Below are 225,963 nucleotides of genomic sequence, written 5' to 3'. Positions count from 1 at the left end.
GCACGTTTCCTCCTACGGCATGCTCGGCTATGCCCTGCTCACCAGTGCCACCTTAGGTGACGCTTTGCGCCTGGCCATGCGCTATCCGGCGCTGTTGGGAACACTTTTCGAACTGAGCCTGGAAGCCGACGGCCCGCGCATCTGGTTCACCGCCGCCGGCTACCGCGAAAACCCGGCCCTGGCGGCGTTCAATACCGAGTTCTGCCTGGTGTCGCTGAAGGTCATCTGCGACGACTTGCTGGGCCACCCATTGCCGCTGCTGGGGGCGCGTTTCGACTACCCGGCGCCGGACTATCAACAGCGCTACCGCGAAGCCTTCGACTGTCCGCTGCAATTCAACGCCCGCAGCAACGCCTTCGCCTTCGACCAGCAATGGCTCGAACACCCCCTGCCCCTGGCGGACGCCATCACCCACCAGGCCATGGCCGAACGCTGCCGCAAGCAGAACACCGAGTTCACCGGGCGCCAGGCCTGGCTGGGGCGCATCCGCCAGCTGCTGGCGGCGCAGCTGGACGCCGCGCCGGGGCTGGAGGGGCTGGCGGAACAGATGAACTGCTCGGCCCGGACCCTGCGCCGCCATCTGCGCGACCTGGGCTGCAGCTATCAGGAACTGCTGGACGAGCTGCGCTTCGAGCGGGCCAAGCAGATGCTCTGCGAAGACCAGCTGCCCATCTACCGCATCGCCGAGGCCCTGGGCTTCAGTGAAACCGCGAGCTTTCGCCATGCCTTCATCCGCTGGAGCGGCGTGGCGCCGAGCCAGTTCCGGCCCTGAGACAAACCCCGGCATAAAGCTGCGGATTGCATTACATTGCCGACCTTTGACACCGGCAAGGGACTGCAAGCTTGAACCCAATCACAGGCGCCATCGCCCGGCGCATCGGTATTCGCGGGCTGTGTCTGGCACTGACGCTGCTGACCGGCGGCCCCGTCGCCCAGGCCTTCGAGCTGTCGAAAATCCGCTGGTGGGAGTTGCAGAGCAGCATCCTTCTGGACGATCCGGAAACCGCCACCCTGCAACTCGAACCCTTTCCCCTGCCCGGGCTGGCCCAGGCGCCGGCACGGGTGATCCTCAGCCAATACCACGGGCTGTTCTATCTCAATGGCTATACGGATGGGCAGTACCGGCAGCGGGTCTACAAGTCGCCACCCCTGCCGCTGTTCGATGCCCAGGAACTACAGGCCTGCGTGCCCGAGCAGCTCCCCGTTACGGCCACCGACAACTGGCCACCGAGCAAGCAGCTGGAAGCCGCCCTGAGCCTGACCAAACTGAGTTTCGACTGCCAGAGCCCGGGCTGGGAGTTGAGCAATCGCTACCTGCTGGTGGACAGCCGCGATCCCCAGCGGCCGTTGCTGGCCATCGGTCAGCGCCAGGGCGAGGCACGGATCGACTTCACCCCGCAGCAACCGATCAGCGCCGAGGTCCAGCAGCAATGGCTGCAAGCCCTGCAGAAGTACCCGAAGCTGCTGGCACCCTTTGACGCCAGCAGCGGCCAGCTGAGCGTCAAGCCCTATGCGCCGGAGCTCGGCGCGGAGCAGGTCTGGGCGCAGTTCCGCCAGTTGCACGCGCAACTGCGCGACGCCAAGGACAAGGCCCCGGGCATCGTCCGGGTGCAAGCCTTCTTCACCCGCCATGACTTTCGCGCGATCGCCCCCGAGCGCAGCACCTACCCGGGCCTGCTCAACGACATCGCCTATTGGGCCACCGAGGCCGGCCAGTTGCAGAGCGCCCGGCCCTGGCTGGCCTACGTACTGCGCCGCGACCCGGGGCGCATGCCGACCTACCTCAATCTGGCGGACCTGGATTGGCGCCTGTACGAGCAGCAGCCGGGAGACTCCAGGCACCTGGGCCGGGCCATGGAGAACTATCGGCTGTATTGCGGGCTGCGCCTGCAACGCCAGCTCGGGGTCCCCGCCAGGGTCACCCAGCGCCTGGGCCTTGAGGCACCCAGCGAACAGGCCTGCCAAAGCGCCTGGCCGCTGGTGACGGCGGTGGACCAGGGTGACGCGGGCGAAGTCCGGCGCCTGCTGGAGAACGGCCTGCGCGGCGACGTGATCGCCGCCGATGGGCGCCCGGCGCTGTTGCACGCCCTGGATAAGCCCGACCTGGAGATCGCCCGGCTGTTGCTGGCCCATGGCGCCCGCCCCCAGGGCCAGTACAACGGCCGCACCCAGGTGTTCCTGGCCATGCGCCGCGACCTCAAGGACAACCCGGACCTGAGCCAGGCCAAGCGCCTGAACTTCCTCCTGCAGGCCGGCGCCGCCATCGATGAACAGGATGTCCAGGGCGGCACTGTGCTGCAGGCCATGGCCAAGGAACGCGACGACATCGAGCGCTTCAACTGGTTGCTGCAACACCCGCAAGACCTCGACAAGCGCAGCGGGCCAGACGGCGAAACCGCACTGTTTCTGGCGCTCAGGGGCGGCAACTACGCCGCTGCCAGAAAACTGATAGAGGCCGGTGCCAACCTCAACCTGAGCTATGGCCGCTACGTTTGCGAACAGCAGCCGAGTCGCCAAAGCCTGCTGATGATCGTCGCCGAACAGGGCTCGCCCGAGGTCATCAATCCCTGGGTCAGCCAGCAACAGAGCCTGGACATGTTCACCCTGCTGCTGGAAAAAGGCGCCGATCCCAACGTCGGCCGCTACTGCAAGAACAACGGCTACACCTGGCTGCTGGAGATCATGGCCCGGCGCAAGCGCGACGACATGCTCAAGGTGCTGCAAGGCTTTGCGCCGCCACCGCCGGCGACGGCGTTTCGCCTTTGAGGCGTGGCGCCGAGCCCGCTGCGCCCCTGCAACAAAGCCCGGCACAACGGCGCCGATTGCATTACATTGCCGGGCTTTCTACCGGCAAGGGACTGCACACGTGAACCTATTGACCGCCATCGCCCGGCGCAACGGCATTCGCGGGCTTGGCCTGGCGCTGGCACTGCTGGTTGCCGCCCCCGCGGCCCAGGCCTTCGACGTGGACCTGGCCTGGTTCAAATGGTCGGGAATGCGCCGCAACTTCGTCCTCGACTCCCCGGAAACCGCCACCCTGGAGCTCAAGCCTTTCCCCCTGCCGGGCCTGGCGCGGATGCCGCTGCGGATTGTCCTGAGCCAGTACCGCGGGCTGTTCTACTTCAATGGCTATCAGGACCTGCAGTACCGGCAGCGGGTCTACAAGTCGCCGCCGATGGTCCTGTTCAGCCCTGAAGAGCTGCGGGCCTGTGTGACCCCGGGCGATGACATCCAGGTCAGCGATATCTGGCCCACGAGCAACAGCCTGGCCCCCGGCATCACCCTGACGCCCCTGGGCTTTCAGTGCAAGGAGCCATCCGAGTGGCAACTTAGCGGGCGCTACCTGCTGATCGACCAGCGCGATCCGCAGCACCCGCTGCTGGCCATCAGTCACCGCCAGGACCTTAGCCAGATGGAATTCACCCCGTTGCAACCCATCAGCGAGGAAACCGGGCGGCAGTGGTTGCAGGCCCTGGAGACATTCCCGCCGTGGTTCCGCCCCTTCACCCAAGGCAGCGGGCCGATCACCGTCAATGCCTTTGTGCCTGCGCCAGCCTCGACCCCGGACAGCCTCTGGAAAGAGTTCCGCGCGCTGCACGAACAACTGCGCACGGCCAAGGACAAACTGCCGGGCATCCGCAAGGTGGAAGACTTTTTCGTCACCCATGACTTTCGCAGCATCGCCACCGAGCGCCGCGAATACGCCGGCCTGCTCAATGACATCGCCTTCTGGGCCAGCCAGGCCGGGCAGCTACAAACGGCTCGCCCCTGGCTCCAGGAAGTGCTGCGCCGCGACCCTGGGCGCATGCCGACCTACCTCAACCTGGCGGACCTGGACTGGGCGCTATTCGAACAGCGGCCGCTGGACAACGCCCATCAGGGCCGGGCCATCGAGGGCTATCGGGTGTATTGCGGCCTGCGCCTGAAGCGCCAGATGAGCATCCCGCCCCGGGTGCTGCAGCGCTTGGGCTTGAGCGCCGCCAACCCCCAGGCGTGCCAAGCCTTCTGGCCGCTGGTGGCCGCCGCGGATGCCGGCGACCTGAGCGAAGTGCAGCGCCTGCTGGCCAGTGGCATCAGCGGCGAGGTCATGGCCGACGATGGCCGCAGCGCGCTGTTGCACGCCCTGGACGCACCGCACCTGGACATCGCCCGGCTGCTGCTGGAGCACGGCGCCCACACCCGCGGCCTGTACAACTGGACCACCCTGGCGACCCTGGCCATGCGCCGCGACCTGGGCGACAGCCCCGACCTGAGCCAGGGCGGGCGCCTGAAGTTCCTCATCGAGGCTGGCGTGGCCATCGACGAACCCGACAGCCAGGGCGTGACACCACTGATGCAGATGGCCGAGAACAAGCGCAGCCTGCAAGGCTTCAGCTGGCTGCTGCAGTACCCGCAAAACCTCGACCTGCGCAACAAGAATGACGGCGAAACCGCACTGTACCGGGCCTTCTCGGGCAACAACTACGTGGCCATGAAGCAGTTGATAGCGGCCGGCGCCAACCTCAACCTGAGCTACGGCCGTGCCGTCTGCAATAACCAGCCCGTGGGCGAAAGCCTGCTGACCCTGGTGGCCGACAAGACCTCCGCCGACGCCCAGTCACCCTCCGTCAGCCAGCAGGACACCCTGGAACTGTTCACCCTGCTGCTGGAGAAAGGCGCCGACCCGAATGTCGGCCAGCACTGCGAGAAAAAGGGCTACACCCTGTTGCTGGAAGCCATCGCCCGGAAAAAGCGCGAGGACATGCTCAAGGTCCTGCAGCGCTACGCCCCTACCCCGCCTGCCAGCTGAAACCGGATGGCGCCCCGCAATGGGGCGCCGCGCCTCTTTAAGGGGCGAATTTCGGTCAAACACTTTGGCCAGATCAATCCCCTTTTGGCCGCTCCTGCCGTTCTCCGAAACCCCGCGCCCCGCAAGACTGTGATCCACCGAATCAGCCTGCGGAGAACAAGAAAATGCTGACGATCTACTCGGACGATCACCACCTGCACCACGGCCGTTGCGAACTCATCGACGGGCAACTGATGCCCTGCTTCGAAATGCCTTCCCGGGCCGACCACGTGCTGGATCGGGTGAAACATCAGAACCTGGGGCCGGTGCAGGCGCCCAAGGATTTCGGCCTGGAGCCCATCGAACGCATCCACAGCCGCGCCTATCTGGACTTCTTCAAAGGCGCCTGGGAACGCTGGGCGGCCCAGGGCATCGACGGCGACCTGCTGCCCTACACCTGGCCGGCGCGCACCCTGCGCAGCGTGATTCCCACCAGCCTCCATGGCCAGCTGGGCTACTACAGCTTCGACGGCGGCGCGCCGATCACCGCCGGCACCTGGCAGGCGGCCTACAGCGCGGCGCAAGTGGCGCTGACCGCCCAGGCCCATATCCAGAAAGGCGCCCACAGCGCGTTTGCCCTGTGCCGGCCACCGGGACACCACGCCGCCAGCGACCTGATGGGCGGCTACTGCTACCTGAACAACGCCGCCATCGCCGCCCAGGCCTTCCTCGACCAGGGCCACAAGAAAGTCGCGATCCTCGACGTCGACTACCACCACGGTAACGGCACCCAATCGATTTTCTATGAGCGCAGCGACGTGCTCTTCACCTCGATCCACGGCCACCCGGAAGCCGAGTTCCCGTTCTTCCTGGGCTATGCCGACGAATGCGGCGAAGGCGCCGGGGAAGGCTTCAACTTCAACTACCCACTGGCCGCCGGCAGCGGCTGGGATGTGTGGAGCGCGGCCCTGGAGCAGGCCTGCAACGAGATCCAGCGCTATGACGCCGACATCATCGTGGTGTCCCTGGGCGTGGACACTTTCAAGGACGACCCGATCTCGCAATTCAAACTCGACAGCCCGGATTACCTGGCCATGGGCAAGCGCATCGCTGCCCTCGGCAAGCCCGTGCTGTTCGTCATGGAAGGCGGTTACGCGGTAGAGGAAATCGGCATCAACGCCGTCAACGTTCTCGAAGGTTTTCAAAGCGCCCAGTGAGGGATCCGCATCATGCAAAGACTCAAACGCTTAATGGTTCCCGCCCTGTGCGCCAGCCTGCTGGGCACCGCCGCCCACGCCGAGGAACGCACCCTGCGGGTGTACAACTGGTTCGACTACATCACCCCCAAGGCCCTGGAAGATTTCAAGGCGCAGAACAGCCAGGTGAAGCTGGTCTACGACATCTTCGACACCAACGAAGCCCTGGAAGCCAAGCTGCTGACCGGCAACTCCGGGTATGACGTGGTGGTGCCGTCCAACGTGTTCCTGGCGAAGCAGATCGAGGCTGGGGTGTTCCAACCCCTGGACCGCAGCAAGCTGCCCAACTGGAACCACCTGGACCCCAAGCTGATGAAGCTGATCGAGGCCAACGATCCGGGCAACCAATTCGCCGTGCCCTACATGTACGGCACCATCCTGATCGGCTTCAACCCGGACAAGATCAAGGCCGCCCTGGGCGACAAGGCGCCGGTGGACAGCTGGGACCTGATCTTCAAGGAAGAGAACATCAGCAAGCTCAAGCAGTGCGGCGTGGCCCTGCTGGATTCGCCTTCGGAAATCCTGCCCCTGGCCCTGCAGCACCTGGGCCTGGACCCCAACAGCAAGAAGCCGGCGGACTACGAAAAGGCTGAAGCGCTGCTGATGAAGATCCGGCCTTACATCACCTACTTCCACTCGTCCAAGTACATGGCCGACATCGCCAACGGCGATATCTGCGTGGCGGTGGGCTATTCGGGGAGCTTCTCCCAGGCCGCCAACCGGGCCAAGGAAGCCAAGAACGGAGTGACCGTGGACATGCGCCTGCCCAAGGAAGGCGCGCCGATCTGGTTCGACATGCTGGCGATCCCCAAGGGCGCCAAGAACCCGGAAGATGCCTACACCTTCATCAACTACCTGCTGCAACCTCAGGTGATTGCCCCGGTCAGCGACTTTGTCGGTTACCCGAACCCGAACAAGGACGCCACCGGACTGGTGGATCCTTCGATCCGCAACAACCCCAACCTGTACCCGACAGAAGCGGCGATGAGCACCCTGTACACACTGCAACCGCTGCCCCGTGATGCAGAGCGGGCGCGGACCCGGGCCTGGACCAAGATCAAGTCCGGCACCTGACCCTCATCCAGAACGGGAACCGCGCTCCCTGTGGCGAGCGAGCTTGCTCGCGCTGGATTGCGCAGCAAGCCCAGGGGCGGTTTCCCGGTTCTGCCTGATACACCGCGACAACCGGCTTGACGACCGCTGCGCGGCCGAGCGGGAGCAAGCTCCCTCGCCACGACAAGTGCTCAGCAGCCGGTGAGGCCTTGGGGGCTGCGTTCTTCGGTGAAGAACCAGGGCCGCAGGCGCACGCCGACGCCGTTGCCGATAAAGGCCGCCACCAGCCACAGCCAGCCGTGCAGGCTGCCGGAGGCGATGCCGCTGAAGTAGGCGCCGATGTTGCAGCCATAGGCCAGGCGCGAACCGTAGCCCAGCAGCAGTCCGCCAATCACCGCCGCCACCAGGGAACGGGTGGGGATTCTCAGGTTGGGGGCAAAACGTCCCGCCAGTCCCGCCGCCAGCAAGGCCCCCAGGACAATGCCGATGTCCATGACGCTGGTGATGTCCTGCCACACCGGGGCGGCCAGGGCCTTGGCGTTCGCCGCGCCCTGCCAGAACACCCAACTGCCCACGTCCACGCCCAAGCCACTGGCGAGTTTCGCGCCCCACAGGGCAAAGGCCGAGGTGATGCCCCACGGGCGCCCGGCCAGGGCCAGAGTGGCGAAGTTGAGCAAGGCCAGGGCCACCGCGCCCCAGACCAGTGGCCAGGGACCGCGCAACAACCGGCGCCAGCCTTGGTGCTGGCTGGCGACCGGGGCTTCGAGGCTGCCATGGCGGCGTTTTTCCAGGGTCTGGGTGAGCAAGGCGATCAGCGCGAACAGGCACAGGCTCAAGCCCAGGGCCGGGCCGACGCCGAAGCTCTGGACGATGGAGATCGGCGGCAGCGACGGCAGGGCAAACCACCAGTGCACATGCTGTGTGGCAAGCAGCGAGCCGCAGATGAAGAACGCCAGGGTCACCAGCATCCGCGCATTGCCGCCGCCGACGGTGAACAGGGTGCCCGAGGCGCAACCGCCGCCCAGTTGCATGCCGATGCCGAAAATGAAGGCACCGACGATCACCGACACCCCGGCCGGCGCCACCAGCCCCACCACCGGCTGGCCGAACAGGCTGCCCGCCCCCAGCGCCGGGAAGAACAGCAGCACCGCCAGGGCCAGCATGACCATCTGCGCCCGCAGGCCGGCACCGCGCCGATCGCGGATAAACACCCGCCAGGCCGAGGTAAAACCAAAAGCCGCGTGGTACAGGGTCAGCCCCAGGGCGGCGCCGAGCAGCAACAGCAGCACCTGTCGCGCGCCCACCTGGGCCTGCAGGAACAAGGCGCCGGCCAGCAGTAGCAGCAAGGCGAACAGGGGGGCGCCGAACGTGCGTTGCGGCGCCGCGGGGAGGGTCTGGCTCATGAGCTATCTCGGGCGAGGAAATGGCCGCGAGTATACCCGGTCAGACCCGCCAGGCCTGGCGCAGGCGGCCCAGGGCGGCCTGGATATCGGCCTCGGGCACCGCGGCGAAGCCCAGTACCAGCCCGGCCCGTTGGTCCTCGGGCAACCGGGTTTCCGGCAGCCAGTAAGTGCTCAAGCCATTGACCTCGACATCGACGCTGGCCGCCTGCTCCAGCAGTTGCTGCTCCCGGGCCAGGCTGTCCACGCGCACCGTCAGGTGCAGCCCGGCGGCCACCGTGGGCAGCGGCCCGACGCCCGGGATCGCCTGGGGCCAAGCGGCGAGCAAACAGTTGAGCCGGCTCTGCGCCGCGCGGCGCATGCGCCGGATATGCCGCTGGAAGTGCCCGGCGGCCATGAACTCGGCCATCACCGCCTGGGTGCTGACTTCGGAATGGCGCACGTCCACCGCCCGGCGCCGGGCAAAGGCCTGCACCAGATCAGGCGGCAGCACCAGGTAGCCCAGGCGCAGCGCCGGGAACGCCACCTTGCCGAAGGTGCCGACGTAGATCACCCGGCCCTGGCGGTCCAGCGCCGCCAGCGGGGCCAGGGGCGCGCCGCTGTAGCGGTACTCGCCGTCGTAGTCGTCCTCGACGATCCAGCCGCCGCTGCGCTCGGCCCAGGCCAGCAGCTCCAGGCGCCGGGCCAGGCTCATGATCACCCCGGTGGGGTACTGGTGGGACGGGGTGACATAGGCCAGGCGGCACTGGTCCAGTTGCTCCAGCTGACGGCAGTCGATGCCCTCCTGGTCCACCGCCACGCCCTGCAGTTGCGCCCCGGCCACGGCAAAGGCGTGACCGGCCGCCCGATAGCCGGGGTTTTCCACAGCCACCACGTCGCCGGGCTCCACCAGCAGCTGTGCACAAAGGCTGATGCCCTGTTGCGCGCCACTGGTGATCACAATTTGTTCAGCGCTGCATTGCAGCCCACGGGCGCTGCGCAGGTAAGCGGCGATCAGGCTGCGCAGCCGCGAATCGCCGGCGGAATCGCCGTAGCACAGCAGATGCAGGTTCGGCCTGCGCCAGAAAGCCGCATTCAGCTTGGCCCAGACCTCGAACGGGAACAGATCGAACGCCGGCACGCCGACCCGAAAAGCCCGCGGCGGGCCACTGGGTGGCGTGCTCAGATGATGCTTTTGCAGGCGCTGCAGACCACTGCTGTGGATAACTTTACTGGATGGATCACCAGTTATTTCGGTCGATTTTGTGGATAACCCTGTGGGTAAGCCTGTTGAAAAGCCTGTGGATACTTTTGTGGATAGTTTTTTGATGGGTAAGCGGGTTTCCGGCAATTGGGCCACGTAGGTGCCATCGCCGACCCGGCCTTCGATAAAACCCTCGGCATACAGCTGGTCATAGGCGCGCACCACGCTGTTGCGGGAAATCCCCAGGGCGGCGGCCAAGTCGCGGCTGGCCGGCAAGCGCGTGCCACTGGCCAGGCGCCCGTCCAGCACCCGCAGGCGCAGGGCCTGGTACAGCTGGCGACTGAGGCCCTGGCGGCGATCCAGCTCGATCCCGGCAGGGTTGAAAGACAGCGGAGGCAACGCACTGTTCATCGCGGGATCTCCCGGGAATTGGACCTATGAAATAGACCAGAGATGGCTCTTACAACGAACCATTAGCCTGCCTAGGATGCAGCCACTCGCCAAGGATTTTTTCCATGTACCTACCGCGCGCTTTCGTCGATGAAGACCTCCCCCGCCTGCAGGGCGTGATCCAGCACAGCCGTCTGGCGACCCTGGTGACCTGGGGCGCCCTGGGCCTGCAGGCCAGCCACGTGCCACTGCTGCTGGACCCCGCACAGGGGCCCAATGGCACCCTCTACGGACACTTGGCCAAGGCCAACCCGCAATGCACCGAGCTGGCCAGCGGCGCCGAGGCCCTGGTGATCTTCAGCGGCGAAGACGCCTACGTCAGCCCGTCGTTCTATCCGAGCAAGGCCGAACACGGCAAAGTGGTGCCCACCTGGAACTACGTGGCGGTGCACGCCTATGGCCAGCCGGAGGTCTTCACCGACCCGCAGCGCCTGCAGCAGGTGGTCGAGGGCCTGACCGAGCGCCACGAGGCCGGTCGCCCGCAGCCGTGGAAAGTCGCCGATGCCCCGGCCGACTACATCGACGGCATGCTCAAAGCGATTGTCGGTTTCGCCCTGCCGATCCAGCGCCTGGAGGGCAAGCGCAAGCTCAGCCAGAACCGCAATGCCGAAGATATTGCCGGGGTCCGCGACGGTCTGGCGGCCAGCGCCGACCCGCGTGACCAACACCTATCGCAACTGATGGGCTGAGTGCCCGCCCAGAACAATAAAGGAGCCTTCATGAGCCAGATCCAGATCCGCCCCGTCACCGCTGCCGACCATTCCGCCTGGCTGCCGTTGTGGCAGGCCTACCTGCGCTTCTACGAAACCGAACTGCCGGACGCCGTGACCCAGAGCACCTGGCAGCGCTTTCTCGATGCCGGCGAACCGACCCACGCCGCCCTGGCCTGGGACGGCGAGCGCGCCGTGGGCCTGGTGCATTTCATCTACCACCGTTCCAACTGGAGCATCGAGAATTCCTGCTACCTGCAGGACCTGCTGGTGACCCCGGAGCAGCGCGGCACCGGCGTCGGCCGCCAGCTGATCGAGTTCGTCTACGCCCAGGCCAAGCAGGACGGCTGCGCCAAGGTGCACTGGCTGACCCACGAAACCAATGCCACGGCCATCCAGCTCTACGAGCGCATCGCCGAACGCCCGGGCTTTATCCAGTTCCGCAAACCCCTCTGAACCCGCAAGGAGCCACTGCATGTCGATTTCACTTGCCGATTGGAAAGGCGTCCCCGCCCCTTCGGCCACCCTGCTGGAAGGCCGCTTCATCCGTCTGGAAAGGCTCGACCCGGCGCGCCACGGCGATCAGCTGTTCCAGGTGCTGCAAGGCCCTGGCGCCGACCCTGTGCTGTGGGACTACCTGCCTTATGGCCCCTTCCCCGAGCGCGCGGCGTTCGATGCCTGGCTCGGTAACCACGCCCTTGCCAGCGACCCGTATTTCTTCACCGTGATCGACCGCGCCAGCGGCCAGGCCCAGGGCCTGATCAGCCTGATGTCCATCGTCCCGGCCCAGGGCCGCATCGAGATCGGCCACGTGACCTTCGGCGCGCCGATGCAGCGCTCGCCCAAGAGCACTGAGGCGGTGTACCTGCTGGCCAAGGAAGCCTTTGCCCTGGGCTACCGGCGCCTGGAGTGGAAGTGCAACAACGCCAACGCCCGCTCGCGCTATGCCGCCGAGCGTTTGGGTTTCAGCTTCGAGGGGGTGTTTCGCCAGCACATGGTGGCCAAGGGGCAGAACCGCGATACCGCGTGGTTCTCGATTCTGGATGGGGAATGGCCGGCGATTGCCAAGGGCTTCGAGCAATGGCTCAGCGATGAGAACCAGAGTGGTTCGGGGCAGCTCAAGTCGCTGGCGGAGTGTCGCGGGTAAGCGGGATTTTCGCCGGCGAGGGGGCGGTGAACCCGGCCTGGTAGAAGATCTGTAGCCGCTGCCGCAGGCTGCGAACGGGCTGGGCGGCACCCCGACGCAGCGGGCGCCGTCGTTGAAGGCCGCGGAAGGTCCTGCGGACCTTGGCGCAGCCTGCGGCAGCGGCTACAGGGGTCAGCGCAGCTTCTGCGCCAACACCGCAATATGCTCAGGCCCGATGCCGCAGCAACCGCCGACATGGCTGGCACCGCGCTGGTGCCAGTCCGCCACCCATTGCAGATAACCCGGCGGGTCCAGGTCTTCACGCAGCGGACACAGGCCATCGTTGGCGGTGGCATCCTCGGGCTGCGGCGGGAAGGCGTTGGCGTACACGCCAATATGGATCTGCACCCCCAGGCGCTCGAAGGTCTCGCGAGCCGCATCCACCGCCGCACCAATTACCTCCGGCTGGCTGCAGTTGAACAGCAGGGTCTGCACGCCCAGTTGCGCCGCCGCGGCTGCCGCTTCGGCCACCGGCTCGCCGGAACGCAGGCGCGGCACTTCATCGACGTCTTCATCCTTGAGGGTAAAGGACAGCCAGAACGGCTTGCCGTCCTTGGGCAAGCCGGCGTGAATGGCCCGGGCCTCGGCGATCGAGCTTTGGGTTTCCGCCAGCCACAGGTCGACAAAGGGCGCCAGCCCTTGCACCAGCGGGCTCAGCACTTCCTCGACGCGGGAGGCATCGAACAGGTCCGGGCGATAGGAGCCGAACAGTGGCGGCAGCGAACCCGCCACCCGCACCGGCTTGCCGGAGGCCTCGACCGCACGGCGCGCCAATTGCCCGGCCAGGGCCGCCAGGGCCTGACCTTCAGCGGCAAAACGTTCCTCGCCGATATGAAACGGCACCACCGCGTAGCTGTTGCTGGTGATCACCTGGGCGCCGCTGTCGATGTAGGCCGCGTGCACCGCTTCCACCGCCTCGGGTGCTTCGCTCAGGGCCAGGGCCGACCATTCGGGCTGCCGGAACGGCGCCCCGCGACGCTGCAGTTCACGCCCCATACCGCCATCGAGAATTACCGTATTGCCTGCGCCCATATGCTTTTTACTCATATGCTTATGAAAATAACTCACTACCGGAGTCGTTCTTATAACTATTAAATACGCACCATCCGGTTAATAACAACTCTTTTTCAGTCAGGATTCCGATGAATTTCAAACCGCTGCTGGCCCTCGGCCTGACCCTTCTCGCCGCCTCTTCCCAAGCCTTCGCCGGCGCCACTCTGGAGCGTATCGAGCAAAAAAAAGAGCTGGTCGGGGTGCTGATGGAAAGCTACCCGCCCTTCTCCTTCCTCAATGAGCAGAACCAGCTGGACGGCTTCGACGTCGACGTGGCCAAGGCCGTGGCCGACAAGCTCGGGGTCAAGCTGCGCCTGGAAACCCCGTCCTGGGATGTGATCGCCGCCGGACGCTGGAGCGGGCGCTACGACATCTGCATCTGCTCCATGACCCCGAGCAAGGCCCGCGCCGAAGTCTTCGACTTCCCGGTGCAGTACTACGCCTCGCCGGCGGTGATCGTGGTCAATGCCAAGGATGAGCGGATCCACGGCGCCAAGGACCTGAGCGACAAGAAGGTCGGCCTCACCGCCGCCTCCAGCTACGAGAGCTACCTGAACAAGAACCTGGTGATCGAAGGCGCCGAGGACACCCAGCTGCAATATCCTTTCGAGAACGTGCAGATCGCCCCCTACGACACCGACAACGTGGCTTTCCAGGACCTCGGCCTGGGCCCGGGCGTGCGCCTGGATGCGATCCTCACCAACCTGGTCACCGCCCAGCCGCGGCTGACCCAGGATGCGCGCTTCAAGCTGGCCGGCGAGCCGCTGTATGCCGAACCCAACTCGGTGGCCATTGAGAAAGGCGATGCGCAGTGGAATGCCAAGGTGCGTGAAGTCTTCGCCCAGTTGAAGCAGGAAGGCACCCTGAGCAAGCTGTCGCAGAAATGGATCGGCGCCGACATCAGCCAATGACTGCCTACACGCCACCGCCTCAGCCACCGCAACCGGTGGCTGAGCCGCTGCTCAAGCGCCTGCTGGGCTTTCGCACCCGTCTGTACCTGACCTGGGCGGCGCTGCTGGGGCTGTTCGCCAGCTTCTTCCTGAGCTTCGACCTGAAGTTCTCGATCATCCTCGACAAGCTGCCGAACCTGCTGGGCCTGCACCTGTCCCCCAGCGGCTTTCTCCAGGGCGCGGCGCTGACCCTGTTCCTCTGCGCCTGCTCCATCGTCGCTTCGTCGCTGCTGGGCTTCATCACCGCCCTGGCACGCCTGTCTTCCAGCGCCGTGGCGTTCGGCATCGCCAGCTTCTACGCCTCGTTCTTTCGCGGCACGCCGCTGCTGATCCAGATCCTGCTGATCTACCTCGGCCTGCCGCAACTGGGGGTGGTGCCGGGCGCCATTACCGCCGGGATCATCGCCCTGTCGCTGAACTACGGCGCCTACCTCAGCGAGATTTTCCGTGCCGGCATCCTTGGCGTGCCCCACGGCCAACGCCAGGCCGCCCTGGCCCTGGGCATGAGCGACAGCGTGATCTTCTGGCAGGTGACCCTGCCCCAGGCCATGCGCACCATCATCCCGCCGGCCACCAACCAGTTCATCTCGATGCTCAAGGACTCGTCGCTGATTTCGGTGATGGGGGTCTGGGAAGTGATGTTCCTGGCCCAGTCCTACGGCCGCTCCAGCTACCGCTACATCGAGATGCTCAGCACCGCGGCGCTGATCTACTGGCTGCTGTCCATCGGCCTGGAACTGATCCAGGCGCGGATGGAAAGGCATTACGGCAAGGGCTACGCCAAGCGCGGTTGAGGTTCAAGCGAGGGCCCGGGAGCACCCGGGCTGCTTGCCGAACGCTCAAGCTCATCGAGCAACGAACGGGCGCGGCTGGTTCTCTGCACTTTCACCACCCCCATCTGCAGGCCGAAAGGCTTGAACACCGCGTTCAGTGACTTGAGGGTCGGGTTGCCGTCACCGTGTTCGATATGGATCAGGGTGCGCAGGGAAATCCGGCACATCCTGGCGAACTGGCTCTGATGCAGCCCTGTGACTTCGGTGCGCAGGCGCTTGACCGCATCGCCAATCGACAAGCGACCGCCGGCCATTTCCTGCTGTATGTCGTCGATCAGCGCCCCGCGTTCTTCCACAGTCATGTTCATCGCAATCCCCACTCCTGCAGGCGTCGGTCCAGGTGGCGCAGGTGAATGCGCGGGTGATTGAAGGTGGCTTCGGGCAGGCCGCCGGCACTCAACAGGTCCGGCAGGGCCCGCAGGTGTTCGGCATCTGCGCGCAGGCGCGTCAGGGCGGCCTCGGGATCGAGCAGTGGCTTGAGGCTGGCACACACCAGGCGCCAATCGACGTCACCGGCCACCTCCATGCGTCCGGGCCATTTGGTGGTGCGGGCAATCCCCTGGTCATCCATGACCTTGGGCGCCAGGTCATGGATCGGGGCCAGGTGCACCTCTGTATCCGTGCGAACCACCGCAAGCGTGCGGCCATGATTGTCCGTGTTGCCGAGGATCCTGTTGAGCAGATCGCGCCGCAGGTAGTCCGCCACCAGCTCGGGGATCAATGCCTCCTGGCCGGTGGCGCGCCACAGTTCGGCGAGGATCCCCAGCACTTCGGTATGGCGCATGCCCTGGCCATGGCCCACCAGCCCGGCCAGGGAATAGATCGACTCCACCGCCAGACGCTCGACTCCGGCGGGCGTTAGCCGACGGTCAAAACGCTGCATCCACAGGCTTGGCCGCCGCCCCTCTTCCAGCGCCAGCCCAGGCGCCGGGAACGTCTCGATACCCAGCTGCTGCAGCGCCCGGTAATAATGGAACTCGCTTCTGAGGATGTCGCAGGCATTCGGCGAAGCCGGGTGACGGGGGAGCTTCACCCACCAATGACGCGCGGCATAAGCGTCATCGAGCAGCGCATCGGGGTACAACAAGCCCTCGCGGTTTTCTGTCAGCAACAGCTTGGGCGCTTCGTCGCCGATGCTCGCCGTGCCACCCAAGGCCGCCGCCTGTTCATGGGCGTATTCAAGAAAACGGTTATCCAGGGTCACCACCTGTTCCCGGGTGAAGCCCAGGGCCGGACGCCTGTGCAGCCCTGCCAGGGATTCCTTGATCCGCAGATGGCCAATGGGCGCCGCGGTGCTTCGGGCCAGGAGGAACAACTCGCTGCCCATGCCATCGGGCCGCTCATGGCCGATCTGCCGGAGCAAAAAGCCGCGCGTCGCCGGCGTGGCGACCAGGTCATAAAGAAAGGCCGGCGCCCGGTCCTCTCGCCAGGGCTCCCATCCCAGAGGTATCTGGGCACTGACCGAACGGCCCAGCGGGCTGGCAACAGCGTCCAGGTTGTCCACCAGGTACTGCGGGACATAACCGAAGCTGCACGGGCTGGCAAAGCCCTCTTCAGGGTTGTCGAAACTCAGGGTCATGGCATCGGCCCACGCGCCTGCGCAGTAGAGCTGCAACGTCAGCCGGAGCATTGGGGTACCTGTCATTTGCTGCACTTCAAGAGATGTTCCGCTTCAATCATCCGTGCATTATATTGCAGTTTTTCCAAGCTAATACGCCTATAAGTGCATCAAAATGCATTTCAATAAAATATTCCTCCCAAAAAATGCATTAAATGACACTTCAGAAAAGCAAAAAAAAGGGGAGCCGTAGCTCCCCCGAGGTAAACCGTTGCAAATGAGGGCCTGAATTCAGCCCTCGATTTCGATGAGGATTTCGCCCGGGTTGACCCGGTCGCCCTTGGCCACGTGGATCGCCACCACCTTGCCGGCGACGGCTGCCTGGACTTCGGTTTCCATCTTCATGGCTTCGGTGATCAGCACCGCCTGACCTTCCTTGACCACGTCACCTTCCTTGACCAGCACATCGACGATGTTGCCCGGCATGGTGGTGCTGACATGGCCCGGCGCGCTGGCCTGCTTGCGCTTGCTGCCACCGCCGCCGACGAACTCGTTGAGCGGCTCGAACACCACTTCTTCCGGCATGCCGTCGATGGACAGGTAGAAGTGGCGCTTGCCTTCGGCCTTGACCCCGACGCCGGTGATGTCGACGCGGTAGGTTTCGCCGTGGACGTCGATGACGAACTCGGTCGGCACGCCTTCACCGCCCGGCTTGCTGACGCCGCCGGCTTCAGGGATCGGCAGCAGCGCTTCCGGAACCAGGGTGCCGGCCTCACGTTCTTCGAGGAACTTGCGCCCGATGTCCGGGAACATGGCGTAGGTCAGAACGTCTTCTTCGGAATGGGCCAGGGCACCGATTTCGCCGCGCAGCTTGGTCATTTCCGGCTTCAGCAGGTCGGCCGGACGCACATCGATCACGTCCTCGCTGCCGATGGCCTGGCGCCGCAGGTTTTCGTCGACCTGGCCCGGGGCCTTGCCGTAGCCGCCCTGCAGGTAGAGCTTCACTTCGTTGGTGATGGTCTTGTAGCGCTCGCCGGCCAGGACGTTGAAGAACGCCTGGGTGCCGACGATCTGCGAGGTCGGGGTCACCAGCGGCGGGTAGCCCAGGTCGTGACGCACCCGCGGGATCTCGGCCAGCACTTCGCCCATGCGGTTCAGCGCGCCCTGCTCTTTCAACTGGTTGGCCAGGTTGGAAATCATCCCGCCCGGCACCTGGTTGACCTGCACTCGGGTGTCGACCGAGGTGAATTCGCTTTCGAACTGGTGGTACTTCTTGCGCACGGCGTAGAAGTACAGGCCGATCTCTTGCAGCAGCTCCAGGTCCAGGCCGGTGTCGAACTCGCTGCCTTTAAGGGCGGCGACCATGGACTCGGTGCCCGGGTGGCTGGTGCCCCAGGCGAAGCTGGAGATGGCGGTGTCGATATGGTCGGCGCCGTTCTCGATGGCCTTGAGCTGGCACATCGCGGCGAGGCCGGCGGTGTCGTGGGAGTGGATGAACACCGGCAGCGACAGCTCGGCCTTCAGCGCCTTGACCAGCTCGCCGGTGGCGTAAGGGGTCAGCAGGCCGGCCATGTCCTTGATCGCGATCGAGTCGCAGCCCATGGCTGCCATCTGCTGGGCCTGGGCCACGAAGGCTTCGATGGTGTGCACCGGGCTGGTGGTGTAGGCGATGGTGCCCTGGGCGTGCTTGCCGGCGGCCTTCACCGCCTCGATGGCGACCCGCAGGTTACGCACGTCGTTCATGGCGTCGAAGATGCGGAACACATCGATGCCGTTGACCGCCGCCTTGGCCACGAAGGCCCGGACCACGTCGTCACTGTAGTGGCGGTAGCCCAGCAGGTTCTGCCCGCGCAGGAGCATTTGCAGGCGGGTGTTGGGCAGCGCCGCGCGCAGTTGGCGCAGGCGTTCCCAAGGGTCTTCCTTGAGGAAGCGCACGCAGGCGTCGAAGGTCGCGCCGCCCCAGACTTCCAGGGACCAGTAGCCGACTTTGTCGAGCTTGTCGCAGATCGGCAGCATGTCTTCGGTGCGCATGCGGGTGGCCAGCAGCGATTGGTGGGCGTCGCGCAGGATGGTATCGGTAACGAAGATCTTTTTAGTCATTGGTATCTCCTCATAGCGGCAAGCTCCAAGCTACAAGCCGCCAGTAAAAGCCGATCGGCTTCTACTTGCAGCTTGCCGCTGACAGCTTGCGGCTGCATTCAAAGGCCTGCGTGGGCGGCGATGGCGGCGGCGATGGCCAGGGCCAGCTCTTCGGGTTTGCGCTTGATCGAGTAGTTGGTCAGTTCCGGGTGGCTCTCAACGAAACTGGTGTTGAACTGACCGCTACGGAATTCCGGGTTACGCAGGATTTCCTGGTAGTAGGCGGCGGTGGTCTTGACCCCTTGCAGGCGCATGTCGTCCAGGGCGCGCAGGCCACGGTCCATCGCTTCTTCCCAGGTCAGGGCCCAGACCACCAGTTTCAGGCACATGGAGTCGTAGAACGGCGGAATGGTGTAGCCGGTGTAGATCGCCGTGTCGGTGCGCACGCCGGGACCGCCGGGGGCGTAGTAACGGGTGATCTTGCCGAAGCTGGGGAGGAAGTTGTTCTTCGGGTCTTCGGCGTTGATGCGGAACTGCAACGCGAAACCACGGTGGTGGATGTCTTCCTGCTTCACCGACAGTGGCAGGCCCGAGGCGATGCGGATCTGCTCGCGGACGATGTCGATGCCGGTGATTTCCTCGGTGATGGTGTGTTCCACCTGCACCCGGGTGTTCATTTCCATGAAGTACACCTCGCCCTCGGCGAGCAGGAACTCCACGGTGCCGGCGTTCTCGTAGCCCACGGCCTTGGCCGCACGCACCGACAGGTCGCCGATGTAGGCGCGCTGTTCCGGGGTCAGCTGCGGGCTCGGGGCGATCTCGATGAGCTTCTGGTTGCGGCGCTGGATCGAGCAGTCGCGCTCGAACAGGTGCACCACGTTGCCAAAGCTGTCCCCGAGGATCTGCGCTTCGATGTGCTTGGGATTGACGATGCACTTTTCCAGGAACACTTCCGCCGAACCGAAGGCCTTGGTGGCTTCGGAAATCACTCGGGGGAAGGCCTGCTCCAGCTCTTCACGGCTGTTGCAGCGACGGATGCCACGGCCGCCACCACCGGAGGTGGCCTTGAGCATCACCGGGTAGCCGATGCGGTCGCCTTCGGCCAGGGCTTCGTGGATGTCCGCGACGTTGCCTTCGGTGCCCGGGGTCACCGGTACGCCGGCCTTGATCATGCTGCGACGGGCTTCGGTCTTGTCGCCCATGCGGCGGATCACTTCCGCCGACGGGCCAATGAACTTGACGCCGCGTTCGGCGCAGATGTCTGCCAGTTCGGCGTTTTCCGAAAGAAAGCCATAGCCGGGATGCAGGGCATCGCAGCCGGTTTCCACCGCCAGGTTCACCAGTTTGCGTGGGTTCAGGTAGCCGGCCAGCGGCTCGGCGCCAATGCTGTGGGCCTCATCCGCGCGCTTTACATGCAGGGCATGGCGATCGGCGTCGGAGAAGATCGCTACCGAACGGATGCCCATCTCGGCGCAGGCACGCACGATTCGCACGGCGATCTCACCACGGTTGGCGATCAGGATCTTTTTTATCACTTGGAGGTTCCCTTGAGCCGTTGGAACAAACGACCCGCTAGACCGAGTCGGCGCGTGACCAAATGTTTCAGGTCAGTCGCCGCGTCACACTAGCTCTGAAGAGGGATTAACAAAAATCAATAATTATTGGGTTGGGCATAAGTAAAGACTTATAGTCACGCCACCAGCCCTTGGCGCGAGCACTCCACAAATGCGTAAGTCCTTGATGAGACTGACATTGCGTCAGTTGCAGATTTTCAATGAAGTCTGCGATCTACGCTCCTACAGCCGCGCCGCCGATGAAATGAATCTCACCCAGCCAGCGGTCAGCCTGCAGATCCGTCAGTTGGAGGAACTGATCGGCCAGCCGCTGTTCGACTACGTCGGCAAGAAGCTCTACATGACCGAAGCCGCCGAGGCCCTGCAACGGGCCAGCCGCGACATTTTCGGGCGCCTGGAAAACCTCGACATGCAGCTCTCGGACATGCAGGGCTCGCTGCAGGGCCAGCTCAAGCTGGCCATCGAATCCAGCGCCAAGTACTTCGTGCCGCACCTGTTCGCCGCCTTCAAGCGCCAGCATCCGGAAGTGCATTTGCAACTGACCGTGGTCAACCGCGCCCAGGTGATCCGCCGCCTCTCGGACAACCGCGACGACCTGGTGATCATGTCCATGGTGCCCCAGGACATGGAGCTGGAATTCCTGCCGTTTCTCAACAACCCGATCGTCGCCGTGGCGCCGCCGGACCACCCGCTGAGCCACATGGGGCCGCTGCGCCTGCAGGACCTGGAGCCCTACACCCTGGTGCTGCGCGAGCCGGGCTCGGGCACGCGCCTGGCCTGCGAGGAGTACTTCAAGGAGAAGCGCGTGCACTTCACCCAGATCCTCGAAGTGTCGTCGGCGGAAGCTCAGCGTGAGTGTGTGCGGGCGGGTCTGGGCGTGGCCTTGCTGACGCGCCACGCCCTGAACCTTGAGTTGGCGACCGGCGGGTTGATCGAATTGCCGGTCGAAGAGCTGCCATTGCTTCGCAGCTGGTGCCTGGTGCAGGCCAAAGCCAAACGCCTGTCACCGGTAGCGCATGCGTTCCTGGGATTCATCCGCAGCGAACGGGTGCAGATCAGCGGGCTGGTTGAACGCTTCGACGGGAAGCCGCGGGTGCCGCCTGCCAGTAATTGACGGCCTCAAGCTCGGGGTAATCGTTGATTTCCTGCTGCAACTGACGCAGCTCGAAGCGGTGTTCGATCGCACGACGAAATTCCATGCGGCGCTGGTCTTCCTGCTGACGACGGGTCTTGACGGCGCTGTTGCTCTCTTCGTAAGGCCGGGCCATTTCGAGTCTCCCAATGCGAGTACGGGAGCTTCACGATGGACGTCGGCGGTTACGGTTTGGCGGCGGGTCGGTTACAGGACGATGAACATTCACAGCGCCTAGCTCTCTGTAGGAGCTGGCTTGCCAGCGCAGGCGTCCGTCAGTGCGATGCGCAGCCCAGAGGCCTCATCACCGGCCAGAGAGGCTCAGTCGTCCAGGGCTTTGACCGACTTGGGCGACAGACGCAGGCTGCGCAGACTGCGCTTGACGCTCTTGAGGTGGTTGACCAGGCTCGGGCCGCGGGCCATGGCCACGCCCATGGCCAGCACGTCGATCACCACCAGGTGGGCGATACGCGAGGTCAGCGGGGTGTAGATCTCGGTGTCTTCATGCACGTCGATGGCCAGGTTGACCGTGGACAACTCGGCCAAGGGCGTCTGGCTCGGACACAGGGTAATCAGCGAGGCGCCGCTTTCACGCACCAGGTTGGCGGTGATCAGCAGGTCCTTGGAACGCCCGGACTGGGAAATGCAGATGGCCACGTCGGTGGGCTTGAGGGTCACCGCCGACATCGCCTGCATGTGCGGGTCGGAATAGGCCGCCGCGGTCAGCAGCAGGCGGAAGAACTTGTGCTGGGCATCCGCTGCCACCGCGCCGGAAGCGCCGAAGCCGTAGAACTCCACGCGCTGGGCCTGGGACATGGCGGTCACCGCCTGCTGCAAGGCCACCGGGTCGAGCTTCTCGCGCACTTCCATCAGGGTGTGCAGGGTGGTGTCGAAGATCTTCAGGCTGTAGTCGGCGACGGAATCGTCTTCATGGATCGCGAACTGGCCGAAGCTGGCACCAGCGGCGAGGCTCTGGGCCAATTTGAGCTTCAGGTCCTGAAAACCGGAGCAACCGATGGCACGGCAGAAGCGCACGATGGTCGGTTCGCTGATGCCCACGCTGTGGGCCAGATCCGCCATGGAACTGTGCATCACCGCCGCAGGATCAAGGAGCACGTGATCGGCGACCTTGAGTTCCGATTTGCGTAACAGATGACGTGACTGAGCGATGTGCTGCAACAGGTTCAAAGGGCTGGACTCATTGTTATTGGCTGACGCCGGAGATGTAGCAAGCTTGTAGTTATACTACAGGAATCGTCTTTTTGCCTGCTCAATGCATCACGAAGTTGCCGGCCTACCCCCCATTTTCAGCCGGGTACGCCTTATGTAGCCGTTGTGGCGAACGCCGATAAAGGCTAGCGGGTCTGGGCCTGCAACAGCAGCGCCAGGCCCTCGGCGTTCACCGGGCGACTGATCAGATAGCCCTGCACTTCATCGCAGTGTTCGGCCCGCAGGAACGTCAGTTGGCCGGGCTCTTCAACGCCCTCGGCCACCACCTTCAGCGACAGCCCATGGGCCATGGCAATGATCGCCCGGGTGATGGCGGCATCCTCGCCTCCGTCGGCCAGCCCACGGATAAAGGCCTGGTCGATCTTCACGTAGTCCACCGGAATCCGCTTGAGGTAACTCAGGGACGAGTAACCGGTGCCGAAGTCGTCGATGGCCAGCTTCACCCCCAGGGCGCGCAGCTGCCGGAAGGTGGCAATGATGTGCTCGACACTGTCCAGCAACTGGCTTTCGGTCAGCTCCAGCTCCAGCAGGTGCGGCTCCAGGCCGGTCTCCTCCAGCACCTGGCGCACCAGGCTCACCAGCTTGCCCTGGCGCAGCTGATACACCGACAGGTTGACCGACACGCGAATCGGCTCCAGGCCCTGGCGCTGCCATTCACAGGCTTGCCGGCAGGCCTGGCGCAAGACGAATTCGCCGATGGGACCGATCAGCCCGGTTTCTTCCGCCAGACCGATAAAGTCTCCCGGCGGCACCCGGCCCATGGTCGGGTGATCCCAGCGCACCAGGGCCTCGGCAGCATTCAGGCGGCCCGTGGCCAGGCACAGTTTGGGTTGGTAGAAGACCATCAGCTGGTGTTCTTCGATGGCCTTGCGCAGCTGGTTCTCCAGTTGCAGCCGCTCCAGGGTGCTGGCTTGCAGGCTTTCGGTATAGAACTGGAAGTTGTTGCCGCCCAGGTGCTTGGCATGGGCCATGGCCATGTTCGCCTGACTGACCAGGGCGGCGATCTCCCGGGCACTGTCCGGCAGCATGCTGATGCCGATGGAGGCGCTGACCACCAACTCGTGGCCCTCGACGGTGATCGGCAGGCGCAACTTGCTCAGCAAGCGGGTCGCCACCCGGGTCAGGCTCGACAGGCTGCCGTAGGCATCGAACAGCACAGCGAACTCGTCCCCGGACAAGCGGGCGATGGTGTCGGCTTCCGGTAGCGCGTTGACCAGCCGCCGGGCCATTTTCTGCAACAGCTGGTCGGCCACTTCATGGCCGAGGCTGTCATTGAGCAGCTTGAAGCGATCCAGATTGATGTGCAGCAAGGCCAGGCTGCGGCTGCCCTGGCGCACCCGCTGATGGGCCTCGCGCAGGCGCTCGCGGAACAGCGAACGGTTGGCCAGCCCGGTGAGCTCGTCGTAGTGGGTGAGGTAGCGCATGCGCTCCTCGGATTCACGTCGGGCTGACAGATCGGCGAAGAAGCCCACGATATGCCGGACTTTTCCCCGCCTGTCGCGCACGACGTTCAGTTGCAGCCACTGCGGATAAAGCTCGCCATTCTTGCGGGTTTCCACCAGTTCGCCCTGCCAGCTGCCGTGCTGCTCCAGGGCCTGATGAATCATCGGATAGTGACGACGGGCGTCGCGGCTGCAGGACAGCTCCACCACGTTGCGCCCGAGCATGTCTTCGACCTGATAGCCGGTGACCAGACTGAAGGCCTGGTTGGCGGCGATCAGGGCGTAATCGGGGTCCAGGATGACAATCCCTTCGCTGGCCGCCTCGAACACCGTGGCGGCCAGGTCGCGCTGCGCTTCGAGCTCCTTGTCGGCACTGATGTCGCGCCGCGTGCCCACCATGCGCAGCACCCGTCCGTCGGGGCTGCGCTCCACCGCCCGACCACGGTCCTCGATCCACACCCAGCGGCCATCGCCATGGCGCACCCGGTATTCCACCTGATAGTCCTCGCTGCGGCCCTTGAGGTGCTCCACCAGGGCACGCTTGAGCACGGGCAGATCCTCGGGATGCAGACGCGGCTTGAGGTGGCTGAGCATCGCCGTGACGTCTTCAGGCTCCAGGCCGAACAGTTCCTTGAGTTGGGTGTGATGGACCTCGTCGGTTTGCAGGTTCCAGTCCCACAAGCCCAGTTCACTGGCATCCAGGGCCAGGGCCAGGCGCGCCTCGCTCTTGCTCAGGGCCTGGTTGGCCGCGTCCAGCTCCAGGCTGCGCTGAGCCACCCGCTGCTCCAGTCCGGCCTGGGCCTCGCGCAATTGCTCCTCGGCGCGACGGCGTTGCTCCACTTCCCGGGCCAGCTCGCGGTTGAGCTGGTTGCTGCGGCTCTGGGCGTCCTGCAGGTGCTCGATCAAGGCCTGATTCTGAAAGCGTCGCAGCAAGCCGCGCTGGATCAGGCGATTGACCTGCCAGGCCACCACGCTCAGGGACACCAAGAGAATCAGCCCCAGCCAGCCCCAGCCCCGCTGCTGCTCGTCACCGCCCCAGAACAGGTAGGCAATCGCCGGCAGCAGGCAAGGCAAGGTGAAGGAAAGAAAGGCTTGCAGGCTGACCGCATAGGCCACGCTGGCCGAAAGAATGGCCGCGCCGATCAGGCCGAAGACCCAGGCCTGCTGGAGAAAGTTGTCGGTGGGCACCAGGGCAATGCCGGCGCAGGCCAGGGTCAGGCCACTGACCGTCGAGCCCAGGAGAAACATGCGCTGCCAGACCGGCTGTGCCTGGCGACTGGGGATTGCCGAATCGAAAGCCGCTACCTGAATCACCCGCAAGGCCACCAGGGCCAGCAGCCAGACCATCCACACACTGAGCAACAGATAGCGCGCCGGGCTCCAGAGCAGCCAGGTGCACACCAGACCATTGAGCAACATGAACAGGGTCGGCAGCAGCGAGCCCTGATACAGCAGACGCGTGCGTTCCACCGCTATCTCGACGGCGTAGCGCAGAAGAATAACCCGCGGCTCCACCAGGGGTCCGGACAGGTCGGGATTATGGGTCATAGGCAGTGTTCTTATAATGGTTGAGCCCGAAACGTCGGCGGAGCATACACAAGCAAAGGCGCGAGCCAAACTGCTCCAAGTCATAAAATCGATAAAACCGATCCCCCATCAATCCACGGCGCAACAGCCCGGACTTGAAGCGCCGAAGGCTGCGACCTGTGACCGACCGGTCGTCACCCGCGGTTGTTTTATCGGCTAATGCAAAGCCGGGTTTGCCCGGGGTGGCGCGGCCCCCTAGAATGCCCCGATGCGCGATGATCTCTCCCTCCTGTTGAACTCCCTCAACGATGCCCAACGCCAGGCCGTAGCCGCCTCCGTGGGTCGTCAGTTGGTCCTGGCCGGTGCTGGCTCCGGCAAAACCCGTGTGCTGGTGCACCGTATCGCCTGGTTGATCCAGGTCGAGAACGCCTCGCCCCACTCGATCCTGTCGGTGACCTTCACCAACAAGGCTGCCGCCGAGATGCGCCACCGCATCGAGCAATTGCTGGGCATCAACCCGGCCGGCATGTGGGTCGGCACCTTCCACGGCCTGGCGCACCGCCTGCTGCGGGCCCACTGGCAGGAAGCCGGCCTGAGCCAGACCTTCCAGATCCTCGACAGCGACGACCAGCAACGCCTGGTCAAGCGGGTGATCCGCGAGCTGGGCCTGGACGAGCAACGCTGGCCGGCCCGCCAGGCCCAGTGGTTCATCAACGGGCAGAAGGACGAAGGCCTGCGCCCACAACATATCCAGGCCAGCGGCGACCTGTTCCTGGCCACCATGCGCAGCATCTATGAGGCCTACGAGGCCGCCTGCCAGCGCGCCGGGGTCATCGACTTCTCCGAGCTGCTGCTGCGCGCCCTGGACCTGTGGCGCGACCACCCGGGCCTGCTGGCGCACTATCAGAAGCGCTTCCGCCACGTGCTGGTGGACGAGTTCCAGGACACCAACGCCGTGCAGTACGCCTGGCTGCGACTGCTGGCCCAGGGTGGCGACAGCCTGATGGTGGTGGGCGACGACGACCAGTCGATCTACGGCTGGCGCGGGGCGAAAATCGAGAACATCCACCAGTATTCCGCCGATTTCCCGGACACCGAAGTGATCCGCCTGGAGCAGAACTACCGCTCCACCGCCGGCATCCTCAAGGCCGCCAACGCCCTGATCGCCAACAACACCGGGCGCCTGGGCAAGGAGCTGTGGACCGACGGCGGCGACGGCGAAGCCATCAACCTGTACGCCGCCTTCAACGAGCACGATGAAGCCCGCTATGTGGTGGAAACCATCGAAAGCGCGCTGAAGACCGGCCTGGCCCGCAGCGACATCGCCATTCTCTACCGCTCCAACGCCCAGTCCCGGGTGCTGGAAGAGGCCCTGCTGCGCGAGCGCATTCCGTACCGCATCTATGGCGGCCAGCGCTTCTTCGAACGGGCCGAGATCAAGAACGCCATGGCGTACCTGCGCTTGCTGGAAGGCCGTGGCAACGACGCGGCCCTGGAGCGGGTGATCAACGTGCCGGCCCGGGGCATCGGCGAGAAAACCGTCGAAGCCATCCGCGAACACGCGCGCCACAGCGATGTCTCGATGTGGGAAGCGATGCGCCAGCTGGTGGCCAATAAAGGCCTGACCGGTCGCGCCGCGGGCGCCCTCGGGGCCTTTATCGAATTGATCGAGAACCTCGCCGCCAAGACCCTGGACATGCCCCTGCACCTGATGACCCAGACGGTGATCGAGCAGTCCGGGCTGATCGCCTACCACGAAGCGGAAAAAGGCGAGAAAGGCCAGGCCCGGGTGGAAAACCTTGAGGAACTGGTGAGCGCCGCGCGCAACTTCGAGAACAGCGAAGAAGACGAGGACCTGACGCCGCTGGCGGCCTTCCTCGGCCACGCCTCCCTGGAAGCCGGCGATACCCAGGCCGACGAGCACGAAGACAGCGTGCAACTGATGACCCTGCACAGCGCCAAGGGCCTGGAGTTCCCCTACGTGTTCCTGGTGGGCATGGAAGAAGGCCTGTTCCCGCACAAGATGAGCCTGGAAGAGCCCGGCCGTCTTGAGGAAGAACGCCGCCTGGCCTACGTGGGCATCACCCGGGCCATGCAGAACCTGGTGATGACCTATGCGGAAACCCGTCGTCTATATGGCAGCGAAACCTACAACAAGGTGTCGCGCTTCGTCCGCGAGGTGCCCAAGGGGCTGATCCAGGAAGTGCGCCTGTCCAACAGCGTCAGCCGGCCTTTCGGCGGTGGCCAGTCGCAGAGCACCAGCAGCCTGTTCGGCGGCAGCGAGATTCCGGACACCGGCCTGAGTCTCGGCCAGGCCGTGCGGCACTCGGTGTTCGGCGACGGGGTGATCCTCAACTTCGAAGGCGCCGGCGCCCAGGCCCGGGTCCAGGTCAACTTCAGCGAAGGCAGCAAATGGCTGATGCTCGGCTACGCCAAGCTGGAAGCCATCTAACCCCACACGATCCGTAGGAGCTGGCTCGCCAGCGAATCTCACTGGCGAAGATCGGCTCCCGGGCCTCTTCGCCGGCAAGCCGGCTCCTCCAGTCAGTGCAGAAAAGGCAGCGCGAACATGGGTTCAGGCTTTTTTTCTTCGTGGACATTCTGGGCGCTGCTCTCGGCCACTTTCGCCGCTTTGACGGCGATCTTCGCCAAAGTCGGGATAGAAAACGTCAACTCGGATTTCGCCACCCTGCTGCGCACCGTGGTGGTACTGGTCAGCCTGGCCTTGATTTTGTACGCAACGGGCCAATATCAGTCCCTGGGATCGATTTCCGCCAAGAGCTATCTGTTCCTGCTGCTGTCCGGGCTGGCCACCGGGGCCTCCTGGCTGTGCTATTTCCGCGCCCTGAAACTCGGCCCGGCTTCCCTGGTAGCACCGGTGGACAAGCTCAGCGTGGTGTTCGTGGCCCTCATCGGCGTGGCCTTGCTGGGAGAGAAACTCGATCTGCGGCAATGGGGCGGAATCGGCCTGATCACCGCTGGCGTCGTGCTGCTGGCACTGCGTCGCTGAACGGCGGCGGGATTGAACCAAAGCCGCGTCCTTGAGGACAAAAAACCTATCGGCGAGCATGCCGGCGAACGGAGCTGAACCGAGCCTGTCAGGCAAAAGCCCGAAACATTATGCCGCTCGCCACTGACACTTCACCTGTGCAATATGGCGCGCGTGCCATCCACAAATGGGAACCCCCTTTATGAAACGTTTTCTTAGCATCGCCATGGCGCTGTGCATCGGCCTGACGATGAGCCTCGACGCCAACGCCAAGCGCTTCGGTGGCGGCAAAAGCGCCGGCGCTGCCCCAACCCACCAGACTCGCCAGGCGGCCCCGGCCACTCCGGGCGCGCCTGCCGCTGCCGCCACCGCTGGCGCAGCCGGTGCTGCAGGTGCCGCGGCCAAGGCCGGTGGCGCTTCGCGCTGGCTCGGCCCTCTGGCCGGCATCGCCGCCGGTGGTCTGCTGGCCTCCATGTTCATGGGCGGCGGCTTCCAGGGCATGCAGATCTTCGACATCCTGATCATGGCGGTCATCGCCTTTGTGATCTTCCGCTTCATCGCCGCACGCCGTCGCAAGCAGCAGGAGCAGTTCGCTCCAGCCGGCCACGCGCCCATGCAGCGCGAGGCGTTCGAACCTCAGCAACCGGCTGGCGGCTCGATCTTCGGTGGCTCGGCAGCACCTGCCGCGCGTCCTGTGATCAACGCTCCGGCCTGGTTCAACGAAGAGCGCTTCATTGAAGCGGCGCGCAACCACTTCCAGTCCCTGCAGCAACACTGGGACGCCAATGAAATGGACAAGATCGCCGAGTTCGTGACCCCGCAGATGCTGCAGTTCCTCAAGCAGGAACGTGCCGATCTGGGCGACGGCTTCCAGTCCACCTACATCGACAACCTGCAAGTGCAACTGGAAGGCGTGGATGACCGTGCCGACAAGACCATCGCCACCCTGACCTTCAGCGGTGTATCGAAGACTTCGCGCTTCGACCAGGGCGAAGTGTTCAGCGAAAGCTGGAACATGGAACGCGCCCAGGGCGACAACCAGCCATGGCTCGTGGCAGGTATCCGCCAGAACGGTTGATTCATGCCGTTGTCACAGCAGTAAGGCAAAACCCCGACTCAAGTCGGGGTTTTGCATTTCACGATTGCACTTATAGCGAGCTACTGTATAAACCGCCGTCAAACAACCGCGCCATAGAGCTAAGAGGACCCAGGCCGTGGAAGAAGTCATCGAACAACTCCGAGAAGCCAACGAACCGGTACCCGTCCCCCTGGAACTGCCGGACGAAGACCTGCTGGTGGAAATTGAGGAACAGCTGTTCATCAATATCCCGTTCGTCTTCAAAGAGTTCCTGTTGACCGTCAGCGATGTGGTTTACGGCAGCCTGGAACCGGTCACCGTCACCGACCCGCAATCCCACACCTACCTGCCGGAAGTGGCCGCCACCGCCTGGGACATGGGCGTGCCGCGGGAGCTGATCCCGATCTGCCAGGACGGCGACGACTACTACTGCGTCGAGGAAGACGGCACCGTGGTGCTGTGGTCCGGCGAAGAAGAGCTGATCACCGAAGAATCCTGGGAATCGGTGTGGCACTGGGCGCGGGACGTCTGGCTGGAAAGCTGAGTCGACTGCAGCGACGGACAGGCTCGCCAGCGCCCTGCTGGCGAGCGGCAAGGTCAATGCCCGCCGTTGTCCTTGCTGTGATCGAGGGTTTCGATCAGCGCCACCTGCATCCGCGTGTGCACGCGGATGAACCAGCGCCACAACACCGCGGCCACCGCTGCCGCCACCACCGCAATCAGCACCAGCAACTCCAGGGTTGGCAGGATGCTCGACGACAGCGCCGCCAGCAGCAGAAAGATCACCAGCAGCGACAGGATCGGAATCACCTCGGCGATCACCCGCCGCACCCGCTGGGTATGGCGCCCGGCCATCTCCGCCTTGACCCCCATTTCCGCCAGCAGCATCGACAGCGCCTTGAGCTTGCGATAGGCGGCGATCAGGAACGGCAGTGACAGCAGCAGGGCTGCGCCCCAGATCAATGCCTTCTGCCAGCTCGGATCACTGACCCAGCCCTCCAGATAAGCGCCAATGCGCCTGGCGAAATAACCGCCGGCAAAGAAGATCGCCACCACCAGCGCCAGATTGACCCCCACCTGCAGCAGGATCTTGCGGATCATCGATGCCAGCAAAGCGCCCTCGCCCTGGGGCTGGATGCTGCGCAGCCACTCGCCATACATCCCCAGCACCCGGCTCAGGCGCTGGGGCACAACCCCCGCCAACTTCGACGACAAAGGATCGGCCGCGCGGATCAGATAGGGCGTGAGCAAGGTGGTAATGGCGGATACCGCCACCGCCACCGGGTAGAGAAAGTCGCTGGTGACCTGCAAGGTCATGCCCAGGGCGGCGATGATGAAAGAAAACTCGCCAATCTGTGACAGGCCCATCCCCACGCGCAACGAAGTTCGGCCGTCGTTGCCGGCGATAAAGGCACCCATGCCGCAGGAAAACAGCTTGCCCAGGACCACCGCCACGGTGATCACCGCAATCGGCCAGGCGTATTGCAGGAGGATCTGCGGATCGATCATCAGACCGATGGCGACGAAGAAGATCGCGCTGAACAGATCGCGAACCGGCTCGATCAAGCGCTCGATCTTCAGCAACTGACGGGACTCGGCCATGATCGCGCCAATCAGGAAGGCCCCCAGGACCATGCTGTACTCCAGCTTGACCACCAGCAGGCAGAAACCGAAACACAGCCCCAGCACGGTGATCAGCAGCATCTCGTTGCTGTCGAACCTGGCCACGTAGGCCAAGAGGCGCGGCACCAGCAGAATGCCCACCACCAGGGCCACGATCATGAACAGCGAGAGCTTGCCGACCGTGGAAAACACCTCGCCGGAGCTCACCGTGCCGCTGACCGCGATGCTCGACAGCAAGGCGATGATGCCGATGCCAAGGATGTCCTCGACGATCAGCACGCCGAAGATCAGCTGGGCGAAGCGCTCGTTCTTCATCTTCAGGTCATTAAGTGCCTTGACGATGATGGTGGTGGAGGAAATGGCCAGGATCGCCCCGAGGAACAGCGAATCCATGGTGCTCCAATCGAACCAGCGACCGATCTCGTAGCCGATCCAGATCATCAGGACGATTTCCAGAAAGGCCGCGATAAAGGCCGTGGCCCCCACCTTGAACAGCTTGCGCAGGCTGAATTCCAGCCCCAGGCAGAACATCAGGAAGATCACCCCCAGCTCGGCCAGGGTCTTGATGGTCTGTTCGTCGTGGATCAGGCCGAAGGGCGGCGTGTGCGGGCCGATGAGGAAGCCGGCGACGATGTAGCCCAGCACCACCGGTTGCTTGAGTCGATGAAAGAGAATGGTCACCACGCCTGCGACCAACATGATCACGGCCAGGTCCTGAATGAAGCTGATGGCATGCATGGCCAGGGTTCTCCTTGAAAGCTGGGCGGCGCAGATCGCCTAATTAGAAAGCTCTGATCGGCAGTAGGAAAAATCCTTAAGGAGTGTCGGAAAAAGCCCTGGAACGGGTGTTTTGCAGGTTAACACCGCGACTTCCGGCGGCAAGGCGGTGCAATATTAGGAAACAGATCCCCCGGGGCGTGACGGCGTGGCCCGGCCCGGCGTCCCGTTATCGATGGTTTGAAAACCTTGAACCCAGCACCCGCAGAGGTGCTCCAGCAACCCCTGCCCAGAACCGTGAGCGTGCTATGGAACCCGGAAACGCCCAGCTGTCGATGACGGTATTGATGACCCCTGACATGGCCAATTTCTCTGGCAATGTGCACGGCGGCACCCTGCTCAAGTACCTCGATGAGGTCGCCTATGCCTGCGCCAGCCGTTATGCCGGTCGCTACGTGGTGACCTTGTCAGTGGACCAGGTAATCTTTCGCGAGCCGGTGCATGTCGGCGAACTGGTGACCTTCCTGGCCTCGGTCAACTACACCGGCAACACCTCCATGGAAGTGGGGATCAAGGTGGTGACCGAGAACATCCGCGAGCGCTCGGTGCGCCACACCAACAGCTGCTTCTTCACCATGGTGGCGGTGGACGACCAGCGCAAACCGGCCCAGGTGCCGCCCTTGCAGCCCGAAACCGCCGACGGCAAGCGGCGCTTTATCCAGGCCCAGCAGCGCCGGCAGATCCGCCAGGAACTGGAAAAGCGCTACCAGGAAATCAAGGCCGACGGTCCTTGATACCCCCGCTGCATCGCTGATTCAGCAGGACCACGGACGGTCCTCCCCGCGTCACCCTCCCCAGCGCCTTCAGCGCTCCGCTGCCTGCCCTCGCGCATTTTCCAGCAGGCTTCTGCGGTCATCCCGAATGGCCACATCCATCCCTTTTTGACCACATAGAGAGTTATGCCCCAGGGGCACCGCTGCCAGAATCGATGGGCAAGGCACAAGCGCACTCCCCGTTTGGGGAGCCTTCGAACCCACGAACGCGTGAGAACAATAACAATGCCCAGCGCCAATACACTCTCCGACAATCCCGCCCTCGCCCCCGGCGATTTCACCCACAGTGCCCAGGGCACCTCGTTGCGACGCATCCTCGGGCTGCCGGCCCTGGTGTTCTTCGGCCTGGTGTACATGGTCCCGCTGACCGTCTTCACCACCTACGGCGTGGTCACCCAGATCACCGGCGGACGCACCGCCGCTGCTTACGTGGTCACCCTGTTGGCCATGCTCTTCACCGCCCTGTCCTACAGCGTCATGGTCAAAAAATACCCGATTGCCGGCTCGGCCTATTCCTACGCCAGCCTCAGTTTCGGCCCGGGCATCGGCTTTCTTGCCGGCTGGTCGCTGCTGCTGGATTACCTGTTTCTGCCGATGATCAACTACCTGGTGATCGGTCTGTTCCTCAACCTGGCCTTTCCCGCCGTGCCGGCCTGGGTCTTCGTGGTGGCGACCATCGGCCTGGTGACGCTGCTGAACATTCGCGGCATCGGCTCGGTGTCGAGCATGAGCAACCTGATCGTCTGTGCGCAGATGGTCTTCGTGGTGGTGTTCGTGGCCCTGGTGATGCGCCAGTTGGCCGGGGCCGAGAGCCTGGACCTGAGCGCGCCCTGGGTCGGCGACGGCAGTCAGGGCGGACTGTTGCCGCTGATGGCCGGGGCGGCGGTGCTGTGCCTGTCATTCCTCGGCTTTGACGCGGTATCGACCCTGGCCGAGGAAACCCGCGACCCGCGCCGGGACATCCCACGGGCGATCGTCATCACCACCCTGGGCGCCGGCCTGCTGTTCATCCTGCTGGCCATGACCAGCCAGCTGGCCTTCCCCGGCAGCAGCTTCAAGGACGCCGACTCGGCGGCCAGCGAAGTGATGCTGCACGCCGGCGGACGCTTCCTGGAGATGTTCTTCACCGCCACCTATGTCGCTGGCGCCGCAGGCTCGGCCCTGGCCTCCCAGGCCTCGGTGTCGCGCATCCTGTTCAGCATGGGCCGCGACGGCATCCTGCCGCGACGGGTGTTCGGCACCTTGTCCGAGCGCTACAAGACCCCAGTGGTGGCCATTGTCCTGGTATCGCTGGTGTCGTTGCTGGCGGTGGTCATCGACCTGACCACCCTGGCGTCGATGATCAGCTTCGGCGCGCTGGTGGCGTTTTCGGTGGTCAATCTGGCGGTGATCAAGAGTCATCTGGGCCAGGGTCAGCCGCGCACCGGGGCACGACTGCTGCAGTACGGCCTGCTGCCGTTGATCGGCTTTGGCCTGATCGTCTGGCTGTGGACCAGCCTCTCGGCCCTGACCCTGGGAATCGGCCTGGCCTGGTTCGCCCTGGGCGTGCTGTACCTGGCGGCGCACACCCGGGGCTTCCGGCAGCCGGCGCCGACGGTGCAGTTCTCCGAGCAGGCCTGAGTCACTGCACGCCGGTCGCCATCAGAAGCCGATCGGCGTCGCTTCAAACCGCACCCGTGGATGGGCAATGCGATCCTGGGCCCGCACCAGCTCCAACTCGTAGCTGGCGCAGGCCTGGGTTTCCAGCAGCACTTCATGCACCGCCGCGGCGGTGAATTCGAACGCCGCCACCAGGCTGTCGCCCAACAGCACCCGGGCCAGGAACAGCCCGGAAGTCAGGTCGCCCACGCCCACCGGCTGCCGGGGGAACGCCAGCAACGGACGCCGCAGGTGCCAGCTGCCCTCGGCGGTCACCAGCAGCATCTCGAAGCCTTCCGCCAGCTTGCCCGGGTAGTCCAGGTGCTTGACCAGCACCGCCTTGGGGCCTTTCTCCAGCAGCGAACGGGCCATGCCCAGGCAATCGAACAGCGATTGCGGCTTGCGTCCGCAGAAGCTGTCCAGCTCCAGCTGGTTGGGGCACAGCAAGTCGGCCATGGCCACCGCCTCGTCCAGCAGGAAGTCGCTGACCTCCGCCGGTACACTGCAGCCCTTTTCCGGATGCCCCATCACCGGGTCGCACAGATAAAGGGCCCGGGGATTGACCGCCTTGATCCGCGCCACGCCACTGAGAATCGCCCGGCCCTGGGCCGCACTGCCCAGGTAGCCGGAGAGGATCGCGTCGCAGTTGCCCAGCTCGCCGATGGCGGCGATGCCTTCCACCAGCTCGGGAATCTGCTGCGGCGCCAGCACTTCTCCGGCCCAGTGACCATACTGAGTGTGGTTGGAAAACTGTACGGTATTCAGGGGCCAGACATTCACCCCGACCCGCTGCATGGGAAACACCGCAGCACTGTTACCGGCGTGGCCGAAAACCACATGGGACTGGATCGCAAGCAGGTGGGGCGTACGTTTCATGCAGGATTTTCCATAAAACCGGTGGAATTCAAGCCGCGCAGTATGCGACTAAACGCAGCCTGTACGACAGACCGGAGACGCAGTTAAGCTGATGCCACTTCGTTGGAGCAAACCTTCATGCTGACCCTTGGAAACATCTTTGTGCTGATGCTGCTGGCGACCGGCGCCGCCTGGCTGTGGCACAACCACGGCCTGCGCGAGCGGGCGCTGGAGCGGGTCAAGCAGCACTGCGCGCGGCTGGATATCGAGCTGTTGGACGGCAACGTCGCGCTCAAGCGCATCGGCCTGGTCAAGGACGCCAATGGCCGCCGGCGCCTGGCGCGCATCTACAACTTCGAGTTCACCGTGACCGGCGAAACCCGTCACGCCGGAACCATCACCCAGTTCGGCGCCCACAGCGCCCATATCGAGCTGGCGCCTTATCCGTTCGAGGCCAAGGAGCCGCTGCCCAGCGCCGAGGTGATCGAGCTGAGCCAGTGGCGCGAAGAGCATCGCAAGTTCAAACCGTGAGGTGCGCCTACAGGCGGCAGGCAGCGAGGCTGGCTTGCAGGGCCGCCATGTCCTGAGGGGCGCTGAAGATCAGCTCCAGGCGTGAATCCCGGCGCCATTCGCTGGGCAGCCAGTTCAGCGGTGAATTATCCAGGCCATTGCCCGAGCGCCAGCCTTCGTCGCTGTGGATCACCAGCTTGGCCCGACGCCAGTCGAGGTTCTGCAGCCAGTGCTCGACCCGGACCAGATCGAAGCGCTGGCTCGGGTGCCAGCGCCAGCCAATGCTCCAGCCATCCTGCTGAGACTGACTGAGGCAGATCGGCTGCTGTGGATCGCTCCACAACGCCGGTAACTGTGCCAGTCCCTGAGGAACATCCAACTCTTCCAGCGCCGCCCCGGCGCTGACCTCCAGGCCCGGCAGCTCGGCCAGGGGCAAGGCGGCGTGGCGGGTCCAGAACAGGGGAATATCCGGCAACTGCTCCAGCACCCGCAGCCGATCGCTGTCGCTGAGCAGTTCGTCCTTGTTCAACACCAGCAAGCCGGCGCTGGCCAGGGCGTCCTGCTGGGCCTGGGGCAGCGCTTTGCCGGCGGCCAGGGCCTGGGCATCCAGCACCAGCACACAGGGCTGCAACGCCAGCACGCCTTGCCAGGGCGCAACACTCAGTTGCTTGAGCAGTTGCGCCGGGTGGCCGAGGCCGGACGGCTCGATGAACAGCCGATCCGGCTTGGCCTTGCGCAACAGCCGCCCAAGCCCAACCTGAAACGGCGCGCCGTTGACGCAGCACAGGCAGCCACCGGCGACCTCGCCGAGGGCGATGCCGTCTTCATCGCGAGTCAGCAAGGCCGCGTCCAGGCCAATCTGGCCGAACTCGTTGATCAGCACCGCCCAGCGCTCGGCGGCCGGGCGCTGGCTCAGCAGATGACGGATCAGGCTGGTCTTGCCGGCGCCCAGGGGGCCGGCGATCACGTGGGTGGGAATGTTCTGCAGCATGGGAAGGGGGTCCGGAAAGCCTGTGAGGTGATGCTACGCCCTTCCCGGTCGTGACGAAAATCCGCCGACCGCCGTAGCTGCGGGCTTGCCCGCGAACGCTGGCGGGTCATCCCAGCCAATCAAGGGTGAGGATCAGCCGCCGCTCCCCCGGCGCCGGTTGCGGCGAACGGTGAATCAGCCCGAAGCCCTGGTTGCCATGCCACTTCTCACCCTTGAACAGTGCCACCTCACCAGCGCCGATCTGCTGGATCAATGCTGGGTCCCTGGGTTCGGCCGCGGCCTGCCCCAGTTGGCGGCGATCCATCGCGCCCTCGCGCAACCACTGGCTGCCAATCCCGGCGTAGGTGGTGATCAGGCGCACCGGCACATGGTCGACGTGAAAACGCGGACACATGGCCTTGTCCAGCACCCGCAGGCGCAACCCGACGCGCTTGGCGCCCAACAGGCAGGCAAAGGCGCTGACCAGCCAGGAAACGTCGGCGATAAAGCCGTTATAACCGTGCAAATCACGGAAGCCCGACGCCAGGCCCTGCAGGTTCGGTGGGCAATCCTCATCCGGCAGTTCCAGGGACAGGGACTCGGCCAATGGCTCATTGAGGGACAACAGCAACTCGCCGAAATCCTCGATGTGCGCCGGCAACTGGCGCTGCCACAGACCGAGGTTGACCTCATCGTCCAGCACCTCGGCCAGCACTGCTGGGGTCTGGCCAATGGCCGCGCGCCGCGAAACCTGCGGCACCGCACAAGGCCGCAGCAGGCGCTTGGCCGCCAATGGAAGGCTCAGTGGAGTCACCGGGGAACTCAGGGTCAGCATCAGGCCGCCTCCTCTTCATGCCAGGACCCGAACGGGTCGCTCATCAGGCTCCAGCCCTCGACCCCCAGGGCCATTTCATCGTCATCCAGCAGGCACAGGTCGAGCTCGGCGCAGAGCCGGGCAAAGTCGATGTTCTGGCCGATGAACACCAGTTCCTGGCGGCAGTCGCCGGTGTCCGGGGTCCAGTTGTGCAGGATCGCGGCGGTGCTTTCCTCGTCCTGGGGCCAATGCTGCTTGGGCACGAAGCGCCACCAGCGCCCAGCGAAACCGTGGCGCATCAAGCCCCCGGCCTGGGACCAGCTACCCGCCTCCTGGTACTTGCTGGCCAGCCAGAAGAAGCCCTTGGAGCGCAGCAGCTTGCCGTTGACCCAGGGCCGGTTGATGAAGTCGAAGAAGCGTTGCGGGTGAAAGGGTCGCCGGGCGCGGTAGGCCGTGGAAGCGATGCCGTATTCCTGGGTTTCCGGCACATGCTCGCCGCGCAGTTCCTGCAGCCAGCCCGGCGCCTGGGCCGCCCGTTCAAAGTCGAAACGCCCGGTATTGAGGATCTTGGCCAAGGGCACCTGGCCCATGACCATGGGGATGATCTCCGCCTGGGCGTTGAGCCGCGCCAGGATCGCCAGCAGTTCCTGGCGTTCGGCGCTGCTGATCAGGTCGATCTTGCTGACCAGGATCACGTCGGCGAACTCCACCTGCTCGATCAGCAGGTCGGTGATCGAACGCTCGTCCTCCTCGCCCAGGGTTTCACCGCGGCTGGCCAGGCTTTCCGCGGCCTGGTAGTCCAGCAGGAAGTTCATGCTGTCGACCACGGTGACCATGGTGTCGAGACGGGCAATATCGGCCAGGCTCTGGCCCGACTCATCGCGAAAGGTGAAGGTTTCCGCCACCGGCAACGGCTCGGAGATCCCGGTGGATTCGATCAGCAGGTAGTCGAAACGCCCGTCGCGGGCCAGCTTGCCCACCTCCTCCAGGAGGTCTTCGCGCAGGGTGCAGCAGATGCAGCCGTTGCTCATTTCCACCAGTTTTTCTTCGGCGCGGTTGAGGCTGACATCGCGCTGCACCTCGCTGCCGTCGATGTTGATCTCGCTCATGTCGTTGACGATCACCGCCACCCGCAGGTTGTCGCGATTACGCAGGACGTGATTGAGCAGGGTGCTCTTGCCGGCGCCGAGAAAGCCGGACAGCACGGTAACGGGAAGTCGCTCGGTCATGGGTGTTTCCTCATCAGGTTCGCGGCGGGGTCAAAGCGCCCGTTGGTGGCGTTCGCGCAGCTCTTGGCGTTCTTTGGCTTCGATGCACAGGGTGGCGGTGGGCCGCAGCAGCAGGCGCTGCAGGCCAATGGGTTCGCCGGTGTCGGCGCACCAGCCGTATTCCCCACGGGCCAGGCGCTCCAGGGCCTCGTCGATCTTGTCCAGAAGCTTCTTTTCCCGCTCCAGCAGGCGCAGTTGCCATTGCCGCTGTTCTTCGGCGCTGCCGATGTCGGCGGGATCGCTGTGGGGTTCCTGTTCGCGCAGTAGGTCGAATTCCGCGGCGATGCGTTCCTGCAGCTCAGTGCGCTGGGCCAGCAGCCGTTCGCGGAAGAAGCCCTGTTGGGCGTCGTTCATGTAATGGGCTTGGGGTTCGGCGAGGAGCTCTTGTTCAGTCATGGCGGGTCACGGATCAGGCTTTATTTAATGTTATATTATAACAACACAAATTAGCCAACCCTCCCTTGCCGCCCGCGACGAAGGGCGCGATGCTGGGTCCCTGCCATCACGAGAATCGCCATGCGCCTCGCCCTGCCGCTCCTGCTTTCAAGCCTGATCCTGACGTTTGCCGGTCACGCCGGTGCCGCCGTGCCCAACCCCCTGGCCACCTGCACCCGCAGCGCCACCCTGCTGGCCTGCGTCGATCTGTTGGGCAATGCCTACAGCGTCGCCACGGCAGGCAGCACCACCTACTTGCGCGGGTTCGAGGTGATCGGCAAACGCTATTGGGTGCAGACCAACAGCCGTTACGGGCAACTGACCTTCTTCACCGGCCTGGCTTCCGATGGCGAGGCCTGGGTGGGCTACAGCCAGCGCGTGGGCTGGACCACCCGCAATCGCTTCTCCAGCTCCGGCGGCAGCCGCGCCCAGTTCACCTGCAGTCGCATCAGCGGTTGCTAGCCGCCCCAACACCGCGCCAAGTGCAGGCGCCGGCGGCTGTAGGAGCTGGCTTGCCAGCGAAGGCATCCTTGGAAACGGCGCGCCATTCACTGACCTGTTCGCCGACAAGCCGGCTCCTACACGGGGCGGGTGATCCTGGTTTCCTGCAGCCAGGCCAGGTAGCTGTTGACCGGCGGGTTCTTTTCGAAGTAGCGCTGCAGGCCGTTGAACAGGCCATCGGCAATCGCCTGCTGGTGCCGCGCGGTGACCAGGCGCTGGCTGTCGCGGCTGTTGGAGATGAAGCCGGTTTCCACCAGGATCGACGGTACGTCCGGTGACTTGAGCACCGCAAAACCCGCCTGTTCCACACGCTTCTGGTGCAAGGTGGTGACCCCCGACAGGCTGTCCAGCACGGTGCTGCCCAGTTGCAGGCTGGCGGCGATGGTGGCGTTCATCGACATATCCACGATCACCCCCGCCAGCATCGGGTCCTTGTCCTTGAGGTTGAGCAGCGTGCTCGCCCCCAGCAGGTCGGCGCCGTTTTCCCGCTGCGCCATCAAGCGCGCGGTGGCCGATGTCGCGCCGCCTTCGGACAGGGCGTACACCGAAGCACCGGACGCCGTGAGACGCGGCGCCGCGTCGGCATGCACCGAGATGAACAGGTCGGCCTGGTGCTTGCGGGCTATCTCCACGCGCTTGCGCAGCGGCACGAAGAAGTCGTCGTTGCGTACCAGCTTCACGTCGAATCCCTTCTCGCGCTTGAGCCGCTTGGCCAGCAAGCGGGCGATGGCCAGCACCACGTCCTTCTCCCGCTCGCCCTTGGCCCCGACCGCGCCCGGATCCTTGCCGCCATGGCCAGGGTCCACCACCACCATGATGTCGCGCTTGGGATGAGGCTTGCCCGGCGCCGCCTCGGGCTTGGCCAGGGCTGCGCCGGCCGCAGCGATCGGCAGCGCTGCCTTGCCGGGGGCGGACAGGTCCAGCACCAGCCGGTGCCCCTGCCCATCCTGGGGCGGCAGGAGAAAGCTGTTGAGCTGCAGCGGCTGAGTCAGGTCAAGGACGATCCGCGTGTCGCCCTGGCCAAAAGGCCCGGAGCGGATCGCGCGAATCGGTGTGTTGGCCAGGTTCAGCTGGCTGAAGTCGCTCCCCAGGCGAGCGCTGCTGAGATCGATGATCAGGCGTTCCGGGGCGCTGAGGCTGAAGGTCTTGTAGTGCACCGGCCCGCTCAGATCGAGCACCAGGCGCACTTTGTCCGCCGAGTTCCACAGCCGGGCATTGCGAATCTGCGCGGCGCTAACACTCCAGGGCAACATCAGGGCCGTACCGGCCAACAGCAGGTTGAGCAATTGACGTCTGTGCATGGCAAACACCGCAAAAAAGGAGCGTCCGTACTCACAAGGCAGGATGAACAACCGTCGAGGAAAAACTTCCCATCGAACGTATTGTTATAATATAACATGTCGAATTATTTCCCACGACGGACCTGTCCATGAACGCGCTGACTCTGCCGGATATCGCCGCGCAGGCCTCAAGCCAAGCCTTGCCTCTGGAATGGGTGGGCATGTGCGGCATTGCCTTACCTGTAGTGATCGACGGCCAGCGAACCGCGGCCAAGGCCGACGCCGGTGTCAGCCTCGACGATGGCGAAGCGCGGGGCATTCATATGTCGCGCCTGTACCTGGCCCTGGAAATGCTCGAACAGGAAAACCTCAACCCGGCGCTGCTGCGCCGGCTCTTGCAGCGTTTTCTCGACAGCCATGACGGCCTGGCTCACAGCGCCTACCTGCGCCTGCACGTGGATCTGCTGCTCAAACGCCCGGCCCTGGTCAGCCCTTTGGCCGGCTGGAAGCGCTATCCGCTGAGCATCGAGGCACGCTTGAACAACGCGATGTTCCACGTGGAACTAAAAATCGACGTGCCGTATTCCTCCACCTGTCCCTGCTCGGCAGCCCTTTCGCGGCAATTGATCCAACAGCAATTTGTCGAGGACTTCGCCAACCGGCCGCTGCAGCACGCGGATGTCCTGGCCTGGCTCGGTTCGACCCAAGGCATAGTCGCCACGCCCCACAGCCAACGCAGCAATGCCCACTTGCGCCTGCGCCTGGACGATTTCCTCGATGAGCTGCCTTTGATAGCGCTGATCAACGACGCGGAAAGCGCCCTGGGCACCGCCGTGCAGACCGCGGTCAAACGCGCCGATGAACAAGCCTTTGCCCTGGCCAACGGACAGAACCTGATGTTCTGCGAAGACGCCGCCCGCCGCCTGCATCTGGCCTTGCGCCGCTCCCCCGGCATCAACGCCTTCCACCTGCGGGTGGTGCATGCCGAAAGCCTGCACGCCCATGACGCCGTGGCGGAAAGTCGCTGGAACTGGGAGGCCTGATGCTGCGCTGCCACGCTTTGCTCTGGGGCACGCCGGGCCAGCCGTTGACCCCACCGCTGGATCTGCACCTGCCCGCCGGCAGCCTGAGCGCGGTGATCGGTGCCAACGGCTCGGGCAAGAGCAGCCTGCTGAAAGTCCTGGCCGGGCTGCAAAAGCCGTTGGCCGGCAAGGTCGAACGGGCCATTCCGCAACGGGGTGGCCTGGCGTTCGTGCCGCAACAGCAAACGCTGGACCGGCAATTTCCCATCAGCCTGCAAGAGCTGGTAGCCGCCGGGTTCTGGGGCCAGCGCGAACCCGCGAAAAGCCGCCGGGACAAGCTCCAGGCCGCCCTCGCCGCCTGGCACCTGAGCGGTTTGGAACAACGCCCTTTGATGGCCTTGTCCGGCGGCGAATTGCAGCGTGCGCTGCTGGCACGGATGAGCCTCACCGACGCCCCCCTGCTGCTTCTGGACGAACCCCACGCCGCCCTCGACGAAGCGGGCCAGGCCCTGCTCTGGCAGCAACTGCACGCCTGGCATGCCCAGGGCCGGACCCTGCTGCTGGTCTGCCATGACCTGGCCGCGGTCCGCCAGCACATCCCCCAGGCCCTGCTGATCAGAAGCACCGGCTGCGTCTACGCGCCGAGCCGCGAACTGATTGCCGCGCCCGTCCAGACGCAGGTGGCTTGATGCAGTTCGCCGCGCATTTCTGGCAGCCCTTCAGCGAGTTCCTGTTCATGCGCCGGGCGCTGCTCGGCGGACTGGTCCTGGCCTGCAGCATCGCGCCTCTGGGGGTGTTTCTGATCCTGCGGCGCATGAGCCTGATCGGCGACGCCGTGGCCCACGGCATTCTCCCCGGTGCGGCCCTGGGCTTCTGGTTGGCCGGCCTCAGCCTGCCGGCCCTGACCCTCGGCGGACTCGGCGCCGGCCTGGGCATGGCCGGGCTGGCCGCCTGGATCACCCGCCGCACCGGCCTGCGGGAAGACGCCAGCATCGCCGCCATCTATCCCATTTCCCTGGCCAGCGGCGTGCTGCTTCTCGGGCTGGCGGGCAAACGCCTGGACCTGCTGCACCTGCTGTTCGGCTCGGCCCTGGCGGTGGACGGTCCGACTCTCAACGCCATGCTCCTGGTTTCGGCCTGCAGCCTGCTGGCCCTGGCCCTGATCTACAAGGCCCTGTTGCTGGACACCCTCGACCCGTTGTTCCTGCACAGCGTGAGCCGCCTGGGCCCGCTGGCCCACGGCCTGTTCCTGACCCTGGTGGTGCTCAATCTGGTGATGGGTTTCCAGGCGATCGGTGCGCTGATGGTGGTCGGCCTGATGATGCTGCCGGCCGCCGCCGCGCGCTTCTGGAGCCGGCGCCTGCCGAGGCTGCTGGGCATCGCCGCCGTGCTCGGCTGCCTGTCGGTGTGGCTCGGCCTGTTGCTGTCGTTCCACTACTCGTTGCCCAGCGGCCCGGCCATCGTCCTGGTGGCCGGCGGCCTCTACCTGCTGTCCGTGGTGTTTGGTCCGGTGCACGGCCTATTGCACCGCCCGCCTTTGCTCACATCCCCATGAGGTGTTTCCCGATGCGCGCTCTACTCGTGTTGTTCAGCCTGCTGCTGCCATTGTCGTGGTCCAGCGCCCAGGCCGCGGACAAGCTGGCCGTGGTCACCAGCTTCAGCATCCTTGCCGACCTGACCCGCCAGGTCGGCGGCGAGCATGTACAGATCACCAACCTGGCAGGCGCCGACGAAGACGCCCACACCTACGAACCCACGCCGGACGATGCCAAGGCCCTGCTCAAGGCCCGGCTGATCATCAAGAACGGCCTGGGCTTCGAACCCTGGCTGGATCGCCTGGTGGCCAGCTCGGCCAGCCAGACGCCGGTGATCACCGCCAGTCGCGGGGTGATTCCACGCACCCTGGACGAAGACGGCGAACAGATTCCCGACCCGCACGCCTGGCACAACCTGGCCAACAGCGAACTCTACGTGCGCAACATCACCCAGGCGCTGATCGCCGCCGACCCGGCTCACCAGGCCGACTATCAGCGCAACAGCCAGGCCTACCTGCAACAGATCTACCGCCTGCTGGCCGAGGCCAAGGCCAAGCTCGGCGCCCTGCCTGCGGGCAACCGCAAGATCGTCACTTCCCACGACGCCTTCGGCTACCTGGGCCAGGCGTATGGCATCGACTTCATGGCGCCCCAGGGCCTGTCCACCGAACGCGAACCCTCGGCCGCCGAAGTCGCGGCGCTGATCACCCAGATCCGCAACGCCAAGGTCAAGGCGGTGTTCATGGAAAACATCAAGAACCCGCGCCTGCTCCAGCAGATCGCCGACGAAAGCGGCGCCCACATCGGCGGCACTCTGTACTCCGACGCCCTGGCGGCCACGGGCCCGGCCAGCACCTTCATCGGCTTGTTCGAACACAACCTCAACACCCTGTACGACGCCTTGAGCCAGCCATGATCCAACGCCCTGCGCTATCGCTGCTGGACCTGGAAAGCGCTGCCCAGGGCAGTCGCTGGCCACTGACCGCGGTGCTCGACGCCCTGCCCTGGAACAGCGACGGGCTGATCGCCGCCATCGCCCAGCAGCACGACAGCGGCGAGGTGCTGATGCTGGCCTGGATGAACCGCCGGGCCCTGGCCGAAACCCTGGCCAGCGGTCAGGTCTGCTACTGGTCGCGCTCGCGCCAGTGCCTGTGGCGCAAGGGCGAAAGCTCGGGCCATCGCCAGCGCCTGATCGAAGCGCGCCTGGACTGCGACGGCGATGCCGTTTTGCTGCAAGTGGATCAGCACGGCCCGGCCTGCCACACCGGACGCCCCAACTGTTTCTACAACGCCATTCGCGATGGCGCGGTGGAAGTCATCAGTTCCCCCTTGAAGGACTCGCGTCATGATTCGTAAAAACCCTTCCGGCGATCTGCCGGTGATCGCCGAATCCGCCTACGTCGACAAGACCGCCATCATCTGCGGCAAGGTGGTGATCGGCGATAACGTATTCGTCGGCCCCTACGCGGTGATCCGCGCCGATGAGGTGGATGCCAGCGGCCAGATGCAAGCCATCACCATCGGCGCCAACTCGAACATTCAGGACGGCGTGGTGATCCACTCCAAATCCGGTGCGGCGGTGACCATCGGCCAGCACACCTCCATCGCCCACCGCTCCATCGTCCACGGCCCGTGCGTGGTCGGCGATCGAGTGTTCATCGGTTTCAACAGCGTGCTGTTCAACTGCGAGGTGGGCGACGGCAGCGTGGTCCGGCACAACTCGGTGGTGGACGGTCGCGACCTGCCGCCGGGCTTCTATGTGCCCTCCACCACCCGCATCGGCCCCAAGACCGATCTGGCGCAGTTCCCTCCGGTGAGCATCAGCGCCTCGGAGTTTTCCGAAGACGTGGCCCGCACCAACGTCGATCTGGTGCGTGGCTACAAGGCCCTGCAGAACGAGTTTTGAGCATGAGCCGAATTCTTATCCGCAATGCCCGGCTGGTGAACGAAGGTCGCGAGTTCGACGCCGATCTGCTGGTCAATCACGGGCGCATCGAGACCATCGGCAGCCTCGACCACCTCAGCGCCGACCTGGAGATCGACGCCCAGGGTCAATGGCTGCTGCCGGGAATGATCGACGATCAGGTGCACTTTCGTGATCCCGGCGCGCCGGAAAAAGGCAGCATCCATAGCGAGTCCCGCGCCGCGGTGGCCGGAGGCATCACCAGCTTCATGGACATGCCCAACACCTCACCGGCGACCCTGTCCCTGGCCGCCCTGGCGGACAAGAAGCGCCGCGCGGCGGCCACCTCGGTGGCCAACTACGGCTTTCACTTCGGCGTCAGTAACGACAACCTGGACACCGTCGCCGCTCTGGACCCGACCCAGGTCGCCGGGGTCAAGGTGTTCATGGGGGCCTCCACCGGCAACCTGCTGGTGGACGATCCCCAGGTGCTGGACCGGCTGTTTCGCCAGGTGCCCACCCTGCTCCTGGCCCACTGCGAACACACCCCGAGCATCCAGCTCGCGCAACAACGCTGGCAGCAACTGTATGGCGAACAGATTCCCGCCGCCGCCCATCCGCGCATTCGCGACGCCGAGGCCTGCTACCGCTCCTCGTCCCTGGCGGTGGAACTGGCGAAGAAACACGGCACGCGCCTGCACGTGCTGCACCTGACCAGCGCCCGGGAACTGGCCCTGTTCGAGGACCGGCCCCTGGCCGAAAAGCGCATCACCGCCGAAGTCTGCCTGCACCACCTGCTGTTCGATGACCGCGACTATCCGCGCCTCGGCCACCTGATCAAATGCAACCCGGCGATCAAGACCCAGGCCGATCGCGATGCCTTGCGCCAGGCCCTCAACAGCCAGCGCCTGGACGTCATCGGCAGCGACCACGCGCCTCACACCTGGGAGCAGAAACAGCAGCCCTACACCCGCGCGCCCGCCGGCCTGCCCCTGGTGCAGCACGCCCTGCCGGCCCTGCTGGAGCTGGTGGCCGACGGGGTCCTGCCGCTGACCACCCTGGTGGCCAAGACCAGCCATCGGGTGGCCGATCTGTTCGCCATCCCCGACCGCGGCTACCTGCGCGAAGGCTACTGGGCCGATCTGGTGCTGATCCGTCCCGAGCCCCAAGGGCTGGCCGTGGACAGCCAGCCGATCCTCGCCCAATGCGCCTGGACGCCATTTGCCGGCCGGCGCTTTCGCCACAGCGTCGCCACCACCCTGGTGTCCGGCCAGCTCGCCTGGCATCAGGGTCGCCTGTACGACCACTGCCAGGGCCTGCCCCTGCGCTTCGACCGCTAATCCCCAAGCCTGACCAAGGACCACCGAAGATGATCCGCATCACCCTGCCTGATGGCGCGTGCCGTGAGTACGACCAGCCGTTGTCCGTGTTCGAGGTGGCCGCCAGCATTGGCAGCGGCCTGGCCAAAGCCGCCGTGGCCGGGCGGGTCGATGGCCGGCTGGTGGATTGTGACTACCTGCTGGACACCGACACCCACCTGAGTATCGTCACCGCAGCCGATGCCGATGGCCTGGAAGTCCTGCGTCACTCCTGCGCCCACCTGCTGGCCATGGCGGTGAAGCAGCTGTACCCCTCGGCCCAGGTCACCATTGGCCCGGTGATCGAGGACGGCTTCTTCTACGACTTCGCCTACGAGCGCCCTTTCACCCCCGAGGACCTGGAACGGATCGAGGCGCGCATGCACAGCCTTGCCGCCACCAACCACACCTTGCGCCGCCGCGAGCTGTCCCGGGAGCAGGCGCTGGAACACTTCGCCGACCAGGGCGAGCACTACAAGGTCGAGCTGATCCGCGACCTGCCCCCGGAGGCCGTGCTGTCGCTGTACCGCCAGGGCGATTTCGAAGACCTGTGCCGCGGCCCCCACGTGCGTACCACCGGCCAATTGCGGGCCTTCAAGCTGACCAAGGTGGCCGGCGCCTATTGGCGCGGCGATGCCAGCAACGCGCCGTTGCAACGGATCTACGGCACCTGCTGGGCCACCCGCCAGGATCTGGACGTCTATCTGCTGCGTCAGGAACAGGCCGCCAAGCGCGACCACCGCAAGCTGGGGCAGCAACTGGACCTGTTCCATTTCGACGATTGCGCGCCGGGTTCGGTGTTCTGGCACGCCAAGGGCTGGACCCTATTCCAGCTGTTGATCGGCTACATGCGCCAGCGCCAGGAACAGGCCGGCTACCAGGAAGTGAACACCCCGGATGTGATGGACCGCAGCCTCTGGGAAACCTCCGGGCACTGGCAGAACTACCGCGACCACATGTTCACCACCAGCACCGAGGATCAGCGCACCTTCGCCCTCAAGCCCATGAACTGCCCCGGCGCGGTGGCGATCTTCGGCCACGGTTTGAAGAGCTACCGCGACCTGCCCCTGCGCATCGCCGAGTTCGGCAAGGTCCATCGCTACGAGCCTTCAGGGGCACTGCACGGCTTGCTGCGGGTCCGCCACTTCACCCAGGACGACGCCCACATCTTCTGCACCCCGGAGCAGATGCAGGACGAATGCGCCCGCACCATCGCCCTGGTGTTCGACATCTATAAGGAGTTCGGTTTCGACCAAGTGGCGGTGAAGCTCTCTACGCGCCCGGCCAACCGCATCGGCAGCGACGAGGTCTGGGATCAGCTGGAAAGCGCCCTGGTCGGCGCCCTGCAGAGCATGCAGATCGACTATCGGCTCAACCCGGGAGAAGGCGCCTTCTACGGTCCGAAACTGGAGTTCGTGCTGCGCGACGCCATCGGCCGCGATTGGCAGTGCGGCACTCTGCAAGTGGATCTCAACCTCCCCGAGCGCTTTGACATCAGCTACATCGCCGACAACGGCGAACGCCGGCAACCGGTGATGCTGCACCGCGCGCTGTTCGGTTCACTGGAACGCTTCATCGGCATCCTCATCGAGCACCATGGCGGCGCCCTGCCCTTGTGGCTCGCGCCGCAGCAGGTGGTGGTGCTCAACATCAGCGAGGCGCAGGCGGACTATGCCTGGGAAATCAGCGAGCGCCTGCGCCGACAGGGGCTGCGCTCCAGTGCTGACCTGCGCAACGAAAAGATCGGCTACAAGATCCGTGAACACAGCCTGCAGAAAGTGCCCTATCTGCTGGTGATCGGGGACAAGGAGAAAGCGGGAGGCTACGTCAGCCTGCGCAGCAGAAATGGTGAGGATCTGGGACAACTGACGCTGGAACAGGTAGTGGAACGGATCGGCTAGCCGGTGCCCGGGCTTGTCGGCGACGGCCCTGGTCCAGGTGACTGGAGGGCCGCCGCCGGCAAGCGCAGCGGCCGTCGCTGCTACAGGGTCGGTCAGGAAGCGCGGGGCTTGACCGTGCCGCAGTCCTGGCCGAGCCACACGGCGCGGGTGTCCATGCTGCCTTTTTGCTGTATGCCGGTGGCATTGAAGGTGCCGATCACGTTGGTGGTGAATTCGCGATCACTGATGAACCTGGCCACCCCGTTGCCCTGGGCCTTGGGACAACTGAAGCGGAACTTCCATTGGTTGCCGTTGCGCTCGGTGACCTGCTGCTGGCAGCCCGACTGCGGGTCCTGCAGCGGAATGGTGTCGGACTTGACCTGATCCGGCGTCAGGCACACGCGAATGCCCTTGCCGCCCATGGTCACCCCCTGTTTCTCCAGCATGGCCCGTTGTTCCGGGGTCATTTGCTGTTGCAACTGGCCGAGGATCAGCGACAGGTCCGGCAGGTTCTGGTCATCGACCTTCATGTTGCGGCTGGTCAGTTCCCACAAGCCCGGTTGCAGCATCTGCGCCTGCGCCGCCAGTGGCAGCGCCATTCCCGCCGCCAACGCCCAACCCAGTAAACGAAGTTTCATCGAATGACTCCTAGACAATAGTGGCCGTTAGACTTCGAGCAAGGCACGGCGTTGCATGCAGAATAAAATAGCGACATTCGCCGTGGAACATGGTCTGTTAGGCATTGAATCTTCAGGAGCAAGGCTGCCCCCATGGATTATTTTGGCCCGCACCTCTTTGGCTACCTCATCGCACTGCTGCATTTTCTCGGGCTGATCGCCGCGATCCACGCGGTGTTCACCGTCAGGACCGCCCAAGGCGCCATTGCCTGGGCCCTGTCGCTGATGTTCATCCCCTACCTGACCCTGATCCCTTACCTGGTGTTCGGCCGCAGCACCTTCGATGCCTACATCAAGGCCCGGCGCCAGGCCAACGTGGAAATGCACAAGGCCATCAACGAGCTGAACTGGCGCCCCTGGGTCGAAGAAGCCCTCGCCGCCCGGGCCTCCCAGGCCTATGCCGCGCTGCGGGCCATGCCCAAGCTGGGGCGCATGCCGTGCCTGGCCAACAACCAGGTGCGCCTGCTGGTCAATGGCGACGCCACCTTCGAAGCGATCTTCAACGCCATCCGCCGTTCCCACAGGGCGGTACTGATCCAGTTCTTCATCATTCACGACGACGAGTTGGGCCGGCGCCTGCAACGCCTGCTGCTGGAAAAGGCCGCCGAAGGGGTGTCGATCCACCTGCTCTACGACGGTATCGGCAGCCATTCCCTGCCCGCCGCTTATGTGCAGACCCTGCGCGACGCCGGGGTCCAGGTGCACGCCTTCGCCACTCGCAGTGGCTGGCTCAACCGTTTCCAGGTGAACTTCCGCAATCACCGCAAGATCGTCGTGGTGGACGGCTTGCTGGGCTTTGTCGGCGGGCACAACGTCGGCGACGAATACCTGGGCAAGAAGCCGCCCCTGGCGCCCTGGCGCGATACCCACGTGCAGGTCAGCGGCCCGGTGGTGGCCTGCCTGCAGGAGTCCTTTGCCGAAGACTGGTTCTGGGCAGCCCGGGAACTGCCGCCGCTGATTCTTTCGGACACTTACCCGGACGACGGCGTGCTCTGCCAATTGCTCGCCAGCGGCCCCGCCGACGCCTACGAAACCTGTTCGCTGTTCTTCGTCGAAGCGATCCACGCCGCCACCGAACGGGTGTGGATCACCAGCCCGTATTTCATTCCCGACGAGGCGGTGTTCGCCGCCCTGCGCCTGGCGGTGCTGCGGGACGTGGACGTGCGCATCCTGCTGCCGGCGCGCCCGGACCATCGCATCGTCTACGCCGCCTCCAGTCTCTATGCCTTCGAGGCGGTGCGCGCCGGGGTCCGGGTGTTCCGTTATCAGCCCGGGTTCCTGCATCAAAAGGTGGTGTTGATCGACAACGAGATCAGCGCCATCGGCAGCGCCAACCTGGACAACCGCTCCTTCCGCCTGAATTTCGAAGTGATGTTGCTGACCGTGGACGACGACTTCGCCACCGAGGTGGAGGACATGCTCAAGGCCGACTTCGCCAAGGCTCGGGAAATCGCCAAGGAAGACAGCCGCCAGACCCACCGCCTGCAACAACTGGGCATGCGCGTCGCGCGGCTGATTTCGCCGATTCTGTAAGCTGCCGGTCAGGGTCTGCCTAAGGGTGGTAAAGGTCGTCGCGGGTCCAGGGCAACTCATGGCTGCCATCGGCATGGGTCCTGACCGCGAGAATCTGGTGCAGGTTGATCCAGCCCTTGGCGAAGGCATAGGCGCAACCCGCCAGGTACAGCCGCCAGATCCGTAGCGCCTGCTCGGGAACCTGGCGGGCGGCGGCCTCCAGGTTGTCTTCCAGGCGTTCGCTCCAGTGGTCCAGGGTCCGCGCGTAATGCAGGCGCAGGCTTTCGACATCGACGATTTCCAGCCCGGCGTCGCTGATCTGCGCGGAAATCATCGCCAGGTGCGGCAGCTCGCCATTGGGGAACACGTAACGCTCGATGAAATCACCGGCGCCCCGGCCCACGGGACGTCCATCGATGTGCTTGGCGGTGATCCCGTGGTTCATCACCAGGCCGCCTTCGCGCACCGCGTTGAACAGGGTCCGGCAATACTGCGCCAGGTTGGCGTGGCCCACGTGTTCGAACATGCCGACGCTGACCACCTTGTCGAAGCGGCCATCCTGGGGCAGATCGCGATAGTCCAACAGCTGCAGTTCCACCAGATCGTCCAGGCCCTCGGCACTCACCCGTTCCCGCGCCAGGGCCAGTTGCTCCTTGCTCAAGGTGATGCCAAAGACCCTGGCGCCGAACTCGCGGGCTGCGTAGCGGGCCAGTCCGCCCCAGCCGCAACCCACGTCCAGCAGGTAGTCCCCCGGTTGCAGGCGCAGCTTGCGGCACAAATGGCGGAACTTGGCTTGCTGGGCCTGCTCCAGGGACTCGCTGCCGGTCTCGAAATAGGCACAGGAATAGGCCATGTCGCTGTCGAGCCACAGTTGGTAGAAGGCGTTGGAAAGGTCGTAGTGATAGGAAATGGCGGCCGCGTCCGTGGCCTTGTCGTGCAGGGTGCGCACTGGCTGATTGTCGTCGTCTTCATCCAGCAGGGCTTGGCTCAGCTCGTCGCAGACCCGAATGACTTCGCTGATGGAACCTTCGAGTTCCAGTTTGCCTTCGACAAAGGCGCCCCCCAGCGCATCGAGGCTGGGATGGGTGAATTGCGCGACCAGCTGCGGGTCCTTGACCACGATGGTGACGCTGGGCTCTGGCCCAAGGTTGAATTCATGGCCATCCCAGAGCCGCAGGCGTAAGGGTAATTGCAGATTCTGTAAGGCCGGTGGAAGTTGCGCGAGCATGAAAAATCCCCCCTGTTTCAGACGTCTGAAATGAGGGTAGACCATCTTGAAAAAATAGCTGGCTATCGAATTTCCAGCGTTTTTTCAGGATTCGCGGCGAACCACCAGGCCCTCTTCGACCCACTGTTTCAGCCAGGTAACCGCCTGCAACGGGGCCCCCTCGGCATAAGTGACGGCCAGCTCGGCGCAGAGTTCCGCGAAATTCCACTGTTGCTCGATCATGCCCCGCAGTGCCGCGGCTTCTTCGGCGGTCAGGCTGCGATACCGGCAGACCCGCTCCGCTCGCCAGACCAGGCACACCTGTTGCTGATCGAGTAAAGCGCTGTCGGGGAAATCCCCCTGCTCCTTGACCGCGCGCCACTGGGCCAGGCTGTTGTAGCGACAGTCGAGCCACTGCACACAGGGCGCCAGGCGCAGTTGCAGCAGCGGCCATTGTTCGGCCTCCAGCCCGGCCATGGCTTCCACCGTCAGCACCTGGGCTTCGGCGGCATCGAAGGCCAGGGTGAAGGCCCATTCCAGGCGCGCCAGTTCCGCCAGGGGCGCGCCCTGCTCCGGCACCAGATGGCCCTGGATAAACTCGGCAAAACCCTGCCCCAGCCAGCGCAGGCTGAAATGCCGGGACGGGCATTGGCGAATATAGGCGCCGGTCAGTGCCTGGAATTCAGCGTCCCCCAGCCAGTGCCAGATGGCCGGGAAGTCGCTGCCCATGACCTCCTGCAGCCGGGCCAGGTAGGCGTTGTGATAGATCGCCAGGCCCGTCTCGACATCCAGGGTCGGGCCACCGATCAGGCTCTCTTCCAGGGCTGCGCGAGCCTGGGCCTGTTCGCCCAGCAGATAGCGTTCGAAAGCCAATTGCCAGTCATTCAGGCGCATCGCTGCCTCCCGGCCAGAGCCTGTTGCCCGAGCGCGCGAGCCTTGTGCAGTTCGGTGAGCAGCTCGTGCAAGGGTGGAAAATGATCGTCGCGCTCCAGCAGGGTCGCCACCGGACCCAGGTGTTCAAGGGTGCGTTGATACAGTGCCCAGACCGGATCGCACACCGGATGGTCGTGGGTGTCGATCACGTAATCGCCGTAGTCCTGGTGCCCGGCCAGATGCAGTTGCCGCACCCGCTGCGCCGGCAGCCCCTGGATGAACTGCCAGGGATCGAAACCGTGATTGCGCGAACTGACATAGACGTTGTTCACATCCAGCAACAGCTCACAGCCGCTGAGCTGGCTCAAGGCCGCGAGAAACTCCCATTCGCTGAATTGATCGGCCGCGGCGCGCACATAACTGGAGACGTTCTCCAGCACCAGGGGCCGCTCCAGCACCTCCTGCACCTGCCGCACCCGACCCGCCACGTATTCCAGGCTCTCCTCGGTGTAGGGCAAGGGCAGCAGATCGTGCAGTTGATGAGCGTTGCCCCGGCTCCAGCACAGGTGATCGGAGATCCAGGCCGGGTCCACTCGTCGGGCCAGTTGCTTGAGTTGCTTGAGGTAGTCCAGGACCAGGGCATGGGGGCCGCCAATGGACAGCGACACCCCATGCATCACGATGGGGTAACGCTCGGCAATGGCGTCCAGGTAATACAGAGCCTTGCCGCCCTCGACCATGAAGTTCTCGGACACCACTTCAAACCAGTCGACGTCCGGTGCTTCATCGAGAATCTGCTGGTAGTAGGCGCTGCGCAAACCCAGGCCGTAGCCCAGGCAGGAAGAAAGGTCAGACATCGCGAACTCCTCGCAACGTGGCCGCAGTGGTCGTCAGTCGCCACTGCGGCAGCACGGATTCGCCGCTTACTCGCCGACTTTGCCGCCGGCTTTTTCGCACGCCGCCTGGGTCATGGCCTTGAAGCCCTGGCCCTTGCAAGCGCCCATGCCTTTGCAGGCGTGGTCCTTGGTCTTGCAGTCGTTCTGGCCTTTACAGGCGTTGACGCCGTAGCAGTGCACCTGGGCATCGGCAGCAGACACTTGAGTCACGACACCGGCAAACATAGTGGCGGCAGCGAAGGCCAGGGCAGCACCGGCAGCGGTTTTCTTCATGTTCATTTTTTATTCCTCAATAGTCGCAAGGGGTCGACGGGCAGCTTGTGCAATCCCGTCATAGCACTAGAGAGAGGAGGCATCCCGGCGTTACAGCCGGGATGAAAAAAAACTGCACAGCCGCGTTTCGCCGGCAAGCCAGCGGCTACAGCTTGAGCAACGGCTCCTGGAACCGCAGCAGGCGCCCGGCATTGCCCAGCACCAGCAAGGTGCTGAGGTTGTGCAACAACGCAGCGATCATGGCCCCCGCCGCTCCCAGCCAGCCAAAGGCAGCAAAGGCGACGATGGCCAGGGTCCAGCCCAGGCCGATGATCACATTGACCTGCAAGGTGCGCCGGCATTCGCGGCTCAGGCGCACGCAGGTGCCCAGGCGGCGCAGGTCGCTGCCGATCAGCACCACGTCCGCCGACGCCAGGGCGATGTCCGCGCCACCGGCGCCCATGGCCACGCCCACCACCCCGGCTTTCAGCGCCAGGGAATCGTTGATGCCGTCCCCCACCACCATCGGCCGGAAGCCCTTGTCGATTTCCCCCAGCACGCGCTCGAGTTTGTCTTCCGGCAGGGCCTGGGCCTGGACATCGCTGATCCCCACCTCCAGGGCCAGAGTGTCGGCCACGCTCTGTCGGTCGCCGGTGAGCAGCAACTGCCGCCCCAGCCCCAGTTCGCGCAACTCCGCCAGTGCGTGCTGAGCCTCCGGCTTGACGCTGTCGGCCAGGAGCAGCCAAGCGCGGAACTGGCCATTGAGCGCAAGCCCGGCAATCGGTCCGTCATGCTCCGGCACCGGGCTGGTAGTGATGCCCAACTGGCTGAACAGCTCCGGGCGACCCAGGGCCGCTTCACCCTGTCCGGTACGGGCCACCACGCCCAGGCCCTGGCGTTCATGGATGTCGCTGAGCGGCCATTGGTCTTCCTGGGGCACCAACCCGGCCAGGGCCCGGCTGACCGGGTGACTGCTGGCCGAGCCGAGGCTGGCGGCCAGGTTGAGCACGCCGTGCGGGTCCGGCTCGGGGCTGTCGATGGCCTGCAGGCGCAAGGTGCCGAACGTCAGGGTGCCGGTCTTGTCCACCACCAGGGAGGTCAGGTCCGCCAGTTCTTCAAGAAAGGCCGAACTGCGGATCAGGATACCGTGGCGCGCGGCCACGGCGATCCCGGCGATGGCCGTGGCCGGGGCCGAGAGCACCAGGGCACAGGGACACGCCGCCACCAGCACCGCGAGCATGGCCTGGGCATCGCGGGTGATGAACCAGGTCACCGCCGCCAACAGCAGCACCAGCACCAGATAACTGCCGGCATAGCGCTCCAGCAAACGGGTGATGGGCGGCTTGGCCCGCTCGGCGCTCTGCATCAGGCCGATGACCTTGCCCAGGGTCGACTCTTCACCGGTGCGGGTCACTTGCAGCCGCAACAAGCCGTCCAGGTTGATCGCCCCGCCGAATACCTGCATGCCCACCGTGGCTTCCAGAGGCACCGACTCGCCGGTGATCGGCGCGGTGTCCAGGCTGGCCTGACCGGACAGCACCAGGCCGTCGGCCGGCACGCGGTCACCGGCGCGCACCTCCACCCGATCACCGGCCTTGAGGCTGGCGTTGTCCACTTCCAGCACGCTGCCGTCGGCCTGGACCTTGCGCGCCAGGCTGCGGGTCAGACGGCCCAGGGCGTCGATGGCTTCCTGGGAGCCGATCACGCTGCGCTCCTCCAGCACGTGGCCGAAGATCATGATGATCGGCAGCAAGGCGGCGGTCAGCAGATCGCCGGTGGCCCAGGCACCGAGCATGGCCAGGGCGATCAGTTGATCGGTGATGCCGTGCAGGCTGGGATAACGCAGGCTGAACCAGGCCGAACGCATCACCGGCACCGCCACCAGCAAGGACGCCACCCCCAGCAGCAACTGGCTCACGCCCTCCTGCTCCGGGGCCTGCCAGCGCCACAGCAGGCCCAGCCCCAACAGCCCCAGGGCCAGCATGGCCAGGGTCAGTTGGCGCGCGGCGCTGCGTTGCTCGGCGCTGGTCAGCATGCTGGCGGGGGCCGCCTGGGTTGAAGCAGTCATTGTTCAGCTCCCTGAATGATCAGGCGGGAATCGTCTTTGGGGTTGACCGTGGTCACCGAGCCGGCCTGCCCGAGAATCTTCGGCAGGCGTTCGCGATAGATGCGCAGGAGCATTTGCGGATCGGTGCCATCGCGTTGTGCCTGGGCCAGGCTCTGCACCGTGGCGGTCTGGGCCCGGGCCAGGGCCAGGCGTTCGCTGGCCTGGGCATGGGCCACCTGCAGGCTGTGATCGGCTTGCTGGTTGGCGCTCTGGGTCAGCTTCTCGGCCTCGGTGCGGGCATTGGCCACCGCCTTGTCGGCTTGCTGGCTGGCGGTCAGCACCGCGTTGAAGGCACTCACCGCCGGTTGCGGCAGGCTCGACTGCACGTCCACCCGCGTCACTTCCAGGCCAATGCCCTGGCCGCTGGCGCTCAGTTGCGCCAGCCGCTGGTTGATGCTTTGCAACAGATCGCCGCGCAGCCGTTCACGGCGTTCGGCGGCCTGATTGTCGGTGCCCATCAACTCCGGACGCGCCACCAGGATGGTGTCCAGATCTCGGGCGGCGGCCAGGGCCAGGGCGCTGCGGGTGACCAGGCGATCCAGGGCCGGCAGCACATGGTCGCCCTGCAGCACATAGGCGAAGGGGTCACTGACCTTGTAGAAGACCCGCACATCCAGCTGCACCACCCCGGCATCGCCGGTGAGCAGATAGCCCGAACCGGCCAGGGTATCGTTCAAGGGCGTGGCCAGACTCGCCACCCGATCCCCTTCCAGGGCGGCATCGGAACGCAGCAAGCCTTCGATCCGCCGCTCCAGCACCCGGTCGGCGGCGGGCAACAACACCACCTGCTCGAAGGGCTGCGGCCAGGCCAGGAGCAAACCGGCGTTCTGCACCCGCTGCAGAGCGCCAAAGTGCAACACCAGGGCGCGGTTCTGTGGATCGATCTGCCGCACATTGGATACCGCCCAGGCCACCGCCGCCAGCACCGTGACCACGTACAGCGCGATAAAGGCCAGACGTCCGGCCTGAATCCACGGGCTGCTTGATTCATGTGTTCCACGTGGAACCTTATTCATGGCTGCGACCCGGAAGCTTTACCCGGCAGGCTCGGCGGGCCGTCCACCAGCACCCGGAATGGCGCGGCATCGGTGCGCAGAATCAGCTTGGTGCCCGGCGTCACCACAGTGCCCAGGGTGTCCAGGGAACGCAGCAGGTTGTACAGCTGTGGCGAACTGGCGTAGGCGCGGCCATAAATCTGCGCCGCTTCCACCCGCGACTGGGCTTCGATATCCGCGGCTTTTACCGAGGCATCGGCCTGGACAATCCGCGCATCGCGCTCGGCGGCGGAGCGGATCTGCGCCGCCTCGCGCTTGCCAATGGCGGTGCGTTCGGTGGCGATGGTTTCCCGCTCGGCGCGCATGCGATCCACGGTGGCGGTGAGGGTCACCGACGGCAGGGTCAGGCGCTCGATGCCCACCTGCACCACCTGCACGCCATAAGTGGCCAGCAGTTGCTGATCGATCTGCTTGCGCAATTGCCCTTCGAAATCGGCGATCCGCACCTTGCCGGCATCGGTGTTCACCAGATTGGCCAGGTCGAAACTGCTGGCCGTGGTTTCCAGCGCCGAGCCGACGAAGGTGCGGATCTGCCGCGCCGCTTCATCGGGCTGGTTCTGCACGGCACGCATAAAGCGCTGCACGTTGTCCGGGTCGCCCTGCACCCGCCACGCCACATAGGCCTGGACGATGATGCGCAAACCGTCGCGGGTGCCCACATCCTGCAAACCGCTGGAGGTGGTGCGCAGACGCAGATCCACTGGAATCGCCGCTTCGAATGGCGCCGGCCAGCGCCAGCTCAGGCCCGGTTCCAGCAGCACCCGCGCCGGGTTGCCGAAACGGGTGATCACCGTGGCCTCGCCGGAGCGCACCTGCACCAGGCTCGCGGCGGCGACGGCGAACAGCACCAGCAGCAACGCCCAGCTCATGCGCCGCCAGGGAAAGGGCCCGGCCTCGGCCGGCGCGCCGTGATGGTGGTGGTGATGACCGTGATGGTGATGATGGCCGTGCCCATGGTCATGAGCGGGGTGATCGTGAGAGTGGGCAGACTGGCTCAATGGACGGCTCCTGGCTGAGCGGCTTTGCCCCGCGCCACAGGGTCGGCGGGCGGGGTGAATGTACGCAGATCGAGGGTCGGCGCGCTGTCGCCCCCCAGACGATGATCGAGAATCAGCAGCCGGGCCTGGCTCAGCCCTTGGCTCAGTTGGCTCAGGTACTGCTCCAGGACAAAGGCCTGCCCGGCGCTGGCATAGGCTTTTTGCTCGGCGCCAAAGCGCAGGTCGGCGGCCTGGGCCGTGGCCTGGAGCTCCCGGGCGCTGGCCCGGGCCTGGTCATTCGCCACGCTGGCCTGCAATTGCGCCTGATTGGTTTGTTCGGCGGCGGCGCCGCGCTCCCGCGAGATCAGCGCCTGGGCCGCAATCTGCGCCGCTTGCACACCGTGATAGGCATTGGCGGCGCCGGCCGGCGGATGGATGGCTTCGACCACGGTGGCGAGGATTTCCACACCGCTGTCCAGCTGGTTCAGATCGGCCTGCACGGCCTTGCCGATGTCGTCCGCCAGCCCGGTTCGGTCCTCGCCCAGCAGACCGTCGAGGGTGCGCGAAGCGAAGTCGTGCACCAGCACCCGGCTGGCGGTGCTGCGGATCAGGGTCGGCACATCGCTGCTGTTATAGGTCGCGGCCAGCGCCGCCTTGTCGTCCAGGCCGATGCGGTAGACGAAGCGCACGTCCATGTTGACGATCTGGAAGCTCTGTTGCTGGTCGCTGCCACTGGCGATGACCTGGGATTTGTCATTCACGTGGCTGGCGTCCCACAGGCGGTTGGCAAGCGCCGGCGCCGGGCCTTCGGCGGCCGCCGGCAGCGGCGCTTGCGGGCTGTCGCCGACGCTGGTGGCCAACTCGTGGACCACGCCGTTTTCCACCCTGATGACCCGGCCCAGCGGCCAGGGCAAGCCCACATGCAGCCCCGGCCCGAAGACCTGCACCGGCTTGCCGAAACGCTCATAAATGCCGCGACTTTGCAGCGAAAGTTCATGAACGCCGGTCAACAGCCAAGCGATCGCCAGCACCACCGCGAGCACCGGCAGCAGCGCCCGGCGCATGTAGGTAAAGGCCCAGATCTGCCGCAGATCGATGCCGAACCGGTTGTGCAACTCGTGCTGCAGACTGAGCAGCGGTTGCGGCGGCCAGCGCAGCATATCGGCGATCACGCTGTGGGCCAGCAAGCGCGGCTCAAGCTGCTCACGCTGCGGGCTGAACAGCGACAACAGCGCCCGCAGCAGCAACTCCCCCGCCACCAGCGCCGGCAGCAGGCCAGTCAGCACCGCCAGGCGCACCGGCCACAGCGCCGTGTCGCTGCTGAACAACAGGCACAGGGCACTGACCAGCAGGCACAGGATCGACACCCGCAACAGTTGCGCCAGGGCGCCGGCCTCCGGCCACTCCAGGGCCGGTTCCTGGGCCAGTTGGCGTTCCAGCACCAGCAGGGCGAAGGCCAGCAGCAACGCCAGCACCGCGGCGACACTGGCACTCAGGCCCAGGGCCGTGGCGGGCAAAGCCAGGTTGAACACCTGCGACAGGCTGTACAGGATCAGCAGCGACCAGCCGCCGAGCCACAAGGTCGGGGCGCCGATCTGCCGCAACAGGCGCCGCCAGCGCAGCGCCAGGGCCGCCGAGAGGCCGGTGCGTGGCGGCTCCTCCTCGGGCAGCGCCGCCAGCGGCACAGGGTTGATCGCCTCTTCCCGCCAGCGACTGAGCCAACAGGCCGACTGCAGGCCCGCCACCGCCACCAGCAAGGCGCAGGACAGGTTCACCAGCAGCGCCGGCCAGATCGTCTGCGCGGCGAACAGGTCGACGAACACCGCCGACACCAACCCCAGCAGCGCCAGCCCGAGCAGGCCCACACCCCAACGCTGCAAGCGCCCGGCGTGAACCGCCGCCCGCTGAAACCGTGGCAAGGCGGCCACGTCGGCGCCCTGTGTCTGAAGATCGACTTGCATACCACCCCGCCGCTCTGGCCCGGCCCTGTGGATAATCCCCGGGCCGAAAGAAGTTGAAACAATTCGTTACTGTATAACCCATCGAGTGAAATTTTTGTCGCACGTCATGCCTTTTCATCTATGGCGTGCGTCGAAGACACAACTGGCAGCCATTTGCTGGAGCAGAAACTTCTGATGTCAGCCCCCTGGCATTTATGGCAATAATCCAGCCCTGCTCACCGCGTGCGACAAGGAACCGTCCCATCATGCTCTCGATTTACCAGCTCAAACCGCGCTTTCAGAACCTGCTGCGGCCGTTGGTGCAGCGCCTGTACGACAACGGCACCACGGCCAACCAGATCACCGTCCTGGCTGCCGCCATCTCACTCCTGGTCGGCACCGTCATCGCCCTGTTCGCCAGCCACGCCTGGCTGTTCGCCCTGATTCCGCTGTGGATGATCCTGCGCATGGCGCTCAATGCCATCGACGGCATGCTGGCCCGGGAATTCGGCCAGCAATCGCGCCTGGGCGCCTACCTCAATGAACTGTGCGACGTGGTCGCCGACAGCGCGCTGATCCTGCCCTTCGCCCTGCTCCCGGGCGTCAGCCTGCTGCTGGTGCTGGCGGTGACCCTGCTGGCGCTGTTCAGCGAATACGCCGGGGTGCTCGGGCCGATGGTCGGCGCCTCACGGCGCTACGACGGGCCCATGGGCAAGAGCGACCGCGCTTTCATCCTCGGCGTGCTGGCCACCGGCATCGCCCTGGGCTGGCTCGGCGCCCTGTGGATCAACGGCGTGCTGGCACTGGTTGCCGCCTTGCTGGTCTACACCCTGATCAATCGGGTCCGTCAGGGCCTCAAAGAAGTTCAGCACAACGCTCCCTCTGCATAAGGAAATGGCAATGCGCGACGCTCAACACCAGACGTTCCGGACCCATGACGGCGTCGAACTGTTTTACCGCCACTGGCCGGCCACTGAAGTGGTGCCCGGCGAACCGCGTCAGGCGGTGCTGCTGTTCCATCGCGGGCACGAACACTCCGGGCGCATTGCCCACCTGGTGGACGAGCTGAACCTGCCGCAGTTCGACTTCTTCGCCTGGGACGCTCGCGGCCACGGCCAATCCCCGGGTGCCCGGGGCGATAGCCCGAGCTTCGCCACCAGCGTGCGCGACGTGCAGACCTTCTGCGACCACCTGAGCAGCGCCCACGGCATCGACGAAGAAAACATCGCCGTGGTGGCCCAGAGCGTCGGCGCGGTGATCGCCTCCACCTGGGTCCACGACTACGCGCCGCGCATTCGCTCCCTGGTGCTGGCCTCGCCGGCGTTCAAGGTCAAGCTGTACGTGCCTTTCGCCCGCCCGGGCCTGGCGCTGATGCGGCGTTTTCGCGGCAACTTCTTCGTCAACAGCTACGTCAAGGCGCGCTTCCTGAGCCATGACCCGGAACGGGTGCGCAGCTACGACGCCGATCCACTGATCACCAAGGCCATCTCGGTCAACGTGCTGCTGGGCCTGTATGAAGCAGCCGACCGGGTGGTGGCCGACGCCCAGGCGATCCAGGTACCGACCCAGCTGCTGATTTCCGGCGCCGACTTCGTGGTGCACCGCAAGCCCCAGGAGCAGTTCTTCGAGCGCCTGGGCAGCCTGCACAAGGAAAAACACATCCTCCCGGGCTTCTTCCACGACACCCTGGGAGAAAAGCACCGCGCGCCGGCCATGGCCAGCATCCGCCGCTTCATCCTGCAGAACTTCGCCCGCCCGCTGAACCGCCCTGCCCTGCTGGACGCCGACCGCCTGGGCGTGACCTGCGCCGAATCCGAGGCCCTGGCCGCGCCGCTGCCGCACAACTCCCTGCGCGACCTCTACTGGCGCGCCACCCGCGCCAGCATGCGCCTGGGCAGCCAGCTGTCGGCGGGGGTCAAGCTCGGCTTCGACACCGGCTTCGACTCCGGCAGCACCCTGGACTACGTCTACCGCAACCAACCCACCGGGCATTCCGCCCTGGGCCGGTTGATCGACCAGAACTACCTGAACTCCATCGGCTGGCGCGGCATCCGCCAGCGCAAGCTGCACGTGGAAGAACTGCTGCGCCTGGCCATGGAAAAACTCCGTGAGCAGAACAGCGAAGTGCGCATCGTCGACATCGCCGCCGGCCACGGCCGCTACATCCTCGAAGCGCTGCAAGGGGTCAGCCCGCTGCCGGAATCGATCCTGCTGCGCGACTACAGCGACATCAACGTGCGCGACGGCAGTGCCCTGATCCAGGAAAAGGGCCTGGGCGATATCGCGCGCTTCGTCAAAGGCAACGCCTTCGACCGCGAGGACCTGGCGGCCCTCGATCCCAAGCCGACCCTGGCGGTGGTGTCCGGGTTGTACGAGTTGTTCGCCGACAACCAGATGGTCGGCGGCTCCCTGGCCGGCCTGGCCAGCGCCGTGGAACCCGGCGGCTACCTGGTGTACACCGGCCAGCCGTGGCACCCGCAGCTGGAACTGATCGCCCGCGCCCTGACCAGCCACCGCGAAGGCCAGGCCTGGGTCATGCGCCGCCGCACCCAGGCGGAGATGGACCAACTGGTGGAAGCCGCGGGCTTTCGCAAGATCACCATGCGCGTGGATGAATGGGGGATCTTCAGCGTATCCCTGGCGCAACGGGTGCAATGATGAGCGCAGCTGCCTTGCCAGCGCGGGAGCCGGGCCTGCTGAAACCGGCGGTGCTCTGGCTGCTGCTCCTGGCGCCGCTGTTTTTCAGCACCTACGGCTTCGCCACCTGGGTCACCGCCCAGCGCGACGATGTCGGCAGCCTGGTCTTCGACTGGGAGCGGCACATGCCGTTCTGGGCCTGGACCATCGTGCCCTACTGGTCCATCGACCTGCTCTACGGCTTCTCCCTGCTACTGCCCCGCAGCCGGGACGAGCTCAAGCGCCACGCCCTGCGCCTGCTCAGCGCCCAGCTGATCGCGGTCAGTTGCTTTTTGCTCTGGCCGCTGCGCTTCACCTTCCCCCGGCCGGAGCTGGACGGGGTGTTCGGCTGGCTGTTCGAGGTGCTGGCCGGCTTCGACAAGCCCTTCAACCAGGCGCCGTCGCTGCACATCGCCCTGCTGGTGGTGCTGTGGGTCTGCTACGCCCGGCACAGCCAGGGCTTCTGGCGCTGGCTGGTGCATGGCTGGTTCGGCTTGATCGGGGTGTCGGTGCTGACCACTTATCAACATCACTTTGTCGATGTGCCCACCGGCGCCCTGGCCGGCTGGCTGTGTGTCTGGCTGTGGCCGCTGGATCGCCCCAGCCCGCTGTTCAGCGCACAACCGGCCCGTGACCCGCGACGCCGCCAGCTGGCCGGACGCTACGGTCTGGGCGCGGCGCTATTGGCGGTGGCTGCCTTCACCTGGGGCGGCACCGGGCTGTGGCTGATCTGGCCCGCCGTGGCGCTGCTGCTGGTGGCCCTGAACTACGCACTGCTCGGCGCCACAGGGTTCCAGAAGCGTCAGGACGGCTGCCTGAGCCCGGCCGCCCGCTGGCTGCTGGCCCCTTACCTGGCGGCGGCCTGGATCAACTCGCGCTTGTGGACAAAAAACCATCCACAGCCGGATCAGGTTGTGGATAACGTCTGGCTCGGCCGCCTGCCCACCCCGGTGGAGCTCAGGGACAGTCCGTTTGTCGCGGTGCTCGACCTGTGCGCCGAGCTGTCCCTGGACAGCCGCGGCTTGCAGGCCTACCAGAGCCTGCCGGCACTGGACCTGTGCGCCCTCAGCGCCGAACAATGCCTGGCCGCGGCACAAGCGGTGGAACGCCTGCGCCGGCAAGGCCCGTTGCTGGTGTGCTGCGCCCTGGGCTATTCGCGCAGCGCCACGGCGATTGCCGCCTGGCTGCTGCACAGCGGGCGCGCCGCCACGGTGGACGCGGCCATCGTGCAGATCCAGCGGGCCCGCCCGCAGATCGTCCTGCAGGCGGCCCAGCGCCAGGCGCTGCAGACCCTGATCCCCGCCAAGAGCCCGGCCCATGTCCAGTGAAATGCAGCTGTACAGCGTGGCCAGCCTGCTGCGCCGGGGCCGGGCCCTGGATCAGTTATCCACAGGCCTGACCCTGCTCGGAGCGCTGTATGGCCTGGGTCAGTACCTGCTGGCCAGCGTCACCCTGGGTGGGCTGATCGTCAGCCTGGCCCTGGTGCTGCTGGGGCTGGTGGAAAAGTACCTGGCGCTGCGGGTGGCCTTCGACGCCGACCTGTTCCAGCGCGTGGCCGATGGCCCCGCGTCCCTCGAACACAGCACCCAGGCCCTGGACCAGGCCCTGAGCGCCCTCGGTCTGCAGCCCGCCCAGCGCGGTGGCCGGCCCTGGAACGAACGCAGCCGCGGGGCCCTTGGCCTGCTGCGCCGTCAGGCGTTGCTGCTGGCGGCCCAGGTGCTGGTGCTGTTGAGCTTGATCCTGGCCAGCCCCTGGCTGACCTTCGCCGGATAAGGAATGCCCATGTTCGAACCCCTGGTTGCCAACCTCATCACCTCCGCCGCCCGCAGCATCACTGGCGCCCGCAGCCTGTGGCTCGGCTCCGCGCCGCGACCGGTGCAGCGGATCTACTTCGCCAACCACAGCAGCCACGGCGACTTCGTGCTGCTCTGGGCCTCGCTGCCGCCGGCCCTGCGCAGGCTGACCCGGCCGGTGGCCGGTGCCGACTACTGGCAGAAAAGCGCCCTGCGCCGCTACATCATCAACCGGGTGTTCAACGGCGTGCTGATCGACCGCGAGCGCAAGGAGGCTGTGGATAACAATCCCTTGCAGCCGATGCTCGATGCCCTGGACCAGGGCGACTCGCTGATCATCTTTCCGGAGGGCACGCGCAACCCGGAAGACGGCCTGCTGCCGTTCAAGAGCGGGATCTACCACCTGGCCAAACGTTATCCACAGGTGGAGGTGATCCCGGTGTGGATCGCCAACCTCAACCGGGTCATGCCCAAGGGCCGCTTCCTGCCCCTGCCGCTGCTGTGCACCACCAGTTTCGGTGCGCCGCTGAGCCTGGAAGAAGACGAAACCAAGGAACACTTCCTCGAACGCAGCCGCGCCGCGCTGCTGGCCCTGGCCCCGGAGCACGCCTGAGATGGATAAGCAGACCCTGATGTTGTTCGGCGGCATCGGCGCCATTCTGGTGCTGGCCTCGCTGATCGGTTTCATCCTCCAGTGGCGCACCCGTGGCACGCCCAACCCGGTGATCGACAACCTCAATGCGCGGATCAACGCCTGGTGGGTGATGGTGCTGGTGATCGGCATCGCCTTCTGGCTCGGCACCGCGGCGGTGATCCTGCTGTTCTATGCGGTGTCGTTCTACGCCCTGCGCGAGTTCCTCACCCTGACCCCGACCCGGCGCAGCGACTATCCGGCCCTGGTGGCGGCCTTCTACCTGGCCCTGCCCCTGCAGTACCTGCTGATCTACTCCGACTGGTACGGATTGTTCTCGATCTTCATCCCGGTCTACGTGTTCCTGCTGCTGCCGATCCTGGCGTCCCTGGGCGGCGACAGCACGCACTTCCTGGAACGCGCCTCCAAGGTCCAGTGGGGCCTGATGATCGCGGTGTTCTGCGTGTCCTTCGTGCCGGCGCTGCTGACCCTGGACATCGATGGCTACGAAGGCCGCAACCTGCTGCTGATCGCTTACCTGGTGATCGTGGTGCAGCTCTCGGACGTGCTGCAGTACGTCTGTGGAAAACTCTTCGGCAAGCGCAAGATCGCCCCCAACCTGTCGCCGTCCAAGACCGTAGAAGGCTTTGTCGGCGGCATCCTGCTGGCGTCGCTGATCGGCGGCGCGCTGTTCTGGATCACCCCGTTCAATGTCTGGCAGTCGTTCCTCATCGCCCTGCTGATCAACCTGCTGGGCTTTGCCGGCGGCATCGTCATGTCGGCAATCAAGCGCGACCGCGGGGTCAAGGACTGGGGGCACATGATCGAAGGCCACGGCGGCATGCTCGATCGCCTGGACTCGGTGTGCTTCGCCGCGCCGATCTTCTTCCACCTGGTGCGCTACTGGTGGACCTGAGCCCCTGTGGCTTGCTCGCGCTGGGCTGCAACGCGGCCCCAGGCCCGGCCAACGCAAAGTACCTGACACCCCGCGTAGCCAGATTCTGCGGCCGCTGCGCGACCGAGCGGGAGCAAGCTCCCTCGCCACAGTAGCTAGAGCATGCCGGTGAGGCGCTGCCCCGGCTGGCCAGGATCATCAGCCGGGCAAGTGCCCCAATGGCAAGGGCCCTGGGGTTTTCACCGTGTGAATGGCGAAGTTGCTGCGGATGTCGCTGACCCCGGGGATCTTCAGCAGGCAGCCGGTGAGGAAGCGGTCGTAAGCGCGCAGGTCCGGGACCACCACCTGCAGCAGGAAGTCCGACTCGCCGGACACCAGGAACGCCGAGATCACCTCCGGCAACTGCAACACCGCCTGGCGGAAGGCTTCGGCCTCGGCGTCGTTGTGCCGTTCCACCTTGACCCCGACGAACACCGTCAGCCCCAGCCCCACTTCGTCGCGGTCCAGGGTCGCCTGATAACCGCGAATCACCCCGGCCTCTTCCAGCATGCGCACCCGGCGCAGGCAGGGTGACGGCGACAGGCCGATCTCCTCGGCCAGTTGCACGTTGCTCAGGCGGCCATCGCGCTGCAGCGCGGCGAGAATCTTGCGGTCGTAGGCATCGAGTTTCATCTTTGGCATATCCGGCTGGTCATCGCAGTGAAAGCTGGAAGGTTATGCCAATTTTCGCCGTTTTGCTGGCTGATTACGCAAGCACCTGCCCGCCCCTGTGGCCCTAAACTGGGCGCACCGACTCGACAACGAAAGGGGGTGCAAGGTGGCGCAACTGTGGATGTATTTCCTGGCTCTGGCGGTGGTCTACCTGCTGCCCGGCCCCGACATGATCCTGCTGCTGCAGACCGGCGCCCGCCAGGGCAAGTCCCAGGCACTGGCCACCGCCCTGGGGCTGGCCATCTCCCGCGGCTGCCACGTGGCCCTGGCCGCCCTGGGCCTGGCGGCGCTGTTCAAGGCCGCGCCCTGGACCTTCGACCTGGTGCGCCTGGCGGGCGCCGCCTACCTGTTGTGGATCGGCATCCAGTGCCTGCGCGCCAACCTGCTGCCCAACCTCGACGGCGGCGGCGCGGCGGCCACGCCCCTGCGCTGGCGCCAGGCGATCCAGCGCGGTGTGCTGACCAACCTGCTGAACCCCAAGGCGCTGTTGTTCTGCTCGGTGCTGTTGCCGCAATTCATCGATCCCCAGGCCGGGGCAGTGGTCCCGCAGTTCGTCACCCTGGGGGTGCTGCTGGTGGCGGTGGGCGGGCTGTTCGACTGCTGCTACGCCCTGGCGGGAGCCGGGCTGGGCCGCTGGATGCAACGCAGCCGGTCGGCGCAGCGCGTGCAGCAATGGCTGTTCGGCAGCCTGCTGATCGGCTTCGCCCTGCGCCTGACCTTTGTCCAGCAGGCCTGACGGTTCTGTAGCCGCTGCTGAGCCTCGGCGAAGCTGCGCGAAGGTCCGCAGGACCTTGCTTGGCGATCCCCGAAAAATGTGCGCCCCAGAGATCGCCGCGACCGCTGCGTCGGAGTGCCGCCCAGCTCGTGCGCGGCCTGCGGCAGCGGCTACAGGGTCCTGGGCACGCCTTTATGTCGCCTTGTGCGAGGACACCGCGCGGCGGCGGCGGAACAGGTAGGCCGCCCCCAACAGCAGTACGCCGGCACCGGCGCCGGCAACCAGCCTGTGCTCGGCCACCGCGGAACGGGATGCGTCCAGCCACTGGGTCAGGTAGCGCTTGTTGGCGCTGCCGAAGTCCGGCTCCTGGCAGTTCATGCCGAAGTTGCCGGCCCATTCCACAAAGGGACCGTTCTCTACGTAGCGCCGGTAGTAGTCGATCTCGGCATCGCTGCCGCGGGTCCAGCGCGCCGCCTTGCACAGCACCGCGGCGTAGGCCTGGCTGGTGTGTGGCAGGAAATCCGCCGCCCGGTTGCCCAGTTCCCCGGCCACGTAGCGGTAGTGGTAGCGCACGTCGGGCTCGGCGGTGGTGGCCTGCTGGCGCTGCACTTCATCGGCACTGATCAGGGGCCCGGCCTGCACCGGCGGGATATCCAGGCTATAGCTGCCCCAGAGGCTGTGGTAGTCCGGGCCCATTTCGTAACCCAGGATCTCCATTCCAGAGGTCCGCGCCAGCTTGCCGGCCTGGTAATAGGCCTCGGCCCGGCGGGTCGGCAGCCACGCCGACTCGGCGCGGCGTCGGTACTCGCCGTAGGCCTTGGCGATGGCCTGGCGCTCGGGGCTGTCGAAGTAGCCCCAGCCCTCTTCGTAGCGGCCCTCGCGCAACAGCCGCCGGCCCAGCAGTTCGCGCAACTGGGCGGCAATCGGCAGGCTCTCGTAGTAGGCATCGGGTTGCTTGGGCGTCGGCGGCGGCGCGGGCACCTGGGTGTCGACGAACTGCTTGAGCTCATCCAGGGTCAGCACCCGCTCCGCCACGGTCGCCGCGTCGTGCCAGTAGATGTCGCCACTGCGATAGAGCAGCTCGAATGCCTGCACGTAGTCACCCCGATCCAGGGCCAGCACGGCACTTTCGCCGTCGACCCGGCAGCCCGGCTTGAGGTCTTCATAGTTGCCGTCGTAGTCGCCGCGAAAGCCCCAGCTCTCGTCCCGGGGAAAGGCCGCGGCGGCCTTGGCGTAAGCGGCAGCAGCCGCCGCCTTGTCGCCATCGCGCACGGCCAGCTTGGCCCGCAGCCACCAGGCCAGGCCGCCGTCGCCGGCATGCTCCAGCAGCATCCGGGTGGTGGCGAAATCGCCGTTCTGGTAATTCAGCGCCGCCAGCCGGTCGGCGTTGTCGAAGCTGCCGGCGGTGCCCTGGCTCAGCAGCTTGATCAGTTTCACCTCGGACTCGGGACGCTCGCCGAAGGACCAGCCCAGGTGCGAGATCAACGAAGCCGTGAGCAAGCGCGCCACCGAAGGCTGCTTGAGCTGCTCCAGCAATTGCGCGTCCGACAGGCCGCCCAACTCGCCCACCACCTGCTTCAGCGAGCTGTAGCCGACCTCCGAACCCGCCAGGTTCTGGCTGGCATACAGGTCGATGGCCTCACTCCAGTGGTTCTGGTTCTTCAGGATGCGCGCCTCTTCGCCGAGGCTGGCGACGCCCAGTGCCAGGGGGTCGCTGAAGCCGTCGATGCTCAGTTGACGGGTCTGGCCGAAGGCCTGGCGCGCCGCCAGCAGGGTGTCGCTGCGCCCCTGGTCGTCCAGCGCGTTGGCTTCTTCACTGATGGCCTGCAGGGCCCGGCCCAGGGAATAGGTGGCCCAGGTGCTGCGCAGGGCGCGCTGCTCGGCGGGCAGCGCCAGCACCTTGCGGAAGTACTCCGCCGCCAGCTCATGATCCCCGGCGCTGAAGGCCACGGCGCCCGCGGTGTAGAGGTTGATCTCCGGCGGCAGGCTGGCGCCTTGTTGTTCCGCCACGCGCCCGTCACTGAGTTTGCGCAGCTGGCCGACCAGGGTTTGCTGAGCCTGGTCCAGCCCTTGCTGTTCGGCCCAGTTACGCTCTTGCACCTCGTAGCTGTCAGGCAGGTTGTAATCGCGGGTGAAGTCGTTATTGACGACTGGCTTGAGCCCGACGACAGGCTTGCCCAGGCGGCTGATTTCGAACTGGAAGCTGCCTTCGGGCAACTGCGCCAAGGTCTGCGGGCGATCCCCCAGCAGGCGCATGGGGAACGTCGGCCCGCACGCCAGGGCCGGGGCCAAGGGCAGGCACAAGCTCAGGCACAGCAGGTAGCGGGATCTAGGGACGAACATGTGCAGCTCCTTGGTCAATTTTTGTACAGCGGGCCCAGCCCACGGCCCGGGTGCCACCCGCCGCCAGCCGGCCGGCCTGCTGGCGGGTCAATAACAGCTGGCCGTCACGCCACTCGGCGGAATACCCCCCCAGCCCGTCGAATCCGGCGCATTGGGCAACGGCCAGGGTCAATTGTTCAGGCAGGGGTCGATCGAGATTGCCCGGGTTGCTCAGGTAGATATCGAAAAGACCGTCCTGTTCCTGCAGGCTGATGCCCAGTCGGCTGTCCAGAACATCGCCCCGAGCCACCGCGCGCAGGGTGTCCAGGCTCCAGGCGCGGACATCGCCCTTGAGCGGCAGGCGAAACCAGATCAGCCCGGCCAGATGGGCTGGCGGGTCATGGCGCAGGGTCATGGCCAGTTGGCGCAGTTGCTCGGGGTCGGCCATCAGTTCACGGCGCTCGCCAGCGCGGGCAATGGGCGCTTCGCTTTCCACCACCGGAACACCCGTGGCGCTGGGCAACAAGGCCACGCCGTAAGCCGGCAGCGCCAGGTAAAAAGGTTTGTCGCTGATCTTCGCCCAGCGCCTGGCCCACTGTTCAGCCTGGCGCGGATCGAAAAGCCCGCGCCGGGGATCGCTGACCGCGTGCACCTGGAGCACGCTGCTATCGACCTGGGCCAGCAGCCCGGGCAGCTCGCGGCTGTCGAGCCAGGCAGGCAGTGCGGTAATGCTCAGGGCCAGGTGCTGCGGCAGCACCCCGCGCAGCCGCTGCAAAAGCGCGGCGTAGGCTGGCAAGCGGGCGCTGCCGGCGTCGTGGTCAATCTCGATGCCCGCCAGGGTCAGGCCCTGCCCCTGCCAGTCGGCCAGCACTTGCTGCACCTGCTGGAGGATTTCGTCCTGGTTCAAGGACGGCAACTGGCCGTCCAGGCGCACCACGGCGATCAGCGGGCGGCCATCCTGCTTGAGCAGCTCGGCATCGATGCGCGCGCGGATCCAGCCAGCCTGTGGAAAAGCCTGCAGGGCCAGCACCCGGACTGTGGAAAAGTCCGCCCGCGAGCCCGCCAGGGCATCGGCGTGAGCCGGGGTCCACTGGCGTTGCCAGATATAGAGTTGCTGGTCGAGCGCAGGCGCGTCTTCATTGCGGCAGGCGTTAAGCAACAGCCCGCAGAGGAGCAAGGCACAGAGACGGAGCAAGACCCGGGGGAGCATGAATCGTTGATTCCCTTTAACGCTGAAAGCCCTCGATTGCCTGGGCCGAGGCCATTGATCGATGGGCCCGCAGGGTTGCCCTCGGTGGCGTCTGGCCGGCTGGGCAACGGCTGTAGAATGCACGCCAGCCTACGCAGAGGCCGCCTTGGCGGCAATCGCCGGGAAGGACTTTTTTCCGTGCCTTAAAGGTCCAGCACCAGCGCGGGCGCAAGGTTATCCACAGCTGCGGGCACAGCGCAGCAAATCAGCACCTGACCCGGCTCGGGCAACTGCGCCGGCACCTGTGGATAATTCACCTGACCACTGATCAGGCGCGTCTGGCAGGTGCCGCAGGAACCGCCGCGGCAGCTGAACGGCGGATGCAGGCCGGCACTTTCCGCCAGTTGCAGCAGGCTGCCACTGGCGGGCTCCCAGGACAGCTCCCGGCCGGCCTGCTGCAAGCGCACCCGCACCGCCTGGGTGGCGGCCGGCGGTTGGCTGAACGGCACCGCCTCGGGATCCGGCCGACGGCGCAAGGTCGAGGGGCCGAAAGTCTCGGCGTGGATCTGCCGGTCCTCGATATCCAGGTCCCGCAGACTGTCGTACAGGCCCTGGGTAAAGGCCCCGGGGCCGCAGAGCACAAAGTCCGCGCTATCCCAATCCAGGTCCGGCTGCGCCAGCAGCACCTGCGCATCCAGGCGTCCGCAGTGCTCGAAGTCCTGACCCGGCCGGGCTTCGGCTTCCGGCTGGCTGAGCAGGCGCAGCAGCCGCAGTGAATCCCCGGCCTGTTCCCGCAAGGTCTGCAGCTCGCCAGCAAAGGGCTGCTCGGCGAGGTTGCGCGCGCCCTGAAACAGCCAGGTGGGCCGGGTACGACGGGTGCGCAGGCCCTGGTACAGCACCTCGCGCAGCATCGACAGCAACGGCGTGATGCCCACCCCCGCCGCCAGCAGCACCAGTGGCCGGGGCGACAGCGGATCGGCCGTGAAACGCCCTTGCGGGGCACGGGCCTGCAGCAGATCACCAACCTTGAGTTGCTGGTGCAGGTAACTGGAAACCCGGCCTTCGCGCTTGACGCTGATGCGCAGGAAACCATCGGACGGCGCGCTGGACAGGCTGTAAGTACGAATCAGCGGCTGGCCGTCGAGCATGACCTGCACCGGCAGATGCTGGCCGGCCAGGAAGACCGGGGCAGCCGCGGCATCCGCCGGCTCCAGGTAGAAGGAACGGATGCCCAGGCTTTCGTCCACGATCCGCGTCACCCGCAACGGCCGCCATTGCTGGCCCAGGGCTGCGGCCCGCAGGCGAGCCTCGGCTTGTGGCCAGTTACCGGTCAGCAGGCTGTTGGGGGAGATGGCCTGCAATTGCCAGCGCAGGGACAGGGCCGCCGGACGCCGTACCAGATGCTCCACGGTAAAGCGCCAGAGCCGCTCGGCGCCCTGAAAGGCACTGACCAGCGGCCCGTCGAGAATGATCTCGGTACGACCGCTCAGTTGCAGCAATTCACCGCTGTGAAAATCGATGAACAGCAAGCCGGCCCGGGGGTTGAGCAGCAGGTTGCCCAGGGTATTGAAATACAGGTTGCCGGCGAAATCCGGAATGGTCAGGCAGTTGCCCTCGACCCGGACGAACCCGGCCTGGCCGCCACGGTGGGACACGTCCACCGAGCGCTGCCCTTGCAGGTCGACGTAGCTGGCGACAAAGAAGGTATCGGCAGCGCCGATCAGGGCCTGGGCCGCAGGGTCCAGACTTACGCGGTGCTCGGCCGGCCGGCTGGCCGGGTCGCTCAAGGGCTGCTGTTGCAGCTCGCGCAGCTGGATGTATTGCGGGCAATTGCCGAAGGACTGCTCGACGCTCACGCTGAAACCGTCGCGGTCGAGGCTAGTGATCCGCCCATTCAGGCGATTGCGCCGCCGGGTGTGCAGTTCGATGCCCAATAGACCCAGCGCCGCGCCGTCCTGCAACTGCAGCGGATCGTCCGCGGCAGGCAGGCTGTCGATGCGCAGCAGGGTCGCCTGGGGCGCCTCGGCAAAGCCCGGAGGCCCTTCGAGAATGCTCGCCCAAGGGTTGCCCGCGGCGTCCACCGCGCCCAGCAGGATGAACGGCAGCTGGCCGTAGAACTGCCGGTGCTGGTCGGGCATGGCCTGGCGGATGGCCTGGCCGCCGAAGGCTTGCATGCGTTCGGCGACCCCGGCCAGGGCCTGTAGCTGCCGTTCGCCGGCGTGCCAAGGAGAACGGCTGCTCATGATGGCTCCTTCTTAACCAGGTCTTAGGCGCTTTTCAGCCCCGCCGCCGTGGACGGCATGGGCACGAAGCCCGGCAAGGCTTCGATCCGCGCCAGCCAGGCCCTTACGTTGGGGTAGTCCGCCAGCGACACGTTGCCTTCCGGAGCGTGGGCAATGTAGCTGTAGCCTGCGACGTCGGCGATGGTCGCCTGCTGGCCCACCAGGAACGGCCGCCCCGCCAGCTCCTGGTCCATGACCTTGAGCAGGGCATGGGCACGGGCGATGACTTCCTCGGCGTTGAAGGTGGCGCCAAACACCGTGATCAGGCGCGCCGCCGCCGGGCCGAAGGCAATCAGCCCGGCCGCCACCGACAACCAGCGTTGCACCTGCGCCGCGCCGACCGGGTCGCTGGGCAGCCAGCGACCGCCGCCGTAGCGTTGCGCCAGGTACACCAGGATCGCATTGGAGTCCGCCAGGACTGTGCCCTGGTCATCGATCACCGGGACTTGGCCAAAAGGGTTGAGGGCCAGGAACTCGGGCTGCTTGTGCGCGCCCTTGGCCAGGTCGACGAAGATGTTTTCAGTGGGCAGGTCCAGTAGCGACAACATCAGCTCGACGCGATGGGCGTGGCCGGACCGGGGAAAGTTGTAGAACTTGATCGGAAGCAGGGACATGTTGGACTCCGCAGGCAGGAACGCGGTGCAAGTGCCGCGCTGGCCGAGCCATCTTGATCCCTGCCGCAAAACAACAGAATCACCAGAAAACGCAATCCGGCATTTCATCCAGCGCAATAAAGCGGATCACGCATTGAGCGCTGGATGCTCGCGCAGGGCCTGCACGGCGAAGTCGACAAAGCTGCGCACCCGCGCCGGCGCCTTGCGCCCGCCCTGGTACACCACGTGGATCGGCAGCGGCGGCAGCTCGAAATCCGCCAGCACGATCTGCAACTGGCCAGCGGCCACCTGGTCGGCCACCTGATAGGACAGCACCCGGGTCAACCCCAGCCCCAGGCAGGCGGCACTGATCGCGGCCTGATTGGCACTCACCAGCAAACGCGGTTCGGGGCGGATGCTCAGGGCACGGCCGGCGTCGTTGAATAGCCAGTGGCGCGCCTGCCCGGTGGAAGACGGCGCAATGACCGGGGCCTGGCGCAGGTCATCGGGGTGTTGCGGGCAACCATGGGCAGCGAGAAACCCGGGAGCCGCGCACACCACTCGACGCACCTCGCCGACCCGAATGCCGTGCTGGCCGCTGTCGGGCAATTCGCCAATCCGCACCGCCACATCGACGCCCTCCTCGACCATGCTCACCACCCGGTCCACCAGCAGGGCGTTGACGCTGACCTGTGGATAACTGTCCAGGTAGCGCACCAGCAGCGGCGTGACGAACAGCTCACCGAACAGCACCGGCGCGGTCAGGGTCAACAGCCCTCGGGGCTGGGCGTGGAGCCCGGCAGCCGAGGCCTCGGCATCCTGGACCTCGGCGAGGATGCGCCGGCAGTCCTCCAGGTAACGCTGCCCGGCGTCGCTCAGGTGCACGCTGCGGGTGGTGCGCACCAGCAGTTGGGTGCCGATGCGCTGTTCCAGGGCCGCCACCGCGCGGGTAACGCTGGCGGCCGACAGGCTCAGGCGCCGCGCGGCAGCGGCAAAGCCCTGCTCCTGAGCGACGCAGACGAATACCTGCATTTCCTGAAATCTATCCATGGGCCGGCTGCCATTGGCTGAAAAAAACTGCTGGCGGCAGAGGTTACAGGCTGCCTTCGACATCCTCCAGGCTGAACGTCTCGGTGTTGTCGTCGTAGGAAAAGATTTCGGCGTAGCGCCCCCAACTGATCACCGACTCCAGGGTTTCCTCCACCGCCGAGTCATTCAGCGAGTCCTCCAGCTCCTGTTCGAAACGCACCCGTGGCGCCCAGTGCCCGCGCCGCTCCTGCAACACCCCGCGAATCCGCGCCGCCAGCGGCACATAGCGGATCAGGTGCTCGGCAAACAGGGTCTTGCGCTCCTGGGTGCCGTAGTCGGCGAACAAGCGGCCGGCGTCGGTGAGGTGGATGTCGGCGCCCTTGAGCTCGACGAACCCCAGGTGTTCGAGGATCTCGGTGACCGGGAACAGGTCGTCGACCTCCAGCAGCAGGCGCTCGGCCACGCTGGAGAGCCCGGCCTGGCCATGGTAAGGCTCGGCGGCCAGGGCGCCGATCAAGCCGGCCATCAGGTTGGTGGAGACTTCCGGCAGCGGGCTGCCCACTTGCAGCTCGGCCTTGCCACTGCCCGGGTCGGCGCTGCGGCGGTCGGTCATCAGCGCGTAGATGTCATCGACCATGCGCCGGAACGCCGGGTCCAGGCGATTGCGCGGCTGGGCGAAAGGCACGGTGATCTGCGCCACCACCCGCCCGGGATTGGACGACAGCACCAGGATGCGGTCGCACATCAGCACCGCTTCCTCGATGTTGTGGGTGACGATCAGGATCGACTTGATGGGCAACTGGCCGCCACTCCACAAGTCCAGCAAATCGGTCCGCAGGGTTTCCGCGGTGAGCACATCCAGGGCCGAGAACGGCTCGTCCATCAGCAACAGGGTCGGGTTGACCACCAGGGCCCTGGCGAAGCCGACCCGCTGGCGCATGCCGCCGGACAGCTCCCGGGGATAGGCGTTTTCAAAACCGTCGAGGCCGATCAGGTCGATGGCCGCCAACGCCCGCTTGCGCGCCGCCTTGGGCTCGACCTGCAAGGCCTGGAGCCCGGCCTCGACGTTTTCCAGCACCGTCAGCCAGGGGAACAGGGCAAAGGTCTGGAACACCATGGCCACGCCCGCCGCAGGCCCGGTGAGCAGCTCGCCGTTGTAGCGCACCTCGCCGGACGACGCCTGGATCAGCCCGGCGATGATCCGCAGCAACGTGGACTTGCCCGAGCCGGAGCGCCCGAGCATGCCGACGATCTCCCCTTCCCGCAGCGTCAGGTCGACATCACTCAACACATGCAGCTCGTCCTTGCCCTTGCCGAAGCCATGGCTGACGTTGTTCAGCGAATAGATTTCCCGCGCTGGGGTGTTTTTTTCGGTATGGCCATTCATCGGATCGCTACCCATCAGTCCAGTCGCAGCTTGTTCTCCGCCATGGCATACAGCGGCCGCCACAGCAGACGATTGAAGGCCACGACAAAAAACGACATGACCACCACCCCGAGGGTGATTTTCGGAAAGTCGCCGGCCGCCGTGGTCTGGGCGATATAGGCGCCCAGGCCGTGGGCGACCACTTTGTCCTGCCCCCAGGAAACGAATTCGGAAACGATGCTGGCGTTCCAGGCCCCCCCGGAAGCGGTGATCGCCCCGGTGATGTAGTAGGGGAAGATCCCCGGCAACATCACCTGGCGCCACCATTGCCAGCCACGGATGCGGAAGTTGGTCGCGGCCTCGCGAAAATCATTGGGAAAGGCGCTGGCCCCGGCGATCACGTTGAACAGGATGTACCACTGGGTGCCCAGCACGATCAGCGGGCTGAGCCAGATATCCGGGTTGAGCTGGTAATGCAGGATGAAGATGACGAACACCGGGAACAGCAGGTTGGCCGGGAACGCCGCCAGGAACTGCGCCAGCGGCTGGATCTTCTCCGCCAGGTGCGGACGCAGGCCGATCATCACCCCCAGCGGCACCCAGACCAGCGATGCCAGGAAAATCAGCAGCACCACCCGCAACAAGGTGATGCAGCCCAACCCCAGCACGTGCCACAGCTCGCCGAAGGTCACTTCGGTGCCGACGTAGAGCACGATGTGGTACAGCGCATAGAGCGTCAGCAAGGCGATCCCGGTGCCCCACAGCCAATCGATCAACCGCGACGCCCGCGGGCTGGCCAGCCGCGACCGGTGCGAGGTGCGCGCAGCGCCCAGGCGCAGATTGCCGATCCGCGCCAGGCCACGGGTCAGCGGGCGCAAGAGGCGCTGCACGACCCGGGTACGCTGGATCAGGTTAAGCACCCAGGACTCTGGCGCACCGCCCTGGGAGGCGGTGTTTTCCATGCGGAACTTGTCGGCCCAGGCCACCAGCGGACGGAACAGGAACTGGTCGTAGATCAGGATCACCACGATCATGGTCAGGATCACGTAGCCCACGGCGTGCAGGTCACGCTGTTCGATGGCCGTGGCCAGGTAGGCCCCGACGCCGGGCAAGGTGATGGTCTTGTCGCCGACGGTGATCGCCTCCGAAGCCACCACGAAGAACCAGCCGCCGGACATGCTCATCATCATGTTCCACACCAGCCCGGGGATGGCGAACGGCGCATCGAGCTTCCAGAACTTCTGCCAGCTGGACAATTGCAGGTTGCTCGCCACCTCCTCCAGGTCCCGCGGCAACGTGCGCAGGGACTGGTAGAAGCTGAAGGTCATGTTCCATGCCTGGCTGGTGAAGATGGCAAAGATCGCCGCGCACTCGGCGCCCAGCACCCGGCCGGGAAACAGCAGCAGGAAGAAGGTCACGGTGAACGAGATGTAGCCCAGCACCGGCACCGACTGGAGGATGTCCAGCACCGGCACCAGCAGCTTGCCGGCGCGCCGGCTCTTGGCCGCCAGGGTGCCGTAGACCAGGGTGAAGATCAGCGCAGCGACCATCGCCGCCAGCATGCGCAAGGTGGTGCGGATCGCGTATTCGGGAAGGTTGGCCGGGTCCAGGGAAATGGCCTGGGTTTCCAGGGTCGAGATCGGCGCCCAGGTCTGGTGCGCCCCGATGGAAAAGAACAGCAGGAAACCGATCACCAGCGGCATGGCGATCAGGTCCCAGCGGTTGGGCAGCAAGCGCCGGGTGCCAGCCGGTATGTAGTGACGCAATACCCTGTTCATGATCAGTCAGGTTCCCGGTACGTTCAGGAGGGCGCACCTGCGGCATAACCCGATCCGCGACCGCAGCGCGCTACCTACACTCTAGCGGGGCAGCGAAACCATGGAGGGAGGCTGGGCAGGGAAATATCGGCAGGTGGGTCGAGCGCAAAACCAAAAACGGCGCAAGCCGGGTTTACCCGTTTGCAGGACCAGGGCGAGTATAGGTTTCAAAATATTACAAAGGGATAAAACTGACGTAACTTTTACCCAGTCACGCCGGCCTGTGGATAGCTCGCCGAGTCACCGAAACAAATGAGCAAAGATGGATTTCACCTCCGCAGGAAACCTTTGCACGACAGCATTCGGGGCAGTACTTCCCGCTGATGCTGGCAGCGGCATGGCGCCGAGATGGACTTGCCAATCTGGCAACCCATCACAGTAGAGAGAAACCTGATATGCCCACTTTGGATCCTGCAATCACGCTGGTCGGCGAACACCACCCGCTCGCTGCCACAGTGAGCACCGGCATGTGGTTATCCACAAGCACCGGCAGCATGATTCATGACCGGAGTTTCAGGGTCGGCACCAGGTGCGCACGTCGTGCCTGTCGAAGCCTGGGCAGCGGTTGTCCCTGGCGATCAGCTGATACGGCTGATCCTCGGCGTAGGAAAAATAGAAGTAGTGCTGCCGGTCTTCGCCGTACAGCCAATAGGAAGCTGCCCCCTGGTTGATCAGAGTCGGCTCAAAGGTCCAGATCGAGGATTCGGCGGGAATGAAGTTGTCCCGGTCCATCAACAGCAACAGGCTGTTGGACAGCACCGGCGTCAGCCCGCCCAGCAGCAGGACCACCAGGATCAGGGCAATCGTCCATCCATGAATCAAGCGCAGCTTCATAGGTTTTCCACAGCTCAATAAAAAAATCCCGGCCTGTGCACAAGCCGGGACTTCCTTGGGTGATGGGGTCACAGCTGTCTGGCGGACAGCTGTGGATAACTCACTCCACGGTCACCGACTTGGCCAGGTTGCGCGGCTGGTCGACGTCGGTGCCCTTGAGTACGGCAACGTAGTAGGACAGCAGCTGCAACGGGATGGTGTAGAGGATCGGCGAGAGGATGTCGTGGATGTGCGGCATCTGGATCACGTGGGTGCCTTCGCCATTGGTCATGCCGGCCTGCTCGTCGGCAAACACGATCAGCTCGCCGCCACGGGCCCGCACTTCCTGCAGGTTGGACTTGAGCTTTTCCAGCAGCTCGTTGTTCGGCGCCACGGTGACCACCGGCATGTCGTTATCCACAAGGGCCAGCGGGCCGTGCTTGAGCTCACCGGCCGGGTAGGCTTCGGCGTGGATGTAGGAGATCTCCTTGAGCTTGAGCGAGCCTTCCATTGCCACCGGGTACTGGGCGCCACGGCCGAGGAACAGGGTGTGGTGCTTGTCGGCGAACAGCTCGGCGGTCTTTTCCACCACGCTGTCCATGGCCAGGGCTTCGCCCAGGCGGATCGGCAGGCGACGCAGTTCTTCCACCAGCTCGGCTTCGACGCCGGCGGCCAGGGTGCCGCGCACCTGACCCAGGGACAGGGTCAGCAGCAGCAGGCCCACCAGTTGGGTGGTGAAGGCCTTGGTCGAGGCCACGCCGATTTCGCGACCGGCCTGGGTCAGCAGGGTCAGGTCGGACTCACGCACCAGCGAGCTGATGCCGACGTTGCAGATCGCCAGGCTGGCCAGGAAACCCAGCTCCTTGGCATTGCGCAGGGCGGCCAGGGTGTCGGCGGTTTCACCGGACTGGGAAATGGTCACGAACAGGGTGTCGGGCTGCACCACTACCTTGCGATAACGGAACTCGCTGGCCACTTCCACCTGGCACGGAATGCCGGCCAGTTCTTCCAGCCAGTAACGGGCAACCATACCGGCGTGGTAGCTGGTGCCGCAGGCAACGATCTGCACATTGCGCACCTTGGCGAACAGCTCGGCGGCTTGCGGACCGAAGGCCTGGACCCGCACCTGATTGGCGCTCAGGCGGCCTTCCAGGGTGCGTTGCACCACGGATGGCTGCTCGTGGATTTCCTTGAGCATGAAGTGGCGGAACTCGCCCTTCTCCGCCGCTTCGGCGCCATCGCGGTACTGCACCGCTTCGCGCTCCACGGCCTGGCCGTCGATGTCCCAGATCTGCACGCTGTCGCGGCGGATCTCGGCGATGTCGCCTTCTTCCAGGTACATGAAGCGGTCGGTGACCTGGCGCAGGGCCAGTTGGTCGGAGGCGAGGAAGTTTTCCCCCAGGCCCAGGCCGATCACCAGCGGGCTGCCGCTGCGGGCCGCGACCAGACGGTCCGGCTGGCTGGCGCTGATCACCGCCAGGCCATAGGCACCGTGCAGTTCCTTGACCGTAGCCTTGAGCGCCACGGTGAGGTCGCCCAGGTCCTTGAGCTTGTGATCCAGCAGGTGGGCGATGACTTCAGTATCGGTGTCCGAGGTGAACGCGTAGCCCAGGGCGCTGAGTTGCGCGCGCAGGGCTTCGTGGTTCTCGATGATGCCGTTGTGCACGATCGCCAGGTCGCCGGAGAAATGCGGGTGCGCGTTACGCTCGCACGGCGCGCCATGGGTGGCCCAGCGGGTGTGGGCGATGCCCAGGCGGCCCACCAGCGGCTCGCCGGCCAGGGCCTGTTCCAGTTCGCTGACCTTGCCCGGACGGCGCATGCGCTCGAGCTTGCCGGCGTTGGTGTAGACCGCCACACCGGCGCTGTCGTAGCCGCGGTATTCGAGGCGCTTGAGGCCTTCCAGCAAAATGGCGGTGATATTGCGTTCAGCAACGGCGCCAACAATTCCACACATGGTTTTTCTCCTAGCTGACAGCCGCGCAAATCAGAGTTATGCCGCGGGCCTGGATTTGGTCGCGGACCTCTAAGGGCAGGCGATCATCGGTAATAAGGGTATGGACGCTGCTCCATGGCAGCTCCAGGTTGGGAATCTTGCGGCCGATCTTGTCGGATTCGACCATCACCACCACTTCACGAGCCACTTCGGCCATGACCCGGCTCAACCCCAGCAACTCGTTGAAGGTGGTGGTGCCACGGGCCAGATCGATGCCGTCGGCACCGATAAACAACTGGTCGAAGTCGTATGAGCGTAGAACCTGTTCGGCCACCTGGCCCTGGAAGGACTCGGAATGCGGGTCCCAGGTGCCGCCGGTCATCAACAGCACCGGTTCGTGCTCCAGCTCGCTCAGGGCGTTGGCCACGTTCAGCGAGTTGGTCATCACCACCAGCCCTGGCTGCAGGCCCAGTTCGGGGATCATCGCGGCGGTGGTGCTGCCGCTGTCGATGATGATCCGCGCGTGTTCGCGAATGCGCTGCACCGCGGCGCGAGCAATCGCCTGCTTGTAGAGAGACACCGGCTGGCCGAGGTCGCTGACCAGTTCCTGGGGCATGGTGATGGCGCCGCCGTAGCGCCGCAGCAACAGGCCGTTGCTCTCCAGGGCGGCCAGATCCTTTCGAATCGTAACTTCAGAGGTTTCGAAACGCTTGGCCAGGGCATCCACGCTCACTTCGCCCTGTTCATTGAGCAAGGTGAGAATGTTGTGGCGGCGTTGAGGAGTATTGCGTTTCGACATGGCGGCTTAAGTTTCGATTCGAAAGATAACAGGCGCAATAAAAACCTATGATCGAAACTTCGTCAAGCGGGGGAGATGAAAAAATTCGCCGGCAAACCGGCTCCTACACCCATCGGTAGGAGCCGGCTTGCCGGCGAACAGGGTTCCACGGTTGTGGATAACCTCAGTCCTTCTTGATCTTCTCCGGCCGCTTCCAGCCGTCGATGTTCTTCTGCCGCGCACGACCCACCGCCAGCTGGGCTGGGGCCACATCCTGGGTGATGGTGGAACCGGCGGCGGTGGTGGCGCCGGACAAGATATCCACAGGCGCCACCAGGGAGTTGTTGGAGCCGATGAACACGTCTTCGCCCATCACGGTCTTGTGCTTGTTCACCCCGTCGTAGTTGCAGGTGATGGTGCCGGCGCCGATGTTGGTGCGGGCGCCGATCACCGCGTCGCCCAGGTAGGTCAGGTGACCGGCCTTGGCGCCCTGCCCCAGATGGGCATTCTTCAGTTCGACAAAGTTACCCACATGGGCACGGGCCTCCAGCACGGTGCCGGGACGCAGGCGGGCGAACGGGCCGGCATCGCTGCCCTCGCCCATGACCGCGCCGTCGAGGTGGCTGTTGGCCTTGATCACCACGCCCTTGCGCAGGGTGCTGTCCTTGATCACGCAATTGGGGCCGATCACCACGTCGTCCTCGATCACCACCCGGCCTTCGAGAATCACGTTGATGTCGATCAGCACGTCGCGGCCGACCGTGACTTCGCCACGCACATCGAACCGCGCGGGGTCGCGCAGGGTCACGCCCTGGGCCATCAGCCGGCCCGCGGCGCGCAGTTGGTAGTGGCGCTCCAGCTCGGCCAGTTGCTTGCGGTCGTTGGCGCCCTGCACTTCCATGGCGTCGTCTGGCTGTTCGGTGGCAACGATCAGGCCGTCGCTGACCGCCATGGCGATCACGTCGGTGAGGTAGTACTCGCCCTGGGCGTTGTTGTTGGACAGGCGGCCGGTCCAGTCGCCGAGGCGCTTGCCGGGCACCGCGAGAATCCCGGTGTTGCCTTCGGTAATCGCGCGCTGGGCCTCGTCGGCATCCTTCTGCTCGACGATGGCGGTGACCTTGCCACTGGCGTCACGGACGATGCGCCCATAGCCGGTCGGGTCATCCAGCTCGACGGTGAGCAGGCCCAGTTGCTCCGGCCCCGCTTGCTTGAGCAGGCGCTGCAGGGTTTCGACTTCGATCAGTGGCACGTCGCCGTAGAGGATCAGCACCGTGTCGGCGGTAATGAAAGGTACGGCCTGGGCCACGGCGTGGCCGGTGCCCAGTTGCTTGTCCTGCAACACGAAATTCAGGTCATCGGCCGCCAGGCGCTCGCGCACCGCATCCGCACCGTGGCCGATCACCACGTGAATGCGCTGTGGATCGAGTTGCCGGGCGCTGTGGATAACATGCCCGAGCATGGAGTTGCCGGCGACCGGATGCAGTACCTTGGGCAGCGCCGAGCGCATGCGGGTGCCTTGACCTGCGGCGAGGATAACGATTTCGAGAGACATGACTGGCTACCAATCCTGGGGGGCCGGCGACTGCGACCAAGGGGGGTGAATGGCGGAAAATAAAAAGGGTAGCCGAGGCTACCCTTTTTAAGCAATCACACAGAAAGCCTGCGACTTAGCCGCCGAACTTCTTGCGGATCTGCTGGACGGTACGCAGCTGAGCTGCGGCCTCGGCCAGACGTGCAGCAGCAGAACCGTAGTCGAAATCTGCGCCTTTTTCATTCAGGGCCTTCTCAGCAGCCTTGACGGCTTCCTGAGCGGAGGCTTCGTCCAGGTCGGCAGCACGTTGCACGGTGTCGGCAAGAACCTTGACCATGTTCGGCTGAACCTCGAGGAAACCACCGGAGATGTAGAACACCTCGGCTTCCCCGCCCTGCTTGATCAAGCGGATCGGACCTGGCTTCAGGTTGGTGATCAGCGGTGCGTGACCCAGAGCGATACCAAGATCACCCAGCTCACCGTGCGCAACCACCATCTCCACCAGACCGGAGAAGATTTCCCCTTCCGCGCTGACGATATCGCAATGGACTGTCATAGCCATCTGCTTGCCTCAACCTAAATTAGCGCCCGTTGCCGGGCGCCGGGATTACAGTTTCTTGGCTTTCTCGATCGCTTCTTCGATGCCGCCGACCATGTAGAACGCTTGTTCTGGCAGGTGGTCGTAGTCACCGTTGAGGATGCCTTTGAAGCCCGCGATGGTGTCTTTCAGGGAAACGTATTTGCCTGGAGAACCCGTGAAGACTTCAGCCACGAAGAACGGCTGCGACAAGAAGCGCTGGATCTTACGAGCACGGGATACCAACTGCTTGTCGGCTTCCGACAGCTCGTCCATACCCAGGATCGCGATGATGTCCTTCAGCTCTTTGTAACGCTGCAGTACGTATTGAACGCCGCGAGCGGTCTCGTAGTGCTCGTTGCCGATCACGTTCGGGTCCAGCTGACGGGAAGTCGAGTCCAGTGGGTCTACCGCTGGGTAGATACCCAGGGAAGCGATGTCACGGGACAGAACGACGGTGGCGTCCAAGTGGGCGAAGGTGGTCGCTGGCGACGGGTCGGTCAAGTCGTCCGCAGGTACGTATACCGCTTGGATCGAGGTGATCGAGCCTTGCTTGGTCGAAGTGATACGTTCTTGCAGAACGCCCATCTCTTCAGCCAGGGTCGGCTGGTAGCCTACTGCGGAAGGCATACGGCCCAGCAGTGCGGATACTTCGGTACCGGCCAGGGTGTAACGGTAGATGTTGTCGACGAACAGCAGAACGTCGTTACCTTCGTCACGGAACTTCTCGGCCATGGTCAGGCCGGTCAGTGCTACGCGCAGACGGTTTCCTGGTGGCTCGTTCATCTGGCCGTAGACCAGAGCAACCTTGTCCAGAACGTTGGAATCCTTCATCTCGTGGTAGAAGTCGTTACCCTCACGAGTACGCTCACCCACACCGGCGAACACGGAATAACCGCTGTGCTCGATGGCGATGTTACGGATCAGTTCCATCATGTTTACGGTCTTGCCTACACCGGCACCACCGAACAGACCGACTTTACCGCCCTTGGCGAACGGGCAAACCAGGTCAATTACCTTGATCCCGGTTTCCAGCAGGTCGTTGCCGCCTGCCTGTTCTGCGAAGGAAGGAGCTGGACGGTGGATACCCCAACGCTCTTCTTCACCGATAGGACCGGCTTCGTCGATTGGGTTGCCCAGTACGTCCATGATCCGGCCCAGGGTCGCTTTACCGACCGGTACGGAGATGGCTGCGCCAGTGTTGTTGACGTCCAGACCGCGCTTCAAGCCTTCGGTGGAGCCCATCGCAATGGTACGCACCACGCCGTCGCCCAGCTGCTGCTGAACTTCCAGAGTGGTTTCGGCGCCTTGAACCTTCAAGGCGTCGTAGATGCTCGGTACGCTGTCGCGTGGAAATTCCACGTCGATAACGGCGCCGATGATTTGAACGATACGTCCGCTACTCATAGCTGGATCCTCTGAATATTTGAACCGTTAAACCGCGGCAGCGCCGCCGACGATTTCCGAGATCTCTTGGGTGATCGCAGCCTGACGCGCCTTGTTGTAGATCAGCTGCAAATCGCTGATCAAGTCACCGGCGTTGTCGGTAGCGTTCTTCATTGCGATCATCCGCGCGGCTTGTTCAGCTGCGTTGTTCTCGACCACCGCCTGGTAGACCTGCGACTCCACGTAACGGACCATCAAGCCGTCCAGCAGCTCCTTGGCATCCGGTTCGTAGAGATAGTCCCAGTGGTGCTTGAGTTCTTGATCCGGGGTTGCCTCCAGTGGAATCAACTGCTCCACGGTCGGCTGCTGAGTCATGGTGTTGATGAACTTGTTGGATACCACGGACAGGCGGTCAATCCGGCCTTCCAGGTACGCATCCAGCATCACCTTGACGCTGCCGATCAGATCGTTGATCGACGGCTCTTCACCCAGATGGCTGATAGCTGCTACGACGTTACCGCCGAAGTTGCGGAAGAAGGCCGCACCCTTGCTACCGACCACACACAGATCGATCTCGACGCCTTGTTCGCGGTTTACCGCCATGTCCTTGACCAGGGCCTTGAACAGGTTGGTGTTCAAGCCACCACACAGACCACGGTCACTGCTCACCACGATATAACCGACGCGCTTGATAGCACGGTCGATCATGAACGGGTGACGATATTCCGGGTTGGCGTTGGCCAGATGACCAATAACCTGGCGGATGCGCTCCGCATAAGGACGGCTAGCAGCCATGCGCATTTGTGCCTTGCGCATTTTGCTGACCGCCACTTTTTCCATGGCGCTGGTAATTTTTTGCGTGCTTTTGATGCTCGCAATCTTACTGCGAATCTCTTTTGCGCCTGCCATGTAACACCTATCAGGTTAGCAAGCGGGAGCCTTGCGGCTCCCGCTGCGGCTTACCAGGTTTGGGTGGCTTTGAACTTCTCGATACCGGCTTTGAGGCCAGCGTCGATTTCGTCGTTGAAGTCACCCTTCACGTTGATCTTCGCCATCAGGTCGGCGTGATCGCGGTTGAAGTAAGCAATCATGGCCTGTTCGAAGCTACCAACTTTGGCAATCTCGACGTCCGTCAGGAAGCCACGTTCAGCGGCGTACAGGGACAAGGACATGTCGGCGATGGACATCGGCGCATATTGCTTCTGCTTCATCAGCTCGGTAACGCGCTGACCATGCTCAAGTTGCTTACGGGTCGCTTCGTCCAGGTCAGAAGCGAACTGGGCGAATGCCGCCAGTTCACGGTACTGAGCCAGAGCGGTACGGATACCACCGGACAGCTTCTTGATGATCTTGGTCTGAGCGGCACCACCCACACGGGATACCGAAACACCGGCGTTCACAGCAGGACGGATCCCGGAGTTGAACATGGCCGATTCCAGGAAGATCTGACCGTCGGTGATGGAAATCACGTTGGTCGGAACGAACGCGGAAACGTCGCCAGCCTGGGTTTCGATGATCGGCAGAGCGGTCAGGGAACCGGTCTTGCCAGTCACTGCGCCGTTGGTGAACTTCTCTACGTACTCTTCGGAAACGCGGGAAGCGCGCTCCAGCAGACGGGAGTGGAGATAGAACACGTCACCTGGGTAGGCTTCACGGCCTGGTGGACGGCGCAGCAGCAGGGAAATCTGGCGGTAAGCCACTGCTTGCTTGGACAGATCGTCATAAACGATCAGCGCGTCTTCACCGCGGTCGCGGAAGTATTCGCCCATGGTGCAACCGGAGTACGGTGCCAGGAATTGCAGTGCTGCCGATTCCGAAGCACTGGCCGCCACGATGATGGTGTTGGCCAGAGCGCCGTTTTCTTCCAGCTTGCGAACCACGTTGGCGATGGTCGATTGCTTCTGACCGATCGCTACGTATACGCAGAAAATGCCGCTGTCTTTCTGGTTGATGATCGCGTCGATCGCCAGAGCGGTTTTACCGATCTGACGGTCACCGATGATCAGCTCACGCTGGCCACGGCCGACAGGGATCATGGCATCGACAGCCTTGTAGCCAGTCTGTACAGGCTGGTCTACCGACTTACGCCAGATCACGCCTGGAGCAACTTTCTCGACCGCGTCGGTCTCGGTGTTGTTCAGCGGACCTTTGCCGTCAACTGGGTTACCCAGTGCGTCGACTACGCGACCCAGCAGTTCCTTACCAACCGGAACTTCGAGGATGCGGCCGGTGCACTTGGCGCTCATGCCTTCAGCCAGAGTGGTGTAAGCGCCCAGTACTACGGCACCTACAGAATCTTGCTCAAGGTTGAGGGCCATACCGTAGACGCCGCCCGGAAACTCGATCATCTCGCCGTACATAACGTCGGCCAGACCGTGAATCCGCACGATGCCGTCAGATACGCTGACGACAGTGCCTTCGTTACGGGCTTGGGAGGTCACATCGAGCTTGTCGATGCGGCCCTTGATAATTTCACTTATTTCGGAAGGATTGAGTTGCTGCATTGCTCTGCTGCCCCTTCAAACTCAAGATTTCAATGCTTCGGCAAGGTTCGCGAGTTTGCCGCGAATCGAGCCATCGATAACCAGGTCGCCGGCGCGGATTACGACGCCACCAATAAGGCTGGCATCCTCCGCAGCGTGCAGTCGCACTTCCCGGCCGAGCCGTGCACTGAGAACCTTGGCGAGTTTGTCTTGCTGTTCTTGGTTCAATGCGAACGCACTGGTCACATCCACATCCACCGATTTCTCTTGCTCGGCCTTGTACAGGTCGAACAGAGCGGAGATCTCCGGCAACAGCAGGAGACGGTCGTTTTCGGCGGCAACGTGAATGAAATTCTGTGCCTGTGCATCAAACTTGTCGCCACACACTTCGATAAAAGTGTTGGCCTTTTCTGCGCTCGTCAGTCGCGGGGCCTTAAGCACGCGCTGCATGGTGTCATCTTGTGACACCGCTGCAGCCAGGCCGAGCATGGCTGACCAAGAGGCCAGCTGCTGGTGGGCCTGAGCGTGCTCGAAGGCCGCCTTAGCGTAAGGTCGGGCCAACGTGGTCAGTTCTGCCATGATCGCCCTCGCTTAAATTTCAGCAGCCAGTTTGTTAACCAGCTCTGCGTGCGCGTTTTGATCGATTGTGGCACCCAGGATCTTCTCTGCGCCGTTGACTGCCAGGCTACCCAGTTGGGCACGCAGCGCGTCTTTGACACCGTTCAGTTCCTGTTCGATCTCGGCCTGAGCCTGAGCCTTCACACGTTCAGCTTCGACACGAGCCTGTTCACGGGCTTCGTCGACGATCTGAGAACCGCGCTTCTTGGCTTGCTCGATGATTTCAGCTGCCTGAGCTTTAGCTTCGCGCAGTTGCTGACCCGCTTTATCTTGGGCCAGTTCCAGGTCACGAGCTGCTCGGCTGGCAGCGTCCAGTCCATCCGCGATCTTCTTTTGACGTTCGTGCAAAGCAGCAATGACCGGAGGCCAAATGAACTTCATGCAGAACAATACAAAAATTAAGAACGCAACGGACTGGCCAATCAGGGTTGCATTAATGTTCACGCCAACACCTCGCTCGTTCGTTGTCCGTCACACCAATCAACTCGAATACTCGAGTGATTAGCCAGCGAGTTGACCAACGAAGGGGTTTGCGAAGGTGAAGAACAGAGCGATACCAACACCGATCATGGTTACGGCGTCGAGCAGACCGGCAACGATGAACATTTTAACTTGCAGCATTGGAACCATTTCTGGTTGACGCGCTGCGCCTTCCAGGAACTTGCCGCCCAGCAGGCCGAAACCAATTGCGGTACCCAGTGCGCCCAGGCCGATCAACAGTGCAACAGCGATAGCGGTTAGACCAACTACAGTTTCCATCTTTCCTCCCGACTTTTACGTCGTATGGTTTAGGTTTTTTAGATTAAAGCGGTAAAACAAATCGTTTCATCAAGCCCGAGAAGGGCACCCCTCTCGCCGCAACGAGAGGGACATCAGACTGGCCGAAACCGGTCTTAATGGTTCTCTTCGTGTGCCATCGACAGGTAGACGATGGTCAGCATCATGAAGATAAAGGCCTGCAGGGTGATGATCAGGATGTGGAACACCGCCCACGCCCATTGCAGGACTACACCCATGCCGCTGAGCCACAGCAGGCCGCTGCCGAACATCACAGCGATCAGGATGAACACCAGTTCGCCGGCATACATGTTGCCGAACAGACGCAGTGCCAGAGAGATTGGCTTGGCTACCAGGGTCACGAACTCCAGCAGGAAGTTCACCGGAATCAGCAGCGCCTGAACCAGGATGTTCTTGCTGCCGAACGGGTGCAGGGTCAGTTCGCCGATGAAACCGCCGATGCCCTTGACCTTGATGCTGTAGAAAATGATCAGCGCGAACACCGACAGGGCCATGCCCAGGGTGGCGTTCGGGTCAGTGGTGGAAACAGCACGGAATGGAATGTGCTGATCGCCCGAGATCAACATGGCCAGTTGTGGAATCCAGTCCACGGGTACCAGGTCGATGGCGTTCATCAGGAACACCCAGACGAAAATGGTCAGTGCCAGCGGTGCGATCACCGGGCTGCGACCGTGGAAACTGTCCTTCACGCTGCCATCGACGAAGCCAACCATGACTTCAACGAAGTTCTGCAAAGCGCCCGGCACGCCGGAAGTCGCCTTCTTGGCCGCCATGCGGAAAAGAAGAATGAAGATCACACCCAATGCGACAGACCAGCCGAGGGTATCGACGTGGAATGCCCAGAAGCCCATTTGCTTGGCTTCTGCTGCGGAGTGGGCAAAGCCCCAGCTCCCATTGGGTAGCTGACCGAAGGTCAGGTTCTGCAAGTGGTGCTGGATATAGCCCGAAGCGGTTGTTTCTGCTGACATGGTTGCCTCAAACGCCCTAAGGTCTCGAAAGTCTTGTTCTCATTAGCAGGGGAGCGAACCAGCTGACCAGTTGGGTCAGCACGAAGACGCCGAATACAGCCAGCGGCGCCAATGGCTTCACACCTGCGAACGTCAGTGCAAACAGCACAGCCGTCAAAATCAGTTTGCCCGCCTCACCGGCATAAAAAGACCGGACGATGGCTTGGGCCGCTCGGGCGCCGGAAAACCGAAATGCCCTGTGAGCGAAATACACATTGGGTAGCAAGGCTATCAGTCCTCCGCAAAGGCCTGAGTATCCGGCTACGACTCCACGCCATTGCCAGAGCGCCAGAGCGGCTATCAGTAGAATGACCAACTGAGCCAATAAAACCGGGAAAACCGCCAAGCGATGAAACGGCAAGCGGTTTGGCGTGCGGGTTTCCATCGCTCTTGCTCCTCAAGGGTCGGCTGCCAGAATTCAATAACTTGGCATAATTTGTGCCGACAAAATGCGCGCAGAGTATAGGGGCGGTTCAGCCCCTATTCAACTGCCGGGTAGTGATTTCCGACTGCGCGCTACATAAGGAAATGTTTCAGCGGATGTGGGCAAGGACGCCTTGCAGCTCATCCAGGGAGTTGTAGCCGATCACCAGCTGTCCCTTGCCCTTCTTTCCGTGGCGGATCTGCACCGCAGAGCCTAGGCGCTCGGCCAGACGCTGCTCGAGACGGGCGATATCCGGGTCTGGCTTGACCGGTTCAGCAGGCTCCTGTTTACCGCTCAGCCACTGGCGAACCAGAGCTTCGGTCTGGCGCACGGTAAGGCCTCGTGCGACAACGTGTCGCGCCCCTTCAACCTGTTGATTTTCCGGCAATCCGAGCAAAGCACGGGCATGACCCATTTCCAGGTCGCCGTGGGACAACATGGTCTTGATCACTTCCGGCAAGGCAATCAGGCGCAGCAGGTTGGCCACGCTGACACGGGACTTGCCCACCGCTTCGGCGACCTGTTGCTGAGTCAGCTGGAACTCCTGCTGCAGGCGCTGCAGGGCCACGGCTTCCTCGATGGGATTGAGGTCTTCGCGCTGGATGTTCTCGATCAATGCCATGGCGATGGCGGTTTCATCCGGCACATCGCGAACCATGGCCGGGATGGTTTCCTGGCCGGCCTGCTGGCTGGCGCGCCAGCGGCGTTCGCCGGCAATGATCTCGAAACGACCACCACCGATAGGGCGCACCACGATCGGCTGCATCACGCCCTGGGTCCTGATGGAGTTCGCCAGTTCTTCCAGCGCTTGAGGATCCATGTCCCGGCGCGGCTGATACTTGCCGCGCTGGATCAGGTCCAGGGGCAGGTGCTGCAACTCGCGCTGGTCAGCCTGAACCGCTTGTTCTTCAAGGGCGCTGACAGTCGGACCACTCAGCAGTGCATCCAGTCCACGTCCGAGACCTCTTTTCTTGACGGCCATGGGGATTCCTTAAGTTGGCTGGGCGGCTGCGGCGCGGGATTGTTTACGTTGCCGGCGAACCATCTCGCCCGCCAGGGCCAGATAGGCCAGCGCGCCACGGGATTGTTTGTCGTACGCCAATGCCGGCATGCCGTAGCTCGGCGCCTCGGCCAAACGGATGTTGCGCGGAATCACGGTGTCGTACAGCTGATCACCGAAGTGTTCCTTGAGCTGTGCGGAAACATCGTTCATCAGGCTCAGTCGCGGATCGAACATGGTCCGCAGCAAGCCTTCGATCTTCAGCTCAGGATTGAGCAGCTCGGCGATACGCTTGATGTTATCCACAAGGTCGCTCAAGCCTTCCAGCGCGTAGTACTCACACTGCATGGGGATAATGACCCCATCGGCGGCCACCAGCGCGTTGAGGGTAAGCATCGACAGCGACGGCGGGCAGTCGATCAGAATGTAGTCATAGTTCTCGCGAATCGGCGCCAGGGCGCTGCGCAGACGGCTTTCCTTCATCTGCATTTCCAGCAGAACCACTTCCGCGGCGGTCAGGTCGCGGTTGGCCGGCAGCAGTTGATAACCGCCGTGCTCGGAGAAATGCATGGCCTGGGCCAGGTCGCACTCACCGATCAGCAGGTCATAGACCGAGTTTTCCAAACCGTGTTTATCCACACCGCTACCCATGGTGGCGTTGCCCTGTGGATCAAGATCGATCAACAGCACCCGGCGCTTGGTCGCTACCAGGGATGCTGCGAGGTTGATGCAGGTGGTGGTCTTGCCCACGCCACCTTTCTGGTTCGCTATCGCGAATACCTTAGCCATTCTTGCTTGTGTTCCCAATCATGCCGTGCGGCGCAGTATCAGCAGATGGCGTTGGCCTTGGCAACCGGGTACGGCCAAGGCGTGTTCGCTATCGAGGTGGAAGTCTGCCGGCAATGCTAACAGCTCATCCGAGGGATGGACGCCCTTCATTGCCAGCCAGCGTGTATCGCGGTCGCCCAGGTGGCGGGTCCAGCTGGTGAAGTTCTCCATGCTGCTGAACGCCCGGGAAATGATCCCGTTGAATGGCAGTTCAGGGGTGAAGGCTTCGACCCGGCTGTGGATAACTTGCAGGTTATCCAGCTTCAGTTCGAGTTTGACCTGAGTCAGGAAGCGGGTTTTCTTGCCGTTGCTGTCCAGACAGGTGACTTGCGACTCGGGAAACAGGATCGCCAAGGGGATACCGGGCATCCCGCCGCCGCTACCGACATCCAGCCAGCGGCCGTTTTCGATGAACGACATCACGCTCAGGCTATCGAGCAGATGGCGAGAGACCATTTCGTCGGGATCGCGCACCGCGGTCAGGTTGTAGGCCTTGTTCCACTTGATCAACAGGGCCAGGTAACCCAGCAGCTGTTCGTGCTGGGTTGCGCTCAGATTGACACCGAGCTGGCGAGCGCCTGTGGATAACTCATCCGCGTGTTGTGGGGTGACCATAGAACTCAAGCGCTTTGCTCCAACTGACGGCCGGCGCCGCGTTTTTTCAGGTGAATCATCAACAGGGAAATGGCCGCCGGGGTAACGCCCGGGATTCGCGATGCCTGGCCCAGGGTTTCCGGACGGGTCGCGCCGAGCTTGCTCTGGATTTCCTTCGACAGCCCGGAAATGCCGGTGTAATCGATATCCACAGGCAGTTTGGTGTCCTCACTGGCGCGCAGACGGGCAATTTCATCCTGCTGACGATCGATGTAGCCGGCGTACTTGGTCTTGATCTCGACCTGTTCCGCGACTTGTGGATCTTCGGCGCCCTGCCCGGTCACTTCGACCAGACCAGCGTAGTCGATTTCCGGACGGCTCAGCAGATTCAACAGGTTGTACTCATGAGTCAGCGGCGTGCCGAATTTCTGGGCAATGGCATCGCCCTGTTCGGTGCCCGGACGGACCCAAGTCGACTTCAAGCGTTGCTCTTCCTGGGCGATGCCTTCGCGTTTCTTGCAGAAAGCGGCCCAGCGCACGTCATCCACCAGCCCCAGTTCGCGGCCCTTTTCGGTCAGGCGCAGGTCGGCGTTGTCTTCCCGCAGAATCAGGCGGTATTCGGCCCGGGAAGTGAACATCCGATACGGTTCCTGGGTACCCAAAGTGATCAGGTCATCCACCAGCACACCGATATAGGCCTCATCGCGACGCGGGCACCAGCTGTCTTTGCCCTGGGCACGCAGTGCGGCGTTGGCCCCGGCCAGCAAACCCTGGGCGCCGGCTTCTTCGTACCCGGTGGTGCCATTGATCTGGCCGGCGAAGAACAGACCGCCGATAACCTTGGTTTCCAGGCTGTGTTTCAAATCCCGCGGATCGAAGTAGTCGTATTCGATGGCATAACCCGGGCGCACGATGTGTGCGTTTTCCATGCCGCGGATCGATTGCACGATCTGCAACTGCACGTCGAACGGCAGGGATGTGGATATCCCGTTCGGGTACAGCTCATGAGTGGTCAGGCCTTCGGGCTCGATGAAGACCTGATGGCTTTCCTTGTCGGCAAAGCGATGGATCTTGTCTTCGATCGACGGGCAATAACGCGGGCCAATGCCTTCGATCACTCCGGAGTACATCGGCGAACGGTCGAGGTTCGAGGCGATGATCTCGTGGGTGCGGGCATTGGTATGGGTAATCCAGCAACTGACCTGTTGCGGATGCTGTTCTTTGGAACCCAGGAACGACATCACCGGAATCGGCGTATCCCCAGGCTGTTCGGTCATGACCGAGAAATCCACAGAACGGCCATCGATGCGTGGCGGAGTACCGGTTTTCAGGCGGCCGACCCGCAGTGGCAACTCCCGCAGACGTTGTGCAAGGGCGATCGAGGGTGGATCACCTGCGCGACCGCCGGAGTAGTTCTGCATTCCAATGTGGATAAGTCCGCCGAGGAAGGTGCCGGTGGTCAGCACCACCGATTCGGCGAAGAACCGCAGTCCCATCTGAGTGACCACGCCCCGCACCTGATCCTGTTCGACGATCAGGTCATCAGCGGCTTGTTGAAATATCCACAGGTTGGGCTGGTTCTCGAGAATCTCGCGTACCGCGGCCTTGTACAGAACGCGGTCGGCCTGGGCACGGGTTGCGCGCACGGCTGGGCCTTTGCGGCTGTTCAACACACGAAACTGAATACCACCTTTATCGGTAGCCATGGCCATCGCGCCGCCGAGGGCATCGATTTCCTTGACCAGATGGCTTTTGCCGATCCCGCCAATCGCGGGGTTGCAGCTCATTGCTCCGAGGGTTTCCACGTTATGCGTCAGCAACAGGGTTTTGGCCCCCATGCGTGCTGATGCAAGTGCTGCCTCGGTACCGGCATGACCGCCGCCGATGACGATCACTTCAAAACGGGAAGGGAAATCCACCACGCACCTCGTGCCTGCTTCAAGTAGGAGTAATTAGGAGTAGTTGTCGGGTTGGTTTTTGGACCAAGGCGGCAAGTATAGGGACTTAGCCCTTCCTAAAGAACCCTTTGCACAAAATTTAACCAGCTGTGGATGAATCACGGTCAATAGAAATTAAAAGAGAGAAATTTATTAAATCCTTGTTTTTATGTTTATTCTTATGCACATGCCTTTCTGTGGATAGATTGCTACAGGCCTTTATATTCAATATGTACAGAGGTTTTAAACTCTGTGATTAGGTGGCCAGGAGGCCCTTGGATAAGCGCTTTAAACCTGTGGATGAATGGGGTGGTTATCCACAGAGGTGGTTTTCCTCAGTTTTGAAGCCTGGTTATCAACCGAGCTGAAGGGCAGTTATTCACAGGGCTTAATCCACAGAAAACATCCATGTCGAGGGAAACTCAGGCACAGGTCGACCTTGTTGTAGCCTCAACGGCGACAACGGATCGATCAGGGAGGGGGAGAAACAGACAGGCTGCGCGAGCCTGTCTGTGGATAACACCAGGTGATGATTGCAGCGCTTACTCGGGGCGCTTGGCCAGGCGAGCTTGTATCCACCAACTCAACCCCAGCGTGACAATGACCAGGACCAGCCAGTACTTCTTCAAGCCAGCCTTGGCGCTATCGAGCTTCGAGGCGCTGGCCATGTTATTGCCCGCCAGAGATGGGTTCGTCGAGATCCCGTCGCTCAAGCTTTCAGCTTCAACCTCTGGGGAGTTCTGGGCCGAAACGGCGGACGGCTCGAAGGCGGCGACACCCTCCGCCACAGGCGCCTGATCCGAGGGAAGTTGAGCCCAGCTGCCTTGGCAGACAAGGGCCAGAGCCAGTACCGCGAGATAGCTACAAAAGCGCATAAACACCCTTCCATCCATTTGATAGCAGCGACCGCGGATGCTGGCCGGGGCTTGTACGAATGAATATCAGCTGATTCCGATTCTGCCGGCGGCCTCAAGCCGCTGATCCGCCGGTTTCTGAACCGGCTTCATTTGCCCTGGGATGTCCACAAGCAAGGGAAAAGCTCATGTTCCATCGGCGCCCCGGCAGGCAGAGCCGTGGCCAGCCCGGGAAACTCGGGCGAGGTGCGCCAGGGTCGGGGGGCATGACGCATGTCCTCCCCCAGAAAACGCAGCGAAAATGCCCGCCGCCGGCGATCGCCCCCCACACCGCCAGAGGCGTGCAGGGTGAGCATGTGGAAGAACACCGCGTCCCCGGGTTCCAGGGCCCAGCCGAGGATATTGAAGGCCGAGCGATCGGCTTCGATGTCCGGCAGGTCCGCCAGACTGCCTTCGGGAAACCATTTGGCCTGATTGTCCAGAAAGGTTCGCGGCATCAGCCAGGGACCACGGTGGGAACCGGCGACAAACTCCAGTGTGGACGCCCGCGTTACCGGGTCCACGGGCATCCACATGCTGCAGTTTTGTTGTCCTTCGACGTTGTAGTACGGCTGATCCTGATGCCAGGGCGTGGGTTGCCGAGTGTTGGGTTCCTTGACCAGCAGGTGATCGTGATACAGCCGCACCTTGTCGCTTTGCATCAGCTGGCTGGCGACATGGCCTACCCGGCTGTTGAAGATGAAGCGCCTGTAGTCGGGGTTGTCCTGCCAGTTGCAGAAGTCCTCGAAGAACCAGCCAGGATCATCCGCCTGGCTAGCGACCTTGGCCCGCTCGCTGGGGCTGGCCAGGTTGTGTTCGATACCCCGCTCCAGCAGCGCCACTTCGTCAGCACTGAACAGCTGGCGAATACACACGGCGCCATCACGCTGAAACGCCTCGATGGTTGAGGGGGGCAGGTGGAACGCTTGCATGGTGTTTTCCTTTTCATCCAATGGAGGGCGGCACAACGGCCGGGAGCTTCAATCCGGGAGGGGCACATCAGTGAGGGCAGTGTGCGGCCTGATCCATATCCAGTAGGCCAGTGACAGCAAGGCCAGCCAGCCGACACCGACATAAAGCGCCAGGCGGGTTTGCGCAAAGGCGCCGAGCACCCCAAAGATGAACAGCATGAAGAGCACCGCGCAGACCTGGCCAGCGGCGCCAAAAGGTACGGGAAAGCCCAGGGCGGCGATTTCTTCCGGGGTCATGCTACGGCGCATGGCCATCTGCGAGAGCAGGATCATCAGCCAGACCCAGACCACCGAGAAGGTCACCAGCGAAGCGAACACCAGGAACAACTCCTCGGGCACCAGGTAGTTGAGCAAGACACCGAACAGCAGAGCCACCGACATCACCAGCACCGTCATCCAGGGCACCCCGAAGCGCGAGGTGCTGGCAAACGCCGCCGGGGCCTGACCGATCGCCGCCATGCCGTACATCATGCGGCCGGCACTGAAAATGTCGCTGTTGATCGCCGAGAACACCGCGGAGATCACCACCAGGTTCAGTGCCGTTGCCGCCGAATTTATCCCCAGGCCGCTGAAGATCTGCACGAAGGGACTGCCCTGGCTGCCGATACCGGACCAGGGAAACAGCATCAGCAACACCAGCAGGGTCAGGATGTAGAAGATCAGAATCCGCAGTGGCACGGAGTTGATCGCTTTGGGAATCATGCGTTGCGGGTCCTTGGCTTCGCCCGCCGTGATGCCGATGACCTCGATCCCGCCAAAGGCGAACATGACAATGGTGAACGAGGCGATCATGCCCTCCAGGCCATTGGGGAAAAAACCGCCATAGGCCCACAGGTTGCTCAGGCCCACAGAATGCTGCCCGTCGCCCAGCTGGATACCGAAAAGCAGCACCGCAAAGCCACCGCCGATCATTGCGATGATCGCCGCGACCTTGAGCAGCGATAGCCAGAATTCCATTTCGCCAAAGATCCGCACACTGCACAGGTTCAAGGCGCCGATCCCCAGCACGATGCTGAGCACCCAGATCCAGCGGGGCGTGTCGGGGAACCACAGGCTCATGTAGACACCAAAGGCGGTGACGTCCGCCAGGCACACCATGAGCATCGAAAAAGCATAACTCCAGCCGGTGAGAAACCCCGGAAAGCGTCCCAGATAACAGCTGGCGTAATGGCCGAAGGAACCGGACACCGGGTTTCTCACAGCCATTTCCCCCAAGGCGCGCATGGTCAGGTAGATCGCCGCTCCACCGATCAGGTAGGCCAGCAGTACCGAAGGACCGGCCTGCTTGATGGCGGCCGCCGAACCGTAGAACAACCCGGTGCCAATGGCTGAACCCAGCGCAATGAAGCGGATGTGCCGGGTGCTCAAGCCACGGTTTAATGCAGTCGTGCTAGCCATTTCTGTTCCTTGAATGCCGGACTGTCGACCCCGGCGGCGTCCATCGGCCGACCCAGGGGCAATAGCCGGACTATTTCCTCAGGTGTACAAACCTGTACATCTGCCAGGATGCAAATCAGGTACCACTTGGGGAATGAAGGGGAAAAGTAGCGAATGCGTCGGCTACTGCGGATAACTGGCGGAAAGTTGAGCGATCGACGAAATGCGCCTGTTACTCAAGACCGCAGGTTCATTGGCTGGAATCGGGAAAGGGGGCAAAGGTAACGTCGTTGTCCCCTGGGGCCGGTAAAAATCGCAAAATCTGCAAATCTGCCGTCGCTACAGTGGCGTGCCAAGGAGGCCTTATGAAACCTGCAACCCGAATCCATTACGGCCAGCGCATGGAGCCGGTGCTGCGTTGGCTGGCAAGCCATCCACACAGCGATCCGGACCTGTACCACCTGGCGGACCTGGCCTGTATGTCGGCTTACCACTTTCACCGCATCTACCGCGCAATGATGGGAGAAACGCTGAACGCCACGGTGCAACGGATGCGCATGCACCTGGCTGCCGCGGCGCTGGCGGGTACGCAAGAGGACCTGGCCGAGGTGGCGTTGCGTACCGGCTACGAGTCGGGGGCGGCGTTCAATCGGGCATTCTCTGGCGTTTTCGGCTTGCCGCCTGGGCGTTATCGCGCAACCCGTTCCCGTCCTTTCGACCCTGAGGTGTCAAATATGTACCCCATTACCATCGAAACTTTCCCCGGCGTTGTTCTGGCAGCCCTGCCTCATCAGGGCTCCTACCAGGAAATCGGTCCGGTGTTCACCCGCGCTTTCATGCTGGCCGCCAGCCGGGGGCTGATGCATTCGGACACCAGCGGATTCGGTGTGTACTTCAATGACCCCGAGCAGGTCCCGACTGAGCAATTGCGTTCGCTGGCCGGAGTCTCGGTCGCGCCCAATGCCGACCTGGGCGAACAGCTGGAAAGGTTCGACATTCCTGCAGGGCGCTACGCAGTCCTGAATTACGTGGGTCCGTACAACGAGATGGGTAAAGCCTATGCCTGGATGTTCTCCGAGTGGCTGCCTGACAGTGGGCTGACGCCAGGGCACTTTCCGATGTTCGAACACTATGTGAACGATCCACGCATCACCCCACCCGCACAGCTGCAGACACGCATCTACCTGTCGGTGGAATAAACGCCGTCCGCGACCGGCAGGGGTGTGGATAACCTATGCCGGTACGCACCGGGGGCGGCTCTACTTGCCGATGCAGAAGCTGGAGAAGATCCGTCCCAACAGGTCATCGGAACTGAAGGCCCCGGTGATTTCTCCCAGGGATTGCTGGGCCTGCCGCAGATCCTCGGCCAGCAGCTCACCGGCGCCGGCCAGGGTCAGCTGGGCCCGGCCATGCTCCAGCGCGGCACTGGCGTAGCGCAACGCTTCGAGGTGCCGGCGGCGGGCACTGAAGCTGCTTTCCGACGTCTGTTCATAACCCATGCACGCCTTGAGATGCTCACGCAGCAAATCCAGCCCGACACCGGCGGACATGGCGCTGAGGCTGATGGTCACATGGCCATCCTCACAGGTTTCCAGAGCGATGGGCTCGCCAGTCAGATCGGCCTTGTTGCGGATCAAGGTTACCTTGGCCGGGTCCGGACGCTGCTCAAGAAATTCCGGCCACAGGGCGAAGGGATCAGCTGCCTCTGCTGCAGTGGCGTCCACCACCAGCAATACCCGGTCGGCTTCACCGATGGCCTTGAGTGCACGTTCGACGCCGATCTTTTCCACTTGATCCTCGGTGTCCCTGAGGCCGGCGGTGTCGACCACGTGCAATGGCATGCCGTCGATGTGGATATGTTCCTTGAGAATGTCCCGAGTGGTGCCGGCGATATCAGTGACGATGGCCGCCTCGCGCCCGGCCAGGGCATTGAGCAGGCTGGACTTGCCGGCGTTCGGACGGCCGGCGATCACCACCGTCATGCCGTCACGCAGCAAGGCGCCCTGCCCGGCTTCCTTCAGTACTGTGGATAACTCATCGCGGACCGCATCGAGCATGGTCAACACGTGGCCATCGGCGAGAAAGTCGATTTCCTCCTCGGGAAAATCAATCGCCGCCTCGACATAGATCCGCAGGGCAATCAGCTGTTCGGTCAAGTTATGCACACGCTGGGAGAACGCACCCTGCAGTGAGCGCAAGGCGTTGCGCGCGGCCTGTGCAGAACTGGCCTCGATCAGGTCGGCAATGGCTTCGGCCTGGGCCAGGTCGAGCTTGTCATTGAGAAACGCGCGCTCGCTGAATTCTCCAGGTCGGGCCAGTCGGCAACCCAGCTCCAGGCAGCGCTGCAGCAGCATGTCGAGAACGATGGGGCCGCCATGGCCCTGGAGCTCCAGCACATCTTCGCCGGTGAAGGAGTTCGGCCCCGGGAAATACAGGGCGATGCCCTCATCCAGCACCTCTCCCTGTTCACTGAGAAAGGGGCCGTAATGCGCAAACCGCGGTTTCAGCTCACGGCCGCTGATGGCCTTGGCCGCCGCGCCCGCCAGGGGGCCGGAAATCCTAACGATACCCACGCCGCCGCGGCCTTGGGCGGTGGCGATGGCGGCGATGGTTTCACGAGGGACATTCATAACCCGACATCCAGACAAAAGTGACAGATAGCAAAACGCCCCACTAGGGGGCGTCTTGTGTGGTTATCCACAGCGTAGGTCAGGCAGCCGCTTTCTTGGTGGCCGCTTCGATCTTACGAGTGATGTACCACTGTTGAGCGATCGACAGGCAGTTGTTCACGACCCAGTACAGCACCAGACCGGCCGGGAACCACAGGAAGAAGAAGGTGAAGATGATCGGCATCATTTTCATCACCTTGGCCTGCATCGGATCCGGAGGCGTCGGGTTCAACTGCTGCTGGATGAACATGGTGGCGCCCATGATGATCGGCAGGATGAAGAACGGATCCTTGATCGACAGGTCGGTAATCCACAGCATGAACGGCGCCTGGCGCATTTCCACGCTTTCCAGGAGCACCCAGTACAAGGACAGGAAGACCGGCATCTGCACCAGGATCGGCAAGCAGCCGCCCAGCGGATTGATCTTCTCTTTCTTGTACAGCTCCATCATCGCCTGGGACATTTTCTGACGATCGTCGCCGAATTTTTCCTTCAGCGCGGCCAGTTTCGGAGCCACGGCACGCATGCGCGCCATCGACTTGTAGCTGGCAGCCGACAGTGGGAAGAAGATCCCCTTGATCAGCATGGTCAGGAAGATGATCGACCAGCCCCAGTTACCCACCAGGCTGTGGATATGTTGCAGCAACCAGAAGATCGGCTGGGCGATGAACCACAGGAAACCGTAGTCGACAGTCAGTTCCAGACCTGGGGACAACTCTTTCAGCACCGCCTGGCTTTTCGGGCCGGCGTACAGAATGGCACTGGTTTCAGCCTTGGCACCTGGAGCCACGGTCATCGAAGGGCCGGTGTAGCCGATGATGTAGTTGCCTTTGCTGTCCTTGCGCGCCAGAACCTGGTTGTTCTCGCCTTTTGGCGGAATCCAGGCGGTCACGAAGTAGTGCTGCAGCCAGGCTACCCAGCCACCCTGAACATTTTCAGTGATTGGGGCCTTGGTTTTATCCTCGTTCACCTTGTCCATGTCTTTCATGGACACTTTTTTGTACGGCTCGGAACTTGTCCACAGGGCGGCGCCCAGGTAAGTCGCAGTACCGGTGGCGGTGCTGGAGGATGGATCGGAACTGGCGTCACGCTTGAGCTGGGCAAACATTGCACCGGTCCAAGGTTGTGCGCTTTCGTTGTCGATCAGGTAGGAAACAGTGATGTCATACAGGCCACGTTTCAGGGTGAAACGCTTGATGTAGTTGACGCCGTCCTTGCTGAACTTCAGGTCGACCACCAACTGGTCCTGACCATCGGCCAGTTGATAACTTTTCTTCTCCGAGGAGTAGATCGGACGACCAGCCGGGCTTGCGTCCGGGCCGCTGCTGCCAATCAGGCCGCTTTGTGCCAGGTAAGTCCGCTCGTTGCCGTTATCGAACAGCTGGAACGGGATTTCCGGGTGGTCCTGACGACGTGGATACAGTGGCAGACGCAGTTGTGCGATATCCCCACCTTGTGGATCGACAGCCAGGTCGAGCACATCCGTTTTGATCTGAATGAGATCTTTGCTTGCAGCAACGGGGGCTTCAGCGGGTGCAGTAGTGTCGCTTGCTGCGCGCGGAATATCGTCGTTGGCAGCGGAAGTGCCATTTGGCGTGTCCGGCAAGCCCGGAGTGGTCGTGCTGGAAGCAACATTCTGAGTCGGCAGGGCAGCCTGGCCATAATCCTGGTTCCATTTAAGAACCATGACATAGGACACGATTGCCAGGGCGACGATCAGGATCGTGCGTTTGATATCCATGATTACTCGGCCATCGAAGAAGAACGGGAGGTAGGGATAGGTGGAACCGGGTCATAACCACCGGGATTCCACGGATGACAGCGACCTAAACGACGAAAGGTCAGCCAGCCACCGCGCAGAAGGCCATGATTTTCGATGGCTTCTAACGCGTAGCAGGAACAACTGGGGTAGAAACGACAGTGATTGGCCATCAGGGGACTAATGGCATAGCGGTAAAACTGGATCGGAACGAGTGCCAGTTTACGCATCAGGACTGTCTACCCCTACAGTTTCGGATTTGACTGCTGGTTCCGGCTTGTTGCGTGCCAGACGTTTCCAGAGTTTGCCGAAATGCTGAATCAATTCGGGGTTTTCTACATCGCCCAAACCTTTGCGCGCGACGATAACGATATCCCATCCGACCAGTGAATCCTGGTGGAGACGAAACGATTCGCGCATCAGACGCTTGAGGCGATTGCGCTCAACGGAGAGCTTTACGCTCTTTTTCCCGATCACGAGCCCCAGACGGGGATGATCCAGGTCGTTGTTGCGCGCAAGGAGCAGGAGATTTTTCCCCGGAACCTTGCCGGTAGGGGAGTCAAAGACCGCCTTGAAGTGCCGGGGGGTAAGCAGACGCTTTTCCCGACTGAAGTCCTGACTCACCTCCAGTGCCGGATTATCAAACTGCCAGACGCGCACGACCTTTGGCGCGACGACGCGACAGGACGGCACGACCGTTCTTGGTAGCCATGCGAGCACGGAAACCGTGGGTACGAGCGCGTTTGATAGTGCTTGGTTGGAAAGTACGTTTCATGTCGTGTTACCTGGTTCGTCCACAACGGGCCGGAATGGCCCCCGTTTTAAGAGATCGGCGATTCTAGAGAAAGCAAGCCTCTAGGTCAATTTCCAACCAGCTTTTCCTTTATCTATGTATGTCCGGGGACTGGGTTGTGAGCCAGGGTCGAGTAGATATAAAAATAAAGAAGGAAAGTATTTAAAGCTTTTCTGTAAAGCTTATAAAGGCTAGGGACGGCACCTTCTGTGGATAACTGCCTTAAGCCCTTCTATTCCGTACTGTACAGAGAATGACAACACGGTTGAGAAACGGTGTCCTGCCTGTGCTGCGCTATCGGAAAACCTGTGCGTGGAACGAGCAGTTATCCACAGGCGAGTTACCCACAGCGTTTCGACCCGAGTTGTGCAACGACCTCACGCGGGGTTATCCACAGAGCTTATGCACATACCGCTGGTCGTGTTTATTCAGGGTAAGGCGTTGATTCTTAGTGTCCTCAGGGCACGCTACATGTGGATAAGTGGGCGGCTGATCGCTACAATGGCCGCTTGTTTTTGCCTCACCGGCTTTCAACTTAGGGGATATCCGTGTCAGTGGAACTTTGGCAGCAGTGCGTGGAGCTTCTGCGTGATGAGCTGCCTGCCCAGCAATTCAACACTTGGATCCGTCCGCTACAGGTCGAAGCCGAAGGCGACGAGTTGCGTGTTTACGCACCGAATCGTTTTGTTCTCGATTGGGTCAACGAAAAGTACCTGGGCCGCGTGCTCGAGCTGCTGGATGAGCACGGCAACGGCAGTGCGCCGGTTCTTTCCTTATTAATAGGCAGCAAACGCAGTTCGGCGCCTCGCGCTGCACCTAATGCGCCATTGGCCGCCGCTGCTTCGCAAGCACTGCAAGCGGCAGCAGCCAATGCCTCCCCGGCGGCGGCTCCTGCGCCAACTCCGGCACCCGCTTCCGCCCCGGCCAAGAAAGCCGCGGCGCAGAAGAGCGCCGAGGTCAGCGAAGAACCCTCTCGTGACAGCTTCGACCCGATGGCGGGCGCCAGCTCGCAGCAGGCACCGGTACGTGCCGAGCAACGTACCGTCCAGGTAGAAGGTGCGCTCAAGCACACCAGTTACCTGAACCGCACCTTCACCTTTGAGAATTTCGTCGAGGGCAAGTCCAACCAGCTGGCCCGCGCGGCGGCCTGGCAGGTGGCGGACAACCCCAAGCATGGCTACAACCCGCTGTTCCTGTATGGCGGCGTCGGTTTGGGTAAGACCCACTTGATGCACGCTGTGGGTAACCACCTGTTAAAGAAGAACCCGAATGCCAAGGTCGTGTACCTGCATTCCGAGCGCTTCGTGGCGGACATGGTCAAGGCGTTGCAGCTCAACGCCATCAACGAATTCAAGCGCTTCTACCGTTCGGTCGATGCGCTGCTGATCGATGACATTCAGTTCTTCGCCCGCAAGGAGCGTTCCCAGGAAGAGTTTTTCCACACCTTCAACGCCCTCCTCGAAGGCGGCCAGCAGGTGATCCTCACCAGCGACCGCTATCCGAAAGAGATCGAAGGCCTGGAAGAACGCCTCAAGTCCCGCTTCGGCTGGGGCCTGACGGTGGCCGTCGAGCCGCCGGAACTGGAAACCCGGGTCGCGATCCTGATGAAGAAGGCCGACCAGGCCAAGGTCGAACTGCCCCACGACGCGGCGTTCTTCATTGCCCAGCGGATTCGCTCCAACGTCCGTGAACTGGAAGGCGCGCTCAAGCGGGTCATTGCCCACTCGCACTTCATGGGGCGCGACATCACCATCGAGTTGATTCGCGAATCCCTGAAGGACCTGCTGGCGCTGCAGGACAAGCTGGTGTCTGTGGATAACATCCAGCGCACCGTCGCCGAGTACTACAAGATCAAGATTTCCGATCTGCTGTCCAAGCGACGTTCGCGTTCGGTGGCTCGTCCGCGTCAGGTGGCCATGGCCCTGTCCAAGGAACTGACCAACCACAGCCTGCCGGAAATCGGCGATGTGTTCGGCGGCCGCGACCACACCACGGTGCTGCACGCCTGCCGCAAGATCAATGAACTTAAGGAATCCGACGCGGACATCCGCGAGGACTACAAGAACCTGCTGCGTACTCTGACCACTTGATGACTCCAACGCAGCTTATTAAGGCAAGGGACTAGACCATGCATTTCACCATTCAACGCGAAGCCCTGTTGAAACCCCTGCAACTGGTCGCCGGCGTCGTCGAACGTCGTCAGACCTTGCCGGTGCTTTCCAACGTGCTGCTGGTTGTCGAAGGCCAGCAACTGTCGCTGACCGGTACCGACCTGGAAGTCGAGCTGGTCGGTCGTGTGCAACTTGAAGAACCGGCCGAGCCGGGGGAAATCACCGTCCCCGCGCGCAAGCTGATGGACATCTGCAAGAGCCTGCCCAACGACGCCCTGATCGATATCAAGGTCGATGAGCAGAAGCTGGTGGTGAAGGCCGGGCGTAGCCGCTTCACCCTGTCGACCCTGCCGGCCAACGACTTCCCGACCGTGGAAGAAGGCCCGGGCTCGTTGACCTGCCAGCTGGAGCAGAGCAAGCTGCGTCGCCTGATCGAGCGCACCAGCTTCGCCATGGCCCAGCAGGACGTGCGCTACTACCTCAACGGCATGTTGCTGGAAGTGTCCGCCGGGATCATCCGCGCCGTGGCCACCGACGGTCACCGTCTGGCCATGTGCTCGATGCAGGCGGATATCGGTCAGCCGGATCGTCACCAGGTGATCGTGCCACGCAAAGGCATCCTTGAACTGGCGCGCCTGCTCACCGAGCCGGATGGCAACGTCAGCATCGTCCTGGGTCAGCATCATATCCGCGCCACCACCGGCGAGTTCACTTTCACCTCCAAACTGGTGGACGGCAAGTTCCCGGACTACGAGCGCGTGCTGCCCAAAGGCGGCGACAAGCTGGTGCTGGGCGACCGTCAGGCCCTGCGTGAAGCCTTCAGCCGCACCGCGATCCTGTCCAACGAGAAGTACCGCGGCATCCGTCTGCAACTGGCCAATGGTCAGCTGAAGATCCAGGCCAACAACCCGGAGCAGGAAGAAGCGGAAGAAGAAGTAGGCGTGGAATACAACGGCGGCTCGCTGGAAATCGGCTTCAACGTCAGCTACCTGCTGGACGTACTGGGGGTGATGACCACCGAACAGGTTCGCCTGATCCTGTCCGATTCCAACAGCAGTGCGCTGGTGCAGGAATCCGACAACGACGACTCGGCTTACGTTGTCATGCCGATGCGCCTGTAATCATGCTCAGCAGAAGCTAGATGTCCCTCAGTCGCGTCTCGGTCACCGCGGTGCGCAATCTGCACCCGGTGACCTTCTCCCCCTCTCCTCGCATCAACCTTCTCTACGGCGCCAACGGCAGTGGCAAGACCAGCGTGCTGGAAGCCATCCATCTGCTGGGGCTTGCCCGCTCGTTCCGCAGCACCCGTCTGTTACCGGTGATCCAGTATGAGCAACTGGCCTGCACGGTATTTGGCCAGGTGGAGTTGGCTGAGGGCGGACACAGCAACCTGGGGATATCCCGGGATCGCCAGGGGGAGTTCCAGATCCGCATCGACGGGCAGAATGCCCGCAGCGCCGCTCAGCTGGCGGAAATCCTGCCGCTGCAGTTGATCAACCCGGACAGCTTTCGACTGCTCGAAGGTGCTCCCAAGATCCGCCGGCAGTTCCTGGACTGGGGCGTGTTCCATGTGGAACCGCGCTTCATGTCCACCTGGCAGCGCCTGCAGAAGGCCCTGCGGCAGCGGAACTCATGGCTGCGGCATGGTACACTTGACGCCGCTTCGCAAGCGGCCTGGGACCGGGAACTGTGTCAGGCCAGCGCTGAAATCGATGAATACCGCCGCGCTTACATCAAAGCCTTGAAACCAGTCTTTGAGCGGACCTTGGGCGAGTTGCTGCAGCTCGAGGGCCTGACGCTTAGCTATTACCGTGGTTGGGACAAGGACCGAGAGCTCAGTGAAGTGCTCGCGACCGCCCTGCACCGTGATCAGCAAATGGGTCATACCCAGGCCGGTCCACAACGTGCTGATTTGCGTCTGCGCCTAGGCGGACACAACGCCGCGGACATCTTGTCCCGTGGCCAGCAGAAGTTGGTGGTCTGTGCCTTGCGCATTGCCCAGGGGCACCTGGTGAGCCAGGCCCGCCGCGGTCAGTGTATTTATCTGGTGGATGACTTGCCGTCCGAGCTGGACGAGCAGCACCGCCGCGCACTTTGTCGCTTGTTGGAAGACTTACGCTGCCAGGTGTTCATCACCTGTGTAGACCACGAATTATTGAGGGAAGGCTGGCAGACGGAAACGCCAGTCGCTTTGTTCCACGTGGAACAAGGCCGTATCACCCAGACCCACGACCATCGGGAGTGAAGGCATGAGCGAAGAAAATACGTACGACTCGACCAGCATCAAGGTGCTGAAAGGTTTGGATGCCGTACGCAAACGTCCCGGTATGTACATTGGCGACACCGATGACGGCAGCGGTCTGCACCACATGGTGTTCGAGGTGGTCGATAACTCCATCGACGAAGCGCTGGCCGGTCATTGCGACGACATCAGCATCATCATCCACCCGGACGAATCCATCACCGTGCGCGACAACGGTCGCGGCATCCCGGTGGATGTGCATAAAGAAGAAGGCGTTTCGGCGGCCGAGGTCATCATGACCGTGCTCCACGCCGGCGGTAAGTTCGACGACAACTCCTACAAGGTGTCCGGCGGCCTGCACGGCGTGGGTGTGTCGGTGGTGAACGCGCTGTCCGAGGAACTGATCCTCACCGTGCGTCGCAGCGGCAAGATCTGGGAACAGACTTACGTCCACGGTGTTCCGCAAGAGCGGATGAAGATCGTTGGCGACAGCGAAACCACCGGTACCCAGATTCACTTCAAGCCTTCGGCTGAAACCTTCAAGAACATCCACTTCAGCTGGGACGTCCTGGCCAAGCGGATTCGTGAACTGTCCTTCCTCAACTCCGGTGTCGGCATCGTCCTCAAGGACGAGCGCAGCGGCAAGGAAGAACTGTTCAAGTACGAAGGCGGCCTGCGGGCCTTCGTTGAATACCTGAACACCAACAAGACTGCGGTCAACCAGGTGTTCCACTTCAACATCCAGCGTGAAGACGGCATCGGCGTGGAAATCGCCCTGCAGTGGAACGACAGCTTCAACGAGAACCTGTTGTGCTTCACCAACAACATTCCTCAGCGCGACGGCGGCACCCACCTGGTGGGCTTCCGTTCGGCCCTGACCCGTAACCTGAACAACTACATCGAACAGGAAGGCCTGGCCAAGAAGCACAAGGTCGCCACCACCGGTGACGACGCGCGTGAAGGCCTGACCGCCATCATCTCGGTGAAGGTGCCGGATCCGAAGTTCAGCTCCCAGACCAAGGACAAGCTGGTGTCTTCCGAAGTGAAGACCGCGGTCGAACAGGAAATGGGCAAGTACTTCTCCGACTTCCTGCTGGAAAACCCCAACGAAGCCAAGTTGGTGGTGGGCAAGATGATCGACGCTGCTCGTGCTCGTGAAGCAGCGCGTAAAGCCCGTGAAATGACCCGTCGCAAGGGCGCGCTGGATATCGCCGGCCTGCCGGGCAAACTCGCGGACTGCCAGGAAAAAGACCCGGCGCTGTCCGAACTCTACCTGGTGGAAGGTGACTCTGCTGGCGGTTCCGCCAAGCAGGGACGCAACCGCAAGACCCAGGCGATCCTGCCGCTCAAGGGCAAGATCCTCAACGTCGAGAAGGCGCGTTTCGACAAGATGATCTCCTCGCAAGAGGTGGGCACCCTGATCACCGCGCTGGGCTGTGGCATCGGCCGCGAAGAGTACAACATCGACAAGCTGCGTTATCACAACATCATCATCATGACCGATGCTGACGTCGACGGTTCGCACATCCGTACCCTGCTGCTGACCTTCTTCTTCCGTCAGTTGCCGGAGCTGATCGAGCGTGGCTACATCTACATCGCCCAGCCGCCGCTGTACAAGGTCAAGAAAGGCAAGCAAGAGCAATACATCAAAGACGACGACGCCATGGAAGACTACATGACCCAGTCGGCTCTGGAAGATGCCAGCCTGCACCTGAACGAAGAAGCCCCGGGGATCTCCGGTGAGGCGCTGGAGCGCCTGGTCAACGATTTCCGCATGGTGATGAAGACCCTCAAGCGCCTGTCGCGCCTGTACCCGCAGGAGCTGACCGAGCACTTCATCTACCTGCCGGCCGTGACCCTGGAGCAACTGTCCGACCACGCCGCCATGCAGGATTGGCTGGCCAAGTTCGATGCTCGCCTGCGCACTTCCGAGAAGTCCGGCCTGGTCTACAAGGCCAGCCTGCGCGAAGACCGTGAACGTAATGTCTGGCTGCCAGAGGTCGAGCTGATCTCCCACGGCCTGTCCAACTACGTCACCTTCAACCGCGACTTCTTCGGCAGCAACGACTACAAGACCGTCGTTTCCCTGGGCGCTCAACTGAGCACCCTGCTGGACGAAGGCGCGTATGTGCAGCGCGGCGAACGCAAGAAAGCGGTCACCGAGTTCAAGGAAGCCCTGGACTGGCTGATGGCGGAAAGCACCAAGCGCCACACCATCCAGCGATACAAAGGTCTGGGCGAGATGAACCCTGACCAACTGTGGGAAACCACCATGGACCCAAGCATGCGCCGCATGCTCAAGGTGACCATCGAAGACGCCATCGGCGCCGACCAGATCTTCAACACCCTGATGGGTGATGCGGTCGAGCCACGTCGCGACTTCATCGAAAGCAACGCCCTGGCAGTGTCCAACCTGGACTTCTGATCCTCGGGTCGCGCCACGAAAAAGGCCAACGCAGTGCGTTGGCCTTTTTAATGCCTGGAATAAACAAGGACGTCGACCTTGGCAGCCATCATTCGATGAAGCACGCTAGCCCATCGCCTGGTGTTTCAATGCCATGAAAAAACCACGCCGGATTGTGCCCGCGGTGAGTCGTCGTTGTTCTTCGAGCGGCGGCTGAGCCCGGAGGCAGGCATGCTCTGGCTGTTATGGGGCAGGTGCCGGGCAGTGCTGGGTGCAATTTTCCTTCGAGGAAAACTTCTTTTACGGACAGTTTGTGAGGCCCACGGCGGCGCCTCGGTGAGATGGAATGGATACCTCGATAGCACAGTTTCACAAGATCATTTTCAAGCTCACCGTCGATGCCGATGGTTACCCTCCGGTGGGGTATGAATCGATGTGGGGTATTCAAAGGGGCGCAGGTGTCTATGAGTTGGATAACACGCCCTGCTATCTCTACGGCGTGAGCAAGGGGGACTGGGTGCTGACTCGCGCCGATGCCCACGAGCTGATCGCAACCGCCGTGGTGCGGCAATCCGGGCATTCGACGTTGCGGGTTTTTGCCGAGCGCGAGTCAGAGCGCTCGAGCATTGTGCAGCACCTGCGCAGTCTCGGCGCCAGCTGCATGCTTACCCGGGGCCTGTCGCTGTTCACCGTGGATATCGCGCCCGAGGTCAGTTTTTGCGCCATCGACCACTACCTGTCTTCCATCACCGACGACCAACATATCGCTTATGAAGATGCCTGTTTGCAGCACGGGAACATTGATCCTGCGCGCATGAGCGAGTGCTTGTCGCTGGCTTCACTTGAGGTTCAAGCATGACCGTTGAATGGCCTGCCAGTTATTTCAGCGCAACCCTGGAGGACGATGTCTGGCTTGTGGCTTTTGCCGATACCGCCGACGAGCCCGAGCACTACCTGTTGTTGCAACGCAGTACCGAATGCGACGAACAGGACGCCGCCCTGGGCCAGGACACCTACCACCTGGAAATCTCCAGCCCCGCCCTCTCCGGCTATGGCGGGGTTGCACAAGTGCGTATCGAACAGGAGCGCATCATTTTCAGCATGGACAGCTCCGTCACCTGGTGTGCCGGCCTGGATCGGCTGGTGCTGCGGCTGGCACCTGAGCTGCAAGACGATCGGGCCATCGAACAGGCGCTTGGAGCGGTGTTCATCGAGCAGTCGACCCCGCTACGCGGCTGAGCCCGGCTTGGCTCGTTTCACCCTTTGAAAAAACAGCAATCGCGCGGAAATTTGTGATGGATGATGAAAACCAGGAAATATCGATTCGCGTGGTCGCGGGGCAGAACAGCCACGGCCCGGTCTATGAGCCGCTGCATGTACGGCGGCTCGATGAGGACAGTTACGAGATTCTCTACTCACCAGGGCTGACACTGAACCTGGCCAAGGGCGACATCATTTCAATCAAGGACCCCCAGGCCCCCGCCGTGGTGCTCAAGCGAGGCGGCAACTTCTGCATCCATATTTATGCGAAGCACATCCCTGAGGACCCTATAGTTGCCCTGGCGGCGGATGTGGCGAGCGAATTGGGCGGCACGCTCGACGGGCGCTACAAGGGCAATCTGACACTGTCGGTGCCGGCGCGAAACGGCATGGACAACATCGCCTTGTTCTTCAACCGCTTCCGCGAAACCACGGGCATCGAGTGGTACTACGCCAACATCTATAAAAACCTCGATGACACCGAGGACGAGACCTTGCTCGATTGGTGGCTGGAGCAATGAACGAAAGACAGCAGCTTATCTGTGAACGCTACGACCTCGCTCCCCAGGCACCGGAGCCGATGATTGCCCTGGCCATCGGTTCCCTGGCGCAGTCGCCCATCTATGGCACCCGGATCGAGTTGCCGGAGAACGGCACGGTCAGTTGGTTTATCCATTGCGGCGAACATTCCGCCGCTGTGGATTTCTATCAGCCGCTGTGCGCCGAGCATCTGGTCGAGCTGCTGCCGGAGGTGATCGATTACCTGTATCTGCCGAGCGGGACGCGTTTCATCATCGACCGCGCCGGCTATGAAGATGTCTGGCAGGACCCACAATGATCTCAGACCGCTGTTGAGGGCCAGCGGTCAGTGGCCCTGCTCGTCGGGCGCCGCGACGCTTTCCAGGCGGTAGCCATAGCCGTAGATGGTCAGCAGTTGCCAACCACGATCCGCGGTCAGCCCCAGCTTGTTGCGCAGGCGATAGATGTGGGTGTCCAGGGGCCGTGAGGAGGCGATTTCCTCATGGGTCCAGAACCTTTCGTACAGGTACTCCCGCGACAGTGGCCGGCCCAGGTTGGCGAACAGGCAGCGGGCCAGGCGGTACTCGCGCTCGGTCAGGCTGATGGGGGCACCGGCGCGGGTCACGGTCAGTTCCGCATCGTCGAAGGTCAGGTCGTTGAAGCTCTGGCGCTCTTCGCTGCTGTTGCGCTGCAAACCGTGGCGGCGCAGCACCGCGTTGACCCGGGCCTTGAGTTCGTTGGGACGAAACGGTTTGCTCAAGTAGTCGTCGGCGCCGGTGTTCAGGGCCTGGACAATATCGCTCTCGGCATCGCGACTGGTGAGCATGATGGCCGCCGGAGGCGAGTCCATGTGCTCCCGGGTCCAGCGCAGCAACGACAGGCCGCTGAGGTCGGGCAGTTGCCAATCGAGAATCAGCAGGTCGAAGGTTTCGCGCCGCAGTTGGCGTAGCAGGTCTTCGCCCCGTTCGAAGCGATGCAGGGACCAGGCGGCTTCACCGGGGCCGGGAATTTCTCGCAGTGTCTGTTCTACCCGTGCCAGTTCTGCGGGTTCGTCATCCAGTATCGCGACACGCATGCCAGGCAGTTCCTTATGGTTCGAAGAGCACCTGAGACACAGAGCCAGCGGCTTCAGGCTGGGGGAAGTTTAGGTGCCTTGGCTGATTCTGAACAATTGTGGCGAATTGCTCTTGAGCCCCTGCTCCCTCGGTACGCTGATATCAAATAGCCGGTAAGGCACCTGGAGCACGGGTGCCTGGGGGGCTATCGCAGCAGCACGATACCGGCTCGCTCAAGCAAGGAAAAGAACCATGGGGAACATGTTCAGCAAAGGCCAGGTCGCGTTGGTCAGAATGTTCAGCGGCGATGATCCGCTGCGCCTGGTCAGTTTGATGCTGGCGGCTTATCTGGGGATCAGTGCCAGTGGCTTGTCGTCGCCATCCGCTTCCTGCTGTGAGGCGGCCAAGGCCGAGGCTTACTCGACACTGGCCTCGCCCGACAGCCATCAAACCCGCCTGACCCTGGATGCCGAGCCGGTACTGGGCAGAACAGCCCTGCCTGCGGATTGGCAGGCACCGGCACCACGCTGGATCTTTTAGCAGGTGGGGCGATGATTCTGAACAAATATTGCAAAACCGCCCCGGCCGCTCGCCCGGCGCTACATTGGCTCTCGCTGAGTGGCACACGGGGGCACCTGGAAGTGCTCCGACACAGGGAGTGTCAACCGCCAGGCTGGCGGCACCACCCGCGCTTGCGTGCGTGGTTGAAGGGGAATACAGGGAGTGCCTCCTCAGGACTTTGGGCCGGGCGACCTGTCGCCCTGGTTCCGACACAGGGATGTGTCACTTTCTCCGGCTCCTGCACTCTTCCCTCCCAGGCCCGAACCCTGCCCTGTTCCTGGGCGCCGTCCCGCAGCGTCCGGCTTTCTGCCCATGTGCCGCCTCAGGTATGGTGCGTAGGATTTCGCCGTGGTTTTCCCAAAGGCTCAAAGCATATTCATGAATGACCTCTGCCCTTCTCCGTCCGTTGGCCGGTTGCAGGTGGCGTGCGCTGCAGTGCTGCTGGCGGGTCTGATCCTGCCATCGTGCGCCGTGCAGGCTGCCCCGCAACGCCTTGCCTATATAGATGACCACCAGCAATGCCGTGGCCAGCCCTTGCCGGCGACCGTCGAGCACCTGACGGGCGAGGCCTGGAAACTGGACGCCAAGGGCCGTGAGGTGGCCCTGGAAGAAGGCATGAGCATCGATGAGAAAGAAGGGGTGAAAACCTCGCCGTCGGCGTTCGTCAGCCTGTCCCTCGGCGATGGTTCGCGAGTGGTGTTGCCCTCCAGTTCCCAGGTCACCCTGCAACTCAATACGCAATACAGCATTCCTCGGGTGGTCCTGGAACAGGGGCAGATCGAGTCCTATGTGATCAAGCGCAACAGTGACCACGACCGCTTCCAGATCGTGACCCCCGTGGGCGTGCTGGGGGTACGGGGGACGCACTTCCGGGTGCGTAATGACGATCAGCAATCCCTGGTGGAGGTGCTCAACGGCCAGGTGGCGGTGAGCCGCGATGACCCGCCGCCGAGCCAGGCCGCCCGGCGTCCCGGCAAGCGCGTTGTGGATAAACCAGCTGGCCCGCTGCCGGGTGAGGTCCAGGTCATGGCGCGCCAGGGATTGCGCATTCACAAGCAGGGCGAGCTCAAGCCGGTGGAGCTGCTGGCCGCGCCCCGGCTGCTGGGGCAGGCCGGGCAAACCGGCGCCCTGCCCGTCTGGCAACTGATCCTGCAACCGTTGCCGGGCGCCCAGCGCTATCGGGCGCAGGTGGCCACCGACAAGGATTTCCTCAACATCAAGCAGGAACAGTTCTCCAGCACCCCGGAAGTGAACTTCACTGGCCTGAAGGCGTTTTTCTATCATGTACGGCTCTCGGCGTTCGACGAGCATGGCCTGGAAGGAGAAACCGGGGTCTATGACATCTTCTACTACCCCAGGACCACTCGTGTTCAATAAGCCGTCGACGGGCCGCCGATGAGTCTCGGCCAGCAAAGGACCGACGGCCGTGAACCGACCCAGGCCCAGCGCCTGTTTCGCCGCCTGGTACGTGAATGGTTGTGGGTCGGCCTGATACTTCTGCCCCTGACGGCCTTGCTGTCCCTGAGCCACGGCCTGGCGTTGAACAACCTGTTCTATGACCACCTGCGACGTTTTACCCCGCCGCCGGTAGACCCGCGCATCCTGTTGGTGACCATCGACGACTACAGCTTGCAGCAACTGGGCCGCTGGCCCTGGCCCCGGGCGCTGCATGGACAGTTGCTGGACCGGCTGACGGAGGCCAAGGTCAAAGGCGTGCTGTTCGATGTGATCCTCAGCGAGCCCGGCAGCACCGTGGAAAACGACACGCAGTTGGCCGCCGCCCTGTGTCGCGCCGGCACGGTGTTCCTGCCGGTGCTGCGCGAAGGTGTCGCTCGCTATGGCCAGGATCTGCAGGAGATCCCTCCGGTGCCGGTGCTGCGCCACTGTGCCCGGGGGCTCGGGCATATCAACGCAGAGGCGGATGCCGACGGCACCGTGCGCAGTGTCTACCTGCGCGAAGGTCCGCAGCAGGCGCCGCGGGCGCAACTGACCTGGTTGCTCTACCAGCTCACCGAAGCCGATCCGCTGTCGTCGCTGATGCCGGGCTCCGGGACGGCGCAGATCACCAGGGGCTGGCTGCGGGCCAACCCTGTACGTATTGCCTTTATCGACAAGGCGGCGGGCTTTCCCAGCGTGCCCTATGTCAGCGTGCTGCGTGGCGAGGTGCCGGCCGAGTTGCTGCGTGACCGGCTGATCCTGGTGGGGTCCACCGCACCGGGGCTGGGCGACCGTTACGTCACCCCGCAATCCGGCAGCCAGGGCACCACCCCCGGGGTGGAGATCCAGGCCAACCTGCTCAACGGCCTGTTGCAGCATCGCAGTATCGTCGCCCTGGGCCAGTGGCCGGGGATGCTGTTGTCCATGGCCCTGACCGCCGCCTTGCTCGGGTTGTTGCTCTGGCGTCCGCGCCACGCCTTGTGGATAACCCTGGGCTGCATGGTCCTGGCCCTGTTGGGGTCGGTGCTGATGCTGCGCTTGGGCTACTGGTGGTCGCCGGTGGCCAGCCTGCTGGGCATGCTGCTGGCGTACCTGATCTGGAACTGGCGACGGCTGAGCGTGATCCTGGCCTATTTCGGCTGGGAGCTGGAGCGCCTGGACAACGAGCCCAAGGTGTTGCCGGAGCGCCGTCGTAGCCAGACCCCCGTCGGTGATGTGCTGCAAGGGCAGATCGTTGCCCTGGAACAGGCCCTGAGCCGGACCCGGGATACCCGGCGCTTTATCGCCGACGGCCTGGAGTACCTGCCGGTGGCGACCCTGATCAGTGATCCGGACGGCAGGATTCTGCTGGCCAACCGCAATGCCCGGGACGTGTTCGCCCATTCCCTGGTGGGGCAGCCCTTGCTTGCGCAGTTGGCCGCCCTGGGCTACCCGGGCCTGACGGACGTGGCAGCGTACCCGAGCCTGGAGCAGTTGCCGGCCCTGGAGTTTCGCGACGTCCGGCAGCGCAGCCTGCGCATGGAACTGGCGCCCCTGCTACCGGTGGACAGCGACAACGCCATCGGCTGGTTATTGAGCCTCACCGACCTCAGCGTCGAGCGAGACGCCGAGCAGCAGCGTGGCGTGCTGTTGCGCTTTCTGTCCCACGATCTGCGCGCGCCGCACTCGGCGATCCTCGCGCTGCTGGATGTGCAGGGCCGCCAGCCCTCGCCGCCCAGGCAGGTCTACAGCCAGATCGAGCAGCAGGTGCGCCGGGCCCTGGGGCTGACCGAGGCCTTCGTGCAATTGGCCAAGGCCGAGTCGGAGGCCTATCAGTTCGCCCCGAGCATGTTTGCCATGCTGGTGCTGGATGCCTTCGACCAGGCCACCACCCTGGCCCAGTTGAAGCAAATCCGCCTGCTGCATGACCTGGATGAAGACCATGAGGGCATGGTCCTGGCGGACCAGTCGCTGCTGACCCGGGCCTTGTTCAACCTGCTGGAGAACGCCATCAAGTACAGCCCGCCAGGTTCCACGGTCCAGGTTGCGGTGAGCTGTGCCGAGGGCTGGCTGCGCTGCGAGATCGCCGATCAGGGCCAGGGGATTGCCCCGGCGGACCTGCCCCAGCTGTTTGGCCAGTACCAGCGCTTTGCCTCGGCCCAGGGCATCGATGGCCTGGGCCTGGGTCTGTCCATGGTCAAGGCGGTAGTGGACCGGCATCAGGGGCGGATCAGCTGTCGCAGCGAGGTCGGCCAGGGCTCCTGTTTCATCCTTGAGCTGCCTTTATTGCAGGACTGAAGCCGGTGGGATTGAGCGGGCGAAAAAAAACCGGCATCGAGGCCGGTTTTTTTTGTGTCGGAAAAACTTATGCACGTTTTTCCACATTTTATGAGCTTGGGAAATATGCATATAAATCAGTGATTTATAGGTCGATTTCCGCCGCTGTGAGAAAAGTCGTACACAGGTTATCCACAGAAGCTCATACAGCAACCTTATCCGTGGAAGTGGCCAATGGTGGCAATGAGCCCATATCCCGCTGGGCCTGTTCATTCCAGGCCGCCACCCGGTCATTGAGCTCGGCAATGGCTCGCGGTCCGCTGCCTTCGGCGTACATCGGCGCGCCAATGGTCACGGTGATGGTGCCCGGGCGCTTGGCCCAGCCGGTCTTCGGCCAGAACTTGCCGGCGTTGTGGGCCACTGGCAGCACCGGCAGGTCGGCGTTCACCGCCAGGGCGCTGCCACTGCGGGAGAACTTGCCGACGGTGCCATAGGGCACGCGGGTGCCTTCCGGAAAGATCAGCACCCAGACATTGTCCTTGAGCAGTTCGTCGCCCTTGCTCGCCACTTGCTTGAGCGCGGCCTTGGGGTTGTCGCGGTCGATGGCGATGGGCCGCAGCATGGCCATGGCCCAGCCGAAGAACGGCACATACAGCAACTCACGCTTGAGGACCTGGCTCAAAGGCTCGAAATAGGCCGAGAGGAAGAACGTCTCCCAGGTGCTCTGGTGATTGGAGACGATCACGCACGGCCGCTCGGGGACGTTTTCTGCACCCTGCACTTCCACGCGAATGTTCAGAAATACCTTGGTCAGCCAAAGCGCGCAGCGACACCAGTAGACATTGATAAAGCGGTAGCGCGCCTTGAAAGGCAGGAACGGCGCGATAAAAAAGCTCAGCGAGCACCACAGCAAGGCACTGGTACCCAACAGCAGGTAAAAGAAGAAGGTTCTGATGGCCTGCAGGATCGACATAGCGGCATTTACCATTGCGGGCATGCCCGCCTGTTAAAAAGCGCTCTCCCGAACAGTCCTTGGTCAGGATGCCAGAAGGGGCCTAATTGTGGATAAGTTCAGCGGCAACGGCCGCCAGGTCGTCAAAAATCAAGGTGCCTACCGGCAGGGTTTTCCCCAGGGTCTTTTCGCCTTTCCCGGTCTTTACCAATACTGGCTGAGAGTCGACGGCTTTTGCGGCTTCCAGGTCACCGAGACTGTCACCGACAAACCACAGGCCTGTCAGTTCTGCCTGGTAATGCTTGGCAATGGTTTGCAGCATGCCCGGTTTCGGTTTGCGACAGGCGCACCCTTCGTCGGGGCCATGGGGACAATAGACGATCAGCCCGACCTCGCCACCCTGCTCCGCCACCAGCTCGCGCAGGCGCGCGTGCATGGCGTCGAGGGTGGCCAGATCGTAGTAGCCGCGAGCGATGCCGGACTGGTTGGTGGCGACCGCCACCGTCCAGCCGGCCTTGCTCAACTGCGCAATGGCTTCGATCGCGCCGGGGATTGGAATCCACTCCTGCACCGATTTGATGTAGGCGTCGGAGTCGTGATTGATCACGCCGTCCCGGTCGAGTATCAGCAGTTTCACAGCCTTTCCTTACCTGATCAGCTCAGTACCGAAATGTCCGCCACGCCCAGGAACAGGCCCCGCAGCCGCGCCAGCAGCGCATAGCGGTTGGCCCGCACCTTGGCGTCCTCGGCATTGACCATTACCGCCTCGAAGAAGGCGTCCACCGGCTCGCGCAGGGCCGCCAGACGAGCCAGGGTTTCGCTGTACTGACGGGCAGCGGCCATCGGCTGGACTGCCTGGTCGGCCTGCTGGATCGCCGAGTACAGGGAGAACTCGTTGGCGTTGTCGAAGTACTTGGCCTCGACGGTGGTCGGCACATTGCCTTCGACCTTGCTCAGCAGGTTCGACACGCGCTTGTTCACCGCGGCCAGGGCGGCGGCTTCCGGCAACTTGCGGAAGGCCTGCACGGCTTGCACGCGCTGGTCGAAGTCCAGGGCCGAGCCCGGCTTCAGGGCACGTACCGAGAGGTAGGTGGCCACATCCACGCCTTCGTCTTCGTAACGGGCACGCAGGCGATCGAAGATGAACTCCAGCACCTGCTCGGCCAGGCCGGCGGCCTTGACCTTGCTGCCGAAGGCGCTGACGGCGAAGGCCACGGCGTCGTTCAGGTCGAGGTCGAATTTCTTCTCGATCAGGATCCGCAGCACGCCCAGGGCCGCGCGACGCAGGGCGTAGGGGTCCTTGCTACCGGTGGGCAGCATGCCGATGCCGAAGATCCCCACCAGGGTGTCCAGCTTGTCGGCGATGGCCACGGCGGCACCGGTCACGGTGCTCGGCAGCTCGGCGCCGGCGCCACGGGGCATGTACTGCTCGTTGAGGGCCAGGGCCACGTCTTCCGGCTCGCCGTCATTGAGGGCGTAGTAGTAGCCGGCGATGCCTTGCATCTCCGGGAACTCGCCGACCATCTCGGTGGCCAGGTCGCACTTGGACAACAGGCCGGCACGGGCTGCGCGCTGGGCGTCGCCGCCGATGCGCGGGGCGATGAAGGCGGCCAGCTTGGAAACCCGCTCGGCCTTGTCATAGACGCTGCCGAGTTTTTCCTGGAAGACCACGTTCTGCAGGCGCAGGTTGAAGTCTTCGAGCTTCTGCTTCTTGTCTTGCTTGAAGAAGAACTCGGCGTCGGTCAGGCGTGGGCGCACGACTTTCTCGTTGCCCTCTATGATCTGGCGCGGGTCCTTGCTCTCGATGTTGGCCACGGTGATGAAGCGCGGCAGCAGCTTGCCGTCCACATCCAGCAGGCAGAAGTACTTCTGGTTGTCCTGCATGGTGGTGATCAGGGCTTCCTGGGGCACTTCAAGGAAACGCTCCTCGAACGAACACACCAGCGGCACCGGCCATTCCACCAGGGCGGTGACTTCGTCCAGCAGGTCCGCCGGGACGATCGCCGTGCCTTCCTGCAGGGTGGCCAGTTCCGCGGTGCGCTTGCTGATCAGCTCGCGACGCTCGTTGGCGTCGGCCAGCACGTAGGCGGCACGCAGGTCGGCCAGGTAGTTGGCCGGCGAGGTGATGCGCACGCTTTGCGGGTGGTGGAAGCGATGGCCACGGGAGTCGCGACCGGCCTTCTGGGCGAGGATGGTGCAGTCGATGACGTCGTCACCCAGCAGCATCACCAGCCATTGGGTCGGACGCACGAACTCTTCCTTGCGCGCGGCCCAGCGCATGCGCTTGGGAATCGGCAGGTCGTTCAGCGAATCTTCGACGATGGTCGGCAGCAGGCTGGCGGTCGGCTTGCCCTTGATGCTCTGGCTGTAGCGCAGTTTCGGGCCGCTCTGGTCGATCTCGCTGAGTTCGACGCCGCACTTCTTGGCAAAGCCCAGGGCCGCCTGGGTCGGGTTGCCTTCAGCGTCGAACGCCGCCTGGCGTGGCGGGCCATCGAGGTTGATGCTGCGATCCGGCTGCTGGGTGGCCAGCTGGGTGATCAGCACTGCCAGGCGCCGTGGCGCGGCGTACACGTGCTTGGCCTGAAAGCTCAGGCCGGCGCTCTGCAGGCCTTTCTCGATGCCGGCCAGAAAGGCTTCGGCCAGGGTGTTCAGGGCTTTGGGTGGCAGTTCTTCAGTGCCCAGTTCAACCAGAAAATCTTGCGCACTCATTGTGCCGCCTCCAACTTAGCCAACACTTCATCACGCAGGTCCGGGGTTGCCATGGGGAAGCCCAGCTTGGCCCGGGCCAGCAGGTAGGCTTGCGCCACGGAACGCGCCAGGGTGCGCACACGCAGGATGTACTGCTGACGCGCAGTCACCGAGATCGCCCGGCGTGCATCCAGCAGGTTGAAGGTGTGCGAGGCCTTGAGGACCATTTCATAGCTCGGCAGCGGCAGCGGCTGATCCAGCTCGATCAGGCGCTTGGCTTCGCTTTCGTAGAAATCGAACAGTTCGAACAGCTTCTCGACGTTGGCGTGTTCAAAGTTGTAGGTCGACTGCTCCACTTCGTTCTGGTGGAACACATCGCCATAGGTGACCTTGCCGAACGGGCCGTCGGCCCAGACCAGGTCGTACACCGAGTCCACGCCCTGCAGGTACATGGCCAGGCGTTCCAGGCCGTAGGTGATCTCGCCGGTCACCGGGTAGCACTCGATGCCACCGGCCTGCTGGAAGTAGGTGAACTGAGTCACTTCCATGCCGTTGAGCCAGACTTCCCAGCCCAGGCCCCAGGCGCCCAGGGTCGGCGATTCCCAGTTGTCCTCGACGAAGCGGATGTCGTGCACCAGCGGGTCCAGGCCCACGTGCTTCAGGGAACCCAGGTACAGCTCCTGGAAGTTCTCCGGGTTGGGTTTCAAGACCACCTGGAACTGATAGTAGTGCTGCAGGCGGTTGGGGTTCTCGCCGTAGCGGCCGTCAGTCGGGCGACGACTGGGCTGCACATAAGCGGCGTTCCAGGTTTCCGGGCCGATGGCCCGCAGGAAGGTAGCGGTGTGGAAAGTGCCGGCGCCTACTTCCATATCGTAGGGCTGAAGTACCACACAACCTTGCTCGGCCCAGTACTGCTGGAGGGCGAGGATCAAGTCTTGGAAGGTACGCACGGCTGGCGTAGGCTGGCTCACGAAATTCACCTGTTACTTGGGCTGCGATTTAAGGAGCGGGAGTATACCCGATTCAGTCCTGCGCACGCCCCCTGGAGCCTTATGCCACGCTGCTTTTGGTGTTCCGAAGATCCGCTGTACATGGCTTATCACGATCAGGAGTGGGGCGTGCCGCTGCGCGATGAGCAGCGTCTGTTCGAGTTGTTATTGCTCGAAGGGTTCCAGGCCGGGCTGTCCTGGATCACCGTGCTGAAGAAGCGCGAGCGCTATCGCCAGGTGCTGTTCGGCTTCGATGTGCAGCGCGTGGCGCAGATGAGCGACGCCGAGATCGAAGACCTGATGCAGGACCCGGGCATCATCCGCAACCGCCTCAAGCTCAATGCCGCCCGGCGCAACGCCCAGGCCTGGCTGGAGCTGGAAGACCCGGTGGGCTTTCTCTGGTCCTTCGTCGGCGGCGTGCCGAAGATCAATCATTTCAACGACCGCAGCCAAGTGCCGGCCGTGACCCCGGAGGCCGAAGCCATGAGCCGCGGCCTGCAGAAAGCCGGTTTCACCTTCGTCGGCCCGACCATCTGCTACGCGCTGATGCAGGCTTCGGGCATGGTCATGGATCACACCCGCGACTGTGATCGCTACGCCATCCTCGCCAACGCGCGGTTAGAATAGCCGGCTCGCGACACGCTTCATGACCGACAGATCAGGAGTCATTTGTGGATAAGTTCAAAGGCGCCCTGCTGGTGGGCGCTCTGCGGTTGTTTGCCCTGCTGCCCTGGCGCGCGGTGCAGGCGGTCGGCGCGGCCATCGGCTGGATCATGTGGAAAACCCCCAATCGCTCCCGCGAGGTGGTGCGCATCAACCTGGCCAAGTGTTTTCCACAGATGGACCCCGCCGAGCGCGAGCGCCTGGTGGGCCAGAGCCTGAAAGACATCGGCAAGTCCCTGACCGAAAGCGCCTGCGCCTGGATCTGGCCGGCCGAGCGCTCCCTGGCCCTGGTGCGCGAAGTCGAGGGACTGGACGTGCTCAAGGACGCCCTGGCCTCGGGCAAGGGCGTGGTCGGCATCACCAGCCACCTGGGCAACTGGGAAGTGCTCAACCACTTCTATTGCAGCCAGTGCAAACCGATCATTTTCTACCGTCCGCCCAAGCTCAAGGCGGTGGACGAACTGCTGCGCAAGCAGCGGGTACAACTGGGCAACCGCGTGGCGGCCTCGACCAAGGAAGGCATCCTCAGCGTCATCAAGGAAGTGCGCAAGGGCGGTGCGGTGGGCATTCCCGCCGACCCGGAACCGGCCGAATCCGCCGGGATCTTCGTACCCTTCTTCGCCACCCAGGCCCTGACCAGCAAGTTCGTGCCGAACATGCTGGCCGGCGGCAAGGCGGTGGGGGTGTTCCTCCACGCCCTGCGCCTGCCCGATGGCTCGGGCTACAAGGTGATCCTCGAAGCGGCGCCGGAAGAGATGTACAGCACCGACACCGAAACCTCCTGCGCAGCCATGAGCAAGGTGGTCGAGCGTTATGTCGGGGCGTATCCGAGCCAGTACATGTGGAGCATGAAACGCTTCAAGAAGCGCCCTCCGGGCGAGGCGCGCTGGTACTGACAGCGCTGGCACGATCTGTGGATAACCTTCGTGCAGGCGTTATCCACAGCACACACAACAAGGGCGCAGAAGATGTCCGAGCACCGCAAGTCGTTTCGCATCAAGATTTCCCACGAGAGCATTGGCGAATGCCTGGGGCAGACGCGCAACCTGTCTGCCAGTGGCGTCTACGTGCAAAGCCCGGCCCTGGCGCAATTGCCCAAGGGCGCGGTGGTCTACGGCCAGGTGCAAGGCTTGCCGACGGCGGCGCCCAGGGTGCGCATGGAAGTGGTCCAGGCGGACGCGGAAGGGATCGCCCTGCGCTACCTGTGAGCAGGCGCTCAGGCCCCGGCTTGGCGCTCGAGCTTCTTGATGAACACGGTCATTTCCTTTTCCGCCTGCTTGTCGCCGTGGCCCCGGGCCGCTTCCAGCCCCTGCTCCCAGGCCTGGCGCGCCCCTTGAAGGTCGCCCTGCCCCTGACAGGCTTTGCCCAGCAGCTTCCAGGCCGCTGAATACTTGGGATCGAAGCCCACGCAGCGTTGCAGGTGCTCGGCGGCCTTGGCGAACTCGCCCTGATCCAGGTAACCCTTGCCCAGGCCGAAGCGCAGCAGGGCGTTATCCACACCCTTGGCGAGCATTTTTTCCAGGGATTCCAGCATCACCATTACCTCATCTCTAGCAGCCGGCTTGCCGGCGAATGCGTGCTCAAGGGCCCTTCGCCGGCAAGCCGGCTCCTACGGGTCAGAAGAAGCTCAGGCCGACGTGGAACAGTTTCTCCACGTCGCGAATGTGCTTTTTATCCACAAGGAACAGGATCACGTGGTCGCCGGCTTCGATCACCGTATCGTCGTGGGCGATCAGCACTTCTTCGTCACGAATGATCGCGCCGATGGTGGTGCCCGGCGGCAAGCCGATGTTCTCGATGGCGCGGCCGATCACCTTGCTCGACTTGGCGTCGCCGTGGGCGATGGCCTCGATGGCTTCCGCCGCGCCACGGCGCAGGGAGTGCACGCTGACGATGTCGCCGCGGCGCACGTGAGCCAGCAGAGTGCCGATAGTGGCCAGTTGCGGGCTGATGGCGATGTCGATGTCGCCGCCCTGGATCAGGTCGACATAGGCCGGGTTGTTGATGATGGTCATGACCTTCTTCGCCCCCAGGCGCTTGGCCAGCAGCGAGGACATGATGTTGGCTTCGTCGTCGTTGGTCAGGGCCAGGAAGATGTCGGCGTCGGCGATGTTCTCTTCCAGTAGCAGGTCGCGGTCCGAAGCGCTGCCCTGCAGCACCACGGTGCTGTCCAGGGTGTCGGACAGGTAGCGGCAGCGGGCCGGGTTCATCTCGATGATCTTCACCTGATAGCGGCTTTCGATGGCCTCGGCCAGGCGCTCGCCGATCTGCCCGCCACCGGCGATGACGATGCGCTTGTAGGACTCTTCCAGGCGGCGCATCTCGCTCATCACCGCGCGGATATGGGCCTTGGCGGCGATGAAGAACACCTCGTCGTCAGCCTCGATCACCGTGTCGCCCTTGGGCATGATCGGCCGGTCGCGCCGGAAGATTGCCGCCACCCGGGTATCGACGTTGGGCATGTGCTCGCGCAGCTGGCGCAGTTGCTGGCCCACCAGCGGGCCGCCGTAGTAGGCCTTGACGGCCACCAGTTGCGCCTTGCCTTCGGCGAAGTCGATCACTTGCAGGGCACCAGGGTGCTCGATCAGGCGCTTGATGTAATTGGTTACCACCTGTTCGGGGCTGATCAGTACGTCGACCGGGATCGCGTCGTTGTCGAACAGCCCGGCGCGGGTCAGGTAGGCGGCTTCGCGCACCCGGGCGATCTTGGTCGGGGTGTTGAACAGGGTGTGGGCGACCTGGCAGGCGATCATGTTGGTTTCGTCGCTGTTGGTCACCGCCACCAGCATGTCGGCGTCGTCGGCTCCGGCCTGGCGCAGCACTGTGGGAAAGGAGCCGCGGCCTTGCACGGTGCGGATGTCCAGGCGATCACCGAGGCCGCGCAGGCGTTCGCCGTCGGTGTCGACCACGGTGATGTCGTTGGCTTCGCTGGCCAGGTGTTCCGCCAGTGTGCCGCCCACTTGCCCGGCGCCGAGGATGATGATTTTCATCCAGTCACTCCCTTAAAACCGTTTAGCCGCGTGCGGCGGCGATCTTGATCAACTTGGCGTAGTAGAAGCCGTCGTGGCCGCCCTCTTGCGCCAGCAACTGGCGTCCGTGGGGCTGCTTGAGGCCGGCCGCAGGCTGCCCCAGTTGGCCACCGATGTCCAATTCACGGGCGCCCGGGGTTCGGCCGAGGAACGCCTCGATGACTTCGGTGTTCTCGGTCGGCAGGGTCGAGCAGGTGGCGTAGAGCAGGATGCCGCCCACTTCCAGGGTCTGCCACAGGGCGTCCAGCAGTTCGCCTTGCAGCTGCGCCAGGGCGGCGATGTCTTCCGGCTGGCGGGTCAGCTTGATGTCCGGGTGGCGACGGATCACACCGGTTGCCGAGCACGGCGCGTCCAGCAGGATCCGCTGGAACGGCTGGCCGTCCCACCAGGCCTGGGTGTCGCGGCCGTCGGCGGCAATCAGCTGGGCATCGAGCTTCAGGCGGTCGAGGTTTTCCCGCACCCGCACCAGGCGCTTGGCTTCCAGGTCCACCGCCACCACGCCGGCCAGCTCCGGCTGCACTTCGAGGATGTGGCAGGTCTTGCCCCCCGGCGCGCAGCAGGCGTCCAGCACCCGCTGCCCTGGCGCCAGCTCCAGCAGCTCGGCGGCCAGTTGCGCGGCTTCGTCCTGCACGCTGATCCAGCCTTCGGCAAAGCCCGGCAGGCTGCGAACGTCGCCGGCTGCGTCGAGGACGATGCCGTCCTGGCTGTAGACGCAGGCCTTGGCCGCCACTCCCGCTGCGCTCAGCAGCTTCAGGTAGGCGTCTCGCGCATGATGTCGGCGATTGACCCGCAGGATCATCGGCGGGTGGGCGTTGTTGGCGGCGCAGATGGCTTCCCAGTGCTCGGGCCAGAAGGCCTTGAGGGACTTTTGCAGCCAGCGCGGGTGGGCGGTGCGCACCACCGGGTCGTGTTCCAGCTCGGCCAGCAGGGCCTCGCTTTCACGCTGGGCGCGGCGCAGCACGGCGTTGAGCAGGGCCTTGGCCCAGGGCTTTTTCAGTTTGTCGGCGCAACCCACGGTTTCGCCGATGGCGGCGTGGGCCGGCACCCGGGTGTAGAGCAGTTGATACAGGCCCACCAGCAGCAGCGCCTCGACATCGGCATCGGCGGCCTTGAACGGCTTCTGCAGCAGCTTGGCCGCCAGCGCCGACAGCCGCGGCTGCCAGCGCGCGGTGCCGAAGGCCAGGTCCTGGGTGAAGCCGCGATCACGGACCTCGACCTTGTCCAGCTGGATCGGCAGCGAGCTGTTGAGCGAGGCCTTGCCGTTGAGGACCGCGGTCAGGGCCTTGGCGGCGGCCAGGCGCGGGTTCATTGGGCGTCCGCCGCTTGGCCGAGGACGGTGCCGAGGGCGAATTTCTCGCGGCGGCTGTTGAACAGGTCGCTGAAATTCAGCGCCTTGCCGCCGGGCAGTTGCAGGCGGGTCAGGCACAGCGCCTGCTCAGCGCAGGCGACGATCAGCCCGTCCTTGCTGGCGCCGAGGATCTCGCCCGGGGCGCCACGGCCTTCGGCCAGGGTGGCGGCCAGGACTTTCAGGGCTTCGCCATTGAGCGTGCTGTGGCAGATCGGCCAGGGGTTGAAGGCCCGGACCAGGCGCTCCAGCTCCACGGCCGGGCGGTTCCAGTCGATGCGCGCCTCGTCCTTGTTCAGCTTGTGGGCGTAGGTGGCCAGGCTGTCGTCCTGGACTTCGCCTTGCAGGGTGCCGGCGGCCAGGCCTTCGATGGCTTGCAGCACTGCCGGCGGGCCCAGCTCGGCCAGGCGGTCGTGCAGGCTGCCGCCGGTGTCCTGGGCGCTGATCGGGGTGCTGACCTTGAGCAGCATCGGCCCGGTGTCCAGGCCGGCTTCCATGCGCATCACGGTCACCCCGCTTTGCGCGTCACCGGCTTCTACGGCGCGCTGGATCGGCGCCGCACCGCGCCAGCGCGGCAGCAGCGAGGCGTGGCTGTTGATGCAGCCCAGGCGCGGGATATCCAGCACCACCTGGGGCAGGATCAGGCCGTAGGCCACCACCACCATCAGGTCCGGCTTGAGCGCCGCCAGTTCGGCCTGGGCTTCGGCGTTGCGCAGGGTAGGCGGTTGCAGCACCGGGATCTGGTGTTCCACGGCCAGTTGCTTGACCGGGCTGGGCATCAGCTTCTGCCCACGACCGGCCGGGCGGTCCGGCTGGGTGTAGACCGCGACGATCTGGTAAGGGCTGTCGAGCAGGGCCTTGAGGTGTTCGGCGGCGAATTCGGGGGTGCCGGCAAAGACGATGCGCAATGGCTCAGTCATGGGAATTCTCGATGTTAAACATGCGGAAAAGAAAAAGGCTTGCCGTAGCAAGCCTTTGCAAGACGGTCATCAAGCCTGCTGGCGATGCTGCTTTTCCAGCTTCTTCTTGATCCGGTCACGCTTGAGCGTGGACAGGTAATCGACGAACAACTTGCCGTTGAGGTGGTCGCATTCGTGCTGGATGCACACCGCCAGCAAGCCCTCGGCGATCAGTTCATAGGGCTGGCCGTCGCGGTCCAGGGCCTTGATCTTGACCCGCTGCGGACGATCGACGTTTTCATAGAAACCCGGCACCGACAGGCAGCCTTCCTGATACTGGTCCATCTCGTCGGTCAGGGCTTCGAATTCGGGGTTGATGAACACCCGTGGCTCGCTGCGGTCTTCGGACAGGTCCATGACCACGATGCGTTTGTGCACGTTGACCTGGGTCGCCGCCAGACCGATGCCTGGGGCCTCATACATTGTTTCAAACATGTCGTCGACCAACTGACGCACTTCGTCGTCCACTACGGCCACGGGTTTGGCGATAGTGCGCAGGCGCGGATCAGGGAATTCGAGGATGTTTAAAATGGCCATAAGCGTAATTGCTACACGTGTGAAGTAAGGGCGGAGTCGGCGCCCTGACAGGTCCTGGACCTGGGCCGCCGATGCAAAACGTGCTCTGCAAGGGAGCGAGCCGCGCAGGCTCTGGCGTTTTACGCGAGCGCACATAATAAAGGGATTCAGCCCCTGAGGAAATGTCTGTTCGCCCTGCTGCCATTGGGCTGGACCGCCATCGGTCGGACCTGCAAGCGGCTGCGCCAGGCCTGATTGGCGTGCTTGCGGTTGGCTGCACGGGGGGTTGGGCAGAGCAAGACCGACTCCGGCAGGGCATCTTCCTGGCGCGGCAGGAAACCTTTCCTCAACAAGTTACCAACAGACTTATCCACAGCTTGTTCCGGCTCCGACCGGACCGATGACGATCAAGGATGATCCATGTCGCACTCGATCAGTGGCGCCATTTCCCCTGCGGAACTGGAAGCCCGTTTACGTTTGCATGGCCTGCCCGGTCTGGGGCCCAGGCGTTTTCAGCGCCTGCTCCAGGCCTTCGGTTCAGCGGCCAAAGCCCTCAGCGCACCGGCCGCTGCCTGGCATGCCCTGGGCCTGCCGGCCGCCTGTAGCGATGCCCGGCGCAGCGTCGAAGTGCGCGAGGGCGCCCGGCGTGCCCTGGCCTGGATAGACAACCAGGCCCAGCATTTGCTGATGTGGGACCAGCCCGGCTACCCGGCCTTGCTGGCCCAGTTGGAGGATGCGCCGCCGCTGTTGTTCGTCGCTGGCGACCCTTCGATCCTGGAACGGCCGCAGCTGGCGATGGTGGGCAGCCGCCGTGCTTCGCGCCCGGGACTGGACACTGCGGCGGCGTTTTCCCGCAGCCTGGCCGCGGCCGGATTCGTGATCACCAGCGGCCTGGCCCTGGGCATCGATGGCGCCGCGCATCAGGCGGCGCTGGACGTTGGCGGGCACACGGTGGGGGTGCTGGGCACCGGCCTGGAAAATTGTTATCCACAGCGTCACCGAGCCTTGGCCCAGGCGATGATCGACCAGGGCAGCGCGGTGGTTTCCGAGTTCGCCCTGGACACCGGTCCGCGTGCGGAGCACTTCCCCCGGCGCAACCGGATCATCAGCGGCCTGTCCCTCGGCGTGCTGGTGGTGGAAGCCAGCGTGGCCAGCGGTTCCCTGATCACCGCCCGCCTGGCGGCGGAACAGGGCCGCGAGGTGTACGCCATACCCGGTTCCATCCACCACCCCGGTGCCCGGGGCTGTCACCAGCTGATCCGTGACGGCGCGGTGCTGGTGGAAAGCGTGCAGCACATTCTCGAAACCCTCAGGGGCTGGCAGCACGTGGCGCCGCCGGCCGCCTTGCCCGCCACAACCGCCGGGCATCCGCTGCTGGCCTTGCTCCTGGCCGCGCCCCACACCAGCGAGGCCCTGGCGCTGGAAAGCGGCTGGCCCCTGCCCCGGGTGCTAGCGGCTTTGAGCGAGTTGGAGATCGACGGCCTGGCGGTCAATGAAAACGGCCGTTGGCTGGCTCGTTCGGGCTCGATGTGAGGGCTGTTGCGACCTGTCGCCAAACGGCAACAGGCCCTAGGTTTTATAGGCAGGATCGGTAAACTGCGCACAGCTTTTATCTGGAGGTTCGGCAATGGTCAGCAGTTGGCGTGTGCAACAAGCCGCACGAGAGATTCGCGCAGGGGCGGTGATTGCCTACCCAACCGAAGCGGTCTGGGGCTTGGGGTGCGATCCGTGGAACGAAGAGGCAGTGGATCGCCTGTTGGCGATCAAGTCACGCTCGGTGGACAAGGGCCTGATTCTGATCGCCGACAACATCCACCAGTTCGACTTTCTCTTCGAGGATTTCCCCGACACCTGGATCGAGCGCATGTCCAGCACCTGGCCGGGTCCCAACACCTGGCTGGTGCCCCATCAGAACCTGCTGCCGGAGTGGGTCACCGGGGTGCATGACACGGTGGCGTTGCGGGTCAGCGACCATCCGCTGGTGCGTGAGCTGTGCGCGTTGGTGGGACCGCTGATTTCCACCTCGGCCAATCCCCAGGGGCGGCCGGCGGCGCGCACGCGGCTGCGCATCGAACAGTACTTCCGCGGGCAGCTGGATCTGGTGCTTACCGGCAGCCTGGGCGGGCGCAAGAACCCGAGCCTGATCCGCGATCTGGCCACCGGCAGGGTGGTGCGGCCTTCCTGAACCGCTTCGCCGGCCAGCCGGCTCCTACAGATCATCGTAGGAGCCGGCTGGCCGGCGAAAGCGCTTAAGGCAACAGCACGGTCGAGCCGGTAGTACGCCGCGCCGACAGCTCGATATGCGCCTTGGCGGCATCCGCCAGGGCGAAGCGCTGGCCAATCTCGATTTTCAGCTTGCCGCTGGCGATCATGCCGAACAGATCGTCGGCCATGCGCTGCAGGTTCTCGGCATTGTTGGCGTAGCTGGCCAGGGTCGGCCGGGTGACATACAGCGAGCCCTTGGCCGCCAGAATGCCCAGGTTCACCCCGTCCACCGCGCCCGAGGCATTGCCGAAGCTGACCATCAGCCCACGGGGGGCCAGGCAGTCCAGGGACGTCAGCCAGGTGTCCTTGCCCACGCCGTCGTACACCACCGGGCACTTCTTGCCATCGGTCAGTTCCAGCACCCGCTGGGCCACATCTTCATGGCTGTAGTCGATGGTTTCCCAGGCCCCCAGGGCCTTGGCGATGGCGGCTTTTTCCGGCGAGCTGACGGTGCCGATCAGTTTCACCCCGAGGGCCTTGGCCCACTGGCAGGCCAGGGAGCCGACGCCACCGGCGGCCGCGTGAAACAGTACGGTTTCGCCACCCTTGAGTTCATAGGTCTGACGCAGCAGGTACTGCACGGTCAGGCCCTTGAGCATCACCCCGGCCGCCTGTTCGAAGCTGATGGCATCCGGCAGGTGCACCAGGTTGGCTTCCGGCAACACGTGCACATCGCTGTAGGCGCCCAGTGGGCCGCTGCCGTAGGCCACCCGATCGCCGACCTTGAAGCGGGTCACCGCGCTGCCCACGGCTTCCACCACCCCGGCCCCTTCGGCGCCCAGGCCCGACGGCAGCGCCGGTGGTGCGTACAGGCCGCTGCGGAAATAGGTATCGATGAAGTTCAGGCCGATGGCCTGGTTGCTGACGCGAACCTGCTGCGGACCCGGATCGGCGGGCTGGAAATCCACATACTCGAGTACTTCGGGGCCGCCATGGGCCCGGAACTGGATACGTTTGGCCATCTGCACTCACTCCTTGGTCGTCGCCTGAAAGGGGTCTATCGGACTCCTCTGCTTGACCTTCGTCAACTGCGACCGAACACGGTGCGGTGTTATGCTACGCGCCCATTTGCGCCGGCCCTGGTTTCATCCCTGGCGCCGCCTAGCTTTGCCCGATTCAAGGTGATGCCATGACTACCCGCACCGAGGCCGTAAAAGCCTACCTGCTCGACCTGCAAGACCGTATTTGCACTGCCCTGGAAACCGAAGACGGCGGCGCGCGCTTCATCGAGGATGCCTGGACCCGGCCTGCCGGCGGCGGCGGACGCACCCGGGTGATCGGTGGCGGTGCAGTGATCGAAAAGGGCGGGGTCAACTTCTCCCATGTGTTCGGCAGCGGCCTGCCACCTTCGGCCAGCGCCCATCGTCCGGAACTGGCCGGTCGCGGGTTCGAGGCCCTGGGCGTGTCCCTGGTGATCCACCCGCACAACCCCCATGTGCCGACGTCCCACGCCAACGTGCGCTTCTTCATTGCCGAGAAGGAAGGTGAAGAACCGGTCTGGTGGTTCGGCGGTGGCTTCGACCTGACCCCCTACTACGGCAATGAAGAAGACTGCGTGCACTGGCACCGGGTCGCCGAACGCGCCTGCGCGCCTTTCGGCCCGGACGTCTATCCGCGCTACAAGGCCTGGTGCGACAGCTACTTCCACCTCAAGCACCGCAACGAACCCCGGGGCATCGGCGGCCTGTTCTTCGACGACTTGAACGAGTGGGACTTCGACACCTGCTTCGCCTTCATGCGTGCCATCGGCGATGCCTATATCGAGGCCTACCTGCCCATCGTCCAGCGCCGCAAGGCTGCGGCCTACACCGCCCAGCAGCGCGAATTCCAGGAGTTCCGCCGGGGCCGCTACGTGGAGTTCAACCTGGTCTACGACCGTGGCACCCTGTTCGGCCTGCAATCGGGCGGGCGTACCGAATCGATCCTCATGTCGCTGCCGCCGCAAGTGCGCTGGGGCTATGACTGGAAGGCCGAGCCGGGCACCGAAGAAGCACGCCTGACCGAGTACTTCCTGCAGGACCGCGACTGGCTGGCGGCCAGCCACTAACCCACCCCCACCGTGTAGGAGCCGGCTTGCCGGCGAAACGGCCTTCAAGGCGGACGCGGCTCCTACCCCTGTGTGTTGAGCAAATGGGATGAGAGATGGATCAGTACGTTGTCTTTGGTAATCCGATTGGCCACAGCAAATCACCCTTGATCCACCGGCTGTTCGCCCAGCAGACCGGCCAACAGCTGGAATACCACACCCTGCTGGCGCCCCTGGACGATTTCGCCGGGGCTGCCCGCCACTTCTTCACCCAGGGCCGCGGTGCCAACGTCACCGTACCGTTCAAGGAAGACGCCTATCGCCTGTGCGACAGCCTGACCGAGCGCGCCCAGCGGGCCGGCGCGGTGAACACCCTGAGCAAGCAGGCCGACAGCACTCTGCTGGGAGACAACACCGACGGCGCCGGACTGGTACGCGACCTGACGGTCAACGCCGGGGTCAGCCTCAAGGGCAAGCGCATTCTCCTTTTGGGCGCCGGGGGCGCCGTGCGCGGGGCCCTGGAGCCGTTGCTGGCGCAGCAACCGGCCTCGGTGGTGATCGCCAACCGAACCGTGGAAAAGGCCGAGCGGCTGGCGGAACTCTTTGCCGACCTGGGCCCGGTGTCGGCCAGCGGTTTCGACTGGCTGCAGGAGTCGGTGGACCTGATCATCAACGCCACCTCCGCCAGCCTGTCGGGTGAACTGCCGCCGATTGCCGGCAGCCTGATCGAGCCGGGCAAAACGGTGTGCTACGACATGATGTACGGCAAGGAGCCGACGCCGTTCTGCCGCTGGGCCAGTGAACATGGCGCGGCGCTGGTGCTGGATGGCCTGGGCATGCTGGCCGAGCAGGCGGCGGAAGCCTTCTTCCTGTGGCGCGGCGTGCGCCCGGACAGCGCCCCGGTGCTGGCCGAACTGCGCCGCCAGTTGGCCCTGTAAACCCCTGAAGATCATGTGTGGCGAGGGAGCTTGCTCCCGCTCGGGCGCGCAGCGGTCGTAAACCGGCTATCGCGCAGCAACAGGCCGAACCGGGAAACCGGCCTTGGGCTTGCTGCGCAAGCCAGCGCGAGCAAGCTCGCTCGCCACAGCAGGTGTCTCCCTCAACGCTTGGGATCAGTCTTCGAAGTGGATCGGGCAGTGCGCCGCGCCTTCGAGCTTGATCAACTCCTCTTTCACCGTCTGCCGCGCCCGGCGCAGGGTCAGGCTGCGGCCCTGGCGTTTCAGCCGGCGCGCCTCCTGATGCAGCATCGCCACCCCCGAATAGTCGATGAAGTTGATCTGCCGGGCGTCGATCACCAGCCTGGGCGCGTGGCAGCGTTGCATGCGCACTTGCAGGTAATGACTGGCGCCAAAGAAGATCGAGCCGCCGACCCGCAGGATGTCTGCATCGCCCTCGCTGGAGTGCTGCACCCGTGGCTGGGAGGTGCGCTTGAGGTAGAAGAACAGCGACGCCAGGACCCCGGCATAGATCGCCGTCTGCAGCTCCAGGAGCAAGGTGGCGACGCAGGTCAGGCTCATCACCACAAATTCGGCGCGGCTGACCCGGAACAGGTCACGGATGCCCCGGTGGTCCACCAGCCCCCAGCAGATCAGCAGGATGCTGCCGGCCATGGCCGGAATCGGGATGTGGGCGATCAACCCGGCGCCGGCCACCGCGAACAGCGCCACCCACAGCGCCGAGAACACCCCGGCCAGGGGCGAGCGGGCGCCGGCTTCGTAGCTCAGGCCCGAGCGAGTGAAGGAGCCGGAGGACAGGTAGCCGGAGAAAAACGCCCCGACCATGTTCGACAGGCCCTGGGCGCGGACTTCCTGGTTGGCGTCGAGCAGTTGTTCCGAACGTACCGACAGCGAGCGGGCAATCGACAGGCTGGTCACCAGCCCCAGCATGCCCACCGCCACGGCACTGGGCAGCAGCCGCAGGACCAGATCCAGGTCCAGTGGCAACGGGCTCAAGGGCGGTAGCCGGCCCACGAAGGCGCTGACCAATTTGACGTGCCCGAACACCCCCGGCAGCAGCCAGACCACCAGTGCACTGAGGACCAGGCTGAGCAACAGGCTGGGCCAGCGTGGCGCCAGCAGCTTCAGGCCGAGGCCGACGATCAGAGTGCCCAGCCCCAGCAACAGCGAGGGCTTGTCCACAGCGTCCAGATGTTCCAGCAGCAAGCTCAGGCTATTGAGGGCGGTGGCCTGGTTCGGCAGCTCCAGGCCCAGCAGGTTGGGCAATTGCCCCAGGGCAATCACCACCGCGGCGCCGAGGGTGAAGCCCAGCACCACCGAATGCGAGACGAAGTTCACCAGGGCGCCGAAGCGCAGCAGCCCCAACAACCACTGGAAGACCCCGGCCAGCAGGGTCAGCAGCAGGATCAGGGTGATGTAGTCCTCGGATGCCGGCACCGCCAGAGGGCTGACGCTGGCATACAGAACAATGGAGATCGCTGCCGTGGGCCCGCAGATCAGGTGCCAGGACGAGCCCCAGAGGCAGGCGATCAGCACCGGGACTATGGCCGCGTACAGCCCGTACTCCGGTGGCAAGCCGGCGATCAGCGCATAGGCGATGGATTGCGGCAGAGCGAGAATCGCGCCACTGAGGCCCACCAGTAGATCCCGGCCCACGCTGGCCCGGGTCTGCCGTGGCAGCCAGCCGAGGAAAGGCAGGAGTGAATGGCGGTTGGGCCAGGCCATGGTTCCTCACGGGTGGTTGGATTCAGGGGGGCCAGGGTAAAGCATTGTCCCGTCTTGGGCATGTGGCGAGGCCGGCCCCTCATCCCGTAGGAGCCGGCTTGCCGGCGAATGGACGGCGCACCTCGGGCTACAACTTGCCCTTCACCGCCGCCAGGGCCTCTTGGTCATCAATGGTCCGGACCCCTTCCAGCCACTGCTCCAGCACCGCCGGGTTGGCCTTGATCCAGGCCTTGGCGGCGTCGGCGTTGCTGACCTTGTTGTTCACCACCTCGGCCATGATGGCGTTCTCCATGTCCTGGGTGAACCGCAGATTGGTAAGGAGCTTGCCGACGTTCGGGCAGGCCTGTGCATAACCTTTGCGGGTCAGGGTGTAGACGCTGCCGCTGGCGCCGAAGTACTGCTCGCCCCCGGTCAGGTAACGCATGTTCAACTGCACGTTCATCGGGTGCGGGGTCCAGCCGAGGAAGGTGATGAAGCGCTGCTTTTTCGTGGCCCGGGACACTTCGGCGAGCATCGCCTGTTCGCTGGATTCGATCAGCTTCCACTGGCCGAGGTTGAACTGGTTGTGCTTGATGATTTCCTGCAGCGACAGGTTGGCCGGGGCGCCGGAACCGATGCCGTAGAGCTTCTTGTCGAACTTGTCGGCGAACTTGCTCAGGTCGGCAAAGTCATGCACCCCGGCGTTCCACACGTAGTCCGGAACCGCCAGGGTGAACTCGGTGCCTTCCAGGTTTTTCGCCAACTGGATCACCTCGCCATTGGCCACGAACTTGTCATGGAAACCCTGCTGCGCCGGCATCCAGTTGCCCAGGAACACATCCACCTGACCGTCCTTGAGCCCGCCGTAGATGATCGGCACCGCCAGGGTGTCGATCTTGGCCTTGTAGCCCATGCCGTCCAGTAGAAAGCTGGCGATGGCGTTGGTGGCGGCGATGTCGCTCCAGCCCGGATCGGCCATCTTCACGGTTGCGCACGAGTCGGCCCAGACGGTTGTGCTGCCCAGAGCCAGGAACCCGACCGCCAGCGCTGTGGATAACTTTTGCATGCTCTTCCCCTTGGATTATTGGTATTGGCAGGGTTGTGGATAACGCGCCTTGCGCTCCAGATCGTCGAGGTCGATGTGGTTGCGCATGTATTGCGCACTGGCGTCGACCAGCGGCTGGTGATCCCAGCTCTTGCGCGTGCCCCGGTTCAGGGCGTCGGCCACCAGGCGGCGGCGGCGCTGGCTGGCCAGGACCTGTTGGTGAATGGCCGGGATGTCCCACTTGGCCCGGGCCTCGGCGAGGAAGGCGTCGAACAGCGCGCGATGCTCGGGCGACTGGCTGAGGTCGCGGTGTTCCTGAGGGTCGTTGGCGACATCGAAGAGCAGGCACGGGTCGTCTTCGCTGTAGATGAATTTGTAGGCGCCCCGGCGAATCATCATCAGCGGGCTGATGGTGCCTTCGGCCATGTATTCGCCAAAGACTTCATCGTGGCCGCCCTGCCCCAGCAAATGGGGGACCAGGGAGCGGCCGTCCAGGGGCAGGTTCGCTTCCACCCGGCCGCCGGCCAGTTCCACCAGGGTCGGCAGCAAGTCGGCGGTGGAGACTGCCGCGCCGACTCGCCCGGCGGCGAACTGCCCCGGTGCGCAGATCAACAGCGGCACCCGGGCGGCCATTTCGAACCAGTGCATTTTGTACCAGAGGCCGCGCTCGCCGAGCATGTCGCCGTGGTCGCCGGAAAACACGATCAGGGTGTCGTCTGCCAGCCCGGTGTCTTCCAGGGTCTGCAGCAGCTTGCCGACGTTGCTGTCGATATAGCTGCAGGCGCCGAAGTAGGCCCGCCGCGCGTCGCGGATCTTATCCACAGGCAGCGGTTTGTCCCACAGGTCGTAGACCTTGAGCAGGCGCTGGGAATGCGGATCCAGTTCGCTCTGCGGTGGGGTCTGGGGCAGTGGGATTTCCTCGTCGCGGTACAGGTCCCAGAAGGCCTTCGGAATGGTGTAGGGATCGTGGGGGTGGGTCATGGACACGGTGAGGCAGAACGGCTGGTCGCCGGCTTCGCGCACATGGTCGAACAGGTACTGCTGGGCCTTGAACACCACCTCTTCATCGAAATCCAGCTGGTTGGTGCGCACGCAGGGCCCGGCCTGCAGCACCGAGGACATGTTGTGGTACCAGCTGGGACGCACCTCGGGCTCATCCCAGTTCACCGCCCAGCCGTAGTCGGCGGGGTAGATGTCGGTGGTCAGGCGCTCTTCATAACCGTGCAACTGATCCGGGCCGCAGAAGTGCATCTTGCCCGACAGCGCGGTGCGGTAGCCCAGGCGCCGCAGGTAGTGGGCGTAGGTGGGCACGTCGGCGGGAAAGTCCGCGGCGTTGTCATAGGCGCCGATCCTGCTCGGCAACTGCCCGCTGACCAGGGTAAAGCGCGACGGCGCGCACAGCGGGCTGTTGCAGTAGGCGGCATCGAATACCACGCCCTGGGCAGCCAGACGGCTCAGGTGCGGCAGCTTGATCGGTGATGAACCGTAGAACGGCAGCAAGGGCGCGGCCATCTGGTCGGCCATGATGAAAAGAATGTTCTTGCGCTTCATGGATTCGCGGCATTCCATAGTCGATGGTTATGCGAAAGTGCTGCGATCGAGCATGGATTCCATGTCTTTGGCGGTAAAGCCCATGCACGGCAATGACTAGGATAAGCACAGCTTATGTATGAAGCCCTTGGCGACCTGTCCCTGGACCTGCTCCGGGTGTTTGAAGCAGCGGCCCGTTTGCGCAGCTTCACCGCCGCCGCGGTGGAACTGGGCACTACCCAGCCGGCCATCAGCCAGCAGATCAAACGGTTGGAGGAGCGGTTGAACGTGCGCCTGTTCGACCGGATCTACCGCGGTATCGAACTGACCGAATCCGGCGCCTTGTTACTGGAACAGGTGCAGGCCGGCCTGCAGAGCATCGATGCCGGCCTCTCTGCCCTGGCCCAGCAGCATCAGCACGAGGTGCTGCAGGTGGCCACGGACTTCGCCTTCGCCGCCTATTGGCTGATGCCGCGCCTGCATCGCTTTCATGAGGCCAACCCCCAGGTGGACGTCAGCCTGGTGACCAGTGAACGCAGCCACAGCATGCTGCGCAGCGATATCGACGTGGCGGTGCTGTTCGGCGATGGGCGTTTCAAGCATGGCGAAAGCCGCTGGCTGTTCAGCGAGGAAGTATTTCCGGTGTGCAGCCCGCTGCTGCTCAAGGAGCGTCTGGCTCCCCTGCCCGCCAATGCCCTGCTGGAGATGCCGCTGCTGCACCTGCGGGGTGAAAACGCCAGCCACTGGTTCGACTGGAGCGGGGTGTTCCGCGAACTGGGCCTGGCTGGCGCCCCGCCCCCCGGGCAATTGCGTTTCGACAACTACACCCTGCTGATCCAGGCGGCCATCGGCGGTCAGGGCGTGGCCATCGGCTGGCGGCATCTGGTGGACGATCTGCTGGCGCAGGGGCTGTTGTGCCGGCCCATCGCCCAGAGTGCGCTGTCCGGCTACGGCTATTACGTGGTGTTGCCGCCACGCAAGCGCCGCGGCCCGTTGATCCAGCGCTTCGTCGACTGGCTGATGGCCGAGCAGGCCGGCAGCGCCCAATCCCTCAAGGGGCTGGCGTTGCCGTCCATTGCCCTGTAGGCGGCGCCTTGAACAGGCTCCACAGGGACAGGGCGCCATTGCCCAGGCACACCAGGGCCACCGACACCACCGCCAGGAAGGCCAGGTATTCCCAGCCGCCCCCCGGGCTGGTGTAGATCCAGCCGTGGGCGCCGTGGACGAAGACAATCGCCCCCAGCAGCATCGGCAGCAGCCCCAGGGCGATCCAGCGCACGCCAACGCCGAACACCAGCAGCAAGCCGCCCACCAGTTCGGCGTACACCGCCGGGTAGGTCATCCACTCGGGCATGCCGGTGGCGCTGAACAGCTTGAGGGTGCCCGGCCAGCCCAGGACCAGGATCTTGAACAGGGCGTGGGCGATGTACATGGCGCCCAGGGCCAGGCGCAGGAACAGGGCGGCCCATTGTTCCGGTGCCGAGAGTGGTGATGGGATTGAGCGGGCAGGCATATGACAAGTCCTTGTGTGGTTGGGAGTGTTGCCGATTGCTGAGTGTTCAGCGGTTAAACGATGGCCACCGAGGCGCCGGCCAGTAGCAGCACGCCGACGTGGAAGTTGCTGCGAAACAGGTCGTTGCAGGGCTCCGGGTGGTCCGGACTGAACAGGCTGAGCTGGTAGGCCAGGGACAAGGCGATCGGCAGCAGCACGATGAAAAAGCCCGGGTTGGCAGCCGCCAGCAGGCCCGCGCCGCACCAGCACAGCAGGGTCATGGCGTAGAACCCGGCGATCCAGGTCTTGCCCCGTCCAGCGAACAGCGTGGCGGTGGAGCGCAGGCCCATTTTCAGGTCGTCCTCACGGTCGCTGTAGGCATAGAGGGTGTCGTAGCCCAACTGCCAGAACAGGCAGCCCAGCCACAGCGCCAGCGCACTGGGTTGCAGGCTGCCGGTGGTTTCCACGCTGGCCATGAGTACGCCCCAGTTGAACACCGCGCCGAGAAACGCCTGGGGCCAGTGGGTGAAGCGCTTGAACAGCGGATAGACCAGGGTCAGGGGCACGCAGCACAGGGCCAGCAGCACTGTCGCTGGTTGCAGCAATAGCAGTAATGCGGCCGCCAGCAGCAAGAGTACGACCAGGCAAGCCAGGGCCTGATTCAGGCTCAGTGAACCGTTGGCCAGGGGGCGCTGGCGGGTTCGGCTGACCTGGGCGTCGAAGCGCCGGTCGAGGATGTCGTTGATGCAGCAGCCGGCGCTGCGCATCAGCAGGGCGCCGAGGGCGAACACCAGCACCGTGCCGACCTGCGGAATACGCCCGGCGCAGAGGATCAGCGCGGCCAGGGCCGGCAGCAGGGTCAGCCAGGTGCCGATGGGCCGGTCCAGGCGCATCAGGCGGGCGTAGGCCTGCCAGGATCGCGGCAGGCGGGTTGCCACCCAGTCATGGGCGCGGATGTCATTGAGGTCGCGGCTTGCGGGCATCTTCGGTCCCTGAATGTGAGCACGGTATTGATTGCAACCAAGCGCTTGCAGGTGTTGAAAAAACACCCGGGCCGGTGGCGGTCGCCGAACGTCGGGCAAGCCGCTGCCGTGATCGCACGGTTTGATTTTCAGTGCGATCTGCTGGCTGGTTGGATGCGCTAAAGTTGCCCGCCCCCGCCCCTTGGGGCAAGGGAACAATCCGCAATAGCCTCCTGCAGGATCTGCAATATGCTCCGTGACCAAGTGCCCCGCGTTCCGCGTATCGACCTCAACCTGCTGCGGGTTTTCGATGCGGTCTATGAGGACCGCAGCATCCTGCTGGCCAGCAAGCGCCTGCACCTGAGCCAGTCGGCGGTCAGCCATGCCCTGACCCGGCTGCGTGAGTCCCTGCAGGACGAGTTGTTCATCCGCACGGCCAAGGGCATGCAGCCGTCGGCCCGGGCCGAGGCGATTGCCGGCCCGCTGCGCGAGGCGCTGCTGACCATTCAACACACGGTCGGCGTGGAGCCTTTCGACCCTGCCAGCGCGACGCGGACCTTCACCCTGGCGGCCAATGACTATCTCAGTTCGGTGCTGCTGGCGCCGTTGCTGCGGCGCCTGGCTCAGGTGGCTCCGGGGGTGGATCTGGTGGTGCGCCCGGCGACCCGCCTGGACCTGGCCGAGCAGATCGATGTTGGGCGTATCGATCTGGCCGTCGGGGTGTTTGCCGAGTTGCCGCAGCGGGTGCACAGCGCCTGTCTCTGGCGGCAGCAGGATGTGTTGCTGATGTGCCCCGAGCATCCCCTGCTCGAGCTGCCCGCACTGACGCTTGAAGCCCTGGCGGACCAGCCGTTGATCACGCTGTCGGTGGGCGGGCAGGAGGAAGGCGCGGTCAACGGCTACATTCTTGAGCGCGGTATTGCCCGGCAGTCGGAGATGTTCGATCGCCAGCGCCTGGAGCAGGCGCTGGCGGCGATTGGTCGGCGTCCCCAGTACAAGGTCACCCTGCCCCATGCCCTGGTGCTGCCGCAGTTGCTGGAGCAGTCGCGCCTGGTGGCGATTGTGCCGCAGCCCTTGGCCCGGGCCTTCGAGCAGCGCTTCGGCCTGTGCCGGCGGGCGCTGCCGCTGGCGGTCGAACCCTCATCGCTGTTGGCGATCTGGCACGGGCGCAACAGTGCCGACCCGGCCCATCTCTGGCTGCGCCAGCAACTGCTGGAGGTGGCGGCGACGCTGGCGCAAGCGCTTTGAGCCGGCCGGCAATCGGTGTTTTCATGGGGCCGGTGTTTTTTCCACGGCAGGTGCTCTGCATCTGTGGCGAGCCTTGAGGGCTTGTTGTTATCGCGAGGCTTTGCATGCAACGGATCAAGGGCTATCACGCCCATGTCTACTTTGACGCCAGCACCCTCGACCGCGCTCGGGCCTTGTGTGAACAGGCGGCGCAGTTGTTCGAGCTGAAAATGGGCCGGGTTCACGAACGGCCGGTTGGGCCGCACCCGGACTGGAGCTGCCAGCTGGCGTTCGCGCCAGAGGTGTTTGCCCAGGTGGTGCCGTGGCTGGCCCTCAATCGTCAGGGGCTGGTGGTGTTCCTGCACCCCGATACCGGGGACGACTTGCTGGATCACACCGAGCATGCGATCTGGATGGGGGCCATGCGGCCGCTGGATCTGACAGGGTTCTGAGGGAGCGCTTGGCTGGGCAGCCGGCTCCTGTGGGGAGTCGGCTGGTTGAAAAGCGATCAGTAGAGCACGCCGTCGAGGATCTCGTAGACGATGCCGGTGCCCACGGCCATCAGGAAGATGTCGCCGCCCATGCGTCGCCATTCATAGCCCGGGTAGACCGGCAGGCGCGACAGGGCGCGTCCATCCAGGCGTTCGCCGTAGTAACCACGGGGCAAGGGTTGGCCGCGCACCAGGCGGATGCCGGGCGGTGGCGGCGCGCCCCGCACGAAGTAGCCGCGATTGTCGTGGATGGTCTGGCGTATCGGGCCGAAATCCCGCGGTGGCCCGCCGCGCCGGTCGTTGTCCGGGCCGCGGTGTTCATTGCCTCGGTTGTCCCAATGGCCCTGCTGTGGACCTGCGCGATCATCCCAGCGGCCATGGTCGCCGCGTTCGTCGGCTATCACGTGGAGCAACGGGCTGGCGCCGAGCATCAGCACCACGGCACCGGCAATCAGACGTTTGGGCATTTTCATCAGGCATTCCTCGCAGCACACACAGCAAAAAGGGTTTCAGAACACAGGCTCTGAAACCCTCGGTCTTGTCAGTTTAGTGTGCATCCAGAGGCGCTAATTCCTCTGTATCAGGAACTTTACCCTCAGCTGACCCGGGCTTGACGCACGCCCTCGGCCAGGGCCGCGCACAGGCTCAGGACACCGTCCACCGCTTGCTCGGAAGACTCGGCACTGGCGATGTGGTCGATCAGCGCCGAGCCCACTACCACGCCGTCTGCCAGACGGGCGATGGCGGCGGCCTGCTCTGGGGTGCGGATGCCGAAGCCGATGCTGATCGGCAGCTCGGTGTGGCGACGCAGACGGGCCACGGCCTCTTCCACGTGCTCTAGGGTGGCGGCGCCGGCACCGGTGACCCCGGCCACCGAGACGTAGTAGACGAAGCCGGAACTGCCGTCGAGGACCTTCGGCAGGCGCGCATCGTCGGTGGTTGGCGTGGTCAGGCGGATGAAATCGATGCCGGCGGCCTGGGCCGGGTCGCACAGCTCGCTGTTATGTTCCGGCGGCATGTCCACCACGATCAGCCCGTCCACCCCGGAGGCCTTGGCGTCGGCGATGAAGCGCGCCACACCGTAGTGGTGGATCGGGTTGTAGTAGCCCATCAGCACCAGCGGGGTTTCGTTGTTGCCTTCGCGGAACTCGCGGACCATCTGCAGGGTTTTCGCCAGGTTCTGCTTGGCGCCCAGGGCGCGGATGTTGGCCAGTTGGATCGCCGGGCCGTCGGCCATCGGATCGGTGAAGGGCATGCCCAGCTCGATCACATCGGCGCCCGCCGCGGGCAGGCCCCTGAGGATTTGCAGGGAAGTGTCGTAGTTCGGGTCACCGGCGGTGATGAAGGTCACCAGGGCCGCGCGGTTCTGTTCCTTGAGCTTGGCAAAGCGGGTGTGCAGGCGGCTCATCAGTGTTTCTCCTGCTGGGACTGTTGCATGTGGTGCATGACGGTTTGCATGTCTTTGTCGCCACGGCCCGAGAGGTTGACCACCATCAGGTGATCCTTGGGCAGGGTCGGCGCGCGCTTGAACACTTCGGCCAGGGCGTGGGCGCTTTCCAGGGCCGGGATGATGCCTTCCAGGCGGCAGCACTGGTGGAACGCGGCCAGGGCTTCGTCGTCGGTCACCGAGGTGTATTCGACGCGGCCGATGTCGTGCAGCCAGGCGTGTTCCGGGCCGATGCCGGGGTAGTCGAGGCCGGCGGAAATCGAGTGGGCGTCGATGATCTGGCCATCGTCGTCCTGCAGCAGGAAGGTGCGGTTGCCGTGCAGCACGCCGGGTACGCCGCCGTTCAGGCTGGCGGCATGCTTGCCGGTCTCGATGCCGTAGCCGGCGGCTTCGACGCCGATGATCTGCACGCTTTTATCGTCGAGGAACGGGTGGAACAGGCCCATGGCGTTGGAACCACCGCCGATGCACGCCACCAGGCTGTCCGGCAGGCGGCCTTCCTGGGCTTGCATCTGCTCGCGGGTTTCCTTGCCGATCACCGCCTGGAAGTCGCGGACCATGGCCGGGTACGGGTGCGGGCCAGCCACGGTGCCGATCAGGTAGAAGGTGCTGTCGACGTTGGTCACCCAGTCGCGCAGGGCTTCGTTCATGGCGTCTTTCAGGGTGCCGGTGCCGGCGACGACCGGGATCACTTCGGCGCCCAGCAGCTTCATGCGGAACACGTTGGCCTGCTGGCGCTCGATGTCGGTGGTGCCCATGTAGATCACGCATTGCAGGCCAAAGCGCGCGGCCACGGTGGCGGTGGCCACGCCGTGCATGCCGGCGCCGGTCTCGGCGATGATGCGTTTCTTGCCCATGCGCCGGGCCAGGAGGATCTGGCCGATGCAGTTGTTGATCTTGTGCGCGCCGGTGTGGTTCAGCTCTTCGCGCTTGAGGTAGATCTTGGCGCCGCCGCAGTGTTCGGTCAGGCGTTCGGCGAAGTACAGCGGGCTGGGGCGGCCGACGTAATCGCGCTGGAAGTAGGCCAGCTCCTTGAGGAACTCGGGATCTTCCTTGGCCTTTTCGTACTCACGAGCCAGGTCGAGGATCAGCGGCATCAGGGTTTCGGCCACGTAACGGCCGCCGAACGCGCCGAACAGGCCGTTGTCGTCTGGACCATTACGCAATTGGGACTGAGTCATTGCAGCGCTCCCGGGCAAAGGTGGGGAAAGACAGATTCGTGGAAGGACAATGGGGCCCACTCTACCCCTGACACCGAAGGCTGAAAACCGATAAGATCGCCGCAACCTGTCAGGAAAACTCACCTATCCCATGAGCCGCGACCTGCCCCCCCTGAATGCCCTGCGGGCCTTCGAAGCCACTGCCCGGCTCAACAGTGTCAGCCAGGCTGCCGAACAACTGCACGTGACCCATGGCGCGGTGAGCCGGCAGTTGAAAGTGCTGGAGGAACACCTGGGCCTGAGCCTGTTCGTCAAGGATGGACGTGGCATTAAACTCACAGATGCCGGGATTCGTCTGCGCGATGCCAGCAGCGAAGCCTTCGAGCGCCTGCGGGACGTTTGCGCCGAGCTGACCCGTGGCAGCGCCGACGCGCCGTTCGTCCTCGGTTGCTCCGGCAGCCTGCTGGCGCGCTGGCTGATTCCGCGCCTGGGGCGCCTGAACGCCGACCTGCCGGACCTGCGCCTGCACCTTTCCGCCGGTGAAGGGGACTTGGACCCCCGCCGCCCGGGGCTGGATGCCCTGCTGGTGTTTGCCGAGCCGCCGTGGCCGGCGGACATGCAGGTCTATGAACTGGCCTGTGAACGCATCGGGCCGGTGCTCAGCCCGCGTTATGCCGGTTACCCGCGCCTGCGCACGGCGCCGGCCACGGCCCTTGGTGCAGAGCCGCTGCTGCATACCACCTCGCGTCCCCAGGCCTGGCCCAGCTGGGCGCGGCACAACGGCATCGCCGCCGATTCGCTGCGGTACGGGCAGGGTTTCGAGCATCTGTATTACTTGCTGGAAGCAGCGGTGGCCGGGCTTGGGGTGGCGATCGCTCCGGAGCCGTTGGTGGCCGAGGACTTGCTGGCGGGCAGGCTGGTTGCCCCGTGGGGGTTTTCCGACACCCCGGGGCAACTGGCGCTGTGGTTACCCAAGCGCGCCGCGGATGGGCGCGCCCGGCAGTTGGCGCAGTGGTTGAAAAACGAACTGCGCCAGCCGGCTTAGTTGCCGCGCTTGCACAGCAGGTAGGCGGCCAGCAGGCCGATGGCGCCGACCGCCACGCCGGCGGTCGCCCACGGGTGTTCCTGGGCGTAGTCGCGGGTGGCGATTCCGGTTTCCCGGGTTTTCACTTTGACTTCTTCATAGGCATCGCTGATCAGGCTGCGGGAATGCTTGAGCGCATTCTCGGCGTTGCTCTTGAGGGCCTTGAGGGTCTTGCGCGATTCGTCGGTTGCATCGTCCTTGAGGCTTTCCAGGGATTTGAGCAGGCTTTCGATCTCGGCTTCCATACTTTCCAGTGAGGCTTTGCGTAACGAGGTGTTGGCCATGTCGGCTCTCCTGCAGGGTAGTGAACGGACTCTGTAGGTTCCGACTGCGGCCTGTTCAGAAAGTGCAGAAAATCTGAACTAGCCGTGAGCAATGGCGCCCCAAGTAATAAGAAAAATCACTGCTAGGCTGTATTTCACAGCTAAAAAGGAGAGCGTCATGACTGATCATCACACCTACAAGAAAGTCGAACTGGTGGGTTCGTCGCCGAACAGCATCGAAGAGGCGATCAACAACGCGCTGGCCGAAGCGCACAAGAGCATCAAGCACCTGGAGTGGTTCGAAGTGACCGAAACCCGGGGCCATATCAAGGACGGCAAGGCCGCGCATTTCCAGGTCACCCTCAAGGTCGGCTTCCGGATTGCCAATAGTTAAAAGCTTGAGCTAGGCTCTGGAACTTGTACGCTGGCCGAGTGCCATAGGAAATGGCAAAGCGCTACAACTGTCTTGAGCCTCTGTCAGGCTGGCATCAACGCCGCCTCTTTTGATCCGACCAGGGAATGCGACCGATGAAAAAACTAGTATTAGCAGCTGCTTTGTTGAGTCTTGCGGGAACAGCCCTTGCCGCCGGCAAGCCGTGCGAGGAGCTGAAAAGCGAGATCGCCGCGAAGATCGACGCCAAGGGCGCCAAGCATTATTCGCTGGAAGTGGTCGACAAAGGCGCGGCGGCGGATGGCAAAGTGGTTGGCACCTGCGAAGCGGGCACCAAGGAAATCGTCTACAAGCGCGGTTAAGCCCCTGTAGATGTTCATGAAAAAGCCGACGCCAGGGCGTCGGCTTTTTCATGCCTGGCGTTCAGCCTTGCATCACCTGTGACAGCAGCTCGTAGGAGTGCAGCCGGTCGGCGTGCTCGTACAGATCGCAGGTGAAGATCAGCTCATCGGCGCCGGTCTGTTCGATCAGGACTTCCAGCTTGGCGCGGATTTTCGCCGGGCTGCCGATCATCGCCAGGCCAAGGAAACTCGACACCGCTTCCTTCTCGTGGGGCAGCCACAGGCCGTCCATGCTGTTGACCGGCTTGCGCTGCACCAGGCTCTGGCCACGCATCAGCGCGAGGATCCGCTGGTACACCGAGGTTGCCAGGTAGTTGGCCTGTTCATCGCTATCGGCCGCCACCAGTGGCACCCCCAGCATCACGTAGGGCTTGTCGAGCACCGCCGAAGGTTTGAAGTGATTGCGATAGACGCGAATCGCCTCATGCAGATAGCGCGGTGCGAAATGTGAGGCGAAGGCGTAGGGCAAACCCCGTTCCCCAGCCAATTGCGCACTGAACAGGCTGGAGCCCAGCAGCCACACCGGTACGTTGGTGCCGCTGCCCGGCATGGCGATTACCCGTTGCTCCGGGGTCCGCGGACCGAGGTAGGCCATCAGCTCCGCCACGTCCTCGGGGAAGTCGTCGGCGCTGCCGGAACGTTCGCGGCGCAGAGAGCGGGCGGTCATCTGGTCGGAGCCCGGCGCGCGCCCCAGGCCCAGGTCGATGCGTCCCGGGTACAGGCTTTCCAGGGTGCCGAACTGTTCGGCGATCACCAGCGGCGCATGGTTGGGCAGCATGACGCCGCCGGAACCGACGCGAATCGTCGACGTCCCGCCGGCCAGATAGCCGATCAGGACCGAGGTGGCGGAGCTGGCGATGCCGTCCATGTTGTGGTGTTCGGCGACCCAGAAGCGCGTGTAGCCGAGCTTTTCCACATGTTGCGCCAGGTTCAGGGAATTGCGCAGGGACTGCGCCGGGCTGCCGTCTTCACGCACGGGCACCAGGTCGAGGGTCGAGTATTTAACAGCGGACAGTGGTTGCATGAGCCTGCTTCTCCTTGAGGGTGCGCAGGCCTTTGTCATGAGCCAAAACCTGCCGAAGTCTGTAAGTCAGATCTATGCAATGTGGGCATATACCCGAGATTCAATAGCCAGAGTGAATTTGTCGGATAAAGAGCCTCGCTGCACACCGGCTGAACTTTGCCATCAGATCTATCCTCAGAACCCTTAGGCAACAGAAACCAACGTGGTGCGAGCATTCGCATCGGTTCTTGAGGAGAAAGAGATGAGTATCAAAAAGAAAGCCTCGGCTCATTGGGAAGGTGATCTGAAAACCGGCATCGGCTCGATCTCGACCGAAACCGGGGTCTTGCGCGAGGCGCCCTACGGTTTCAAGGCCCGTTTCGAGGGAGGCAAGGGCACCAATCCGGAGGAGTTGATCGGTGCCGCCCATGCGGGGTGCTTCTCCATGGCCTTCTCGATGATTCTCGGCGAGGCCGGGCTCAAGGCCGACAGCATCGACACCCAGGCCGAAGTGACCCTGGATCAGGTCGACGGCGGCTTCGCCATCACTGCGGTGCACCTGATCCTCAAGGCGAAGATCCCCGGCGCCAGCCAGCAGCAGTTCACGGAGCTGAGCAACAAGGCCAAGGAAGGGTGTCCGGTGTCCAAGGTGCTCAACGCCAAGATCAGCCTGGAAGCGACGCTGCTGGGTTGATGGTTGTGCCGGCAAGCCGGCTCCTGCTTTGGTTGGCAGGAGCCGGCTTGCCGGCGAATGCGTCTGTGCGGCGCACACGCACCTGTGGTCGAATACGCGGCGGCGGCTTCAGCGCACCTTCGTGCGCGCCGCAGCAAGGGAGCTTTGGATCATGAAACGTTTTGCCTGGGTGGTTGCAAGTTGCGCGCTGGCCACATCGGCCCTCGCCGCCCCCAAGCCCTGTGATGAACTCAAGGCCGAGATCGAAGCCAAGATCCAGGCCCAGGGCGTACCGTCCTACACCCTGGAAATCGTCACCAATGACGAAGTCCACGACAACAACATGGTGGTCGGCAGCTGCGAGAACGGCACCAAGAAGATCATCTACCAGAAGAACGATCGCTGAGCCGCTTCAAGGCACGCAGTTGATCATGCGTTCCTCGGCCACGATCTCGCCCTTGGCGTCGTACAGTCGGGCGCTGGGGGTGAAGGCCAGGTTGCGCGCTTCCAGGCGATAGCGCTGGCCGGCCTGGAAATGGTCGTAGCGCAGGGTCAGGTAGCACAGGCGCTCCTGGGGATCGTTGTTCATGCCCATGCCGCCGCTGAACACTTCGAAGTCAAAGCGCACCATCAATTCGTGGCTGCCGGGGCTGACCTGAAAGTAGCGACCGTCTTTGAGGCGCTGGTTGTCCAGGCGCTCGGCCATGACCAGTTTGCCACCCGGGGTTGGCGTGGCCAGGTCGATCCAGGCCTGTTGCGGATCGACATTGGGCAAGGGGCTGGAACAGGCGCCGAGGGCGGCGAGGCTGAGGATGAGTAGTAGCTGGCGCATGACAGTGGCCGATTGAACGTGGGGAATTCGAGCATAACGCTGATCAACGGCCTTGGCAGCCCGCTGGTCGTGTTGCCTGGCATGTTGCGCGACGTCACGGGTGCCTGGCGCAGTGTCGGGCTGGCGAGATAGTCTTGCCGACAGATTTTTTCGGATGACCCACATTGAACAGGCCGCCTTCTTGCCATCGGATACGTGCTGCCGTTTCCCGTGTCCTGCTGCCGCTCCTGGTGCTTGGCCTGCTCAGCGGTTGCAGCAGCCTGGGTTACTACAGCCAGCTGGCCAGCGGACAGTTGCAGCTGTTGCGCGCGCGCACCCCGGTGGCCGAGGTGCTGGCCGACCCTGCTCGCGACCCGACCCTGCGGGCCCATCTGGCCCAGTCGCAACAGGCCCGGGACTTTGCCAGCCGGCACCTGCACCTGCCGGACAACAGCAGCTACCGGCTGTACGTCGACATCGGCCGGCCCTATGTGGTGTGGAATGTGTTCGCCACGCCGGAGTTTTCCCTGAGTCCGCAAACCCATTGCTTTCCCATTGCCGGTTGCGTGGCCTATCGCGGCTACTACAGCCAGGGCGCGGCTCGCGGCGAGGCGGCGCTGCAGCGCCAACAAGGCATGGACGTGGCGATTGGCGGGGTGGAGGCCTATTCGACCCTGGGCTGGTTCGATGACCCGATCATCAGTTCGATGATGCACTGGGGCGACGAGCGCCTGGCGACCCTGATCTTCCATGAGCTGGCGCATCAGCGCTTCTATGTGAAGGACGACACCGAGTTCAATGAGTCCTTCGCCACCTTCGTCGAGCAGGAAGGCACCCGGCAATGGCGGGCCTATCGTGGGCTGGCGCCCCAGGACGATGCCGATGTGCGTCAGCGCGATCAGTTCATCCAGCTGTTGCTGGACACCCGCCAGCGCCTGGAACGCCTGTACGCCCTGCCCTTGCCCGCCGAGCAGATGCGCCAGCGCAAGGCGCAGGCCTTCGAGACGTTGCGCCGGGAATACCGGCAGATGCGGGACAGCCAGTGGGCCGGTTCCAAGCGCTATGACGCCTGGATCGACCAGCCGCTGAACAACGCCCGGTTGCTGCCCTTTGGCCTGTACGACCAGTGGGTGCCGGCGTTTGCCGCGTTGTTCAAGCAGGTCAATGGCGACTGGCCGGCGTTCTTCCTTGCCGTGGAGAAGCTGGGGCGCCTGCCGGCCGAGCAGCGCAAGGCTGATTTGCTCAAGTTGCAGAATGCCGTCGCCGACCACCAGGCGCCGAGCCTGTAGCAGCCTGCCGGCCGGCGAACAGCGGTTCTAACCCCGCAAAAACGCCTGATGCAACTCGGCCAGCGTCTCAAAGTGATAGGCCGGCGCCTCGGCGCTCAACTCCTCGCGGCTGCCAAAGCCATAGCCCACCGCCGCCGCATCCAGGCCATTGCGCTTGGCGCCGATCAGGTCGTGCTTGCGGTCGCCGATCATCAGGGTGCTGGCCGGGTCCAGCTGTTCCTGCTCCAGCAGATGGGCGATCAGCTCCACCTTGTCGGTGCGGGTGCCGTCCAGTTCGCTGCCGTAGATCACCTTGAAGTGGCGGGCGAAGTCGAAGTGGCGGGCGATTTCCCGGGCGAAGACCCAGGGCTTGGACGTCGCGATGTACAGCTGCCGCCCTTGCCCGACGAGGGTTTCCAGCAATGGCGTGACGCCGTCGAAGACGCGGTTTTCATACAGGCCGGTGACCTTGAAGCGTTCGCGGTAGAAATTCACCGCCTCCCAGGCCCGGGCCTCGTCGAAACCGTAGAACTGCATGAAAGCCTGCAACAGCGGCGGGCCGATGAAGTGCTCCAGCCGGGTCAGGTCCGGCTCGTCGATACCCAACTGGCCCAGGGCGAACTGGATCGAGCGGGTAATGCCCTCGCGGGGATCGGTCAGGGTGCCGTCGAGGTCGAACAGGACGGTTTGGTAATGCATGGCGGTTCCTCGGCAGTCAGTAGCGGATCAGGGCCGGTCGTAGCCTTCGGCCAGGTGCAGGTCCTTGAGTTTCACGTAGTTGGCGGCGCTGTAGGTGAAGAAAGCGCGCTCCTTGTCGGTCAGCGGGCGCGCCTGCTTCACCGGGCTGCCGACATACAGAAAGCCGCTTTCCAGGCGCTTGCCCGGCGGCACCAGGCTGCCGGCGCCGACAATCACTTCGTCTTCCACCACCGCGCCGTCCATGACGATGCTGCCCATGCCGATCAGCACCCGGCTGCCGATGCGGCAACCGTGGAGCATGACTTTGTGGGCGATGGTCACGTCGTCGCCGATCAGCAGCGGGAAGCCGTCGGGGTTGAACGGGCCGGCGTGGGTGATGTGCAGCACGCTGGCGTCCTGCACGCTGGTGCGCGCGCCGATGCGGATGCTGTGCATGTCGCCGCGGATCACCGTCAACGGCCAGACCGAGCTGTCGGCGCCGATCTCGACGTCGCCGATGACCACCGCCGAGTGGTCGACAAAGGCCCGTTCGCCCAGGCTCGGGGTGTGGTTCTGATAGCTGCGAATGGCCAAGTGCGAATGCCTCTCTGAGATTTATTAATGGGGGCTATAGCTGCGGTGGCGGCTCATTGTAATTAAGATGGTGCTACGTTTCCCTGCATGTTTCTTCCAGCCAAGGTGCCCACCGTGAGTGTGAACAACCCTCTTCTGCAGCCCTACGACCTGCCGCCGTTCTCGGCGATCCGCGCCGAGCATGTGCAACCGGCCATCGAACAGATCCTGGCTGACAACCGCGCCGCCATCGCTGAAATCCTCAAGACCCAAGCCACCCAGCCCACCTGGGCCGGCCTGGTATTGGCCATGGACGAGCTCAATGACCGCCTGAGCGCGGCCTGGAGCCCGGTCAGCCACCTCAACGCGGTGTGCAACAGCGCCGAACTGCGTGAAGCCTACGAGGCCTGCCTGCCGGCCTTGAGCGCCTACTCCACGGAAATGGGCCAGAACCGCGAGCTGTTCCAGGCCTTCGACGCCCTGGCCAAGAGCCCCGAAGCCGCCGGTTTTGACGTGGCGCAGAAAACCATCCTCGAACACTCCCTGCGCGACTTCCGCCTGTCGGGCATCGACCTGCCGCCCGAGCAGCAACAGCGCTACGCCGAGGTACAAAGCCGGCTCTCGGAGCTGGCCAGCCGTTTCTCCAACCAGTTGCTGGACGCCACCCAGGCCTGGACCAAGCACATCACCGATGAAGCGGCCCTGGCCGGCCTGACCGACTCGGCCAAGGCGCAGATGGCCGCCGCGGCCCAGGCCAAAGGCCTGGACGGCTGGCTGATCACCCTGGAATTCCCCAGCTATTACGCGGTGATGACCTACGCCCAGGACCGAGCCCTGCGCGAAGAGGTCTATGCCGCCTACTGCACCCGGGCGTCGGACCAAGGCCCCAACGCTGGTCAGAACGATAACGGCCCGGTGATGGAAGAGATCCTCGACCTGCGTCAGGAACTGGCCAAGCTCCTGGGCTTTGCCAGCTTTTCCGAGCTGAGCCTGGCCACCAAGATGGCCGAGTCCAGCGATCAGGTGCTGAGCTTCCTGCGGGACCTGGCCAAGCGCAGCAAACCCTTTGCCGCCCAGGACCTGGAACAGCTCAAGGCCTATGCCGCCGAACAGGGTTGCCCCGATCTGCAAAGCTGGGACAGCGGTTTCTATGGCGAGAAGCTGCGCGAGCAACGCTACAGCGTGTCCCAGGAAGCCCTGCGCGCCTACTTCCCCATCGACAAGGTACTTGGCGGCCTGTTCGCCATCGTCCAGCGCCTGTACGGCATCGAGATCGCCGAGCAGCAAGGCTTCGACAGCTGGCACCCGGATGTACGGCTGTTCGAAATCAAGGAAAACGGCCAGCACGTCGGCCGCTTCTTCTTCGACCTGTATGCCCGCCCCAACAAGCGCGGCGGTGCCTGGATGGACGGTGCCCGCGATCGGCGCCGCACCGTTGACGGTGTGTTGCAGAGCCCGGTGGCCAACCTGGTGTGCAACTTCACCCCGGCCGACAGCGGCAAGCCGGCGTTGTTGACCCACGACGAAGTCACCACCCTGTTCCACGAATTCGGCCATGGCCTGCACCACCTGCTGACCCGGGTCGAGCACGCCGGGGTTTCCGGGATCAATGGCGTGGCCTGGGACGCGGTGGAGCTGCCGAGCCAGTTCATGGAGAACTGGTGCTGGGAGCCCGAAGGCCTGGCGCTGATCTCCGGTCACTACGAGACCGGCGAGCCGCTGCCTCAGGATCTGCTGCAGAAGATGCTGGCGGCGAAGAACTTCCAGTCCGGGCTGATGATGGTGCGCCAGCTGGAATTCTCGCTGTTCGACTTCGAACTGCATGCCACCCACGGCGACGGCCGCAGCGTGCTGCAAGTGCTGGAAACCGTGCGTGACGAAGTCTCGGTGATGCGTCCGCCGGCCTACAACCGCTTCCCCAACAGCTTCGCCCACATCTTCGCCGGCGGTTACGCGGCGGGTTACTACAGCTACAAATGGGCGGAAGTACTGTCGGCCGATGCCTTCTCCAGGTTCGAGGAAGAGGGTGTGCTCAACCCGGCCACCGGGCGGGCGTTCCGCGAAGCGATCCTGGCGCGTGGCGGCTCCCAGGAGCCGATGGTGCTGTTCGTCGACTTCCGCGGACGGGCGCCGTCGATTGACGCACTCTTGCGCCATAGCGGCCTCAGCGAGGACGCGGCAGCATGAGTGACGCACCCGTGAAGACCAAGAAACGCTTTATCGCCGGGGCGGTGTGCCCGGCGTGCAGTGAGCAGGACAAGCTGATGATGTGGAGCGAGGACGACGTGCCCCATCGCGAATGCGTGGCCTGTGGCTATGCCGACACCCTCAACGCCCAGGGGCTGTCGGTGCCCAAGGAACTGGGAACCCGGGTCAACCACGCGGCCCCCAAGGTCGCCGACACCAAGGTGCAATCGGTGCAGTTTTTCCCCAACCCCAAGTTGAAGAAAAAAACCGACTGACCACGCAAGAAAAAGCCGGCTCCCTCGCAGGAGCCGGCTTGTCGGCGAAGCAATTCGCCACCCCCTTCCCTCGCCACCTGCGCTTTCGCCAGCAAGCTCGCTCCTACAGAGGGGACGGTGCTTAGTGGCTCAGCGGCTTGGTCGCGCCCACCGTCTCGAACCAGCTCTTCACCGAACAGGTGGCGAACACGCTGGTGCTGCAGTCGCCATTGGCCAGCGCGGTGCGCAATTTGTCGACATCGGCCTGCATCATGTAGCGAATGCCGTCCTTGAAGTGGGAACTGTCGCCAAATCCGCCCTGAGTCATTTCATTCAGTGCGTCCTCTTTGCTCCAACCCTGGACCACCACCCGATACATGGCCGACATCAGGCCGGTGCGGTCCGAGCCGTGTTTGCAGTGCATCAGCACCGGGCCCTGGGCTTCGGCGCTCTGGATGGCGCGCAGGGCCTTGAGCACGTCGGCGTCATCCACGTGGTTGGTGCGGTAGGGCAACTGCACCTGGTTGATACCCGGACTCGACAGCCAGCTGGAGTCGGACTCCGCGAGGAAGTTGATCACGGTCCCGACCTTGAGTTTTTCCAGCAGCGGCACCGCGCCCTTGTCCGGCAGGGCGCTGCGGTACAGGGTCGGCGACATCTGATACAGGTTGTATTGCTTCTCCACCGGCTGCGCCCATTGCTCGGGGCGAGCGGCGGGGGCGTCGGCGGCTTGGGCCTGTGGTCCGGCGATCAGTGCCAGCAGCGACAGACAAAGTGCAGGAATGAAGCGGATTCTGGGCATGTGGGGGTCACTGATTGGGGGCATTGAATGTCATGCAGTGTCCTCCGCGCTCGGTTAAAGCTCTGTTAGTCCGCTGTCAAAGAAACGTGAAGTGGATGGGTAATGTCCGGCGGTTTCTGATCTTTTTTCTGGCTGAAACGATTTATCCAGATGCTTAGCCTGCTACCATTTGTAACCAAAGTTTGCTGATGTGTTCATCCACCGGGCCTGCCCCGGCTTTTTGCGTTGCCCAAACATAAAGTCGCGCCATGACGCGGCTGACCTTTCCATCAATGCCTGATGAGGTGCACCGATGTCCGATCAAGATCGAGACAACCCGCGGCGTGAGTTCTTGCGTAAATCCCTGACCCTGATCCCCGTGGTCACTGTCGCCAGTACCGGCCTGGGCAGTTCCATGCTGGCGGCGGCGCCCGAGACGGCTGCCCCCGCCAGGCCGGCGGCGCCGGGCAAGCAGCCCGCAGGCGACCTGAGCTATGAGCCGAGCTACTTCAACGCCGAGGAGTGGGCCTTCATCAAGGCCGCGGTGGAGCGCCTGATTCCGGCCGACGACATGGGCCCGGGTGCCCTGGAAGCCGGGGTGCCGGAGTACATCGACCGACAAATGAACACCCCCTACGCCGCCGGTGCCCTGTGGTACATGCAAGGCCCGTTCAAGGCCGACGCCGCGCCGGAGATGGGCTGGCAGAGCAAGCTGGTGCCCAAGGACATCTATCGCCTGGGCATTGCCGCCGTGGATGCATGGTGCAAAGACCTCAAGGGTCAAGTTTTTGCCGCGCAAGACAGCGCTACCCGAGACGCTTTGCTCAAGCAGCTGGAGGCTGGAACCCCGCAGTTCGAGGCGGTCCCGGCCAAGCTTTTCTTCAATCTGCTGTTGCAGAACACCAAGGAAGGCTTCTTCAGCGATCCGATCCACGGCGGCAATAAAGGCCTGGTGGGCTGGACCCTGATCGGCTTTCCCGGCGCGCGCGCCGATTTCATGGATTGGGTGGAGCGCAACGAGCAATACCCCTTCCCGGCAGTATCGATTCGCGGCGAGAGGGCTTGAGCATGGCAACGGTAATGAAGAAGGTCGACGCGGTGATCGTCGGTTTCGGCTGGACCGGCGCGATCATGGCCAAGGAACTGACCGAGGCCGGGCTCAACGTGCTGGCGCTGGAGCGCGGGCCGATGCAGGACACCTACCCGGATGGCAGTTATCCCCAGGTGATCGACGAACTCACCTACAGCGTGCGCAAGAAACTCTTCCAGGACATTTCCAAAGAGACGGTGACCATTCGCCACAGCGTCAACGACGTGGCCCTGCCCAACCGGCAACTGGGCGCCTTTCTGCCGGGCAACGGCGTGGGCGGTGCCGGCCTGCACTGGTCCGGGGTGCACTTTCGCGTCGATCCCATCGAGCTGCGCATGCGCAGTCATTACGAAGAGCGCTACGGCAAGGGTTTCATCCCCAAGGACATGACCATCCAGGATTTCGGCGTCAGCTACGAAGAGCTGGAGCCGTTCTTCGACTTCGCGGAAAAGGTCTTCGGCACCTCGGGCCAGGCCTGGACCGTGAAAGGGCATCTGGTGGGCGACGGCAAGGGCGGCAACCCCTATGCCCCGGATCGCTCGGACCACTTCCCGCTGGAGTCGCAGAAGAACACCTATTCCGCACAGCTGTTCCAGAAAGCCGCCAATGAAGTGGGCTACAAGCCCTACAACCTGCCGTCGGCCAATACCTCGGGGCCTTACACCAACCCCTACGGCGCGCAAATGGGCCCGTGCAACTTCTGCGGCTTCTGCAGTGGCTACGTCTGCTACATGTATTCCAAGGCCTCGCCCAACGTGAACATTCTGCCGGCCCTCAAGCCGCTGCCGAATTTCGAGTTGCGGCCCAATTCCCACGTGCTCAAGGTCAACCTCGACAGCAGCAAGACCCGCGCCACCGGCGTCACCTACGTCGATGGCCAGGGCCGGGAGATCGAGCAGCCGGCGGATCTGGTGATCCTCGGCGCCTTCCAGTTGCACAACGTGCGGCTGATGCTGCTGTCGGGCATCGGCCAGCCCTACGACCCGATCAGCGGCGAAGGCGTGGTGGGCCGGAACTTCGCCTACCAGAACATGGCCACCATCAAGGCCTACTTCGACAAGGACGTGCACACCAACAACTTCATCGGCGCCGGCGGCAATGGTGTGGCGGTGGACGACTTCAACGCCGACAACTTCGACCACGGCCCGCACGGCTTCGTCGGCGGCTCGCCGATGTGGGTCAACCAGGCCGGCAGCCGGCCGATCGCCGGCACCTCGAACCCGCCGGGCACCCCGACGTGGGGCAGCGCCTGGAAGAAGGCCACTGCCGATTACTACACCCACCAAGTATCCATGGACGCCCACGGCGCGCATCAGTCCTACCGCAGCAACTACCTGGATCTGGACCCGGTTTACCGCGATGCCTACGGCTTGCCCCTGCTGCGGATGACCTTCGACTGGCAGGAAAACGACATCAAGATGAACCGCTTCATGGTCGAGAAGATGGGCAAGATCGCCGAGGCGATGAACCCCAAGGCCATTGCCCGGCTGGGCAAGCAGGTGGGCGAGCACTTCAACACCGCGTCCTACCAGACCACCCACCTGAACGGTGGCGCGATCATGGGCACCGATCCCAAGACCAGCGCCCTGAACCGCTACTTGCAGAGCTGGGACGTGCACAACGTCTTCGTTCCCGGGGCTTCGGCCTTCCCTCAAGGCCTGGGTTACAACCCCACCGGCCTGGTGGCTGCGCTGACCTACTGGTCGGCCCGGGCGATCCGCGAGCAGTACCTGAAGAACCCCGGCCCGCTGGTGCAGGCATAAGGAGCGATGACCATGAAAGCACTCGTTATCGCCACCCTGGCGCTGCTGGGCAGCGCCTTCGTCAACGCCGCCGAGGTGGATCAGCAGGCCCTGGTGAAGCAGGGCGAGTACCTGGCCCGCGCCGGTGACTGCGTGGCTTGCCACACGGCCAAGGACGGCCAGCCGTTCGCCGGCGGGCTGCCGATGGAAACCCCCATCGGCGTGATCTATTCCACCAACATCACCCCGGACAAGACCGGCATCGGCGACTACAGCTTCGAGGACTTCGACCAGGCCGTGCGCCATGGCGTGGCCAAGAACGGCGGTACCCTGTACCCGGCCATGCCCTTCCCGTCCTATGCCCGGGTCAGCGACGCCGACATGCAGGCGCTGTACGCCTACTTCATGAAAGGCGTGGCGCCAGTGGTCCGTGACAACCAGGACAGCGACATTCCCTGGCCCCTGAGCATGCGCTGGCCGCTGGCGATCTGGCGCTGGATGTTCGCCCCAAGCGTGGAGCCTTCGACGGTCGCCGCTGGCGGCGATCCTGTCATCAGCCGTGGCGCCTACTTGGTGGAAGGCCTGGGCCACTGTGGCGCCTGCCATACGCCCCGGGCCCTGACCATGCAGGAGAAGGCCCTGAGCGCCAGCGACGGCAGCGACTTCCTCGCCGGCAGCGCGCCGTTGGAGGGCTGGATCGCCAAGAGCCTGCGCGGTGACCACAAGGATGGCCTGGGCAGCTGGAGCGAAGAGCAACTGGTGCAGTTCCTCAAGACCGGCCGCAGCGATCGCAGCGCGGTGTTCGGCGGCATGAGTGATGTGGTGGTGCACAGCATGCAGTACATGAGCGAGGCCGACCTGACGGCGATTGCCCGCTACCTCAAGTCGCTGCCGGCCAATGACCCCAAGGATCAGCCGCACTCGTATGACCAGCAGGTGGCCGAGGCCCTGTGGAAAGGTGACGACAGCAAGCCGGGGGCTGCGGTGTACATCGACAACTGCGCGGCCTGCCACCGCACCGACGGCCAGGGCTACACCCGGGTGTTCCCGGCGCTGGCGGGCAACCCGGTGCTGCAGTCGGCGGATGCCACCTCGCTGATCCATATCGTGCTCAAGGGCGGCACCCTGCCGGCCACCCACAGCGCGCCGTCGACCTTCAGCATGCCGCCCTTCGCCTGGCGCCTGTCGGACCAGGAGGTGGCCGACGTGGTCAACTTCATCCGCAGCAGCTGGGGCAACCAGGCGTCGGCGGTGCAGCCCGGGGACGTGGCGGCGCTGCGCAATGGCGACCTGCAGAGCCGGTCCAACGACGATTTGGGGCCGTTCTCTCGTCACTGAGGCCAAGGCCGACGCCCGCAGCGGGCGTCGGTCCGGCGCTGGCTGTTCAGCCCTGGGTGAAGCGCTGGATGCCCAAGCGGCTTTCCAGCTGATAGCCGGCGATGCAGTCCGCCAGCCCGGCGTTCATCAGGTCTTCCCAGCTTGCAGGGAGCAGGCCGATGCCGTCGTGGTGGGGGCTCCAGCGCACCTCGGCGAATTTCGGGTCCGCTTCATCGAAGGGTTGCTGGTCGTTCACTGTGGCCTTTTCGATGTCCTGGGTGCACAGCCCGAATTCGCCGGCCAGGCCCCAGAGCTGGCCGTCGGGCGCCCTGACGATGATCAGGTCGGCGCCTTGTTCGTAACTGGGGAGGTAGGCATCTGCCGCGTAGAAGATCTTTTCCAGCCTGCCGCGTGTCCTGGGCATGTTTGCGCTCCTGTTCTTTGAGCCTGCCTTATACCCCAACGCCACAAACCTGTAGGAGCCGGCTTGCCGGCGAAGGTGCGCTAAGGCCTGCGTCGCGCGGGGTAGGTTCGCTTGCGGAGGTGGGTTTCGGTCCGGCGGTGCTGGTCAGATAAAACCGGCTCCATTACTGTATGCGCATACAGTAATGGAGCGCTGCCATGTTCACCCCCCTGCCTCCCCGTGGTCGCGGTACCGCGAGCAATCCGCACAACCGTTTCGCGCCCAACCGTTCGGTGGCCGAGGACGACGGCTGGTACCAGGAGGTGCCGCTGACCCAGGGCACCGAGGTGCGTTTTGAAACGGCGAAATCCATCATTACCCGCAACACCTCGCCAGACCTGCCCTTCGATCGCTCGATCAACCCCTATCGCGGTTGCGAGCACGGCTGCATCTACTGCTACGCGCGGCCCAGCCACGCCTATTGGGACATGTCCCCGGGGCTGGATTTTGAAACCAAGCTGATCGCCAAGAGCAACACCGCCGCCCTGCTGGAGCAGCAACTGTCCAAGCCCGGCTATCGCTGTGCCCCGATCAACCTGGGCTCCAATACCGACCCCTACCAGCCCATCGAGCGCGAGCAGCAACTGACCCGGCGCACCCTGGAAGTGCTGCTGCGCTATCGGCACCCGGTGACCATCGTCACCAAGGGCTCGCTGATCCTGCGGGATCTGGACCTGTTGGCCGAGCTGGCCCGGCAGCGGCTGGTGGCGGTGATGATCAGCCTGACCACCCTGGACGATGAGTTGAAGCGCATTCTCGAACCCCGGGCGGCGGCGCCCAAGGCGCGCCTGCGGGCGATCCGGGTGATGCGCGCCGCGGGGATTCCGGTGGGGGTGCTGTGTTCGCCGATGATCCCGATGATCAACGACAGCGAGCTGGAAAGCCTGCTCAGCGAGGCCCATGCCGCCGGGGCGCAGAGTGCGGCGTACATGATGTTGCGCCTGCCCCTGGAAGTGGCGCCGCTGTTCGAGGAGTGGCTGGCGGCGCATTACCCGCAGCGGGCCGCCCATGTCCTCAGCCTGATCCGCCAGAGCCGTGGCGGTGAGCTGTATGACAGCCGTTTTGGCGCCCGCATGCGCGGCGAGGGACCTTTCGCCGACCTGCTGGCCCAGCGTTTTGCCAAGGCTCTCAAGCGTCTGGGGCTCAATCGCCGCGAGGGGTTCGATCTTGATTGTTCGGCCTTCTGTCCGCCGGGTGGGCAGATGTCGTTGCTCTGAGCGGCGTTGGCCTATCGTTAAGTCGCGGGCGCCGCCGGGCACTTTTTGAGATCGCCAATAGTGTTGTTCTAGAGCCTTGCATTCAGTTTGAGTTAAATTTTTATGGCTACCTTGTTCGTCGAGCGAGCCATGGCTTGCGGTCGGCGGCGCGGTTATTTTTTAATCGATTGCTGGCGTCGTGCCGGATAATTCTGGAAAATTCACCAAATCCGACAGAGAGGCTGAATCATGAGTGACCAGGATAAACAGCCGTTGGCTGCGTCGGCTCCCGCACCCACCGAGGTTGCCGAAACCGCCGATGCAGCGCTGCAGCATATCGTTGACGGCTTTTTGCATTTTCATCATGAAGTCTTCCCGCAGCAGGAAGAATTGTTCAAGAAACTGGCCACGGCCCAGCGGCCGCGGGCGATGTTCATTGCCTGTGCCGATTCGCGCATCGTTCCCGAACTCATCACCCAAAGCTCCCCGGGCGACCTGTTCGTGACCCGCAACGTGGGTAACGTGGTGCCGCCTTACGGGCAGATGAACGGCGGCGTGTCCACGGCGATCGAGTACGCGGTGCTGGCCCTGGGGGTGCATCACATCATCGTCTGCGGGCATTCGGACTGCGGCGCGATGCGCGCGGTGCTCAACCCGCAGAGCCTGGAGAAGATGCCCACGGTCAAGGCCTGGCTGCGCCATGCCGAAGTGGCGCGGACCATGGTCCACGAGAACTGCGATTGCGCCGACGAGTCGTCCAGCATGCATGTGCTGACCGAAGAGAACGTCATCGCCCAGTTGCAGCACCTGCGCACCCACCCTTCCGTGGCCTCGCGCATGGCCAACGGCCAGTTGTTCATCCATGGCTGGGTCTACGACATCGAGAGCAGTTCGATCAAGGCTTACGACGCGGACAAAGGTTGCTTCCTGCCGCTCGATGGCACCCATCCGATCCCCGTGGCAACGCCCAAAGCGCGCTTCTGAGTCCGCCTCAATCCCCTTGAGTGGTTGTAGCCGGGGCTGCCGTTTGGCAGCCCCGGCTTTGCCACGCCTGAAGATTTGAGGATCAGCCTGATCCGGCTGGAACGCGAAGGCGAGCTGGCGTTGCTGGAGGAATGGGCACGGGTCAACAGTGCCAGGGGGCGAAACTGTTGCTTGAGGCGCGGGGGTGCGGCGGCGTCGGAGCCTGGGCGGTGTCGTGGGCGTGGTGCCCGCCCGCGGTTGAATCGGCGGCGGAGTCGGCCCCTTCGCCACAAGGCCCGGAGCGAGCCTTGCTGGCGAGGAGTGGGGTCAGGCGGCGGGCTGGTCGAGTTCCAGTTCCACGCCCAGCTGGCGCGACAGGCAGGGCCAGCGCTTCCAGGCAGCCTCGGTGTCCGGGCTGTTGAGTGTGTCGCGGTAGGCTTCCACCGATTCCAGGGCGAAGCTTTCTTCGTTGAGCATGGCGTCCACGGCGTGGTGCACCGCTTCGTCCAGTTGGTTGGCGAAAGTTTCGCCGATCAGTTGGTGGGCGATGAGGTTGGCCACCGTCATGTCCAGGGGGATCAGCGGACGGCCGAAGTGCTTGATGTACAGGTCGTTGACTTCCTCCACCAGGCGCAGGGCCAGGTAGGCTTCGTCCAGCAGGCTGTCGAGGCCGACGTGGCCGTCCATGATGGCCGGCGGCTGGAGGAAGAATTGCTCGGCGATCTTCAGGACCGGCTTGATCTGTGACTCGATGCCGGCTTCGCGGGCCACCGCGTTGGCGGCGTCCAGCAGGTCCGGAACCTGGTCGATGTAGGCGCTGACGAAACGGGTCAGGACGCCCTTGGCGTCGACTTCGGGCAGCTGGATGGAGGGGTGCAGGTGAGGCAGTTGCGTTTCCAGCTGACGGGTCAGTAGGCCCGTGCTGGCTTCGTGTTGCTGGGCCAACTGGATCTGCTCGCGCAATGCGACGGTGTTCATGAAAACTCCAGGGACAAGGACATGAATAGGGAGCACATAAGTTAGCGTGCTTACAAAAGCGGTTAAGACGCATTTGTCATAATTATTTCATGCTTAGTCATCGCGGTTATATCGTTGTATGCGCCCCTGCTCCCGACCCCTTTTGCGCCGTGGCCTGCAAAGGCCTTTTCCGGCGTTCCAGGTGATTTGCTCCCTTGCGTTGCGAGGTGAGAGTCGCTGTCTATACTCGCCAAGGAATGAAGTTAGCTGATGACGCTCGACTGCAAACGCAGCGAGGCCCCGGCCGGTTTAAGTTCGTAGTCTAGGCAGCCGCTCCCTTGCCGCAGGTGTTGAGCCTCCGGGATAACAAGAACGATAAGGGGAACCCGCAATGATGCGACATCCACATGTCTGGATGGGCCTCCTGTTGTGGTCAGTATTCAGCCAGGCGCAAGCCGCCTGGACGGTGAATATGACGCCTGGGGCGACCGAGATAAGCCACGCGGTATTCGACCTGCACATGACCATCTTCTGGATCTGTGTGGTGATCGGGGTCATCGTCTTCGGCGCGATGTTCTGGTCGATGATCGTGCACCGGCGCTCCACTGGCCAGGTCCCGGCCCGCTTCCACGAAAGCACCACCGTGGAAATCCTCTGGACCATCATTCCCTTCCTGATCCTGGTGGCCATGGCCGTGCCCGCCACGGCAACGCTGATCAAGATGTACGACACCAGCGAGCCGGACGTGGACATCCAGATCACCGGCTACCAGTGGAAGTGGCACTACAAATACCTCGGTCAGGACGTGGAGTTCTTCAGCAACCTGGCCACTCCCGCGGAGCAGATCCACAACAAGACCGCCAAGGGCGAGCACTACCTGCTGGAAGTCGACCAGCCGCTGGTGTTGCCAGTGGGGGCCAAGGTGCGCTTTTTGGTGACCGCCGCTGACGTGATCCACTCCTGGTGGGTGCCGGCCTTCGCGGTCAAGCGCGATGCCATCCCCGGCTTCGTCAACGAGGCCTGGACCCGGGTCGACAAGCCCGGCATCTATCGCGGCCAGTGCGCCGAGCTGTGCGGCAAGGACCACGGCTTCATGCCGATCGTGGTCGAGGTCAAGAATCAGGCCGACTACGACACCTGGCTCGGCGAACGCAAGGCCGAGGCGGCCAAGCTCAAGGAACTGACCAGCAAGGAGTGGACCCTGGACGAGCTGGTGGCCCGTGGCGACAAGGTCTACCACACCACGTGCGTCGCCTGTCACCAGGCCGAGGGCCAGGGCCTGCCGCCGATGTTCCCGGCGCTCAAGGGTTCGAAGATTGCCACCGGTCCCAAGGAGGCTCACCTGAGCCTGGTGTTCCACGGCAAGCAGGGCACCGCCATGGCGGCTTTCGGCAAGCAGCTCTCGGAAGTCGACATCGCCGCCGTGGTTACCTACGAACGCAACGCCTGGGGCAACAACAAGGGCGACATGGTGACGCCCAAGGATGTCCTGGCGCTGAAACAGGCGGAAAGCAAATGAGCCGGTTTATCGAGTATGTGCGCAAGCGGTCGCGGCACGTTGCTGCCGATCATCCCGTCCATTGGCTTGCAGGAGACAGGACATGAGTGCAGTGATCGATGACCACGGCCACGCCGGCCATGATGAGCATGCCCACGGTCCCGCCAAGGGCCTGATGCGCTGGGTATTGACCACCAACCACAAGGACATCGGCACCCTGTACCTGTGGTTCAGCTTCTGCATGTTCCTGCTGGGCGGCTCGTTCGCCATGGTGATCCGTGCCGAGCTGTTCCAGCCCGGGCTGCAGATCGTCGAGCCGGCGTTCTTCAACCAGATGACCACCATGCACGGCCTGGTGATGGTCTTTGGCGCGGTGATGCCGGCCTTCGTCGGCCTGGCCAACTGGATGATCCCGCTGATGATCGGCGCCCCGGACATGGCCCTGCCACGGATGAACAACTTCAGCTTCTGGCTGCTGCCGGCGGCCTTCCTGCTGCTGGTTTCGACCCTGTTCATGCCCGGCGGCGGGCCGAACTTCGGCTGGACCTTCTACGCCCCGCTGTCCACCACCTACGCTCCGGAAAGCGTGACCTTCTTCATCTTCGCCATCCACCTGATGGGCATCAGTTCGATCATGGGCGCGATCAACGTGATCGCCACCATCCTCAACCTGCGTGCCCCGGGCATGACCCTGATGAAGATGCCGCTGTTCGTCTGGACCTGGCTGATCACCGCCTTCCTGCTGATCGCGGTGATGCCGGTGCTGGCCGGTTGCGTGACCATGATGCTGATGGACATCCACTTCGGCACCAGCTTCTTCAGTGCCGCCGGCGGCGGCGACCCGGTGTTGTTCCAGCACGTATTCTGGTTCTTCGGCCACCCCGAGGTGTACATCATGATCCTGCCGGCCTTCGGCGCGGTCAGCTCAATCATCCCCACCTTCAGCCGCAAGCCGCTGTTCGGCTACACCTCGATGGTCTATGCCACCGGGGCGATTGCCTTCCTGTCGTTCATCGTCTGGGCGCACCACATGTTCGTGGTCGGCATTCCGCTGGTGGGCGAGCTGTTCTTCATGTACGCCACCCTGCTGATCGCCGTGCCCACCGGGGTCAAGGTGTTCAACTGGGTGAGCACCATGTGGCAGGGCTCGCTGACCTTCGAGACGCCGATGCTGTTCGCCGTGGCCTTCGTCATCCTGTTCACCATTGGCGGTTTTTCCGGGCTGATGCTGGCCATCGCCCCGGCGGATTTCCAGTACCAGGACACCTACTTCGTGGTGGCGCACTTCCACTACGTGCTGGTGCCGGGGGCGATCTTCGGGATCTTCGCCTCGGCCTATTACTGGCTGCCCAAGTGGACCGGGCACATGTACGACGAAACCCTGGGCAAGCTGCACTTTTGGCTGTCCTTCGTCGGCATGAACATGGCCTTCTTCCCCATGCACTTCGTCGGGCTGGCGGGCATGCCGCGGCGGATTCCGGACTACAACCTGCAGTTCGCCGACTTCAACATGGTGTCCTCCATCGGCGCCTTCACCTTCGGCGCCACGCAGATCTTCTTCCTGTTCATCGTCATCAAGTGCATTCGCGGTGGCAAACCGGCCCCGGCCAAGCCGTGGGAAGGCGCCGAGGGCCTGGAGTGGAGCATCCCTTCGCCGGCGCCGTACCACACCTTTGTCACCCCGCCGGAAGTGAAATGAACAGCTGCGCTGTAGGAGCGAGCTTGCTCGCGAAGGCGCCAGAACCTGGTGCCCGGTTCGCCGGCATGCCGGCTCCTGCAGGTTCGGGAGGGCGTTGAGATGGCCGAGATTTCGCTGAAGAAACTGGTGACCCGCCTGTTGCTGGTGGTGGCCGCGATGTTCGTCTTCGGTTTTGCCCTGGTGCCGATCTACGACGTGATGTGCAAGGCCCTGGGGATCAACGGCAAGACCGGCGGGCAGTACGCGGACCAGAGGCAGCAGGTGGATGAGTCGCGCCAGATACGGGTGCAGTTCCTGTCCACCAATGCCATCGACATGGTCTGGGATTTCTATCCCAAGGCCGATGACATCGTGGTCCATCCGGGGGCGGTGAACGAGATGATCTTCATCGCCCGCAACCCCAGTGACCACCCGATGAGCGCCCAGGCGATCCCGAGCATTTCCCCCAGCAGCGCGGCCATGTACTTCCACAAGACCGAGTGCTTCTGCTTTACCCAGCAGGTGCTGCAGCCCGGGGAGAAGATCGAGATGCCGGTGCGTTTCATCGTTGACCGCGACATGCCCAAGGATGTGAAGCACCTGACGCTGGCTTACACGCTGTTCGATATCACCGCGCGTCATCCACCGGTGGCGGCGACCGCCAAGACCGGTGGCTAGACGATCTGGCGTGCCCGATAAGGAGAACGACCCATGGCGACTCATGAGCACTATTACGTTCCGGCCCAGAGCAAGTGGCCGATCATCGCGACGGTGGGCATGTTCGTCACCGTGTTCGGCCTGGCGACCTGGTTCAACGACCTGAAGGCGGCGCGCCCGGAATCCCACGGCCCGCTGATCTTTTTCGTCGGCGGCCTGCTGCTGGCCTACATGCTGTTCGGCTGGTTCGGCGCGGTGGTCAAGGAAAGCCGCGCCGGGCTCTACAGCGCCCAGCTCGATCGCTCGTTCCGCTGGGGCATGAGCTGGTTCATCTTTTCCGAAGTGATGTTCTTTATGGCCTTCTTCGGCGCGCTGTTCTATGTGCGGCACCTGTCCGGGCCCTGGCTCGGCGGTGAGGGGCACAAGGGCATCGCCCATATGCTTTGGCCGAACTTCGAGTTCGTCTGGCCGTTACTCAACAACCCCGACCCGAAACTCTTTCCATCGCCCAAAGGCACCATCAGCCCCTGGGGCCTGCCGCTGCTCAACACCGTGCTGCTGGTCAGTTCCAGCGTCACCGTGACCATCGCCCACCACGCCCTGAAGAAGGGGCATCGCGGCGCACTGAAGATCTGGCTGGCGCTGACCGTGCTGCTGGGCTGCGCCTTCCTCGGCTTTCAGGCCGAGGAATACATCCACGCCTATCACGAGCTGGGGCTGACCCTGGGCTCGGGGATCTACGGCGCGACTTTTTTCATGCTCACCGGTTTCCACGGTGCCCACGTGACCATTGGCACCCTGATCCTGTTCGTGATGCTGATGCGCATCCTGCGTGGGCATTTCGACGCCGAGCATCAGTTCGGCTTCGAGGCGGCGAGCTGGTACTGGCACTTCGTCGATGTGGTGTGGATCGGCCTGTTCGTCTTCGTCTACGTGCTCTGAAGCGCCCTACCAGGGCGCGTGGGACACCAGCTGGCCGCTGAAGAAGCCCCAGGCGATCAAGCCCACGGTGATCGCGGCCAGGCACACCCGAATACTCAGGGCGGTCACCAGGCGCTTGGATTGGCTGTCGTCCTTGACCAGAAAGAACAGGCCGCTGAACAGGCTGATCACCGTGGCGATCAGCATCAGGACGATGGCGGCTTTGAGCATGGTGGGACTCCGGGGGGAAACGCGATGTACAGCAGTATAGCGAGTGGATTTCTCAAGCTTGCGGGCCGCTCATGAAAGGCTTCCGGCCCGGCGTGGTGCCGTCCCTGGTGGTGCTGTTGCTGCTGCCGGTGCTGGTTTACCTGGGCTTCTGGCAGTTGGGGCGCGGCGAGCAGAAACGCCAGTTGCTGGCCAGTTACGCCGAGCGCCGCGTGGCTCAGCCGGTGCCGCTGTTGGAGTTGCTGGGCGCCGAGGATCCGGCCTTTCGCCGACTGCGCCTGTACGGCCATTTCGATGCCGAGCACAGCCTGCTGCTGGACAACCGCCTGCACGACGGCCAGGCCGGGGTCGAGTTGCTGCAACCCTTCCTCGATCAGACCAGCGGGCGCTGGCTGCTGGTCAATCGCGGCTGGCTGCCCTGGCCCGACCGGCGCACGCCGCCGGTATTCAGCACCCCGGAGCAGAGCCTGAGCCTGGATGCCTGGGTCTACGTTTCTCCGGGCGCGGTGTTCCAACTGCATGCCGATCCGGCCGCTGCGCGCTGGCCGCGACTGATCACCGCCGTGGCCCCGGAGGCGCTCTGGGCCGAGCTGGGGCGCAGTGGCTTCAATCACGAGGTGCGCCAGGAGTCAGGTCCGGGCGCCTACCTGACGGCTTGGCCGGTGGTGGCCATGGGGCCGGAAAAACACCAGGGCTACGCCGTGCAGTGGTTCGCCATGGCCCTGGCGCTGCTGCTCCTCTATCTCTATTTCGGCTGGCACAACGCACGGGAGAAACGCCATGGGAACGGCCATGAATCCACCCAACATCCCTGACGCCCAGGCGCCGAACCGGCGTCGTGGGCGCTGGCAACTGGTGCTGATCCTGCTGATGGTGATCGGCCCGATGATCCTCGCCACCGGCATGTACAAGCTGCAGTTCTGGGTGCCGGAAAGCCGCAGTTACCACGGCGAGCTGATCGGCAATGGCCAGACCCGGGCGCAGATCGGCGTGCAGGCCGAGGAGGATCGCTGGCAGATCCTGGTCACCGCGCCCAAGGCCTGCGAGGCGGACTGCCAGCAGTTGGTGTACCTGGCGCGGCAGATCCAGGTGGCCCTGGGGCGCGACGCTTCCCGGGCCAGCCATGCCCTGGCCAGTGCCCAGCCGCTGAGCGCCGAATACGAAGCCAAGTTGCAGCGCGAATACCCGCAGTTGCAACGCTATCCCCTGGATCTGCCGACCTTCACCAAAGGCGCCAACGATAAGGAGGCGCCGCAGCTGTGGATCGTCGATCCCCACAGCAACCTGGTGTTGCGCTACGACGCTCGGGTCAACGGCAAGGATCTGCTCAACGACCTGCGCCACCTGCTGAAACTGTCGAACATCGGATAAGGGCATCGTCATGGCCAAACCTGGATTTCGCCTCGCGTTGTTGGCCACCTTGCTGGCCCTGATCGTGGTGTTGCTCGGCGCCTACACCCGGCTGACCCACGCGGGCCTGGGCTGTCCGGACTGGCCCGGCTGCTACGGCTTTATCAGCGTGCCGCAAAGCGAGGCGCAGCTGGCCCATGCCGAGCGGCACTTTCCCGATACCCCGGTGGAAGCCCACAAGGGCTGGAACGAGATGATCCACCGCTATTTCGCCGGGACCCTGGGGCTGTTGATCGTGCTGCTGGCGGCCCGCGCCTGGAGCCATCGCCGGCATCCCGGGCAGCCCTTGAAGCTGCCGCTGTTCCTCCTGGCGGTGGTGTTCGCCCAGGCGGCCTTCGGCATGTGGACGGTGACCCTCAAGCTCTGGCCGCAAGTGGTCACCGCGCACCTGCTGGGCGGTTTCGCCACCTTGAGCCTGCTGTTCCTGCTGACCTTGCGCCTGTCCGGCGTGCTGCCGGCGCTGATCGTGCCGCGCCGTCTGCAATACTGGGCCACGGCCGGGCTGGTGCTGGTGATCGGGCAGATCGCCCTGGGCGGCTGGGTCAGTTCCAACTATGCGGCGGTGGCCTGTATCGACCTGCCCACCTGCCACGGCCAGTGGTGGCCGAACATGGACTTTGCCAACGGCTTTCACCTGACCCAGCACATCGGCCCCAACTACCTGGGCGGGCAATTGGACAGTGACGCCCGCACCGCCATTCACATGACCCACCGGGTGGGCGCGGTGCTGGTGACCCTGGTGTTGCTGGGGCTGGCCTGGCAACTGCGGCAAACCGGCATGACCCGTCTGGCCGGGCTGGTGCTGCTGGCCCTGGGGACGCAGATCAGCCTGGGCGTCAGCAACGTGCTGTTTCACCTGCCCCTGCCGGTGGCGGTGGCGCACAACGCCGGGGGCGCGGCGCTGCTGCTGACCCTGGTGCTGGTCAATTATCACGCTCGTACCAGCCTGGTGCAGGCCCGGGATCGCCTGCCCCTGGGCTGGCGTCTGAGCCCGCGCAAACAGGTGGCCGGTCCCATCACCATCAAAGGAGAGATGCCATGGCGACTCTGATTGGCGAACGTCAGCAGCCCCGGGCGATCTGGCGTGATTATCTGGAACTGACCAAACCCAAGGTGGTGGTGCTGATGCTGATCACCTCCCTGGTGGGCATGTTCCTCGCCACCCGCGCCGGGGTGCCGTGGACGGTGCTGGTGTTCGGCAACCTGGGCATTGCCCTGTGCGCGGGCGGCGCGGCGGCGGTCAACCATGTGGTGGACCGGCGCATCGATGCGCTGATGGCCCGGACCCACAAGCGGCCCCTGGCCGAAGGCCGGGTCTCGCCACGGGCAGCGCTGGCCTTTGCACTGTTGCTGGCGGTGGCCGGGCAGGCGCTGCTGCTGGCCTTTACCAACCCGCTCACGGCCTGGCTGACCCTGGCTTCCCTGCTGGGCTACGCGGTGGTCTACACCGGCTTTCTGAAGCGCGCGACGCCGCAGAACATCGTGATCGGCGGGCTGGCCGGCGCGGCCCCGCCGCTGCTGGGCTGGGTTGCTGCTACCGGGCACCTGAGCGCCGAGCCGCTGCTGCTGGTGCTGATCATCTTCGCCTGGACCCCGCCGCACTTCTGGGCCCTGGCCATCCACCGCAAGGAGGAGTACGCCAAGGCCGATATCCCGATGTTGCCGGTGACCCACGGCGAGCATTACACCAAGGTGCACATCCTGCTCTATACCTTTGCCCTGCTGGCGGTGAGCCTGTTGCCTTATGCCATCCACATGAGCGGGGTGCTGTACCTGGTGTGCGCCCTGGCCCTGGGCGGGCGCTTCCTGCAATGGGCCTGGGTGCTGTACCGTGGCACTCGGCCGCACGCGGCGATCAACACCTTCAAGTACTCTATTTATTACTTGTTCCTGCTGTTCATCGCCCTGCTCGTAGACCACTACCTATTGTTGAACCTATGACTCGAACTCAGAAAACCGTCTTTATTCTCGTTGCGCTGGTGGCCCTGGTCCTGGGGCTGACCGTCAACAAAGTACTGTCCGGCAAGGGTCAGGGCGATCCCACCGCACTGATCGATGCCGGCATCATTCTCCTGCCCCAGAGCCGCAGGCTGCCGGCGGTGAAGATGCTCGACCAGGATGGCCAGCCGGTGGTGATCGACGAGTTGAAGGGCAAATGGTCGCTGCTGTTCTTCGGCTACACCTTCTGCCCGGACATCTGCCCCACCACCCTGGCCCAGCTGCGGCAGATCAAGAGCGAGCTGCCCAAGGAGGCGGTGGACAAGCTGCAGGTGATCCTGGTCAGCGTCGACCCCAACCGCGATACGCCGCAGCAGCTCAAGCAGTACCTGGGCTACTTCGACAAGGACTTCAAGGGGCTGACCGCCGCCTCGGTGGAAGACCTGCAGAAGCTGGCCAATGCCGTGAGCATTCCGTTCATTCCGGCGGACACCAGCAAGCCCAACTACACCGTGGACCACAGCGGCAACCTGGCGGTGATCGGCCCGGACGGCCGCCAGCGCGGTTTTATCCGCGCGCCCTTGAACAACCAGAAGCTGGTGGCCCAGTTGCCGCTGATGTTGCAGCGCCAATAACGCGGCATGCTTGAACCGCTGAACCGCTGAACCGCTGAACCGCTGAACCGCTGAACCGCTGAACCGCTGAACCGCTGAACCGCTGAACCCTGTAGCCGCTGCCGCAGGCTGCGATCGGCCTCGAAGAGGACGTGCTCCTGAGGCCCTGGGCAGCGGCCACAAACAAAACGGGGCGCCCGAAGGCGCCCCGTTTGTGTTTCTGCAACCGATCAGAACGCCGGCACGATGGCGCCTTTGTACTTCTCGAGAATGAACTGCTTCACTTCCGGGCTGTGCAGGGCCGCGACCAGCTTCTTCATGGCGTCCGAGTCCTTGTCGTCAGGACGGGCCACCAGGATGTTCACGTAAGGCGAGTCCTTGCCTTCGATCACCAGGGCGTCCTTGGACGGGTCCAGCTTGGCTTCCAGGGCGTAGTTGGTGTTGATCAGGGCCAGGTCGACCTGGGTCAGCACGCGCGGGATGGTGGCGGCTTCCAGTTCACGGAACTTCAGGTCCTTGGGGTTCTCGGTGATGTCCTTGACGGTGGCCAGGATGCTGTTCGAATCCTTGAGCTTGATCAGGCCGGCCTTGTCCAGCAGCAGCAGCGCGCGGCCGCCGTTGGTGGCGTCGTTGGGGATCACCACGGTGGCGCCGCCCGGCAGTTCGGAGAGCTGCTTGTACTTGCTGGAGTAGGCGCCCAGGGGCTCCACGTGCACGCCGGCCACGCTCACCAGCTTGGTGCCCTTGGTCTTGTTGAACTCATCCAGGTACGGCTGGTGCTGGAAGAAGTTGGCATCCAGGCGTTTCTCGGCCACTTGCACGTTGGGCTGCACGTAGTCGGTGAAGACCTTGACCTTCAGGTCCACGCCTTCTTTGGCCAGGGCCGGTTTGACGAATTCCAGGATCTCGGCGTGGGGCACTGGAGTGGCGGCCACGGTCAGGGTTTCGGCGGCGTGCGCGGAGAACGCGGCAACGGCTGCGAAAGCGACGAGTAGTTTTTTCATCGAACAAGCTCCTTGTAAGTCGCCCGACCCCGGGCGCCTGCCGGCCAGGGCCGGCGTTTGCAATTATTTGCGGGAAAAATGCACCACCAGCTTATCGCCGACGGTTTGCAGAACCTGGACCAGCACCAGCAGCAACACTACGGTCACCACCATCACATCGGTCTGGAAACGCTGGTAGCCGAAGCGGATCGCCAGGTCGCCGAGGCCGCCAGCACCCACCACGCCCGCCATGGCGGTATACGACACCAGGGTAATGGCGGTCACGGTGATAGCGGCAAAGATGCCCGGGCGGGCTTCCGGGAGCAAGGCGTTGGTAATGATCTGCCGAGTGCTGGCGCCCATGGACTGGGTGGCTTCGATGATGCCGCGGTCGACTTCGCGCAGGGCGGTTTCCACCAACCGGGCAAAGAACGGCGTGGCGCCCACCACCAGCGGCGGAATCGCCCCGGCAACCCCCAGCGACGTGCCGGTGATCAATACGGTGAAGGGAATCATCACGATCAGCAGGATGATGAACGGCAGCGAGCGCAGGATGTTCACCATCAGCGACAGCAGCGCGTAGAGGCTCTTCTGCTCCAGCAGCTGGCGCGGGCTGCAGAGGAACAGCAGCACGCCCAGGGGCAGGCCCAGGAGCACGGTGAACAGCAGCGAACCGCCGAGCATCATCAGGGTGTCGCCGGTGGCCAGCCAGATTTCCAGCCAGTCGATGTTGGCGAAGAAGGTATCCATCAGCGCAGCACCTCCATGTGGACATCCGCCGCGGTGAAGCGGGCGAAGGCCGCTTCCATGTCACCGCCGGTGATGGCCAGGGTCAGTTGCCCGTAAGGGGTGTCTTTGATGCGGTCGATGCGTCCGGCGAGGATGCTGTAGTCGACCCCGGTCTCCCGGGCCACGGTGCCCAGCAGCGGTGCGTAGGTGGCCTCGCCCTGGAAGGTCAGGCGCACGATGCGCCCGGGCACATGGGCAAAGTCGTCGCGCTGCTCGTTCTCGTCGATCTGCTCGTCTTCCTGGACGAAGCGCTTGGTGGTCGGGTGCTTGGGGTGCAGGAACACCTCGGCCACCGGCCCTTGTTCGACGATCTGGCCGGCGTCCATCACCGCCACCTGATCGCAGACGCGACGGATCACGTCCATCTCGTGGGTGATCAGCACGATGGTCAGCTTCAGCTCGCGGTTGATCTCGGCCAGCAGTTGCAGGACCGACGCAGTGGTCTGCGGATCAAGGGCGCTGGTGGCTTCGTCGCACAGCAGGATCTTCGGCTTGGTGGCCAGGGCGCGGGCGATGCCGACGCGCTGCTTCTGGCCGCCGGACAGCTGCGCCGGGTATTTCCTGGCGTGGTCGGCCAGGCCGACCCGGTCCAGCAACTCGGCGACGCGGCGCTCGATGTCGCTGCGTGACAGTTCGCCGGCCAGGGTCAGGGGCAGCGCGACGTTGTCGGCCACGGTCTTGGAGGACAGCAGGTTGAAGTGCTGGAAAATCATCCCGACCTGTTGCCGGAAGCGGCGCAGGCCATTGGCATCCAGCGCGGTGACTTCTTCATCGTCGACGATGATCTGGCCGCCGCTGGGGTTTTCCAGGCGGTTGATCAGGCGCAGCAGGGTACTTTTGCCCGCCCCGGAATGACCGATCAGGCCGAACACCTGGCCATTCTCGACCCGAAGACTGGTCGGGTGCAGGGCGGGAATATCCTTACCGGCGACCCGGTAGGTTTTATGGACGTTTTGAAACTCGATCACGTAGCGAACCTTGTGGGGCGCGTTAGAAAAGGATCAGCGGTTAGCCGGGCGCGCATTTTAGCCTGTCCGTATAGAGGTTCTTAGCATTTATTTCGCGATCATCCTGCCATTTGGCGATAACGCGATCAAAGGTCATAAAAAAGGAACGCTCGCGGTTTCTCGTCAGTCACTACTTAAGCCACTCGAAAAGCCCCAGGTGCCGTGCCTGTGGGCCTGTGTTCACGAAGCCCCGGCGCGCCAGGGGGTTCGCCAACGAGGAGTTCTTGCCTGATGAGTACGAAAAAAACCCATGCCCCGAAAAGCCAGATGGCCGGGACCGACACCCTGGACCGGGGCAACAGCAACACCAAGTTGCAGAGCCTGGAGCCGTTCCGCTCCGACGCCACGGGCCAGGCCCTGCGGACCAATCAGGGGGTGAAGGTCGCTGACAACCAGAACAGCCTCAAGGCCGGCGCTCGTGGTCCTTCGCTGCTGGAAGACTTCATCATGCGGGAGAAGATCACCCACTTCGACCATGAGCGGATTCCCGAGCGCATCGTCCATGCCCGCGGTGTCGGTGCCCATGGCTACTTCCAGAGCTACGACAATCATTCGGCGCTGACCAAGGCCGGTTTCCTGCGCGATCCGCAGAAGAAGACCCCGGTGTTCGTGCGCTTTTCCACGGTCCAGGGACCAAGAGGCTCCGGCGATACCGTGCGCGATGTCCGGGGATTTGCCGTGAAGTTCTTCACCGACGAAGGCAACTTCGACCTGGTGGGCAACAACATGCCGGTGTTCTTCATCCAGGACGCGATCAAGTTCCCCGACTTCGTGCATGCGGTGAAGCCCGAGCCGCATAACGAAATCCCCACCGGCGGCTCGGCCCACGACACCTTCTGGGACTTCGTCTCCCTGCAGCCGGAATCGGCGCACATGGTGATCTGGGCCATGTCCGACCGGGCCATTCCGAAAAGCCTGCGCAGCATGCAGGGCTTTGGCGTGCACACCTTTCGCCTGATCAACGCCGAGGGGCGCGCAAGCTTCGTCAAGTTTCACTGGCGGCCGACGGTGGGCACCTGTTCCCTGGTCTGGGACGAGGCGCAGAAGCTGGCGGGCAAGGACACCGACTTCCATCGCCGTGACCTGTGGGATTCCATCGAGGCCGGGGATTACCCGGAGTGGGAGTTCGGCGTACAGATCATCGCCGAGGAAGACGAACACAACTTCGACTTCGACATTCTCGACCCCACCAAGCTGATCCCCGAGGAACTGGTGCCGATCACGCCCCTGGGCAAGATGGTGCTCAACCGCAACCCGGACAATTATTTTGCCGAAACCGAGCAGGTCGCCTTCTGCCCGGGGCACATCGTGCCGGGGATCGATTTCTCCAACGACCCGCTGCTGCAAGGGCGGCTGTTTTCCTACACCGATACCCAGATCAGTCGCCTAGGTGGGCCGAACTTTCATGAGCTGCCGATCAATCGGCCGCTGACGCCTTTGCACAACGGGCAGCGCGACGCCATGCACCGCAGCACCATCGACAGGGGGCGGGCTGCCTACGAGCCGAACTCCATCGATGGTGGCTGGCCGAAGGAAACCCCGCCGGCGGCCCAGGATGGTGGTTTCGAGAGTTATAACGAGCGCATCGATGCCCACAAGATCCGCCAGCGCAGCGAGTCGTTCGGCGATCATTTCTCCCAGGCGCGGCTGTTCTTCAACAGCATGAGCAAGCACGAGCAGGAACACATCATCGCGGCCTACAGCTTCGAGCTGGGCAAGGTCGAGCGGCAGTGGATCCGTGAGCGGCAAGTGAACGAGATCCTCGCCAACATCGATCTGCACCTGGCCGCGCGTGTGGCCGAGAACCTGGGCTTGGCCGCGCCGAAGAAGGCCACTGTGGCAGAGCGCAAGACGTCGCTCACACGTTCGCCGGCCCTGAGCCAGGCGAACCTGCTGCCGGGGCATATCAAAACGCGGAAAGTGGCGATTCTTGCGGCCAACGGCGTTGATGGTGCAGCGATTGAGGCGTTGCAGAAGGCTCTCAAGGCCGAAGGGGCACACGCCAAGCTGCTGGGGCCGACCTCGGCGCCGGTGACCACTGCGGATGGCCAGCGCCTGGCGGTGGATGCCTCCATGGAGGGCTTGCCCTCAGTGGCCTTCGACGCGGTGTTCGTGCCGGGTGGTGCGCAGTCGATCAAGGCCCTGAGCGGCAATGGCGTGGCTTTGCATTACCTGTTGGAGGCCTACAAGCATCTCAAGGCGATTGCCTTGCACGGCGAAGCCCGGGAGCTGTTGGCGGTGCTCGGGCTGGAAGCGGACGAGGGCTTGATCGTTGGAGGAGATGCCAAGGCATTCAAGGCGTTCTTTGCCGCCATTGGCCAGCATCGGGTCTGGGATCGAGAGGAAAAGGCCAAGGCAATCCCGGCCTGAACACACTTTCGCCGACCAGCCTGCTCCGCGTAGGAGCCGGCTTGCCGGCGAAGGCTTTACTGCGCCTTGCGCGGAGTCAGCACCATCTGCGCCGGTACATGGCGCACGATCTGCCGGCTGATTTTCTGCTCGAAGTCCGGGTCGAGCTTCTTCACCCGCTTGCCGAGCAGGGTCGACAACCAAGGGTAATCCTCGGTGCGCGGCACCTGGATGCTCACGTCGCACTGGTAATTCACCACATCGGCGGCCAGCGCATCGAGTTGCTTACGCAGCTTGCGGATATCGGTGACGTTCAAGGCGATGGTGGTGCTCTGGGCCGCAGGGTCGATCAGCCGGGCCGCTGGACGCGCCTCGGCGGCCTTCAAGGCGGCTTCGGCCTGCTCCAGTTCGGCCTTGCGCGCGTGGGCAATGGCGTTGTTGACCCCACCGGTCAGCGCCGGCGCCTTGGGCATCAGCGCCCGAGCGCGACTCAGGGCGGTGGCGGCGGCATTCACGTCGCCCTTTTGCAGGACGATCTGACTGCGTTGCAGGTAGGCCTCGGCAATCTGCCGCTGGTATTGCACCAGCTGCGGGTCGTCAGGGGTTTGTGCCTGCAGGGCGCTCAGTTGATCTTCCGCTGTCGCCAGCTCGTTGCTGGCAATGTTTTGTTCCAGCTGCGCGATGGCCGTGGCCCGCGCATCGGGGACCTCGGTGGTCGCCGGTGGCGTGCTTTGGCAGGCCCCCAACAGCAGGGAGAATGCGACAAGGAGCAGATAACGGGAGGCGAACGGCTTCATTCCTGCGACTCTCTAATTGCGCAAAAAGCGAGCAAGTCTACACCCCTCGACGGGGCAGAACAAAACTCAGCAGAAACAGTGCGGCGGCCACCACCACGATCGACGGTCCGGCCGGGGTGTCCTTGAACCAGGACAGCGCCAGGCCGCCACAGACCGCGAGCATGCCCAGCAGGCTTGCGCCCAGGGCCATCTGCTCCGGCGAGCGGGCGTGACGCTGTGCCGCAGCGGCCGGGATGATCAGCAGCGAGGTAATCAGCAACACCCCGACAATTTTCATCGCCACCGCAATCACCACGGCGATCAGCAGCATCAGCGCCAGGCGCAGCGACGGCACGGGCAGGCCTTCGACCTTGGCCAGTTCCTCGTGCACGGTGATCGCCAGCAGGGGGCGCCACAGTGCCACCAGCAACAACAGCACCGCTGTGCTGCCGCCGAGAATCCACGCCAGGTCACCGGGGCTGATCGCCAGCAGGTCACCGAACAGGTAGGCCATCAGGTCGATCCGCACTTCATGCATGAAGCTTAGTACCACCAGGCCCAGGGACAGGGTGCTGGGAGCAAGAATCCCCAGCAGCGTGTCGGATGCCAGGGGCTGGCGTTGTTGCAGGGTCACCAGCAGCACCGCCAGCAACAGGCAGCCCACGGTGACGGCCACCGCCGGGCTGACATCCAGCAGGAAACCCAGGGCCACCCCCAGGAGCGCAGCATGGGACAGGGTGTCGCCAAAGTAGGCCATGCGCCGCCAGACCACGAACGAACCCAAGGGGCCGGCGACCACCGCCAGGGCCAGACCTGCGAGCAGGGCGTAGAGCAGAAAATCAGCCATGCTTGCAGTTTTCTCCGTGGACATGGACGTGGCCCGCGGCGGGCTGGGTGACCACCGAGCCATGCAGGTCATGGGCGTGATCGTGGTGATGGTGGTAGATCGCCAGGCTTGGCGCGTTCTTGCCGAACAGCTCGACGAAGGCCGGGTCGCCGCTGACCTGTTCGGGGTGCCCGGAGCAGCAGACGTGACGGTTGAGGCAGACCACCTGGTCGGTGGTGCTCATCACCAGGTGCAGGTCGTGGGAGACCATCAGCACGCCACAGCCGTGACGATCCCGCAGGCGGGTGATCAGGCTGTAGAGCTCGGCCTGTCCGGCCACGTCGACGCCTTGCACCGGTTCGTCGAGCACCAGCAGCTCAGGCTCGCGCAGCAGGGCCCGGGCCAGCAGCACGCGCTGCATCTCGCCGCCGGAAATGCTTTGCACCGGGCTGTCGATCACCTGTTCGGCGCCGACTTCCTTGAGGGCTGCCAGCGCTCGGCTGCGATCGACCCCGGGCACCAGGCGCAGAAAGCGCAGCACCGACAGCGGCAGGGTCGGGTCGACATGGAGCTTTTGCGGCATGTAGCCGACTCGCAGCCTGGGTTTGCGCCACACGCTGCCGCTGTCGGGCTTGAGCAAGCCGAGCACGGCGCGTACCAGGGTGGTCTTGCCGGCGCCGTTGGGACCGATCAGGGTGACGATCTGCCCGGGCTCGACGCTGAGCTGGATATTGTCCAGCACGCTCTGCCCGGCAAAGGTCACCCCGACCTGCTCGAGGCGGATCAACGCAGTGCTCATCAAGCCCCCTGGCAGCCCGAGCAGAGCCCGACCACTTCGACAGTCTGGCCCTCGACCACGAAACCGACGTCGCGGGCGCTGGTGACGATGGCGTCGCTGATGGACTTCTGCTCCAGCTCGATGGCCGCGTGGCACTCGCGGCAGATCAGGAACTGGCCCTGATGCGCGTGCTCCGGATGGTTGCAGCCGACAAAGGCGTTGAGCGAGGCGATACGGTGCACCAGGCCGTTTTCCAGAAGGAAATCCAGCGCCCGGTACACCGTTGGCGGCGCGGCGCGGCGGCCGTCCTGCTCGCTGAGCACGGCCAGGATGTCGTAGGCGCCCAGGGGCTTGTGGCTTTGCCACACCAACTCCAGCACCCGCCGGCGCAGGGCGGTCAGGCGCAGGCCTTGCCGTGCGCACAGAGCGTCGGCCTCAGACAGTGCGCTGTGCACGCAGTGAGAGTGGTCGTGTGGACGGCTGGCAAGGGGGGTTTTAGGCATGAGCGGCGACGAGTTTTGTGAGAGACGTTATTATGTTACCCGTTCTCGCCTCTTCGAGTGTCCATCGTGCCCCGACTTTTTCGCCTTTTTGTCGCTTTTACCTTCAGCCTGTTCGCGATCGGCTCGGCCCAGGCCGAAGTCCGGGTACTCACCAGCATCAAACCCTTGCAGCTGATTGCCGCCGCGGTGCAGGACGGCGTGGCGGTGCCCGAGGTATTGCTGCCGCCGGGGGCGTCGCCACACAACTATGCGCTGCGCCCTTCGGACGTGCGCAAGGTGCAGAGCGTCGACCTGCTGTACTGGATCGGCCCGGACATGGAAGGTTTCCTGCCGCGGGTGCTCAAGGGCCGCAGCCTGCCGTCGGTGGCAGTGCAGGAGTTGCCGGGCATGAAACTGCGTCATTTCGCCGAAGATAGCCATTCTCATGGCGAAGATGCCGACGAGCATGACCATGATCATCGCCCCGGCACCCTGGATGCGCACCTGTGGCTGTCGCCGGTCAACGCTCGGGTGATCGCCGCCCGCATGACTGCCGACCTGAGCGCCGCCGACCCGGCCAATGCCGCTCGCTACCAGAGCAACCTGAAAGCCTTCAATGAGCGTCTGGACGCCCTGGACACCCGCTTGAAAACCCGTCTGGCGGGCATCGCCGGCAAGCCTTACTTCGTCTTCCACGAAGCCTTCGACTACTTCGAAGACGCCTATGGCCTCAAGCACACCGGAGTCTTCAGCGTTGCGGCGGAAGTCCAGCCGGGGGCCCAGCATGTCGCCGCCATGCGCGCACGCTTGCAGCAGGTGGGCAAGACTTGCGTGTTCAGCGAGCCGCCCTTGCGTCCGCGGTTGGCGGAAACCCTGGTCGCCGGCCTGCCGGTGAAGCTGGCGGAGCTGGATGCGTTGGGTGGGTACACACCGGCTACTGCCCAAGGTTATGAGCAGGTGCTGGAGAAGTTGGGCAATGATCTGGCGGGCTGTCTGGAGCAGCTTTAAGCAGGGATTGTTGCGGGGTGTCTTTCGCGGGCCAGCCCGCTCCTACAGGTGCGCTCTGTAGGAGCGGGCTGGCCCGCGAAGCGTTTACAGGGCGAACGGCAGCGCGATGCTGATCTGTTGCCGCTGTGCCAGGCGCTGCTGGAACTCCATCGGATCGTGAATCAGCACGTCCTGCCCGGCGAAGCTCTCGGCGGCAATCAGCCGTGACAGCCAGAAGCGCACGCAGGCCACCCGCAGCATGGTCGGCCAGAGTTCGGCCTCGGCGGCAGTGAAGGGCCGCAGGGTGGCGTAGGCGCCGAGCAGGGCCCGGGCCCGCTGGCCGTCGATCAGGCCTTCGGCGTCGGAGCACCAGTCGTTCAGGGCAATGGCCACGTCGTAGAGCATCGGTCCCGAACAGGCGTTGTAGAAGTCGATCAGGCCGGTCAGGTGGGTGCCTTCGAACATGGCGTTGTCGCGAAACAGATCGGCGTGGATGTTGGCCCTGGGCAGGGCCAGGATCCGCGCCTTCTGTGTGACGATTTCATCCAGCGCTCGCTGCAGCAGGTCTTGAGCGGCAGCATCCAGGTGCGACAGCAGTTGCGCGCCCTCTTCCTGCATCCAGTCCAGGCCACGATCGGTCTTGCGCTTGATCATGTTGTCCTTGGTGGCCACGTGCAGGTGCCCGAGCAACTCACCGACCTGGGCGCAATGCTGGGCGTTGGCTTGCTTGATGTGCTTGCCCGCCAGGCGCGGTTGCAGCAGCGCCGGCTTGCCCGCCAGCTCGCGCAGGGCGACGCCGTCGCGGGTGCGCAGGGCATACGGCACCGGCAGGTCGGCCCGGTGCAGCACGTCCAGCAGTTCGATGAAGAACGGCATTTCCTGGACCGGGCCGCGTTCCACCAGGGTCAGGACGAACTCGCCCTGTTCCAGGCTGATGAAGAAGTTGGTGTTTTCGCTACCAGCGGCGATCCCCTGGAAGTCAAGCAGGCGGCCGAGCCCATACGGGGCGAGAAAGGTTTCCAGCTCGGGCCGAGCCAGGGGGGTGAACACAGACATGGTTAAAAACTGCCAGTACGGGCGCCGCTATTGAGCCAGCGCCATTGAGTTGAAGTCGGAGTGGCTTACCACTCAAAGATTTTCCACGCAGGGATCAGCATATCGGGCTGATCCGAACGGATGAAGTTACCGTCGGAGCCATCAGCGCGTACCAGGAAGTAGGGCTTGCCGCCCTTGGGCGTGACCTTGATGGCATACAGAAAGCCATTTTGCCGGTATTCCTGGATGGTCTTGTCGCCTTCCGTGCGAATGGTGACTTGCGGGTCCGCTGACGGCGCATCTTCTGCGGCGATCACGGCCATTGGAGCGATTGCAATCAAGCCGGCCAGCAGCAAGCGATTTAGTGTGCGCATGATAACCTTGTCCCTTTGTCGTCAACGGTCCCGCTATTCTAGCGCCGGACCCGCCGAAAAGGTTGATCCCGCTCATGAGCCAAGCCCCCCTCGTCCTGGTGGACGGTTCTTCTTATCTGTACCGCGCGTTTCATGCGTTGCCACCTTTGACCACTTCCAAAGGCCTGCCCACGGGCGCGGTCAAGGGCGTGCTGAACATGCTCAAGAGTCTGCGCAAGCAGTACCCGGACAGCCCGTTCGCCGTGGTCTTCGACGCCAAGGGCGGGACCTTCCGCGATGACATGTATGCCGAGTACAAGGCCAACCGTCCGAGCATGCCCGACGATATGCGGGTGCAGATCGAGCCCTTGCACGCCAGTGTGATCGCCCTGGGTTTCCCGTTGCTGTGTGTGGAAGGGGTCGAGGCCGACGACGTGATCGGCACCCTGGCCCGCAGCAGCGCGGCGGCGGATCGTCCGGTGGTGATCTCCACCGGCGACAAGGACATGGCCCAGTTGGTGGATGGGCACATTACCCTGGTCAACACCATGTCCGGTAGCAGCATGGATGTGGAGGGCGTGAAGGAGAAATTCGGTGTCGCTCCCGAGCAGATCATCGATTACCTGGCGTTGATGGGCGACTCTTCCGACAACATCCCTGGGGTGCCGGGCATTGGTCCGAAGACCGCTTCCGGGCTGCTGGTGGGGGTCAATGGCGGGCTCAAGGAACTGTACGAGCAGCTCGATATCGTGCCGACCCTGCCGATTCGCGGGGCCAAGACCCTGCCGGCCAAGCTCGAAGAACACAAGGAAATGGCCTTCCTCTCCTATCAGCTGGCAACCATCAAGGTGGACGTGCCACTGGATATCGGGCTCGACGACCTGCACCTGGGCGAGCCGGATCGCGAGAAGCTGATGGAGCTCTACAGCCTGCTGGAATTCAAGAGCTGGCTTGATGAGTTGCAGCGCGACGCCAAACGCGTCGAGCTCAGTGGTGCCCAGACGGCGCCGGCCGCTGCGCCGCAACCGCCAGCCGCCGAACAGGCACCGCTTGAGCTGCAGTACGAAACCATCCTCGACCAGGAGCGTTTTGCCGTCTGGCTGGAGAAGCTGAAGAACGCCAAGCTGATTGCCTTCGATACCGAGACCACCGGCATCGATGCCCAGCAGGCGCAGCTGGTGGGGCTGTCGTTTGCGGTCAAGGCCGGGGAAGCGGCTTACATCCCGTTGACCCATTCCTACCTGGGCGCGCCGGAGCAGTTGGACCGCGACACCGTGCTGCTGGCCCTGAAGCCGTTGCTGGAAGATCCCAAGCTGCTCAAGGTCGGTCAGCACGCCAAGTTCGACATGAACATCCTGGCCAATTGCGCGATTGGCGGTGACCAGGCCAATGGCATCACCGTGCGCGGCATCGCATTCGACACCATGCTCGAATCCTACGTGCTCAACTCCACCGCCACTCGCCATGACATGGACAGCCTCGCGCAGAAGTACCTGGATCACACCACCGTGAGCTTCCAGGACATCGCCGGCAAGGGTGCCAAGCAGCTGACCTTCGACCAGATTCCGCTGGAACAGGCCGGTCCATACGCCGCGGAAGATGCCGATATCACCCTGCGCCTGCATCAGGCGCTCTTCGAAAAACTGACTGCCATCCCGAGTCTGGCCAGCGTGCTCACCGATATCGAGATGCCGCTGGTGCCGGTCCTGGCACGCATCGAGCGCCAGGGCGCGCTGGTGGATGACAAGCTTCTAGGCGTGCAGAGCATCGAGCTGGGGGACAAGATGGTGGCCCTGGAGCGCGAAGCCTTCGAGATCGCCGGTGAGGAGTTCAACCTGGGGTCGCCCAAGCAACTGGGGTCCATTCTCTACGACAAGCTTGGCCTGCCGGTGCTGAAAAAGACTGCCAAGGGCCAGCCTTCCACGGCTGAAGAGGTGTTGGCCAAGCTCGCCGAAGACGACTATCCGCTGCCGCGGGTGCTGATGCAGTACCGCTCCATGAGCAAGCTGAAAAGCACCTACACCGATCGTCTGCCGGAGCAGATCAATCCGCGTACCGGGCGCATCCACACCTCCTATCATCAGGCGGTGGCTTCTACCGGCCGGTTGTCCTCCAGCGATCCGAACCTGCAGAACATTCCCGTGCGTACCGCCGAGGGCCGGCGCATTCGCCAGGCCTTTATCGCACCGCCCGGCTACAAGCTGCTGGCGGCGGACTATTCGCAGATCGAGCTGCGGATCATGGCGCACCTGTCCCGGGACGAAGGCCTGCTCAATGCCTTCCGCAACAACCTGGATGTGCACACCGCCACTGCGGCCGAAGTGTTCAAGGTGGAGCTCAAGGATGTGACGTCCGATCAGCGTCGCAGCGCCAAGGCCATCAACTTCGGCCTGATCTATGGCATGGGCGCGCAGAAGCTGGGCAAGGACATTGGTGTCGATACCAAACAGGCCAAGGCCTATATCGATACCTATTTCGCCCGCTATCCGGGGGTTCGCGAATACATGGATCGGACCCGTGCCCAGGCGGCGGACCAGGGCTATGTCGAGACTATCTTCGGGCGTCGGCTGTACTTGCCGGAGATCAACTCCAACAAGCCGCAGGAGCGTGCCGGTGCCGAGCGCACGGCGATCAACGCGCCGATGCAGGGCACGGCGGCGGACATCATCAAGAAAGCCATGGTGGCGGTGGACAACTGGCTGGAGTCTTCGCAGCTGGATGCTCGGGTCATTCTTCAGGTGCACGACGAACTGGTGCTGGAAGTGCGGGAAGACCTGGTGGACCAGGTGCGCGAAGAGATTCGTGGCTACATGAGCGGTGCCGCGACCCTGGATGTGCCGTTATTGGTGGAAGTCGGGGTGGGAAATAACTGGGATGAGGCCCATTAAGGGCACTTTTCAGTGGTTTTTGCCGCGGCATAGTGTCGCGGTAAAAACTGGCGAATGGCTATTAGCGCGGAAAATTTCATCGATTATTGCCAATAGTTTTTGCAACCCGCTGGAACTAATACAGTGAAAGCCCACTCAGAGTTACTGAATGGCTGGTGAAGCCCTTCGATGCTCCTATGTTGTGTTAAGTGTTGGCAGATATCTGGACCCCGCCCTAGCGGTCTAGAACTTGAACCCCGAACTTCCCCCTCCCCATACGAAGTCCGGGGTTTTTTTTGCCTGAAAATTGCCTGGGAAATGACCATGCTGCGTTAAAAGCGCGGCGCGAAATGCTCATTTACAGCCAGTAAACTCCGCTTTCGCACCGCGCTTTTGCCTTGCCTGATCATCCCCCAGGCAATTTTCCCTACGTCTCTCAGGCCTCGGTTTCGGCGCCTTTGTCGGCCAGTTCCATCCAGCCGGCCAATACCGTGTAGGCCTCTTCCAGGCCCATGCGCTTGGGGGCCGAGAACAGTTGGATGGTGACCGCTTCGCCCCAGCCCTTGCGGATTTGCGACTGGACCTTGAGCAAGGTGTTCTTGGCCGCGCCATAGGTCAGCTTGTCGGCCTTGGTCAGCAGGATGTGCATCGGCATGCCGCTGGCCACGGCCCAGTCCAGCATCAGCAGGTCGAAATCGGTCATGGGATGCCGGATGTCCATCATCAGGATCAGGCCTTTTAGGCTCTCGCGGCTGCCCAGATAGGCTTCCAGGTGGCGCTGCCAGTGCTGCTTCAGGGGGATCGGCACCTTGGCGTAGCCGTAGCCCGGCAGGTCGACCAGACGGCGATCGTCGTCTAGCTTGAAGAAGTTCAACAACTGCGTGCGCCCCGGGGTTTTCGAGGTGCGTGCCAGGCTGGCATGGGTCAGGGTGTTCAGGGCGCTGGATTTACCGGCGTTGGAGCGCCCGGCGAAGGCCACTTCAAAGCCGGCATCGTCTGGGCATTGGTCGACTTTGGCGGCGCTGAGCATGAACGTAGCCTGTTGGCACAGACCGAGGATGGGGTTCTTGAGTTGCATGGGATTTCCGAGATAAGTGCGATGCCGAGAGTGGACGCGGCGAGCGGTGTCGTTTCCGTTTCAGTAGCGCCAGTATATAATGCCGCAGATTTTGTGTGCGCTTTGTCCCAGCGTAGGATGAAGTACACGAGAGCGATAAACCTTGACTGCGCACCAGAACGCAGCACGCTCTCAACCCTGAAAAGGTCGTTTTATGACGAAATGGCTGCTAGCTGCCGGTGTCTTGATGCCGCTTTACAGCGCTCAGGCTACACAGGATCCGGAAGCTGTGTACAACCGTGTTTGTGGGGCTTGTCATTCCGGCCAACTACCCACGGCGCCCCGCAAGGGCGACCAGGAAGCTTGGGCGCCGAGGTTGGCGCAAGGTATGGAGACGCTGGTGCAACACGTGACCCAGGGTTTCAAGGCGATGCCGCCGCGTGGTTTGTGCATGGACTGCAGTGCCGAGGATTACCGAGCCATCATCCACTGGATGAGCGAGTGATCCCGGTCCATAACTCTTAACCCTTAGCCGTAGTTGGATTAGCTGATGAACAAATTACTCGTGAGTCTGCTGTTGACCTTGGGCATCACAGGTGTAGCCCATGCCGCAGGCGACGCTGCTGCCGGTCAGGCGAAAGCCGCAGTCTGTGGTGCATGCCACGGCCCTGATGGGAACAGCATGGCGCCAAACTTTCCCAAGCTGGCCGGTCAGGGGGAAAAGTACCTGGACAAGCAGTTGCACGATATCAAGTCCGGCAAGCGGCAAGTGCTGGAAATGACCGGTCTGCTGACCAACCTGAGCGATCAGGACCTGGCCGACATCGCCGCTTACTTCGCCAGCCAGAAAGGCAGCGTCGGTGCCGCCGATCCCAAGGTCGTGGCCCGCGGCGAAGAACTGTTCCGCGGCGGCAAGCTCGATCAGGGCATGCCAGCTTGCACCGGCTGCCACTCGCCTAATGGCGCAGGTAACGCAGCGGCCGGCTTCCCTCATCTGGGTGGCCAGCATGCGCAGTATGTCGCCAAGCAGTTGACCGACTTCCGCGAAGGCAACCGTACCAACGACGGCGACACCATGGTCATGCGCAGCATCGCCGCCAAGTTGAGCAACAAAGACATCGAAGCGGTGTCCAGCTATATTCAGGGCCTGCACTAAGCCGGCTCGATCAAGTTGCCGAGGCTGTTGAGCCGCGGCAACGTTAATGATCGATTAATCTGACGGTGCAAGCATAAAGGGTGGCTCAGGCCGCCCTTTTTTATGGCGTCTGCCGCTACACTAGCGAACTCAAGCCCGCCATGATCTGTCTGAATTCAGGTCGCGCGAGGCGCCAAAATTGTCCAGGAGTAAAGCATGCGTAATCTGATTCTCAGCGCCGCTCTCGTCACCGCCAGCCTCTTTGGCGTGACCGCTCAAGCTGCCGAGCCGCTTGAAGCCGGTAAAACCTACGTCGAGCTGAGCAGCGCCGTTCCGGTTGCCGTGCCTGGCAAGATCGAGGTCGTAGAGCTGTTCTGGTATGGCTGCCCACACTGCTACGCCTTCGAGCCGACCATCAATCCCTGGGTTGAAAAACTCCCGGCCGACGTCAACTTCGTGCGCATTCCCGCCATGTTTGGCGGTATCTGGAACGTTCATGGCCAGCTGTTCATCACCCTGGAGGCCATGGGCGTCGAACACAAGGTTCACAAAGCCGTATTCGAAGCCATCCACAACGGCAAGAAACTCGCCACTCCAGAGGAAATGGCCGAGTTCCTGGCAGCCGAAGGCGTCGACAAGGACAAGTTCCTGAGCACCTACAACTCCTTCGCCGTCAAAGGCAAGGTCGAGGACGCCAAGAAGAAGGCCCAGGCCTATCAGATCACCGGCGTACCGACCATGGTGGTCAACGGCAAGTACCGTTTCGACCTGGGCACCGCTGGTGGTCCTGAAGGCGCGCTGAGCGTGGCCGACCAGCTGATCGCCAAAGAGCGCGCAGCCAAGTAAGCGCCGCCGCCATGCCGCGCTGGGGCTCGGAACGCATCGTTGGCCTGCATGATCCGCAGGTCAACGAACACCATTTGGCGTCGAGCGGCCTGCCAGCGGACAGTCGCCTGCGCTTGCTCAGTTTCAATATCCAGGTCGGTATCAGCACCGAGCGCTATCGCCATTACCTGACGCGTGGCTGGCAGCACCTGCTGCCTCACCACGGGCGTGCCGAAAACCTGCAGAAGATCGGCAACCTGCTGGGGGATTTCGACCTGGTAGCCCTGCAGGAAGCCGATGGCGGCAGCCTGCGTTCGGGCTACGTCAATCAAGTGGAGCACCTGGCTCAGCTGGGCGCCTTCCCCTACTGGTATCAACAGCTCAATCGCAACCTTGGACGCCTGGCACAGCACAGCAATGGCGTGCTCAGCCGCTTGCGTCCCTGGGCCATTGAAGACCACCCGCTGCCCGGTCCCAAGGGGCGCGGTGCGATCCTCCTGCGTTTTGGGGAAGGCCCCGAAGCGCTGGTGGTGGTGATGATGCACCTGGCACTGGGTGCCCGGGTCCGAACCCGGCAACTGGCGTATATCCGCGAGTTGATCGGCGGCTACAAACATCAGGTGCTGATGGGGGACATGAACACCCACGCCAGCGATCTGCTGGAGCGCTCCCCTTTACGCGACCTCAGCCTGTTGGCGCCGCAATTGCAGGCGACCTTCCCCAGCTGGCGTCCGCAACGCTGCCTGGACCACATCCTGCTCAGCCCCAGCCTGACCCTGGAGCGTGTCGAAGTCCTGGCCCAACCCATATCCGATCACCTGCCGGTCGCGGTAGAGATTCGTCTGCCGGGTTCGCTCACGGCCGATGCATTGCCCGCGTTGAGTCCTGCACCTTGCGGAACCGATGAATGAGCGACGACGCCCAGCGCTGGAAAGAGAAGTACCTCAAAAGTATCGAACAGCAGGAAAAGCTCGAGCGCCGTTGGGCCGCTCGCCTGGACTTGCTGCGTCGCGGCCTGGTGCGCAGCACCCTGGCTGCGGAAGGCACCGACCGTGCGGTCGACCAGTGCATGAAGGAAATGCGCGAGGTGGTGCGCACCGACGACATGGACGCCGCGCTGGCAGCGCTGCTGCCGCGCCTGGAAAAGGCCGTGCTGGATTCCGAGCAACGGCGTGAAACCCGGGTCGAGCAGATGAGCAGCGCCTTGACGGCGCTGGTGACCCAATTGCAGTCCCTGCCCCTGCCCCGGGAAGTCCGTCGCCCATTGAAGGTCTTCGCCAAGCAGCTGGATGGGCGTGTCACTCAGGCGCGGGAGATTCCCTTGTTACTGGGGGAACTGAGCAGCCTCCAGGGCAAGGCCCTGAGCCAGCTGGAAACCCCGGCTGAGCCAGATCGTCCGAGCCTGCTGCAGCGTCTGTTCGGGGGACGAGACACCGGTGAAGCTCCCCAGGCCGAAGCGGCCCCGCCCGCGGCGCCTGTTCCCGCTGCCAGCGTGCAATCCCCGCCTTCGGCCGAGGCAGCCGCAGAACCGGTGGCAGCGGTTCGCGAGCATTACCAGACCCCGAGCACGGACGTGCCGGAAGTCGCCGCCCCTCCTTCGGCACCCTTGGCAGCGGCCCCGGCCGAGCCCGAGGCGAGCGTGCTGGCAGAGCCTGCGTCCGCCGCGCCGGCCAAGATTGAGGCCGAGGCGGTCGTCGCCTCGGCCCTTCCTTCAGTGGTGGCGTTCGTGCCCCCTGTCCTGGCGCAGGAACAGCCGCAGGAGCCCGCGTCCCAGGTCGAGAAGCAAGCGCCCGTTGCAGTCGAGCTGGCGGTCCAGGTTCAGGCGCCGGCATCCGTTGAAGCCGCTCCGGTCGCCCTCGCCGCGTCGCCGGCAGAGGCGCCTATCGAACCTCAGAGCGAGCCGGCCGCGCCCAACCCCGATGAGCTGCTGCCCCAGCCTGCGGTTTCCCCGGCCGTGCTGCTCGACAGCCTGCCCCTGCCGCCGGTCATGGCCGAGGCCCTGGCCGCCATCGATCCGGAGCAGTCCGAGCACGATGTGCTCTACGCCCTGCCGGACTCCCCCGAGCCTTCCTATAGCTCGGTGGCCAAGCATATCGAGCACACCCTGCTGGGGCTGCTCGATGACCTGAGCCTGCCGGAGCGCCATCGGCCCCAGGCCGAAGCCATGCGCGATCGTCTGCAGCATGGGTTGAACTGGTATGAATTGCTGCCGATCCTCGATGATCTGGCGGTATTGATGCTGGCGATCACCGATTCGGGTCAGCATGAGTTCGAGGCCTACCTCAAGCAGCTCAATGAGCGTCTGGAAGCCTTCCAGAGCAATCTGCAGGCGGCCAGCGACGGCCATGCCGACAGCAGCTCGGCGGCGCGGGCCATGGACACGCAGATTCGCCAACAGGTCGATGGCCTGCAAAGCAGCGTGCAGGAAGCGGCGGACCTGGATGACCTCAAGCAGGTGCTGGAAAGTCATCTGGAAGGTCTGCTGGGCACCATGGACCAGCACCAGAAGCAGCGCGACGAGCGCGAGAAGGAAGTGGCCGCCCGCCTGCAAAGCCTGGCAGAACGTGTGTCGAGCATGGAGCAGGAAGCCCAGGGCTACCGTGAACACCTGGAAGAACAGCGGCAGAAGGCGCTGATCGACCCGTTGACCGGCTTGCCCAACCGCGCGGCCTGGAGCGAGCGCCTGGAGCATGAGATCGGCCAATGGCAGCAACATGGCAACAGCCTGCTGCTGGCCATGCTCGATCTCGATCACTTCAAGCGGATCAACGACAACTACGGCCATCTGGCCGGAGACAAGGTGTTGAAGATCATCGCCAACGTGCTGCGCAAGCGCCTGCGGGGCAGCGATTTCATCGCCCGCTTCGGTGGCGAGGAGTTCGTTCTGCTGTTGCCCAACACTCCCTGGCCGGTCGGCACGCGAATAGTGGAAGCGCTGCGGGCCGCCGTTGAGGCTTGCCCGTTTCATTTCAAGGGGGAGCCGGTGACCATCACCGTGTCCGTCGGCCTGAGTGCGTTCAAGCCCGGTGATCGCAGCGAACTGGTGATCAAACGGGCCGATCAGGCGCTGTATCGGGCCAAGGACGCTGGTCGCAACCGGGTGGAGGCAGGCTGAGGCGCAGGCCGATTCCTGTCTCAAACCACGGTTTTTGCCCGTGGCGGCGCGGGCAGTACGTTACACTGTTGCATTCTTTGTCTGCAGCGTATTGCCCTCTGCCATGAAACGCCTTGCTCTTGCCTTCTTGCTCCTGGTCCTGGTCCTGGCCGGCTGTGCCAGCGGTCCGCGTATCGACACCAGCCACCCCTCGGTGAATTACGATCAGCGCGCCCAGTTCATCATCGTTCACTACACCTCGGCGTCCCTGGAGCGTTCCCTGGCGCTGCTGACGCGGGGCCAGGTCAGCAGCCACTACCTGATCGGCGACGACAAGTCGGCCACCATCTACAAGCTGGTGGACGAGCAGTACCGTGCCTGGCACGCCGGTGAAAGCCAGTGGCAGGGGCGTACCTGGCTCAACTCCAGCTCGATCGGCATCGAGATCGTCAACCCGGGCTTTCGCGACGGTCCCAACGGACGGCTCTGGTATCCCTACAGCGAGGCGCAGATCGAGAATCTGATCGTGCTGCTCAAAGACATCAGCAAGCGCAACAACATCTCCCCGCGCCACATCATCGGCCACAGCGACATCGCGCCGTCGCGCAAGCTCGATCCGGGTCCGCTGTTTCCCTGGAAGCGCCTGGCCGACGCCGGCCTGGGGCTGTGGCCCAATGCCCAGGCGGTGGCCCGTCAGCAGGCGTACTTCGCGGTGAGCCTGCCGAGCATCAGTTGGTTCCAGCAGCAACTGGCGCAATTGGGCTACGCCACCCCGCAGACCGGCGAGCTGGATCAAGCCACCCGGCACGTGCTGGCGGCCTTCCAGATGCACTATCGTCCGGGTCGTTTCGACGGCATCCCGGATGCCGAAAGTGCAGCGATGCTGCAGGTCCTCAATCAGACAAAATAATGACGCCGCCGGACGGTCCGGGCCGAATACCCAATCAGTTGCTATAACTCATTGGTATCCCTCGGATCCTCCACGATGCCTGTTCCTCGTGAGCCCACCCGTACCTGGTTCTATCGCCCCTGGTTGCTGGCGACGCTGACGGCTGTGCTGAGCGCGGCGCTGTTGCTGCTCGGCAGCGCCGGGGTGGCCATGCATGAGGTCCAGCAACGGGAGAGCGAGCAGATGAATGCCCAGGGCAAGCGCTTTCTGGAGCGCCTGGAGCAACTGTTCGGGCAACTGCGTGAAGGTCTGGACGTGCTCGAAGCCCAGCCGCTGCGCGAGTGCAGCGCCGAGCTGATCAGCGCCCTGCAGCAGGTCAGCTTCAGCTACCGCTTCATCTATGAAGCGGCCTACATGGATGCCACCCAGACGTGCTCCAACTCGCCGCGGCAGAACCTCGTGCCCTCGCTCAGGGCCCCGGATATCCGCGGGCCGACCTACAGCTACTGGCTCAACACCTCTGCCCAGCCCAATGAAAACCTGGCCGCGCTGATGCTGGGCCGAGGCAATTTTCGCGTGGCCACCTCCCGCGGGCACCTGACCGATGTGGTGGACCTGCCGGCCGGTGGCAGCCTGATGGTGGTGGTCGAGCATGGCGCCCGGGCCATTCCGGTATTGGGTCAGGCCCGTGCCTGGCCGCCGGTGGAGCCTTGGCGCGCCGCTCGCGACGGGCCGCTGCAGGTCACCCCGGACCTGCTGATCTATCGCATGCCGACCCAGAATCCCGAGTACCAGCTGGTGCTGATCACGCCCCGGGCCAGCATGCAGGCGGAGATGCTCGACGGCTGGTGGTGGCTGTTGCCGATCAGCCTGGTGCTGGCGCTGTGTATCGGTGGCCTGGTGTATCAGCTGGCGCGCCAGCGCCAATCCCTGGGGGCGGAGCTCCAAGGAGCTCTGCGCCGTGGCGAGTTGCAGGTGCTGTACCAGCCGATCTTCGACCTCAGCAGCCGGGTGTGTGTCGGGGCCGAAGCCTTGCTGCGCTGGCGCCGTCCGGATGGCACCCTGACCAGCCCCGACCTGTTCATTCCGCTGGCGGAAAACACCGGGCAGATCCGCCAGATCACCGACTTCGTCCTGCAGCGCCTGCTGGAACAACTGGGACACGTATTGCGGGCCAACCCGCAGCTGTACATCTCGGTCAACCTGGCGGCCTGCGATGTCATGGTGCCGCGCATCGGCCAGGTCATGGCGCGGCTCCTGGCCTTGCACAAGGTGGCCGCGCGGCAGATCGCCTTCGAGGTCACCGAGCGTGGCCTGATCGATGTGGTGGTGGCGCGGGACAACCTGCAGGCGCTGCGGGACGTGGGGCATCAAGTGCTGATCGATGATTTCGGCACCGGCTACTGCAGCCTGGCCTACCTGCAAAGCCTGCCGGTGGATTGCCTGAAGATCGACAAGGCGTTTATCGACGCCCTGGGTCATGACGCTGCCAGCAGTGGCGTGGCGCCCCACATCATCCGCATGGCCCATGCCCTGAAGCTCAAGGTGATCGCCGAGGGCATAGAGTTCGAAGACCAGGCATCGCTGCTCAACAGCGAAGGCGTGAGCTACGGCCAGGGCTGGCTGTTCGCCCATGCCTTGAGCGCGTTGCAGTTCATCGAGCTGATTACCCGGGGACGGCGCCTGGTGCCCCGGCGCCTGGATGACGAAGCCTGACGCCCTACAGGGGCAAGGCCAGGTAGAACTGGGTGCCTTGTCCCGGCCTTGAGTAGACCCCCATGCGGCCGCCGTGGAGCTGGACGATTTCCTTGCACAGCGCCAGCCCGAGCCCGGCGCCGCCTTTCTTGCGCCCGACCTGGACGAAGGGCTCGAAGATCCGGCCCTGCTGACCGTAGGCAATGCCCTCGCCGTTGTCCTCGACGCTGATGATCACCCGCTCACCATGCCGCCGGGCCTGCAGGCGGATCTGGCCGCCGCTGGCGGTATGGCGCAAGGCATTGTCGATCAGGTTGTCCAGCACCCGTTCCAGCTGTGGCCGGTCGGCGTGCAGGCGCGGCAGCGGCGCCTGCAGGTCCAGCAGCAGGCTGATGGCCTGGCGCTGTGCCTGTTCGCGGAAGCGTTCCAGAGTCTGCTCCAGCAGTTCTTCAAGGGGACAGGGAGCAAGGGTGAGCTTCTGCAGGCCGTTCTGATAGCGCGAGAAGTTCAGCAGGTCATTGATCAATTGCATCAGGCGCTGCATTTCTTCGTTGACCGTATTGAGCAGGTCGGTTTCCCGGGACTCTTCGGCAAAGTGCAGGCGTTCCTGGAGCAGGCCGAACGCCATGTGCATGCCGGTCACCGGAGTGCGCAGCTCGTGAGAGGCGCGCAGCACGAATTCGCTGCGCACCCGCTCGAAGGCGCGTTGTTCGGTGACGTCGTGGAGCACCATCACCGCCCCGAGAATATGGCCCTGGGTGTGGCTCACCGGGGTCAGGCTGTAGGTCAGCAGGCGGGATTCGCCGTCGACCTCCACATCCAGGTCGTCCGGTGCCCGCTCCAGGGTGCCGCCGCGCAGGACCAGCTGCAGCTGCTCATCCAGCTCCGGGCGTTGCAGGGCGCTGCCCAGGCCCTGGCCGAGGCGCTCCTGATCCCAGCCCAACTGACGCTGGGCCACTGGATTGAGGTGCTCCAGGCGGCCTTGGCGGTCGATCATCAACAAGCCGTCGTCGATGCTGTCGAGCACCGCCTGCAGGCGCTGCTGACCGGCCAGCAGTTCATCGACATTGGTTGCCTGATGCTGGCGCAAGGCCTCGGCCATGATGCCGAAACGCCGGGTCAGCAGGTTCATCTCCGCCGCCGCCGAGATGGGCAGGGTGACGTCGAAGTTGCCTTGGCCGATCTTGTCCGCGGCCTTGGCCAGGGCCTCGATCGGCCCGCCAAAGCGCTGGGCGATGGCGTGAGCGGTGACGAAGCCGATGATCAGCACCGCCAGGGCCACCAGGCCCAGCAGGCCGGCCACCAGCAGGGCGCGCTCACGGGCCTGGCGCTCCACCTGGCTGATGTTGTCCAGGGCGCTCTTGTGTTCGTTGATCAGGCCGCTGCGCAAGGCATTGAAGCGCTCGGTCAGCGCATGGTTGTCGCTGATCCCGGGGGAACCGCTGATGCGCTCGAAGGCCTGGAAGAAACTCAGGTAGTCATCGCGGGCCTGCTGAAAGTGGCTGGGGCCCGGGTTCTGCTGTTCCTGGGCAATGCCTTGGTCGAGCAATGCCAGGTAGTGTTCCCTGGAGGCTTCCAGGGCCGCGCGATCGGGCTCCTTGCTGAGCATGATGATCAGCTGGTCGCCCAGGGTCTGGCGCAGCTTGAGCCCCAGGTCCAGGGTGATGAAGTTGTTGCGGATCAGCGACTCCTGGGTGCTGGCCATCTGCATCACGCTGACCAGCCCGAGCACCAGCCCCAGCAGGGCGACGGTGATCAGGGCCGAGATGCTCAGAAACAGCCGGGTTCGCAGTTTCATCGCTAACTTCATGGGGGAGCGCTCACAGGTTGTACTGTTTGCGTTTGCGGTACAGGGTCGAGGCGTCGATGCCCAGGGTCTTGGCCGCTTGGTCCAGGGTGTCGCTGGTGGCCAGGACCGCGCCGATATGGGCCTTTTCCAGCTCGTCCAGGCTCAGCGCGGCACCGATCCGCGGGGCATTGTTGGTGGGTTGCTCGGCCATGCCCAGGTGGATGATCTCCACCCGTTCCTGGGGACAGATGATGCTTGCCCGTTCCACCACGTTGCGCAGCTCGCGGATGTTGCCCGGCCAGCGATAGTTGAGCAGGGCTTCCCGGGCTTCGTCGCAAAAGCCCCGGGCCGGTCGCGAATACTCTTTGACGAAGCGTGCGAGGAAGCGATCGGCCAGGGTCAGGATGTCTTCGCTGCGTTCGCGCAGGGGCGGCAGGTGCAGGGTGATCACGTTCAGGCGGTACAGCAGGTCTTCGCGAAAGCGCCCGTCGCGCACCATGTCTTCAAGGTTTAGGTTGGTGGCGGCAAGAATCCGCACATCGGCCCGGCGAGTCACCGGGTCGCCGACGCGTTCGTATTCCTTGTCCTGGATGAAGCGCAGCAGCTTGGGTTGCAGGGTCAGGGGAAAGTCGCCGATCTCATCGAGGAACAGGGTGCCGCCGTCGGCCTGATTGACCCGGCCCAGGGTGCTTTCGCTGGCTCCGGTGAAGGCCCCGCGGCTGTGGCCGAACAGCTCGCTTTCCATCAGCTCGGCGGTCAGGGATGGGCAGTTGATGGTCACGCAGGACTTCTTCGCCCGCTTGCTCCAGCCGTGGATGGCCCGCGCCAGTTCGCCCTTGCCGGTGCCCGACTCACCGAGAATCAGAATGTTGGCGTCGGTGCCGGCCACCTGGCGCGCGGTTTCCAGCACCACTTTCATCGCCGGGCTGTGGGAGTCCAGGCCGTCCTTGGGCTTGCGCACCTCACCTTCCAGGGCTTCCAGGCGCGCCGAGAGCTGGCGCACTTCCAGTTGCTTGGCGGTGGCCAGGCGCAGTTGATCGGGGCTGCAGGGCTTGACCAGGTAATCGGCGGCACCGGCCTGGATGGCGTCCACCGCGGTATCCACGGCGGAGTGGGCGGTGACGATCACCACCCGCATCCAGGGCGCCTGGGTGCGCATCTGGGCCAGCACGTCCAGGCCGTTGTCTTCGCCCAGGCGCAGGTCGAGGAAGCACAGGTCGAACACCTGGCGTTGCAGCAGCGCATCCGCCTGGGCTGCGCTGTTGGCGGTGGCCACGGTGTAGCCTTCGTCTTCCAGGCAGTAACGGAAGGTGCGAAGGATGGCGGATTCGTCATCCACCAGCAGGATGCGGCCTTGATTCTCCGGCGCTGACTCCATTTCCCAGGCTCCTTTAATGAATGGTCTTATTTAGTCCCAGATAAATCGGGCAAGTTGCAAGGTTGATTCTGATCGATTCCACGGCATGCAGGTTAGATATCTCCGGCCGAAATCGCTAACCGACTGAAACTCAATGGGTTTTACAGATGCTTGGCATGCAACGGGTCTGTATCAGGCTGTCCGCCGCTCGGCAAAGTTCCCCCTCAGATCAAAAAGCCCTCCAGGCGGTCCCTGTCGATCGTGCATTTCGCACGGTCGGCCAGGGTGCATCGTGCAGGATGCGTGTCAGGCGGCTCTTTTGATTGTATTTAAGTCGTTGATTTTATTGATATTTTTTCCTTCGGAAAAGCTGGCATGCAGACTGCAATAACCCTCCTATCAGCGAAGCACGAGCCATGGCTTCCATAACAACATCGCCACCAGTGTGGGAGGAGTTTCAGGATGAATCGCCAACGTCTTGCCCAATTGCGTATTGCGCCACTGCACCTTCAGCAAGGTCTGTTCGCCAGTCTGGCGTTGCTGGTCACTCTGATCGCCGGGCAACAGTACCAGCGCTGGCAGGACAGTCAGGCGCCCGCCCCGCGGGTGCCGGCCCATCACTTCACCCAGACCCATTTCAGCTCGGTGAGCAGCAAGCTCAACGACGCCACGCCCGTGCAACTGATGGCCGTCGATCAGGCGCAGCCGGCGCTTGAGGCGCCACGTCAGCAACGCTGGGTGTTCTAGGCACCAAGGGCCGGCCCGCATTAGGCGGCGTCCGGCGGCTCCACCGGCACTATCACTAATAGAAGAGTAAGGAGAATCATCATGCTGAGCTGGGCAATCACATTCCTGATCATTGCCATTGTCGCTGCGGTACTGGGCTTCGGTGGTATCGCGGGCACCGCCACGGGTATTGCCAAGATTCTCTTTGTGGTGTTCCTGGTGATGTTCGTCGTTTCGTTCTTCTTTGGCCGTCGTGGCCGAGGCTGAACATGAGTCCTTCGTTGAAGACCCTGGCCGCCGCGCTGTTGCTGGGCGTCAGCGCCCTGGCGTCGGCGGACAATGATGGCCAGGCCCGCGCCAACCAGCTGCTGGGTTCCGATCCGCAGTTTCGTGAAACCTGGCAGAAGGTCGTGCATCAGGAGGAGCGACTGCCCGAATGGGTGATGAACCTGTCGGGTGATGCTCCACAACAGATGAACGCCGTGACCGAGGGGGGCGATCAGTACTTGGTCGGACCGCTGTGCGAAACCGCGCAGAGCTGTCAGAACCAGCGGCTGATCGTTGCCTTCAGCTTCGACAAGAAGCATGCCTATGCCTTGTGGGTCGAAGTACCGGCCGGCCTGCCCGCGGACAAGTCGCCGACGCGGCATGCCAGTTACCGTTTCCTCGGTAAGCCGGACGAAGGCATGCAGGCTTTGCTGCAAGAGCAATTGCGCAAGGATCCGAACTGGTACTGAGTCCGGTATTGCCGATATTGCATAACAGACAGGCGAAAGGGCCGCCCCGGCGCTTTCGACTTTGCACCGCCCGAGGAAGGCGCGTGCATGACCAAGGGGCCGGGATGTTCTGATGCTTGCATGATCGGAGTGACCTAGGGGTACAGGGAGTACCTCCGCAAGGGCCGGGTCAGGAAAGAGCGGCGGCGCAAGCTCTCAAGTCGTCATCGACTTGAAGGGCTTGCGGCGTGCTTGAATGGGCAAAGACCTGTTCTAGAGCTGTTGCTGCATCTACACCGAAGCGAATCCTGAAAAAAATCTTCCTTTGACCCCGATCAAACGTTTCCGGGTGTTTCTCTGCGACCGTATATCGAGAAACTTTGCGGAATAATCCCAGGGTTTCCTGGCGACCGAATCAGAACATTCCCATGTTTTTTACGATCTTTTCCTGACCTTCCAGACATGCCTGCACGCCGCCTGAAATGGCTGTTTCACGGCATTTATGCCTGCCGAAATGTCGTATTCGAACCGGTTGGGACGCTCGTTTTATTTGGAAAAACTCATGCCGATTCGGCATAGGGTAGGCGTTTACGGCATTAGACGTTCCCCCCTTGCATCGGAATAGTTGCGCCTTTTTTCGCCCGCACAGAGCTGTAAATGCTCGCTCGGGATGACCTTATACGGGGGCCGATGCACAAACTTTTCCGCCATTGAGCGTTCCAGTTCGCGCATCAGCCCGAGTCCAACTGAAGTAAGGGTAATGATATGAAGAAGGCAAAATTAAGCCTCGCCTGGCAGATCCTCATTGGTCTGGTCCTGGGGATTGCGATTGGCGCGCTGCTCAATCATTTCAGTGCTGAAAAAGCCTGGTGGGTCAGCAACGTCCTGCAACCTGCGGGCGATATCTTTATCCGCTTGATCAAGATGATCGTGATCCCGATCGTCATCTCCTCGCTGATCGTCGGCATTGCCGGTGTCGGCGACGCCAAGAAACTTGGCCGCATCGGTCTGAAGACCATCATCTACTTCGAAATCGTCACCACCATCGCCATCGTCGTCGGCCTGCTGCTGGCCAACCTGTTCCATCCGGGCGCGGGCATCGACATGAGCACCCTGGGTACCGTGGACATTTCCAAGTACCAGGCCACCGCCGCCGAAGTGCAGCATGAACACGCGTTCATCGAGACCATTCTCAACCTGATTCCGTCGAACATCTTCGCGGCCATGGCCCGTGGCGAGATGCTGCCGATCATTTTCTTCTCGGTGCTGTTCGGCCTGGGCCTGTCGAGCCTGCAGTCCGATCTGCGCGAGCCGCTGGTGAAGATGTTCCAGGGCGTCTCCGAGAGCATGTTCAAAGTCACCCACATGATCATGAACTACGCGCCGATTGGTGTGTTTGCCTTGATCTCGGTGACCGTCGCCAACTTCGGTTTCGCCTCTCTGCTGCCGTTGGCCAAGCTGGTGATCCTGGTCTACGTGGCCATCGCTTTCTTCGCCTTCGTGATCCTCGGCCTGATTGCCCGCCTGTTCGGCTTCTCGGTGCTCAAGCTGATGCGCATCTTCAAGGATGAGCTGGTGCTCGCCTACTCCACCGCCAGCTCGGAAACCGTGCTGCCGCGGGTGATCGAGAAGATGGAAGCCTACGGCGCGCCGAAAGCCATCTGCAGCTTCGTGGTGCCAACCGGCTACTCCTTCAACCTCGACGGTTCGACCCTGTACCAGTCCATCGCGGCGATCTTCATCGCCCAGCTATACGGCATCGACCTGTCCATCAGCCAGCAACTGCTGCTGGTGCTGACCCTGATGGTCACCTCCAAAGGCATCGCCGGGGTTCCGGGCGTGTCCTTCGTGGTGCTGCTGGCGACCCTGGGCAGCGTGGGCATTCCGCTGGAAGGCCTGGCCTTCATCGCCGGTGTCGACCGGGTGATGGACATGGCGCGTACCGCCCTGAACGTGATCGGCAACGCCCTGGCGGTACTGGTCATCGCGCGTTGGGAAGGCATGTACGACGACGCCAAGGGCCAGCGCTACTGGAACTCCCTGCCGCACTGGCGCAGCAAAGAGCCGCTGCCAGCCGGCGAAACCACCAAGGGCTAAGCGCCTGCTGCGTAGGAGCTGGCTTGCCAGCGAAGAGGCCCCAAGCCCTGCGCATGCCTGACGCTCGCCTTCGCCGGCAAGCCGGCTCCTACAGATGACAGACCCCGGTTGATCCGGGGTTTGTCGTTTCTGCCCGCCCCGCTATCATTCGCCGCATCTTTCGAGGGGTATGACCGATGCTCAATGGCCTGTGGCTTGGCTTCTTTATCGTCGCGACCGTGTCCGCCCTGGCGCAGTGGCTGGTGGGCGGCAACGCCGGAATCTTCGCCGCCATGGTGGAAAGCATCTTCGCCATGGCCAAGCTGTCGGTCGAGGTGATGGTGCTGCTGTTCGGCACCCTGACCCTGTGGCTGGGCTTTCTGCGGATCGCCGAGAAGGCCGGCATTGTCGAATGGTTGGCCAAGGTCCTGGGCCCGCTGTTCAAGCGCCTGATGCCGGAGGTGCCGCCCGGTCACCCGGCCCTGGGCCTGATCACCCTGAATTTTGCCGCCAACGGCCTGGGCCTGGACAACGCCGCCACGCCGATCGGCCTCAAGGCCATGCGCGCGCTGCAGGAACTCAATCCCAGCGCCACCACCGCCAGCAATGCGCAGATCCTGTTCCTGGTGCTCAATGCCTCGTCCCTGACCCTGCTGCCGGTGACCATCTTCATGTACCGCGCCCAGCAAGGCGCGGCCGACCCGACCCTGGTGTTCCTGCCGATTCTGCTGGCCACCAGTGCCTCGACCCTGGTGGGCCTGCTGTCGGTGACGGTGATGCAGCGCCTGCGCTTGTGGGACCCGGTGGTGCTGGCCTACCTGATCCCCGGGGCCCTGGCCCTGGGCGCCTTCATGGCCTTGCTGGCGACCCTGTCGGCCAGCGCCCTGGCGTCGCTGTCGTCGATCCTCGGCAACCTCACGCTGTTTGGCCTGATCATGCTGTTTCTGGTGATCGGCGCGCTGCGCAAGGTCAAGGTCTACGAGGCCTTTGTCGAAGGCGCCAAGGAAGGCTTCGAGGTTGCCAAGAACCTCTTGCCGTACCTGGTGGCCATGCTCTGCGCCATCGGCGTGCTGCGCGCTTCCGGGGCGCTGGACTTCGGTCTTGACGGTATTCGCCACCTGGTGGCCTGGGCCGGTTGGGACACGCGCTTCGTCGGCGCCCTGCCCACCGCCATGGTCAAGCCGTTCTCCGGCAGTGCGGCGCGAGCGATGCTGATCGAAACCATGAAGACCCAGGGCGTGGACAGCTTCCCGGCGCTGGTGGCGGCAACCATCCAGGGCAGCACCGAAACCACCTTCTATGTGCTGGCGGTGTATTTCGGCGCGGTGGGTATCCAGCGGGTGCGGCACGCCGTGGGCTGTGCCTTGCTGGCGGAGTTCGCCGGCGTGGTGGCGGCGATTGCGGTTTGCTACTGGTTCTTTGGCTGAGTTGACCGAGCCTTGGCCGGCAAGCCGGCTCCTACACCATCCGTAGGAGCCGGCTTGCCGGCGAATGGGCGCTCAATGCTTGAGCGCCCGATTGCCCTGCCCCACCGCCCAATCCACCACCTGCCGGGTCAGCGCATCGCTGGCCTGGCCAAATCCCGTCACCACCGCCGGCACTCCGGTTTCAGCCAGCGGCTGGCGCACTTCAAAGCGTCGACTGGCGAGGATCTTCTGGTCATTGCCACGAATCAGCCGCGCATCCAGGCGGATCACCACCTGGGCGTTGTTGCCCTGGTATTCGGTCTGGAAGGCTTGCAGGTCGCCGCCCAGGGCCAGGTCGGTCTGCAGGTTGCTGTCGTCGGTGCTCAACAGCTGCACCCGGCCATCGCGCTGGAAACCATCCAGCAGGCGGTTGCGCAGCAGGATCGGCGCCGGGTCGCTCCAGCGCGAAGCCTTGTAGCTGCTGATCAGGTTGCCCTGGGGCAGCACCGCGATCCGCGCGCTGTTCAGCGCGTCGCTGGCCTGGGGCTTGAGCAGCTGCAAGGACCACGGCAGGGACTGGCTCGGGGCCGTGGCGCCAGCCTGGTTCACCGGCAGCCGATAGACGTCCAGTGGCTCGCCCTTGGGCAGGATCGAGCAGGCGCCGGTCAGGGCCAGGGCGGCACTCAAGGCCAGGGGGGCAAACAGGCGACAGGCACGCTTCATGGCGTGAACTCCTTGTTTTTCTCGTTACCCAGCAGATAACCGCCGGGGTTGGCTTCCAGGCGGCGGGTGATGGCTCGCAGCGAGCTCAGGGTTTCACGCAGCTCGCGCACCGCTGGCGCCAGGCCATTGAGGCCCTGCATGCCGTTGTTCAGCGAGTCCTGGTTGTCGCTCAGCAGCTTGTTCAGGGTGGCGCTGCTGTGCTCCAGGTTGCGCATGGCTAGTGCTGCGCTGCCGACCATCTGCTGCCCCTGGTCGCTGAGCAGGCCGTTGGCGTTGCGCATCAGCGCAGTGGTCTGTTCCAGCATGGCGCTGGTCTGCTTGCTGATGGTGCCCAGTTGCTGCATCAGCTGGCGCAGGTCATCACGTTGCCCGGCGATGCTGGCCGAGGTTTTCTGCAGGTTGTCCAGGGTGTTGCTGACCCGTTCCACGTTGTCCGGGGAGAACATGCGGTTGGCGTTGTGCAGCAGCAGGTTGACCCCGGTCATCAGGTCGTTGCTGTTGTTCAGCAGGCGGGCGATGGGCGACGGCGAGGCGATGATGGTTGGCAGGTGGCCATCCTTGCCCTTGAGCGGCGGGCTTTGCGGCGTGCCACCGCTGAGCTGGATGATCGAGGTGCCGGTGATGCCGGTCAGGGCCAGCTTGGCCTGGGTGTCTTCCTTGATCGGCGTTTCACTGCCCAGGCGGATCTGCGCCAGCACCCGGCGCGGGTCCTTGGGATCCAGGCGCAGGTTGACCACATCGCCGACCTTGATCCCGCTGTATTGCACGGCACTGCCCTTGGACAGGCCGCTGACCGCCTCGTTGAAGACGATCTGGTAGTCTTGGAAGGCGCTGTCGACGCTGGACTTGGCCAGCCACAGGCCGAACAGCAGGGCGCCGGCCACCACGATCACGGTGAACAGGCCGATCAGTACATGATGGGCTCGGGTTTCCATGTCATCCCTCGTTGGTCTGTGTAGCGGCCTGGTAGGCCGCGCGGCCGCGTGGGCCATGGAAGTACTGGTGAATCCATTCGTCCGGGGTGTCGGCAACCACATCGATGGCGTCCGCCACCAGCACCTTTTTCTGCGCCAGCACCGCCACCCGGTCGGTGATGGTGTAGAGGGTGTCCAGGTCGTGGGTGACCAGGAACACGCTCAGGCCCAGGGCATCGCGCAGGGTCAGGATCAACTGGTCGAAGGCGGCGGCGCCCACCGGGTCGAGGCCGGCGGTGGGTTCGTCGAGAAACAGGATGTCCGGGTCCAGGGCCAGGGCGCGGGCCAGGGCCGCACGCTTGATCATGCCGCCGGACAGCGAGGCCGGGTATTTGTCCGCCGCCGACAGTGGCAACCCAGCCAGGGCCAGTTTCACCGCCGCCAGGTGTTCGGCGTCGGCGCGAGACAGCCCGGCATGCTCGATCAGTGGCAGGGCGACGTTCTCGGTCACCGTCAGCGAGGTGAACAGCGCGCCCTTCTGGAATAGCACGCCGAAGCGCCGCTCGATTAGCGAGCGCTGTTGTTCCGGCAGGCTCGGCAGGTCCTGGCCGAAGACCCGCACCGAGCCTTCGCTGGGCTGGCGCAGGCCGACGATGCTGCGCAGCAGCACCGACTTGCCGCTGCCGGAGCCGCCGACCACGCCGAGGATCTCGCCCTGGTACACGTCCAGATCGAGGTTCTCGTGCACGCTCTGCTTGCCGAAGCGGTTGCACAGGCCGCGCACTTCGATCACCGCCTTGGCAGGCGCGCGTGGCGGGCGGCTCACCAGCCCATCTCCATGAAGAACAGCGCGGCCACGGCGTCGATGACGATCACCACGAAGATCGACTGCACCACGCTGGAGGTGGTGTGGGCGCCCACCGACTCGGCGCTGCCGCTGACCTTGAAGCCTTCCAGGCAGCCGATGGCGGCGATCAGGAAAGCGAAGATCGGCGCCTTCACCAGGCCCAGCAGGAAGTGCTTAACGCCGATGTCCGAATGCAGCAGCGACAGGAACATCGCCGGCGAGATATCCAGGGACAGGGCACAGACCACGGCGCCGCCAATGATCCCCGAGAGCATCGCCAGGAAGGTCAGCATCGGCAGCGCCACCAGCAACGCCAGGACCCGGGGCAACACCAGCAGCTCCATCGGGTCCAGGCCCAGGGTACGGATCGCATCGATCTCTTCGTTGGCCTTCATCGAGCCGATCTGCGCGGTGAAGGCACTGGCGGTGCGCCCGGCCATGAGGATCGCGGTCAGCAACACGCCGAATTCCCGCAGGAAGGAAAACGCCACCAGGTCCACGGTAAAGATGCTGGCACCGAAGTTGGCCAGCACCGTGGCCCCGAGAAAGGCCACCACCGCCCCCACCAGGAAGGTCAGCAGGGCGACGATGGGGGCGGCGTCGAGGCCGGTCTGTTCGATGTGCGCCACCACCGGGGTGATGCGCCAGCTTTTGGGGCGCAGCAGGCCGCGGGCCAGGGTTTCGAGGATCAGGCCGATAAAGCCCAGGACCTTCAGGGTGTCCTGCCAGACGGTATAGACCGCGCTGCCAATGCGCGAAAGCAGTTGCACGCTGACCGAGATTTCCGCTTCCTTGACCGGCACGCAGAAGTCGTTGAGCGAGCTGTAGACCGTGTGCAGCAGTGCGCGATCAGCGCTGGACAGGGTGCAGCCTGGGTGTTCAGCGGACTGGCCCAGGCGTTCGGAGCCCAGCAGTTCCACCAGCAGCGAGGCACCGGCGGTGTCCAGGGCTCCCAGGCCATTGAGGTCGATGTGGGTGCTGCTGTCGTAGTGGCCGTCGAGGCTCTGGCAGAGGCGCTTGAGGTCGCTGTAGTGGGCCAGCGTCCAGTCGCCGCCGATGCGCAGTTGCGCCGGAGAGTGGGCGTTGTCCAGTTGAGCGGTGCCGGGCGTCATGCGGGTATTCATAAGCTCCGAGCTTGTGGGGCGATTGCGCAGTGCTACGTAATAGCACGATCCCCGTTACTTTGCCTCGCCGCTCTTGGCCGCATCTTGATCTGGATCGGTGATCTCGAAGCGCAGCACGCCAATCACCTGCCCGTCCTCGGTGATGACCCGGACCTGCCAGTTGCCCGCCGGGTTGGCCGGGAAGTTCTGCTTGTGGGACCAGGCGCGGTAGCCCTCCTTGCGCCCGCCGTGGATGTCCAGGGCGATGCGGTCCACTTCGCTGCCGTTGAACTGCCAGACGTGATAGATGCGTTCGTCCAGGCCCCGGGGCGCGTTGATCGCGGTGTAGGCGTACAAGCCGTCGCTGCGCACCTGGCGGCTGCTGACCTGTTCCAGGCTGTCCCCCGGCGTGCGGTCCTGAAGCTGGGTGCTGATGGCGTCCTCGGTCAGCCACAGGGTGGCCGGCGGCACCCAGGAGCGCAGCAGCCAGCCGGTGCCGCCGATGGCCAGGGTGATGCCCAGCACCGCCAGGGCACTGCGCAGGCTGCGGATCGGCAGGATCGACGCCAGGCTCGGGAAGGACAGGAGCATGGCGATGCCCAGGGCCAGCTTGAAACTCTGGGCCGTGGTCAGGTGCAGGATCAGCGGCAGCGCGGTGAGCAAGGCGGCGAACAGGGTCAGGGTGTGCAGGGCGAGGAACAGCCAGCGCCGCGGGGCCAGCCATTTGTAGTACAGCGGGTCGGTGATGGAAATCAGCGCCGCCGCTCCCAGCAAGCCGGTGAACACCAGCTGGCCGCTGTTCCAACTGGTGGTGATGAAGAAGAACGGCAGGACGAAGAACAGGCTTTCCTGGTGGATCATCTGCGTGGCGTAACGCAGCAGCGGCTGCGGGATCTCGCGCTTGAAGACCTTGGTGAACAGCTGGGTCAGGCTGTTTTCCAGCATCAGCCAGACCCAGCTCACCAGCAGGATCACGGCGATCCACGAGGCCAGGCTCTGCTGTCGGTCCACCAGGATGAAACTGCCGACTCCGGAGATGAAACCGCCGAGCGCAATGACCCCCGGGTAGCGCTTGATCAGTTCCAGAAGGCGCTGAATATAGAGGGTCAGGTTAGGCATCGGGCGGGGTCACAGTCTGGGCAGGAAAAAACCGCGACAGGATACCGTTGGCCGCTGCCCGTGGCGAGGGAGCTGGCTCCGGCTGCGGCGTGCCACACAGCCGGCCGCGCCGCGCCGTCGGCCGCAAGCTGCGCGGCCAATGCCTGGGTTGCTACTACGGCGCAGGTGCGGGACGCCGGCGGTGCCACAGGTAGGCGCCGAGGCTGGCGCAGACGATCAGGCCCAGCAGGCCCGCGCCCAGCCACAGCAGTTGTTCGTCGCCCAGCAGCGGCTTTTCGATGCGCAGGTAGCCCGGCTGTTGCAGCAGTTGCCTCAGGGCCTGATTGGCCTGTTCCAGGCTGACGGCGCGCAGGCGCTTGGCCGGGTCGCTGAAACGGCCGTTGTCGAAATCTCCCAGGGCGCTCCAGTAGTAGTCCGCCAGAGCGCTGTTGCCTTGCACCGCCCAGGCCTGGCGGTCGATGGCGGCCTGTTTCAGGCGCTCGAAGGTGGCCGGGTCGAGGCCGTCCTTGAGCAGGCGCGCCTTGAGCTGTTCGACCACCTGCCGGGCCTGGGGCAGCGCATCGCGTTCCAGGTCGGCGTTGAGGCTGAGAAACCCTACCCCACCGAAGACCTCCCGATCGCTCCAGGGGCCGTAGGACAGTTCGTGCTCCAGGCGCAGTTGGCGGTACAGCGCCCAGTCCAGGTAGTCCTTGAGCAGGTCGAACGTCTCGTCGTGTTGCTGCTCCAGCAGGGGTTCGGGAAACAGCCAGTGCAACTGTGCGCTCTGCCCTACCCAGCCATGGATCAGGTTGCGCTCGGCGGCGGCCGTGCCCTGGATCTGCGGCAAGTCGGGGTGCTCGCTGGGCTCCACCGGAACCAGGGCGCCGTAGGTGCGTTCCAGGTAGGCCGGCAACAGGCGATCCAGTTCGCCAACCACGATCAGGGTCATGTTGTTGGGCGCGTACCAGTCCTTACGTACCTGCTCCAGCTGGGCCAGGGTCAGGTGCCCGACCTCGGCGCGCTCGGCGCATTTGAGCCCCAGTTCCACCGCCAGCTGGTTGCCGGCCTTGTGGCCCAGGTCCTGGCGGTCGAGCCAGCGTTGCAGGTGCGAGTAATGGCCGCCGTCTTCACGCTCCACCACCTGCTTGGCGGCGGCCACGGCTTGGTCGTCAAGGCGGGTGCGGGTCAGCAGCGACAGCAGCAGGTCGAGGACCTTGCGCTGGTTTCTCGCCGGGGCCTCGATGACGAAAGTGGTATCGGCGTTGCTGGTGTAGGCATTCCACTCGCCGCCCAGGGCTTGCATGCGTTCTTCCAGGCCGCCTTCGCCGCTGGCGTCGATGCCACTGAACAGCAGGTGTTCCAACAGGTGCGGCAGCTCCTTGTCGGTACAGGGGAAATCGTCCAGGCCGACCCCCACCACCAGGCGGATCGCCACGTGGCCGCGTTCGCTACCGGGCTTGAGCAGCAGCTGCAGGCCGTTGGGCAGGGTATAGCCTTCGACCTGGAAACGATCCAGGGCCCACCCTTGTGCACTGCCCAGCAACAGGCAGGCGAATAACAGACAACGCATAACAAGCTTCCTTACGGCGTGCGTAAGTTTTAGAGACTTCAGATAACTCTGGACGTTCAGGGTGAATGGGTGATGTCAGTCATGTCCTCGACTTCCAGCGCCCCGGTGTCCGAGGTTTCCAAGACCACGTAGGCGCTGCTGCAGAACAGTGAGTTGAGACGCTTCATGTCGGCGATCAGCTCCAGGTGCAGGGAGCTGGTCTCGATGCTCTGCACGATCTTGCGCTGCAGGCGGCTGACGTGGGCGTGGGCCAGGCGTCGTTCCTGGGCGCGGAAGCGGCGCTTCTCCCGCAGCAGTTGCCGGGCGCTTTCCGGGTCGGCGCTGAGAAACACCGAGAGCCCCAGGCGCAGGTTGGCGATCAGTTGCGCGTGCAGCCCGGTCAGCTCCTCCAGGCCCACTTCGGAGAAGGAGCGGCGTTGCGAGGTCTTTTGCTGCTGGACCTTGCGCAGCATGCGCTCGATCAGGTCGCTGGCCAGCTTGAGGTTGATTGCCAGTTCGATGATTTCCGCCCAGCGCCGGCTGTCCTGCTCGCTGAGGTCTTCCCGGGGCATTTGCGCCAGGTACAGCTTGATGGCGCTGTACAGCGCTTCGACGTCGTCGCTCAGGGCACGCAGCTCCTGGGTGATGGCGGTCTGTTTGCCCCGCAGCACATCGCGCATGGCTTCCAGCATGTTGTCGATCAGATCGCCGATGCGCAGGGTTTCCCGGGCGGCGTTGGCCAGGGCCAGGCTCGGGGTGGCCAGGGCGGCCGGGTCCAGGTGCCGTGGGCGTGCGCGGCCGTTGTCCTGGGGCCGCTCCGGCAGCAGCCAGCTGCAGAGCCGGGCCATGGGGCCGACACTGGGCAGCAGCAACAGGCAGCGCGCGGTGTTGTACAGCAGGTGGAAACCGATCACCACTTCCTGGGGGCTGAAGTCCAGGCTGTCCATCCAGTGGGCCAGGGGGTCGAGCACCGGAATGATCAGCAGCAGGCCGATCAGCTTGTACAGCAGGCTGCCCAGGGCCACCTGGCGACCGGCGGCGTTTTGCATGCTGGTGCCGAGGAAGGCCAGCACCCCGCTGCCGATGTTGGCGCCGATCACCAGGCCGATGGCCACCGGCAGGCTGATGACGCCGGCCCCGGCCAGGGTGGCGGTGAGCAGCACTGCCGCCAGGCTGGAGTAGGACACCATGGCAAATACCGCGCCCATCAGGGCATCCAGAAGGATGTCGCCGGTCAGCGAGGCGAACAGCACCTTCACCCCTTGGGCGTGGGTGATCGGCGCGGCGGCTTCGACGATCAGTTGCAGGGCCAGGATGATCAGCCCCAGGCCGATGCCGACCCGGCCCAGCTGGCCGGCGCGGGTCTGCTTGCGCGAGAGGAAGAAGATCACCCCGAGGAAGATCAGCAGCGGCGACAGCCAGGACAGGTCGAAGGTCAGCACCCGGGCCATCAGCGCGGTGCCGACATCGGCGCCGAGCATGGTCGCCAGCGCCGGAGTCAGGGCCATCAGGCCCTGGCCGACAAAGGAGGTCACCAGCATCGCCGTGGCGTTGCTGCTCTGGACCATGGCCGTCACCAGGATGCCGGCAACGAAGGCCAGCGGTCGCCGGGCCATGTTCTGGCCGATCACATGGCGCAGGTTGGAGCCGTAGACCCGCAGGATGCCGGTACGGACGATATGCGTGCCCCAGATCAGCAAGGCCACGGCGGAAAGCAGATTGAGCAGGGTCAGCATGAGACGGCCCCCCTGGGGTGAAGAGCCCCAAGCGGGGCCAGTGGACGTTGTCGCGCGCGGTTCTAGGTTATGTATCTAAGCTGTAGTTGGCTAACGCACGGGGCGCCAGCATCGCATAGCTCAACCGGCGTTTGAAACAAAACCGTCATGAAAACAACCGGCTGCAGACGTGAAAAAGGGGCTCGAAAGCCCCTTTTTCCTTACGCAGATTCGCGGTTATTGACCGGGAACGTCCTTGCGCAGTTTCACCGGATCCTGCTGTTTTTTCTTCTTCGCGATGGCGGTGCGCATCTTGATGTTGATGGCTTCCACCGCCAGGGAGAAGGCCATGGCGAAGTAGACGTAGCCTTTTGGCACGTGTACGTCGAAGGCTTCGGCGATCAGCACCGTACCCACCACCAGCAGGAACGACAGCGCGAGCATCTTCAGCGACGGGTGCTTGTCGATGAACTCGCTGATGGTCCCGGCCGCCAGCATCATCACCAGCACGGCGACGATGATGGCCGCCACCATCACCGGCACGTGGGAAACCATGCCCACCGCGGTGATCACCGAATCCAGGGAGAAGACGATGTCGATGATCGCGATCTGGATGATGGTGTAGAGGAACTTGCCGCCAGCGCCCTTGGGCTCGTCCAGGGTTTCGTCCTCGCCTTCCAGGGCGTGGTACATCTCCTGGGAGCTTTTCCACAGCAGGAACAGGCCGCCGAAGAACAGGATCAGGTCACGCCCGGAAATGCCCTGGCCAAAGACCACGAACAGGTCGGCCGTGAGGCGCATGACCCAGGTGATCGACAGCAGCAACAGAATCCGCGTGACCATGGCCAGCGCCAGACCGAAGATCCGGGTGCGTGCCTGCATGTGCTTGGGCATGCGGCTGACCAGGATCGAGATCATGATGATGTTGTCGATGCCCAGGACGATCTCCAGGGCAGTCAGGGTAAAGAAGGCAACCCAGATTTCCGGGTTGGTCAGCCATTCCATGTGTAGTCCTTTGCGCGAGTGTTATGGCCCGGGCCGTGGAACCGGCCCGGGCGGGGAATCATTGCCTTTACAGCGTGCTGAACAGCGGAAAGATCCCCATCAGCAAAGCGGCGAACATTATGCACAGGCAGACCAGCACTGCCCACTTGAGGGTGAAGCGCTGATGGTCGCCGAACTCGATGCCGGCCAGGGCCACCAACAGATAGGTCGAGGGTACCAGCGGGCTGAGCAGGTGCACCGGTTGGCCGACGATCGACGCCCGGGCCATTTCCACCGCGGTGATGCCGTAGTGGCTGGCGGCTTCGGCCAGCACCGGCAGCACGCCGTAGTAGAAGGCATCGTTGGACATGAAGAAGGTGAACGGCATGCTCACCAGCGCTGTGATCACCGCAAGGTACGGCCCCAGTGCTTCCGGAATGACCGCCAGCAGGCTCTTGGACATGGCATCGACCATGCCGGTGCCCGACAGGATGCCGGTGAAGATACCCGCGGCGAAGATCAGCCCGACCACCGCCAGCACGCTGCCGGCGTGGGCCGCGACCCGGTCCTTCTGCTGCTGCAGGCAGGGGTAGTTGACGATCATGGCAATACTGAAGGCCACCATGAACAGCACCGGCAGCGGCAGCAGTCCGGCGATCAGCGCGCACATCAGGGCGAAGGTCAGGGCTCCGTTGAACCAGATCAGCTTCGGTCGACGCGCGTCGGGGTATTGCGAGACGCTGATTTCGCTGTGGTCGATCTCGTCGCCCGCCAGGTGCAGTTCACCCAGGCGTGCACGCTCACGTTTGCCGTACAGGTAGGCGATCGCCAGGATCGCCACCACGCCGGCCAGCATCGCTGGGATCATCGGCACGAAGATGTCCGAGGGGTCCACGTGCAGGGCGCTGGCGGCCCGGGCGGTGGGGCCGCCCCAGGGGGTCATGTTCATCACCCCGCCGGCGAGAATGATCAGCCCGGCCATGATCCGCGGGCTCATGCCGATGCGACTGTACAGCGGCAGCATGGCGGCCACGCAGATCATGTAGGTGGTGGCGCCGTCACCGTCCAGGGACACCACCAGGGCCAGCACCGCGGTGCCCACCGAAACCTTCAGCGGGTCGCCCTTGACCAGCTTGAGGATCTTGCGCACCGCCGGGTCGAACAGCCCGGAGTCGATCATCAGGGCGAAATACAGAATGGCGAACATCAGCATCACGCCGGTGGGCGCCAGCTTGGTGATGCCTTCGAGCATCATCGGGCCGATCTTCGGCGCGAAACCGCCGAACAGGGCGAACAGGATGGGTACGATGATCAGCGCGATCAGCGCCGACAGGCGCTTGGTCATGATCAGGAACATGAAGGTGATGACCATGGCAAAGCCAAGGAAAGTCAGCATGGGAATACTCCAGGCGTAGCGCGGCTAGGGAATGGCGAACCGGGTGGGATCAGCGCAGAACGGCAAGCACGAGGCGTACGGGAGGAGTCGAAGCGAACAGGCGGGTACGAGCGGACATCAGAATCACCATTGTTGTTGTTAATAGGGCCGGGAGCGCGAGAAACGCCCGCTGTGGCCAACCGGTCTGTTGCCGGTAGTGGAGGCGATCCTAATCGGGGAAGCTTTCAGCCAGCTTTCGTCATTGAAAGGAACCGGCGGATGTTGCCGCAGGCGACCAGCGGCATAAAGTGACGGGCATGGGCCCACAGGAGGCATGCACATGAGTGAGTTGCACTGCGGAGGCTGCCACTGCGGGCGGCTGCGCTACCAGTTCAGCGGGCCACTGCGGGATATCGCCCACTGCCATTGTTCGATCTGCCGCCGGGTCAGTGGCGGCCTGGTGACCACCTGGATCACCCTGCCCGCCTCGGCCTTCAAGTGGCTGCAAGGGGTTCCCGCCTGCTACGACTCTTCTGCAAGTTGTGCGCGCTATTTCTGCGACAACTGTGGTGCTCACCTGGCGTTGGTCACCCACCTGAGCCCGGACAGCATCGATGTCACCATCGCCACCCTGGACCACCCGGAGCTGGCCCCGGCGGAGCGGCACATCTGGACCGACAGCCGCCTGCCCTGGCTGCATCTGGATGAGCACCTGCCGCAAGAACCGCAGGAAACCCTGTAGCCGCTGCCGCAGGCTGCGCACGAGCGCGCAGCGGTCGCGAGGCTCCCAAGGCCGCCCAGCAAGGCCCTTCGGTCCTTTTCGCAGCCTCGCGGGCTCGGCAGCGGCTACGGCAGCTCCAGCCCGCCCGCCGCCTTGTGCAACGTCCTCAAATGCTCGCCCACCAACTTCAGGTTGGCCTCGTTGGCGGCAATCTCAGCGGCCCGCTCCGGCTCCAGCAGGGCTCGCACTTCCTTGTCCAGTTCACCGGTCAAAGATTGCAGCTGCTTTTGCCGCTCGCTGCTTTCGGACTCCAGGCGCTGCCATTCACCGGGTTGCGGCAAGCCGTAGCCGCTGCTGCCCAGCAGTTCCGCCGGGCGACTGAGGAAGCCGCTGTTGGCGAGAATTTCCTGCAAGGTCTTGTTGGCCTTTTCCATGCCGCCGTTCTTCAGCTCGCGCGCGCCCAGGTAGCGCTGCTTGACCTCGTCCTGGGCCAGCAGCAGTTGCCGGCGATAGCTGGCCTGCTCCAGCAGCAGCAAGGCGGCGCTGGTGCGCAGATCGGCCCGGTCGAACCACTGGCGGCGCTCGCCTGCGCTCAGCGAGAGCCAGTCTTCGACGCTGGCCTGCTTGATCGGCAAGTGCTTTTTGATCACCTCGAACATGGCCTGGTAGCGGTCGCGGAAGGAATCGAAGCGATAGCCCAGGCGCAATGCCTCGCGTGGGTCGTCGAGCACGCTGGTATCCGCCAGTCCCCTGCCCTTGAGCACTTCCAGCAGGCCGTTGGGCATGATGCTGTCGAGGCCGATCAGTTGCTTGTTGTTGCTGCCGCTGCGCAGCAGCTTGAGGCTTTCCACCGCGCAGTTGTTGGACAGGAAGTAATAGTTTCCGTCGTAGCTCCAGTGCATCTCGGCGGCGTGCTCCACCACTTCCTCGATCTCGCTGCGCGACAGTTTCAAGGGCACCGAGGCCAGGCTGCGCAGTTCGGTCTTGGTGTATTCGTCGATCACCTGGGACAGCGGCAGGACAAACAGCCGCGACGGGTACTTGCCCACCAGGCCGTCCCAGCTGGACAGCTGCACGTCGCCGACAAAGGCGCGGTAGGACAGCACCAGGTGCTGGTCCAGGTCCAGGCGGCAATCCGGCCCGCGGGGACGGTCCGGAGCGCAGATCACCAGGCGCAGCATGCTGTGGCCCCAGCGGCTGACCCAGTTCTGGTTGGCTTCGGCCAGCAGGTAGTCCACCGCGTAGACCCGTTCCGGATCCACCTTGCCCAGCGGCGTCTTGGCGAAGTCGTTGCCGGCATTGAGGAAGGCGAAGGACTGGGCGCAGTGGTCCTTGGCGGCCGGGGCCCAGCCGAAATGCGCCTGGTAATAGCGGTACAGCGCCGGGCGGCGACAGGCGTAGCTCGGGTCGAGGAGAAAGTACTCCATGTTCACCGCGACGAATTCCTTCGGGTTGGTGATCTCGTAGAGGTCCGGGCTGCGGGCGATCTGGCGGTTGTGCTGCTCCCGTTCTCCGCGGCGCCCGACATATTGCGGCCAGCCGGCCAGGTCCAGCAGGCGCGGGTCATCGCTGAGGGTGAAGCGTCGGTCGTTCTGGCCGCGGCACTCATCCGGCAGGCCGATCAGCCCGGTGCTGCTGTTGCTGCGGGTGCAGCGTTGGATCAGGCTGCGTTCGGCACTGGGCCACAGGCGCGCGCGGTCATAGATGTGGGTCAGTTCGTGGAGCACCGTGGCGAGCATTTCCCGGCGTACGGTGCCGTGGGGACGGCTGGTCTTCTGGGTGGCGGCGGAACCGTCGGTCAGGCTCGGCAGCAGGGCGCGATTGAGGTCCAACTCCGACACCAGGGATGCCTCGCCGTAGGCGTTGTCGGGCATCTGGTCGGTCCAGCCGACATCGATGGTGCGATCCAGTTGCTGGATGAAGCGCGGCGGCAGTGCCTGCATCGCTTCATCCAGCAGCGCCTGGCTGGCGTGTTGTTGCGCCGGGCTCAAGCCATCGGTCTTGAGGCGCAGTTGCAGGTCGGCCTGGGCGGTGCCGCAGAGCAGCGCCAGGGTCCCGGCCAGCAGCCAGGCGAGGAATGGTTTCACAGAGCGAGGATGGCTTCGGCGAGAACCTGATCGCTGGCGTCACGGGCTTCCGGCAGCTGGGTACGCAGGGCCGTGAACGCGGCTTCCAGTTGCGCGCCACGGATATCACCGTTGCTGGCGACGAAGCTGGCGGCATCGTCGTGGGCTTCGCGCACGACTTTGGAGTCACGGATCGAGGTGGTGGTGTCCGAGGTGAAATCGATCGTGCGGCCGGAGGCACGGACGATGATGTTACTGGTGGCCACCAGGGTGTGTGCCTGGGCCACGTCGGCCAACAACAGCAGGCCAAGGGTGGCGGCAATCAGCGGGCTACGCATGGAACGACTCCGGAATAACAGGGGTGACTATTGGACGAGAATTGCCTGCGCCAGTTCAAGGTCGCTGGCATGAAGTTTTGCCCGGTGGTGCCGCAGATAGTTCAGGGCGGACTCCAGGCGCGCGCCGCGCAGTTGGCCGTCGGTTGCCACGAAGGCGGCGGCATCATCCTGGGCGGCGAGCAGCAGTTTATGGTCGAAGGGCGCCGAGGTCACCTGGCTTGTGGCGTAAACGGTGACGACCGAGCTTTGGGTGGTCAGGTCGAATGCCTGTACCGAGCCGGCCCAACAGACGGCGATGAATACTGGAGCAAAAAGCGAAATTTGGAACAAACCCATGAGTCTCGACAGCTGAAAATCAGCGCCAAGGCTAGCGCAATGGTCCGGACAGGGCCAGCGCAGAGGGTTTCAGGTGCGTGGGCGCACCTGAAATCTTCGTTCAGATCGCCAGGATTGCCTGGGCCAGCTGCGCGTCAGTGGCCTGCAGTTGCGGAGCCTGTTGGCGAATGTGGTCGAAGGCGCTTTCCAGTTTCACCCCACGAATGGCGCCGTCGGTGGCGACGAAGCTGGCGGCGTCATCCCGAGCGGCGCGTACGATCTTGTTGTCGCGCAGCGAGGAGGTGGCGTCGGAGGTAGCGTCGGTGGTGGCCTTGAGCGCGCCGACGATGGCATCGGTGGTCACGATCAGGCTGGTGGCGTTGGCATTGGCGGCCAGGGCCAGCAGTGCGGCAGCGCCGAGCAGGCGAAGACGGGACATAGGGAACTCCTGTGAATGGACAGACAAAGGAAGGGCGCTGAGTGAGACGCCGGGCAGCCACTGCGAGGTGCTGTGTCTGATTGTTCTGACGCAGCCAGGGAGAAAATCGCTACGTCGTTGCAGATATTAGGCTGAGCGGTTGCATTCGCACAGGGTTGTATCAGGCCCTAGCGCCAAAAGGGCCTGTGCAGTTCTGCTGCCCGTTCGCCATGGCTGATGCCGCTGTCCGAGAGCTGTCGTTCATCCATTTGGGCCAGCAACTGACGGGTGCGGGCGCGCTCCATCATGTTGGCGAGAGCCTTGATCCAGCGCTTGAGGGCCGTGCGGCGTGAGGTTGCCTGAAGGTCGGTGCCGGGTTTGCCAGAGCATGAGTCCATGGTGCTTTCCTCCTTGAGCCGCCGAGCGATGGGCGTGCTGCAGCCTCATGGTGCGACGGTTGGAGGCAGCCATACAGATACACCAGGGCAAAATTGTACTGGTTTATTGTTATGTTTTATAAAACTGTACCTGTCGCAATCAACTGAGCTGTATTTGTGTTGCGAAGGTTTTTTCCAGGCCATAACGACAAGACCCGTCGCGGTTTCCCGCGACGGGTCTTGTGTGTGCAATTCGGGGTGCTGGCGGTGGACCCGGTGGGTCAGAGCCAGCGACGCTGAGTTAGCGCCAGAACGGCTTGCTCAGCTCTTCGTAGCGTTGTGCTTCGCTGATCCCGGCATCGGCCAGCAGGCGCGAATCCAGGCGAGCCAGTTGGTGGCGGCTGGAGATGCGGCGCTGCCACAGCATCAGGTTGGCGATAACGCGCAGAGGCAGGGAAGCCTGGGTTTTTGCAGCTTTGTCTTCGAAGAACAGTTCGGAACTGAGTGTACGTTCCATGGTTGACATCCTTCCGCTTGTGGCGGGATCAGGTAGTGGTTTAACTGATGCCAATGATCCTCTTCCCGCGCAAGACTCTGTAGATACAGTTCACCTGTATTGTGAGGGACCAGTTAACTGTTTATAGGGGCTGTACTGTTCGGAAATGGCGCAACTGTACCTGTCAGCACCTTTATGGTGCATTTCGGCGCTTTTTAGTGGGAGGTAAGCGGTTTTAGGCGGGGAAAATACCGGTACAGCAGTACAGTTTTTGACGCTTATTGGCGAGCGGTCGGCAAGCTGACGAAACTGTGTTTGCGTCAGCTGCCAACTGTATCAATCACTCGGCGAGCATTTTCCCGGTTTCTTCCAGGTTGATGTGCCAGCTCAGGGCATCACGCAGGATGTGCGGTGTGTGACCACCCAGGGCACAGGCCTTGGTGAAGTAGTCGTTCAGCGCATCGCGGTAGGACGGGTGCACGCAGTTGTCGATGATCACCCGCGCCCGCTCCCGCGGTGCCAGGCCACGCAGGTCGGCCAGGCCGATCTCGGTGACCAGGATGTCGACGTCATGCTCGGTGTGGTCCACGTGGCTGACCATCGGCACCACGCTGGAAATCGCTCCGCCCTTGGCAATCGACTTGGTGACGAAGATCGCCAGGTGCGCGTTGCGGGCGAAGTCGCCGGAGCCGCCGATGCCGTTCATCATCCGCGTGCCGCAGACGTGGGTGGAGTTGACGTTGCCGTAGATGTCGAACTCCAGCGCGGTATTGATGCCGATGATGCCCAGGCGGCGCACCACTTCTGGGTGGTTGGAGATCTCCTGCGGACGCAGCACCAGCTTGTCCTTGTAGCGCTCCAGGTTGCCGAACACGTCGGCGTTGCGCCGGCTCGACAGGGTGATGGAGCTGCCCGAGGCGAAGCTCAGCTTGCCGGCGTCGATCAGGTCGAAGGTCGAGTCCTGCAGCACTTCGGAGTACATGGTCAGGTTTTCGAACGGCGACTCGATCAGGCCGCACATCACCGCGTTGGCAATGTTGCCGATACCGGCCTGCAGCGGGCCGAGCTTGTTGCTCATGCGCCCGGCATCCACTTCCTGCTTGAGGAAGTCGATCAGGTGGTTGGCAATGCCCTGGGTTTCGCTGTCCGGGGTGGAGACGGTGGATGGCGAATCGGACTGGTTGGTGATGACGATGGCGACGATCTTTTCCGCCGGGATCGGAATCGCCGTGCTGCCGATGCGATCGTCGACTTTCACCAGGGGAATTGGCGTGCGGGTCGGGCGATAGGTCGGGATATAGATGTCGTGCAGGCCTTCCAGGTTCGGGTTGTGCGCCAGGTTGATCTCGACGATTACCTTTTTGGCGAAGATCGCGAAGCTGGCGGAGTTGCCCACCGAGGTGGTCGGCACGATATGGCCCTGTTCGGTGATGGCGACCGCCTCGATCACTGCGATGTCCGGCAGCTTGAGCTGCTGGTTGCGCAGTTGCTCGACGGTTTCCGACAAGTGCTGGTCGATGAACATCACTTCGCCGGCGTTGATCGCCTTGCGCAGGGTGCTGTCCACCTGGAACGGCATGCGCCGGGCCAGCACGCCGGCCTCGGTGAGTTGCTTGTCCAGGTCGTTGCCCAGGCTGGCGCCGGTCATCAGGCTGATTTTCAGCGGGGTCACCTTGGCCCGTTCGGCCAGGGCATGGGGCACGGCCTTGGCTTCACCGGCGCGGGTGAAGCCGCTCATGCCGACGGTCATGCCGTCCTCAATCAGAGCGGCAGCGTCGGCGGCGCTCATCACCTTATCCAACAACGAAGGCAAGCGGATACGATCACGGTACATGGATTGTTATCTCGGGCAACGGAAGCAAGAAGCGCAGTCTAGTGATTTCAAAAAAAAACACCGCGCGACAAAGGTCGAATGAAAGGCCCTGATTTAGAGCCTTCTGTCGGCTTTATAGGGTCAATAAAAAACCCCAGCCTACTAAAGGCTGAGGTTTTGGGTATTGCGCTACAGCAGCTTTACTCGACGGCTTTGACCATGTCTTCGATGACCTTCTTGGCGTCGCCGAACACCATCATGGTCTTGTCCAGGTAAAACAGTTCGTTGTCCAGACCGGCATAGCCGCTGGCCATGGAGCGCTTGTTGACGATGATGGTCTTGGCCTTGAAGGCTTCGAGGATCGGCATGCCGGCAATCGGCGACTTGGGATCGTTCTTCGCCGCCGGGTTGACCACGTCGTTGGCGCCCAGCACCAGCACCACGTCGGCCTGACCGAACTCGGAGTTGATGTCTTCCATCTCGAACACCTGGTCGTAAGGCACTTCGGCCTCGGCCAGCAGCACGTTCATGTGGCCGGGCATGCGCCCTGCCACCGGGTGGATCGCGTACTTCACGGTCACGCCGCGGTGCACCAGCTTCTCGGTCAGCTCTTTCAGCGCGTGCTGGGCCCGGGCCACGGCCAGGCCGTAACCGGGAACGATGATCACGGTGTCGGCGTTGGTCAGCAGGAAGGTTGCATCGTCCGCCGAGCCGGATTTCACCGGACGGGCTTCTTGAGCCCCGGCTGGGCCGCCAGCGTCGGCACTGTTGCCGAAACCGCCGAGCAGCACGTTGAAGAACGAACGGTTCATCGCCTTGCACATGATGTACGAGAGGATGGCGCCGCTGGAGCCCACCAGGGAGCCGGCAATGATCAGCATCGAGTTGTTCAGGGAGAAACCGATCCCCGCTGCTGCCCAGCCCGAGTAGCTGTTGAGCATCGACACCACCACCGGCATGTCGGCGCCGCCGATGGGGATGATGATCAGCACGCCCATGACGAAGGCCAGGGCCAGCATCAGGGCAAAGGCGCCGAGGTTGCCGGTGGCCATGAAGGTCACGCCCAGGCCAAGGGTGGCCAGGCCCAGCACCAGGTTGAGCTTGTGCTGGCCGGCGAACTGTACCGGTGCGCCTTGGAACAGGCGGAACTTGTACTTGCCCGACAGCTTGCCGAAGGCGATCACCGAACCGGAGAAGGTGATGGCACCGATGGCGGCGCCGAGGAACAGCTCCAGGCGGTTGCCGGCAGGGATCGCGTCGCCCAGGTGCTTGACGATGCCCAGGGACTGCGGCTCGACCACGGCGGCAATGGCAATGAACACCGCGGCCAGGCCGATCATGCTGTGCATGAAGGCCACCAGTTCCGGCATCTTGGTCATCTCGACGCGCTTGGCCATGATCGAGCCGGCGGTGCCGCCGATCAGCAGGCCGACGATGACGTAGCCGATACCGGCGGTCGCCAGCTCCGCGCCGAGCTTATAGATGAGGCCGATGGTGGTCAGTACCGCCAGGGCCATGCCCAGCATGCCGAACAGGTTGCCGCGTCGGGACGTGGTCGGGTGCGAAAGCCCCTTGAGCGCCTGGATAAAGCACACCGAGGCGATCAGGTAGAGGGTTGTTACCAGGTTCATGCTCATTATTTCTGCACCTCTTCTTTCACGGCTTTGGGCGCTTTCTTCTTGAACATTTCCAGCATGCGACGGGTCACCAGGAAGCCACCGAACACGTTGACCGCGGCCAGGGCCACGGCCAGGGTGCCCATGGTCTTGCCCAGCGGGGTCACGGTCAGGGCGGCTGCCAGCATGGCGCCGACGATGACGATCGCGGAAATGGCGTTGGTCACCGCCATCAACGGCGTGTGCAGTGCGGGTGTAACGTTCCAGACCACGTGGTAACCGACATAGATCGCCAGCACGAAGATGATCAGGTTGTAGATACCGGGGGAGATAAGCTCTTCCATCTTCTGAATCCCTGCTTAGGCGTTTTTGCGGATGACTTGGCCGTCGCGGCACATCAGGCACGCAGCGACGATGTCGTCTTCTAGGTTGACTTCGAACTGCCCTTCTTTGGTGAAGACAAGCTTCAGGAAGTCCAGCAGGTTGCGGGCGTACAGCGCCGAGGCGTCGGCGGCGACGGCGCCGGCCAGGTTGGTCGGACCGACGATGGTCACGCCGTTTTCCACCACCACCTGGTCCGCTACGGTCAGCGGGCAGTTGCCGCCCTGGGCGGCTGCCAGGTCGATGACCACCGAACCGGGCTTCATCTGCGCCACCGTCTCGGCGCTGAGCAAGGTTGGCGCCTTGCGGCCCGGAATCAGTGCGGTGGTGATGACGATATCCGCCTGCTTGGCGCGCTCGTGCACCGCCAGCGCCTGACGCTGCATCCAGCTGGCCGGCATGGGACGGGCGTAACCGCCGACACCGACCGCGCATTCGCGCTCTTCATCGGTTTCGTAGGGTACGTCGACGAACTTGGCGCCCAAGGATTCGATCTGCTCTTTCACCGCCGGACGCACGTCCGAAGCCTCGATCACCGCACCCAGGCGCTTGGCCGTGGCGATGGCCTGCAGCCCTGCCACACCGGCGCCGAGAATCAGTACGCGGGCCGCTTTGACGGTGCCGGCGGCGGTCATCAGCATCGGCATGAAGCGCGGGTAGTAGTGGGCCGCCAGCAGCACGGCCTTGTACCCGGCGATGTTGGCCTGGGACGACAGCACATCCAGGCTCTGGGCCCGGGAGGTGCGTGGCGCCGCTTCCAGGGCGAAGGCGGTAATGCCGCGCTCGGCCAGCTTGGCGATGGTTTCATTGCTGAACGGATTGAGCATGCCCACCAGAACGGTGCCGCTCTTGATCAGTGTCAGCTCGCTATCGCTGGGTGCCACGACCTTGAGAATCAGTTCGGCGCCAAAGGCATCGTTGGCGCTGCCAATGGTGGCTCCTGCCGCTTCATAGGCACTGTCGACCACGCTGGCGTTAATGCCGGCGCCGCTTTGCACAGTGACTTTATGACCCTGGCCGATCAGCTTCTTGATGGTTTCCGGGGTTGCAGCAACCCGTGTTTCACCCGTCTGGGTTTCGAGAGGAACACCAATGTGCACGTCAAATCTCCTGCTTGATCTTATTGCTTTCGATCTTTCTTAGAAGGCCAGCGCACTGCGGAGGGTGCGACTGGGGCGGCCGATCAGCACGATCCCGCTGAAATCGCAGCGGGGCGCGGCATTTTGCAGGCGAACTTTGAGGCCTTCAAGGGATTCTGACTAGTGACGGAAAATTAACTACAAGTCACCCCGTGACCGAATGTCGCAAGGGGCAGGGGTAAACCCTTGTAAGCCGTGCCTTTCAAGGCTTTTAGGGTCTAAATAAGATTTTTCTCATGCGCTGTGTGAATAGTCTTACATTACTGTCAAATAAACCCTACAGGCCGCGTGGTTAGGCGCTTGTAGGACGATTGTCCGAGGTGTCGGTACAGTCTGTCGAAATGCGACAAATACTTATATCTGTAGGGCTTTTATTTTCCTGACTACGGGGTCAGCTAATCGCTGAAAGCCTTTACCTTTCTAGGTTGTAGCTGTGTGCCTGATTCACCAGCCAGTCGCGAAAGGCCCGTAAAGAGGCAGATTCCACCTTGCGTTCGGGAATCATCAGGTAATACGCCTTGATGCTGGTCAGGGCCTGGGGGTTGGCAATGACCAGGCGTTTTTCCGCCAGTTCGCGCTGGATCAGGAAGGCTGGAATCAGTGCGATGCCCATGTCGTGCATGGCTGCCTGGGCGAGCATGGAGAATAGCTCGTAGCGCGGGCCTGTCATGTCGCGGGGGACGTTCAACTGCTGTGAGTTGAACCATTGGCGCCAGGCATAGGGTCGAGTGGTCTGTTGCAGCAGGGGCAGTTCGGCAATGGACTCGGCACTCAGTTGCTGTTGGTTGCCCAGCATGGCCGGGCTGCACACCGGTACCGGGTGCTCACCCATCAGGCGGTGGGATTGTGTGCCTGACCAGTCGGCATCACCAAAGTAGATGGCCGCGTCAAAAGGCGTGTCGGCAAACAGAAAGGGGCGCGTGCGGTTGGTCAGGTTGACGGTGACTTCGGGGTGTTGCTGCTGGAAATCCTTGAGGCGCGGCAGCAACCACTGGGTGCCGAAGGTCGGTACCACCGCCAGCTCGATGACGTTGGCGCCCTGCTGGCCCATCACGGAGAGCGTGTCGCGTTCCACCGCATCCAGTTGCGTCGCTACCCGACGGCTGTAGGAAAGTCCGGCTTCGGTGAGTTTGACGCCCCGCCGCGAGCGTCGGAATAGTTCCACACCGAGAAACTCTTCCAGGCTGGCGATCTGTCGGCAGACGGCGCCCTGGGTCAAGGAAAGCTCCTGCGCCGCCTTGGTGAAGCTTTCGTGACGGGCGGCGGCCTCGAAGCTGATCAGGGCGGCGGTGCTGGGGATCTTCCTGCGCATGTACGGCTATCTCACTAATGGAGGCTGTAAAGGGTGCTTATGACCATCTCGGAGTGAGAAATTAGCACAACAACATGCGAAATCCTCGTTTGCCCGCGAGCTCCCGTCGGGCCTAGGATCGGCCCACGATAGTTGACCTACTTCACGAGGATTCACTCATGGGCGGCAAAGCAAGCTTCAACTGGATCGATCCCCTTCTGCTGGACCAGCAACTCACCGAAGAAGAGCGCATGGTCCGCGACAGCGCCGAGCAGTTCGCCCAGGACAAGCTGGCGCCACGGGTTCTGGAAGCTTTCCGCCATGAGCAGACCGACCCGGCGATCTTCCGCGAAATGGGTGAAGTCGGCTTGTTGGGGGCGACCATTCCCGAGCAGTACGGCGGCAGTGGCCTGAACTATGTGTGTTACGGCCTGATCGCACGGGAAGTGGAACGTGTCGATTCCGGCTATCGCTCGATGATGAGCGTGCAGTCGTCCCTGGTGATGGTGCCAATCAACGAGTTCGGGACCGAGGCACAAAAACAGAAGTACCTGCCGAAGCTGGCGTCTGGCGAGTGGATTGGCTGCTTTGGCCTGACCGAGCCGAACCATGGTTCTGACCCGGGCGCGATGATTTCCCGTGCGCGCAAAGTGGATGGGGGCTACAGCCTGACCGGCAGCAAGATGTGGATCACCAACAGTCCGATCGCGGATGTGTTTGTGGTCTGGGCCAAGGATGACGCCGGCGATATCCGCGGTTTCGTTCTGGAGAAAGGCTGGAAAGGCCTGAGCGCCCCGGCCATTCATGGCAAGGTGGGTCTGCGTGCGTCGATCACCGGCGAGATCGTCATGGATAACGTGTTCGTGCCGGAAGAGAACATTTTCCCGGATGTGCGCGGGCTGAAAGGTCCATTCACTTGCTTGAACTCGGCCCGTTACGGCATCTCCTGGGGTGCATTGGGTGCTGCGGAGTTCTGCTGGCACACGGCGCGTCAATACACCCTTGATCGTCAGCAGTTTGGTCGCCCTTTGGCCGCCACTCAGTTGATCCAGAAGAAGCTGGCGGACATGCAGACCGAAATCACCCTCGCCCTCCAAGGGTGCCTGCGTCTGGGGCGGATGAAGGATGAAGGGACGGCGGCTGTGGAAATCACCTCGATCATGAAGCGCAACTCCTGTGGCAAGTCACTGGATATCGCCCGTATGGCTCGTGACATGTTGGGTGGCAATGGCATCTCCGATGAGTTCGGTATTGCCCGGCACCTGGTGAACCTGGAAGTGGTCAACACTTACGAGGGTACTCATGACGTTCATGCGCTGATTCTGGGGCGCGCGCAAACCGGCATCCAGGCGTTCTATTAATAGGAGAGCGGCCATGGGCGCGTTATCGCATCTGCGGGTACTGGATTTATCGCGGGTATTGGCCGGGCCCTGGTCCGGGCAGATCCTGGCGGACCTGGGGGCCGAAGTCATCAAGGTCGAACGTCCGGGCAATGGTGACGATACGCGTGCCTGGGGACCGCCCTTCCTGAAGGACGCCTATGGCGAGAACACCACGGAGGCTGCTTATTACCTGTCGGCCAACCGTAACAAGCAGTCGGTGACCATAGATTTGACCCGCCCTGAGGGGCAGCAGTTGGTGCGTGAGCTGGCGGCCAAGTCGGATATCGTCATCGAGAACTTCAAGGTGGGTGGGCTGGCGGCTTATGGGTTGGACTATGAGTCGCTCAGGGCGATCAACCCGCGCTTGATCTATTGCTCGATCACCGGGTTTGGGCAGACGGGTCCGTATGCCAAGCGTGCCGGTTATGACTTCATGATCCAGGGGTTGGGCGGGCTGATGAGCCTGACCGGTCGGCCTGAGGGGGATGACGGAGCCGGGCCGGTGAAGGTGGGGGTGGCTTTGACCGACATTCTGACGGGGCTTTATTCGACGGTGGCGATTCTGGCTGCCTTGGCCCATCGGGATCAGGGTGGCGCCGGGCAGCACATTGATATGGCGCTATTGGATGTGCAGGTTGCGTGTCTGGCCAACCAGGCGATGAACTACCTGACGACGGGGGTTGCTCCGAAGCGTTTGGGGAATGCTCATCCGAACATAGTTCCTTATCAGGATTTTCCGACAGCAGATGGTGACTTCATCCTCACCGTGGGTAATGACGGGCAGTTCCGCAAATTTGCCGAGGTGGCAGGTCGGCCGCAGTGGGCGGACGATCCTCGTTTTGCCACTAATAAGCTGCGGGTGGCCAATCGGGCTGTATTGATTCCGTTGATTCGCCAGGCGACGGTGTTCAAGACCACTGCCGAATGGGTGAGTCAGTTGGAGCAGGCTGGTGTCCCCTGTGGCCCGATCAATGATCTGGCTCAGGTGTTTGCCGATCCGCAAGTGGTGTCTCGAGGCCTGGCTGTGGAGTTGCCTCATGCCTTGGCGGGGATGGTGCCTCAGGTGGCGAGCCCGATTCGCCTATCCGAGACGCCTGTTGAGTATCGCAATGCCCCTCCTCTATTGGGTGAGCATACGGCGCAGGTTCTGCAGCAGGTCTTGGGAATGAGGGGCGAGGCCGTAGAGGCGTTGAAGCAGTCGGGGGTGTTGTAGGCCTTCTCTTCTATATAGAGGGGGCGCGGAGCTATCTATGCGTAGCCAGCCGAAGCGCTCCTTCTGGGTTCGTTTGAACTTATTCATAGAAAATTCAAATTAAAGGTTGACGGCAGATTCTACAGGCCTATAATTCGCCCCACTTCCGGCGCAGTCGAAACGGAAAACTCCTTGAGATTCAACGAGTTACGAAGTTTTCGGCAGCGGTTACGCTTCAGTTCATCGAAGCCAGAAGCAGTTGGTAAGGCAGTGTATTGTCGCCTTGTTAACGATTCGATCGTCTCGGTCGAAAGCGGTTGAAAAGAGGTGTTGACAGCAGCGTGTAACGCTGTAGAATTCGCCTCCCGCTAACGAGAGGTCGGAAGCGCAAGTGGTTGAAGTTGTTGAGAAAATCTTCGAAAACTTCTTAAAAAATCGCTTGACAGTAAATGAGGCTGCTGTAGAATGCGCGCCTCGGTTGAGACGAAAGATCTTAACCAACCGCT

At 63.7% G+C, this 225,963-nt stretch carries 215 protein-coding genes and 1 pseudogene (1 of these 216 only partly in view); 97 read left to right on the top strand and 119 right to left on the bottom strand.

The window, feature by feature from the left end:
• From GWQ44_RS06145 to GWQ44_RS06125, 5 genes are all read left to right on the top strand, one after another.
• A protein-coding gene (locus GWQ44_RS06145; RefSeq protein WP_275926886.1) for an AraC family transcriptional regulator crosses the window boundary here: on the top strand, positions 1-772 show its 3' portion. Its footprint begins 221 nt before the window's first position; only the last 772 of its 993 coding nucleotides appear in the window; the start codon falls outside the window, past its left edge; the stop codon is at positions 770-772.
• Between the two features lie 71 nt (positions 773-843).
• Positions 844-2,766 (top strand): ankyrin repeat domain-containing protein, encoded by a 1,923-nt coding sequence (locus GWQ44_RS06140; protein WP_275926885.1) that lies wholly within the window; start codon positions 844-846, stop codon positions 2,764-2,766.
• A 109-nt stretch (positions 2,767-2,875) separates the two neighbouring features.
• The gene (locus GWQ44_RS06135) at positions 2,876-4,789 is read left to right on the top strand and encodes an ankyrin repeat domain-containing protein (protein ID WP_275927061.1); all 1,914 of its coding nucleotides are present in this window, start codon (positions 2,876-2,878) and stop codon (positions 4,787-4,789) included.
• A gap of 164 nt (positions 4,790-4,953) precedes the next feature.
• Positions 4,954-5,985, top strand: coding sequence for a histone deacetylase family protein (locus tag GWQ44_RS06130; protein WP_275926884.1), 1,032 nt, complete (start codon positions 4,954-4,956; stop codon positions 5,983-5,985).
• Positions 5,986-5,997: 12 nt separating this feature from the next.
• Entirely contained in the window at positions 5,998-7,098 is a 1,101-nt protein-coding gene (locus GWQ44_RS06125; protein WP_275926883.1) for a polyamine ABC transporter substrate-binding protein, read from the top strand.
• Between the two features lie 170 nt (positions 7,099-7,268).
• On the opposite strand, the gene GWQ44_RS06120 is transcribed toward GWQ44_RS06125, so the two are convergent.
• The gene (locus tag GWQ44_RS06120) at positions 7,269-8,480 is read right to left on the bottom strand and encodes a YeeE/YedE family protein (protein ID WP_275926882.1); all 1,212 of its coding nucleotides are present in this window, start codon (positions 8,478-8,480) and stop codon (positions 7,269-7,271) included.
• Between the two features lie 40 nt (positions 8,481-8,520).
• The gene (locus GWQ44_RS06115; RefSeq protein ID WP_275926881.1) at positions 8,521-10,071 is read right to left on the bottom strand and encodes a PLP-dependent aminotransferase family protein; all 1,551 of its coding nucleotides are present in this window, start codon (positions 10,069-10,071) and stop codon (positions 8,521-8,523) included.
• Between the two features lie 104 nt (positions 10,072-10,175).
• Between GWQ44_RS06115 and GWQ44_RS06110 the strand changes: the two genes are divergently transcribed.
• From GWQ44_RS06110 to GWQ44_RS06100, 3 genes are read left to right on the top strand one after another with little or no spacing between them, the layout of a single operon-like run.
• A complete protein-coding gene (locus tag GWQ44_RS06110; protein ID WP_275926880.1) occupies positions 10,176-10,799 on the top strand; it encodes an FMN-binding negative transcriptional regulator in 624 nt (207 codons plus the stop codon).
• A gap of 30 nt (positions 10,800-10,829) precedes the next feature.
• Positions 10,830-11,276, top strand: coding sequence for a GNAT family N-acetyltransferase (locus tag GWQ44_RS06105; protein ID WP_275926879.1), 447 nt, complete (start codon positions 10,830-10,832; stop codon positions 11,274-11,276).
• Positions 11,277-11,295: 19 nt separating this feature from the next.
• The gene (locus GWQ44_RS06100; protein ID WP_016966290.1) at positions 11,296-11,967 is read left to right on the top strand and encodes a GNAT family protein; all 672 of its coding nucleotides are present in this window, start codon (positions 11,296-11,298) and stop codon (positions 11,965-11,967) included.
• A 171-nt stretch (positions 11,968-12,138) separates the two neighbouring features.
• On the opposite strand, the gene GWQ44_RS06095 is transcribed toward GWQ44_RS06100, so the two are convergent.
• On the bottom strand, positions 12,139-13,038 hold the full coding sequence (locus GWQ44_RS06095; protein ID WP_275926878.1) for a homocysteine S-methyltransferase family protein: 900 nt from the start codon (positions 13,036-13,038) through the stop codon (positions 12,139-12,141).
• A gap of 110 nt (positions 13,039-13,148) precedes the next feature.
• On the opposite strand from GWQ44_RS06095, the gene GWQ44_RS06090 reads away from it, so the two are divergent.
• Entirely contained in the window at positions 13,149-13,970 is an 822-nt protein-coding gene (locus tag GWQ44_RS06090; RefSeq protein WP_275926877.1) for an ABC transporter substrate-binding protein, read from the top strand.
• Entirely contained in the window at positions 13,967-14,803 is an 837-nt protein-coding gene (locus GWQ44_RS06085) for an amino acid ABC transporter permease (protein ID WP_275926876.1), read from the top strand. Before GWQ44_RS06090 ends, GWQ44_RS06085 begins: the two co-directional genes overlap by 4 nt.
• Positions 14,804-14,883: 80 nt before the next feature.
• On the opposite strand, the pseudogene GWQ44_RS06080 reads toward GWQ44_RS06085, so the two are convergent.
• The 4 genes and pseudogenes from GWQ44_RS06080 to GWQ44_RS06065 all read right to left on the bottom strand — a co-directional run.
• A pseudogene (locus tag GWQ44_RS06080) lies at positions 14,884-15,150 on the bottom strand (helix-turn-helix transcriptional regulator); the annotation flags it as partial.
• Entirely contained in the window at positions 15,147-16,421 is a 1,275-nt protein-coding gene (locus GWQ44_RS06075; RefSeq protein WP_275927060.1) for a HipA domain-containing protein, read from the bottom strand. The gene GWQ44_RS06075 and the pseudogene GWQ44_RS06080, both read right to left, overlap by 4 nt.
• Positions 16,422-16,691: 270 nt before the next feature.
• Positions 16,692-18,500 (bottom strand): sodium-extruding oxaloacetate decarboxylase subunit alpha, encoded by a 1,809-nt coding sequence (gene oadA / locus GWQ44_RS06070; protein WP_275926874.1) that lies wholly within the window; start codon positions 18,498-18,500, stop codon positions 16,692-16,694.
• A 98-nt stretch (positions 18,501-18,598) separates the two neighbouring features.
• The gene (locus tag GWQ44_RS06065; RefSeq protein WP_047306688.1) at positions 18,599-20,014 is read right to left on the bottom strand and encodes an acetyl-CoA carboxylase biotin carboxylase subunit; all 1,416 of its coding nucleotides are present in this window, start codon (positions 20,012-20,014) and stop codon (positions 18,599-18,601) included.
• A gap of 190 nt (positions 20,015-20,204) precedes the next feature.
• Between GWQ44_RS06065 and GWQ44_RS06060 the strand changes: the two genes are divergently transcribed.
• Positions 20,205-21,167 (top strand): LysR family transcriptional regulator, encoded by a 963-nt coding sequence (locus GWQ44_RS06060; protein ID WP_047306689.1) that lies wholly within the window; start codon positions 20,205-20,207, stop codon positions 21,165-21,167.
• Here GWQ44_RS06060 and GWQ44_RS06055 read toward each other — a convergent pair.
• The 3 genes from GWQ44_RS06055 to GWQ44_RS06045 form a co-directional block, all read right to left on the bottom strand.
• Complete coding sequence (locus tag GWQ44_RS06055) at positions 21,109-21,321, bottom strand: hypothetical protein (protein WP_016966283.1); 213 nt, start codon at positions 21,319-21,321, stop codon at positions 21,109-21,111. The two genes, GWQ44_RS06060 and GWQ44_RS06055, sit on opposite strands and share 59 nt — an antisense overlap.
• 185 nt (positions 21,322-21,506) lie before the next feature.
• Positions 21,507-22,373, bottom strand: a complete 867-nt coding sequence (hexR, locus tag GWQ44_RS06050) for a transcriptional regulator HexR (RefSeq protein ID WP_011064325.1) — start codon at positions 22,371-22,373, stop codon at positions 21,507-21,509.
• Positions 22,374-22,540: 167 nt separating this feature from the next.
• Entirely contained in the window at positions 22,541-25,405 is a 2,865-nt protein-coding gene (locus GWQ44_RS06045) for an EAL domain-containing protein (protein ID WP_275926873.1), read from the bottom strand.
• A gap of 247 nt (positions 25,406-25,652) precedes the next feature.
• Here GWQ44_RS06045 and uvrD point away from each other — a divergent pair, with 247 nt between their 5' ends.
• From uvrD to GWQ44_RS06025, 4 genes are all read left to right on the top strand, one after another.
• Positions 25,653-27,836: a DNA helicase II gene (gene uvrD, locus GWQ44_RS06040; RefSeq protein WP_275926872.1), complete on the top strand. Its 2,184-nt coding sequence runs from the start codon at positions 25,653-25,655 to the stop codon at positions 27,834-27,836.
• A gap of 117 nt (positions 27,837-27,953) precedes the next feature.
• The gene (locus GWQ44_RS06035) at positions 27,954-28,394 is read left to right on the top strand and encodes an EamA family transporter (RefSeq protein WP_047306691.1); all 441 of its coding nucleotides are present in this window, start codon (positions 27,954-27,956) and stop codon (positions 28,392-28,394) included.
• Positions 28,395-28,575: 181 nt separating this feature from the next.
• Complete coding sequence (locus GWQ44_RS06030) at positions 28,576-29,451, top strand: Tim44 domain-containing protein (RefSeq protein WP_047306692.1); 876 nt, start codon at positions 28,576-28,578, stop codon at positions 29,449-29,451.
• 136 nt (positions 29,452-29,587) lie between these two features.
• Positions 29,588-29,995 (top strand): SMI1/KNR4 family protein, encoded by a 408-nt coding sequence (locus GWQ44_RS06025; protein WP_007927598.1) that lies wholly within the window; start codon positions 29,588-29,590, stop codon positions 29,993-29,995.
• A gap of 53 nt (positions 29,996-30,048) precedes the next feature.
• Here the strand turns inward: GWQ44_RS06025 and GWQ44_RS06020 are convergent, their stop codons facing one another.
• Entirely contained in the window at positions 30,049-31,812 is a 1,764-nt protein-coding gene (locus GWQ44_RS06020) for a cation:proton antiporter (RefSeq protein WP_275926871.1), read from the bottom strand.
• Positions 31,813-32,099: 287 nt separating this feature from the next.
• Here GWQ44_RS06020 and GWQ44_RS06015 point away from each other — a divergent pair, with 287 nt between their 5' ends.
• Both GWQ44_RS06015 and GWQ44_RS06010 read left to right on the top strand, forming a co-directional pair.
• Entirely contained in the window at positions 32,100-32,585 is a 486-nt protein-coding gene (locus tag GWQ44_RS06015) for an acyl-CoA thioesterase (protein WP_016966278.1), read from the top strand.
• A 264-nt stretch (positions 32,586-32,849) separates the two neighbouring features.
• Entirely contained in the window at positions 32,850-34,244 is a 1,395-nt protein-coding gene (locus GWQ44_RS06010; RefSeq protein ID WP_016966277.1) for an APC family permease, read from the top strand.
• A gap of 21 nt (positions 34,245-34,265) precedes the next feature.
• Here the strand turns inward: GWQ44_RS06010 and pdxY are convergent, their stop codons facing one another.
• Complete coding sequence (gene pdxY, locus GWQ44_RS06005) at positions 34,266-35,138, bottom strand: pyridoxal kinase PdxY (protein WP_016966276.1); 873 nt, start codon at positions 35,136-35,138, stop codon at positions 34,266-34,268.
• Between the two features lie 117 nt (positions 35,139-35,255).
• Here pdxY and GWQ44_RS06000 point away from each other — a divergent pair, with 117 nt between their 5' ends.
• On the top strand, positions 35,256-35,648 hold the full coding sequence (locus GWQ44_RS06000) for a DUF3301 domain-containing protein (protein ID WP_060841807.1): 393 nt from the start codon (positions 35,256-35,258) through the stop codon (positions 35,646-35,648).
• 7 nt (positions 35,649-35,655) lie between these two features.
• Here GWQ44_RS06000 and GWQ44_RS05995 read toward each other — a convergent pair whose 3' ends face one another.
• The 4 genes from GWQ44_RS05995 to dksA all read right to left on the bottom strand — a co-directional run bounded on the left by GWQ44_RS05995 (position 35,656) and on the right by dksA (position 39,075).
• The gene (locus tag GWQ44_RS05995) at positions 35,656-36,618 is read right to left on the bottom strand and encodes a CobW family GTP-binding protein (protein WP_275926870.1); all 963 of its coding nucleotides are present in this window, start codon (positions 36,616-36,618) and stop codon (positions 35,656-35,658) included.
• A 106-nt stretch (positions 36,619-36,724) separates the two neighbouring features.
• Positions 36,725-37,432, bottom strand: coding sequence for a DUF1826 domain-containing protein (locus tag GWQ44_RS05990; protein WP_275926869.1), 708 nt, complete (start codon positions 37,430-37,432; stop codon positions 36,725-36,727).
• On the bottom strand, positions 37,432-38,640 hold the full coding sequence (gene zigA / locus GWQ44_RS05985; RefSeq protein ID WP_275926868.1) for a zinc metallochaperone GTPase ZigA: 1,209 nt from the start codon (positions 38,638-38,640) through the stop codon (positions 37,432-37,434). The genes GWQ44_RS05990 and zigA overlap by 1 nt, the downstream gene beginning before the upstream one ends.
• Before the next feature lie 30 nt (positions 38,641-38,670).
• On the bottom strand, positions 38,671-39,075 hold the full coding sequence (dksA, locus tag GWQ44_RS05980; protein ID WP_103740644.1) for an RNA polymerase-binding protein DksA: 405 nt from the start codon (positions 39,073-39,075) through the stop codon (positions 38,671-38,673).
• A gap of 120 nt (positions 39,076-39,195) precedes the next feature.
• On the opposite strand from dksA, the gene GWQ44_RS05975 reads away from it, so the two are divergent.
• The gene (locus GWQ44_RS05975; RefSeq protein WP_275926867.1) at positions 39,196-39,576 is read left to right on the top strand and encodes a glutamine synthetase; all 381 of its coding nucleotides are present in this window, start codon (positions 39,196-39,198) and stop codon (positions 39,574-39,576) included.
• Between the two features lie 116 nt (positions 39,577-39,692).
• Here GWQ44_RS05975 and GWQ44_RS05970 read toward each other — a convergent pair whose 3' ends face one another.
• Positions 39,693-40,916, bottom strand: a complete 1,224-nt coding sequence (locus tag GWQ44_RS05970; RefSeq protein ID WP_275926866.1) for an N-acetylmuramoyl-L-alanine amidase — start codon at positions 40,914-40,916, stop codon at positions 39,693-39,695.
• Between the two features lie 128 nt (positions 40,917-41,044).
• Between GWQ44_RS05970 and folE2 the strand changes: the two genes are divergently transcribed.
• From folE2 to thrS, 8 genes are read left to right on the top strand one after another with little or no spacing between them, the layout of a single operon-like run.
• Entirely contained in the window at positions 41,045-41,938 is an 894-nt protein-coding gene (folE2, locus tag GWQ44_RS05965) for a GTP cyclohydrolase FolE2 (RefSeq protein WP_103740647.1), read from the top strand.
• Complete coding sequence (locus tag GWQ44_RS05960) at positions 41,938-42,606, top strand: ATP-binding cassette domain-containing protein (RefSeq protein WP_275926865.1); 669 nt, start codon at positions 41,938-41,940, stop codon at positions 42,604-42,606. Before folE2 ends, GWQ44_RS05960 begins: the two co-directional genes overlap by 1 nt.
• A complete protein-coding gene (locus tag GWQ44_RS05955) occupies positions 42,606-43,472 on the top strand; it encodes a metal ABC transporter permease (RefSeq protein ID WP_179599020.1) in 867 nt (288 codons plus the stop codon). Before GWQ44_RS05960 ends, GWQ44_RS05955 begins: the two co-directional genes overlap by 1 nt.
• An 11-nt stretch (positions 43,473-43,483) precedes the next feature.
• On the top strand, positions 43,484-44,368 hold the full coding sequence (locus GWQ44_RS05950) for a metal ABC transporter substrate-binding protein (RefSeq protein WP_275926864.1): 885 nt from the start codon (positions 43,484-43,486) through the stop codon (positions 44,366-44,368).
• Positions 44,365-44,808: a phosphoribosyl-AMP cyclohydrolase gene (gene hisI / locus GWQ44_RS05945; RefSeq protein ID WP_275926863.1), complete on the top strand. Its 444-nt coding sequence runs from the start codon at positions 44,365-44,367 to the stop codon at positions 44,806-44,808. The genes GWQ44_RS05950 and hisI overlap by 4 nt, the downstream gene beginning before the upstream one ends.
• The gene (locus tag GWQ44_RS05940) at positions 44,798-45,358 is read left to right on the top strand and encodes a carbonate dehydratase (protein WP_047306701.1); all 561 of its coding nucleotides are present in this window, start codon (positions 44,798-44,800) and stop codon (positions 45,356-45,358) included. Before hisI ends, GWQ44_RS05940 begins: the two co-directional genes overlap by 11 nt.
• A gap of 2 nt (positions 45,359-45,360) precedes the next feature.
• Positions 45,361-46,695: a dihydroorotase gene (locus tag GWQ44_RS05935; protein ID WP_275926862.1), complete on the top strand. Its 1,335-nt coding sequence runs from the start codon at positions 45,361-45,363 to the stop codon at positions 46,693-46,695.
• A 29-nt stretch (positions 46,696-46,724) separates the two neighbouring features.
• A complete protein-coding gene (gene thrS, locus GWQ44_RS05930) occupies positions 46,725-48,614 on the top strand; it encodes a threonine--tRNA ligase (protein ID WP_275926861.1) in 1,890 nt (629 codons plus the stop codon).
• A gap of 92 nt (positions 48,615-48,706) precedes the next feature.
• Here the strand turns inward: thrS and GWQ44_RS05925 are convergent, their stop codons facing one another.
• Positions 48,707-49,231: a DUF3617 domain-containing protein gene (locus GWQ44_RS05925; protein WP_275926860.1), complete on the bottom strand. Its 525-nt coding sequence runs from the start codon at positions 49,229-49,231 to the stop codon at positions 48,707-48,709.
• A gap of 132 nt (positions 49,232-49,363) precedes the next feature.
• Between GWQ44_RS05925 and cls the strand changes: the two genes are divergently transcribed.
• Complete coding sequence (gene cls / locus GWQ44_RS05920) at positions 49,364-50,803, top strand: cardiolipin synthase (protein ID WP_275926859.1); 1,440 nt, start codon at positions 49,364-49,366, stop codon at positions 50,801-50,803.
• A 19-nt stretch (positions 50,804-50,822) separates the two neighbouring features.
• On the opposite strand, the gene cfaB is transcribed toward cls, so the two are convergent.
• From cfaB to GWQ44_RS05880, 8 genes are all read right to left on the bottom strand, one after another.
• Entirely contained in the window at positions 50,823-52,010 is a 1,188-nt protein-coding gene (gene cfaB, locus GWQ44_RS05915; RefSeq protein WP_275926858.1) for a C17 cyclopropane fatty acid synthase CfaB, read from the bottom strand.
• Positions 52,011-52,094: 84 nt separating this feature from the next.
• On the bottom strand, positions 52,095-52,883 hold the full coding sequence (locus GWQ44_RS05910) for a DNA-binding domain-containing protein (protein ID WP_103740652.1): 789 nt from the start codon (positions 52,881-52,883) through the stop codon (positions 52,095-52,097).
• Complete coding sequence (locus GWQ44_RS05905; protein ID WP_275926857.1) at positions 52,874-53,719, bottom strand: DUF692 domain-containing protein; 846 nt, start codon at positions 53,717-53,719, stop codon at positions 52,874-52,876. Before GWQ44_RS05905 ends, GWQ44_RS05910 begins: the two co-directional genes overlap by 10 nt.
• A 66-nt stretch (positions 53,720-53,785) precedes the next feature.
• A complete protein-coding gene (locus GWQ44_RS05900) occupies positions 53,786-54,037 on the bottom strand; it encodes a membrane protein (protein ID WP_016966257.1) in 252 nt (83 codons plus the stop codon).
• Between the two features lie 139 nt (positions 54,038-54,176).
• Positions 54,177-56,078, bottom strand: a complete 1,902-nt coding sequence (locus GWQ44_RS05895) for a cation-translocating P-type ATPase (RefSeq protein WP_275926856.1) — start codon at positions 56,076-56,078, stop codon at positions 54,177-54,179.
• Positions 56,075-57,133 (bottom strand): protease modulator HflK, encoded by a 1,059-nt coding sequence (locus tag GWQ44_RS05890; RefSeq protein WP_047306707.1) that lies wholly within the window; start codon positions 57,131-57,133, stop codon positions 56,075-56,077. The genes GWQ44_RS05895 and GWQ44_RS05890 overlap by 4 nt, the downstream gene beginning before the upstream one ends.
• On the bottom strand, positions 57,130-58,170 hold the full coding sequence (locus GWQ44_RS05885; protein WP_016966254.1) for a protease modulator HflC: 1,041 nt from the start codon (positions 58,168-58,170) through the stop codon (positions 57,130-57,132). The genes GWQ44_RS05890 and GWQ44_RS05885 overlap by 4 nt, the downstream gene beginning before the upstream one ends.
• Positions 58,167-60,110 (bottom strand): protease modulator HflK, encoded by a 1,944-nt coding sequence (locus GWQ44_RS05880; RefSeq protein WP_275926855.1) that lies wholly within the window; start codon positions 60,108-60,110, stop codon positions 58,167-58,169. The genes GWQ44_RS05885 and GWQ44_RS05880 overlap by 4 nt, the downstream gene beginning before the upstream one ends.
• A gap of 245 nt (positions 60,111-60,355) precedes the next feature.
• Here GWQ44_RS05880 and GWQ44_RS05875 point away from each other — a divergent pair, with 245 nt between their 5' ends.
• The 6 genes from GWQ44_RS05875 to GWQ44_RS05850 are packed head-to-tail and all read left to right on the top strand — an operon-like array spanning position 60,356 to position 66,105.
• Positions 60,356-60,979, top strand: a complete 624-nt coding sequence (locus GWQ44_RS05875; protein ID WP_275926854.1) for a CDP-alcohol phosphatidyltransferase family protein — start codon at positions 60,356-60,358, stop codon at positions 60,977-60,979.
• Positions 60,980-60,989: 10 nt separating this feature from the next.
• Positions 60,990-62,747, top strand: a complete 1,758-nt coding sequence (locus tag GWQ44_RS05870; protein WP_275926853.1) for a bifunctional alpha/beta hydrolase/class I SAM-dependent methyltransferase — start codon at positions 60,990-60,992, stop codon at positions 62,745-62,747.
• Complete coding sequence (locus GWQ44_RS05865) at positions 62,747-64,093, top strand: phosphatase PAP2/dual specificity phosphatase family protein (protein ID WP_275926852.1); 1,347 nt, start codon at positions 62,747-62,749, stop codon at positions 64,091-64,093. The genes GWQ44_RS05870 and GWQ44_RS05865 overlap by 1 nt, the downstream gene beginning before the upstream one ends.
• On the top strand, positions 64,083-64,538 hold the full coding sequence (locus tag GWQ44_RS05860; protein ID WP_016966249.1) for a hypothetical protein: 456 nt from the start codon (positions 64,083-64,085) through the stop codon (positions 64,536-64,538). Before GWQ44_RS05865 ends, GWQ44_RS05860 begins: the two co-directional genes overlap by 11 nt.
• A 9-nt stretch (positions 64,539-64,547) precedes the next feature.
• Complete coding sequence (locus tag GWQ44_RS05855) at positions 64,548-65,171, top strand: lysophospholipid acyltransferase family protein (protein ID WP_016966248.1); 624 nt, start codon at positions 64,548-64,550, stop codon at positions 65,169-65,171.
• 1 nt (position 65,172) lies between these two features.
• Positions 65,173-66,105, top strand: coding sequence for a phosphatidate cytidylyltransferase (locus GWQ44_RS05850; RefSeq protein ID WP_016966247.1), 933 nt, complete (start codon positions 65,173-65,175; stop codon positions 66,103-66,105).
• Positions 66,106-66,282: 177 nt separating this feature from the next.
• Here GWQ44_RS05850 and GWQ44_RS05845 read toward each other — a convergent pair whose 3' ends face one another.
• A complete protein-coding gene (locus GWQ44_RS05845) occupies positions 66,283-66,756 on the bottom strand; it encodes an Lrp/AsnC family transcriptional regulator (RefSeq protein WP_275926851.1) in 474 nt (157 codons plus the stop codon).
• A gap of 145 nt (positions 66,757-66,901) precedes the next feature.
• On the opposite strand from GWQ44_RS05845, the gene GWQ44_RS05840 reads away from it, so the two are divergent.
• Positions 66,902-67,531, top strand: coding sequence for a LysE family translocator (locus GWQ44_RS05840; RefSeq protein ID WP_275926850.1), 630 nt, complete (start codon positions 66,902-66,904; stop codon positions 67,529-67,531).
• 171 nt (positions 67,532-67,702) lie between these two features.
• Here GWQ44_RS05840 and GWQ44_RS05835 read toward each other — a convergent pair whose 3' ends face one another.
• The 27 genes from GWQ44_RS05835 to GWQ44_RS05705 all read right to left on the bottom strand — a co-directional run bounded on the left by GWQ44_RS05835 (position 67,703) and on the right by GWQ44_RS05705 (position 98,077).
• Positions 67,703-69,853, bottom strand: a complete 2,151-nt coding sequence (locus tag GWQ44_RS05835) for a hypothetical protein (RefSeq protein ID WP_275926849.1) — start codon at positions 69,851-69,853, stop codon at positions 67,703-67,705.
• Positions 69,840-71,042: a DUF3142 domain-containing protein gene (locus GWQ44_RS05830; protein ID WP_275926848.1), complete on the bottom strand. Its 1,203-nt coding sequence runs from the start codon at positions 71,040-71,042 to the stop codon at positions 69,840-69,842. Before GWQ44_RS05830 ends, GWQ44_RS05835 begins: the two co-directional genes overlap by 14 nt.
• A gap of 182 nt (positions 71,043-71,224) precedes the next feature.
• Entirely contained in the window at positions 71,225-73,264 is a 2,040-nt protein-coding gene (locus GWQ44_RS05825) for a pyridoxamine 5'-phosphate oxidase family protein (RefSeq protein ID WP_275926847.1), read from the bottom strand.
• A 23-nt stretch (positions 73,265-73,287) separates the two neighbouring features.
• Complete coding sequence (locus GWQ44_RS05820) at positions 73,288-73,917, bottom strand: glutathione S-transferase (RefSeq protein WP_275926846.1); 630 nt, start codon at positions 73,915-73,917, stop codon at positions 73,288-73,290.
• A gap of 126 nt (positions 73,918-74,043) precedes the next feature.
• Positions 74,044-74,946 carry a LysR family transcriptional regulator gene (locus GWQ44_RS05815; protein ID WP_016963509.1) on the bottom strand — a complete coding sequence of 301 codons (903 nt, stop codon included), beginning with the start codon at positions 74,944-74,946 and terminating at the stop codon, positions 74,044-74,046.
• A gap of 43 nt (positions 74,947-74,989) precedes the next feature.
• Entirely contained in the window at positions 74,990-76,312 is a 1,323-nt protein-coding gene (locus GWQ44_RS05810) for a nitrate/sulfonate/bicarbonate ABC transporter ATP-binding protein (protein ID WP_016963508.1), read from the bottom strand.
• A gap of 14 nt (positions 76,313-76,326) precedes the next feature.
• Positions 76,327-78,069 (bottom strand): ABC transporter permease subunit, encoded by a 1,743-nt coding sequence (locus tag GWQ44_RS05805; RefSeq protein WP_275926845.1) that lies wholly within the window; start codon positions 78,067-78,069, stop codon positions 76,327-76,329.
• 552 nt (positions 78,070-78,621) lie between these two features.
• A complete protein-coding gene (locus tag GWQ44_RS05800; RefSeq protein ID WP_016963506.1) occupies positions 78,622-78,942 on the bottom strand; it encodes a hypothetical protein in 321 nt (106 codons plus the stop codon).
• A gap of 100 nt (positions 78,943-79,042) precedes the next feature.
• Entirely contained in the window at positions 79,043-80,875 is a 1,833-nt protein-coding gene (glmS, locus tag GWQ44_RS05795; protein ID WP_275926844.1) for a glutamine--fructose-6-phosphate transaminase (isomerizing), read from the bottom strand.
• A 10-nt stretch (positions 80,876-80,885) separates the two neighbouring features.
• Positions 80,886-81,653, bottom strand: coding sequence for a DeoR family transcriptional regulator (locus tag GWQ44_RS05790; protein ID WP_275926843.1), 768 nt, complete (start codon positions 81,651-81,653; stop codon positions 80,886-80,888).
• Between the two features lie 163 nt (positions 81,654-81,816).
• Positions 81,817-83,184 carry a bifunctional UDP-N-acetylglucosamine diphosphorylase/glucosamine-1-phosphate N-acetyltransferase GlmU gene (gene glmU, locus GWQ44_RS05785; protein WP_275926842.1) on the bottom strand — a complete coding sequence of 456 codons (1,368 nt, stop codon included), beginning with the start codon at positions 83,182-83,184 and terminating at the stop codon, positions 81,817-81,819.
• A gap of 115 nt (positions 83,185-83,299) precedes the next feature.
• Positions 83,300-83,725 (bottom strand): F0F1 ATP synthase subunit epsilon, encoded by a 426-nt coding sequence (locus GWQ44_RS05780; RefSeq protein WP_011064380.1) that lies wholly within the window; start codon positions 83,723-83,725, stop codon positions 83,300-83,302.
• A 45-nt stretch (positions 83,726-83,770) separates the two neighbouring features.
• Entirely contained in the window at positions 83,771-85,147 is a 1,377-nt protein-coding gene (gene atpD / locus GWQ44_RS05775) for a F0F1 ATP synthase subunit beta (RefSeq protein WP_007924510.1), read from the bottom strand.
• A gap of 27 nt (positions 85,148-85,174) precedes the next feature.
• Positions 85,175-86,035 (bottom strand): F0F1 ATP synthase subunit gamma, encoded by an 861-nt coding sequence (gene atpG / locus GWQ44_RS05770; protein ID WP_016964880.1) that lies wholly within the window; start codon positions 86,033-86,035, stop codon positions 85,175-85,177.
• A 50-nt stretch (positions 86,036-86,085) separates the two neighbouring features.
• Positions 86,086-87,630 carry a F0F1 ATP synthase subunit alpha gene (gene atpA, locus GWQ44_RS05765; protein ID WP_016964879.1) on the bottom strand — a complete coding sequence of 515 codons (1,545 nt, stop codon included), beginning with the start codon at positions 87,628-87,630 and terminating at the stop codon, positions 86,086-86,088.
• 21 nt (positions 87,631-87,651) lie between these two features.
• Complete coding sequence (locus GWQ44_RS05760; RefSeq protein ID WP_016964878.1) at positions 87,652-88,188, bottom strand: F0F1 ATP synthase subunit delta; 537 nt, start codon at positions 88,186-88,188, stop codon at positions 87,652-87,654.
• A gap of 12 nt (positions 88,189-88,200) precedes the next feature.
• Positions 88,201-88,671, bottom strand: coding sequence for a F0F1 ATP synthase subunit B (locus tag GWQ44_RS05755; protein ID WP_011064385.1), 471 nt, complete (start codon positions 88,669-88,671; stop codon positions 88,201-88,203).
• Between the two features lie 57 nt (positions 88,672-88,728).
• Positions 88,729-88,986, bottom strand: coding sequence for a F0F1 ATP synthase subunit C (gene atpE / locus GWQ44_RS05750; protein ID WP_002555987.1), 258 nt, complete (start codon positions 88,984-88,986; stop codon positions 88,729-88,731).
• Between the two features lie 134 nt (positions 88,987-89,120).
• Positions 89,121-89,993 (bottom strand): F0F1 ATP synthase subunit A, encoded by an 873-nt coding sequence (atpB, locus tag GWQ44_RS05745; protein WP_047306721.1) that lies wholly within the window; start codon positions 89,991-89,993, stop codon positions 89,121-89,123.
• 16 nt (positions 89,994-90,009) lie between these two features.
• Entirely contained in the window at positions 90,010-90,417 is a 408-nt protein-coding gene (locus GWQ44_RS05740) for a F0F1 ATP synthase subunit I (protein ID WP_016964883.1), read from the bottom strand.
• A gap of 148 nt (positions 90,418-90,565) precedes the next feature.
• Positions 90,566-91,438: a ParB/RepB/Spo0J family partition protein gene (locus GWQ44_RS05735; protein WP_047306723.1), complete on the bottom strand. Its 873-nt coding sequence runs from the start codon at positions 91,436-91,438 to the stop codon at positions 90,566-90,568.
• A 9-nt stretch (positions 91,439-91,447) separates the two neighbouring features.
• Entirely contained in the window at positions 91,448-92,245 is a 798-nt protein-coding gene (locus GWQ44_RS05730) for a ParA family protein (protein WP_016964885.1), read from the bottom strand.
• Positions 92,246-92,263: 18 nt separating this feature from the next.
• Positions 92,264-92,899 (bottom strand): 16S rRNA (guanine(527)-N(7))-methyltransferase RsmG, encoded by a 636-nt coding sequence (rsmG, locus tag GWQ44_RS05725; RefSeq protein ID WP_177435114.1) that lies wholly within the window; start codon positions 92,897-92,899, stop codon positions 92,264-92,266.
• Between the two features lie 5 nt (positions 92,900-92,904).
• Positions 92,905-94,797 carry a tRNA uridine-5-carboxymethylaminomethyl(34) synthesis enzyme MnmG gene (gene mnmG, locus GWQ44_RS05720; RefSeq protein WP_275926841.1) on the bottom strand — a complete coding sequence of 631 codons (1,893 nt, stop codon included), beginning with the start codon at positions 94,795-94,797 and terminating at the stop codon, positions 92,905-92,907.
• A 560-nt stretch (positions 94,798-95,357) separates the two neighbouring features.
• Positions 95,358-95,690 (bottom strand): hypothetical protein, encoded by a 333-nt coding sequence (locus GWQ44_RS05715; RefSeq protein ID WP_275926840.1) that lies wholly within the window; start codon positions 95,688-95,690, stop codon positions 95,358-95,360.
• Between the two features lie 128 nt (positions 95,691-95,818).
• Positions 95,819-96,640 carry a phytanoyl-CoA dioxygenase family protein gene (locus GWQ44_RS05710; RefSeq protein WP_016967092.1) on the bottom strand — a complete coding sequence of 274 codons (822 nt, stop codon included), beginning with the start codon at positions 96,638-96,640 and terminating at the stop codon, positions 95,819-95,821.
• Positions 96,641-96,688: 48 nt separating this feature from the next.
• Positions 96,689-98,077 (bottom strand): amino acid permease, encoded by a 1,389-nt coding sequence (locus GWQ44_RS05705; protein ID WP_275926839.1) that lies wholly within the window; start codon positions 98,075-98,077, stop codon positions 96,689-96,691.
• Positions 98,078-98,421: 344 nt separating this feature from the next.
• On the opposite strand from GWQ44_RS05705, the gene GWQ44_RS05700 reads away from it, so the two are divergent.
• Positions 98,422-99,255 carry an AraC family transcriptional regulator gene (locus GWQ44_RS05700; protein ID WP_275926838.1) on the top strand — a complete coding sequence of 278 codons (834 nt, stop codon included), beginning with the start codon at positions 98,422-98,424 and terminating at the stop codon, positions 99,253-99,255.
• 60 nt (positions 99,256-99,315) lie between these two features.
• Here the strand turns inward: GWQ44_RS05700 and mnmE are convergent, their stop codons facing one another.
• From mnmE to rpmH, 5 genes are all read right to left on the bottom strand, one after another.
• Positions 99,316-100,686, bottom strand: a complete 1,371-nt coding sequence (gene mnmE, locus GWQ44_RS05695; RefSeq protein WP_016967089.1) for a tRNA uridine-5-carboxymethylaminomethyl(34) synthesis GTPase MnmE — start codon at positions 100,684-100,686, stop codon at positions 99,316-99,318.
• Between the two features lie 79 nt (positions 100,687-100,765).
• Positions 100,766-102,466: a membrane protein insertase YidC gene (yidC, locus tag GWQ44_RS05690; protein ID WP_016967088.1), complete on the bottom strand. Its 1,701-nt coding sequence runs from the start codon at positions 102,464-102,466 to the stop codon at positions 100,766-100,768.
• A 2-nt stretch (positions 102,467-102,468) separates the two neighbouring features.
• Positions 102,469-102,714 (bottom strand): membrane protein insertion efficiency factor YidD, encoded by a 246-nt coding sequence (yidD, locus tag GWQ44_RS05685; RefSeq protein ID WP_003213574.1) that lies wholly within the window; start codon positions 102,712-102,714, stop codon positions 102,469-102,471.
• Entirely contained in the window at positions 102,707-103,108 is a 402-nt protein-coding gene (gene rnpA, locus GWQ44_RS05680; RefSeq protein ID WP_197662869.1) for a ribonuclease P protein component, read from the bottom strand. Before rnpA ends, yidD begins: the two co-directional genes overlap by 8 nt.
• 16 nt (positions 103,109-103,124) lie before the next feature.
• Entirely contained in the window at positions 103,125-103,259 is a 135-nt protein-coding gene (rpmH, locus tag GWQ44_RS05675; RefSeq protein WP_003213577.1) for a 50S ribosomal protein L34, read from the bottom strand.
• Between the two features lie 566 nt (positions 103,260-103,825).
• Here rpmH and dnaA point away from each other — a divergent pair.
• From dnaA to GWQ44_RS05635, 8 genes are all read left to right on the top strand, one after another.
• Positions 103,826-105,367, top strand: coding sequence for a chromosomal replication initiator protein DnaA (gene dnaA, locus GWQ44_RS05670; protein ID WP_103740862.1), 1,542 nt, complete (start codon positions 103,826-103,828; stop codon positions 105,365-105,367).
• 38 nt (positions 105,368-105,405) lie between these two features.
• Complete coding sequence (gene dnaN, locus GWQ44_RS05665; RefSeq protein ID WP_009046209.1) at positions 105,406-106,509, top strand: DNA polymerase III subunit beta; 1,104 nt, start codon at positions 105,406-105,408, stop codon at positions 106,507-106,509.
• Positions 106,510-106,529: 20 nt separating this feature from the next.
• A complete protein-coding gene (gene recF / locus GWQ44_RS05660) occupies positions 106,530-107,633 on the top strand; it encodes a DNA replication/repair protein RecF (protein ID WP_016967086.1) in 1,104 nt (367 codons plus the stop codon).
• Between the two features lie 4 nt (positions 107,634-107,637).
• A complete protein-coding gene (gyrB, locus tag GWQ44_RS05655; RefSeq protein WP_016967085.1) occupies positions 107,638-110,055 on the top strand; it encodes a DNA topoisomerase (ATP-hydrolyzing) subunit B in 2,418 nt (805 codons plus the stop codon).
• A 325-nt stretch (positions 110,056-110,380) separates the two neighbouring features.
• On the top strand, positions 110,381-110,893 hold the full coding sequence (locus GWQ44_RS05650; protein ID WP_275926837.1) for a DUF4265 domain-containing protein: 513 nt from the start codon (positions 110,381-110,383) through the stop codon (positions 110,891-110,893).
• The gene (locus GWQ44_RS05645) at positions 110,890-111,273 is read left to right on the top strand and encodes an Imm10 family immunity protein (RefSeq protein WP_275926836.1); all 384 of its coding nucleotides are present in this window, start codon (positions 110,890-110,892) and stop codon (positions 111,271-111,273) included. The genes GWQ44_RS05650 and GWQ44_RS05645 overlap by 4 nt, the downstream gene beginning before the upstream one ends.
• A 56-nt stretch (positions 111,274-111,329) precedes the next feature.
• Entirely contained in the window at positions 111,330-111,815 is a 486-nt protein-coding gene (locus GWQ44_RS05640) for a DUF4265 domain-containing protein (RefSeq protein ID WP_275926835.1), read from the top strand.
• Positions 111,812-112,132 carry a hypothetical protein gene (locus tag GWQ44_RS05635; RefSeq protein ID WP_177435108.1) on the top strand — a complete coding sequence of 107 codons (321 nt, stop codon included), beginning with the start codon at positions 111,812-111,814 and terminating at the stop codon, positions 112,130-112,132. The genes GWQ44_RS05640 and GWQ44_RS05635 overlap by 4 nt, the downstream gene beginning before the upstream one ends.
• Before the next feature lie 27 nt (positions 112,133-112,159).
• Here GWQ44_RS05635 and GWQ44_RS05630 read toward each other — a convergent pair whose 3' ends face one another.
• Positions 112,160-112,888 (bottom strand): response regulator transcription factor, encoded by a 729-nt coding sequence (locus GWQ44_RS05630; RefSeq protein ID WP_275926834.1) that lies wholly within the window; start codon positions 112,886-112,888, stop codon positions 112,160-112,162.
• Between the two features lie 232 nt (positions 112,889-113,120).
• On the opposite strand from GWQ44_RS05630, the gene GWQ44_RS05625 reads away from it, so the two are divergent.
• From GWQ44_RS05625 to GWQ44_RS05615, 3 genes are all read left to right on the top strand, one after another.
• The gene (locus GWQ44_RS05625) at positions 113,121-113,408 is read left to right on the top strand and encodes a hypothetical protein (RefSeq protein ID WP_275926833.1); all 288 of its coding nucleotides are present in this window, start codon (positions 113,121-113,123) and stop codon (positions 113,406-113,408) included.
• 399 nt (positions 113,409-113,807) lie between these two features.
• The gene (locus GWQ44_RS05620; protein ID WP_275926832.1) at positions 113,808-114,806 is read left to right on the top strand and encodes a FecR domain-containing protein; all 999 of its coding nucleotides are present in this window, start codon (positions 113,808-113,810) and stop codon (positions 114,804-114,806) included.
• A gap of 18 nt (positions 114,807-114,824) precedes the next feature.
• Positions 114,825-117,143 (top strand): CHASE2 and HATPase_c domain-containing protein, encoded by a 2,319-nt coding sequence (locus GWQ44_RS05615; RefSeq protein WP_275926831.1) that lies wholly within the window; start codon positions 114,825-114,827, stop codon positions 117,141-117,143.
• Between the two features lie 181 nt (positions 117,144-117,324).
• Here GWQ44_RS05615 and GWQ44_RS05610 read toward each other — a convergent pair whose 3' ends face one another.
• From GWQ44_RS05610 to glyQ, 4 genes are all read right to left on the bottom strand, one after another.
• Positions 117,325-118,095, bottom strand: a complete 771-nt coding sequence (locus GWQ44_RS05610; protein ID WP_016963393.1) for a lysophospholipid acyltransferase family protein — start codon at positions 118,093-118,095, stop codon at positions 117,325-117,327.
• 82 nt (positions 118,096-118,177) lie between these two features.
• Positions 118,178-118,711: a D-glycero-beta-D-manno-heptose 1,7-bisphosphate 7-phosphatase gene (gene gmhB / locus GWQ44_RS05605; RefSeq protein ID WP_016963392.1), complete on the bottom strand. Its 534-nt coding sequence runs from the start codon at positions 118,709-118,711 to the stop codon at positions 118,178-118,180.
• Positions 118,712-118,728: 17 nt separating this feature from the next.
• Entirely contained in the window at positions 118,729-120,783 is a 2,055-nt protein-coding gene (glyS, locus tag GWQ44_RS05600) for a glycine--tRNA ligase subunit beta (protein ID WP_275926830.1), read from the bottom strand.
• On the bottom strand, positions 120,780-121,733 hold the full coding sequence (gene glyQ, locus GWQ44_RS05595; RefSeq protein ID WP_003177094.1) for a glycine--tRNA ligase subunit alpha: 954 nt from the start codon (positions 121,731-121,733) through the stop codon (positions 120,780-120,782). Before glyQ ends, glyS begins: the two co-directional genes overlap by 4 nt.
• Before the next feature lie 81 nt (positions 121,734-121,814).
• Between glyQ and tag the strand changes: the two genes are divergently transcribed.
• The 3 genes from tag to GWQ44_RS05580 all read left to right on the top strand — a co-directional run bounded on the left by tag (position 121,815) and on the right by GWQ44_RS05580 (position 123,622).
• Positions 121,815-122,378 carry a DNA-3-methyladenine glycosylase I gene (gene tag / locus GWQ44_RS05590; RefSeq protein WP_016963389.1) on the top strand — a complete coding sequence of 188 codons (564 nt, stop codon included), beginning with the start codon at positions 121,815-121,817 and terminating at the stop codon, positions 122,376-122,378.
• Positions 122,379-122,422: 44 nt separating this feature from the next.
• On the top strand, positions 122,423-123,310 hold the full coding sequence (locus tag GWQ44_RS05585; protein WP_047306735.1) for a lysophospholipid acyltransferase: 888 nt from the start codon (positions 122,423-122,425) through the stop codon (positions 123,308-123,310).
• A 72-nt stretch (positions 123,311-123,382) separates the two neighbouring features.
• Entirely contained in the window at positions 123,383-123,622 is a 240-nt protein-coding gene (locus GWQ44_RS05580; RefSeq protein ID WP_016963396.1) for a PilZ domain-containing protein, read from the top strand.
• An 8-nt stretch (positions 123,623-123,630) separates the two neighbouring features.
• On the opposite strand, the gene GWQ44_RS05575 is transcribed toward GWQ44_RS05580, so the two are convergent.
• The 5 genes from GWQ44_RS05575 to def all read right to left on the bottom strand — a co-directional run bounded on the left by GWQ44_RS05575 (position 123,631) and on the right by def (position 128,284).
• Positions 123,631-123,951: a tetratricopeptide repeat protein gene (locus GWQ44_RS05575; protein ID WP_161799198.1), complete on the bottom strand. Its 321-nt coding sequence runs from the start codon at positions 123,949-123,951 to the stop codon at positions 123,631-123,633.
• A gap of 79 nt (positions 123,952-124,030) precedes the next feature.
• The gene (gene trkA, locus GWQ44_RS05570) at positions 124,031-125,404 is read right to left on the bottom strand and encodes a Trk system potassium transporter TrkA (protein WP_016963398.1); all 1,374 of its coding nucleotides are present in this window, start codon (positions 125,402-125,404) and stop codon (positions 124,031-124,033) included.
• Between the two features lie 22 nt (positions 125,405-125,426).
• Positions 125,427-126,752, bottom strand: a complete 1,326-nt coding sequence (gene rsmB / locus GWQ44_RS05565) for a 16S rRNA (cytosine(967)-C(5))-methyltransferase RsmB (RefSeq protein WP_103740851.1) — start codon at positions 126,750-126,752, stop codon at positions 125,427-125,429.
• Positions 126,749-127,708, bottom strand: a complete 960-nt coding sequence (gene fmt, locus GWQ44_RS05560; protein ID WP_016963400.1) for a methionyl-tRNA formyltransferase — start codon at positions 127,706-127,708, stop codon at positions 126,749-126,751. The genes rsmB and fmt overlap by 4 nt, the downstream gene beginning before the upstream one ends.
• 69 nt (positions 127,709-127,777) lie before the next feature.
• Positions 127,778-128,284: a peptide deformylase gene (def, locus tag GWQ44_RS05555; protein ID WP_016963401.1), complete on the bottom strand. Its 507-nt coding sequence runs from the start codon at positions 128,282-128,284 to the stop codon at positions 127,778-127,780.
• A gap of 399 nt (positions 128,285-128,683) precedes the next feature.
• Here def and dprA point away from each other — a divergent pair, with 399 nt between their 5' ends.
• Positions 128,684-129,796, top strand: coding sequence for a DNA-processing protein DprA (dprA, locus tag GWQ44_RS05550; RefSeq protein WP_275926829.1), 1,113 nt, complete (start codon positions 128,684-128,686; stop codon positions 129,794-129,796).
• Between the two features lie 94 nt (positions 129,797-129,890).
• On the top strand, positions 129,891-130,448 hold the full coding sequence (locus GWQ44_RS05545) for an L-threonylcarbamoyladenylate synthase (RefSeq protein WP_016965149.1): 558 nt from the start codon (positions 129,891-129,893) through the stop codon (positions 130,446-130,448).
• A 64-nt stretch (positions 130,449-130,512) separates the two neighbouring features.
• On the opposite strand, the gene GWQ44_RS05540 is transcribed toward GWQ44_RS05545, so the two are convergent.
• Complete coding sequence (locus GWQ44_RS05540) at positions 130,513-131,490, bottom strand: NADPH:quinone reductase (RefSeq protein WP_016965148.1); 978 nt, start codon at positions 131,488-131,490, stop codon at positions 130,513-130,515.
• Positions 131,491-131,657: 167 nt separating this feature from the next.
• On the opposite strand from GWQ44_RS05540, the gene hemF reads away from it, so the two are divergent.
• Together hemF and aroE are read left to right on the top strand one after the other, a co-directional pair.
• Positions 131,658-132,575: an oxygen-dependent coproporphyrinogen oxidase gene (gene hemF, locus GWQ44_RS05535; RefSeq protein WP_016965147.1), complete on the top strand. Its 918-nt coding sequence runs from the start codon at positions 131,658-131,660 to the stop codon at positions 132,573-132,575.
• A 95-nt stretch (positions 132,576-132,670) separates the two neighbouring features.
• The gene (gene aroE, locus GWQ44_RS05530; protein WP_275926828.1) at positions 132,671-133,492 is read left to right on the top strand and encodes a shikimate dehydrogenase; all 822 of its coding nucleotides are present in this window, start codon (positions 132,671-132,673) and stop codon (positions 133,490-133,492) included.
• Between the two features lie 174 nt (positions 133,493-133,666).
• Here aroE and GWQ44_RS05525 read toward each other — a convergent pair whose 3' ends face one another.
• The 3 genes from GWQ44_RS05525 to betC form a co-directional block, all read right to left on the bottom strand.
• Positions 133,667-135,235, bottom strand: a complete 1,569-nt coding sequence (locus tag GWQ44_RS05525) for a SulP family inorganic anion transporter (protein WP_275926827.1) — start codon at positions 135,233-135,235, stop codon at positions 133,667-133,669.
• Positions 135,236-135,362: 127 nt separating this feature from the next.
• The gene (gene choX / locus GWQ44_RS05520; RefSeq protein ID WP_275926826.1) at positions 135,363-136,280 is read right to left on the bottom strand and encodes a choline ABC transporter substrate-binding protein; all 918 of its coding nucleotides are present in this window, start codon (positions 136,278-136,280) and stop codon (positions 135,363-135,365) included.
• Positions 136,281-136,295: 15 nt separating this feature from the next.
• On the bottom strand, positions 136,296-137,810 hold the full coding sequence (betC, locus tag GWQ44_RS05515; protein WP_275926825.1) for a choline-sulfatase: 1,515 nt from the start codon (positions 137,808-137,810) through the stop codon (positions 136,296-136,298).
• Between the two features lie 114 nt (positions 137,811-137,924).
• Here betC and GWQ44_RS05510 point away from each other — a divergent pair, with 114 nt between their 5' ends.
• Complete coding sequence (locus GWQ44_RS05510) at positions 137,925-138,875, top strand: LysR family transcriptional regulator (RefSeq protein WP_275926824.1); 951 nt, start codon at positions 137,925-137,927, stop codon at positions 138,873-138,875.
• Here the strand turns inward: GWQ44_RS05510 and GWQ44_RS05505 are convergent.
• Together GWQ44_RS05505 and ubiA are read right to left on the bottom strand one after the other, a co-directional pair.
• Complete coding sequence (locus GWQ44_RS05505; protein ID WP_275926823.1) at positions 138,841-139,302, bottom strand: DoxX family protein; 462 nt, start codon at positions 139,300-139,302, stop codon at positions 138,841-138,843. The two genes, GWQ44_RS05510 and GWQ44_RS05505, sit on opposite strands and share 35 nt — an antisense overlap.
• Positions 139,303-139,355: 53 nt before the next feature.
• On the bottom strand, positions 139,356-140,264 hold the full coding sequence (gene ubiA / locus GWQ44_RS05500) for a 4-hydroxybenzoate octaprenyltransferase (RefSeq protein ID WP_275926822.1): 909 nt from the start codon (positions 140,262-140,264) through the stop codon (positions 139,356-139,358).
• A gap of 228 nt (positions 140,265-140,492) precedes the next feature.
• Between ubiA and GWQ44_RS05495 the strand changes: the two genes are divergently transcribed.
• Positions 140,493-141,491, top strand: a complete 999-nt coding sequence (locus GWQ44_RS05495) for a LysR family transcriptional regulator (RefSeq protein ID WP_016965140.1) — start codon at positions 140,493-140,495, stop codon at positions 141,489-141,491.
• Between the two features lie 104 nt (positions 141,492-141,595).
• Entirely contained in the window at positions 141,596-141,922 is a 327-nt protein-coding gene (locus GWQ44_RS05490) for a DOPA 4,5-dioxygenase family protein (RefSeq protein ID WP_016965139.1), read from the top strand.
• A 56-nt stretch (positions 141,923-141,978) separates the two neighbouring features.
• On the opposite strand, the gene GWQ44_RS05485 is transcribed toward GWQ44_RS05490, so the two are convergent.
• The 3 genes from GWQ44_RS05485 to trpB form a co-directional block, all read right to left on the bottom strand.
• Entirely contained in the window at positions 141,979-142,434 is a 456-nt protein-coding gene (locus GWQ44_RS05485; RefSeq protein WP_275926821.1) for an anti-virulence regulator CigR family protein, read from the bottom strand.
• Between the two features lie 122 nt (positions 142,435-142,556).
• On the bottom strand, positions 142,557-143,369 hold the full coding sequence (gene trpA / locus GWQ44_RS05480) for a tryptophan synthase subunit alpha (protein ID WP_275926820.1): 813 nt from the start codon (positions 143,367-143,369) through the stop codon (positions 142,557-142,559).
• Complete coding sequence (gene trpB, locus GWQ44_RS05475) at positions 143,369-144,589, bottom strand: tryptophan synthase subunit beta (RefSeq protein WP_016965136.1); 1,221 nt, start codon at positions 144,587-144,589, stop codon at positions 143,369-143,371. Before trpB ends, trpA begins: the two co-directional genes overlap by 1 nt.
• A gap of 130 nt (positions 144,590-144,719) precedes the next feature.
• Here trpB and GWQ44_RS05470 point away from each other — a divergent pair, with 130 nt between their 5' ends.
• The gene (locus GWQ44_RS05470; protein ID WP_047306748.1) at positions 144,720-145,613 is read left to right on the top strand and encodes a LysR family transcriptional regulator; all 894 of its coding nucleotides are present in this window, start codon (positions 144,720-144,722) and stop codon (positions 145,611-145,613) included.
• On the opposite strand, the gene GWQ44_RS05465 is transcribed toward GWQ44_RS05470, so the two are convergent.
• Entirely contained in the window at positions 145,610-145,936 is a 327-nt protein-coding gene (locus GWQ44_RS05465) for a DUF883 family protein (protein ID WP_016965135.1), read from the bottom strand. The two genes, GWQ44_RS05470 and GWQ44_RS05465, sit on opposite strands and share 4 nt — an antisense overlap.
• Before the next feature lie 157 nt (positions 145,937-146,093).
• On the opposite strand from GWQ44_RS05465, the gene GWQ44_RS05460 reads away from it, so the two are divergent.
• Together GWQ44_RS05460 and GWQ44_RS05455 are read left to right on the top strand one after the other, a co-directional pair.
• Positions 146,094-146,309, top strand: coding sequence for a dodecin (locus GWQ44_RS05460; RefSeq protein WP_016965134.1), 216 nt, complete (start codon positions 146,094-146,096; stop codon positions 146,307-146,309).
• 134 nt (positions 146,310-146,443) lie between these two features.
• Positions 146,444-146,668, top strand: a complete 225-nt coding sequence (locus GWQ44_RS05455; protein WP_047306749.1) for a DUF1161 domain-containing protein — start codon at positions 146,444-146,446, stop codon at positions 146,666-146,668.
• Between the two features lie 61 nt (positions 146,669-146,729).
• Here GWQ44_RS05455 and GWQ44_RS05450 read toward each other — a convergent pair whose 3' ends face one another.
• Entirely contained in the window at positions 146,730-147,731 is a 1,002-nt protein-coding gene (locus GWQ44_RS05450) for an LLM class flavin-dependent oxidoreductase (protein ID WP_275926819.1), read from the bottom strand.
• Positions 147,732-147,972: 241 nt separating this feature from the next.
• On the opposite strand from GWQ44_RS05450, the gene GWQ44_RS05445 reads away from it, so the two are divergent.
• On the top strand, positions 147,973-148,404 hold the full coding sequence (locus GWQ44_RS05445) for an OsmC family protein (RefSeq protein WP_016966922.1): 432 nt from the start codon (positions 147,973-147,975) through the stop codon (positions 148,402-148,404).
• Positions 148,405-148,555: 151 nt separating this feature from the next.
• Complete coding sequence (locus GWQ44_RS05440; RefSeq protein ID WP_016967731.1) at positions 148,556-148,789, top strand: DUF1161 domain-containing protein; 234 nt, start codon at positions 148,556-148,558, stop codon at positions 148,787-148,789.
• A gap of 6 nt (positions 148,790-148,795) precedes the next feature.
• Here GWQ44_RS05440 and GWQ44_RS05435 read toward each other — a convergent pair whose 3' ends face one another.
• Positions 148,796-149,215 carry a hypothetical protein gene (locus tag GWQ44_RS05435; RefSeq protein WP_016967730.1) on the bottom strand — a complete coding sequence of 140 codons (420 nt, stop codon included), beginning with the start codon at positions 149,213-149,215 and terminating at the stop codon, positions 148,796-148,798.
• A gap of 191 nt (positions 149,216-149,406) precedes the next feature.
• On the opposite strand from GWQ44_RS05435, the gene GWQ44_RS05430 reads away from it, so the two are divergent.
• Positions 149,407-150,483 carry an aminopeptidase gene (locus GWQ44_RS05430; RefSeq protein WP_275927059.1) on the top strand — a complete coding sequence of 359 codons (1,077 nt, stop codon included), beginning with the start codon at positions 149,407-149,409 and terminating at the stop codon, positions 150,481-150,483.
• A gap of 27 nt (positions 150,484-150,510) precedes the next feature.
• Here the strand turns inward: GWQ44_RS05430 and GWQ44_RS05425 are convergent, their stop codons facing one another.
• On the bottom strand, positions 150,511-151,161 hold the full coding sequence (locus GWQ44_RS05425) for an HAD family hydrolase (protein WP_016967728.1): 651 nt from the start codon (positions 151,159-151,161) through the stop codon (positions 150,511-150,513).
• Positions 151,162-151,188: 27 nt separating this feature from the next.
• Entirely contained in the window at positions 151,189-151,734 is a 546-nt protein-coding gene (locus GWQ44_RS05420; RefSeq protein WP_275926818.1) for a gamma carbonic anhydrase family protein, read from the bottom strand.
• Positions 151,735-151,848: 114 nt separating this feature from the next.
• Between GWQ44_RS05420 and prlC the strand changes: the two genes are divergently transcribed.
• Both prlC and GWQ44_RS05410 read left to right on the top strand, forming a co-directional pair.
• The gene (prlC, locus tag GWQ44_RS05415) at positions 151,849-153,900 is read left to right on the top strand and encodes an oligopeptidase A (RefSeq protein WP_103740866.1); all 2,052 of its coding nucleotides are present in this window, start codon (positions 151,849-151,851) and stop codon (positions 153,898-153,900) included.
• The gene (locus GWQ44_RS05410; protein ID WP_016967725.1) at positions 153,897-154,175 is read left to right on the top strand and encodes a YheV family putative zinc ribbon protein; all 279 of its coding nucleotides are present in this window, start codon (positions 153,897-153,899) and stop codon (positions 154,173-154,175) included. Before prlC ends, GWQ44_RS05410 begins: the two co-directional genes overlap by 4 nt.
• Positions 154,176-154,296: 121 nt before the next feature.
• On the opposite strand, the gene GWQ44_RS05405 is transcribed toward GWQ44_RS05410, so the two are convergent.
• Positions 154,297-154,956: a tyrosine-protein phosphatase gene (locus tag GWQ44_RS05405; protein ID WP_275926817.1), complete on the bottom strand. Its 660-nt coding sequence runs from the start codon at positions 154,954-154,956 to the stop codon at positions 154,297-154,299.
• Positions 154,957-155,248: 292 nt separating this feature from the next.
• Here GWQ44_RS05405 and GWQ44_RS05400 point away from each other — a divergent pair, with 292 nt between their 5' ends.
• From GWQ44_RS05400 to GWQ44_RS05390, 3 genes are read left to right on the top strand one after another with little or no spacing between them, the layout of a single operon-like run.
• Complete coding sequence (locus GWQ44_RS05400) at positions 155,249-156,001, top strand: gluconate 2-dehydrogenase subunit 3 family protein (RefSeq protein ID WP_275926816.1); 753 nt, start codon at positions 155,249-155,251, stop codon at positions 155,999-156,001.
• 2 nt (positions 156,002-156,003) lie between these two features.
• Positions 156,004-157,788, top strand: coding sequence for a GMC family oxidoreductase (locus GWQ44_RS05395; RefSeq protein WP_275926815.1), 1,785 nt, complete (start codon positions 156,004-156,006; stop codon positions 157,786-157,788).
• 12 nt (positions 157,789-157,800) lie between these two features.
• Complete coding sequence (locus GWQ44_RS05390) at positions 157,801-159,105, top strand: cytochrome c (protein WP_275926814.1); 1,305 nt, start codon at positions 157,801-157,803, stop codon at positions 159,103-159,105.
• 46 nt (positions 159,106-159,151) lie between these two features.
• Here GWQ44_RS05390 and GWQ44_RS05385 read toward each other — a convergent pair whose 3' ends face one another.
• Positions 159,152-159,508 carry a hypothetical protein gene (locus GWQ44_RS05385; protein WP_016967720.1) on the bottom strand — a complete coding sequence of 119 codons (357 nt, stop codon included), beginning with the start codon at positions 159,506-159,508 and terminating at the stop codon, positions 159,152-159,154.
• A gap of 197 nt (positions 159,509-159,705) precedes the next feature.
• Here GWQ44_RS05385 and GWQ44_RS05380 point away from each other — a divergent pair, with 197 nt between their 5' ends.
• Both GWQ44_RS05380 and GWQ44_RS05375 read left to right on the top strand, forming a co-directional pair.
• Complete coding sequence (locus GWQ44_RS05380; protein WP_275926813.1) at positions 159,706-160,764, top strand: PA0069 family radical SAM protein; 1,059 nt, start codon at positions 159,706-159,708, stop codon at positions 160,762-160,764.
• A gap of 228 nt (positions 160,765-160,992) precedes the next feature.
• A complete protein-coding gene (locus GWQ44_RS05375) occupies positions 160,993-161,727 on the top strand; it encodes a carbonic anhydrase (RefSeq protein WP_016967718.1) in 735 nt (244 codons plus the stop codon).
• A 306-nt stretch (positions 161,728-162,033) separates the two neighbouring features.
• On the opposite strand, the gene GWQ44_RS05370 is transcribed toward GWQ44_RS05375, so the two are convergent.
• Positions 162,034-162,684: a hypothetical protein gene (locus tag GWQ44_RS05370; RefSeq protein ID WP_103740832.1), complete on the bottom strand. Its 651-nt coding sequence runs from the start codon at positions 162,682-162,684 to the stop codon at positions 162,034-162,036.
• Between the two features lie 370 nt (positions 162,685-163,054).
• On the opposite strand from GWQ44_RS05370, the gene coxB reads away from it, so the two are divergent.
• The 4 genes from coxB (at position 163,055) to GWQ44_RS05350 (ending at position 167,438) form a co-directional block, all read left to right on the top strand.
• Positions 163,055-164,182: a cytochrome c oxidase subunit II gene (gene coxB, locus GWQ44_RS05365; RefSeq protein ID WP_047306760.1), complete on the top strand. Its 1,128-nt coding sequence runs from the start codon at positions 163,055-163,057 to the stop codon at positions 164,180-164,182.
• Positions 164,183-164,264: 82 nt separating this feature from the next.
• Positions 164,265-165,860, top strand: a complete 1,596-nt coding sequence (gene ctaD / locus GWQ44_RS05360; protein ID WP_047306761.1) for a cytochrome c oxidase subunit I — start codon at positions 164,265-164,267, stop codon at positions 165,858-165,860.
• Between the two features lie 99 nt (positions 165,861-165,959).
• Positions 165,960-166,517 carry a cytochrome c oxidase assembly protein gene (locus GWQ44_RS05355; protein ID WP_275926812.1) on the top strand — a complete coding sequence of 186 codons (558 nt, stop codon included), beginning with the start codon at positions 165,960-165,962 and terminating at the stop codon, positions 166,515-166,517.
• A 33-nt stretch (positions 166,518-166,550) separates the two neighbouring features.
• Positions 166,551-167,438: a cytochrome c oxidase subunit 3 gene (locus GWQ44_RS05350; protein WP_016967713.1), complete on the top strand. Its 888-nt coding sequence runs from the start codon at positions 166,551-166,553 to the stop codon at positions 167,436-167,438.
• Between the two features lie 6 nt (positions 167,439-167,444).
• Here the strand turns inward: GWQ44_RS05350 and GWQ44_RS05345 are convergent, their stop codons facing one another.
• Positions 167,445-167,648, bottom strand: a complete 204-nt coding sequence (locus GWQ44_RS05345; RefSeq protein ID WP_016967712.1) for a twin transmembrane helix small protein — start codon at positions 167,646-167,648, stop codon at positions 167,445-167,447.
• A 71-nt stretch (positions 167,649-167,719) separates the two neighbouring features.
• On the opposite strand from GWQ44_RS05345, the gene GWQ44_RS05340 reads away from it, so the two are divergent.
• The 5 genes from GWQ44_RS05340 to GWQ44_RS05320 are packed head-to-tail and all read left to right on the top strand — an operon-like array spanning position 167,720 to position 171,628.
• Positions 167,720-168,460, top strand: coding sequence for an SURF1 family protein (locus GWQ44_RS05340; protein ID WP_199011436.1), 741 nt, complete (start codon positions 167,720-167,722; stop codon positions 168,458-168,460).
• Positions 168,426-169,016: a hypothetical protein gene (locus GWQ44_RS05335; RefSeq protein ID WP_275926811.1), complete on the top strand. Its 591-nt coding sequence runs from the start codon at positions 168,426-168,428 to the stop codon at positions 169,014-169,016. Before GWQ44_RS05340 ends, GWQ44_RS05335 begins: the two co-directional genes overlap by 35 nt.
• A 10-nt stretch (positions 169,017-169,026) precedes the next feature.
• Complete coding sequence (locus tag GWQ44_RS05330) at positions 169,027-170,106, top strand: COX15/CtaA family protein (protein ID WP_016967709.1); 1,080 nt, start codon at positions 169,027-169,029, stop codon at positions 170,104-170,106.
• On the top strand, positions 170,094-170,996 hold the full coding sequence (gene cyoE, locus GWQ44_RS05325; RefSeq protein ID WP_047306764.1) for a heme o synthase: 903 nt from the start codon (positions 170,094-170,096) through the stop codon (positions 170,994-170,996). The genes GWQ44_RS05330 and cyoE overlap by 13 nt, the downstream gene beginning before the upstream one ends.
• Positions 170,993-171,628 carry an SCO family protein gene (locus GWQ44_RS05320; protein ID WP_275926810.1) on the top strand — a complete coding sequence of 212 codons (636 nt, stop codon included), beginning with the start codon at positions 170,993-170,995 and terminating at the stop codon, positions 171,626-171,628. The genes cyoE and GWQ44_RS05320 overlap by 4 nt, the downstream gene beginning before the upstream one ends.
• Before the next feature lie 209 nt (positions 171,629-171,837).
• Here the strand turns inward: GWQ44_RS05320 and GWQ44_RS05315 are convergent, their stop codons facing one another.
• The 3 genes from GWQ44_RS05315 to GWQ44_RS05305 form a co-directional block, all read right to left on the bottom strand.
• Positions 171,838-172,611 (bottom strand): MetQ/NlpA family ABC transporter substrate-binding protein, encoded by a 774-nt coding sequence (locus GWQ44_RS05315; RefSeq protein WP_253129101.1) that lies wholly within the window; start codon positions 172,609-172,611, stop codon positions 171,838-171,840.
• A 63-nt stretch (positions 172,612-172,674) separates the two neighbouring features.
• Positions 172,675-173,340 (bottom strand): methionine ABC transporter permease, encoded by a 666-nt coding sequence (locus GWQ44_RS05310; protein WP_016967702.1) that lies wholly within the window; start codon positions 173,338-173,340, stop codon positions 172,675-172,677.
• A complete protein-coding gene (locus GWQ44_RS05305; RefSeq protein ID WP_179598899.1) occupies positions 173,340-174,347 on the bottom strand; it encodes a methionine ABC transporter ATP-binding protein in 1,008 nt (335 codons plus the stop codon). Before GWQ44_RS05305 ends, GWQ44_RS05310 begins: the two co-directional genes overlap by 1 nt.
• A 213-nt stretch (positions 174,348-174,560) precedes the next feature.
• Here GWQ44_RS05305 and katE point away from each other — a divergent pair, with 213 nt between their 5' ends.
• Entirely contained in the window at positions 174,561-176,756 is a 2,196-nt protein-coding gene (gene katE, locus GWQ44_RS05300) for a catalase HPII (protein ID WP_275927058.1), read from the top strand.
• Between the two features lie 56 nt (positions 176,757-176,812).
• Here the strand turns inward: katE and GWQ44_RS05295 are convergent, their stop codons facing one another.
• Genes GWQ44_RS05295 through zur form a run of 4 tightly spaced genes read right to left on the bottom strand, consistent with a single transcriptional unit; the run spans position 176,813 to position 179,618 of the window.
• Entirely contained in the window at positions 176,813-177,532 is a 720-nt protein-coding gene (locus GWQ44_RS05295) for a PA5502 family lipoprotein (RefSeq protein ID WP_275926809.1), read from the bottom strand.
• 37 nt (positions 177,533-177,569) lie between these two features.
• Positions 177,570-178,358: a zinc ABC transporter permease subunit ZnuB gene (gene znuB / locus GWQ44_RS05290; RefSeq protein ID WP_275926808.1), complete on the bottom strand. Its 789-nt coding sequence runs from the start codon at positions 178,356-178,358 to the stop codon at positions 177,570-177,572.
• Positions 178,351-179,136, bottom strand: a complete 786-nt coding sequence (gene znuC / locus GWQ44_RS05285; protein WP_016963930.1) for a zinc ABC transporter ATP-binding protein ZnuC — start codon at positions 179,134-179,136, stop codon at positions 178,351-178,353. The genes znuB and znuC overlap by 8 nt, the downstream gene beginning before the upstream one ends.
• Complete coding sequence (gene zur / locus GWQ44_RS05280; RefSeq protein ID WP_016963931.1) at positions 179,136-179,618, bottom strand: zinc uptake transcriptional repressor Zur; 483 nt, start codon at positions 179,616-179,618, stop codon at positions 179,136-179,138. The genes znuC and zur overlap by 1 nt, the downstream gene beginning before the upstream one ends.
• 66 nt (positions 179,619-179,684) lie before the next feature.
• On the opposite strand from zur, the gene GWQ44_RS05275 reads away from it, so the two are divergent.
• Positions 179,685-180,605, top strand: a complete 921-nt coding sequence (locus tag GWQ44_RS05275) for a zinc ABC transporter substrate-binding protein (RefSeq protein ID WP_275926807.1) — start codon at positions 179,685-179,687, stop codon at positions 180,603-180,605.
• Positions 180,606-180,689: 84 nt separating this feature from the next.
• Here the strand turns inward: GWQ44_RS05275 and GWQ44_RS05270 are convergent, their stop codons facing one another.
• On the bottom strand, positions 180,690-181,640 hold the full coding sequence (locus tag GWQ44_RS05270; RefSeq protein ID WP_275926806.1) for a homoserine kinase: 951 nt from the start codon (positions 181,638-181,640) through the stop codon (positions 180,690-180,692).
• Positions 181,641-181,705: 65 nt separating this feature from the next.
• Positions 181,706-181,993 (bottom strand): DUF2782 domain-containing protein, encoded by a 288-nt coding sequence (locus GWQ44_RS05265; RefSeq protein WP_047306771.1) that lies wholly within the window; start codon positions 181,991-181,993, stop codon positions 181,706-181,708.
• Between the two features lie 74 nt (positions 181,994-182,067).
• Between GWQ44_RS05265 and polA the strand changes: the two genes are divergently transcribed.
• The gene (gene polA / locus GWQ44_RS05260; protein WP_275926805.1) at positions 182,068-184,860 is read left to right on the top strand and encodes a DNA polymerase I; all 2,793 of its coding nucleotides are present in this window, start codon (positions 182,068-182,070) and stop codon (positions 184,858-184,860) included.
• Positions 184,861-185,275: 415 nt separating this feature from the next.
• Here polA and yihA read toward each other — a convergent pair whose 3' ends face one another.
• The gene (yihA, locus tag GWQ44_RS05255; protein ID WP_047306772.1) at positions 185,276-185,917 is read right to left on the bottom strand and encodes a ribosome biogenesis GTP-binding protein YihA/YsxC; all 642 of its coding nucleotides are present in this window, start codon (positions 185,915-185,917) and stop codon (positions 185,276-185,278) included.
• A 193-nt stretch (positions 185,918-186,110) separates the two neighbouring features.
• On the opposite strand from yihA, the gene GWQ44_RS05250 reads away from it, so the two are divergent.
• The 7 genes from GWQ44_RS05250 to GWQ44_RS05220 all read left to right on the top strand — a co-directional run bounded on the left by GWQ44_RS05250 (position 186,111) and on the right by GWQ44_RS05220 (position 193,555).
• On the top strand, positions 186,111-186,401 hold the full coding sequence (locus tag GWQ44_RS05250; RefSeq protein ID WP_016963939.1) for a c-type cytochrome: 291 nt from the start codon (positions 186,111-186,113) through the stop codon (positions 186,399-186,401).
• A 45-nt stretch (positions 186,402-186,446) separates the two neighbouring features.
• Positions 186,447-187,052, top strand: coding sequence for a c-type cytochrome (locus tag GWQ44_RS05245; protein ID WP_016963940.1), 606 nt, complete (start codon positions 186,447-186,449; stop codon positions 187,050-187,052).
• A 195-nt stretch (positions 187,053-187,247) separates the two neighbouring features.
• On the top strand, positions 187,248-187,877 hold the full coding sequence (locus GWQ44_RS05240; protein WP_016963942.1) for a thiol:disulfide interchange protein DsbA/DsbL: 630 nt from the start codon (positions 187,248-187,250) through the stop codon (positions 187,875-187,877).
• Between the two features lie 11 nt (positions 187,878-187,888).
• Entirely contained in the window at positions 187,889-188,767 is an 879-nt protein-coding gene (locus GWQ44_RS05235) for an endonuclease/exonuclease/phosphatase family protein (protein WP_275926804.1), read from the top strand.
• Entirely contained in the window at positions 188,764-190,971 is a 2,208-nt protein-coding gene (locus GWQ44_RS05230; RefSeq protein ID WP_275926803.1) for a diguanylate cyclase, read from the top strand. Before GWQ44_RS05235 ends, GWQ44_RS05230 begins: the two co-directional genes overlap by 4 nt.
• Before the next feature lie 103 nt (positions 190,972-191,074).
• Positions 191,075-191,860, top strand: coding sequence for an N-acetylmuramoyl-L-alanine amidase (locus GWQ44_RS05225; RefSeq protein WP_275926802.1), 786 nt, complete (start codon positions 191,075-191,077; stop codon positions 191,858-191,860).
• A 75-nt stretch (positions 191,861-191,935) separates the two neighbouring features.
• Positions 191,936-193,555 carry an EAL domain-containing protein gene (locus GWQ44_RS05220; protein WP_275926801.1) on the top strand — a complete coding sequence of 540 codons (1,620 nt, stop codon included), beginning with the start codon at positions 191,936-191,938 and terminating at the stop codon, positions 193,553-193,555.
• Between the two features lie 4 nt (positions 193,556-193,559).
• Here the strand turns inward: GWQ44_RS05220 and GWQ44_RS05215 are convergent, their stop codons facing one another.
• Both GWQ44_RS05215 and algB read right to left on the bottom strand, forming a co-directional pair.
• Positions 193,560-195,344 (bottom strand): ATP-binding protein, encoded by a 1,785-nt coding sequence (locus GWQ44_RS05215; RefSeq protein WP_179598881.1) that lies wholly within the window; start codon positions 195,342-195,344, stop codon positions 193,560-193,562.
• 10 nt (positions 195,345-195,354) lie between these two features.
• Positions 195,355-196,701: a sigma-54-dependent response regulator transcription factor AlgB gene (algB, locus tag GWQ44_RS05210; RefSeq protein WP_016963951.1), complete on the bottom strand. Its 1,347-nt coding sequence runs from the start codon at positions 196,699-196,701 to the stop codon at positions 195,355-195,357.
• Between the two features lie 441 nt (positions 196,702-197,142).
• Here algB and GWQ44_RS05205 point away from each other — a divergent pair, with 441 nt between their 5' ends.
• From GWQ44_RS05205 to GWQ44_RS05185, 5 genes are all read left to right on the top strand, one after another.
• Positions 197,143-197,427, top strand: coding sequence for a hypothetical protein (locus GWQ44_RS05205; protein ID WP_199010621.1), 285 nt, complete (start codon positions 197,143-197,145; stop codon positions 197,425-197,427).
• Between the two features lie 81 nt (positions 197,428-197,508).
• A complete protein-coding gene (locus GWQ44_RS05200; RefSeq protein WP_002555679.1) occupies positions 197,509-197,673 on the top strand; it encodes a DUF1328 domain-containing protein in 165 nt (54 codons plus the stop codon).
• Positions 197,674-197,675: 2 nt separating this feature from the next.
• Positions 197,676-198,143 carry an inhibitor of vertebrate lysozyme family protein gene (locus GWQ44_RS05195; RefSeq protein WP_047306776.1) on the top strand — a complete coding sequence of 156 codons (468 nt, stop codon included), beginning with the start codon at positions 197,676-197,678 and terminating at the stop codon, positions 198,141-198,143.
• A 744-nt stretch (positions 198,144-198,887) separates the two neighbouring features.
• Positions 198,888-200,219 (top strand): glutamate/aspartate:proton symporter GltP, encoded by a 1,332-nt coding sequence (gltP, locus tag GWQ44_RS05190; RefSeq protein ID WP_016963957.1) that lies wholly within the window; start codon positions 198,888-198,890, stop codon positions 200,217-200,219.
• Positions 200,220-200,395: 176 nt separating this feature from the next.
• Positions 200,396-201,625, top strand: coding sequence for a spore maturation protein (locus GWQ44_RS05185; protein WP_275926800.1), 1,230 nt, complete (start codon positions 200,396-200,398; stop codon positions 201,623-201,625).
• A 72-nt stretch (positions 201,626-201,697) separates the two neighbouring features.
• Here GWQ44_RS05185 and GWQ44_RS05180 read toward each other — a convergent pair whose 3' ends face one another.
• The 9 genes from GWQ44_RS05180 to GWQ44_RS05140 all read right to left on the bottom strand — a co-directional run bounded on the left by GWQ44_RS05180 (position 201,698) and on the right by GWQ44_RS05140 (position 211,933).
• Positions 201,698-202,327, bottom strand: coding sequence for an ABC-type transport auxiliary lipoprotein family protein (locus tag GWQ44_RS05180; RefSeq protein ID WP_179598875.1), 630 nt, complete (start codon positions 202,325-202,327; stop codon positions 201,698-201,700).
• Positions 202,324-203,262 (bottom strand): MlaD family protein, encoded by a 939-nt coding sequence (locus GWQ44_RS05175; RefSeq protein WP_275926799.1) that lies wholly within the window; start codon positions 203,260-203,262, stop codon positions 202,324-202,326. The genes GWQ44_RS05180 and GWQ44_RS05175 overlap by 4 nt, the downstream gene beginning before the upstream one ends.
• Before the next feature lies 1 nt (position 203,263).
• Positions 203,264-204,067: an ATP-binding cassette domain-containing protein gene (locus tag GWQ44_RS05170; protein WP_016963728.1), complete on the bottom strand. Its 804-nt coding sequence runs from the start codon at positions 204,065-204,067 to the stop codon at positions 203,264-203,266.
• Positions 204,064-205,212, bottom strand: a complete 1,149-nt coding sequence (locus GWQ44_RS05165; RefSeq protein WP_275926798.1) for an ABC transporter permease — start codon at positions 205,210-205,212, stop codon at positions 204,064-204,066. The genes GWQ44_RS05170 and GWQ44_RS05165 overlap by 4 nt, the downstream gene beginning before the upstream one ends.
• 54 nt (positions 205,213-205,266) lie before the next feature.
• Positions 205,267-206,310 carry a DUF5924 family protein gene (locus GWQ44_RS05160; RefSeq protein ID WP_275926797.1) on the bottom strand — a complete coding sequence of 348 codons (1,044 nt, stop codon included), beginning with the start codon at positions 206,308-206,310 and terminating at the stop codon, positions 205,267-205,269.
• Positions 206,311-206,464: 154 nt separating this feature from the next.
• A complete protein-coding gene (locus GWQ44_RS05155; RefSeq protein ID WP_275926796.1) occupies positions 206,465-207,859 on the bottom strand; it encodes an insulinase family protein in 1,395 nt (464 codons plus the stop codon).
• Positions 207,860-207,915: 56 nt separating this feature from the next.
• Complete coding sequence (locus GWQ44_RS05150) at positions 207,916-209,574, bottom strand: Na/Pi cotransporter family protein (RefSeq protein ID WP_016963724.1); 1,659 nt, start codon at positions 209,572-209,574, stop codon at positions 207,916-207,918.
• Between the two features lie 216 nt (positions 209,575-209,790).
• The gene (locus tag GWQ44_RS05145) at positions 209,791-210,558 is read right to left on the bottom strand and encodes a TerC family protein (protein ID WP_016963723.1); all 768 of its coding nucleotides are present in this window, start codon (positions 210,556-210,558) and stop codon (positions 209,791-209,793) included.
• 67 nt (positions 210,559-210,625) lie between these two features.
• Entirely contained in the window at positions 210,626-211,933 is a 1,308-nt protein-coding gene (locus GWQ44_RS05140) for a CitMHS family transporter (protein ID WP_102881461.1), read from the bottom strand.
• Between the two features lie 319 nt (positions 211,934-212,252).
• Here GWQ44_RS05140 and GWQ44_RS05135 point away from each other — a divergent pair, with 319 nt between their 5' ends.
• Positions 212,253-212,654 carry a GFA family protein gene (locus GWQ44_RS05135; protein ID WP_199010626.1) on the top strand — a complete coding sequence of 134 codons (402 nt, stop codon included), beginning with the start codon at positions 212,253-212,255 and terminating at the stop codon, positions 212,652-212,654.
• Positions 212,655-212,758: 104 nt separating this feature from the next.
• On the opposite strand, the gene GWQ44_RS05130 is transcribed toward GWQ44_RS05135, so the two are convergent.
• The 11 genes from GWQ44_RS05130 to GWQ44_RS05080 all read right to left on the bottom strand — a co-directional run bounded on the left by GWQ44_RS05130 (position 212,759) and on the right by GWQ44_RS05080 (position 222,904).
• Complete coding sequence (locus GWQ44_RS05130; RefSeq protein WP_275926795.1) at positions 212,759-214,720, bottom strand: DUF4105 domain-containing protein; 1,962 nt, start codon at positions 214,718-214,720, stop codon at positions 212,759-212,761.
• On the bottom strand, positions 214,717-215,037 hold the full coding sequence (locus GWQ44_RS05125; protein ID WP_016963715.1) for a DUF2388 domain-containing protein: 321 nt from the start codon (positions 215,035-215,037) through the stop codon (positions 214,717-214,719). Before GWQ44_RS05125 ends, GWQ44_RS05130 begins: the two co-directional genes overlap by 4 nt.
• A 27-nt stretch (positions 215,038-215,064) precedes the next feature.
• On the bottom strand, positions 215,065-215,373 hold the full coding sequence (locus tag GWQ44_RS05120; protein WP_275926794.1) for a DUF2388 domain-containing protein: 309 nt from the start codon (positions 215,371-215,373) through the stop codon (positions 215,065-215,067).
• Between the two features lie 100 nt (positions 215,374-215,473).
• Entirely contained in the window at positions 215,474-215,791 is a 318-nt protein-coding gene (locus GWQ44_RS05115) for a DUF2388 domain-containing protein (RefSeq protein ID WP_016963713.1), read from the bottom strand.
• Positions 215,792-215,958: 167 nt separating this feature from the next.
• A complete protein-coding gene (locus GWQ44_RS05110) occupies positions 215,959-216,168 on the bottom strand; it encodes a DUF1127 domain-containing protein (RefSeq protein ID WP_103740808.1) in 210 nt (69 codons plus the stop codon).
• 280 nt (positions 216,169-216,448) lie between these two features.
• Positions 216,449-216,664 carry a DUF1127 domain-containing protein gene (locus GWQ44_RS05105; RefSeq protein WP_003220409.1) on the bottom strand — a complete coding sequence of 72 codons (216 nt, stop codon included), beginning with the start codon at positions 216,662-216,664 and terminating at the stop codon, positions 216,449-216,451.
• A gap of 319 nt (positions 216,665-216,983) precedes the next feature.
• Positions 216,984-218,477: an acetyl-CoA hydrolase/transferase family protein gene (locus tag GWQ44_RS05100; protein ID WP_179598860.1), complete on the bottom strand. Its 1,494-nt coding sequence runs from the start codon at positions 218,475-218,477 to the stop codon at positions 216,984-216,986.
• A gap of 179 nt (positions 218,478-218,656) precedes the next feature.
• Complete coding sequence (locus tag GWQ44_RS05095; protein WP_092318332.1) at positions 218,657-220,093, bottom strand: NAD(P)(+) transhydrogenase (Re/Si-specific) subunit beta; 1,437 nt, start codon at positions 220,091-220,093, stop codon at positions 218,657-218,659.
• A complete protein-coding gene (locus GWQ44_RS05090; RefSeq protein WP_005783507.1) occupies positions 220,093-220,416 on the bottom strand; it encodes an NAD(P) transhydrogenase subunit alpha in 324 nt (107 codons plus the stop codon). Before GWQ44_RS05090 ends, GWQ44_RS05095 begins: the two co-directional genes overlap by 1 nt.
• A 15-nt stretch (positions 220,417-220,431) precedes the next feature.
• A complete protein-coding gene (locus tag GWQ44_RS05085; RefSeq protein ID WP_016963709.1) occupies positions 220,432-221,553 on the bottom strand; it encodes a Re/Si-specific NAD(P)(+) transhydrogenase subunit alpha in 1,122 nt (373 codons plus the stop codon).
• A 451-nt stretch (positions 221,554-222,004) separates the two neighbouring features.
• Positions 222,005-222,904, bottom strand: a complete 900-nt coding sequence (locus GWQ44_RS05080) for a LysR substrate-binding domain-containing protein (protein WP_016963708.1) — start codon at positions 222,902-222,904, stop codon at positions 222,005-222,007.
• A gap of 158 nt (positions 222,905-223,062) precedes the next feature.
• Between GWQ44_RS05080 and GWQ44_RS05075 the strand changes: the two genes are divergently transcribed.
• Together GWQ44_RS05075 and GWQ44_RS05070 are read left to right on the top strand one after the other, a co-directional pair.
• Positions 223,063-224,244, top strand: coding sequence for an acyl-CoA dehydrogenase (locus GWQ44_RS05075; RefSeq protein WP_016963707.1), 1,182 nt, complete (start codon positions 223,063-223,065; stop codon positions 224,242-224,244).
• 13 nt (positions 224,245-224,257) lie between these two features.
• Positions 224,258-225,478: a CaiB/BaiF CoA-transferase family protein gene (locus GWQ44_RS05070; protein ID WP_275926793.1), complete on the top strand. Its 1,221-nt coding sequence runs from the start codon at positions 224,258-224,260 to the stop codon at positions 225,476-225,478.
• The last annotated feature ends 485 nt before the right edge of the window (positions 225,479-225,963 follow it).

The sequence above is a fragment of the Pseudomonas sp. 3MA1 genome (assembly GCF_029237275.1).
Taxonomy (GTDB): domain Bacteria; phylum Pseudomonadota; class Gammaproteobacteria; order Pseudomonadales; family Pseudomonadaceae; genus Aquipseudomonas; species Aquipseudomonas fluorescens_AP.
The sequence above is the reverse complement of the archived record's forward strand: the minus strand, read 5'-3'. Positions and strand labels throughout refer to the sequence as shown.

Coding starts and splice junctions, on each gene's coding strand:
- GWQ44_RS05740 (WP_016964883.1), bottom strand. CDS start 90,417: ATGGAAACCCGCACGCCAAACCGCTTGCCGTTTCATCGCTTGGCGGTT.
- GWQ44_RS05450 (WP_275926819.1), bottom strand. CDS start 147,731: ATGCAACCACTGTCCGCTGTTAAATACTCGACCCTCGACCTGGTGCCC.
- GWQ44_RS05385 (WP_016967720.1), bottom strand. CDS start 159,508: ATGCCCAGGACACGCGGCAGGCTGGAAAAGATCTTCTACGCGGCAGAT.
- GWQ44_RS06015 (WP_016966278.1), top strand. CDS start 32,100: ATGGAACCCGGAAACGCCCAGCTGTCGATGACGGTATTGATGACCCCT.
- GWQ44_RS06090 (WP_275926877.1), top strand. CDS start 13,149: ATGAATTTCAAACCGCTGCTGGCCCTCGGCCTGACCCTTCTCGCCGCC.
- trkA (WP_016963398.1), bottom strand. CDS start 125,404: ATGAAAATCATCATCCTCGGCGCCGGGCAAGTGGGCGGCACACTGGCG.
- GWQ44_RS06055 (WP_016966283.1), bottom strand. CDS start 21,321: ATGGCCCGGCCTTACGAAGAGAGCAACAGCGCCGTCAAGACCCGTCGT.
- GWQ44_RS05955 (WP_179599020.1), top strand. CDS start 42,606: ATGCAGTTCGCCGCGCATTTCTGGCAGCCCTTCAGCGAGTTCCTGTTC.
- GWQ44_RS05800 (WP_016963506.1), bottom strand. CDS start 78,942: ATGAAGCTGCGCTTGATTCATGGATGGACGATTGCCCTGATCCTGGTG.
- ctaD (WP_047306761.1), top strand. CDS start 164,265: ATGAGTGCAGTGATCGATGACCACGGCCACGCCGGCCATGATGAGCAT.
- GWQ44_RS05150 (WP_016963724.1), bottom strand. CDS start 209,574: ATGCTGACCCTGCTCAATCTGCTTTCCGCCGTGGCCTTGCTGATCTGG.
- GWQ44_RS05395 (WP_275926815.1), top strand. CDS start 156,004: ATGGCAACGGTAATGAAGAAGGTCGACGCGGTGATCGTCGGTTTCGGC.
- hemF (WP_016965147.1), top strand. CDS start 131,658: ATGACTACCCGCACCGAGGCCGTAAAAGCCTACCTGCTCGACCTGCAA.
- dnaN (WP_009046209.1), top strand. CDS start 105,406: ATGCATTTCACCATTCAACGCGAAGCCCTGTTGAAACCCCTGCAACTG.
- GWQ44_RS06120 (WP_275926882.1), bottom strand. CDS start 8,480: ATGAGCCAGACCCTCCCCGCGGCGCCGCAACGCACGTTCGGCGCCCCC.
- GWQ44_RS05115 (WP_016963713.1), bottom strand. CDS start 215,791: ATGTCCCGTCTTCGCCTGCTCGGCGCTGCCGCACTGCTGGCCCTGGCC.
- GWQ44_RS05730 (WP_016964885.1), bottom strand. CDS start 92,245: ATGGCTAAGGTATTCGCGATAGCGAACCAGAAAGGTGGCGTGGGCAAG.
- uvrD (WP_275926872.1), top strand. CDS start 25,653: ATGCGCGATGATCTCTCCCTCCTGTTGAACTCCCTCAACGATGCCCAA.
- GWQ44_RS05380 (WP_275926813.1), top strand. CDS start 159,706: ATGTTCACCCCCCTGCCTCCCCGTGGTCGCGGTACCGCGAGCAATCCG.
- GWQ44_RS05440 (WP_016967731.1), top strand. CDS start 148,556: ATGAAACGTTTTGCCTGGGTGGTTGCAAGTTGCGCGCTGGCCACATCG.
- def (WP_016963401.1), bottom strand. CDS start 128,284: ATGGCCATTTTAAACATCCTCGAATTCCCTGATCCGCGCCTGCGCACT.
- GWQ44_RS05250 (WP_016963939.1), top strand. CDS start 186,111: ATGACGAAATGGCTGCTAGCTGCCGGTGTCTTGATGCCGCTTTACAGC.
- gyrB (WP_016967085.1), top strand. CDS start 107,638: ATGAGCGAAGAAAATACGTACGACTCGACCAGCATCAAGGTGCTGAAA.
- GWQ44_RS05650 (WP_275926837.1), top strand. CDS start 110,381: ATGGATACCTCGATAGCACAGTTTCACAAGATCATTTTCAAGCTCACC.
- GWQ44_RS06030 (WP_047306692.1), top strand. CDS start 28,576: ATGAAACGTTTTCTTAGCATCGCCATGGCGCTGTGCATCGGCCTGACG.
- cls (WP_275926859.1), top strand. CDS start 49,364: ATGGATTATTTTGGCCCGCACCTCTTTGGCTACCTCATCGCACTGCTG.
- atpD (WP_007924510.1), bottom strand. CDS start 85,147: ATGAGTAGCGGACGTATCGTTCAAATCATCGGCGCCGTTATCGACGTG.
- GWQ44_RS05330 (WP_016967709.1), top strand. CDS start 169,027: ATGGCCAAACCTGGATTTCGCCTCGCGTTGTTGGCCACCTTGCTGGCC.
- GWQ44_RS05905 (WP_275926857.1), bottom strand. CDS start 53,719: ATGTCTGACCTTTCTTCCTGCCTGGGCTACGGCCTGGGTTTGCGCAGC.
- GWQ44_RS05910 (WP_103740652.1), bottom strand. CDS start 52,883: ATGCGCCTGAATGACTGGCAATTGGCTTTCGAACGCTATCTGCTGGGC.
- GWQ44_RS05805 (WP_275926845.1), bottom strand. CDS start 78,069: ATGAACAGGGTATTGCGTCACTACATACCGGCTGGCACCCGGCGCTTG.
- GWQ44_RS05155 (WP_275926796.1), bottom strand. CDS start 207,859: ATGCGTTGTCTGTTATTCGCCTGCCTGTTGCTGGGCAGTGCACAAGGG.
- GWQ44_RS05200 (WP_002555679.1), top strand. CDS start 197,509: ATGCTGAGCTGGGCAATCACATTCCTGATCATTGCCATTGTCGCTGCG.
- GWQ44_RS05485 (WP_275926821.1), bottom strand. CDS start 142,434: ATGAAAATGCCCAAACGTCTGATTGCCGGTGCCGTGGTGCTGATGCTC.
- GWQ44_RS05710 (WP_016967092.1), bottom strand. CDS start 96,640: ATGCAAGCGTTCCACCTGCCCCCCTCAACCATCGAGGCGTTTCAGCGT.
- GWQ44_RS05460 (WP_016965134.1), top strand. CDS start 146,094: ATGACTGATCATCACACCTACAAGAAAGTCGAACTGGTGGGTTCGTCG.
- GWQ44_RS05455 (WP_047306749.1), top strand. CDS start 146,444: ATGAAAAAACTAGTATTAGCAGCTGCTTTGTTGAGTCTTGCGGGAACA.
- GWQ44_RS05070 (WP_275926793.1), top strand. CDS start 224,258: ATGGGCGCGTTATCGCATCTGCGGGTACTGGATTTATCGCGGGTATTG.
- GWQ44_RS05790 (WP_275926843.1), bottom strand. CDS start 81,653: ATGTCGAAACGCAATACTCCTCAACGCCGCCACAACATTCTCACCTTG.
- GWQ44_RS05195 (WP_047306776.1), top strand. CDS start 197,676: ATGAGTCCTTCGTTGAAGACCCTGGCCGCCGCGCTGTTGCTGGGCGTC.
- GWQ44_RS05315 (WP_253129101.1), bottom strand. CDS start 172,611: ATGAAAAAACTACTCGTCGCTTTCGCAGCCGTTGCCGCGTTCTCCGCG.
- GWQ44_RS05270 (WP_275926806.1), bottom strand. CDS start 181,640: ATGTCTGTGTTCACCCCCCTGGCTCGGCCCGAGCTGGAAACCTTTCTC.
- GWQ44_RS05205 (WP_199010621.1), top strand. CDS start 197,143: ATGAATCGCCAACGTCTTGCCCAATTGCGTATTGCGCCACTGCACCTT.
- rpmH (WP_003213577.1), bottom strand. CDS start 103,259: ATGAAACGTACTTTCCAACCAAGCACTATCAAACGCGCTCGTACCCAC.
- atpB (WP_047306721.1), bottom strand. CDS start 89,993: ATGTCAGCAGAAACAACCGCTTCGGGCTATATCCAGCACCACTTGCAG.
- GWQ44_RS05820 (WP_275926846.1), bottom strand. CDS start 73,917: ATGTCCCTGCTTCCGATCAAGTTCTACAACTTTCCCCGGTCCGGCCAC.
- GWQ44_RS05950 (WP_275926864.1), top strand. CDS start 43,484: ATGCGCGCTCTACTCGTGTTGTTCAGCCTGCTGCTGCCATTGTCGTGG.
- GWQ44_RS05080 (WP_016963708.1), bottom strand. CDS start 222,904: ATGCGCAGGAAGATCCCCAGCACCGCCGCCCTGATCAGCTTCGAGGCC.
- tag (WP_016963389.1), top strand. CDS start 121,815: ATGCCACGCTGCTTTTGGTGTTCCGAAGATCCGCTGTACATGGCTTAT.
- GWQ44_RS05140 (WP_102881461.1), bottom strand. CDS start 211,933: ATGCTGACTTTCCTTGGCTTTGCCATGGTCATCACCTTCATGTTCCTG.
- GWQ44_RS05610 (WP_016963393.1), bottom strand. CDS start 118,095: ATGTCGATCCTGCAGGCCATCAGAACCTTCTTCTTTTACCTGCTGTTG.
- GWQ44_RS06115 (WP_275926881.1), bottom strand. CDS start 10,071: ATGAACAGTGCGTTGCCTCCGCTGTCTTTCAACCCTGCCGGGATCGAG.
- GWQ44_RS05245 (WP_016963940.1), top strand. CDS start 186,447: ATGAACAAATTACTCGTGAGTCTGCTGTTGACCTTGGGCATCACAGGT.
- GWQ44_RS05625 (WP_275926833.1), top strand. CDS start 113,121: ATGGGGAACATGTTCAGCAAAGGCCAGGTCGCGTTGGTCAGAATGTTC.
- GWQ44_RS05970 (WP_275926866.1), bottom strand. CDS start 40,916: ATGCACAGACGTCAATTGCTCAACCTGCTGTTGGCCGGTACGGCCCTG.
- aroE (WP_275926828.1), top strand. CDS start 132,671: ATGGATCAGTACGTTGTCTTTGGTAATCCGATTGGCCACAGCAAATCA.
- GWQ44_RS05350 (WP_016967713.1), top strand. CDS start 166,551: ATGGCGACTCATGAGCACTATTACGTTCCGGCCCAGAGCAAGTGGCCG.
- GWQ44_RS05525 (WP_275926827.1), bottom strand. CDS start 135,235: ATGGCCTGGCCCAACCGCCATTCACTCCTGCCTTTCCTCGGCTGGCTG.
- GWQ44_RS06105 (WP_275926879.1), top strand. CDS start 10,830: ATGAGCCAGATCCAGATCCGCCCCGTCACCGCTGCCGACCATTCCGCC.
- GWQ44_RS05180 (WP_179598875.1), bottom strand. CDS start 202,327: ATGAAGCGTGCCTGTCGCCTGTTTGCCCCCCTGGCCTTGAGTGCCGCC.
- GWQ44_RS05700 (WP_275926838.1), top strand. CDS start 98,422: ATGAAACCTGCAACCCGAATCCATTACGGCCAGCGCATGGAGCCGGTG.
- GWQ44_RS05835 (WP_275926849.1), bottom strand. CDS start 69,853: ATGTTCGTCCCTAGATCCCGCTACCTGCTGTGCCTGAGCTTGTGCCTG.
- GWQ44_RS05870 (WP_275926853.1), top strand. CDS start 60,990: ATGCGCGACGCTCAACACCAGACGTTCCGGACCCATGACGGCGTCGAA.
- GWQ44_RS05715 (WP_275926840.1), bottom strand. CDS start 95,690: ATGCGCTTTTGTAGCTATCTCGCGGTACTGGCTCTGGCCCTTGTCTGC.
- GWQ44_RS05735 (WP_047306723.1), bottom strand. CDS start 91,438: ATGGCCGTCAAGAAAAGAGGTCTCGGACGTGGACTGGATGCACTGCTG.
- hisI (WP_275926863.1), top strand. CDS start 44,365: ATGATCCAACGCCCTGCGCTATCGCTGCTGGACCTGGAAAGCGCTGCC.
- GWQ44_RS05815 (WP_016963509.1), bottom strand. CDS start 74,946: ATGGATAGATTTCAGGAAATGCAGGTATTCGTCTGCGTCGCTCAGGAG.
- atpE (WP_002555987.1), bottom strand. CDS start 88,986: ATGGAAACTGTAGTTGGTCTAACCGCTATCGCTGTTGCACTGTTGATC.
- mnmE (WP_016967089.1), bottom strand. CDS start 100,686: ATGAATGTCCCTCGTGAAACCATCGCCGCCATCGCCACCGCCCAAGGC.
- thrS (WP_275926861.1), top strand. CDS start 46,725: ATGATCCGCATCACCCTGCCTGATGGCGCGTGCCGTGAGTACGACCAG.
- GWQ44_RS05320 (WP_275926810.1), top strand. CDS start 170,993: ATGACTCGAACTCAGAAAACCGTCTTTATTCTCGTTGCGCTGGTGGCC.
- GWQ44_RS05075 (WP_016963707.1), top strand. CDS start 223,063: ATGGGCGGCAAAGCAAGCTTCAACTGGATCGATCCCCTTCTGCTGGAC.
- GWQ44_RS05865 (WP_275926852.1), top strand. CDS start 62,747: ATGAGCGCAGCTGCCTTGCCAGCGCGGGAGCCGGGCCTGCTGAAACCG.
- GWQ44_RS05545 (WP_016965149.1), top strand. CDS start 129,891: ATGGTCAGCAGTTGGCGTGTGCAACAAGCCGCACGAGAGATTCGCGCA.
- GWQ44_RS05110 (WP_103740808.1), bottom strand. CDS start 216,168: ATGGACTCATGCTCTGGCAAACCCGGCACCGACCTTCAGGCAACCTCA.
- GWQ44_RS05495 (WP_016965140.1), top strand. CDS start 140,493: ATGCTCCGTGACCAAGTGCCCCGCGTTCCGCGTATCGACCTCAACCTG.
- GWQ44_RS05220 (WP_275926801.1), top strand. CDS start 191,936: ATGCCTGTTCCTCGTGAGCCCACCCGTACCTGGTTCTATCGCCCCTGG.
- GWQ44_RS06035 (WP_047306691.1), top strand. CDS start 27,954: ATGGGTTCAGGCTTTTTTTCTTCGTGGACATTCTGGGCGCTGCTCTCG.
- GWQ44_RS05335 (WP_275926811.1), top strand. CDS start 168,426: ATGGGAACGGCCATGAATCCACCCAACATCCCTGACGCCCAGGCGCCG.
- GWQ44_RS05510 (WP_275926824.1), top strand. CDS start 137,925: ATGTATGAAGCCCTTGGCGACCTGTCCCTGGACCTGCTCCGGGTGTTT.
- GWQ44_RS05810 (WP_016963508.1), bottom strand. CDS start 76,312: ATGAATGGCCATACCGAAAAAAACACCCCAGCGCGGGAAATCTATTCG.
- GWQ44_RS06125 (WP_275926883.1), top strand. CDS start 5,998: ATGCAAAGACTCAAACGCTTAATGGTTCCCGCCCTGTGCGCCAGCCTG.
- rsmG (WP_177435114.1), bottom strand. CDS start 92,899: ATGGTCACCCCACAACACGCGGATGAGTTATCCACAGGCGCTCGCCAG.
- GWQ44_RS05310 (WP_016967702.1), bottom strand. CDS start 173,340: ATGGATACCTTCTTCGCCAACATCGACTGGCTGGAAATCTGGCTGGCC.
- pdxY (WP_016966276.1), bottom strand. CDS start 35,138: ATGAAACGTACGCCCCACCTGCTTGCGATCCAGTCCCATGTGGTTTTC.
- GWQ44_RS05225 (WP_275926802.1), top strand. CDS start 191,075: ATGAAACGCCTTGCTCTTGCCTTCTTGCTCCTGGTCCTGGTCCTGGCC.
- zur (WP_016963931.1), bottom strand. CDS start 179,618: ATGCCTAAAACCCCCCTTGCCAGCCGTCCACACGACCACTCTCACTGC.
- GWQ44_RS05580 (WP_016963396.1), top strand. CDS start 123,383: ATGTCCGAGCACCGCAAGTCGTTTCGCATCAAGATTTCCCACGAGAGC.
- yihA (WP_047306772.1), bottom strand. CDS start 185,917: ATGCAACTCAAGAACCCCATCCTCGGTCTGTGCCAACAGGCTACGTTC.
- GWQ44_RS05470 (WP_047306748.1), top strand. CDS start 144,720: ATGAGCCGCGACCTGCCCCCCCTGAATGCCCTGCGGGCCTTCGAAGCC.
- GWQ44_RS05635 (WP_177435108.1), top strand. CDS start 111,812: ATGAACGAAAGACAGCAGCTTATCTGTGAACGCTACGACCTCGCTCCC.
- GWQ44_RS05345 (WP_016967712.1), bottom strand. CDS start 167,648: ATGCTCAAAGCCGCCATCGTCCTGATGCTGATCGCCACGGTGATCAGC.
- gltP (WP_016963957.1), top strand. CDS start 198,888: ATGAAGAAGGCAAAATTAAGCCTCGCCTGGCAGATCCTCATTGGTCTG.
- GWQ44_RS05505 (WP_275926823.1), bottom strand. CDS start 139,302: ATGCCTGCCCGCTCAATCCCATCACCACTCTCGGCACCGGAACAATGG.
- GWQ44_RS05645 (WP_275926836.1), top strand. CDS start 110,890: ATGACCGTTGAATGGCCTGCCAGTTATTTCAGCGCAACCCTGGAGGAC.
- dprA (WP_275926829.1), top strand. CDS start 128,684: ATGTCGCACTCGATCAGTGGCGCCATTTCCCCTGCGGAACTGGAAGCC.
- GWQ44_RS06095 (WP_275926878.1), bottom strand. CDS start 13,038: ATGGGCGCAGGCAATACGGTAATTCTCGATGGCGGTATGGGGCGTGAA.
- GWQ44_RS06000 (WP_060841807.1), top strand. CDS start 35,256: ATGCTGACCCTTGGAAACATCTTTGTGCTGATGCTGCTGGCGACCGGC.
- trpA (WP_275926820.1), bottom strand. CDS start 143,369: ATGAGCCGCCTGCACACCCGCTTTGCCAAGCTCAAGGAACAGAACCGC.
- folE2 (WP_103740647.1), top strand. CDS start 41,045: ATGAACGCGCTGACTCTGCCGGATATCGCCGCGCAGGCCTCAAGCCAA.
- GWQ44_RS05090 (WP_005783507.1), bottom strand. CDS start 220,416: ATGGAAGAGCTTATCTCCCCCGGTATCTACAACCTGATCATCTTCGTG.
- GWQ44_RS05630 (WP_275926834.1), bottom strand. CDS start 112,888: ATGCGTGTCGCGATACTGGATGACGAACCCGCAGAACTGGCACGGGTA.
- GWQ44_RS05895 (WP_275926856.1), bottom strand. CDS start 56,078: ATGACTGCTTCAACCCAGGCGGCCCCCGCCAGCATGCTGACCAGCGCC.
- GWQ44_RS05215 (WP_179598881.1), bottom strand. CDS start 195,344: ATGAAGTTAGCGATGAAACTGCGAACCCGGCTGTTTCTGAGCATCTCG.
- GWQ44_RS06100 (WP_016966290.1), top strand. CDS start 11,296: ATGTCGATTTCACTTGCCGATTGGAAAGGCGTCCCCGCCCCTTCGGCC.
- GWQ44_RS05925 (WP_275926860.1), bottom strand. CDS start 49,231: ATGAAACTTCGTTTACTGGGTTGGGCGTTGGCGGCGGGAATGGCGCTG.
- GWQ44_RS06045 (WP_275926873.1), bottom strand. CDS start 25,405: ATGACCCATAATCCCGACCTGTCCGGACCCCTGGTGGAGCCGCGGGTT.
- GWQ44_RS05620 (WP_275926832.1), top strand. CDS start 113,808: ATGAATGACCTCTGCCCTTCTCCGTCCGTTGGCCGGTTGCAGGTGGCG.
- dksA (WP_103740644.1), bottom strand. CDS start 39,075: ATGACTGAACAAGAGCTCCTCGCCGAACCCCAAGCCCATTACATGAAC.
- GWQ44_RS05370 (WP_103740832.1), bottom strand. CDS start 162,684: ATGAACACCGTCGCATTGCGCGAGCAGATCCAGTTGGCCCAGCAACAC.
- choX (WP_275926826.1), bottom strand. CDS start 136,280: ATGCAAAAGTTATCCACAGCGCTGGCGGTCGGGTTCCTGGCTCTGGGC.
- GWQ44_RS05185 (WP_275926800.1), top strand. CDS start 200,396: ATGCTCAATGGCCTGTGGCTTGGCTTCTTTATCGTCGCGACCGTGTCC.
- GWQ44_RS05265 (WP_047306771.1), bottom strand. CDS start 181,993: ATGCGCACACTAAATCGCTTGCTGCTGGCCGGCTTGATTGCAATCGCT.
- GWQ44_RS05850 (WP_016966247.1), top strand. CDS start 65,173: ATGGATAAGCAGACCCTGATGTTGTTCGGCGGCATCGGCGCCATTCTG.
- zigA (WP_275926868.1), bottom strand. CDS start 38,640: ATGACCGAGCGACTTCCCGTTACCGTGCTGTCCGGCTTTCTCGGCGCC.
- GWQ44_RS05830 (WP_275926848.1), bottom strand. CDS start 71,042: ATGCTCCCCCGGGTCTTGCTCCGTCTCTGTGCCTTGCTCCTCTGCGGG.
- znuC (WP_016963930.1), bottom strand. CDS start 179,136: ATGAGCACTGCGTTGATCCGCCTCGAGCAGGTCGGGGTGACCTTTGCC.
- GWQ44_RS05900 (WP_016966257.1), bottom strand. CDS start 54,037: ATGAACATGAAGAAAACCGCTGCCGGTGCTGCCCTGGCCTTCGCTGCC.
- recF (WP_016967086.1), top strand. CDS start 106,530: ATGTCCCTCAGTCGCGTCTCGGTCACCGCGGTGCGCAATCTGCACCCG.
- GWQ44_RS05875 (WP_275926854.1), top strand. CDS start 60,356: ATGCTCTCGATTTACCAGCTCAAACCGCGCTTTCAGAACCTGCTGCGG.
- znuB (WP_275926808.1), bottom strand. CDS start 178,358: ATGGCTGATTTTCTGCTCTACGCCCTGCTCGCAGGTCTGGCCCTGGCG.
- GWQ44_RS05375 (WP_016967718.1), top strand. CDS start 160,993: ATGAGTGACCAGGATAAACAGCCGTTGGCTGCGTCGGCTCCCGCACCC.
- atpA (WP_016964879.1), bottom strand. CDS start 87,630: ATGCAGCAACTCAATCCTTCCGAAATAAGTGAAATTATCAAGGGCCGC.
- GWQ44_RS06020 (WP_275926871.1), bottom strand. CDS start 31,812: ATGCATGCCATCAGCTTCATTCAGGACCTGGCCGTGATCATGTTGGTC.
- polA (WP_275926805.1), top strand. CDS start 182,068: ATGAGCCAAGCCCCCCTCGTCCTGGTGGACGGTTCTTCTTATCTGTAC.
- GWQ44_RS05295 (WP_275926809.1), bottom strand. CDS start 177,532: ATGAAGCCGTTCGCCTCCCGTTATCTGCTCCTTGTCGCATTCTCCCTG.
- GWQ44_RS05125 (WP_016963715.1), bottom strand. CDS start 215,037: ATGCGTAGCCCGCTGATTGCCGCCACCCTTGGCCTGCTGTTGTTGGCC.
- GWQ44_RS05860 (WP_016966249.1), top strand. CDS start 64,083: ATGTCCAGTGAAATGCAGCTGTACAGCGTGGCCAGCCTGCTGCGCCGG.
- betC (WP_275926825.1), bottom strand. CDS start 137,810: ATGAAGCGCAAGAACATTCTTTTCATCATGGCCGACCAGATGGCCGCG.
- glmS (WP_275926844.1), bottom strand. CDS start 80,875: ATGTGTGGAATTGTTGGCGCCGTTGCTGAACGCAATATCACCGCCATT.
- GWQ44_RS05855 (WP_016966248.1), top strand. CDS start 64,548: ATGTTCGAACCCCTGGTTGCCAACCTCATCACCTCCGCCGCCCGCAGC.
- GWQ44_RS05465 (WP_016965135.1), bottom strand. CDS start 145,936: ATGGCCAACACCTCGTTACGCAAAGCCTCACTGGAAAGTATGGAAGCC.
- GWQ44_RS06085 (WP_275926876.1), top strand. CDS start 13,967: ATGACTGCCTACACGCCACCGCCTCAGCCACCGCAACCGGTGGCTGAG.
- oadA (WP_275926874.1), bottom strand. CDS start 18,500: ATGACTAAAAAGATCTTCGTTACCGATACCATCCTGCGCGACGCCCAC.
- rsmB (WP_103740851.1), bottom strand. CDS start 126,752: ATGAACCCGCGCCTGGCCGCCGCCAAGGCCCTGACCGCGGTCCTCAAC.
- GWQ44_RS06110 (WP_275926880.1), top strand. CDS start 10,176: ATGTACCTACCGCGCGCTTTCGTCGATGAAGACCTCCCCCGCCTGCAG.
- GWQ44_RS05405 (WP_275926817.1), bottom strand. CDS start 154,956: ATGCCCAGAATCCGCTTCATTCCTGCACTTTGTCTGTCGCTGCTGGCA.
- GWQ44_RS05825 (WP_275926847.1), bottom strand. CDS start 73,264: ATGAGCAGCCGTTCTCCTTGGCACGCCGGCGAACGGCAGCTACAGGCC.
- GWQ44_RS06075 (WP_275927060.1), bottom strand. CDS start 16,421: ATGACCCTGAGTTTCGACAACCCTGAAGAGGGCTTTGCCAGCCCGTGC.
- GWQ44_RS05400 (WP_275926816.1), top strand. CDS start 155,249: ATGTCCGATCAAGATCGAGACAACCCGCGGCGTGAGTTCTTGCGTAAA.
- atpG (WP_016964880.1), bottom strand. CDS start 86,035: ATGGCAGGCGCAAAAGAGATTCGCAGTAAGATTGCGAGCATCAAAAGC.
- GWQ44_RS05540 (WP_016965148.1), bottom strand. CDS start 131,490: ATGGCCAAACGTATCCAGTTCCGGGCCCATGGCGGCCCCGAAGTACTC.
- yidD (WP_003213574.1), bottom strand. CDS start 102,714: ATGCGTAAACTGGCACTCGTTCCGATCCAGTTTTACCGCTATGCCATT.
- GWQ44_RS05160 (WP_275926797.1), bottom strand. CDS start 206,310: ATGCCTAACCTGACCCTCTATATTCAGCGCCTTCTGGAACTGATCAAG.
- yidC (WP_016967088.1), bottom strand. CDS start 102,466: ATGGATATCAAACGCACGATCCTGATCGTCGCCCTGGCAATCGTGTCC.
- GWQ44_RS05425 (WP_016967728.1), bottom strand. CDS start 151,161: ATGCATTACCAAACCGTCCTGTTCGACCTCGACGGCACCCTGACCGAT.
- glyS (WP_275926830.1), bottom strand. CDS start 120,783: ATGAGTGCGCAAGATTTTCTGGTTGAACTGGGCACTGAAGAACTGCCA.
- GWQ44_RS05640 (WP_275926835.1), top strand. CDS start 111,330: ATGGATGATGAAAACCAGGAAATATCGATTCGCGTGGTCGCGGGGCAG.
- GWQ44_RS05990 (WP_275926869.1), bottom strand. CDS start 37,432: ATGCTGACCCTGAGTTCCCCGGTGACTCCACTGAGCCTTCCATTGGCG.
- GWQ44_RS05780 (WP_011064380.1), bottom strand. CDS start 83,725: ATGGCTATGACAGTCCATTGCGATATCGTCAGCGCGGAAGGGGAAATC.
- GWQ44_RS05235 (WP_275926804.1), top strand. CDS start 187,889: ATGCCGCGCTGGGGCTCGGAACGCATCGTTGGCCTGCATGATCCGCAG.
- GWQ44_RS05135 (WP_199010626.1), top strand. CDS start 212,253: ATGAGTGAGTTGCACTGCGGAGGCTGCCACTGCGGGCGGCTGCGCTAC.
- GWQ44_RS05435 (WP_016967730.1), bottom strand. CDS start 149,215: ATGCGCCAGCTACTACTCATCCTCAGCCTCGCCGCCCTCGGCGCCTGT.
- GWQ44_RS05975 (WP_275926867.1), top strand. CDS start 39,196: ATGCGCCTCGCCCTGCCGCTCCTGCTTTCAAGCCTGATCCTGACGTTT.
- GWQ44_RS05445 (WP_016966922.1), top strand. CDS start 147,973: ATGAGTATCAAAAAGAAAGCCTCGGCTCATTGGGAAGGTGATCTGAAA.
- GWQ44_RS05175 (WP_275926799.1), bottom strand. CDS start 203,262: ATGGAAACCCGAGCCCATCATGTACTGATCGGCCTGTTCACCGTGATC.
- GWQ44_RS05490 (WP_016965139.1), top strand. CDS start 141,596: ATGCAACGGATCAAGGGCTATCACGCCCATGTCTACTTTGACGCCAGC.
- GWQ44_RS05340 (WP_199011436.1), top strand. CDS start 167,720: ATGAAAGGCTTCCGGCCCGGCGTGGTGCCGTCCCTGGTGGTGCTGTTG.
- GWQ44_RS06130 (WP_275926884.1), top strand. CDS start 4,954: ATGCTGACGATCTACTCGGACGATCACCACCTGCACCACGGCCGTTGC.
- glmU (WP_275926842.1), bottom strand. CDS start 83,184: ATGTCTCTCGAAATCGTTATCCTCGCCGCAGGTCAAGGCACCCGCATG.
- GWQ44_RS06010 (WP_016966277.1), top strand. CDS start 32,850: ATGCCCAGCGCCAATACACTCTCCGACAATCCCGCCCTCGCCCCCGGC.
- GWQ44_RS05390 (WP_275926814.1), top strand. CDS start 157,801: ATGAAAGCACTCGTTATCGCCACCCTGGCGCTGCTGGGCAGCGCCTTC.
- GWQ44_RS05145 (WP_016963723.1), bottom strand. CDS start 210,558: ATGGAATGGCTGACCAACCCGGAAATCTGGGTTGCCTTCTTTACCCTG.
- GWQ44_RS05105 (WP_003220409.1), bottom strand. CDS start 216,664: ATGGAACGTACACTCAGTTCCGAACTGTTCTTCGAAGACAAAGCTGCA.
- GWQ44_RS05890 (WP_047306707.1), bottom strand. CDS start 57,133: ATGAATAAGGTTCCACGTGGAACACATGAATCAAGCAGCCCGTGGATT.
- GWQ44_RS05615 (WP_275926831.1), top strand. CDS start 114,825: ATGAGTCTCGGCCAGCAAAGGACCGACGGCCGTGAACCGACCCAGGCC.
- GWQ44_RS05880 (WP_275926855.1), bottom strand. CDS start 60,110: ATGCAAGTCGATCTTCAGACACAGGGCGCCGACGTGGCCGCCTTGCCA.
- GWQ44_RS05165 (WP_275926798.1), bottom strand. CDS start 205,212: ATGAATACCCGCATGACGCCCGGCACCGCTCAACTGGACAACGCCCAC.
- GWQ44_RS05230 (WP_275926803.1), top strand. CDS start 188,764: ATGAGCGACGACGCCCAGCGCTGGAAAGAGAAGTACCTCAAAAGTATC.
- GWQ44_RS06060 (WP_047306689.1), top strand. CDS start 20,205: ATGCGTAAGTCCTTGATGAGACTGACATTGCGTCAGTTGCAGATTTTC.
- fmt (WP_016963400.1), bottom strand. CDS start 127,708: ATGACTGAGCCATTGCGCATCGTCTTTGCCGGCACCCCCGAATTCGCC.
- GWQ44_RS05960 (WP_275926865.1), top strand. CDS start 41,938: ATGCTGCGCTGCCACGCTTTGCTCTGGGGCACGCCGGGCCAGCCGTTG.
- cyoE (WP_047306764.1), top strand. CDS start 170,094: ATGGCGACTCTGATTGGCGAACGTCAGCAGCCCCGGGCGATCTGGCGT.
- algB (WP_016963951.1), bottom strand. CDS start 196,701: ATGGAGTCAGCGCCGGAGAATCAAGGCCGCATCCTGCTGGTGGATGAC.
- ubiA (WP_275926822.1), bottom strand. CDS start 140,264: ATGCCCGCAAGCCGCGACCTCAATGACATCCGCGCCCATGACTGGGTG.
- GWQ44_RS05120 (WP_275926794.1), bottom strand. CDS start 215,373: ATGGGTTTGTTCCAAATTTCGCTTTTTGCTCCAGTATTCATCGCCGTC.
- GWQ44_RS05760 (WP_016964878.1), bottom strand. CDS start 88,188: ATGGCAGAACTGACCACGTTGGCCCGACCTTACGCTAAGGCGGCCTTC.
- cfaB (WP_275926858.1), bottom strand. CDS start 52,010: ATGCTCGCGCAACTTCCACCGGCCTTACAGAATCTGCAATTACCCTTA.
- GWQ44_RS05100 (WP_179598860.1), bottom strand. CDS start 218,477: ATGTACCGTGATCGTATCCGCTTGCCTTCGTTGTTGGATAAGGTGATG.
- GWQ44_RS05940 (WP_047306701.1), top strand. CDS start 44,798: ATGATTCGTAAAAACCCTTCCGGCGATCTGCCGGTGATCGCCGAATCC.
- GWQ44_RS05935 (WP_275926862.1), top strand. CDS start 45,361: ATGAGCCGAATTCTTATCCGCAATGCCCGGCTGGTGAACGAAGGTCGC.
- GWQ44_RS05410 (WP_016967725.1), top strand. CDS start 153,897: ATGAGTGACGCACCCGTGAAGACCAAGAAACGCTTTATCGCCGGGGCG.
- GWQ44_RS05095 (WP_092318332.1), bottom strand. CDS start 220,093: ATGAGCATGAACCTGGTAACAACCCTCTACCTGATCGCCTCGGTGTGC.
- GWQ44_RS05355 (WP_275926812.1), top strand. CDS start 165,960: ATGGCCGAGATTTCGCTGAAGAAACTGGTGACCCGCCTGTTGCTGGTG.
- GWQ44_RS05845 (WP_275926851.1), bottom strand. CDS start 66,756: ATGAAACTCGATGCCTACGACCGCAAGATTCTCGCCGCGCTGCAGCGC.
- GWQ44_RS05240 (WP_016963942.1), top strand. CDS start 187,248: ATGCGTAATCTGATTCTCAGCGCCGCTCTCGTCACCGCCAGCCTCTTT.
- GWQ44_RS05995 (WP_275926870.1), bottom strand. CDS start 36,618: ATGCTGCAGAACATTCCCACCCACGTGATCGCCGGCCCCCTGGGCGCC.
- coxB (WP_047306760.1), top strand. CDS start 163,055: ATGATGCGACATCCACATGTCTGGATGGGCCTCCTGTTGTGGTCAGTA.
- GWQ44_RS05705 (WP_275926839.1), bottom strand. CDS start 98,077: ATGGCTAGCACGACTGCATTAAACCGTGGCTTGAGCACCCGGCACATC.
- trpB (WP_016965136.1), bottom strand. CDS start 144,589: ATGACTCAGTCCCAATTGCGTAATGGTCCAGACGACAACGGCCTGTTC.